Source organism: Streptococcus sp. 20925_1_44 (assembly GCF_041432435.1).
GTDB lineage: Bacteria > Bacillota > Bacilli > Lactobacillales > Streptococcaceae > Streptococcus > Streptococcus infantis.
The window spans coordinates 230,685-461,370 of sequence record NZ_JAPVZQ010000001.1; the positions used below are offsets into that span (position 1 = coordinate 230,685).

General features: G+C 37.6%; 209 protein-coding genes, 1 tRNA gene, 4 pseudogenes and 1 riboswitch (2 of these 215 only partly in view). Of the genes and pseudogenes, 128 read left to right on the forward strand and 86 right to left on the reverse strand.

All coding sequences use genetic code 11. The annotated features are described in order from the left end of the window. The 22 genes from rnr to O3643_RS01180 form a co-directional block, all read left to right on the forward strand. Positions 1 to 870: the end of a ribonuclease R gene (gene rnr, locus O3643_RS01075; protein ID WP_371499223.1), read on the forward strand. 1,473 nt of this gene lie to the left of the window's left edge; 870 of the gene's 2,343 nt are visible here — the last part of the coding sequence; its start codon lies beyond the left edge, outside the window; it ends in the stop codon at positions 868 to 870. Further along, positions 833 to 1,300, forward strand: a complete 468-nt coding sequence (gene smpB / locus O3643_RS01080) for an SsrA-binding protein SmpB (protein ID WP_001051741.1) — start codon at positions 833 to 835, stop codon at positions 1,298 to 1,300. The genes rnr and smpB overlap by 38 nt, the downstream gene beginning before the upstream one ends. Before the next feature lie 14 nt (positions 1,301 to 1,314). Then, positions 1,315 to 2,175, forward strand: coding sequence for an SAM-dependent methyltransferase TehB (gene tehB / locus O3643_RS01085; protein ID WP_371499225.1), 861 nt, complete (start codon positions 1,315 to 1,317; stop codon positions 2,173 to 2,175). A 189-nt stretch (positions 2,176 to 2,364) separates the two neighbouring features. Further along, positions 2,365 to 3,513 carry a hypothetical protein gene (locus O3643_RS01090; protein ID WP_371499227.1) on the forward strand — a complete coding sequence of 383 codons (1,149 nt, stop codon included), beginning with the start codon at positions 2,365 to 2,367 and terminating at the stop codon, positions 3,511 to 3,513. A gap of 82 nt (positions 3,514 to 3,595) precedes the next feature. Beyond that, positions 3,596 to 4,552, forward strand: a complete 957-nt coding sequence (locus O3643_RS01095; protein ID WP_371499229.1) for a competence protein CoiA — start codon at positions 3,596 to 3,598, stop codon at positions 4,550 to 4,552. An 18-nt stretch (positions 4,553 to 4,570) separates the two neighbouring features. Further along, positions 4,571 to 6,373, forward strand: a complete 1,803-nt coding sequence (pepF, locus tag O3643_RS01100; protein ID WP_371499231.1) for an oligoendopeptidase F — start codon at positions 4,571 to 4,573, stop codon at positions 6,371 to 6,373. Between the two features lies 1 nt (position 6,374). Further along, positions 6,375 to 7,088: an O-methyltransferase gene (locus O3643_RS01105; RefSeq protein ID WP_371499233.1), complete on the forward strand. Its 714-nt coding sequence runs from the start codon at positions 6,375 to 6,377 to the stop codon at positions 7,086 to 7,088. A gap of 74 nt (positions 7,089 to 7,162) precedes the next feature. After that, complete coding sequence (gene prsA, locus O3643_RS01110; RefSeq protein WP_371499235.1) at positions 7,163 to 8,152, forward strand: peptidylprolyl isomerase PrsA; 990 nt, start codon at positions 7,163 to 7,165, stop codon at positions 8,150 to 8,152. 211 nt (positions 8,153 to 8,363) lie between these two features. Continuing rightward, positions 8,364 to 9,575 carry a cell division peptidoglycan polymerase FtsW gene (gene ftsW, locus O3643_RS01115; protein ID WP_371499237.1) on the forward strand — a complete coding sequence of 404 codons (1,212 nt, stop codon included), beginning with the start codon at positions 8,364 to 8,366 and terminating at the stop codon, positions 9,573 to 9,575. Between the two features lie 23 nt (positions 9,576 to 9,598). Continuing rightward, positions 9,599 to 12,424, forward strand: coding sequence for a phosphoenolpyruvate carboxylase (ppc, locus tag O3643_RS01120; protein WP_371499239.1), 2,826 nt, complete (start codon positions 9,599 to 9,601; stop codon positions 12,422 to 12,424). A 442-nt stretch (positions 12,425 to 12,866) separates the two neighbouring features. Beyond that, positions 12,867 to 13,865, forward strand: coding sequence for a tryptophan ABC transporter substrate-binding protein (gene trpX, locus O3643_RS01125; protein ID WP_371499240.1), 999 nt, complete (start codon positions 12,867 to 12,869; stop codon positions 13,863 to 13,865). Between the two features lie 60 nt (positions 13,866 to 13,925). After that, positions 13,926 to 14,792, forward strand: coding sequence for an ABC transporter permease (locus tag O3643_RS01130; protein ID WP_036752806.1), 867 nt, complete (start codon positions 13,926 to 13,928; stop codon positions 14,790 to 14,792). Further along, positions 14,789 to 15,547, forward strand: a complete 759-nt coding sequence (locus tag O3643_RS01135) for an ABC transporter ATP-binding protein (RefSeq protein WP_371499243.1) — start codon at positions 14,789 to 14,791, stop codon at positions 15,545 to 15,547. The genes O3643_RS01130 and O3643_RS01135 overlap by 4 nt, the downstream gene beginning before the upstream one ends. 250 nt (positions 15,548 to 15,797) lie before the next feature. Further along, positions 15,798 to 17,558 carry a DNA primase gene (dnaG, locus tag O3643_RS01140; protein ID WP_371499245.1) on the forward strand — a complete coding sequence of 587 codons (1,761 nt, stop codon included), beginning with the start codon at positions 15,798 to 15,800 and terminating at the stop codon, positions 17,556 to 17,558. Positions 17,559 to 17,560: 2 nt separating this feature from the next. After that, positions 17,561 to 18,670 carry an RNA polymerase sigma factor RpoD gene (gene rpoD, locus O3643_RS01145; RefSeq protein ID WP_004252673.1) on the forward strand — a complete coding sequence of 370 codons (1,110 nt, stop codon included), beginning with the start codon at positions 17,561 to 17,563 and terminating at the stop codon, positions 18,668 to 18,670. Between the two features lie 17 nt (positions 18,671 to 18,687). Continuing rightward, entirely contained in the window at positions 18,688 to 19,017 is a 330-nt protein-coding gene (locus O3643_RS01150) for a metal-sulfur cluster assembly factor (RefSeq protein WP_006145447.1), read from the forward strand. Positions 19,018 to 19,126: 109 nt separating this feature from the next. After that, the gene (locus O3643_RS01155) at positions 19,127 to 20,170 is read left to right on the forward strand and encodes a glycosyltransferase family 4 protein (protein ID WP_016465929.1); all 1,044 of its coding nucleotides are present in this window, start codon (positions 19,127 to 19,129) and stop codon (positions 20,168 to 20,170) included. Between the two features lie 8 nt (positions 20,171 to 20,178). After that, positions 20,179 to 21,495 carry a glycosyltransferase family 4 protein gene (locus O3643_RS01160; RefSeq protein WP_371499248.1) on the forward strand — a complete coding sequence of 439 codons (1,317 nt, stop codon included), beginning with the start codon at positions 20,179 to 20,181 and terminating at the stop codon, positions 21,493 to 21,495. A 26-nt stretch (positions 21,496 to 21,521) separates the two neighbouring features. Next, positions 21,522 to 21,713: a PspC domain-containing protein gene (locus tag O3643_RS01165; RefSeq protein WP_371499250.1), complete on the forward strand. Its 192-nt coding sequence runs from the start codon at positions 21,522 to 21,524 to the stop codon at positions 21,711 to 21,713. Positions 21,714 to 21,742: 29 nt separating this feature from the next. Beyond that, positions 21,743 to 21,877, forward strand: coding sequence for a DUF4044 domain-containing protein (locus tag O3643_RS01170; RefSeq protein WP_000863850.1), 135 nt, complete (start codon positions 21,743 to 21,745; stop codon positions 21,875 to 21,877). Between the two features lie 76 nt (positions 21,878 to 21,953). Continuing rightward, positions 21,954 to 23,264, forward strand: coding sequence for a GTPase ObgE (gene obgE / locus O3643_RS01175; protein ID WP_371499252.1), 1,311 nt, complete (start codon positions 21,954 to 21,956; stop codon positions 23,262 to 23,264). Positions 23,265 to 23,273: 9 nt separating this feature from the next. Beyond that, the gene (locus tag O3643_RS01180; protein ID WP_006148428.1) at positions 23,274 to 23,435 is read left to right on the forward strand and encodes a hypothetical protein; all 162 of its coding nucleotides are present in this window, start codon (positions 23,274 to 23,276) and stop codon (positions 23,433 to 23,435) included. A 49-nt stretch (positions 23,436 to 23,484) separates the two neighbouring features. Here the strand turns inward: O3643_RS01180 and O3643_RS01185 are convergent, their stop codons facing one another. After that, entirely contained in the window at positions 23,485 to 25,764 is a 2,280-nt protein-coding gene (locus O3643_RS01185) for a Xaa-Pro dipeptidyl-peptidase (RefSeq protein ID WP_371499254.1), read from the reverse strand. Positions 25,765 to 25,934: 170 nt separating this feature from the next. Between O3643_RS01185 and mutY the strand changes: the two genes are divergently transcribed. The 4 genes from mutY to O3643_RS01205 all read left to right on the forward strand — a co-directional run bounded on the left by mutY (position 25,935) and on the right by O3643_RS01205 (position 30,017). After that, a complete protein-coding gene (mutY, locus tag O3643_RS01190) occupies positions 25,935 to 27,089 on the forward strand; it encodes an A/G-specific adenine glycosylase (RefSeq protein ID WP_371499256.1) in 1,155 nt (384 codons plus the stop codon). Positions 27,090 to 27,159: 70 nt separating this feature from the next. Further along, on the forward strand, positions 27,160 to 27,864 hold the full coding sequence (gene yycF, locus O3643_RS01195; protein WP_371499258.1) for a response regulator YycF: 705 nt from the start codon (positions 27,160 to 27,162) through the stop codon (positions 27,862 to 27,864). Then, complete coding sequence (vicK, locus tag O3643_RS01200; protein WP_371499260.1) at positions 27,857 to 29,206, forward strand: cell wall metabolism sensor histidine kinase VicK; 1,350 nt, start codon at positions 27,857 to 27,859, stop codon at positions 29,204 to 29,206. The genes yycF and vicK overlap by 8 nt, the downstream gene beginning before the upstream one ends. 1 nt (position 29,207) lies before the next feature. Then, entirely contained in the window at positions 29,208 to 30,017 is an 810-nt protein-coding gene (locus O3643_RS01205; protein WP_281137126.1) for an MBL fold metallo-hydrolase, read from the forward strand. 35 nt (positions 30,018 to 30,052) lie between these two features. Here O3643_RS01205 and O3643_RS01210 read toward each other — a convergent pair whose 3' ends face one another. Then, positions 30,053 to 30,400, reverse strand: coding sequence for a thiol reductase thioredoxin (locus O3643_RS01210; RefSeq protein ID WP_004252697.1), 348 nt, complete (start codon positions 30,398 to 30,400; stop codon positions 30,053 to 30,055). 106 nt (positions 30,401 to 30,506) lie between these two features. After that, positions 30,507 to 32,225, reverse strand: coding sequence for a phospho-sugar mutase (locus tag O3643_RS01215; RefSeq protein ID WP_371499263.1), 1,719 nt, complete (start codon positions 32,223 to 32,225; stop codon positions 30,507 to 30,509). A 243-nt stretch (positions 32,226 to 32,468) separates the two neighbouring features. Between O3643_RS01215 and O3643_RS01220 the strand changes: the two genes are divergently transcribed. Together O3643_RS01220 and O3643_RS01225 are read left to right on the forward strand one after the other, a co-directional pair. Beyond that, complete coding sequence (locus O3643_RS01220; protein WP_371499265.1) at positions 32,469 to 33,707, forward strand: DUF4352 domain-containing protein; 1,239 nt, start codon at positions 32,469 to 32,471, stop codon at positions 33,705 to 33,707. Positions 33,708 to 33,785: 78 nt separating this feature from the next. Beyond that, a complete protein-coding gene (locus O3643_RS01225; RefSeq protein WP_371499267.1) occupies positions 33,786 to 35,687 on the forward strand; it encodes an ABC-F family ATP-binding cassette domain-containing protein in 1,902 nt (633 codons plus the stop codon). A gap of 43 nt (positions 35,688 to 35,730) precedes the next feature. On the opposite strand, the gene O3643_RS01230 is transcribed toward O3643_RS01225, so the two are convergent. The 3 genes from O3643_RS01230 to O3643_RS01240 all read right to left on the reverse strand — a co-directional run bounded on the left by O3643_RS01230 (position 35,731) and on the right by O3643_RS01240 (position 36,804). Further along, a tRNA-Arg gene (locus O3643_RS01230) sits at positions 35,731 to 35,802 on the reverse strand. 106 nt (positions 35,803 to 35,908) lie between these two features. Next, positions 35,909 to 36,289: a large conductance mechanosensitive channel protein MscL gene (gene mscL / locus O3643_RS01235; RefSeq protein WP_036752858.1), complete on the reverse strand. Its 381-nt coding sequence runs from the start codon at positions 36,287 to 36,289 to the stop codon at positions 35,909 to 35,911. A gap of 80 nt (positions 36,290 to 36,369) precedes the next feature. Then, positions 36,370 to 36,804 (reverse strand): GtrA family protein, encoded by a 435-nt coding sequence (locus O3643_RS01240; RefSeq protein ID WP_006151779.1) that lies wholly within the window; start codon positions 36,802 to 36,804, stop codon positions 36,370 to 36,372. Between the two features lie 28 nt (positions 36,805 to 36,832). Beyond that, positions 36,833 to 36,930: riboswitch (PreQ1 riboswitch) on the forward strand. On the opposite strand from O3643_RS01240, the gene O3643_RS01245 reads away from it, so the two are divergent. The 8 genes from O3643_RS01245 (at position 36,928) to O3643_RS01280 (ending at position 44,228) form a co-directional block, all read left to right on the forward strand. Then, positions 36,928 to 37,437, forward strand: coding sequence for a QueT transporter family protein (locus O3643_RS01245; RefSeq protein ID WP_004252705.1), 510 nt, complete (start codon positions 36,928 to 36,930; stop codon positions 37,435 to 37,437). (Overlaps the previous riboswitch by 3 nt.) Positions 37,438 to 37,559: 122 nt before the next feature. Next, on the forward strand, positions 37,560 to 37,979 hold the full coding sequence (locus O3643_RS01250) for a hypothetical protein (protein WP_371499269.1): 420 nt from the start codon (positions 37,560 to 37,562) through the stop codon (positions 37,977 to 37,979). Between the two features lie 88 nt (positions 37,980 to 38,067). After that, a complete protein-coding gene (locus O3643_RS01255; RefSeq protein WP_371499271.1) occupies positions 38,068 to 38,865 on the forward strand; it encodes a formate/nitrite transporter family protein in 798 nt (265 codons plus the stop codon). 80 nt (positions 38,866 to 38,945) lie between these two features. Beyond that, a complete protein-coding gene (locus O3643_RS01260) occupies positions 38,946 to 40,220 on the forward strand; it encodes a DUF2130 domain-containing protein (protein WP_371499273.1) in 1,275 nt (424 codons plus the stop codon). Positions 40,221 to 40,231: 11 nt separating this feature from the next. Next, positions 40,232 to 41,110: a tRNA pseudouridine(55) synthase TruB gene (gene truB, locus O3643_RS01265; protein WP_371499698.1), complete on the forward strand. Its 879-nt coding sequence runs from the start codon at positions 40,232 to 40,234 to the stop codon at positions 41,108 to 41,110. Positions 41,111 to 41,304: 194 nt separating this feature from the next. Further along, positions 41,305 to 41,796 (forward strand): DUF536 domain-containing protein, encoded by a 492-nt coding sequence (locus O3643_RS01270; protein WP_371499275.1) that lies wholly within the window; start codon positions 41,305 to 41,307, stop codon positions 41,794 to 41,796. 69 nt (positions 41,797 to 41,865) lie between these two features. Then, entirely contained in the window at positions 41,866 to 42,456 is a 591-nt protein-coding gene (locus tag O3643_RS01275; protein ID WP_371499277.1) for a 3'-5' exonuclease, read from the forward strand. Between the two features lie 8 nt (positions 42,457 to 42,464). Further along, on the forward strand, positions 42,465 to 44,228 hold the full coding sequence (locus O3643_RS01280) for a glycerophosphoryl diester phosphodiesterase membrane domain-containing protein (RefSeq protein ID WP_371499279.1): 1,764 nt from the start codon (positions 42,465 to 42,467) through the stop codon (positions 44,226 to 44,228). 46 nt (positions 44,229 to 44,274) lie between these two features. On the opposite strand, the gene O3643_RS01285 is transcribed toward O3643_RS01280, so the two are convergent. Beyond that, positions 44,275 to 44,574 carry a YbaB/EbfC family nucleoid-associated protein gene (locus tag O3643_RS01285; RefSeq protein WP_142557396.1) on the reverse strand — a complete coding sequence of 100 codons (300 nt, stop codon included), beginning with the start codon at positions 44,572 to 44,574 and terminating at the stop codon, positions 44,275 to 44,277. 320 nt (positions 44,575 to 44,894) lie between these two features. Between O3643_RS01285 and O3643_RS01290 the strand changes: the two genes are divergently transcribed. From O3643_RS01290 to O3643_RS01345, 12 genes are all read left to right on the forward strand, one after another. After that, positions 44,895 to 45,602, forward strand: a complete 708-nt coding sequence (locus O3643_RS01290) for a 2-C-methyl-D-erythritol 4-phosphate cytidylyltransferase (protein ID WP_006151754.1) — start codon at positions 44,895 to 44,897, stop codon at positions 45,600 to 45,602. A 4-nt stretch (positions 45,603 to 45,606) separates the two neighbouring features. After that, positions 45,607 to 46,629 carry a ribitol-5-phosphate dehydrogenase gene (locus O3643_RS01295; protein ID WP_006148454.1) on the forward strand — a complete coding sequence of 341 codons (1,023 nt, stop codon included), beginning with the start codon at positions 45,607 to 45,609 and terminating at the stop codon, positions 46,627 to 46,629. Positions 46,630 to 46,641: 12 nt separating this feature from the next. After that, positions 46,642 to 47,511, forward strand: a complete 870-nt coding sequence (locus tag O3643_RS01300; RefSeq protein ID WP_371499282.1) for a phosphotransferase — start codon at positions 46,642 to 46,644, stop codon at positions 47,509 to 47,511. Beyond that, entirely contained in the window at positions 47,501 to 48,379 is an 879-nt protein-coding gene (locus O3643_RS01305; protein WP_371499284.1) for a DMT family transporter, read from the forward strand. The genes O3643_RS01300 and O3643_RS01305 overlap by 11 nt, the downstream gene beginning before the upstream one ends. 12 nt (positions 48,380 to 48,391) lie before the next feature. Beyond that, positions 48,392 to 49,081 carry a sugar phosphate nucleotidyltransferase gene (locus O3643_RS01310; protein ID WP_371499286.1) on the forward strand — a complete coding sequence of 230 codons (690 nt, stop codon included), beginning with the start codon at positions 48,392 to 48,394 and terminating at the stop codon, positions 49,079 to 49,081. A gap of 248 nt (positions 49,082 to 49,329) precedes the next feature. After that, entirely contained in the window at positions 49,330 to 50,130 is an 801-nt protein-coding gene (locus tag O3643_RS01315) for a dihydroorotate dehydrogenase electron transfer subunit (protein WP_371499288.1), read from the forward strand. Next, a complete protein-coding gene (locus tag O3643_RS01320) occupies positions 50,093 to 51,076 on the forward strand; it encodes a dihydroorotate dehydrogenase (protein ID WP_371499700.1) in 984 nt (327 codons plus the stop codon). The genes O3643_RS01315 and O3643_RS01320 overlap by 38 nt, the downstream gene beginning before the upstream one ends. Positions 51,077 to 51,131: 55 nt before the next feature. Next, positions 51,132 to 52,043 (forward strand): bifunctional riboflavin kinase/FAD synthetase, encoded by a 912-nt coding sequence (locus O3643_RS01325; RefSeq protein WP_371499290.1) that lies wholly within the window; start codon positions 51,132 to 51,134, stop codon positions 52,041 to 52,043. Positions 52,044 to 52,166: 123 nt separating this feature from the next. Further along, positions 52,167 to 53,126 carry a hypothetical protein gene (locus O3643_RS01330; protein WP_371499292.1) on the forward strand — a complete coding sequence of 320 codons (960 nt, stop codon included), beginning with the start codon at positions 52,167 to 52,169 and terminating at the stop codon, positions 53,124 to 53,126. Positions 53,127 to 53,423: 297 nt separating this feature from the next. Next, a complete protein-coding gene (locus tag O3643_RS01335) occupies positions 53,424 to 55,943 on the forward strand; it encodes a pneumococcal-type histidine triad protein (RefSeq protein WP_371499702.1) in 2,520 nt (839 codons plus the stop codon). Positions 55,944 to 56,171: 228 nt separating this feature from the next. Beyond that, on the forward strand, positions 56,172 to 57,101 hold the full coding sequence (locus tag O3643_RS01340; protein WP_371499294.1) for a metal ABC transporter solute-binding protein, Zn/Mn family: 930 nt from the start codon (positions 56,172 to 56,174) through the stop codon (positions 57,099 to 57,101). 7 nt (positions 57,102 to 57,108) lie between these two features. Further along, positions 57,109 to 60,447, forward strand: coding sequence for a pneumococcal-type histidine triad protein (locus O3643_RS01345; protein ID WP_371499296.1), 3,339 nt, complete (start codon positions 57,109 to 57,111; stop codon positions 60,445 to 60,447). A gap of 34 nt (positions 60,448 to 60,481) precedes the next feature. Here O3643_RS01345 and pepT read toward each other — a convergent pair whose 3' ends face one another. The 3 genes from pepT to O3643_RS01360 form a co-directional block, all read right to left on the reverse strand. Then, the gene (gene pepT / locus O3643_RS01350) at positions 60,482 to 61,705 is read right to left on the reverse strand and encodes a peptidase T (protein ID WP_371499298.1); all 1,224 of its coding nucleotides are present in this window, start codon (positions 61,703 to 61,705) and stop codon (positions 60,482 to 60,484) included. 22 nt (positions 61,706 to 61,727) lie between these two features. Further along, positions 61,728 to 63,101 carry a tRNA uridine-5-carboxymethylaminomethyl(34) synthesis GTPase MnmE gene (gene mnmE, locus O3643_RS01355; RefSeq protein ID WP_371499300.1) on the reverse strand — a complete coding sequence of 458 codons (1,374 nt, stop codon included), beginning with the start codon at positions 63,099 to 63,101 and terminating at the stop codon, positions 61,728 to 61,730. Between the two features lie 114 nt (positions 63,102 to 63,215). Next, complete coding sequence (locus O3643_RS01360; RefSeq protein WP_054363450.1) at positions 63,216 to 63,398, reverse strand: 4-oxalocrotonate tautomerase; 183 nt, start codon at positions 63,396 to 63,398, stop codon at positions 63,216 to 63,218. 122 nt (positions 63,399 to 63,520) lie between these two features. On the opposite strand from O3643_RS01360, the gene O3643_RS01365 reads away from it, so the two are divergent. The 33 genes and pseudogenes from O3643_RS01365 (at position 63,521) to O3643_RS01525 (ending at position 98,654) form a co-directional block, all read left to right on the forward strand. Next, on the forward strand, positions 63,521 to 64,120 hold the full coding sequence (locus O3643_RS01365) for a thymidine kinase (protein WP_006151556.1): 600 nt from the start codon (positions 63,521 to 63,523) through the stop codon (positions 64,118 to 64,120). Then, positions 64,110 to 64,589, forward strand: coding sequence for an N-acetyltransferase (locus O3643_RS01370; protein WP_006152180.1), 480 nt, complete (start codon positions 64,110 to 64,112; stop codon positions 64,587 to 64,589). Before O3643_RS01365 ends, O3643_RS01370 begins: the two co-directional genes overlap by 11 nt. Positions 64,590 to 64,598: 9 nt before the next feature. Then, entirely contained in the window at positions 64,599 to 65,678 is a 1,080-nt protein-coding gene (gene prfA / locus O3643_RS01375; RefSeq protein WP_371499303.1) for a peptide chain release factor 1, read from the forward strand. Then, positions 65,678 to 66,514, forward strand: a complete 837-nt coding sequence (prmC, locus tag O3643_RS01380) for a peptide chain release factor N(5)-glutamine methyltransferase (protein WP_371499305.1) — start codon at positions 65,678 to 65,680, stop codon at positions 66,512 to 66,514. Before prfA ends, prmC begins: the two co-directional genes overlap by 1 nt. After that, positions 66,498 to 67,100 (forward strand): L-threonylcarbamoyladenylate synthase, encoded by a 603-nt coding sequence (locus tag O3643_RS01385; protein WP_371499307.1) that lies wholly within the window; start codon positions 66,498 to 66,500, stop codon positions 67,098 to 67,100. The genes prmC and O3643_RS01385 overlap by 17 nt, the downstream gene beginning before the upstream one ends. Before the next feature lies 1 nt (position 67,101). After that, a complete protein-coding gene (locus tag O3643_RS01390; RefSeq protein WP_371499309.1) occupies positions 67,102 to 67,548 on the forward strand; it encodes a GNAT family N-acetyltransferase in 447 nt (148 codons plus the stop codon). Continuing rightward, positions 67,545 to 68,801, forward strand: a complete 1,257-nt coding sequence (gene glyA / locus O3643_RS01395; RefSeq protein WP_371499311.1) for a serine hydroxymethyltransferase — start codon at positions 67,545 to 67,547, stop codon at positions 68,799 to 68,801. Before O3643_RS01390 ends, glyA begins: the two co-directional genes overlap by 4 nt. A 6-nt stretch (positions 68,802 to 68,807) precedes the next feature. Next, positions 68,808 to 69,782: a nucleoid-associated protein gene (locus tag O3643_RS01400; RefSeq protein ID WP_006148471.1), complete on the forward strand. Its 975-nt coding sequence runs from the start codon at positions 68,808 to 68,810 to the stop codon at positions 69,780 to 69,782. After that, complete coding sequence (locus O3643_RS01405; RefSeq protein ID WP_371499314.1) at positions 69,782 to 70,384, forward strand: lysozyme family protein; 603 nt, start codon at positions 69,782 to 69,784, stop codon at positions 70,382 to 70,384. The genes O3643_RS01400 and O3643_RS01405 overlap by 1 nt, the downstream gene beginning before the upstream one ends. Positions 70,385 to 70,465: 81 nt before the next feature. Further along, complete coding sequence (locus tag O3643_RS01410; protein ID WP_371499315.1) at positions 70,466 to 71,440, forward strand: DUF1002 domain-containing protein; 975 nt, start codon at positions 70,466 to 70,468, stop codon at positions 71,438 to 71,440. 74 nt (positions 71,441 to 71,514) lie between these two features. After that, positions 71,515 to 72,882 carry a 23S rRNA (uracil(1939)-C(5))-methyltransferase RlmD gene (rlmD, locus tag O3643_RS01415; RefSeq protein ID WP_371499317.1) on the forward strand — a complete coding sequence of 456 codons (1,368 nt, stop codon included), beginning with the start codon at positions 71,515 to 71,517 and terminating at the stop codon, positions 72,880 to 72,882. Between the two features lie 326 nt (positions 72,883 to 73,208). Further along, positions 73,209 to 73,453 (forward strand): annotated as a pseudogene (locus O3643_RS01420) (GIY-YIG nuclease family protein); the annotation flags it as partial. Positions 73,454 to 73,641: 188 nt separating this feature from the next. Continuing rightward, the gene (locus O3643_RS01425; RefSeq protein WP_371499319.1) at positions 73,642 to 78,162 is read left to right on the forward strand and encodes a protein NO VEIN domain-containing protein; all 4,521 of its coding nucleotides are present in this window, start codon (positions 73,642 to 73,644) and stop codon (positions 78,160 to 78,162) included. A gap of 275 nt (positions 78,163 to 78,437) precedes the next feature. Then, the gene (locus O3643_RS01430) at positions 78,438 to 79,190 is read left to right on the forward strand and encodes a lysostaphin resistance A-like protein (RefSeq protein ID WP_371499321.1); all 753 of its coding nucleotides are present in this window, start codon (positions 78,438 to 78,440) and stop codon (positions 79,188 to 79,190) included. Beyond that, positions 79,175 to 79,315 (forward strand): annotated as a pseudogene (locus O3643_RS01435) (VOC family protein); the annotation flags it as partial. The gene O3643_RS01430 and the pseudogene O3643_RS01435, both read left to right, overlap by 16 nt. Positions 79,316 to 79,336: 21 nt before the next feature. Then, positions 79,337 to 79,656: pseudogene (locus O3643_RS01440) on the forward strand (TfoX/Sxy family protein). A 247-nt stretch (positions 79,657 to 79,903) separates the two neighbouring features. Continuing rightward, positions 79,904 to 80,332 carry an aminoglycoside 6'-N-acetyltransferase gene (gene aac(6') / locus O3643_RS01445; protein ID WP_013903432.1) on the forward strand — a complete coding sequence of 143 codons (429 nt, stop codon included), beginning with the start codon at positions 79,904 to 79,906 and terminating at the stop codon, positions 80,330 to 80,332. A 47-nt stretch (positions 80,333 to 80,379) separates the two neighbouring features. After that, positions 80,380 to 80,988 (forward strand): Type 1 glutamine amidotransferase-like domain-containing protein, encoded by a 609-nt coding sequence (locus O3643_RS01450; RefSeq protein WP_371499323.1) that lies wholly within the window; start codon positions 80,380 to 80,382, stop codon positions 80,986 to 80,988. 73 nt (positions 80,989 to 81,061) lie between these two features. Beyond that, positions 81,062 to 81,553: a phosphoribosylanthranilate isomerase gene (locus O3643_RS01455; RefSeq protein WP_371499325.1), complete on the forward strand. Its 492-nt coding sequence runs from the start codon at positions 81,062 to 81,064 to the stop codon at positions 81,551 to 81,553. Positions 81,554 to 81,690: 137 nt separating this feature from the next. After that, on the forward strand, positions 81,691 to 82,101 hold the full coding sequence (locus tag O3643_RS01460) for a hypothetical protein (protein WP_314944080.1): 411 nt from the start codon (positions 81,691 to 81,693) through the stop codon (positions 82,099 to 82,101). Between the two features lie 111 nt (positions 82,102 to 82,212). Further along, complete coding sequence (locus O3643_RS01465; protein WP_371499704.1) at positions 82,213 to 82,779, forward strand: hypothetical protein; 567 nt, start codon at positions 82,213 to 82,215, stop codon at positions 82,777 to 82,779. Between the two features lie 442 nt (positions 82,780 to 83,221). Then, positions 83,222 to 84,688, forward strand: a complete 1,467-nt coding sequence (locus O3643_RS01470; protein WP_371499327.1) for an ATP-binding protein — start codon at positions 83,222 to 83,224, stop codon at positions 84,686 to 84,688. Beyond that, a complete protein-coding gene (locus O3643_RS01475; protein WP_371499329.1) occupies positions 84,681 to 87,431 on the forward strand; it encodes a Z1 domain-containing protein in 2,751 nt (916 codons plus the stop codon). The genes O3643_RS01470 and O3643_RS01475 overlap by 8 nt, the downstream gene beginning before the upstream one ends. Then, the gene (locus tag O3643_RS01480; protein WP_371499331.1) at positions 87,428 to 88,360 is read left to right on the forward strand and encodes a PD-(D/E)XK motif protein; all 933 of its coding nucleotides are present in this window, start codon (positions 87,428 to 87,430) and stop codon (positions 88,358 to 88,360) included. The genes O3643_RS01475 and O3643_RS01480 overlap by 4 nt, the downstream gene beginning before the upstream one ends. A 21-nt stretch (positions 88,361 to 88,381) precedes the next feature. After that, entirely contained in the window at positions 88,382 to 90,463 is a 2,082-nt protein-coding gene (locus O3643_RS01485; RefSeq protein ID WP_371499333.1) for an AIPR family protein, read from the forward strand. Positions 90,464 to 90,475: 12 nt separating this feature from the next. Further along, on the forward strand, positions 90,476 to 92,086 hold the full coding sequence (locus O3643_RS01490) for a DNA cytosine methyltransferase (protein WP_371499335.1): 1,611 nt from the start codon (positions 90,476 to 90,478) through the stop codon (positions 92,084 to 92,086). Between the two features lie 10 nt (positions 92,087 to 92,096). Beyond that, positions 92,097 to 94,067, forward strand: coding sequence for a DUF2075 domain-containing protein (locus tag O3643_RS01495; RefSeq protein ID WP_371499337.1), 1,971 nt, complete (start codon positions 92,097 to 92,099; stop codon positions 94,065 to 94,067). 857 nt (positions 94,068 to 94,924) lie between these two features. Then, entirely contained in the window at positions 94,925 to 95,071 is a 147-nt protein-coding gene (locus O3643_RS01500) for a hypothetical protein (RefSeq protein WP_371499339.1), read from the forward strand. 14 nt (positions 95,072 to 95,085) lie between these two features. Beyond that, complete coding sequence (locus O3643_RS01505; RefSeq protein WP_371499341.1) at positions 95,086 to 96,057, forward strand: hypothetical protein; 972 nt, start codon at positions 95,086 to 95,088, stop codon at positions 96,055 to 96,057. 269 nt (positions 96,058 to 96,326) lie between these two features. Next, the gene (locus O3643_RS01510) at positions 96,327 to 97,208 is read left to right on the forward strand and encodes a diacylglycerol kinase family protein (protein WP_371499343.1); all 882 of its coding nucleotides are present in this window, start codon (positions 96,327 to 96,329) and stop codon (positions 97,206 to 97,208) included. A 55-nt stretch (positions 97,209 to 97,263) separates the two neighbouring features. Then, entirely contained in the window at positions 97,264 to 98,142 is an 879-nt protein-coding gene (locus O3643_RS01515) for a DUF4300 family protein (protein WP_371499345.1), read from the forward strand. A gap of 13 nt (positions 98,143 to 98,155) precedes the next feature. Beyond that, positions 98,156 to 98,338 carry a hypothetical protein gene (locus O3643_RS01520; protein ID WP_371499347.1) on the forward strand — a complete coding sequence of 61 codons (183 nt, stop codon included), beginning with the start codon at positions 98,156 to 98,158 and terminating at the stop codon, positions 98,336 to 98,338. A 4-nt stretch (positions 98,339 to 98,342) separates the two neighbouring features. After that, on the forward strand, positions 98,343 to 98,654 hold the full coding sequence (locus tag O3643_RS01525) for a hypothetical protein (RefSeq protein WP_371499349.1): 312 nt from the start codon (positions 98,343 to 98,345) through the stop codon (positions 98,652 to 98,654). A gap of 61 nt (positions 98,655 to 98,715) precedes the next feature. On the opposite strand, the gene O3643_RS01530 is transcribed toward O3643_RS01525, so the two are convergent. Continuing rightward, positions 98,716 to 99,735 carry a hypothetical protein gene (locus O3643_RS01530; RefSeq protein ID WP_371499351.1) on the reverse strand — a complete coding sequence of 340 codons (1,020 nt, stop codon included), beginning with the start codon at positions 99,733 to 99,735 and terminating at the stop codon, positions 98,716 to 98,718. Positions 99,736 to 99,985: 250 nt separating this feature from the next. Between O3643_RS01530 and O3643_RS01535 the strand changes: the two genes are divergently transcribed. The 17 genes from O3643_RS01535 to O3643_RS01615 all read left to right on the forward strand — a co-directional run bounded on the left by O3643_RS01535 (position 99,986) and on the right by O3643_RS01615 (position 119,415). Then, positions 99,986 to 101,002: a hypothetical protein gene (locus O3643_RS01535; RefSeq protein ID WP_371499353.1), complete on the forward strand. Its 1,017-nt coding sequence runs from the start codon at positions 99,986 to 99,988 to the stop codon at positions 101,000 to 101,002. A 593-nt stretch (positions 101,003 to 101,595) separates the two neighbouring features. Beyond that, positions 101,596 to 103,050 carry an aminotransferase class I/II-fold pyridoxal phosphate-dependent enzyme gene (locus O3643_RS01540; protein WP_371499355.1) on the forward strand — a complete coding sequence of 485 codons (1,455 nt, stop codon included), beginning with the start codon at positions 101,596 to 101,598 and terminating at the stop codon, positions 103,048 to 103,050. After that, positions 103,051 to 103,911, forward strand: coding sequence for a polyamine aminopropyltransferase (speE, locus tag O3643_RS01545; protein WP_000366713.1), 861 nt, complete (start codon positions 103,051 to 103,053; stop codon positions 103,909 to 103,911). It abuts the gene before it with no gap. Further along, entirely contained in the window at positions 103,908 to 105,167 is a 1,260-nt protein-coding gene (locus tag O3643_RS01550) for a saccharopine dehydrogenase family protein (protein WP_371499357.1), read from the forward strand. Before speE ends, O3643_RS01550 begins: the two co-directional genes overlap by 4 nt. Continuing rightward, a complete protein-coding gene (nspC, locus tag O3643_RS01555; RefSeq protein ID WP_371499359.1) occupies positions 105,167 to 106,294 on the forward strand; it encodes a carboxynorspermidine decarboxylase in 1,128 nt (375 codons plus the stop codon). The genes O3643_RS01550 and nspC overlap by 1 nt, the downstream gene beginning before the upstream one ends. Continuing rightward, positions 106,291 to 107,376 carry an agmatine deiminase gene (gene aguA / locus O3643_RS01560; protein WP_371499360.1) on the forward strand — a complete coding sequence of 362 codons (1,086 nt, stop codon included), beginning with the start codon at positions 106,291 to 106,293 and terminating at the stop codon, positions 107,374 to 107,376. Before nspC ends, aguA begins: the two co-directional genes overlap by 4 nt. Before the next feature lie 9 nt (positions 107,377 to 107,385). Further along, positions 107,386 to 108,261 (forward strand): N-carbamoylputrescine amidase, encoded by an 876-nt coding sequence (gene aguB / locus O3643_RS01565; protein ID WP_371499362.1) that lies wholly within the window; start codon positions 107,386 to 107,388, stop codon positions 108,259 to 108,261. 143 nt (positions 108,262 to 108,404) lie between these two features. Next, entirely contained in the window at positions 108,405 to 109,862 is a 1,458-nt protein-coding gene (locus O3643_RS01570; RefSeq protein WP_371499364.1) for an N-6 DNA methylase, read from the forward strand. Between the two features lie 12 nt (positions 109,863 to 109,874). Continuing rightward, positions 109,875 to 111,017 carry a restriction endonuclease subunit S gene (locus O3643_RS01575; protein WP_371499366.1) on the forward strand — a complete coding sequence of 381 codons (1,143 nt, stop codon included), beginning with the start codon at positions 109,875 to 109,877 and terminating at the stop codon, positions 111,015 to 111,017. A 59-nt stretch (positions 111,018 to 111,076) separates the two neighbouring features. Next, positions 111,077 to 111,313 carry an AbrB family transcriptional regulator gene (locus O3643_RS01580; RefSeq protein WP_371499368.1) on the forward strand — a complete coding sequence of 79 codons (237 nt, stop codon included), beginning with the start codon at positions 111,077 to 111,079 and terminating at the stop codon, positions 111,311 to 111,313. Beyond that, the gene (locus tag O3643_RS01585) at positions 111,310 to 111,723 is read left to right on the forward strand and encodes a type II toxin-antitoxin system death-on-curing family toxin (RefSeq protein ID WP_371499370.1); all 414 of its coding nucleotides are present in this window, start codon (positions 111,310 to 111,312) and stop codon (positions 111,721 to 111,723) included. Before O3643_RS01580 ends, O3643_RS01585 begins: the two co-directional genes overlap by 4 nt. A gap of 114 nt (positions 111,724 to 111,837) precedes the next feature. Further along, complete coding sequence (gene xerA / locus O3643_RS01590; RefSeq protein WP_371499372.1) at positions 111,838 to 112,803, forward strand: site-specific tyrosine recombinase/integron integrase; 966 nt, start codon at positions 111,838 to 111,840, stop codon at positions 112,801 to 112,803. Positions 112,804 to 112,836: 33 nt separating this feature from the next. Continuing rightward, the gene (locus O3643_RS01595) at positions 112,837 to 114,015 is read left to right on the forward strand and encodes a restriction endonuclease subunit S (protein WP_371499374.1); all 1,179 of its coding nucleotides are present in this window, start codon (positions 112,837 to 112,839) and stop codon (positions 114,013 to 114,015) included. A gap of 7 nt (positions 114,016 to 114,022) precedes the next feature. After that, positions 114,023 to 117,373 (forward strand): DEAD/DEAH box helicase family protein, encoded by a 3,351-nt coding sequence (locus tag O3643_RS01600; protein WP_371499376.1) that lies wholly within the window; start codon positions 114,023 to 114,025, stop codon positions 117,371 to 117,373. A gap of 19 nt (positions 117,374 to 117,392) precedes the next feature. Further along, positions 117,393 to 118,169: a DNA polymerase beta superfamily protein gene (locus tag O3643_RS01605; RefSeq protein WP_371499706.1), complete on the forward strand. Its 777-nt coding sequence runs from the start codon at positions 117,393 to 117,395 to the stop codon at positions 118,167 to 118,169. 8 nt (positions 118,170 to 118,177) lie between these two features. Next, complete coding sequence (locus O3643_RS01610) at positions 118,178 to 119,230, forward strand: hypothetical protein (RefSeq protein WP_371499378.1); 1,053 nt, start codon at positions 118,178 to 118,180, stop codon at positions 119,228 to 119,230. Between the two features lie 17 nt (positions 119,231 to 119,247). Next, positions 119,248 to 119,415, forward strand: a complete 168-nt coding sequence (locus tag O3643_RS01615) for a hypothetical protein (protein ID WP_371499716.1) — start codon at positions 119,248 to 119,250, stop codon at positions 119,413 to 119,415. Positions 119,416 to 119,458: 43 nt separating this feature from the next. Here O3643_RS01615 and O3643_RS01620 read toward each other — a convergent pair whose 3' ends face one another. The 3 genes from O3643_RS01620 to O3643_RS01630 are packed head-to-tail and all read right to left on the reverse strand — an operon-like array spanning position 119,459 to position 121,308. Beyond that, entirely contained in the window at positions 119,459 to 120,274 is an 816-nt protein-coding gene (locus O3643_RS01620) for a TIGR03943 family protein (protein ID WP_371499380.1), read from the reverse strand. After that, positions 120,271 to 121,176 carry a permease gene (locus tag O3643_RS01625; RefSeq protein ID WP_371499382.1) on the reverse strand — a complete coding sequence of 302 codons (906 nt, stop codon included), beginning with the start codon at positions 121,174 to 121,176 and terminating at the stop codon, positions 120,271 to 120,273. Before O3643_RS01625 ends, O3643_RS01620 begins: the two co-directional genes overlap by 4 nt. Further along, positions 121,177 to 121,308 (reverse strand): SPJ_0845 family protein, encoded by a 132-nt coding sequence (locus O3643_RS01630; protein WP_000268695.1) that lies wholly within the window; start codon positions 121,306 to 121,308, stop codon positions 121,177 to 121,179. Between the two features lie 155 nt (positions 121,309 to 121,463). Here O3643_RS01630 and O3643_RS01635 point away from each other — a divergent pair, with 155 nt between their 5' ends. The 3 genes from O3643_RS01635 to O3643_RS01645 are packed head-to-tail and all read left to right on the forward strand — an operon-like array spanning position 121,464 to position 124,361. After that, on the forward strand, positions 121,464 to 123,593 hold the full coding sequence (locus O3643_RS01635) for a Tex family protein (protein WP_371499384.1): 2,130 nt from the start codon (positions 121,464 to 121,466) through the stop codon (positions 123,591 to 123,593). Continuing rightward, positions 123,580 to 124,029 (forward strand): SprT family protein, encoded by a 450-nt coding sequence (locus O3643_RS01640; protein ID WP_371499386.1) that lies wholly within the window; start codon positions 123,580 to 123,582, stop codon positions 124,027 to 124,029. Before O3643_RS01635 ends, O3643_RS01640 begins: the two co-directional genes overlap by 14 nt. A gap of 59 nt (positions 124,030 to 124,088) precedes the next feature. Next, the gene (locus tag O3643_RS01645; protein ID WP_371499388.1) at positions 124,089 to 124,361 is read left to right on the forward strand and encodes a PspC domain-containing protein; all 273 of its coding nucleotides are present in this window, start codon (positions 124,089 to 124,091) and stop codon (positions 124,359 to 124,361) included. Between the two features lie 55 nt (positions 124,362 to 124,416). On the opposite strand, the gene O3643_RS01650 is transcribed toward O3643_RS01645, so the two are convergent. Then, entirely contained in the window at positions 124,417 to 125,112 is a 696-nt protein-coding gene (locus tag O3643_RS01650; protein WP_016465853.1) for a VIT family protein, read from the reverse strand. 191 nt (positions 125,113 to 125,303) lie between these two features. Here O3643_RS01650 and O3643_RS01655 point away from each other — a divergent pair, with 191 nt between their 5' ends. Continuing rightward, a complete protein-coding gene (locus tag O3643_RS01655; protein WP_371499390.1) occupies positions 125,304 to 126,584 on the forward strand; it encodes an O-acetylhomoserine aminocarboxypropyltransferase/cysteine synthase family protein in 1,281 nt (426 codons plus the stop codon). Positions 126,585 to 126,647: 63 nt separating this feature from the next. Then, positions 126,648 to 127,328 carry a DNA repair protein RadC gene (radC, locus tag O3643_RS01660; protein ID WP_371499392.1) on the forward strand — a complete coding sequence of 227 codons (681 nt, stop codon included), beginning with the start codon at positions 126,648 to 126,650 and terminating at the stop codon, positions 127,326 to 127,328. A gap of 2 nt (positions 127,329 to 127,330) precedes the next feature. On the opposite strand, the gene O3643_RS01665 is transcribed toward radC, so the two are convergent. The 8 genes from O3643_RS01665 to O3643_RS01700 form a co-directional block, all read right to left on the reverse strand. Beyond that, the gene (locus O3643_RS01665; RefSeq protein WP_371499394.1) at positions 127,331 to 127,843 is read right to left on the reverse strand and encodes a hypothetical protein; all 513 of its coding nucleotides are present in this window, start codon (positions 127,841 to 127,843) and stop codon (positions 127,331 to 127,333) included. Between the two features lie 24 nt (positions 127,844 to 127,867). Next, positions 127,868 to 128,557: a gamma-glutamyl-gamma-aminobutyrate hydrolase family protein gene (locus O3643_RS01670; RefSeq protein ID WP_371499396.1), complete on the reverse strand. Its 690-nt coding sequence runs from the start codon at positions 128,555 to 128,557 to the stop codon at positions 127,868 to 127,870. A gap of 15 nt (positions 128,558 to 128,572) precedes the next feature. Continuing rightward, on the reverse strand, positions 128,573 to 129,214 hold the full coding sequence (locus O3643_RS01675) for a redox-sensing transcriptional repressor Rex (protein ID WP_004252929.1): 642 nt from the start codon (positions 129,212 to 129,214) through the stop codon (positions 128,573 to 128,575). An 82-nt stretch (positions 129,215 to 129,296) separates the two neighbouring features. Next, positions 129,297 to 129,512, reverse strand: a complete 216-nt coding sequence (locus tag O3643_RS01680; RefSeq protein WP_004252933.1) for a DUF4649 family protein — start codon at positions 129,510 to 129,512, stop codon at positions 129,297 to 129,299. Positions 129,513 to 129,521: 9 nt separating this feature from the next. Next, complete coding sequence (locus O3643_RS01685; RefSeq protein WP_004252935.1) at positions 129,522 to 129,869, reverse strand: DUF1831 domain-containing protein; 348 nt, start codon at positions 129,867 to 129,869, stop codon at positions 129,522 to 129,524. A gap of 5 nt (positions 129,870 to 129,874) precedes the next feature. After that, positions 129,875 to 130,993: a cysteine desulfurase family protein gene (locus tag O3643_RS01690; RefSeq protein ID WP_371499399.1), complete on the reverse strand. Its 1,119-nt coding sequence runs from the start codon at positions 130,991 to 130,993 to the stop codon at positions 129,875 to 129,877. Between the two features lie 15 nt (positions 130,994 to 131,008). Continuing rightward, a complete protein-coding gene (locus tag O3643_RS01695) occupies positions 131,009 to 131,959 on the reverse strand; it encodes a ribose-phosphate diphosphokinase (RefSeq protein WP_371499401.1) in 951 nt (316 codons plus the stop codon). Positions 131,960 to 132,081: 122 nt separating this feature from the next. Then, positions 132,082 to 132,651, reverse strand: coding sequence for a CYTH domain-containing protein (locus O3643_RS01700; RefSeq protein WP_371499403.1), 570 nt, complete (start codon positions 132,649 to 132,651; stop codon positions 132,082 to 132,084). 133 nt (positions 132,652 to 132,784) lie between these two features. Here O3643_RS01700 and O3643_RS01705 point away from each other — a divergent pair, with 133 nt between their 5' ends. The 8 genes from O3643_RS01705 (at position 132,785) to xerS (ending at position 140,897) form a co-directional block, all read left to right on the forward strand. After that, positions 132,785 to 133,456 carry a GTP pyrophosphokinase family protein gene (locus O3643_RS01705; protein WP_004252944.1) on the forward strand — a complete coding sequence of 224 codons (672 nt, stop codon included), beginning with the start codon at positions 132,785 to 132,787 and terminating at the stop codon, positions 133,454 to 133,456. Further along, positions 133,440 to 134,258, forward strand: coding sequence for an NAD kinase (locus tag O3643_RS01710; RefSeq protein WP_004252947.1), 819 nt, complete (start codon positions 133,440 to 133,442; stop codon positions 134,256 to 134,258). Before O3643_RS01705 ends, O3643_RS01710 begins: the two co-directional genes overlap by 17 nt. Then, complete coding sequence (locus O3643_RS01715; protein ID WP_371499406.1) at positions 134,255 to 135,154, forward strand: RluA family pseudouridine synthase; 900 nt, start codon at positions 134,255 to 134,257, stop codon at positions 135,152 to 135,154. The genes O3643_RS01710 and O3643_RS01715 overlap by 4 nt, the downstream gene beginning before the upstream one ends. Positions 135,155 to 135,169: 15 nt before the next feature. After that, entirely contained in the window at positions 135,170 to 136,144 is a 975-nt protein-coding gene (gene pta, locus O3643_RS01720) for a phosphate acetyltransferase (RefSeq protein WP_281137184.1), read from the forward strand. A gap of 148 nt (positions 136,145 to 136,292) precedes the next feature. After that, the gene (gene ylqF / locus O3643_RS01725; RefSeq protein ID WP_371499409.1) at positions 136,293 to 137,144 is read left to right on the forward strand and encodes a ribosome biogenesis GTPase YlqF; all 852 of its coding nucleotides are present in this window, start codon (positions 136,293 to 136,295) and stop codon (positions 137,142 to 137,144) included. Next, on the forward strand, positions 137,131 to 137,910 hold the full coding sequence (locus O3643_RS01730) for a ribonuclease HII (RefSeq protein WP_371499411.1): 780 nt from the start codon (positions 137,131 to 137,133) through the stop codon (positions 137,908 to 137,910). The genes ylqF and O3643_RS01730 overlap by 14 nt, the downstream gene beginning before the upstream one ends. A gap of 15 nt (positions 137,911 to 137,925) precedes the next feature. After that, positions 137,926 to 139,476: a chloride channel protein gene (locus O3643_RS01735; RefSeq protein WP_371499413.1), complete on the forward strand. Its 1,551-nt coding sequence runs from the start codon at positions 137,926 to 137,928 to the stop codon at positions 139,474 to 139,476. Positions 139,477 to 139,826: 350 nt separating this feature from the next. Beyond that, positions 139,827 to 140,897: a tyrosine recombinase XerS gene (gene xerS, locus O3643_RS01740; protein ID WP_371499415.1), complete on the forward strand. Its 1,071-nt coding sequence runs from the start codon at positions 139,827 to 139,829 to the stop codon at positions 140,895 to 140,897. An 85-nt stretch (positions 140,898 to 140,982) separates the two neighbouring features. On the opposite strand, the gene O3643_RS01745 is transcribed toward xerS, so the two are convergent. From O3643_RS01745 to O3643_RS01800, 12 genes are all read right to left on the reverse strand, one after another. Continuing rightward, the gene (locus O3643_RS01745) at positions 140,983 to 141,624 is read right to left on the reverse strand and encodes a hypothetical protein (RefSeq protein WP_371499417.1); all 642 of its coding nucleotides are present in this window, start codon (positions 141,622 to 141,624) and stop codon (positions 140,983 to 140,985) included. Between the two features lie 110 nt (positions 141,625 to 141,734). Then, positions 141,735 to 142,724: a lipoate--protein ligase gene (locus O3643_RS01750; protein ID WP_004253729.1), complete on the reverse strand. Its 990-nt coding sequence runs from the start codon at positions 142,722 to 142,724 to the stop codon at positions 141,735 to 141,737. Between the two features lie 58 nt (positions 142,725 to 142,782). Beyond that, on the reverse strand, positions 142,783 to 144,486 hold the full coding sequence (gene lpdA / locus O3643_RS01755; RefSeq protein ID WP_371499419.1) for a dihydrolipoyl dehydrogenase: 1,704 nt from the start codon (positions 144,484 to 144,486) through the stop codon (positions 142,783 to 142,785). A 38-nt stretch (positions 144,487 to 144,524) separates the two neighbouring features. After that, positions 144,525 to 145,568, reverse strand: coding sequence for a dihydrolipoamide acetyltransferase (locus O3643_RS01760; RefSeq protein ID WP_223333047.1), 1,044 nt, complete (start codon positions 145,566 to 145,568; stop codon positions 144,525 to 144,527). Between the two features lie 216 nt (positions 145,569 to 145,784). Further along, on the reverse strand, positions 145,785 to 146,777 hold the full coding sequence (locus tag O3643_RS01765; protein WP_371499421.1) for an alpha-ketoacid dehydrogenase subunit beta: 993 nt from the start codon (positions 146,775 to 146,777) through the stop codon (positions 145,785 to 145,787). Between the two features lie 16 nt (positions 146,778 to 146,793). Further along, positions 146,794 to 147,762 carry a thiamine pyrophosphate-dependent dehydrogenase E1 component subunit alpha gene (locus O3643_RS01770; RefSeq protein WP_371499423.1) on the reverse strand — a complete coding sequence of 323 codons (969 nt, stop codon included), beginning with the start codon at positions 147,760 to 147,762 and terminating at the stop codon, positions 146,794 to 146,796. A 181-nt stretch (positions 147,763 to 147,943) separates the two neighbouring features. After that, the gene (locus O3643_RS01775) at positions 147,944 to 149,284 is read right to left on the reverse strand and encodes an MATE family efflux transporter (RefSeq protein WP_371499425.1); all 1,341 of its coding nucleotides are present in this window, start codon (positions 149,282 to 149,284) and stop codon (positions 147,944 to 147,946) included. Positions 149,285 to 149,327: 43 nt separating this feature from the next. Beyond that, positions 149,328 to 150,596, reverse strand: coding sequence for a dihydroorotase (locus O3643_RS01780; RefSeq protein WP_371499427.1), 1,269 nt, complete (start codon positions 150,594 to 150,596; stop codon positions 149,328 to 149,330). Between the two features lie 12 nt (positions 150,597 to 150,608). Next, positions 150,609 to 151,073, reverse strand: coding sequence for an 8-oxo-dGTP diphosphatase (locus tag O3643_RS01785; RefSeq protein WP_001135775.1), 465 nt, complete (start codon positions 151,071 to 151,073; stop codon positions 150,609 to 150,611). A 9-nt stretch (positions 151,074 to 151,082) separates the two neighbouring features. After that, positions 151,083 to 151,736, reverse strand: coding sequence for a uracil-DNA glycosylase (locus O3643_RS01790; RefSeq protein ID WP_371499429.1), 654 nt, complete (start codon positions 151,734 to 151,736; stop codon positions 151,083 to 151,085). A gap of 119 nt (positions 151,737 to 151,855) precedes the next feature. Next, a complete protein-coding gene (locus tag O3643_RS01795; RefSeq protein ID WP_371499431.1) occupies positions 151,856 to 152,149 on the reverse strand; it encodes a hypothetical protein in 294 nt (97 codons plus the stop codon). 20 nt (positions 152,150 to 152,169) lie between these two features. Next, the gene (locus tag O3643_RS01800; protein WP_371499433.1) at positions 152,170 to 152,865 is read right to left on the reverse strand and encodes a YjjG family noncanonical pyrimidine nucleotidase; all 696 of its coding nucleotides are present in this window, start codon (positions 152,863 to 152,865) and stop codon (positions 152,170 to 152,172) included. Positions 152,866 to 153,389: 524 nt separating this feature from the next. On the opposite strand from O3643_RS01800, the gene O3643_RS01805 reads away from it, so the two are divergent. Further along, complete coding sequence (locus O3643_RS01805; protein WP_371499708.1) at positions 153,390 to 155,246, forward strand: Ig-like domain-containing protein; 1,857 nt, start codon at positions 153,390 to 153,392, stop codon at positions 155,244 to 155,246. A gap of 129 nt (positions 155,247 to 155,375) precedes the next feature. On the opposite strand, the gene O3643_RS01810 is transcribed toward O3643_RS01805, so the two are convergent. The 8 genes and pseudogenes from O3643_RS01810 to O3643_RS01845 all read right to left on the reverse strand — a co-directional run bounded on the left by O3643_RS01810 (position 155,376) and on the right by O3643_RS01845 (position 168,537). Further along, on the reverse strand, positions 155,376 to 157,466 hold the full coding sequence (locus O3643_RS01810) for a glucosaminidase domain-containing protein (RefSeq protein WP_371499435.1): 2,091 nt from the start codon (positions 157,464 to 157,466) through the stop codon (positions 155,376 to 155,378). A gap of 221 nt (positions 157,467 to 157,687) precedes the next feature. Continuing rightward, the gene (locus O3643_RS01815; RefSeq protein WP_371499437.1) at positions 157,688 to 158,113 is read right to left on the reverse strand and encodes a hypothetical protein; all 426 of its coding nucleotides are present in this window, start codon (positions 158,111 to 158,113) and stop codon (positions 157,688 to 157,690) included. Beyond that, positions 158,088 to 158,999, reverse strand: a complete 912-nt coding sequence (locus tag O3643_RS01820; protein WP_371499439.1) for a phosphodiester glycosidase family protein — start codon at positions 158,997 to 158,999, stop codon at positions 158,088 to 158,090. Before O3643_RS01820 ends, O3643_RS01815 begins: the two co-directional genes overlap by 26 nt. After that, positions 158,996 to 160,039, reverse strand: a complete 1,044-nt coding sequence (locus tag O3643_RS01825; protein WP_371499441.1) for a glycosyltransferase — start codon at positions 160,037 to 160,039, stop codon at positions 158,996 to 158,998. Before O3643_RS01825 ends, O3643_RS01820 begins: the two co-directional genes overlap by 4 nt. A 209-nt stretch (positions 160,040 to 160,248) precedes the next feature. Further along, the gene (locus O3643_RS01830) at positions 160,249 to 160,746 is read right to left on the reverse strand and encodes a YkgJ family cysteine cluster protein (RefSeq protein ID WP_006152239.1); all 498 of its coding nucleotides are present in this window, start codon (positions 160,744 to 160,746) and stop codon (positions 160,249 to 160,251) included. 89 nt (positions 160,747 to 160,835) lie between these two features. Continuing rightward, the gene (gene addA / locus O3643_RS01835; RefSeq protein ID WP_371499443.1) at positions 160,836 to 164,486 is read right to left on the reverse strand and encodes a helicase-exonuclease AddAB subunit AddA; all 3,651 of its coding nucleotides are present in this window, start codon (positions 164,484 to 164,486) and stop codon (positions 160,836 to 160,838) included. After that, positions 164,483 to 167,734, reverse strand: a complete 3,252-nt coding sequence (rexB, locus tag O3643_RS01840) for an ATP-dependent nuclease subunit B (protein ID WP_371499445.1) — start codon at positions 167,732 to 167,734, stop codon at positions 164,483 to 164,485. Before rexB ends, addA begins: the two co-directional genes overlap by 4 nt. Positions 167,735 to 167,865: 131 nt before the next feature. After that, positions 167,866 to 168,537, reverse strand: a pseudogene (locus O3643_RS01845) (lysostaphin resistance A-like protein). Between the two features lie 183 nt (positions 168,538 to 168,720). Between O3643_RS01845 and O3643_RS01850 the strand changes: the two are divergent. The 3 genes from O3643_RS01850 (at position 168,721) to O3643_RS01860 (ending at position 171,480) form a co-directional block, all read left to right on the forward strand. Further along, complete coding sequence (locus tag O3643_RS01850; RefSeq protein WP_371499447.1) at positions 168,721 to 169,530, forward strand: Cof-type HAD-IIB family hydrolase; 810 nt, start codon at positions 168,721 to 168,723, stop codon at positions 169,528 to 169,530. A 269-nt stretch (positions 169,531 to 169,799) separates the two neighbouring features. Further along, positions 169,800 to 170,708, forward strand: a complete 909-nt coding sequence (locus O3643_RS01855) for an ATP-binding cassette domain-containing protein (protein WP_314943736.1) — start codon at positions 169,800 to 169,802, stop codon at positions 170,706 to 170,708. 10 nt (positions 170,709 to 170,718) lie between these two features. Beyond that, positions 170,719 to 171,480 carry an ABC transporter permease gene (locus O3643_RS01860; protein ID WP_371499449.1) on the forward strand — a complete coding sequence of 254 codons (762 nt, stop codon included), beginning with the start codon at positions 170,719 to 170,721 and terminating at the stop codon, positions 171,478 to 171,480. Positions 171,481 to 171,519: 39 nt separating this feature from the next. On the opposite strand, the gene O3643_RS01865 is transcribed toward O3643_RS01860, so the two are convergent. The 8 genes from O3643_RS01865 to glmU form a co-directional block, all read right to left on the reverse strand. Further along, positions 171,520 to 172,398: a sensor histidine kinase gene (locus O3643_RS01865; RefSeq protein ID WP_371499451.1), complete on the reverse strand. Its 879-nt coding sequence runs from the start codon at positions 172,396 to 172,398 to the stop codon at positions 171,520 to 171,522. After that, positions 172,395 to 173,096 carry a response regulator transcription factor gene (locus tag O3643_RS01870; protein ID WP_371499453.1) on the reverse strand — a complete coding sequence of 234 codons (702 nt, stop codon included), beginning with the start codon at positions 173,094 to 173,096 and terminating at the stop codon, positions 172,395 to 172,397. Before O3643_RS01870 ends, O3643_RS01865 begins: the two co-directional genes overlap by 4 nt. 105 nt (positions 173,097 to 173,201) lie before the next feature. Next, the gene (locus tag O3643_RS01875) at positions 173,202 to 173,462 is read right to left on the reverse strand and encodes a SemiSWEET family transporter (protein ID WP_045763891.1); all 261 of its coding nucleotides are present in this window, start codon (positions 173,460 to 173,462) and stop codon (positions 173,202 to 173,204) included. 130 nt (positions 173,463 to 173,592) lie between these two features. Then, positions 173,593 to 175,881, reverse strand: a complete 2,289-nt coding sequence (pcrA, locus tag O3643_RS01880) for a DNA helicase PcrA (protein ID WP_371499456.1) — start codon at positions 175,879 to 175,881, stop codon at positions 173,593 to 173,595. Between the two features lie 121 nt (positions 175,882 to 176,002). Continuing rightward, the gene (locus O3643_RS01885; RefSeq protein ID WP_371499458.1) at positions 176,003 to 176,698 is read right to left on the reverse strand and encodes a 5'-methylthioadenosine/adenosylhomocysteine nucleosidase; all 696 of its coding nucleotides are present in this window, start codon (positions 176,696 to 176,698) and stop codon (positions 176,003 to 176,005) included. A 10-nt stretch (positions 176,699 to 176,708) separates the two neighbouring features. After that, entirely contained in the window at positions 176,709 to 177,020 is a 312-nt protein-coding gene (macP, locus tag O3643_RS01890) for a cell wall synthase accessory phosphoprotein MacP (RefSeq protein WP_036757475.1), read from the reverse strand. A gap of 11 nt (positions 177,021 to 177,031) precedes the next feature. Continuing rightward, complete coding sequence (locus O3643_RS01895; protein ID WP_314943723.1) at positions 177,032 to 177,577, reverse strand: NUDIX hydrolase; 546 nt, start codon at positions 177,575 to 177,577, stop codon at positions 177,032 to 177,034. Positions 177,578 to 177,586: 9 nt separating this feature from the next. Beyond that, positions 177,587 to 178,966, reverse strand: a complete 1,380-nt coding sequence (glmU, locus tag O3643_RS01900; RefSeq protein WP_314943721.1) for a bifunctional UDP-N-acetylglucosamine diphosphorylase/glucosamine-1-phosphate N-acetyltransferase GlmU — start codon at positions 178,964 to 178,966, stop codon at positions 177,587 to 177,589. Between the two features lie 157 nt (positions 178,967 to 179,123). Between glmU and O3643_RS01905 the strand changes: the two genes are divergently transcribed. The 5 genes from O3643_RS01905 (at position 179,124) to lysS (ending at position 183,604) form a co-directional block, all read left to right on the forward strand. Further along, entirely contained in the window at positions 179,124 to 179,924 is an 801-nt protein-coding gene (locus O3643_RS01905) for a glycoside hydrolase family 25 protein (RefSeq protein ID WP_223333012.1), read from the forward strand. Positions 179,925 to 180,030: 106 nt separating this feature from the next. Then, positions 180,031 to 180,873 carry a DUF368 domain-containing protein gene (locus O3643_RS01910; protein WP_074324115.1) on the forward strand — a complete coding sequence of 281 codons (843 nt, stop codon included), beginning with the start codon at positions 180,031 to 180,033 and terminating at the stop codon, positions 180,871 to 180,873. Beyond that, positions 180,873 to 181,358: an aminoacyl-tRNA deacylase gene (locus O3643_RS01915; RefSeq protein ID WP_074324116.1), complete on the forward strand. Its 486-nt coding sequence runs from the start codon at positions 180,873 to 180,875 to the stop codon at positions 181,356 to 181,358. Before O3643_RS01910 ends, O3643_RS01915 begins: the two co-directional genes overlap by 1 nt. Then, complete coding sequence (locus tag O3643_RS01920) at positions 181,355 to 181,978, forward strand: histidine phosphatase family protein (protein ID WP_074324117.1); 624 nt, start codon at positions 181,355 to 181,357, stop codon at positions 181,976 to 181,978. Before O3643_RS01915 ends, O3643_RS01920 begins: the two co-directional genes overlap by 4 nt. A 135-nt stretch (positions 181,979 to 182,113) precedes the next feature. After that, positions 182,114 to 183,604, forward strand: coding sequence for a lysine--tRNA ligase (lysS, locus tag O3643_RS01925; RefSeq protein WP_371499462.1), 1,491 nt, complete (start codon positions 182,114 to 182,116; stop codon positions 183,602 to 183,604). An 83-nt stretch (positions 183,605 to 183,687) separates the two neighbouring features. Here lysS and O3643_RS01930 read toward each other — a convergent pair whose 3' ends face one another. Further along, on the reverse strand, positions 183,688 to 185,358 hold the full coding sequence (locus O3643_RS01930) for a formate--tetrahydrofolate ligase (RefSeq protein ID WP_371499464.1): 1,671 nt from the start codon (positions 185,356 to 185,358) through the stop codon (positions 183,688 to 183,690). 234 nt (positions 185,359 to 185,592) lie between these two features. Here O3643_RS01930 and coaB point away from each other — a divergent pair, with 234 nt between their 5' ends. From coaB to O3643_RS01945, 3 genes are read left to right on the forward strand one after another with little or no spacing between them, the layout of a single operon-like run. Next, positions 185,593 to 186,279, forward strand: coding sequence for a phosphopantothenate--cysteine ligase (gene coaB, locus O3643_RS01935; protein ID WP_371499466.1), 687 nt, complete (start codon positions 185,593 to 185,595; stop codon positions 186,277 to 186,279). Between the two features lie 14 nt (positions 186,280 to 186,293). Further along, positions 186,294 to 186,845: a phosphopantothenoylcysteine decarboxylase gene (gene coaC / locus O3643_RS01940; protein ID WP_223338509.1), complete on the forward strand. Its 552-nt coding sequence runs from the start codon at positions 186,294 to 186,296 to the stop codon at positions 186,843 to 186,845. After that, on the forward strand, positions 186,829 to 187,392 hold the full coding sequence (locus tag O3643_RS01945) for an ECF transporter S component (protein ID WP_049496359.1): 564 nt from the start codon (positions 186,829 to 186,831) through the stop codon (positions 187,390 to 187,392). Before coaC ends, O3643_RS01945 begins: the two co-directional genes overlap by 17 nt. Before the next feature lie 34 nt (positions 187,393 to 187,426). On the opposite strand, the gene udk is transcribed toward O3643_RS01945, so the two are convergent. The 3 genes from udk to O3643_RS01960 form a co-directional block, all read right to left on the reverse strand. Further along, positions 187,427 to 188,065, reverse strand: coding sequence for a uridine kinase (gene udk, locus O3643_RS01950; RefSeq protein WP_004253618.1), 639 nt, complete (start codon positions 188,063 to 188,065; stop codon positions 187,427 to 187,429). 120 nt (positions 188,066 to 188,185) lie between these two features. Beyond that, on the reverse strand, positions 188,186 to 189,919 hold the full coding sequence (gene ptsP / locus O3643_RS01955) for a phosphoenolpyruvate--protein phosphotransferase (protein WP_225750492.1): 1,734 nt from the start codon (positions 189,917 to 189,919) through the stop codon (positions 188,186 to 188,188). 4 nt (positions 189,920 to 189,923) lie between these two features. Next, complete coding sequence (locus O3643_RS01960; RefSeq protein WP_371499469.1) at positions 189,924 to 190,187, reverse strand: phosphocarrier protein HPr; 264 nt, start codon at positions 190,185 to 190,187, stop codon at positions 189,924 to 189,926. A 360-nt stretch (positions 190,188 to 190,547) separates the two neighbouring features. Here O3643_RS01960 and nrdH point away from each other — a divergent pair, with 360 nt between their 5' ends. From nrdH to O3643_RS01980, 4 genes are all read left to right on the forward strand, one after another. Continuing rightward, the gene (gene nrdH, locus O3643_RS01965) at positions 190,548 to 190,766 is read left to right on the forward strand and encodes a glutaredoxin-like protein NrdH (RefSeq protein ID WP_036757515.1); all 219 of its coding nucleotides are present in this window, start codon (positions 190,548 to 190,550) and stop codon (positions 190,764 to 190,766) included. Positions 190,767 to 190,835: 69 nt separating this feature from the next. Continuing rightward, positions 190,836 to 192,995, forward strand: a complete 2,160-nt coding sequence (gene nrdE / locus O3643_RS01970; protein WP_371499471.1) for a class 1b ribonucleoside-diphosphate reductase subunit alpha — start codon at positions 190,836 to 190,838, stop codon at positions 192,993 to 192,995. 137 nt (positions 192,996 to 193,132) lie between these two features. Continuing rightward, on the forward strand, positions 193,133 to 194,095 hold the full coding sequence (gene nrdF, locus O3643_RS01975) for a class 1b ribonucleoside-diphosphate reductase subunit beta (protein WP_006148574.1): 963 nt from the start codon (positions 193,133 to 193,135) through the stop codon (positions 194,093 to 194,095). 130 nt (positions 194,096 to 194,225) lie between these two features. Beyond that, complete coding sequence (locus O3643_RS01980) at positions 194,226 to 194,993, forward strand: DeoR/GlpR family DNA-binding transcription regulator (RefSeq protein WP_371499473.1); 768 nt, start codon at positions 194,226 to 194,228, stop codon at positions 194,991 to 194,993. A 39-nt stretch (positions 194,994 to 195,032) separates the two neighbouring features. On the opposite strand, the gene lacG is transcribed toward O3643_RS01980, so the two are convergent. From lacG to eno, 22 genes are all read right to left on the reverse strand, one after another. Then, entirely contained in the window at positions 195,033 to 196,439 is a 1,407-nt protein-coding gene (gene lacG, locus O3643_RS01985; protein ID WP_371499475.1) for a 6-phospho-beta-galactosidase, read from the reverse strand. Between the two features lie 87 nt (positions 196,440 to 196,526). After that, positions 196,527 to 198,221 (reverse strand): lactose-specific PTS transporter subunit EIIC, encoded by a 1,695-nt coding sequence (locus O3643_RS01990; protein WP_371499477.1) that lies wholly within the window; start codon positions 198,219 to 198,221, stop codon positions 196,527 to 196,529. Further along, the gene (locus O3643_RS01995; protein WP_371499479.1) at positions 198,221 to 198,538 is read right to left on the reverse strand and encodes a PTS lactose/cellobiose transporter subunit IIA; all 318 of its coding nucleotides are present in this window, start codon (positions 198,536 to 198,538) and stop codon (positions 198,221 to 198,223) included. The genes O3643_RS01990 and O3643_RS01995 overlap by 1 nt, the downstream gene beginning before the upstream one ends. Positions 198,539 to 198,571: 33 nt before the next feature. Then, positions 198,572 to 199,408 carry a PRD domain-containing protein gene (locus O3643_RS02000; protein ID WP_371499481.1) on the reverse strand — a complete coding sequence of 279 codons (837 nt, stop codon included), beginning with the start codon at positions 199,406 to 199,408 and terminating at the stop codon, positions 198,572 to 198,574. Positions 199,409 to 199,631: 223 nt separating this feature from the next. Then, complete coding sequence (gene lacD, locus O3643_RS02005) at positions 199,632 to 200,612, reverse strand: tagatose-bisphosphate aldolase (RefSeq protein WP_314943691.1); 981 nt, start codon at positions 200,610 to 200,612, stop codon at positions 199,632 to 199,634. 1 nt (position 200,613) lies between these two features. Next, a complete protein-coding gene (locus O3643_RS02010; RefSeq protein WP_371499483.1) occupies positions 200,614 to 201,543 on the reverse strand; it encodes a tagatose-6-phosphate kinase in 930 nt (309 codons plus the stop codon). A gap of 10 nt (positions 201,544 to 201,553) precedes the next feature. After that, complete coding sequence (lacB, locus tag O3643_RS02015; protein WP_001216925.1) at positions 201,554 to 202,069, reverse strand: galactose-6-phosphate isomerase subunit LacB; 516 nt, start codon at positions 202,067 to 202,069, stop codon at positions 201,554 to 201,556. A 148-nt stretch (positions 202,070 to 202,217) separates the two neighbouring features. Further along, the gene (gene lacA, locus O3643_RS02020) at positions 202,218 to 202,643 is read right to left on the reverse strand and encodes a galactose-6-phosphate isomerase subunit LacA (protein WP_006148584.1); all 426 of its coding nucleotides are present in this window, start codon (positions 202,641 to 202,643) and stop codon (positions 202,218 to 202,220) included. 263 nt (positions 202,644 to 202,906) lie between these two features. Further along, complete coding sequence (locus O3643_RS02025) at positions 202,907 to 203,800, reverse strand: aldose 1-epimerase family protein (protein WP_371499486.1); 894 nt, start codon at positions 203,798 to 203,800, stop codon at positions 202,907 to 202,909. A 95-nt stretch (positions 203,801 to 203,895) separates the two neighbouring features. Then, a complete protein-coding gene (locus tag O3643_RS02030; protein ID WP_281137220.1) occupies positions 203,896 to 205,371 on the reverse strand; it encodes a PTS galactitol transporter subunit IIC in 1,476 nt (491 codons plus the stop codon). A 44-nt stretch (positions 205,372 to 205,415) separates the two neighbouring features. Next, positions 205,416 to 205,721, reverse strand: a complete 306-nt coding sequence (locus tag O3643_RS02035) for a PTS sugar transporter subunit IIB (protein ID WP_006151856.1) — start codon at positions 205,719 to 205,721, stop codon at positions 205,416 to 205,418. A 41-nt stretch (positions 205,722 to 205,762) separates the two neighbouring features. Then, the gene (locus tag O3643_RS02040; protein ID WP_254804068.1) at positions 205,763 to 206,239 is read right to left on the reverse strand and encodes a PTS sugar transporter subunit IIA; all 477 of its coding nucleotides are present in this window, start codon (positions 206,237 to 206,239) and stop codon (positions 205,763 to 205,765) included. Between the two features lie 185 nt (positions 206,240 to 206,424). After that, positions 206,425 to 207,036 (reverse strand): hypothetical protein, encoded by a 612-nt coding sequence (locus tag O3643_RS02045; RefSeq protein WP_371499489.1) that lies wholly within the window; start codon positions 207,034 to 207,036, stop codon positions 206,425 to 206,427. Between the two features lie 73 nt (positions 207,037 to 207,109). Continuing rightward, entirely contained in the window at positions 207,110 to 208,933 is a 1,824-nt protein-coding gene (lepA, locus tag O3643_RS02050) for a translation elongation factor 4 (RefSeq protein WP_036757546.1), read from the reverse strand. An 81-nt stretch (positions 208,934 to 209,014) separates the two neighbouring features. After that, positions 209,015 to 209,743, reverse strand: coding sequence for a metallophosphoesterase family protein (locus tag O3643_RS02055; RefSeq protein ID WP_371499491.1), 729 nt, complete (start codon positions 209,741 to 209,743; stop codon positions 209,015 to 209,017). Next, positions 209,744 to 211,411 carry a DNA repair protein RecN gene (recN, locus tag O3643_RS02060; protein ID WP_371499493.1) on the reverse strand — a complete coding sequence of 556 codons (1,668 nt, stop codon included), beginning with the start codon at positions 211,409 to 211,411 and terminating at the stop codon, positions 209,744 to 209,746. A gap of 6 nt (positions 211,412 to 211,417) precedes the next feature. Further along, entirely contained in the window at positions 211,418 to 211,849 is a 432-nt protein-coding gene (locus tag O3643_RS02065; RefSeq protein WP_371499495.1) for an arginine repressor, read from the reverse strand. Then, on the reverse strand, positions 211,842 to 212,657 hold the full coding sequence (locus O3643_RS02070) for a TlyA family RNA methyltransferase (RefSeq protein ID WP_371499497.1): 816 nt from the start codon (positions 212,655 to 212,657) through the stop codon (positions 211,842 to 211,844). Before O3643_RS02070 ends, O3643_RS02065 begins: the two co-directional genes overlap by 8 nt. After that, positions 212,650 to 213,525, reverse strand: a complete 876-nt coding sequence (locus O3643_RS02075) for a polyprenyl synthetase family protein (protein WP_371499499.1) — start codon at positions 213,523 to 213,525, stop codon at positions 212,650 to 212,652. Before O3643_RS02075 ends, O3643_RS02070 begins: the two co-directional genes overlap by 8 nt. Beyond that, positions 213,522 to 213,734 (reverse strand): exodeoxyribonuclease VII small subunit, encoded by a 213-nt coding sequence (locus O3643_RS02080; protein WP_371499501.1) that lies wholly within the window; start codon positions 213,732 to 213,734, stop codon positions 213,522 to 213,524. Before O3643_RS02080 ends, O3643_RS02075 begins: the two co-directional genes overlap by 4 nt. Further along, a complete protein-coding gene (gene xseA / locus O3643_RS02085; RefSeq protein ID WP_371499503.1) occupies positions 213,712 to 215,052 on the reverse strand; it encodes an exodeoxyribonuclease VII large subunit in 1,341 nt (446 codons plus the stop codon). Before xseA ends, O3643_RS02080 begins: the two co-directional genes overlap by 23 nt. Positions 215,053 to 215,229: 177 nt before the next feature. After that, positions 215,230 to 216,534, reverse strand: a complete 1,305-nt coding sequence (gene eno / locus O3643_RS02090; RefSeq protein WP_371499505.1) for a surface-displayed alpha-enolase — start codon at positions 216,532 to 216,534, stop codon at positions 215,230 to 215,232. 163 nt (positions 216,535 to 216,697) lie between these two features. Here eno and O3643_RS02095 point away from each other — a divergent pair, with 163 nt between their 5' ends. Further along, the gene (locus O3643_RS02095) at positions 216,698 to 217,087 is read left to right on the forward strand and encodes a DUF1694 domain-containing protein (RefSeq protein ID WP_371499507.1); all 390 of its coding nucleotides are present in this window, start codon (positions 216,698 to 216,700) and stop codon (positions 217,085 to 217,087) included. A 56-nt stretch (positions 217,088 to 217,143) separates the two neighbouring features. Here the strand turns inward: O3643_RS02095 and O3643_RS02100 are convergent, their stop codons facing one another. The 9 genes from O3643_RS02100 to O3643_RS02140 all read right to left on the reverse strand — a co-directional run. Continuing rightward, complete coding sequence (locus tag O3643_RS02100; protein WP_371499509.1) at positions 217,144 to 218,253, reverse strand: glycerate kinase; 1,110 nt, start codon at positions 218,251 to 218,253, stop codon at positions 217,144 to 217,146. Positions 218,254 to 218,271: 18 nt separating this feature from the next. Next, on the reverse strand, positions 218,272 to 218,913 hold the full coding sequence (gene serB / locus O3643_RS02105; protein WP_371499511.1) for a phosphoserine phosphatase SerB: 642 nt from the start codon (positions 218,911 to 218,913) through the stop codon (positions 218,272 to 218,274). 61 nt (positions 218,914 to 218,974) lie between these two features. Then, on the reverse strand, positions 218,975 to 220,408 hold the full coding sequence (gene glgA / locus O3643_RS02110; RefSeq protein ID WP_371499513.1) for a glycogen synthase GlgA: 1,434 nt from the start codon (positions 220,406 to 220,408) through the stop codon (positions 218,975 to 218,977). Beyond that, positions 220,405 to 221,544: a glucose-1-phosphate adenylyltransferase subunit GlgD gene (glgD, locus tag O3643_RS02115; RefSeq protein WP_004253504.1), complete on the reverse strand. Its 1,140-nt coding sequence runs from the start codon at positions 221,542 to 221,544 to the stop codon at positions 220,405 to 220,407. The genes glgA and glgD overlap by 4 nt, the downstream gene beginning before the upstream one ends. Beyond that, positions 221,534 to 222,676, reverse strand: coding sequence for a glucose-1-phosphate adenylyltransferase (locus tag O3643_RS02120; RefSeq protein ID WP_371499515.1), 1,143 nt, complete (start codon positions 222,674 to 222,676; stop codon positions 221,534 to 221,536). Before O3643_RS02120 ends, glgD begins: the two co-directional genes overlap by 11 nt. Further along, on the reverse strand, positions 222,666 to 224,594 hold the full coding sequence (gene glgB, locus O3643_RS02125; RefSeq protein WP_371499517.1) for a 1,4-alpha-glucan branching protein GlgB: 1,929 nt from the start codon (positions 224,592 to 224,594) through the stop codon (positions 222,666 to 222,668). Before glgB ends, O3643_RS02120 begins: the two co-directional genes overlap by 11 nt. A 408-nt stretch (positions 224,595 to 225,002) precedes the next feature. Beyond that, positions 225,003 to 227,285 (reverse strand): type I pullulanase, encoded by a 2,283-nt coding sequence (gene pulA, locus O3643_RS02130; RefSeq protein WP_371499519.1) that lies wholly within the window; start codon positions 227,283 to 227,285, stop codon positions 225,003 to 225,005. A 106-nt stretch (positions 227,286 to 227,391) separates the two neighbouring features. Further along, positions 227,392 to 229,350, reverse strand: coding sequence for an NAD-dependent DNA ligase LigA (gene ligA / locus O3643_RS02135; protein WP_371499521.1), 1,959 nt, complete (start codon positions 229,348 to 229,350; stop codon positions 227,392 to 227,394). Between the two features lie 92 nt (positions 229,351 to 229,442). Continuing rightward, positions 229,443 to 230,686, reverse strand: partial view of a nucleobase:cation symporter-2 family protein gene (locus O3643_RS02140; RefSeq protein WP_247912398.1) — the 3' portion only. It continues 16 nt past the right edge of the window; only the last 1,244 of its 1,260 coding nucleotides appear in the window; its start codon lies off the right edge, out of view — the gene reads right to left on this strand; the stop codon is at positions 229,443 to 229,445.

The window sequence follows — 230,686 nt, forward strand, 5'->3', positions numbered from 1 at the left end:
TCAAGTTTTGGATTACGAATCTATGGGACTGCCAGTGAGATAAGTCAGGAAGCCCTCCAAGATATCATGCGTGCTGTTGAAGGAGAGCCATATGCGGATGTATTGTCCATGATGCTTCTGCGTTCGATGCAGCAGGCACGTTATTCTGAGCATAATCACGGTCACTATGGATTAGCTGCAAACTACTACACTCACTTTACCAGCCCAATTCGTCGTTATCCTGACCTTCTTGTTCACCGGATGATTCGTGACTATGGACGTTCTAAGGATGTAGCAGATCATTTTGAACAAGTCATTCCAGAGATTGCTACCCAGTCTTCCAACCGTGAGCGCCGTGCTATCGAGGCAGAGCGTGAAGTCGAAGCTATGAAAAAAGCTGAGTACATGGAAGAGTATGTTGGTGAAGAGTATGATGCAGTTGTTTCAAGTATCGTTAAATTTGGTCTTTTTGTTGAATTACCAAATACAGTTGAAGGCTTGATTCACATTACCAATCTACCTGAATTTTACCATTTTAATGAACGCGATTTAACCCTCCGTGGGGAGAAATCAGGAACAACCTTCCGTGTAGGACAACAGATTCGTATTCGTGTCGAAAGAGCCGATAAGATGACTGGTGAGATCGATTTCTCCTTTATTCCAAGTGAATTTGATGTGATTGAAAAAGGTTTGAAAGGCTCTGGTCGTAAGGATAGAGGGCGTCGTTCAGATAAGAAAGAAGACAAGAGAAAATCTGGTCGCTTAGGTGATAAGCGCAAGCATTCTCCAAAAGACAAAAAGAAAAAAAGCAAGAAACCTTTTTATAAGGAAGTAGCAAAGAAAGGAGCCAAGCATGGCAAAGGGCGAGGGAAAGGTCGTCGCGCAAAATAAAAAGGCGCACCACGACTATACAATCGTAGATACGCTAGAAGCAGGAATGGTCCTGACAGGAACTGAAATCAAGAGTGTTCGAGCAGCCCGCATCAATCTGAAAGATGGGTTTGCCCAGGTTAAGAATGGGGAAGTTTGGCTGAGTAATGTCCATATCGCTCCTTATGAAGAGGGTAATATCTGGAACCAGGAGCCAGAACGCCGTCGTAAACTTCTCCTTCATAAAAAACAAATCCAGAAATTAGAGCAAGAAACCAAAGGGACAGGGATGACCTTGGTTCCTCTTAAAGTTTACATCAAAGATGGTTACGCCAAGCTTCTTTTAGGACTTGCAAAAGGGAAACACGACTATGACAAACGTGAGTCTATCAAACGTCGCGAGCAAGATCGTGATATTGCGCGTGTGATGAAAGCTGTTAACCACCGATAGAAAGAGTGAAGAATATGGAAAAACTAGTTGCCTACAAACGCATGCCTGTCTGGAATAAAGACACCATGCCAGAGGCTGTTCAAAGAAAACACAATACTAAGGTCGGAACCTGGGGCAAGATTACCGTATTAAAAGGGACTCTTAAGTTTATTGAGTTGACTGAAGACGGGGAAGTTATAGCCGAGCACTTTTTTGAAGCCGGTGCTGATAATCCTATGGCGCAACCTCAAGCCTGGCACAGAGTAGAAGCAACCACAGATGATGTGGAATGGTACTTGGAATTCTACTGTAAACTGGAGGATTACTTCCCTAAGAAATACAATAGCAACCCAGTTCATTCGGAAGTTTTAGAAGCTATGGATACAGTAAAACCATGTAAGGCACTAGACCTAGGATGTGGTCAAGGAAGAAATGCACTCTTTCTAGTTCAACATGGCTTTGATGTCACAGCTGTAGATCAAAATGAGCTATCTCTTGAAATCTTGCAAAGCATTGTGGAGCAAGAAGACTTAGAAATGCCTGTAGGTCTCTACGATATCAATTCAGCTAGCATTGGACAAACTTACGATTTTATCGTATCAACGGTTGTTCTTATGTTTTTACAAGCAGATCGCATTCCAGCTATTATTCAAAACATGCAAGAACAAACCTCAATTGGAGGTTACAATTTGATTGTGTGTGCTATGAATACAGAGGATTATCCTTGCTCAGTCAACTTCCCATTTACGTTCAAAGAGGGTGAGTTGGCAAATTACTACCAGGACTGGGAATTGATCAAGTACAATGAAAATCCAGGTCATTTGCACCGTCGTGATGAGAATGGCAATCGTATCCAACTACGTTTTGCGACCATGTTGGCTAAAAAAGTAAAATAAATGAATAAAAGGGATAGAGAGCAGTCGTTTTCTATTCCTTATTTGTTACCTTAATAAGAAAGGAAAATCTCAATTTATGCTATACTAGAAGTAGGAGAAGTCGATGAAATTAAACAGAATTGTGATAATTTTAAAACGATTCTGATCGACCACTATTCTTTCAGACTTTTTTGTCTAGGAGGTCTTAAGATGACTAGTCTTTTAATTGAACTATACGACCGTCAAACCATTGAGAAAAATGTCTACCAAGCTTTTGTCAGTGATTGTGATGAGATTTTATACCTTTCTACAAGAAAAATTGCTGAGGAAGAAAAGCTATCCTTGAAGCATTTTCTAATGGAACAAGTTCCACACTTAAAACAAGTACATTTTCGACAATTTCACCTAGAAAAAATCTGCCAGGAATTAGACGTGTTTACCAATGATTTTGAGACAGTGACCATCGATGTTTTTGGTGGAGATAATCTATTAGCGATAGTTCTATATCAGTATGGTTTGGAGAAAGGTATTCCCATTATTGCTCTGGATGTTGAACAAGGAAAGCAGTATGCCTGGGAAAGGGATAAGATTTATGATAAACAGTTAGAGATTCCTAGTTTATCCATTGAACAATTGATAGCTTTACGTGGTGGAAAAGTCCTTAAATCAAGAAGGCCTCAGCATTCTAATAAGCAAGTGCTAGCTATTAAAAAATTGGCCAAATATGCTATCGAAAATCCTGAAAAATGGTATCAGATTACCCAATTCTTTGCTCTGGCAAAAACAAATGATTTTCACGCTGAAACAGCAAAAGTTTTGAAGAGTAATGGAAAAATTTATTCATACCCCAGTAGCTTGATTCCTTTGTTCACAAAAGCTAATTTATTGAAAGTAGAAGAGGAAACAACGGATACTGCCACTTATACATTCCCAACACCAGAAGCACATCTGTTATGTCGAACTAAAGGGCATATTTTAGAATTGTATATCTATTTACTAGCTCTCGAGTCGGAGTATTTTGATGAATGTATGATTGGTACTGAAATTGACTGGAATGGGATTTTTCCTGAGGCTGACAATGTTCAAAATGAGATTGATGTTATTCTTCGTAAAGGTCACTCTGTAGTTTTCATTTCTTGTAAAATGACGGATCTAGCAGTTGAAGCTATTAACGAACTTGAAGTATATGCCAATCATTTTGCGGGTGATAATTGTTTGAAAATGATTGTTTGCTCTGGAAAAATCAATCCTGTTTATAGTCATCGTTGTCAGGAATATGGTGTAATGGTGATAAAGCAGGATCAAATACAGAATCTTATTCCCATGTTACGGAAATATATTCGAAAACATCTGAAATAGCTTAGAATTAAATGTGAAAAAGGTTGAGTTGGTCAGCCTTTTTCTGCTTTTTCTTTTCGAATGAATTAGAAAAGGAGAGTTTATGTTTTTAGCTAGAGATAAAAAAGGTCATTTAATCAACGCGTTAGAGAATGAAGTAAAGAAACAAGCTTATTATTGTCCAGCTTGCGGAACGAGTGTTCGCTTGAAAATAGGAAAAAATGTAAGAACTCATTTTGCGCATGAAAGTTTAAAAAGTTGTGATTTTTATCATGAGAATGAAGGTCCAGAACATTTAGATAATAAGGTGGCACTTTTTAATTGGGCTAAGAAAGATGCTGAAGTAGAAATGGAATATCCGATTCCTGAACTTAAGCAAATCGCAGATATCTTTATCAATAAGCAATTAGCGCTGGAAGTTCAGTGTAGTCCTATTTCTTGCGAACTTTTACGGGAGAGAAGCAATGGTTATCGAAGTTTGGGAATTCAAGTTCTTTGGCTATTGGGAGAAAAGCTCTGGCTAAAAGAGCGACTAACTAAACTTCAAAGAGATTTTCTTTATTTTAGTCATAATATGGGATTCTATCTTTGGGAGTTAGACCATAAAAGACAAGTTTTGAGGCTCAAGTACCTCCTTCACCAAGATTTAAAAGGGAAACTCCATTATCAGCTCAAGGAATTTTCTTATGGCAAAGGAAATCTCCTAGAAATTTTACGTAGTCCTTACCAGCAGCAAGAGCTAACTGTTTTTTCAGTCGAACAGGACAAGAATATTTGTCATTACATTCAAAAACAACTCTATTATCAAAACCCCTATTGGATGAAACAACAAGCCCAAGCTTACTTAAGAGGAGAAAATCTTTTAAATCTAAAAAAACAGGACTGGTATCCCCAAGTAAGGCCGATAGAACATGGTCATTTTTGTCAGATAAGTCAAAATCTATATGATTATTACCGCAACTTTCAGGCTTATTATGAACTGAATCCACAAAATCAGCAACAAAAGCTCTATCCACCTGCCTTTTATCAGCAGTATTTCTCGAAAAATATGGTAAAATAGAAAGGATGGAGGAAATTTATGGTATTACAACGAAATGAAATCAATGAAAAAGATACATGGGATCTATCAACGATCTTTGAAACAGACCAAAAATGGGAAGAAGAATTAGCCTTATTAACAGAGGACACAAAAGAAGCAGCTAGTCTTGAAGGGCATCTTTTGGATAGCGCAGAAAGCCTTCTTAATATTACAGAGCGTTATTTGGATTTGAGTCGTCGTCTTGAAAAACTCTATGTCTACGCTCATATGAAAAACGACCAGGATACACGAGTTGCTAAATATCAAGAATACTATGCAAAGGCAATGACTCTATACAGTCAACTAGATCAGGTATTCTCTTTCTATGAGCCAGAATTTATGGCAATTACTGAAGAGCAGTATCAAAACTTTTTAGCAGAAGAACCAAAACTTCAGCCTTATAAACACTTCTTTGATAAACTTTTGCAAAATAAGGAACATGTCCTTTCACAACGTGAAGAAGAGTTGCTTGCAGGTGCTGGTGAAATCTTCGGGGCTGCTAGTGAAACCTTTGCTATCTTAGATAATGCAGATATCGTCTTTCCATTTGTTAAAGATGAAGATGGTAACGAGGTACAGTTGTCGCACGGTGTCTATATGCGCTTAGTAGAATCTAAGAACCGTGACGTTCGTCGTGGTGCATATGAAGCACTATACTCTACCTATGAGCAATATCAACACACTTACGCTAAAACTTTGCAGACAAATGTAAAAGTACAAAACTACCGTGCAAAAGTTCGGAACTACAAGAGTGCGCGTGAAGCAGCCCTTGCGGCCAACTTTGTTCCAGAAAGTGTCTATGACAACTTAGTATCTGCTGTTCGTAAGCATTTGCCATTATTGCATCGTTATCTTGCACTTCGTTCAAAAATCTTGGGTATTCCAGACCTTAAAATGTACGATGTCTATACACCACTGTCTTCAGTAGAATACAGCTTTACTTATGAGGAAGCCTTGAAGAAGGCAGAGGAAGCTTTGGCTGTTCTTGGTGAGGATTACTTGAGTCGTGTTAAACGCGCCTTTAGCGAACGTTGGATTGATGTGTATGAAAATCAAGGCAAGCGTTCAGGTGCATACTCTGGTGGTTCCTACGATACTAACGCCTTCATGCTCCTTAACTGGCAAGATAACTTAGACAATCTCTTTACTCTTGTACATGAGACAGGTCATAGTATGCATTCAAGCTACACGCGTGAAACCCAACCTTATGTATACGGAGATTATTCAATCTTCTTGGCAGAAATTGCTTCAACAACCAATGAAAATATCTTAACTGAAAAATTATTACAAGAAGTTCAAGATGACGCAACACGCTTCGCTATTCTCAATAACTTCTTGGATGGTTTCCGTGGAACAGTGTTCCGCCAAACTCAATTTGCTGAATTTGAACATGCTATTCACCAAGCTGATCAAAATGGTGAAGTCTTGACAAGCGAGTTCTTAAACAATCTCTATGCTGACTTGAACCAAGAATATTATGGTTTGAGCAAGGAAGACAATCCTCAAATTCAGTACGAGTGGGCTCGTATCCCTCATTTTTACTATAATTACTATGTATATCAATATTCAACAGGCTTTGCAGCAGCTTCGGCCTTGGCTGAAAAGATTGTTCACGGTAGTCAAGATGATCGTGACCGTTATATTGATTACCTCAAGGCTGGGAAGTCAGACTATCCTCTAAATATCATGCGAAAAGCTGGTGTTGATATGGAAAAAGAAGACTATCTTAATGATGCCTTTGCAGTCTTTGAACGTCGTTTGGATGAGTTCGAAGCCCTTGTTGAGAAATTAGGATTAGCATAAAATGGTTGAGTCATACAGTAAAAATGCTAACCATAACATGCGACGGCCTGTTGTTAAGGATGAGATTGTGGAATTTATGCGCCACAGACAAGAGCAGGTGACTGGTTCTTTAAAAGAACTAGAAAACTTTGCTCGCAAGGAGAATATTCCTATCATTCCTCATGAAACAGTCGCTTATTTCCGTTTCCTAATAGAAACAATTCAACCAAAAAATATTTTAGAAATTGGAACGGCAATTGGATTTTCAGCTCTTTTAATGGCAAATCATGCTCCAAATGCAAAAATAACAACCATTGATCGGAATCCTGAAATGATTGGTTTTGCCAAGGAAAATTTCGCCAAGTTTGATGATCGCCAACAAATCACTCTTTTGGAAGGCGATGCGGTAGACGTTTTGTCAACATTGACAGAGACCTATGATTTTGTTTTTATGGATTCTGCAAAATCTAAATACATCGTTTTTTTGCCAGAAATCCTCAAACACCTTGAGGTTGGTGGAGTAGTTGTCTTGGATGATATTTTCCAAGGTGGAGACATTGCTAAGGATATTATGGAAGTCCGACGCGGGCAACGAACCATTTATCGTGGTTTGCAAAGACTATTTGACGCAACTCTAAACAATCCGGGATTAACAGCTAGTCTGGTTCCTCTTGGAGATGGAATTTTGATGCTAAGAAAGAATCAAGCAGAAATAGAACTGCCTGATGTTGATTAATTTCAGATATTTTTAAGACAATTTAGTAAAATAGATAAGGTAAACATTTATCTAGTGTATAAAAAGGAGTAAACATGAAGAAAAAATTATTGGCTGGTGCCATCACTTTGTTATCAGTAGCTACTTTGGCTGCTTGTTCAAATAGCTCTCAAGGAGCTGACCTCATCAGTATGAAGGGTGATGTCATCACTGAGCACCAATTTTATGAAGAAGTGAAAAACAACTCAACTGCTCAACAAATCTTGCTTAATATGACAATCCAAAAAGTTTTTGAAAAACAATATGGATCTGAAGTAAGTGACAAAGAAGTAGAAGATGCAGTAGCAGAAGAGCAAAAAAGATATGGTGATAGCTATCAAATCGTTCTTTCTCGTGCTGGTATGACAGCAGAAAGCCGTAAAGCTCAAATTCGTACAAGTAAACTAGTTGAATATGCTGTTAAGAAAGCTGCAGAAGCTGAATTGACAGATGAGAACTACAAAAAAGCTTACGATGAGTACACACCAGAAGTAACTGCTCAAGTTATTAAACTTGACAGTGAAGATAAGGCTAAGGAAGTACTTGCGAAAGCACAAGAATCTGGAGCTGACTTTGCACAATTGGCTAAGGATAATTCAACTGACGAAAAGACAAAAGCAAATGGTGGAGAAATCACTTTTGACTCTGCATCAACAGAATTGCCAGACGTTGTTAAAAAAGCAGCCTTTGCCCTTAATGTTGATGGAATCTCTGATGTGATCACAGCTCCAGGTACACAAGCTTATTCAAACAGTTTCTATATTGTGAAATTGACCAAGAAAACAGAAAAATCTTCTAACTGGGAAGATTATAAAGAAAAATTGAAGACAGTTATCCTGACTCAAAAACAAAATGATGCTACTTTTGTTCAAGGTGTAATTAGTAAAGAGTTGCAGGCAGCAAATATCAAGGTTAAAGACCAAGCCTTCCAAAATATCTTTACTCAGTACATTCAAAGTGATACAACAACTCAAACAACAACTACATCAGCAGCAACTGAAACGACAACAACTGCAGCTGAAACGACAACAACATCTTCAAACTAAAGATGAAAACTCTATCTTTCTACTCTTGAAAGGTAGAGTTTTTTGAAGTTTTCTTAGCTAAAAGTTAAAAATATAAATAAATGTTAGTGAATTCTAAAAGCTTAAATTCTAGGCTTTAACGGATAAGAGTTTTTTTCTAGTCTAAAAAGTGGTATAATAGCATGTAAAACTAGAATTAATAGAAAATTAAAAATTTAGTAGATGGTGAAATATGAAAATTAGTAAAAGGCACCTGTTGAATTACTCTATTTTAGTGCCCTATATTCTCTTATCCGTTCTGGGATTGATAGTGGTATATTCAACAACGAGTGCATCCTTGATTCAGGAGGGTAAGAGCGCTTTTCAATTGGTTCGAAATCAGGGCTTGTTTTGGATCGTTAGTTTGTTGCTTATTGCAGTAATCTATAAGCTGAAACTTGGTTTTCTTCGAAACGAACGTTTGTTATTTATCGTTATGTTTGCTGAGTTAGTGTTACTAGCTTTAGCTCGTTTGATTGGGATTCCCATCAATGGTGCTTACGGTTGGATCAAAGTAGGACCTATTACTGTTCAGCCTGCGGAATACTTGAAAATTATCATCATTTGGTACTTGGCTCAACGTTTTTCAAAACAACAAGAAGAAATTGCCGTTTATGATTTCCAAGTATTGACTCAAAATCAATGGCTTCCTAGATCGTTTAATGACTGGCGATTTGTACTTCTAGTCATGATTGGAAGTTTGGCTATTTTCCCAGACCTAGGAAATGCTACCATTCTCTTCTTAGTAGCATTGTTGATGTACTCAATTAGTGGGATAGCTCACCGATGGTTTGCAACTATTCTTGGAGTATTGACCAGTTTGTCCTTTGTTTCTCTAACAACCATTAAGCTTGTTGGTGTTGATAAGTTTTCTAAGATTCCAGTATTTGGATACGTAGCTAAACGATTCAGTGCTTTCTTTAATCCATTTGATGATGTCGCTGGTGCAGGACACCAGTTGGCAAATTCATACTATGCTATGGTAAATGGAGGATGGTTTGGGCTAGGATTAGGAAACTCTATCGAAAAACGAGGCTATCTACCTGAGGCACACACGGACTTTGTTTTCTCTATTGTAATTGAAGAGTTTGGATTTGTTGGTGCCAGTCTTATCTTAGCTCTATTATTCTTCCTAATTCTTCGTATTATTTTAGTGGGGGTACGAGCAAAAGATCCGTTCAACTCTATGGTAGCAATCGGTATTGGTGGAATGATTTTAATTCAGGTATTCGTTAATATCGGAGGGATTTCAGGATTGATTCCTTCAACAGGTGTAACCTTCCCATTCCTTTCACAAGGGGGGAATAGTCTCCTGGTTCTATCAGTAGCTATCGCCTTTGTGTTAAATATCGATGCTAGTGAAAAACGTGCAAAACTCTACAGCGAATATGAAGCACAGCTCTAAGAAAATGTGACAAGGAGAAAAATATGTCTCTTCAAAAACTAGAAAATAACAGAAACAAAACTGTAGTCCAAGAAGAAGTTCAAATCTTGACAGATTTACTTGAAGATATCACGAAAAATATGCTTCCTGCTGAGACTTTTGACAAGATTATGCAGTTGAAGAAACTATCATCAAATCTAGACTATCAAGGACTAGATAAGGTAGTGAGAAACCTTTCAAATGATGAAATGGTCTACATCTCTAGATATTTCTCTATTTTACCACTTTTGATTAACATCTCCGAAGACGTAGACTTAGCTTATGAGATTAACCATCTAAACAATATTGATCAAGATTATCTTGGTAAATTGTCAACAACCATTGAAATGGTTGCTGAAAAAGAAAATGCGGCTGAAATTCTTGAACATCTGAACGTGGTGCCTGTATTAACAGCCCATCCAACTCAGGTTCAACGTAAGAGTATGCTGGACTTGACTAATCATATCCATACTCTCTTGCGTAAATACCGTGACGTGAGAATGGGACTTATTAACAAAGAAAAATGGCACAATGATCTTCGTCGCTACATTGAAATTATCATGCAGACGGATATGATTCGTGAGAAGAAACTAAAAGTAACGAATGAAATCACAAACGTGATGGAATATTACAATAGTTCTTTCCTACAAGCTGTACCAAATCTAATGTTAGAGTATAAGCGTCTTGCTAAAGAGCAAGGAATTGACCTAAAACAAGCAAAACCTATCACCATGGGAATGTGGATTGGTGGAGACCGTGATGGCAATCCATTTGTAACTGCTGAGACACTCATGCGTTCTGCTACCATTCAAAGTGAAGTGATCTTCAACTACTATATCAGCAAGATTTCTAGTCTCTATCGCACATTCTCTCTTTCTACTAATCTATCCAAGACAAGCAAGGCTGTTGAAGAAATGGCTGCTCAATCTAGTGATACATCTGTCTTTCGTGAGAAAGAACCTTATCGTCGTGCTTTTCACTTTATTCAATCTAAATTGATTCAAACTCTCTTAAATTTGAAAGAGTGGGCTCTTGTCGGCTCATCGGCAGATGAACGCCATCATATTGAACGACTCTTTGGAACTCAAGGGCATCAACAAGGAGTGGTTACTGACTATATTAGTAATCGTCTCTCAGGAGCTATTCAAGAATTGGCTGAAGATCGTCCTCCTTACTACGAAACAATTGAAGAATTTAAACAAGACTTAGCTATCATTAAAGATTCATTGCTTGAAAATAAGGCAGAAGCCTTGCTTACTGGAGAGTTTGCCGAGCTTTTGGAAGCTGTTGAAGTCTTTGGCTTCTTCTTGGCATCTATCGATATGCGCCAAGACTCAAGTGTTCATGAAGCCTGTGTTGCTGAATTGTTAGCATCTGCTGGAATTAATGACCATTATAGCGATCTTTCAGAAGATGAGAAGTGCGAGTTGCTTTTACATGAACTATTAGAAGACCCTCGAATCTTGTCAGCTACTCATGCTGAAAAATCTGAACTTCTTGAAAAAGAATTAGCCATTTTCAAAACTGCACGTGAATTAAAAGATCGTTTGGGAGAAGACGTCATTCGTCAAACGATTATTTCTCATGCAACCAGCGTATCTGATATGTTAGAATTGGCGATTATGCTGAAAGAAGTCGGTCTTGTGGATGCTGAAAAAGCACGTGTTCAAATCGTGCCTCTCTTTGAAACAATTGAGGATTTGGATCATTCCGAAGAGACTATGAGAAAGTATTTCTCTTTACCGCTTGCTAAGAAGTGGATTGCTTCAAAAGATAATTATCAAGAAATTATGCTAGGTTACTCTGATAGTAACAAGGATGGTGGTTATCTATCATCTTGTTGGACTCTATACAAAGCTCAACAACAATTAACTGCTATCGGTGATGAATTTGGAGTCAAAGTAACCTTCTTCCACGGTCGTGGTGGTACTGTTGGTCGTGGTGGTGGCCCTACTTATGACGCCATTGCTTCTCAACCGCTCAAGTCAATTAAAGACCGTATTCGATTAACTGAACAAGGTGAAGTTATCGGAAATAAATACGGAAACAAGGATGCAGCTTACTATAACTTGGAAATGTTGGTATCAGCGGCTATCAACCGTATGATTACACAGAAGAAGAGTGATACTAATACATCAAATCGCTATGAGGCGATCATGGACCAAGTGGTCAGTCGTAGCTATGATATCTACCGTGAACTAGTATTTGGAAATGATCATTTCTACGATTATTTCTTTGAATCTAGTCCAATCAAGAATATTTCAAGCTTTAATATTGGTTCTCGTCCAGCAGCACGTAAAACAATCACTGAAATTGGTGGTCTACGTGCCATTCCTTGGGTATTCTCATGGTCACAAAGTCGTGTCATGTTCCCAGGTTGGTATGGTGTTGGTTCAAGCTTCAAGGAATTTATTGATCAAGATCCAAAAAATATTGAATACCTTCGTGACATGTATCAGAACTGGCCTTTCTTCCAGTCACTCCTATCTAACGTTGATATGGTTCTATCAAAATCAAATATGAATATTGCTTTTGAATATGCTAAACTTTGTGAAAGTGAAGAAGTACAAGCAATCTACTATACTATTTTGGATGAATGGCAATTGACTAAGAATGTTATCCTGGCTATCGAAGGCTATGATGAACTTTTGGCAGAAAATACTTACTTGAAAGACAGTCTAAATTACCGCATGCCTTATTTCAATGTTCTTAACTATATTCAGTTAGAGTTGATTAAGCGTCAACGTCGTGGTGAGCTTTCTTCAGATGAAGAAAGATTGATTCATACGACTATTAACGGAATTGCTACAGGATTACGTAATTCAGGTTAATAAAAGCAATATTTTCCAAAAACCGTAGGAATTTTCATAATTTTTTAAAATAATTCATGAAAATCCTTGACAAGTTTTAGTAAAATGATATAATTTAAGCATTCAGAAAGTAATCATCGAATTTTTTTAGCGAGTCTGTGGTTGGTGGAAACAGACAGAAGAAGATGATGAAATTGGGCTGGATGTTATTAAGAATTTGAAATCATAAGAATTCGGTGCGCACACCTTACAGTGCAACTCGTGAAGCGAGATTGAGAGATAGGGGATTCCCTATAATTGAGGTGGCACCGCGCATCGACGTCCTCACACAAGTTTTTTGTGTGAGGACTTTTTCTATGGGGAGGAAAAAATGATGGAAATCAAACGATGGCGACGCTTGGTAAAGTTATATTGAAAGTGACATGAACATTACGAAGTTTAAGTGAAATAAGGAGAAATAGATATGAATAAACGTTTAATTGGTATTATTGTAGCACTAGCACTTGTAGTTGGAGGAAGCTTGGTCTACTCTAACTTAACGAAACAAGATACTAAAACCGAGACAGCTAGCAAAACAGCTAAGGTTGGTGTTCTACAGTTCGTCAGTCACCCATCGCTTGACTTGATCTACCAAGGTATCCAAGATGGACTTGCTGAAGAAGGCTATAAAGGCGACCAAGTTAAAATCGACTTTATGAACTCAGAAGGTGACCAAAGTAAGGTTGCAACAATGAGTAAACAATTGGTGTCAAATGGAAATGATGTTGTTGTCGGAATTGCGACACCTGCAGCTCAGGGTCTAGCAAGTGCAACAAAAGACCTTCCTGTTATCATGGCAGCTATTACAGACCCAGTTGGAGCTAACCTTGTACAAAACTTGGAAAAACCAGGTGGGAACATCACTGGAGTTTCTGACCACAACCCTGCTGAGCAACAAGTTGAATTAATTAAAGCTTTGACACCTGACGTTAAAACAATCGGAGCTCTCTACTCAAGTAGTGAAGATAACTCAAAATCACAAGTCGAAGAATTCAAAGCTTACGCTGAAAAAGCTGGTTTGAAAGTAGAGACTTTTGCAGTTCCTTCAACTAACGAAATTGCTTCTACAGTAAACGTTATGACTGGTAAAGTAGATGCAATCTGGGTTCCAATTGACAACACAATCGCATCTGCGTTCTCAACTGTAGTATCAAGCAACCAAACAGCTAAAAAACCAATCTACCCAAGTGCGACTGCCATGGTAGAAGCAGGTGGTTTGGCATCAGTCGTTGTGGACCAACACGATCTTGGTGTTGCTACCGGTAAGATGATTGCCAAAGTCTTGAAGGGTGAAAAACCAGCTGATACTCCAGTTAATGTCTTCTCAACTGGTAAATCAGTTATCAATAAAAAAGTGGCTCAAGAACTTGGAATCACTATACCTGAATCAGTTCTTAAAGAAGCTGGTCAAGTAATCGAATAAGAATGAAGGAGGAGTTGGAGACATCTCCTCCAATTTTTAAAAGAAGGAAATGAATGTAACATGATAGTATCGATTATTTCACAAGGATTTGTCTGGGCTATTCTAGGTTTGGGAATCTTTATGACCTTTCGAATCCTCAACTTTCCAGATATGACAACCGAGGGTTCCTTCCCGCTTGGAGGAGCGGTAGCAGTAACTCTAATTACACAAGGTGTCAATCCTTTTCTTGCTACCTTAGTAGCTGTTGGAGCAGGCTGTCTTGCAGGTTTAGCGACTGGTCTTCTTTACACGAAAGGTAAGATTCCAACACTCTTGTCTGGTATTTTAGTGATGACTTCTTGCCATTCTATCATGCTCATGATTATGGGACGGGCAAACCTTGGGCTCTTAGGAACCAAACAAATCCAGGACGTTCTTCCTTTCTCATCTGAGGTTAATCAATTATTTACAGGTTTGATTTTTGTGACTTTGGTTATCCTTCTTATGCTTTTCTTCCTAGATACTAAATTGGGACAAGCTTATATCGCAACAGGAGATAATCCAGATATGGCTCGTAGTTTTGGTATCAATACTGGACGTATGGAGTTGATGGGCTTGGTCTTGTCAAATGGTGTGATCGCACTTGCTGGTGCTCTTATCGCTCAACAAGAAGGATATGCAGATGTTTCTCGTGGTATCGGGGTTATCGTAGTTGGTCTTGCAAGCTTAATTATCGGAGAAGTACTCTTTAAGAGTCTTACATTAGCAGAACGTCTGGTTACTATTGTTGTTGGTTCTATTAGCTACCAATTCTTGGTATGGGGAGTCATTGCTCTTGGCTTTAATACTAGCTACCTCCGTCTATACAGTGCTCTTATCCTAGCAACTTGTCTAGTCATTCCAACCCTTAAGGATAAATACTTGAAAGGAGTCAAGTTAAGCAAATGACAGCGATTGTTGAATTAAGAAATGCCACTAAAATTGTTAAAAATGGCTTTGACGAGGAAAAAATTATCCTAAACGATGTTTCTATTGATATTTATGAACACGACTTCATCACAATCTTAGGTGGAAATGGAGCAGGAAAGTCGACTCTCTTTAATAGTATAGCTGGAACGCTACCATTGACTAGTGGTAGTATCCGCATCATGGGTGAGGATGTGACTCATTTTAGTCCTGAAAAACGTGCCAAGTACCTTTCTCGTGTCTTTCAGGATCCTAAGATGGGAACTGCTCCTCGTATGACGGTTGCAGAAAATCTCTTGATTGCTAAGTTTCGTGGGGAAAAACGTGGACTTTTTCCGAGAAGACTCTCAGCTTACAAGGAAGAATTTCAAGAAACCATTGAGAAGGTTGGAAATGGCTTAGAAAAACACTTGGATACACCGATTGAATTCTTGTCAGGTGGACAAAGACAGGCCTTGAGCCTCTTGATGGCAACCTTGAAACGTCCTGAACTCCTTTTGTTGGATGAACATACGGCAGCCCTTGACCCTAAAACAAGTGTGGCCTTGATGGAATTGACAGATGACTTTGTCAGCAAGGACCATCTAACAGCATTGATGATTACCCACCATATGGAAGATGCTCTCAAGTATGGAAATCGTCTCATTGTTATGAAGGAAGGACGAATCATCCAAGATTTAAACAAGGATGAAAAAGCCAAGATGAAGATTTCAGATTACTATCAGTTATTTGAATAAGATTACTTGTTTACAAAAAACTTAGGGATAAAATTTTACCTCTAAGTTTTTTTGTTGAAGCAAATAGAGATTTTTTTATTTATATATTTTTTTCAATTTTAAGTAAATGTGTAATTTCCTAAAATTTTACTTTCGAAAATGCCTATTTTCTATGAAATAGAAGCATGTAAAAGGTGTGAAATGGTTTACTTTTTTTCAGAAATAAGCTATACTATATAAAGTAAACTGTGATAAAATGGAGGTATTGTCTATGGTTGACAAGAGAGTCATCGAAGAAATCAAAAACAATACCAATATTGTCGAAATCATAGGAGAAGTGATTTCTTTACAAAAATCTGGACGGAACTTTTTGGGGCTCTGTCCTTTTCATGGTGAAAAGACCCCTTCCTTTAACGTGGTCGAAGATAAGCAATTTTACCACTGTTTTGGTTGTGGTCGTTCTGGAGACGTCTTTAAGTTTATAGAAGAGTATCAACAAGTAACTTTTTCAGATGCGGTAAGGATTTTAGGTGAGCGTCTGGGGATGCACCTGGAAGCTCCTGTACATAACCCTGTCCCACACACGTCACCCCATCAAAATCTCTACGATATGCATGATAAGGCTGCACGCTTTTATCATGCAATCCTAATGACGACTAAAATGGGTGAGGAGGCGAGAAACTATCTCTATAAACGTGGCTTGACTGATGATGTCATTAAACACTTTATGATTGGTCTAGCTCCAGCAGAACGCTCTTATCTTTATCAGCGTTTAGCAGACGATTATAGTGAGAAGGACTTGCTGGATTCAGGTCTATTTTATCTATCTGAGAGTAACCAATTTTTTGATACTTTCCATAACCGGATTATATTTCCACTCTCAAACGACCAAGGAAAGGTAATTGCTTTCTCTGGACGGATTTGGCAAGAGACAGATTCTCAAAGTGCCAAGTATAAAAATAGTCGAGCAACGGCGATTTTTAACAAGAGTTACGAATTATATCATTTGGATAGAGTAAAAAAAGGCTCAGGTAAAGCTCCTGAAATTTATCTGATGGAAGGCTTTATGGATGTTATTGCAGCCTACCGTGCTGGTATTGAAAATGCAGTAGCTTCCATGGGAACGGCCTTGACTGCTGAACACGTCGAACATCTCAAACGCTTTACGAAAAAAGTGATTATCACTTATGACGGTGATAAGGCAGGACAAGCTGCAACTGCTAAAGCTTTGGACGAGCTTAAAGATCTACCTGTACAAGTAGTCCAGATTCCTGATGCAATGGATCCTGATGAGTATTTACAAAAGAATTCTCCAGAGGATTTGGCTTATCTTTTATCCAATACGCGAATCAGTCCGATTGAGTTTTATATCCATCATTACAAACCTAGTAATAGTGAAAATCTCCAAGCACAGATTGAGTTCATTGAGAAAATTGCACCTCTTATCGTCAAAGAACCTTCTATCACAGCCCAGAACACCTATATTCATTTGTTGACGGATCATTTACCATCTTTTGATTATCAACAAGTTGAGCACATTATCAACGAAAGTCGTGTCAGACAAAGACAAGAAAAAGTGAAGCAGGTTGTTAATCCGACACCAATTACTATGTCGGTTTCTAAACAATTGACGGCAGTCATGAGAGCTGAAGCACATATTATTTATCGTATGATGGAGCACCCCCTTGTGTTGAATGATTATCGTTTGAGAGATGATTTTGTATTTGAAACTCCAGAGTTTCAGACCTTGTATGGACTCTTGATTGATAATGGTTCGATTTCTTCTGAAGACTTGGCAAATCAGACTAGAGAAGTGGAAAATGCTTGGTACCAGGTGTTAGCTTTGGATCTACCTTCTGAGATGTCTCCAGAAGAACTAAAGGAAGTGGAAGAGTCTCGTAATCGTGCTCTTTTGAGTCAACAAAACTTGCAAATTAAAAAGAAAGTTCAGGAAGCTAGTCATGTAGGCGACACAGATACTGCTTTAGAAGAGCTTGAACGCTTAATTGCCCAAAAAAGAAGAATGGAGTAAGAATGGCAAAAAAACAAAAAGAAGTAACAACTTTTGATGTCCAAGTTGCAGAATTTATTCGTAACCATAAGAAAACTGGTACTGCGACAGATGATGAAATTAACAATGTCCTTGTAATTCCTTTTGCTCTTGATGTAGAAGGCATTGAGAACCTTTTGCAACGGATTCAAGATGCAGGTATTGCAATCACTGATAACGAAGGAAATCCGAGTGAACGTGTCTTAAGTACAGAGGAAGAACCAGAACTTAGCGATGAAGACTTAATTGGTTCAACATCTGCCAAAGTCAATGACCCTGTTCGTATGTATTTGAAGGAAATCGGTGTCGTACCTCTTCTTACTAACGAAGAAGAAAAAGAATTAGCTCTTGCTGTTGAAGCAGGAGATGTTGAAGCGAAACAACGTCTAGCAGAGGCTAATCTTCGTTTGGTAGTTTCTATCGCGAAACGCTATGTTGGACGCGGTATGCAATTCCTTGACTTGATTCAAGAAGGAAATATGGGATTGATGAAGGCCGTTGATAAATTTGACTATTCAAAAGGATTCAAATTCTCAACTTATGCAACTTGGTGGATTCGTCAGGCCATTACGCGTGCCATTGCTGACCAAGCTCGTACCATTCGTATTCCAGTTCACATGGTAGAAACAATCAACAAGCTTGTTCGCGAGCAACGTAACCTTCTTCAAGAATTGGGACAAGATCCTACTCCTGAGCAAATCGCTGAACGTATGGATATGACACCTGACAAGGTTCGTGAAATCTTGAAAATTGCGCAAGAACCAGTTTCTCTTGAAACACCTATTGGTGAAGAGGACGATAGTCATCTTGGTGACTTTATCGAGGATGAAGTGATTGAAAATCCAGTTGACTATACAACTCGTATCGTCTTGCGTGAGCAGTTGGATGAAGTTCTTGACACCTTGACTGACCGTGAAGAAAATGTATTGCGTCTTCGTTTTGGTCTAGATGACGGTAAAATGCGTACTCTAGAAGATGTGGGTAAAGTCTTCAACGTTACTCGTGAGCGTATTCGTCAGATTGAGGCAAAAGCATTGAGAAAACTTCGCCAGCCAAGTAGAAGCAAACCGCTTCGTGACTTTATCGAGGATTAAGATAGAGGAGACTGAATATGGCTTACACAGAAGAGCAAATTGAAAACATCAAAACGCGGATTTTGACAGCGCTAGAAGAAGTTATCGACCCAGAATTAGGAATCGATATCGTCAACCTAGGTCTGATTTATGAGATTCGATTTGATGGTGATACCGGTGATACTGAGATTGATATGACCTTAACGACTATGGGTTGTCCATTAGCAGACCTCTTGACCGATCAAATTTATGATGCAATGACAGATGTACCAGAGGTTACTAACGTTGAAGTAAAATTAGTTTGGTATCCAGCTTGGACGGTTGAAAAAATGAGTCGCTATGCACGTATCGCTTTAGGTATTAAATAGAATGATATAAAAAAAGAAATAGTATAAGTGTTAGGAAATTCCCTAGCTTTTATGCTATCTCTTTTTTAATTTGCTGATTTTCTTTCAATAAAATGATATAATGGATAGTATGGAAAAAGAGAAATTACGCATCAACATGCTAAGTTCGAGTGAAAAGGTAGCAGGACAAGGTGTTTCTGGAGCTTACCGTGAACTTGTGCAACTTTTGAAACGTGATGCGAAAGACCAACTAATTGTAACGGAGAATCTTCCTGTAGAAGCTGATGTTACTCATTTTCATACAATCGACCTTCCTTATTATCTGTCAACTTTTCAAAAGAAGCGTTCAGGTCGTAGGATTGGTTATGTTCACTTCTTGCCTGACACCTTAGAAGGTAGTTTGAAGATTCCATTCTTTTTAAAAGGGATTGTTAAGCGCTATGTGTTTTCTTTTTATGACCGTATGGAACACTTGGTTGTGGTTAATCCTACTTTTATCGAAGACTTGGTTGCAGCTGGTATTCCTCGTGAAAAAGTGACCTATATCCCTAACTTTGTTAACAAAGAAAAATGGCACCCACTTTCTGCAGAAAAAGTAAGTCAACTTCGACAAGATATGGGGTTGAGTGAAAATCAATTTGTAGTAGTAGGAGCTGGGCAGGTTCAGAAGCGTAAGGGGATCGATGATTTCATCACTCTTGCTGAGGAACTACCGGACATCACCTTTATTTGGGCTGGAGGCTTCTCATTTGGTGGGATTACAGATGGTTATGAACGCTATAAAAAAATAATGGATAATCCTCCAGAGAATCTGATTTTCCCTGGAATTGTTGAGCCAGAAAGGATGAAAGAACTGTATGCTTTGGCAGATCTGTTCTTACTTCCTAGTTATAATGAGCTCTTTCCGATGACTATTCTAGAAGCTGCGAGTTGTGAAGCACCCATTATGCTTCGTGATCTAGATCTTTACAAGGTTATTCTAGAAGGCAATTACAGACCAACCACCGATGTGGAAGAGATGAAACAAGCTATTATGGAATATAGAGAGCATCCAGAAGCTTTGAAAGAGTTAAAAGAAAAGGCCAAGGCTATTTCAAGAGAATACTCAGAGGAGCATCTCCTTGAAATATGGCTAAAATTCTATCGGGAGCAAGCGGCTTTAGGAAAAAAATGAGGTAGTATATGCGAATTGGATTATTTACAGATACTTATTTCCCACAGGTTTCGGGTGTTGCAACCAGTATTCGAACCTTAAAAACAGAGCTTGAAAAGCAAGGGCATGCAGTCTTTATCTTCACGACAACCGATAAGGATGTCAATCGTTATGAAGATTGGCAGATTATCCGTATTCCTAGTGTTCCTTTCTTTGCCTTTAAAGACCGTCGTTTCGCTTACCGTGGATTTACGAAAGCTCTTGAGATTGCAAAACAATACAAACTCGATATTATTCATACCCAAACTGAGTTTTCTCTTGGTTTATTGGGAATTTGGATTGCTCGAGAACTGAAAATTCCAGTCATTCATACATATCATACTCAGTACGAAGATTATGTTCACTATATTGCTAAGGGGATGTTGATTCGTCCAAGTATGGTCAAATATCTTGTTCGAGGTTTTTTGCATGACGTTGATGGAGTCATTTGTCCGAGTGAAATTGTACGCGATCTTTTATCTGACTATAAGGTAAAAGTTGAAAAGCGTGTTATTCCTACTGGAATTGAGCTTGCCAAATTTGAACGCCCTGAGATTGGTCCTGAACACATTAGTGACTTACGAGATAAACTAGGGATCCAACAAGATGAAAAAATGCTTCTAAGTCTTTCTCGAGTCTCTTACGAGAAGAATATTCAAGCAATTCTTAAAGCTTTACCAGATGTCGTAAAAGAAGAACCAAATGTTAAACTGGTTGTAGCTGGAGATGGACCTTATTTAGACAATCTTAAGGAGCAAGCAGAAGATTTAAAAATTCAAGATTCTGTTATCTTTACAGGTATGATTCCGCCAAATGAGACGGCACTCTATTATAAGGCAGCTGATTTCTTCATATCGGCTTCTACAAGTGAGACTCAGGGATTGACTTATCTGGAAAGTTTAGCTAGTAAGACACCTGTTATTGCCCATGGTAATCCTTATTTGGATAATCTCATCAATGATAAAATGTTCGGAACCCTTTATTATGAGGAAAGGGACTTGGCAGGAGCTATTCTTGAGGCTTTACTTGCTACACCGTCAATGGATGAAAAACACTTGGCTGAAAAATTATATGAAATTTCTGCTGAGAATTTTGGTAGAAGAGTCCATGAATTTTATCTAGACGTCATTATTTCAAATAATTTTGCCAAAGAAACAGGAGCTGACGAACCTGTTACAAAACGTATTTTAAAGACAGTCTTCTATATTCCGCAACAGGCTGTTACGATGCCAGTTAAAGGTTCGAAGCGTATGCTTAAGGCATCTAGAAAACAATTAAGAAATTTAAGAAAATATTTGAATGATTAAATTCTTCCGATGAAAGGAAAAAAACTATGAATAAGAAATTGATGAGAAGTGGTAGAGATCAAAAAATTGGTGGTGTCTGCGCAGGAGTAGCACATTATTTTAATATTGACCCTACAATCGTACGTGTTATTTGGGGAGTTTTGGCTTTCTGTTATGGTGCAGGACTTATTGCTTACTTGATCTTGTGGGCAATCGCTCCTGTATCTGATGAGTATTAATATTAGAGTATTAGAGTAAAGGAGAAAACATGGCATTCGGTGATAATGGTAAACGTAAAAAAACATTCTTTGAAAAACTTACAATGTTTGTCGTATTAATCATGTTGTTTGTTACTTTAGCCGGTATTTTTGCGACTGCAATTGGTGTATTTAGTAGATTCTAAATTGCTAGTTGTAGGATTTATTTCAAATAGTTGGTGACTGGGATTTTCCCAGCCCTTTTTAAAGTGAGAAAAGAATATGAGTATGTTTTTAGATACAGCCAAGATTAAAGTAAAGGCTGGTAATGGTGGCGATGGCATGGTTGCCTTTCGTCGTGAAAAATATGTCCCTAACGGAGGACCTTGGGGCGGTGATGGAGGACGTGGTGGTAACGTTGTTTTTGTTGTAGACGAAGGTTTACGTACCCTTATGGACTTCCGTTACAATCGTCATTTCAAGGCCCAATCAGGTGAAAAAGGGATGACAAAAGGAATGCATGGCCGAGGGGCAGAAGACTTGATTGTCCGTGTACCTCAAGGGACAACCGTGCGTGATGCGGAGACTGGGAAAGTTCTCACTGATTTGATAGAGAACGGACAAGAGTTCATCGTGGCTCACGGTGGTCGTGGTGGTCGCGGAAATATCCGTTTTGCAACACCTAAAAATCCTGCGCCAGAAATTTCAGAAAATGGAGAACCTGGTCAAGAGCGTGAATTACAGTTAGAACTTAAAATCCTTGCGGATGTTGGTTTGGTTGGATTCCCTTCAGTTGGAAAATCAACTCTGCTCAGCGTCATTACCTCTGCTAAGCCAAAAATTGGGGCCTACCACTTTACGACTATTGTACCAAATCTTGGTATGGTTCGTACCCAGTCCGGTGAATCCTTTGCCGTTGCAGACCTTCCTGGATTGATTGAAGGTGCTAGCCAAGGTGTTGGCTTGGGGACCCAGTTCCTTCGCCATATCGAGCGTACTCGCGTTATTCTTCATATCATTGACATGTCAGCTAGTGAAGGACGTGATCCTTATGAGGACTATTTAGCAATCAATAAGGAACTTGAATCTTATAACCTTCGTCTTATGGAGCGTCCACAGATTATTGTTGCCAATAAAATGGATATGCCTGAGAGTCAGGAAAACCTTGAAGAGTTCAAGAAAAAATTGGCTGCTAATTATGATGAATTTGAAGAATTACCGCCAATCTTCCCAATTTCAGGTTTGACTAAGCAAGGTCTTGCACCTTTATTAGATGCAACAGCTGAGCTTCTTGATAAAACGCCAGAATTCCTTCTTTATGATGAGTCAGATATGGAAGAAGAGGTTTATTATGGCTTCGATGAGGAAGAAAAACCATTTGAGATTGGTCGTGACGACGATGCAACTTGGGTTCTTTCAGGAGAAAAACTAATGAAACTCTTTAACATGACTAACTTTGACCGTGATGAGTCTGTCATGAAATTTGCTCGTCAGTTGCGTGGTATGGGAGTTGATGAAGCTCTTCGTGCTCGTGGTGCTAAGGACGGCGACCTTGTCCGTATTGGAAAATTTGAGTTTGAATTTGTAGACTAGGAGATAGCTATGGGTGATAAACCAATATCTTTCCGAGATGCTGATGGAAATTTTGTTTCTGCTGCAGACGTCTGGAATGAAAAGAAATTAGAAGAACTTTTTAATCGCCTCAATCCCAATCGTTCATTGAGACTTGCGAGAATGAAGAAACAAGCTGAAGAAAAAAAATAAGAATAAAAGAACCCGTGATATTTGTATCACGGGTTTTCTGTTTTACTAACTATTTTTGATATGGGATTTTCAGACTAGATTGCGCAAGGTCTACTGTTAATTGATAATCAGTATTGTCACGAACAGTAATTTCAAAGTCAGTAGTATAAAGAACGAGTCGGATTGTATCGCCTTTTCTTAGTTTGTAAATTGTTGGTTGGAGTTCAAATTGGAATTCCATCCATTCATCTGGTTTAACTTCTTCAATTTTTAATAAATCATGACGATTTTGAAGGTTGAGGTAGCCTTTGGTAATAACACGTTGGGCATTTGGGCTAAATGGTAGCTCGCAAAGGTTTTCCAGCATATGGTAACGACCATTATCAATAGTACGAGCAGCCAAGACTCCAGGATAAGGTTGAAGGTATTTCTTTTGACCAAGTTCGAGAAGTTGAGCAGAGAGAAGACCTTTATTGGTACTTGACTTGAGACGAAGGTTTAGTTTAACACGACCATTGATATGAAGATCTTCAGTCACTGGAATATCAATGGTAATCTGATTCACCTTACCTTGATAAAGTTCATTGTTAAAGGTTTGGTAGGTCTTTCCAAATCGTTCGAAGTCAGAATCTTGGTAATGATTTTCAATGACAGCTTCCTCAGTACCTAAAGAGAAAGTTTTATGGTCAGTTTGATTTCCAAAATCTTCAAGTGACAGCCAAGTTTGAGGAGCAGTATTATCTTGCCAAACGACTTTTGGAAGTTGGTAGTTAGTGCTTTGACCTAATAATTTCTGCGTCAAAAGGGCATTCATGGATTCACGGAAATCAATAGACTGCCAGTTGTTCATATAAACGTGGGCGCCATTATGATAAAAGAGATGCTTCTTAATATTGCTTGGAAGAGCATTGAACATTTGATAGACATGAAGAGGTTTTACATTCCAGTCTTGTGAACCGTGGGTAAAGACAACTTCAGCTTTAACCTTTTTAGTATTAAGAAGGTAGTTTCTGTCATGCCAAAATTGATTATAATCTCCAGTTTTACGGTCTAGATTCTTCTTGAGTTCTTCTATGGATGCTTTATGAGCCTCGTTTCCACGAATAAAGTCACCAGCTAAGAGATTACGAGAATAAGTTAATTCATCTAATGAATCGAAGTCCTCTCCAGGATAGCCGCCTGGGCTTGTCACAAGACCATTTTCACGGTAGTAGTTGTACCAAGAAGAAATACCAGCTTCTGCAATAATAACCTCTAAACCATCGACTCCTGTGCTAGCAAGACCATTAGACATTGTTCCTAGGTAAGAAAGACCTGTAGTTGCCACTTTACCGTTTGACCAATCAGCTTTTACATGACGTTTACGACTATGATCCGTAAAGGCACGACAACGACCATTTAGCCAATCGATAACATTCTTATAAGCTTCAACTTGACGGTAATCTCCATTGGTCATTAAACCTTGTGAATCTTTGGTACCAAGACCTGATACGTAGATATTGGCAAATCCTCTTGGAAGGAAGTAGTCGTTAAGTGTGTAGCTGCTATTGATATGAGTGAGTTTTTCTTCAGCTTCAGAAACAAGTTCAGCATCCCCAACGGGTTCAACCAAGTCCAGGGTTGGATTTTCTAACGTAATTTCATGTGGTTCCTTGACTTCTAGTTCGGCTTCCATCTTATAGAGAGCCTTGTCGCTTGCTTTGTCATTGGTTCCTTGATGGTATGGACTTGCTGTCATGACAGCTGGAATCTTTCCGTTGTATGCTGGACGAATGATATTTACCTTGATGAGATCAGGAAGTCCATCTTTATCAGAATCAATACGGCTTTCTACATAAAAAACCTCACGAATGACATTGTTTGTAGAAAAGGTTGCCAAACTCTTACCATTGAAGTAGTGGTAATGATTGTCTTCAGGAATAAGACCATCACTAACTAACTGATCGATAAGGGTGTTCCCTTTTTTAGTGCGTGTATTTAAAAGCTGGTAGAGATTGTCGATTAAATTTCCGTAAAAGATCGGAAACGCTGTTTCTTTGTGAAAAGCAAGACCATCTTCAAAGTCTACTAAGTAACTGAATCCAAGTAGTTGAAAGGCAACAGTATAGAAAATTTCTGCTGTCAATTCACGGTCTGAATTGAAGAAAGTGAGTAAATCTGTTTCTTTATCAACTGCTAAAGTAGTGAGGGGATAATCCGTATTTTTAAAATTGAAAAAACAAGTTCTAACAAAAGCTTCAAACTGTTCTTTATGTGAAGCTGAAAGATCAAGCTTGAATCCAAGCTCAGATAATTCTTGTAAAGCTTGTTGAGGTGTAACGGGATAATAACTAAATTGATTAAAACGCATGGATATCTCCTTTTAAAGATTCATTTAAAAGTCATTATATCAAAAAATCATAGAAAATAACAGAAAGAGTAGAGTATGTCTGATAGTCAGGCATGATAAGAGAGTCGATACTAAAACAAGGACAATTTTCATTTTTTGAGTATCCTATAAGGATATGCTATACTAGATATATGTTAGATTTGGAGAAATACGGCGTGACCATGTGGGAAGATGAGAAAATTCTCTCTTTCCGAAAAAAGTTATTAGCCTGGTATGATGAAAATAAGCGGGACTTACCTTGGAGAAGAAGTAAAAATCCATATCATATCTGGGTGTCTGAAATCATGTTGCAGCAGACCAGAGTTGATACAGTTATTCCCTATTATGAACGGTTTCTAGAATGGTTTCCGACTGTAGAGACTTTAGCTAATGCACCTGAAGAACGCTTATTAAAGGTTTGGGAAGGTCTTGGATATTATTCGCGTGTTCGTAATATGCAAGCAGCCGCTCAACAGATTATGAATGATTTTAATGGAGAATTTCCTTCAACTTACGAAGGTATTTCAAGCTTGAAAGGGATTGGTCCCTATACAGCTGGAGCTATTTCAAGTATTGCCTTTAATCTAGCACAACCAGCAGTTGATGGGAATGTCATGCGTGTTTTGGCTCGTTTATTTGAAGTCAATCACGACATTGGTAGTCCAAGTAATCGCAAGATATTTCAAGCTATGATGGAAATTTTGATTGATCCAGAACGTCCAGGTGATTTCAATCAAGCCTTGATGGATTTGGGTTCAGATATTGAGGCACCCGTTAATCCGAGGCCAGAAGATAGTCCAGTTAAAGATTTTAGTGCTGCCTATCAAAATGGAACAATGGATCGCTATCCCATTAAAGCGGCAAAGAAAAAGCCAGTTCCCGTCTATCTTAATGCTTTAGTTGTTCAAAATGCTAAAGGACAGTTTTTACTAGAAAAGAATGAAAGTGAAAAGTTACTAGCTGGATTTTGGCATTTTCCCTTGATTGAGGTTGATGAATTTTCAAAAGATGAGGAATTCAATCTCTTTAATCAGGTAGCTGAACCATCTATTCAACTTGGGCCATCACCACAAGAAAGTTTTGAGCAGGATTATGATTTAGAAGTTGCGTGGCAGGATAGTCATTTCGAAGAAGTCAAACATATCTTTAGCCATCGAAAGTGGCATGTACGAATCCTATCCGGGCAAGTAGTTGATAGCAAAGAATATTTTGATAAAGAGGTAGTTTGGTTAACTCCTGAAGAGTTTGACCTCTATCCACTAGCAAAACCTCAACAAAAAATTTGGCAAGCATATTTAAAAAGATAGGATAATACCAGTCTTTCGTGTCTTCTTTGCATTTTTTTGGTATAATTGATATAAGGAAAAAGGTGACTATATGAAAAAAATATTGATTGTAGATGATGAAAAACCAATCTCAGATATTATTAAATTTAATATGACCAAGGAAGGTTATGAGGTTGTTACAGCCTTTAATGGACGCGAAGCCATCGATTTGTTTGAAGCTGAGAAACCAGATATTATTATCTTGGATTTGATGCTTCCAGAAATTGATGGTCTTGAAGTGGCTAAAACAATTCGCAAGACAAGTAGTGTTCCAATTATCATGCTTTCGGCAAAAGATAGTGAGTTTGACAAGGTTATTGGTCTTGAACTTGGTGCGGATGATTATGTGACCAAGCCATTTTCAAACCGTGAGCTACAAGCGCGTGTGAAGGCTCTTCTTCGTCGTACGGAGTTAGTAGCAGTAGATAACCAAGAGGAAGATACTAAATTGCAAAGTCTTCAAATTAGGGATTTAGAGATTCTTCCAGATGCTTATGTAGCCAAAAAATATGGAGAAGAATTGGATTTAACTCACAGAGAGTTTGAGTTATTGCATCACTTAGCTTCTCATCTTGGTCAAGTTATTACCCGTGAACATCTCCTTGAGACTGTTTGGGGTTATGATTATTTTGGTGATGTTCGTACTGTCGATGTTACCATTAGACGTCTACGTGAGAAGATTGAAGACACACCAAGTAGACCTGAATATATCTTAACTCGTCGTGGTGTGGGTTATTATATGAGAAATAATGATTGATATAATTAAACAAACAATTTTAACCAGAGATTTCGTCTTTGTACTCATATTAATTGGTTTTATTATGCTTGTCAGTTTTCTCTTGCTTGAAGGCCGTAGAGATAATATTCGACTCAAACAGTTAAATCAAAAGATTAAAGATTTAATTGCTGGTGATTATTCTCAGGTATTAGATATGCAGGGGAATACTGAAATCACTAACATTACGAATAACTTAAATGATTTGTCTGAAGTTATTCGTCTAACTCAAGAAAACCTTGAGCAGGAAAGTAAAAGATTGCATAGTATCCTATCATACATGACTGATGGGGTTCTTGCAACCAATCGTCGTGGTCAAATCACTATGATTAATGATATGGCTAAAAGACAACTTGGGGTTGAAAGTGATGACGCGTTAAATCAAAACATTCTTGAGTTGCTCAAGATTGAAGATGAGTACGAGCTTAGAGACTTAATTACGCAAAGTCCTGAAATGATGATTTATTCCCAAAATGTAAATGGGGAGTATATTAGTTTGCGTGTGCGTTTTGCCTTGATTCGTAGAGAGTCTGGCTTTATCTCTGGTTTAGTAGCAGTTCTACATGATACGACTGAACAAGAGAAGGAAGAACGCGAGAGAAGACTATTCGTTTCAAACGTTAGTCATGAATTGCGAACTCCATTGACCAGTGTCAAATCTTACCTAGAGGCCTTGGATGAGGGTGCATTATATGAACCTGTTGCTCCTGATTTTATCAAAGTATCTCTAAATGAGACTAACCGCATGATGCGAATGGTAACGGACCTCTTACATCTTTCGCGTATTGATAATGCAACCAGTCATCTAGATGTTGAGTTGATTAACTTTACAGCATTTATCACTTTTATTCTCAATCGTTTTGATAAGATGAGAAGCCAAGATGAGGACAAGAAGTATGAATTAGTCAGAGACTACCCTATTAATTCTGTCTGGATTGAAATTGATACAGACAAGATGACTCAGGTAATCGATAACATTCTAAATAATGCTATCAAATATTCTCCTGACGGTGGTAAGATTACGGTTAGTATGAAAACCACTGATGACCAGATGATTTTATCTATTTCGGATCAAGGACTTGGGATTCCTAAAGAAGACTTACCGAAGATTTTTGACCGTTTTTATAGGGTTGATAAGGCTAGAAGCCGTGCACAAGGTGGTACTGGTTTAGGTCTTGCGATAGCAAAAGAAATCATTAAACAACACAATGGATTTATCTGGGCTAAGAGTGAATACGGTAAGGGTTCTACCTTTACCATTGTTCTTCCTTATGATAAGGATGCTGTAAAAGACGAGATTTGGGAGGATGAAGTAGAAGACTAGAATGAGTGAAACAGGCTTTAAATATAGTATTTTAGCATCGGGTTCTAGTGGTAATTCCTTCTATCTAGAAACCCCTAAGAAAAAGATTTTAGTAGACGCAGGATTATCTGGTAAAAAAATTACAAGCTTATTGGGTGAAATCAATCGTAAACCAGAAGATTTGGATGCTATTTTGATTACGCATGAGCATGCTGACCATATACATGGTGTTGGAGTTTTAGCTCGTAAGTATGGCATGGATCTTTACGCCAATGAAAAGACCTGGCAAGCTATGGAAAATAGTAAGTATCTAGGTAAAGTTGACTCTTCACAAAAGCATATCTTTGAAATGGGGAAAACTAAAACATTTGGAGATATCGACATTGAGAGTTTTGGTGTTAGCCATGATGCAGTTGCTCCCCAATTCTATCGTTTTATGAAAGATGACAAGAGTTTTGTTATGCTGACGGATACAGGTTATGTTAGTGACCGTATGGCTGGCATTGTCGAGAATGCAGATGGTTACTTGATTGAGTCTAATCATGATGTTGAAATCCTGCGAGCAGGATCTTACGCATGGCGACTCAAACAACGAATCCTGTCTGACCTTGGTCACCTCTCAAATGAAGATGGAGCAGACGCTATGATTCGCACACTAGGAAATCGTACCAAGAAGATTTACCTAGGACATCTATCTAAAGAGAATAATATCAAGGAGCTAGCCCACATGACCATGGTCAATCAGTTAGCTCAAGCAGATCTAGGAGTAGGAGTGGATTTTCAAGTTTACGATACGTCTTCAGACACTGCAACACCACTAACAGACATATAAAAAAAGAAGGCAGACGCCTTCTTTTTTATATATTTTTACAATCCAGCAAATTCTTTGATTTCTTGAGCTGACATAGAAGAATCACAACGGACCTTAATCTCTCCATTTTCAACATGAACAAAACCTGGTACAGTTGGGATTTCGTAACGTGAACGGAAATCTTGTAAAGCTTCAAGTTGACTTGGTTCTTCACTATTGATGAAATAGATGTGTGCTTTGGTTTCAGCTACCACACCAGCCAATGTGCCAGCAAATTTACGGCAGTAAGGGCAAGTTTTGCGACCGATAAAGAATGTAGCAGTTTCTTTTTTATCAAGAGCTTCTTGGGCACGCGCAACAGTTGTCACTTCAAGATCTTTAATGTTTTCTAAAAATTGTTCCATGAGTTTTCCTCGCTTTCTTTTAAATCTAGTATGCCATAAAGTTTTTAAAAATGCTTAGATTTGATACGAAAAAAGATGAGATTGGTTGATCTCATCTTTTAATTGTTTATTTTACAAAGGCATTGATTTCAGCTTCGATATTAGCAATCTTAGCTTGTGAATCTTCGTTGCTTTCTCCAACAACTGCAATGTAGAACTTGATTTTTGGTTCAGTACCGGAAGGACGAACTGCAATCCATGAACCATCAGCAAGTGTGTATTTCAAGACATCACTTGGAGGGGTAGTCAAGGCTGTTACAGTACCATCAGCGGCAGTAGAAGTTTGTGCTTTGAAGTCTTCTACGACTGTGATTTCTGTTGCGTTCCATTCTTTTGGAGCATTGTTGCGGAATTTAGCCATAATCGCTTTGATTTGCTCAGCACCATCGACACCTGAGAGAGTTACAGAGATTGTTTTTTCTGCGTAGTAGCCGTATTCTTTGTAAATTTCTTCGATACCGTCAGCAAGTGTCAAACCGCGTGAACGGTAGTAGGCAGCAAGTTCAGCAACTACAAGGACTGCTTGGATGGCATCTTTATCACGTACGAATGGCTTAATCAAGTAACCGAAGCTTTCTTCAAATCCCATCATGTAAGTGTGATTGTGTTTTTCTTCGAATTCTTGGATTTTTTCAGCGATAAATTTGAAACCAGTCAAGACGTTAAACATAGTTGCGCCGTAGCTTTCAGCAATCTTCGTTACCAAGTCTGTTGATACGATAGATTTACATAGGGCTGCATTTTCTGGAAGAGTTCCAGCGTTTTTGTGGGCTTCCAAGATGTACTTAGCCATGATGGCACCGATTTGGTTACCTGAAAGGTTAAGGTAGCTACCATCTTTTTGAAGAACTTCAACACCAACACGGTCAGCGTCTGGGTCAGTTGCGACAAGCACATCAGCCCCTACTTGACGACCAAGTTCTTCTGCAAGTGCAAAGGCTGCTTGGCTCTCTGGGTTTGGAGATTTAACAGTTGAGAAGTCTGGGTCTGGAGTTGCTTGAGCTTCAACGACTTGAACAGAGTCAAATCCTGCTTGAGCAAGAGCACGACGAGCCAACATTTCACCAGTACCATGAAGTGGGGTGTAGACAATTTTCATGTCCTTACCAAATTCTTCAATTAAGGCAGGGTTGATGTTGACATCTTTTACTTCTTTGAGGTATTCAGCATCAATAGCTTCACCGATAACTTCAATCAAACCAGATGCTTTTTCAGCTTCAACATCAGCAACTTCAACTGCAAATGGATTGTCGATAGCACGGATGTAGGTTGTCAAAGCATCCGCATCGTGTGGAGGCATTTGTCCACCATCTTCACCGTAAACCTTGTATCCGTTAAACGGAGCAGGGTTGTGGCTAGCTGTAATCATGATCCCTGCAAAACAGTTGAGGTGACGAACAGCAAATGAAAGTTCTGGAGTTGGACGGAGACTTTCAAAGACATAGGATTTAATACCGTGTTTTGCAAGAACGGCTGCTGATTCAAAGGCGAATTCTGGAGAGAAGTGACGGCTATCGTAGGCGATGGCTACACCACGTTCTTTTTCATTTCCACCTTTAGATTCAATCAAACGAGCCAAACCTTCAGTTGCTTGGCGAACCACATAAATGTTAATGCGATTGGTACCTGCACCAATCAATCCACGCATACCAGCAGTACCGAATTCAAGGTTTGTGTAAAAGGCATCTTCTTTTGTTTTTTCATCCATGCTTTCCAAATCACGACGAAGGTAATCTGGTAGATCAGCAAAATCAGCCCATTTTTGGAAGTTTTCTTGATAAGTCATTGAAATTCTCCTTATTTGTTATTAGTATTAACCGTTTACATTATAGCATTTTTTAAAGTTTTAGTAAAACGTTAGCATGACCTATATATATGAATTTTAAAAATTTAATCAAACAAATGTAATAGATGAAAATTCTCCTTATTATAAAAATTTACAATATTTTTAAAGCGATTTCCTGTTTCTAGTTTGAAATTTTTTAAGTGTATGGTACAATAAAATAAATAATAAAAGGAGTTTTCTATTATGAAAAAAGTTCTTAAGCACTCAGCTTTAGTTTTAACTGCTTTAGCATTGGTAGCTTGTGGAAATAGTAAAAAAGCAAGTGACAATGGTACTGCATCTAATTCAAACTTTGAAGTTTCTGTTAAAGACGGTATGTATGTTCTTCCTAAAGATGAAGATTCAAATTCACACTACCTTGCTCTTCAAGTAGAAATTAAAAATAATCGTGATAAACAGTTTAGCTTTACTAGCCATGATATCACGCTTTATAACGAAAAAGACGAAAAAGTTGAACCAATTAATATTTATGAGTCAGACAGTAAAACTAAATTTATGTCATACGGAGATAGCATCTCTAAAGGCAAGAGTGTTGCTGGTTATGTAGTTTATGAAGTTGATAAAGATGCAAAATATGAACTTCACTTTGCCCCAAGCTTTTACGATGATGTAAAAGAAAATCAAAAAGGTAAAAATGACGTAGCTATCAAGGTTGATCCAAGTCAATACGAAGACACTATTGATGAAGCCAAAGAAGCTATGAAAAAATATGTTGATGCTGTTTACCTAGATGGAGAAAACACTGGTGGTGCATCAAACGTAAGCTTTACTAATGATAAAACTCAAATCGTCGCACTTGAAGATAAAAAATCAGACAACAAGAAATCAGACGATAAGAAATCTGAAGAAAAGAAAGATGATAAAAAGTCTGAAGACAAAAAATCAGATGACAAAAAATCTTCAAACGATTCTGATGTGATCACAAATGACGTGAAGGCTGATAGAGAAGAATTTATCAAGAAATTCATCGAGTCATTCGGTAAAGGATTCTACAATTACAAACCATCTGATTCTGAACTTCGTACATTTGCAGAAGCATATATCAAAGCAAATGCTAAACGAGCAAAAGTTGATTACAAAGTAAAAACTTACTTGCCAGACTATGCAGTTATCTATGTAAGACCTGAAACAATCGACTTGGATAACTTAAATGTCTATGAATTGAGCCGTAAATTCTACGACGAAAACAAAGGTAAATACAGCAGCTACTCAGAAGCTATGAAAGCTGGTGAGAAGTACATTTTAGAAAACGCACCAAGCCAATTTGATTCAACTCCTCTTGATACTAGTGACAATATGCAAAAAGAAGGTTACGAAATCAAGATGACTAAGAAAGACGGTAAATGGACAATCGACACATCTTCTAAGAACTATAACTTAAAAGATATGGCACGTACATTCCGTGGTGGTATCGGTTATTAATCTCTAAAAGTTCGAGTTTAAAGCTCGAACTTTTTTATTTGAATTGTTAAAAACAGAAAAAGATAGTAAAATAGTTACATGATTATTTTACAAGCTAATAAAATCGAACGTTCTTTTGCAGGCGATGTTCTATTTGAAAATATTAATCTACAAGTAGATGAAAGAGATCGTATTGCTCTCGTTGGGAAAAATGGAGCAGGTAAGTCGACGCTATTAAAGATATTAGTCGGGGAAGAAGAGCCAACTTCAGGTGAGATTAATAAGAAAAAAGATATTTCCCTTTCTTACTTAGCACAGGATAGTCGATTTGAATCCCAAAATACTATCTATGACGAGATGCTCCACGTCTTTGACGACTTACGTACTACTGAAAGACAACTTCGCCAAATGGAGCTAGAGATGGGGGAAAAGACAGGAGCAGATCTCGATAAGCTTATGTCAGACTACGATCGTCTATCTGAAGAATTCCGTCAGGCTGGAGGTTTTACCTACGAAGCTGATGTTCGCGCCATTTTAAATGGTTTTAAGTTTGATGAGTCTATGTGGCAGATGAAAATTGCCGAGCTTTCTGGAGGTCAAAATACAAGATTAGCCCTAGCCAAAATGCTCCTTGAAAAGCCAAATCTCTTGGTTTTGGATGAGCCGACCAACCACCTGGATATTGAAACCATTGCATGGTTAGAAAACTATTTGGTTAATTACAGTGGTGCCTTGATACTTGTTAGTCACGACCGTTATTTCCTCGATAAGGTAGCAACCATAACGCTCGACTTAACCAAACATTCTTTAGATAGATACGTAGGGAACTACTCAAGCTTTGTGGAGCAGAAGGAGCAGAAGTTACTGACTGAAGCTAAGAACTACGAAAAGCAACAGAAGGAAATTGCCGCTTTAGAAGACTTTGTTAACCGAAATCTCGTTCGAGCATCGACAACCAAACGTGCTCAATCTAGACGCAAACAACTGGAAAAGATGGAGCGTTTAGATAAGTCTGAAGCTGGGAATAAAACAGCCACTATGACCTTTCACTCTGAGAAAACATCTGGTAATATTGTGCTGACAGTTGAGAATGCTGCTATTGGATATGATGGAGAAATATTATCAGAGCCTATCAACCTCGACCTTCGTAAGATGAATGCCGTAGCAGTTGTAGGTCCGAATGGGATTGGAAAGACAACCTTTATCAAGTCTATTGTTGATCAGATTCCTTTTATAAAGGGAGAGAAGCGTTTCGGTGCAAATGTTGAAGTTGGCTACTATGACCAAACTCAAAGTAAGTTGACACCAAGCAATACAGTTTTAGATGAACTTTGGAATGATTTTAGATTGACGCCAGAAGTGGAAATCCGAAATCGTTTAGGTGCCTTTCTATTCTCAGGTGATGATGTTAAGAAATCAGTTGGCATGCTTTCAGGTGGAGAGAAAGCTCGCTTGTTACTGGCTAAACTATCAATGGAAAATAATAACTTCCTGATTCTTGACGAGCCGACCAACCATTTGGATATTGATAGTAAGGAAGTTCTGGAAAATGCACTGATTGACTTTGATGGGACTCTTCTATTTGTCAGCCATGACCGTTATTTTATCAATCGTGTAGCTACACATGTTCTGGAATTGTCCGAAAATGGTTCGACCGTCTATTTGGGTGATTATGACTATTATGTTGACAAAAAAGCAGAGCTAGCAGTTAGCCAAGTGGAAGAAGCGGCAGCATATAACCAAGAAAAAGAGGCTTCTCCAGTTAATGACTACCAAACTCAAAAGGAGAGTCAAAAAGAACTGCGTAAATTGATGAGACAAATCGAAAGTCTAGAGGCAGAAATCGAAGAATTAGAAAATCAAGCCCAAGCTATTTCTGAACAAATGCATACAACCAATGATGCAGATGAACTAATGCAATTGCAAGCTGAACTAGATAAGATTAGTCAGCGCCAGGAAGAAGCGATGCTAGAGTGGGAAGAATTATCGGAAAAAGTTTAATAACAAAAAAGCAACGGCACCGTTGCTTTTTCGTTTATATCTATCCACCCTGAGGGAATCGAACCCCCATCTCAAGAACCGGAATCTTACGTGATATCCATTACACTAAGGGTGGAAACTTTCATCATTATATCAAAAATAGGAGTTTTACTCAAGACTAAAACCAATATAAAAAGAGGAAGAAAAAAGGATTTAGACAATATCTAAATCCTTTTACATGTTTATTTTTTTTCAAGAAGTGCTTTGATTTCTTGAAGAACTTCCAATTCAGTTGGTGCTGCTGGAGCTTCTTCAACAACTTCTTCTTTCTTACGAAGGTTTTGAGCTTTTTCAATAGCTTTAATCATGAAGAAGAGAACAGTACCAATTACAACGAAGTTGATAACAGCGCTCAAGAATTTACCATATGTAACACCATTCCAAGCAAGCTCAGCAATGTTTTGTACATTCGCAGCTTCCAAGGCTGGGTTCAATAGAAGTGGAGTGATGATATCATTTACAAATGAATTGATGATAGCACCAAAAGCAGTGGCGATGATCACACCGACAGCAAGGTCAACGACGTTACCACGGAGCAAGAAATCTTTAAGATCCTTTAACATAATATTTTCCTTTCAAAATTTTATCAAATTTTTACAGACAACATTATATCGTAAATTTATGTTGAATGCAAGAAAAGCGCTTATTTATTTTTAAAAACAAAAAGCTTGCTAAAAAGGTAATTTAAGACAACAATTGTAACTTGAGCAAACCCTATTTCAACCGTATTAATTATATTAATATCATCACCTACAAATTGACCAATTATATGAGGAAACTTGGTGACAAAAATAAAGGTTAGTGCCATATCAAGTAAGAAGGTAAAAAATCTAGCTCCAGAGAATTTAATGAGACGTCCAAACCAATTTTCTCGTTTTTGTTTAAAAACAATAGTGTCATTCGTGAAGAAAGCAAATAGAATACCTGTTATATTACCTAGAGCAGTAGCTGTTAATTCTTGCCGAGTCAAGTAAAAAATAATCATTCGAGTCCCTACAGAAACAACAGTAGTAGCAACGCCGAAAAATAAATAAGATAAAATTTCGTTATCGAAGAATTTTTTAATGTATCTTTTCATAAGATTAGTATAGCATAAAGCCTCTAAATGTGCTATACTAACAAAGTTGACTTGTTCAACCCTTGGTGCTTAACTTCTTTCACCAAGCATATTAAACGCGGTGGAGCCGCTAAAGGAGAAAACATGAAAAAACTTACTGTCCGCGATTTGGCTGACATTGCCATTGTCGCAGCAATTTATGTGGTTTTGACTATTACACCACCACTCAATGCCATTAGCTACGGAGCTTACCAATTCCGTATTTCTGAAATGATGAATTTTCTAGCTTTTTACAATCCTAAGTACATTATTGGTGTTACTCTTGGATGTATGATTGCTAATTTTTTCAGTTTTGGACTCATTGATGTCGCTGTAGGTGGAGGATCAACTCTTGTCTTCCTAAGCTTAGGAGTTTGGTTGTTCAGTAAATATAGTAAAGACTATCTTTTTAATGGATTAATTCGAAAAGATCATTTCTTCTTTTCAATTCTATTTTCAATTTCAATGATCACCATTGCTGCTGAATTGAACATTGTAGCAGAAGCACCATTCTTCTTTACATGGTTCACTACTGGTATCGGAGAATTCGCTTCACTAATTGTTGGTGCAATTATCATTGGTAAAATTGGTCAACGTATTGATTTGACTAGATGAAGATATCTTATCAACCATTCGTAAAAAGGGCTGAACTTTGTTCAGTCTTTTTCTTTTTCTTTGTCCATGAACCTAGAAGCTCAACAAAAGTGGTATAATAAGGTAGAAAAAGGGGTTTAATTATGATAGATTATTTTTTGATTGGGATAAAATTGATGATGAAAAGCTCGGTTTTGACTTTTGCTATTTCCTTTGTATCCTTCCTTCTTTTACTGATTCTATGGCGTCGTTATGTCATTGTGCGTCAAAGTGGTGGAAACTTTTTTGCCCCGTTTCATATTGCAAAGGGAAGATTTTATATCCATAATGCTTATGTTTTTAGAAAGCGCATTATACCACTGAATAATATTAAAAAGATTGAGGTCCATTTTATTCCAAGTGTTAAATTGAATGGTGCTAGATATTTTTTGACTATCGAACAAAAGAGCGGAAAAGCTCTAGCCTTTTTCTTTGGAAAATCAAAAGAGAATGACCAACTAGTCAATAACTTAAAGAATGAAACAAAAAAATACAATATCAAGATCCGTATCTTAGAATCATAGATTTTAATTTTTTTAAAATTTCAGAAAGCCTTTCCATAAAGTTGATTTTATGTTATAATATTCACAAATAAAAGTTTTAGGAGTTTATATGGTCTCATCAGAATTTATTTCAAAAATTGAATTTGCTTGTAAAAAGAAAGAAAGTCTTTATTCAAATAGCAAATTCAAGTATGCTATCCGTTCAATGTTTGCAGGTGCATTCCTTACCTTTAGTACAGCTGCTGGAGCTGTTGGTGCTGACTTGATCAATAAAATCGCTCCTGGTAGTGGACGCTTCCTCTTCCCGTTTGTTTTCGCTTGGGGACTAGCTTATGTTGTCTTCTTGAATGCTGAGTTGGTAACTTCAAACATGATGTTCCTTACAGCTGGTAGCTTTTTGAAAAAAATTAGCTGGAGAAAAACAGCTGAAATTCTTTTGTATTGTACTTTCTTTAACTTAATTGGTGCGCTTATCGCTGGTTGGGGATTTGCTCATTCAGCAGCATATGCAAATCTAACGCACGATAGCTTTATTTCTGGAGTTGTAGAAATGAAGTTGGGACGCTCTAATGAACTAGTTTTACTTGAAGGTATCCTAGCGAATATCTTTGTAAACATCGCCATTCTTTCATTTGTTTTAGTTAAGGATGGTGGAGCAAAACTTTGGTTGGTTCTATCAGCCATTTACATGTTTGTATTCTTAACAAATGAGCACATCGCCGCAAACTTTGCATCCTTTGCTATTGTGAAGTTCAGTGTTGCTGCTGATTCAATCGCGAACTTCGGTATTGGAAATATTCTTCGTCACTGGGGTGTAACCTTTATTGGTAACTTTATCGGCGGTGGTCTACTGATTGGATTGCCTTATGCCTTCTTAAACAAGAACGAAGATACATACGTAGACTAAAAGTTGGATTGATTCCAACTTTTTCTTTTTGTTTTTCCATGCTATAATGAATGTAGTAATGTTAAATACAGAGGAAAATCATGAACGAAATTAAATGTCCAAATTGTGGGGAAGTTTTTACAGTTAATGAAAGCCAATATGCAGAGCTAATTTCTCAAGTTCGAACTGTAGAGTTTGATAAGGAATTGCATGAACGCATGAAGCAAGAGCTGGCCTTGGCTGAGCAAAAAGCCATGAATGAACAGCAGACAAAACTTGCGCAAAAAGACCAAGAAATTGCCCAGCTACAAAGTCAAATTCAGAACTTTGATACCGAAAAAGAATTAGCCAAAAAAGAAGTAGAGCAAAGTGCTAGTCAAAGTCTGCTAGAGAAGGAAAAAGAAGTTCAAGCACTGGAGAATCAGCTGGCTACCTTACGCTTGGAGCATGAGAATCAGCTGCAAAAGACACTGTCTAATCTAGAGAAAGAAAGAGACCAGGTCAAAAATCAGCTCCTTCTACAAGAAAAAGAAAACGAGCTTTCTCTGACTTCAGTTAAGCAAAACTATGAAGCTCAGCTTAAGGCAGCTAATGAGCAGGTTGAGTTTTACAAGAATTTCAAGGCCCAACAATCAACCAAGGCTATTGGAGAAAGTCTTGAGCAGTATGCGGAAAGTGAGTTTAACAAGGTTCGTAGCTTTGCCTTTCCAAACGCTTATTTCGAAAAGGACAACAAGGTTTCAGCACGTGGTTCTAAGGGCGATTTTATCTTCCGTGACTTTGATGAAAATGGGCTAGAATTCATTTCCATCATGTTTGAGATGAAAAATGAAGCGGACGGAACAGAGAAGAAGCATAAGAATGCAGACTTCTACAAGGAGTTGGATAAGGATCGACGTGAGAAGAACTGTGAGTATGCCGTATTAGTGACTATGCTTGAGGCTGATAATGACTACTTCAACACAGGGATTGTGGATGTCAGCCACGAGTATGAGAAGATGTATGTGGTCCGTCCTCAGTTCTTTATTCAGTTGATTGGTCTTTTGCGCAATGCAGCTCTTAACTCTCTTAAATACAAGCAAGAATTAGCACTTATCCGAGAACAAAATATTGATATTACCCATTTCGAGGAAGACCTAGATGCTTTCAAAGTGGCCTTTGCCAAGAACTACAATTCAGCATCTGTTAACTTCGGTAAGGCTATTGACGAAATCGACAAGGCCATCAAACGCATGGAAGAGGTCAAGAAATTCTTGACCACATCAGAAAACCAACTCCGCCTCGCAAACAATAAGTTGGATGATGTTTCTGTTAAAAAATTGACTCGTAAAAATCCGACCATGAAGGCTAAGTTTGATGCTTTGAAGGGAGAATGAGAAAGCAAAACATGAACGGTATTATCAACTTAAAAAAAGAAGCAGGGATGACCTCGCATGATGCGGTTTTTAAACTGCGTAAGATTTTGGGGACTAAGAAGATTGGCCATGGTGGTACCTTGGATCCGGATGTAGTGGGCGTTTTACCCATTGCTGTGGGAAAGGCGACTCGCATGGTAGAGTTCATGCAGGATGAGGGTAAGGTCTACGAGGGGGAAATCACTCTGGGATATTCAACAACGACCGAGGATGCTAGTGGGGAAGTTGTCGCAGAGACTCCTGTTTTGTCTCCACTGGATGAAAAACTTGTCGATGAAGCCATTGCTAGTCTGACAGGGCCTATCACCCAGATTCCACCAATGTACTCAGCTGTCAAGGTCAATGGTCGCAAGCTCTATGAGTATGCGCGTGCTGGTCAGGAAGTCGAGCGTCCAGAACGTCAGGTGACCATTTATAGTTTTGAAAGAACCAGTCCCATTTCCTACGAGGATAAACTTGCGCGTTTTACCTTCCGAGTAAAATGTAGCAAGGGAACCTATATCCGTACCTTATCGGTTGACTTGGGAGAGAAGCTTGGTTATGCAGCTCATATGTCTCATCTTACACGGACTAGTGCAGCTGGTTTACAGTTAGAAGATTCCTTGACCTTAGAAGAAATTGCCCAAAAAGTAGAGGCTGGAAAACTAGATTTTCTTTATCCTCTTGAGATTGGTACAGGGGATTTAGTAAAAGTAAACTTGACTCCTGAGCAGGCAGATGAAGTCCGTTATGGTCGTTTTATTGAGTTAGAGTATAGCGAGAAGGAAGTTGCCGCTTTCGAAGGCGAGAAGCTACTTGCTATTATGGAGAAACGTGATCATCTCTACAAACCAAGAAAGGTTTTCTCTTAAAATTTTATTGATTAAACGATTTTTATCTACTAGTCTAAAGATCAGATGCTCTCATCTTTTTAAAATATTAGCCGATAAATAGTTTTTACATTTTATGTTTTAAAAAACCATTGAAAATACAGTGTTATTTGACAGTTTTGCTTACTTATGATAAGATTTAATTTAAGAAAAGCTAGAGAAAAATAGAGGATATTATGAGTATTGAAATGACTGTCAGTGAGATTGCTGAGGTCTTGGGACTATCCCGACAAGCAATCAATAATCGTGTCAAAGAATTACCAGAAGAAGATATTACAAAAAACGACAAGGGTGTTACTGTTGTTACTCGCAGTGGATTGATCAAACTTGAAGAAATCTACAAAAAGACTATCTTTGAAGATGAACCGGTTAGTGATGAAGTTAAGCAACGAGAACTCATGGAAATTCTTGTTGATGAAAAGAACGCTGAAATCATTCGTCTTTATGAGCAATTGAAGGCTAAAGATAAGCAACTGGCTGAAAAAGATGAACAGATGCGTGTCAAAGACCGCCAAATCGCTGAAAAAGATAAGCAATTGGATCAACAACAACAGTTAACCCTTCAAGCTATGAAGGATCAAGAAACACTTCAGTTGGAGTTGGATCAAGCTAAGCAAGAAGTTCAGGCATCGAAGAAAGGCTTCTTTGCTCGCATATTTGGCAAATAAGAAAAAACTGCTTGGTTTCTAGGACTAGACCAGGTGGTTTCTTTTTACAAATCAATAAGGATTGATAAGATGGAAACATTAAGAGAATATATTTCATTTGATTTAGAATTCAATAAACACCAGGATAAGACTCATTTGATTCAAGTATCAGCAGTGCATTTTAAAGAAGGTAAAGAAGTAGGAGCATTTGACTCTTATGTCTATACTGATGTTCCTTTGAAGAGTTTTATTAATGATTTGACGGGGATTACTTTAGAGACATTGAAAGGCGCACCAAAGGTAGAAGAAGTCCTGCAAAAATTTCAAGTTTTTGTTGGTAACTTGCCTCTTATTGGTTATAATGCAGCAAAAAGTGATTTACCAATTCTACTAGAGCATGGATTTGACTATAGTCATCAATATCTAGTTGATGTCTATAATGAAGCACTGGATCGACGTAGTTCTGATCTTCATGGAATTGCTAATCTAAAATTACAAACTGTGGCTAATTTTCTGGGTTTTAAAGGGCAATCTCATAATAGTCTAGAGGATGCTCGTATGACTGCTCGAGTGTATGAAGCTTTTCTGGAGTCAGATGAGAGTAGACTGTTACTCAATTCTCAAAGTAGTCTTAATTCGAATCCATTTGGTGCTTTGGATTTATCACAACTTTTTGATTAGGAGTTTTTATGAAACCTGAAAAACCAAAAAAATTGGGTTTTAAAAAGATTTACCTTAATCTAGATAAAATCCTATTTCTATTCTTTCTAATTTTTATGTTGGTCGACTATATCTGGTTGCCACTAAACTCAGTGATAGCTGGATTTTTACTAAGCCAGACTGGATATTTGTTTATTTCCTACAACAATATTTTTGAGATTATAAAAAACGCACCCATAGTCAGTCTTGGCTTTGTAATCTTAATAGCCATCAATCTACTTGTAGCCTATTTTCAACTTAGTATCCTCTTTATTGGAGCTCGCCACCTCCTATATCACGAAAAAAGGACTCTTATAGAATATAGTCGAAAAGTATTTCGTGAAAGCCTTGCTTTTATGAAGAAGATGACTATTTCAAAAGCTTTGTTTATCTTTTTATTTGTAGCAATGCTATTTCCTTTTATCAGGAAGATATTTAAGATTTATTATTTCAATAAAATCGTAATACCAGAGTTTATTCAAACCTACATGGAAGATAAGTACTGGATGTGGTGGATAGCCATTATTATCTTATCAGTCTTATTCTTCTATGTTTCTGTTCGCTTGATGTTCACTCTACCTAAGGTCTTTTATGAAAAGATGACGGTCAAGGAAGCGATCATTTATAGTTTGGATAAAACTAGAAATTATTTTTGGTTTTATGCCTGGCATTTATTCTTAATTATTGTAAAAACCAATCTATTCTTCTATCTTCCTCTCATCCCTTTACTATCAACCCAGTATATAGTGGATAGCCTTACTCAGAGAGAATCTTTACTCCTTGCTATTTGCAACTTCGTTCTTATCAAGAATTTCCACTATATGGCACTGACCTATTTCCTTGTGAAATTTACGTCCTTCTTAACGGGAGAAGAGCTTGACATTATGCCAAGGCGAGAGAAGGACCATATCATGAGATGGGGGGTCATGGTTTGTGCAAGTATTTTCTTTGCGATTGAAGGCTATAATTATCTGGAAGCTCCTGTAGTCAATCCACCGCTTGTGATTTCACACCGTGGTGTATCGAATGGAAATGGTGTCCAAAATACAGTAGAATCCTTAGAAAAGACTGCGCAGTTAAAACCAGATTTAATCGAGATGGATATCCAGGAAACTAAAGATGGTCAATTTGTTATGATGCATGATGCTAATCTTAAAGGCTTAGCTGGTATTAATAAAACACCACAGGATTTGACCTTAGAAGAGTTAAAGCAGATTGATATTCATGAGAATGGTTATGAGACAAAGATTTCAAGTTTTGATGATTATCTGAATCGTGCAAATGAACTGCATCAGAAACTTCTCATTGAGATTAAGACCAGCCACAAAGATAGCCCGCAGATGATGGAACATTTTCTAGACAAATACGGTGCAAAAATTAAGGTTTATGGTCATCAAATACAATCCTTGGATTATAAGGTTGTTGAAAAAGTGATAGAGTATGACACAGATATTCCTGTATACTTTATTCTTCCCTATAATTCTGTATTTCCTAGAACGGTTGCTACAGGCTACACAATGGAGTATTCTACTTTAGATGAATACTTTGTGACGAAACTATGGAATACTGATCAAAAACTCTATGTATGGACAATCAATAGTTCGGAATCATTTAATAAGTCTTTTCACCTAGGAGTTGACGGAATGATTACGGATGACTTGGAAAGAACAAAAGAAGAACTAGTAACGGCTCAGGAAGACCCTGAATATAGTGACTTATTGCTAAATAAAGCAACTGAGTTCTTTGCTTATTAACATAAATTAAAAGAGGCTGTAAACCAGCCTCTTTTTGAGAATATAATTAAAATGGTAACTTACCAGCAAATGCTCCAAGTTTCTTTTTAGTAGTTTCATCAATTTGTTCAAGAGCAGCATTGAGCGCTTGAACAGTCATATCTGAAAGTGTTTCAATATCTTCAGCATCCACAACTGCAGGATCAAAATCAATTTTTACGACTTTTTTATCACCAGTCAAGGTAGCAGTTACAAGGTTTTGAGCAGAAGTCCCAACAAATTCTGTAGCAGCCAATTCAGCTTGGCTTTGCTCCATTTGTTTTTGAAGTTTTTGAGCTTGACGCATCATGTTTTGCATATTCATCATGGCGGTAGATAGTTTCCTTTTCTTTTATTTTCCATTTTATTTTAACAATTTTAATTGGAAAAGTCTAATTAAAATTTCAGGTTCTCTATACATATCAACCAATGATTTAAGGTTTCTTTAAGCTTTCTATATTATTCTGAAGAACTCTATTTTAATCGAGAAATAAGAATGCAAGGATTCATTTCTTAAATGCTCTAAGCATAAAGTGCTCGCATCATTAGTTTCTAACTAGAGAAAACTAGTATTTGCTTCATGATAGTGCAAGATTATGGTATAATGGTAGAGAATGAGTTTTTAGAATAAACCAAAGGAGTATCAAAATGATTTACGCTGGAATTTTAGCAGGTGGAACCGGCACGCGCATGGGTATTAGTAACCTACCCAAACAATTTCTTGAGTTGGGAGACCGCCCAATCTTGATTCATACAATTGAAAAATTTGTCTTAGAGCCAAGTATCGAAAAGATTGTGGTTGGAGTTCACGGAGACTGGGTGACACACGCAGAAGATTTAGTTGAAAAATTCCTTCCACTCCACAAGGACCGTATCATCATCACAAAAGGTGGGGCGGATCGTAATTCTAGTATTGAAAAGATTATTGAAGCTATCGATGCTTATCGTCCAATCACAGAAGATGATATCGTGGTCACACATGACTCAGTTCGTCCTTTTATCACACTTCGAATGATTCAAGATAACATTGCTCTCGCACAAAATCATGACGCTGTTGATACTGTAGTTGAAGCCGTAGATACCATTGTTGAAAGTACAAACGGTCAGTTTATCACAGATATTCCAAATCGCGCTCATCTATACCAAGGACAGACTCCACAAACCTTCCGTTGTAAAGACTTTATTGATTTGTATGGTTCTTTATCAGCAGAAGAAAAAGAAATTTTAACAGATGCATGTAAAATCTTTGTCATTAAGGGTAAAGATGTAGCCTTAGCAAAAGGTGAATATTCAAACCTTAAAATTACGACAGTTACAGACTTGAAGATTGCTAAAAGCATGATTGAGAAAGACTAAAGACATGATTAATCAAATTTATCAACTGACAAAACCAAAGTTTATTAATATTAAATATCAGGAAGAAGAAATTGATCAAGAGAATCATATCCTCATCCGACCAAATTACATGGCGGTTTGTCACGCGGATCAACGTTATTACCAAGGTAAACGCGATCCAAAAATTTTAGCGAAAAAACTACCAATGGCTATGATTCACGAGTCTTGTGGTACAGTCATTTCTGATCCAACGGGTACTTACAAAGTTGGTCAGAAGGTTGTTATGATTCCAAATCAACCACCTATGCAAAGTGATGAGGAATTCTACGAAAATTACATGACTGGAACATATTTCCTTTCAAGTGGTTATGATGGGTTTATGCGAGAATTCGTTTCTCTACCTAAGGATCGTGTGGTAGCTTACGAAGATATCGAAGATACAGTTGCTGCCATTACAGAGTTTGTCAGTGTTGGCATGCATGCTATGAATCGTTTCATGACGGTATCTCACAGCAGACGTCAACGCATCGCTGTCATTGGTGATGGAAGTTTAGCTTTTGTCATGGCCAATATTATCAACTACACCTTGCCTGAAGCTGAGATTATTGTTATCGGACGTCACTGGGAGAAATTAGAATTATTCTCATTTGCAAAAGAGCTCTACATTACTGATAGCATTCCAGAGGATCTTAGTTTTGACCATGGTTTCGAATGCTGTGGTGGTGATGGATGTGGACCTGCTATTAATGACTTGATTCGCTACATTAAACCACAAGGTACCATTTTGATGATGGGAGTTAGTGAGTATAAAGTTAATATCAATACTCGTGATTCATTGGAAAAAGGCTTGTTATTAGTTGGATCTTCTCGTTCTGGAAGAGTTGACTTTGAAAATGCCATCCAAATGATGGAGATTAAGAAGTTTGCCAATCGTTTGAAGAATATCATTTATCTAGAAGAACCAGTAAGAGAGATTAAGGATATTCATCGAGTTTTTGCAACAGACCTTAATACTGCCTTCAAGACAGTATTTAAGTGGGAAGTCTAATGGAGGATAATTGTGAAGGACATCGTTAAAGAAAAGATTGCTTCTTTATTATCTGGTGACGAAGAAATTCAGAGCGTTGAACAGTTGGGTGGAATGACCAATCAAAACTATTTGATTAAAACATCCTCAAACCAGTACATCGTTAAGTTTTTCGGTAAAGGTACGGATAAATTAATCGACCGCCAGAATGAAAAGTTCAATCTTGAATTGTTGAAAGATTTGAAATTAGATGTAGAGAATTATCTTTTTGATATTGAAGCTGGTATCAAAGTCAATCAATACATTGAAAATGCAGAAACATTAGATTCAAATACCATAAAAACTAAATTTGAAAAAATTGCTCCAATTCTACAAACGATCCATGCTTCTGGTAAAGAATTAAAAGGAGAGTTTGCTCCTTTTGAGGAAATCAAAAAATATGAATCATTGATTCAAGGGGAGATTTCTTATCCAAACTATGAAACTGTCAGAAAATCAGTTCTTTCTTTAAAAAATGAGCTTGAGAAAATTGGAGTTGATAAGAAATCTTGTCATATTGATTTGGTTCCAGAAAACTTTATTGAAGGACCAGACGGACATCTTTATCTGATTGATTGGGAATATTCTTCCATGAACGATCCGATGTGGGACCTTGCAGCACTCTTTCTAGAATCTGAATTTACACCGGAAGAAGAGGCAGACTTTCTAGCTTATTACGAGGGTGACAAGACTCCTGTTTCGAGAGAGAAAATTCGTATCTATAAGATTTTACAAGACATTATTTGGAGTCTTTGGACTATTTACAAAGAAGAAAATGGTGCAGATTTTGGAGATTATGGAATCACTCGTTATAATAGAGCTGTAAAAGAATTGCAGTCTCAGGGAGGTATTGATGAAGACTAAAAATGGAGTTTCCTTTGGACTTATCTCAGGGATTTTTTGGGGATTAGGGCTAACCATTAGTGCTTATATCTTTTCTATATTTACTGACTTGTCACCTTTTGTAGTAGCAGCAGCGCACGACTTTCTTAGTATTTTTATCTTGCTAGGATATCTTCTAGTTAAAGAAGGAAAGGTACGTTTTTCAATCTTCTTGAACATTCGAAATGTCAGTGTTATTATCGGAGCACTATTGGCTGGGCCAATTGGGATGCAAGCCAATCTCTATGCGGTCAAATATATCGGTAGTTCATTAGCATCCTCAGTTTCAGCTATTTATCCTGCAGTATCTGTCATTCTCGCTTTCTTTTTCTTAAAGCATAAGATTTCGAAGAATACAGTATTTGGAATTTTATTAATCATTGCAGGAATTATTGCTCAGACCTACAAGGTTGAACAGGTCAATTCCTTTTATATCGGAATCCTTTGCGCATTAATTTGTGCGCTTGCTTGGGGAAGTGAAAGTGTTCTAAGCTCTTTTGCAATGGAAAGTGAACTCAGCGAACTCGAAGCCCTCTTGATAAGACAAGTCACATCTTTCTTGTCCTATCTTGTTATTGTTCTCTTCTCGCATCATTCATTTGCAGAAGTGGCAAATGGACAATTGTTTGGTCTATTAATTGTCTTTGCGGCATTTAATATGATCTCTTATCTTGCCTACTATATGGCTATCAATCGATTGCAGCCAGCAAAAGCTACTGGTCTAAATGTGAGTTATGTAGTATGGACTGTTTTGTTTGCAGCGATTTTCTTGGGCTCGCCCCTTAATTTACTGACCATTATTACTTCCCTTATCGTAATGGCTGGTGTTTATATTATTATTAAAGAATAAAGGAGAAAACGCGTGAAAGCGATTATCTTAGCAGCGGGATTGGGAACTCGTTTGAGACCCATGACAGAAAATACTCCCAAAGCCTTGGTTAAAGTCAATCAAAAACCATTGGTTGAATATCAAATCGAATTTTTGAAAGAACGTGGAATTGATGACATTATAATCGTTGTCGGTTATTTAAAAGAACAATTCGACTATCTTAAAGAAAAGTACGGGGTTCGTTTGGTCTTCAACGATAAGTATGCTGATTACAATAACTTTTACTCTCTTTACTTGGTAAAAGAAGAATTGGCTAACAGCTACGTTATCGATGCGGATAACTATCTTTTCAAGAATATGTTCCGTAATGATATCGAATGTTCAACTTATTTCAGTGTTTATCGTGAAGATTGTGATAATGAGTGGTTCCTCGTTTACGGAGATGATTACAAAGTTCAAGATATTATTGTCGATAGCAAAAATGGACGCATCTTGAGTGGTGTATCATTTTGGGATGCTCCAACAGCTGAAAAAATCGTTGGATTTATCGATGAAGCCTATGCAAGCGGTGAATTTGTAGATCTCTACTGGGACAACATGGTCAAAGATAATATCAAAGAACTAGATGTATATGTAGAAGAGTTGGAAGAAAACTCTATCTATGAAATTGACAGTGTTAAAGATTATCAAAAATTAGAAAAGATTCTTTCTTCACAAAAATAAGCAACTTTTATGAGCTGATACCTTACCTATTTTTACTTGACTTTTTAGGTTTGATACAGTATACTAGTCAAAATTTAACCTTTAAGGGCAGTCCAGAGAGACTCACAAGGTGTCAGAGAAAAGAAGCTACAATGGAAACAAGTAAGCAAGTGCTTATTTGCTACTTTTGTGTCAATATCTTACCTGAAACCTTGCAATTGCAAGGTTTTTCTTTATCTGATCCCCTTAAAATTTAAGGAGGAAAAGTTATGAATCCAAATTGTAAAAAACGAATGGGTGCCATTCGCTTGGAAGTTATGAGAGTAGTTTCCCAGAAGGAAATCGCGCCAGCAATCTTTGAACTAGTTCTCGAAGGAGAAATGGTTGAAGCTATGAAAGCTGGACAATTTCTTCATTTGCGTGTACCTGATGATGTCCATCTCTTACGTCGTCCAATTTCGATTTCATCAATTGATAAGGTGACTAAGCAATGCAGACTTATCTATCGAGTTGAAGGAGCAGGGACAGCAATCTTTTCAAGCTTAAAAACAGGTGATAGCATAGATGTTATGGGCCCTCAAGGAAATGGCTTTGATTTATCTGATTTAGACAAGCAGAATCATGTTCTTATAGTTGGTGGTGGAATCGGAGTGCCGCCCTTACTCGAAGTAGCTAAACAACTGAATGAGCGTGGTGTTGAAATAACAACTGTTTTAGGATTCGCTACTAAAGAAGCTGTTATTTTGGAAGATGAATTATCCAGATTTAGTCAGGTCTTTGTAACGACTGATGATGGATCTTATGGTATTAAAGGAAATGTTTCTGTAGTGATTAACGAATTTTACACTGAATTTGATGCAATCTACTCTTGCGGTGCACCTGGTATGATGAAATATATCAATCAAACCTTCCATGACCATCCCAGAGCTTACCTATCCCTAGAATCTCGTATGGCTTGTGGCATGGGGGCTTGCTACGCTTGCGTATTGAAAGTACCAGATAGTGAAACAGTCAGTCAACGTGTGTGTGAAGATGGGCCTGTATTTAAAACAGGAACTGTTGTTTTATAAGGAGAGTGTCATGACTACAAATCGATTACAAGTCTCTCTACCAGGCTTAGAATTAAAGAATCCTATCATTCCTGCTTCAGGCTGTTTTGGATTCGGTCAAGAATATGCCAAATACTATGATTTGGACCTCTTGGGCTCTATCATGATTAAGGCTACTACCCTTGAACCACGTTTTGGAAATCCTACTCCACGAGTGGCAGAAACACCTGCTGGTATGCTGAATGCCATTGGTCTACAAAATCCTGGTTTAGATGTCGTACTCTCTGAAAAGTTACCTTGGTTGCAAAGAGAGTATCCGAATCTTCCAATCATTGCCAATGTCGCTGGATTTTCAAAGCAAGAATACGCAGCAGTTTCTAGTGGTATTTCCAAGGCACCTAACGTGAAAGCTATTGAGCTCAATATTTCTTGTCCAAACGTCGATCATGGGAATCACGGACTTTTGATTGGGCAAGACCCAGATTTAGCTTATGATGTGGTAAAAGCAGCCGTAGAGGCTTCATCAGTTCCTGTCTACGTAAAATTAACGCCTAGTGTAACTGATATTGTGACCATCGCAAAAGCAGTAGAGGATGCGGGTGCTAGTGGTCTCACTATGATTAATACCCTTGTTGGTATGCGTTTTGACCTTAAAACTAGAAAGCCAATCATTGCAAATGGAACAGGTGGGATGTCAGGTCCAGCAGTCTTCCCGGTTGCTCTCAAATTGATCCGTCAAGTAGCACAAACTACTAATCTTCCAATTATCGGTATGGGGGGAGTCGATTCAGCTGAAGCCGCTCTAGAAATGTACTTAGCTGGTGCGTCAGCTATTGGTGTTGGAACAGCAAACTTCACCAATCCATATGCCTGCCCTGATATCATTGATAACCTACCGAAAGTTATGGACAAGTATCAAATCGAAAGTTTGGAACAACTGAGAAAAGAAGTGAAGAGTAGCCTGTAATCTTTTTAAATTCGTAATGTTTTGAATGCCTTCTTCTTTTTGGTATAATATGACTATGATTGTAACAATACCTATTAAAACTGAAAAAGACATTGCAACTCCGGGACCGACTGTCCTAGTATTAGGATATTTTGATGGGATTCACCTTGGTCATCAAAAATTATTTAGCATTGCTGGTGAAATTGCTGCTAAGAAGAGATTAAGCGTTGCTCTAATTACCTTTCATGAATCACCGAAGTTAACCTTAAAACCCTATACACCAGAAAATTTACTTCATATCCTAAATGCAGAAGAACGTGAACGAAAGTTTAAACGAGCTGGAGTCGAAAATCTTTATTTAATGGATTTTTCAAGTCGTATTGCCAATATGACCGCTCAAGAGTTTGTAGATACCTTTGTCAAAGAAGTCAAAGCAGATACCATTGTGGTAGGATTTGATTATAGTCTTGGTTCTGATAGAAAATCAGCAGAGGATTTAAAAGAAATCTTCGACGGAGAAGTAGTTGTAGTACCACCTGTAGAAGATGAAAAAGGAAAGATTAGCTCTACTCGTATTCGTCAAGCCATCCTAGAAGGGGATGTGAAAGAAGCTGGGCAATTACTAGGAAGCCCTCTTCCGACAAAAGGAATTGTGGTACATGGTAATGCTCGTGGCCGTACAATTGGATATCCTACTGCAAATCTCGTGCTTTTGGACCGCACTTATATGCCAGCAGATGGTGTCTATACTGTTGATATTGAAATCAAACGAAAACTCTATAGAGGAATGGCCAGTGTCGGAAAGAACGTGACCTTCGATGGAGAGGAAGAGCGTTTTGAAGTGAATATCTTTGATTTTGATGAAGATATTTATGGCGAAATAGTAACCGTCTATTGGTTAGATCGTATCCGAGATATGGTGAAATTTGACGGCATTGAACAACTGGTAAAACAGCTCGAAGAAGATGAAAAAGCTGCAAGAAAATAAAAATGAAGTTCGAATGAAAATTCGAGCTTTTTATTTTGTTAAAATCTTAGAAAAACTAGGATTAGAGATGAGATATGAAATAAAGTCTGATATAATTTCATTAAGGGACTAAAGGAGATTTTAATGTTTAAAGAAAAAAGAAATAAAAGCTTTACCGCAGTTCTTTTGATTTCAATCGTATTCTTCGCACTCGCTACTATATCTGGATTCTTAGGTCAAATGCACAAGAAGCCTACAGAGAGCTTTGCAGATACGACTGATACTGGAAAAGAAGTTACTATGTCAGTCTACGGTATCTATCCTGAACCTGTTGGTGAAGTTGACGGTGGAACAGTTGTTTATATTGTGCAATATAGTAACGAAGGTGAAGGAAAATTTGCTGTAGTTGAATCTAAAGTGAAAGATGAGTCAATCAATAAACTTCTTGAGAATGCAGATAGTCTTGCTGATAATCCTGGAACACTGACAGGTATTCAGTTAGAACCCCTCACTAATACCAATTTTATCAATACTTCAAAGAACACTAAGATTATAAATCTTGACGAATTTATTAGCTCTATTCTTCCTGCTAAATCAGTTGTTGCTCGTAATATGAATACAAGAATCTATCTCAGTCTCAGTGAATATTCTCGAGACAGCCTGAGCTATATTTTTGGTGTTGTGATTTTCTCTGGTATGGGATTAATGACCTTAGTCGCAGCCTTTATCATACGAAAGAAAACAATTGATTCGTTCAAAGAACTTTATCGTTTGTATCCTGAATTAGAAGGAAATCTTGAGATGCTTGATACTCTAGCCGAGTTCTACAACCAAGACTTGAAAGTTATTTTGTATAAAAATCATCTCATTACTTATTATAAAGGGACACAAGCCATCGATCTCAGAGATGTTTGGAGAATCTATTTAGTAGGTACAAGTTATAGCCGTTTTACAAAAGTTTATCAGTTTGTATATACCCGAAAGGATAGTTCTAAGAAGTATAGCCTAACTATTCGAAACACTAATAGAGTAGAAGAACAATTAGAAGAATTCTGGAATCTTCTTCCAAAAAAATTTCCTGAGATTAACATTGGTAGTTTATAAGAAAGCATCTTTTTGGGTGCTTTTCCTTTTGGGTAAAATTTTGGAAAAAAGTGAATTTATAACTTGACATCTTAAATGTTAAGGAGTAGAATATTTACTGGTTAATTAAATGGTTAAGTTTATGAATCCAATATATTTGGCTAAACAATACTAGAAACCTATAAAAAGGATTAGAACATTTTAATTGTTTTTTTAAATATTTCTACCTATAAACTTAACTGGTTAATGACATAGAACTTATAGTGTTGCCTAAATCTTATATTTAGTAGCGAAAATAGAAAGTGTGTTTAGATGAAAATCAATAAAAAGTATGTTCTTGGTTCAGTAGCTCTTATGGTAATAAGTCTTTCAAGTTATGAATTGGGTCGTTATCAATCAAGGCAGACTGACAAAGTGTCTAATCGTGTAGCTTATATAGATGGAAATCAGGCTAGTACTAAGACTGAAAATTTGACGCCAGATGAGGTGAGTCAGCGAGAAGGAATTAATGCGGAACAGATAGTCGTTAAGATTACCGATCAAGGCTACGTAACTTCACATGGAGACCATTATCATTACTTTAATGGTAAGGTTCCTTATGACGCTATTATTAGTGAAGAACTCTTGATGAAAGATTCGAATTATCAACTTCGAAATGAGGATATTGTCAACGAAATCAAGGGTGGCTATGTCATTAAGGTTGATGGTCACTATTATGTATACCTCAAAGATGCTTCTCATTCCGAGAATATTCGTAGTAAGGATGAGATCAATCGTCAGAAGCAGGAACATGGACATGGTGGCGGAGTAAAGGTTAGTAATGAAGTCGCTGTAGCAAGAACTCAGGGACGTTATACGACTGATGATGGTTATATTTTTAATGCTAGTGATATTATTGAGGACACGGGTGATGCCTACATCGTTCCACATGGCAATCATTTCCACTATATTCCTAAGAGTGACTTGTCTGCCAGTGAATTAGCTGCTGCTCAAGCCTTCTTATCCGCTAAAGGTGGTCAAACAAGCTCAGTTGGGTATCGACCGTCAACAAATTCTTCTAGCAGCTCATCAGATGCTTCGGATAGTAGTACATATAGACAAACGAATCAAAGCAATGTTGAGGCAAATACTAGAAGATGGACCCCAAGTGTTAGCCCACAAGTGGATAATAGTTATCAAGCAAGTCCAAGTGAAGATGTATCTGGTCTTTTGAAACAACTTTATGCCTTGCCACTCAGCCAACGTCATGTGGAATCCGATGGTTTGCTCTTTGACCCTGCTCAAATCATGAAAAGAACAGCAAATGGGGTAGCAGTACCTCATGGGGACCACTATCATTTTATCCCTTATAGTCAAATGTCAGCTTTGGAAGAAAAGATTGCACGGATTATTCCAGTAAAAGGACAAAATAATGGAAACAACAAGCCAGTAAATGCCCAAAAGCCAACAAACAGTACAGTTGAGCATACGTTTTTAGGAAATTCAATTAAAGCTTATGGTAAGGGGCTGGATGGCAAACCATACGATACTAGTGATGGATATGTATTCAGTAAAGATTCTATCTATTCAGTTGATAAATCAGGCATTATAGCGAGACATGGAAATCATTTCCATTATGTGGGATTTGGAGAGTTAGAACAATTTGAATTAGATGAAGTTAGCAAGTGGATGAAGGAAAAAGGTCAAGCTAATGATAGTGTTATTCCTTCAGAGAAAATGAATAACGAAGATAAACCAAAATTTAATTCAAGAAAAGTGACTAGCAAAGTTACCAAAGATGGTAAAGTTGGTTATGTTCTTAAAGAAGACGGGAAAGAATACTTCTATTCTCGAGACGAACTTGATCTTACTCAAATTGCTTTTTCTGAACAAGAACTCATGCTTAAGGATCGAAATCATTATCGTTATGATATAGTAGACACAGGGATTAAACCAAGATTAGCTGTAGATGTCTCAAGTTTGCCGATGCATGCAGCAAATACTACTTATGATACTGGAAGTTCATTCATTATTCCACACATTGATCATATTCACGTTGTGCCTTACTCATGGTTAGAGCCTGATCAAATTGCGACTATTAAATATGTCATGCAACACCCTGAGGTTCGTCCTGAAGTTTGGTCTAAGCCGGGTCACGAGGACTCAGGTTCCGTTATTGCTAATGTGACTCCTCTTGAAAAACGCGCTGGAATGCAGAATTGGCAAATTATCCATTCTGCTGAAGAAGTTCAGAAAGCTCTTGCAGAAGGTCGTTTTGCAACTCCAGATGGTTATATTTTTGATCCGAAAGATGTATTGGCAAAAGAAACTTTTGTATGGGAAGACAAATCATTTAGTATTCCAAGAGCGGGAGGTGGTTCATTGAGAAGTATCACTAAATCCGACTTGTCAGAAGTAGAATGGAAACAAGCACAAAACTTAATAGCAAAAAGAATAAAAGAAAAAGAATCCAAAACTGAAACGTCTACACATCCTAATAAAGAATTAAAACCTGATTCAAACAATACTGAAAATAGTGATAAAAATAAGACTGGTGTAGATAAAACTGAGGAACAACCGAAGATTAATATAGGCGTCAATGAGACTGGTACAACCGATAAAATTCCTTCAGAAAACAAGGTTGAAGATAAAGAAAACTCCAAAGAAGAAAGTGACGATGATTTACCAGACTACGGATTGGATAAAGTAACTTTAAATGAACATATAGAAAAGTTATCAAAAATTGCTCAAATCGATCCTAAGTTTCTAATTTTTCAGCCGGAAGGTGTTCAGTTTTACAATAAAAATGGTGAATTAGTAACGTATGACATTAAGACACTAAAACAAGTAAAGCCTTAAAATATTTTTATTAATTATAATCTACTCGAAAGGATATTGTTCGATTTTTGATTGAATAATGTCCTTTTATTTGTTAAAAAACTGAAATTTGCTGTCTTAAAAAATGAATCAAGGAGTTCTAAAACAATGATTTTATTTTTGATGACAAAAAAACTTGACTTAATAAATAAAAAAAGATAAACTATTTACTAGTTAATTAAATGGTTAAATACTAGTTAAGGAGTTGTTATGAAAAAAAGAAGCATTCTATGGGTCATGATTACCTTCTTTGTTCTCATTTTAGGGGCATGTGGACAAAAGGCTAGTCAAGACAATCGCAATGAAACTAAGGGAATGAAGATTGTGACTAGTTTTTACCCGATCTATGCTATGGTCAAAGAAATTTCTGGTGACCTTAATGACGTTCGGATGATTCAGTCAAGTTCAGGTATCCATTCATTTGAACCTTCTGCGAATGACATTGCGGCCATCTATGATGCTGATGTCTTCGTCTATCATTCCCATACCTTGGAATCATGGGCGGGAAGTTTGGATCCAAGCCTGCAAAAGTCTAAGGTAAAGGTCTTAGAAGCATCAGAAGGTATGACCTTGGAGCGCGTGCCTGGATTAGAAGATATGAAAGCAGGAGAAGGGATTGATGAGAAGACCTTGTATGATCCTCATACTTGGCTTGATCCTGAAAAGGTTGCTGAAGAAGCTCAGATTATCGCTGATAAGTTATCCGAACTAGACAGCGCTAACAAGGAAACTTACCAGAAAAACGCACAAAGTTTTAGTGCTAAAGCTCATGATTTGACCAAGAAATACCAACCCATTTTTGAAAAAGTCAATCAAAGAAATTTTGTAACTCAACACACAGCTTTTTCATATTTAGCGAAACGCTTTGGATTAAATCAACTTGGAATAGCTGGTATTTCACCAGACCAAGAACCAAGCCCGAGACAGTTAACCGAAATTCAAGAATTTGTAAAAAATTATAAGGTCAAAACTATCTTTACAGAGAGTAATGCTTCGTCTAAAGTTGCTGATACACTTGTCAAATCAACAGGAGTGACTCTTAAAACACTCAATCCTTTAGAGGCCGATCCACAAAATGATAAGTCCTACTTGGAAAATTTAGAAGACAATATAGCTATTTTAGCTGAAGAATTGAAATGAGGAGTTTATGAAAATTAATAAAAAATATCTAGCAGGATCTGCAGTGGTCCTTGCCTTAAGTGTCTGCGCTTACGCTTTAAATCAACACCAAGCGCCTGAGAACAAAGAAAATAACCGTGTATCCTATGTTGATGGGAAAGAGTCTGATGCAAAAAAGAATGAAAATCTGACACCTGATCAAGTTAACAAAAAAGAAGGAATAGAAGCTGAACAGATTGTTACTAAGATTACAGATCAAGGCTATGTGACTTCCCACGGTGACCATTTCCATTACTATAATGGTAAAGTTCCTTTCGATGCGATTTTTAGTGAAGAACTAGTCATGAAAGATCCAAGTTATCAATTGCGTGATGAACACATCGTTAACGAAATTAAAGGTGGTTACATCATCAAAGTTGATGGAAAATATTATGTCTACCTAAAAAATGCTAGTCAAGCTGAAAATATTCGTACCAAAGAACAAATTGAAAAACAAAAACAAGAGCATACATCTGACCAAAAAAATGATTCTAAGGAAGTTGTGGCAGCTAGAGCTCAAGGACGTTATACAACCGATGATGGTTACGTCTTTAATGCTTCAGATATCATTAAAGATACAGGTGATGGTTATATCGTACCACATGGTGGTCACTATCATTTCATTCCTAAGAGTGACTTGTCGGCAGGTGAATTAGCAGCCGCAAAAGCATATTTATCAGGGAATACTACAGCTCTCAGTCAACCCTTGTCACTGACACCGAATAATGGTGTTTCTGCAGCAGATGATGGTTATGTCTTTAACCCTAATGATATTGTCAGAGATACTGGCGATGCTTATATCGTACGACATGGGGACCATTATCACTATATCCCTAAATCATCTCTTAACAATCATCAAGCACAATCTAACACTCCAAGCTTAGAAAGTCCTTCTAATTCTACACCAAATAATCCGTTACCACATGTTCACCATGAAGAAGAGGAACACGATCATGGTTTTGATGCAAATAGAATTATAAGTGAAGATTCAGAAGGTTTTGTCATGAGTCATGGAGATCACAATCATTACTTCTTTAAGAAAGATTTGACACCTGAGCAAATCAAGGCAGCACAAGATCATTTGAAAGCTAAGTCACCAGTGACACCAAGTCCAAGTCATGAGGACCATGATGAAGATGAGCATGACCACCATCATGGTGAAGACCATGATCACGGCTTTGATGCGGATAGAGTCATCAGCGAAGATGCAGCTGGCTTTATCATGAGTCATGGTGATCACAATCATTACTTCTTTAAAAAAGATTTATCCCCTGCTCAAATTAAGGCTGCCCAAGATCACTTGTACGGCAATAAACATTCAGAAACTAGCCCAGATAACCACAGTAGTAAACCAGAAGAACACCATCATGATAACCATGGAAACCATCATGAAGAAGAACATGATCATGGCTTTGCAGTTGATCGAGTGATCAGTGAAGATGAAAAAGGATTTGTTGTTTCTCATGGAGATCATAATCACTATTTCTTTAAAAAAGATTTGACGCAAGATCAGATTAAAGCTGCTCAAGAACATTTGCATAGACACCATCAGGCAGAGCCTGTAAAACCTCTTGCCAAGACTGTTGAAAGTTTCTCTCGAGATGCTAGCGATGAAGAAAAGATGGCTTATATCTCTAAAACCTATGGTGTTCCGCTTGAAGCGATCCGAATTTCAAATGGATTCTTTGTATTCGGAAATCCAGACCAGGCTTATGACCCAACTCACATTCACCCTTATGCGGTTCGAAAGGAACACGTTCGAATTCCGCTTCAAACAGGTGATGCAGAGCTTGATTTCCTAAACGAACTCTATACTACTGCTCTACGTGATGGTGTTTCTCCTTATAGCTTGCAGGTTGAAAATGGTAGCTTTGTTATCCCTCATGGTGACCATAACCACTACATCAAGGTTCAAACTAAAGGTTATGAAGTCGCTTTGAAAAACAAAATTCCTGCATTACAGTCAACTTACCAACCTGGTGCATTTGATGAAACGACTGTTCAAAACAAGGTTGATCAACTTCTAGCAGAAAGTCGTGAAGTTTACAAGGATAAACCTATTTTACAAAGACAAATTGAGCTTGCCTTGGGACAATTTTCTGAAAATATGAAGAAGCTCTCAACCAACTCTACTGCAGGTTATTTGGCAACTTTGGATTTGTTTGATAAACAGTATATTCACATTGACTCAAGTGTCAAACCAACAGAAATCAGTCCTTTAGACAAGAAATATCAAGCTTTAGTAGATAAGATTAATACTTTAGACACAGATGCTTATGGACTTCCTAAGAAGGATTTATTGACTCAGCTTCAAGAAAATAAACTGGCTCAAGATGAAGCAGGTTTAGATGCAGTTGAAGCTAAGTTACAAGCTTTGCAAGATTTTAATGACCGTACTGGAGTTACAACAGTAGAATACATCAAGTATTTCTACCAACATCTATCTGACGGTCGCTTAAATGACACTCTTAGAAATAAAGTTGCCAACCTAACGTGGACACTTTATCAGTCACAATCCTTCCTTAAGGCAACTGACTTGAACAAACTCTTCCCAGAAATCTATCAAACAAAACTGGAAGTAGAGGAAGCACTGAAAAATGAGCCAGTTGCAAGCAAGGCTTCTGAAACAATCTTAGATACAGAAAAAGTGGATGGCCATAGTGCTAAAACTGCAGTCTATGAGTTCTTGAAAGGTTTGTATGATGATCTCAAGCCTGAGGAACAAAGTAACCATGTCTTAAAAGGGCAAGTAGAAGAGTTACTAACAAAAGCTAAAGAATTAGTGAATCAAGTCAATGAGGAGGGGGTTAAAGCTTCACTCTCTGACGAAGTGAAAAATCTGAAGGTTGCTTTGGAGAAAGAAGACGCAGACCTTGATGAATTAAATACACAGGTTCAAGATCTTTTGAAACGTATTTCACTAACAATCCAAAATGAACGTGATAATTCGAAACAAGACCCAGAGGTTTTAGTTCTTTACCAAAAACTCTATAACGGTGTCATTGCTCTCCATACTTATTTGGAAATGAATAATGGTTCAGATGCTGACTTTGAAAAAGTAGATGCTCTATTTGATAAACTAGCAGCAGCAAGTAAAGATAAGCAGGCTCTTCTAGCAGTTACCCAAGAAATAGTCTTGTTAAATCAAGAGCTTAGATCTAAAGCAACGCCAAGTCAAGAAACACCTGTTGAAGCAAAACAAGAAACACCAGGTCAAGCAAGCACTGATAAGCAAGTAGAACCAAGCTCAGTGCAGACAACAACAGAGAAAACTTCTGAAACAACAACTGAACTAAATCCTGAATCAACAGAAAAAGTCGCAGAATAAAAAAAGACGAAGTAGCTAAGCTACCTCGTCTTTTTTAGTCTTTATAAGATACAATTCCAATGATTGTATCAACTGCACGCTCCATAGTTTGGAGACTGACATATTCGAAACGACCGTGCATATTTTCGCCACCAGCGAAGATATTTGGAGTAGGAATTCCCATGAAGGAAATCTTAGAACCGTCTGTTCCACCACGGATAGGCTCGATAATTGGTGTAATATCAAGACTTTCCATCACTGCTTTAGCAATAGTGATTGGAGTCATATCCTTTTCGATAACTTCTTTCATGTTGTAGTATTGGTCGGTAAGAGTTAAGGTAACACGATCACTTCCAAGCTCTTGGTTCATCTTATCAGCAATAGCTTGCATTGCAGCTTTACGCGCTTCGAAGCTTTCTTTTTCAAAGTCGCGAATGATGTAGCTAGCACGCGCTTCCTCGACAGTACCTGTTACATCCATAAGATGGAAGAAACCTTGGTAACCCTCAGTCAACTCAGGTCGATCACCAGCTGGAAGTTGATTGTGGAAGTCGATGGCTAACTGGAGAGCATTGACCATTTGTCCCTTAGCAGTACCTGGGTGTACATTACGTCCTTGGAAGTGAAGTTCAGCACCTGCAGCAGAAAAGGTTTCGTATTGCAATTCTCCAAGAGGGCCGCCATCAACTGTATAAGCGAAGTCAACATTGAAGTCTTCTGCATCAAATTTGTTGGCACCAACACCGATTTCTTCATCTGGTCCGAATCCAACTCGAATTTCACAGTGTTTTATTTCAGGATGAGCGTTCAAGTATTCGATAGCTGTCATGATTTCGGCGATACCAGATTTGTCATCAGCACCGAGAAGCGTAGTTCCATCTGTAGTAATCAAAGTTTGGCCGGGATATTTCTCTAAACTCTTAAAATCAGCTGGATCAAGTTTGAAACCAGAATTCCCAAGTTCGATAACTCCACCGTCGTAGTTTTCAATAACCTGAGGATTAACGCCTTCAGCATTAAAATCAGCCGTATCCATGTGAGAGATAAAACCAATCTTGCGAGTTAAACTTGGATTGTTAGCTGGAAGAGTACCGATAGCAAAACCGTTTGGCAAATAATAGACATTTTGCAAACCGACACGTTTCATTTCTGGGATGAGGACATTAGTCGCAAAGTCTACTTGACTTTGAGTACTTGGTGTAGTAGTAGAATTTTCGTCTGAACGTGTGTTAACCTTAACATAAGTTAAAAAACGCTCTAGTAATGTTGGATATTTCATCATAACTCCTTTTTATAATTTTTTATTTACCTAAACAGAATTGGCTGAACAATTGAGTAATAAGTTCATCTGGCGCTGCATCACCTGTAATTTCTCCGAGGATTTCCCAGGTTCGAGTTAAATCAACTTGAAGCAGATCAACTGGCATGCCCAGTTCAAGACCTTCGTTAACTGCTTGTAAGCTTTCAACAGCCTTTTCGATTAATGAAATATGACGGGCGTTGGATAGATAGGTAGCATCTTGTTCGACCAAGCCAGCATTTTCAAAGAAGAGGTTATTGATGCGTTCTTCAATCTTATCAATGTTTTGATTTTTAAGGACTGAAATACGAATGACATCATCTGGAAGCTCAGCAGTTTCAATCGCTTCTGGCAGGTCAGTTTTATTAAGTAGGATGATTCGATTAGTATCTTGGCTAATTTCAAGAAGTTGTCGGTCTTGAGCAGTTAGAGGTTCACTAGCATTTAGGACTAGTAGAACTAAGTCAGCTTCCTTAAGGGCTTTTTTGGAGCGTTCAACCCCGATCTGTTCCACGACATCATCTGTTTCACGAATGCCAGCAGTATCAATCAACTTCAGTGGAACACCGTTGATATTGACGTATTCTTCAATGACATCTCGAGTAGTCCCTGCAATATCTGTTACAATGGCTTTATCTTCGCGCAGGAGGTTATTAAGTAGACTTGACTTCCCTACGTTGGGACGACCAATGATGGCCGTTGCAATTCCTTCGCGGAGGATTTTCCCACGACGTGCAGTTTTTAGGAGATTGGTCAAGAGTTGTTCAAACTCCATAGTTTTTTCGCGGACAACAGCAGTAGTGGCTTCTTCCACATCGTCATACTCAGGGTAATCGATATTAACCTCAACCTGAGCCAAAGTATTGAGAATTTCCTGACGAGTATTGTTAATGAGGTCAGATAGGGATCCATCAAGTTGTTTGACTGCTATATTCATAGCCTTGTCAGTCTTAGCACGGATGATATCCATTACAGCTTCAGCCTGAGTCAAGTCTACACGACCGTTTAGGAAGGCACGTTTGGTAAACTCACCAGGTTCTGCCATGCGAGCCCCTTCACGGATAGCCAATTGCAGGATTTCATTGGTCACAGCAATCCCACCGTGGGTATTAATCTCTATAATATCCTCACGAGTAAAGGTCTTCGGAGACTTCATAGCCCCAACCATGACCTCGTCCATAACCTTACCAGTCAAAGGGTCAACAATGTGGCCGTAATTAAGGCTGTGGCTAGCAACCTTGCTCAAGTCTTTGCCTTTAAAAATTTTTTGTGCAATAGCAAAGCTATCCGTTCCGCTTAGGCGAACAATCCCAATCGCCCCTTCACCAAGCGGAGTCGAGATTGCAGCAATGGTATCAAATTCACGTGTAATCATTTCATTTCCTTTTAACAATTTATATACAAATATCTCTTAAAATTGTAACAAAATAAAGTTTTTTATTCAACGAATGCCACTTATAAAGAAAAGCCTAAGCATATCGCTTAAGCTTTACTTAGTGCGCATTTCCCCTTGCGGGAAGTAAGTTCCTTCAGGCATATCGTTGATGATGACATGAACAGCAGATTGTGGTGCACCAGTGTTACGAACCACAGCTTCGGTTACTTCCTTTGCTAGGACTTTCTTTTGCTCGAGCGTGCGACCTTCAAATAAATCGATGCGTACAAATGGCATAATAGCTTCCTCCACTAGTTTTTGATTTCTTCTATTTTACCACATTTTGCCGTTTAAAGCTTTTGGAAAATATGATATACTAGAATGTAGCAGAAAATTAGAAATGGACGTGAAATAGAAACATGGCACAGTTGTATTATCGTTATGGGACCATGAATTCAGGAAAGACCATCGAGATTCTCAAGGTAGCCTATAACTATGAGGAGCAAGGAAAGGGAGTTGTTATCATGACTTCGGCTCTGGATACAAGAGACGGTATAGGCTATGTGTCGAGTCGGATTGGCATGAAGCGACCAGCAGTTGCTATCGATGATACTACGGATATTTTTGGTTTTATTCGAGACTTACCTGAAAAACCCTACTGTGTTTTGGTCGATGAAGCCCAATTTCTGAAGCGTCACCATGTTTACGATTTAGCTCGTGTCGTCGATGAGTTAGACATACCTGTTATGGCCTTTGGTTTAAAGAACGACTTTCGCAATGAGCTGTTCGAAGGATCTAAACATCTATTGTTATTAGCAGATAAAATTGATGAGATCAAAACCATCTGTCAGTATTGTAAGAAAAAGGCGACCATGGTGTTGCGTACGCAGGACGGACTGCCTGTTTATGATGGTGAACAAATCCAGATAGGTGGGAATGAAACCTATATCTCGGTTTGCCGTAAACATTATTTTGCCCCACTGATAACATCTAAAAAGGAACAAGACTATGTCAATTGAACTAAGAGATGTTACAATGAAAAATTATTTTGATGTTCTGAATTTGGATGTTAAGGAATATCAAAAACAATTTATTGCTACCAACGCAATTAGTTTAGCTGAAGCATATGTCTACACAAAAAATGGAGATTTTGTAGCTCCATTGGCAGTTTACGATAATGATGCAATCATAGGTTTTGTGATGTTAGCTTATGATAAAAAAATCGGAATTAGTAATGGAAATTATTTACTATTTCGTTTCATGATTGATAAGCATTTTCAAGATCAAGGTTATTTTAAACTAATTATGGATAAGGTGCTAGACTATGTTCGGAAAGCGCCAGCAGGTTTATCCAATAAACTTTGGTTGTCTTATGAACCAGAAAATGAACATGCAAGATCTTGTTACCTCAGTTATGGATTTAAAGAAACTGGGGAAATATTTGAGAACGAAGTAGTAGCAATATACGATTTAACAATTGAGAAATAAGGAGAAAAAATGAACATCTATGATCAACTACAAGCTGTAGAAGACCGTTATGAAGAATTAGGAGAATTGCTGAGCGACCCTGATGTGGTCTCTGATACCAAGCGTTTCATGGAGCTTTCAAAAGAAGAAGCTTCAACTCGTGATACCGTAACAGCCTACCGTGAATACAAACAAGTCCTTCAAAACATCGTTGATGCTGAAGAAATGATTAAAGAATCAGGCGGAGATGCTGACTTGGAAGAAATGGCGAAACAAGAACTCAAGGATGCTAAGGCAGAAAAAGAAGAGTACGAAGAAAAATTGAAAATCTTGCTTCTTCCAAAGGATCCAAACGATGATAAGAACATCATCCTTGAAATCCGTGGGGCAGCTGGTGGAGACGAAGCAGCACTTTTTGCTGGTGACCTTCTAACAATGTACCAAAAGTATGCTGAAGCCCAAGGCTGGCGCTTTGAAGTTATGGAAGCGTCTATGAACGGTGTCGGCGGTTTCAAAGAAGTGATTGCCATGGTTTCTGGTCAGTCAGTTTATTCTAAACTCAAGTATGAATCAGGTGCCCATCGTGTGCAACGTGTCCCTGTGACAGAAAGCCAAGGACGTGTCCATACTTCGACAGCAACTGTCCTTGTCATGCCTGAGGTAGAAGAAGTAGAGTACGATATTGATCCAAAAGACCTTCGTGTGGATATCTACCACGCATCTGGTGCTGGTGGACAGAACGTCAATAAGGTTGCGACTGCCGTTCGTATCGTCCACTTACCAACCAATATCAAGGTGGAGATGCAGGAAGAACGTACCCAGCAGAAAAACCGTGAGAAGGCCATGAAGATCATCCGTGCGCGTGTGGCTGACCACTTTGCTCAGATTGCCCAAGATGAGCAAGATGCTGAACGTAAGTCTACTATCGGTACTGGTGATCGTTCAGAGCGTATCCGTACTTATAACTTCCCACAAAACCGTGTAACAGACCATCGTATCGGCTTGACTCTACAAAAACTTGATACAATTCTAGCTGGTAAATTGGATGAAGTTGTAGATGCCTTGGTTCTTTATGACCAAACACAAAAATTGGAAGAATTAAACAAATAATGAAATTAGCTCAAATTTTTAAAGATTTTGAGGAAAAGTTAATAGCACAAGGAGAGGAAGCAGAAAGCCTCTCCTTTGTCTATCGTAGCCTAAAAAATCTATCTTTTACAGACTTCGTCTTTGCCCTCCAGCAAGAAGTAACAGAGGAAGAAAAAGAGTTTGTAGAGGAAATTTACACGAAACTGGCAAATCATATACCTGCCCAGTACATTATCGGTCATGCAGAATTTTTTGGGATGCAGTTAAAGGTTGATGAGCGAGTCTTGATTCCTCGCCCAGAGACAGAAGAGTTGGTGGAGCTCATCCTAGCCGAGAATCTAAAGGACAATCTCAAAGTACTAGATATCGGAACAGGAAGCGGTGCAATAGCCCTTGCTTTAGCTAAAAATAGACCAGATTGGTCGGTCACAGCTGCGGATATTTCACAGGATGCTTTAGACTTATCGTTGGAGAATGCTAACGCTCAAAATCTAAATCTCTCTTTTATCAAATCTGACTGTTTCTCCGAAATTTCTTCAAAATATGATATAATTGTATCCAATCCACCATACATATCTCGTGAAGATCAAGAAGAAGTTGGCTTGAATGTTTTGCATTCAGAACCTCATTTGGCACTTTTTGCTGACGAGGATGGCCTAGCTATCTACCGTAGAATCGCGGAAGACTCCAAGGACTATCTAAATGATGGTGGTAAGATTTATCTCGAAATTGGCTACAAACAAGGTCAAAGTGTGCCCGCTCTCTTTATGGAAAATCTTCCTGAGAAGCGAGTTCGAACGCTCAAAGACCAATTTGGCCAAGATAGGATGGTAGTCATTGATGATGGAGAAAATTAAGCAAAAGTTGGAAAAGGGTGGAGCTGTAGTTTTGCCGACCGAAACAGTTTATGGACTTTTTGCAAAAGCGCTAGATAAAAAAGCTGTTGATTATGTCTACCAGCTTAAACGTCGTCCAAGAGACAAGGCACTTAATCTCAATGTCGCTCATCTAGACGATATCTTGAACTTTTCAAATAATCAGCCACCTTATTTACAAAAACTTGTTGATAGTTTTCTTCCTGGGCCTTTGACCATTATCTTAGAAGCTAATGACAAGGTCCCTTACTGGGTCAATTCAGACTTAACGACAGTTGGTTTTCGGATGCCCAGTCATCCCGTCACTCTAGACTTGATTCGTGCGTTTGGTCCCTTAATCGGCCCGTCTGCAAATATTTCAGGGCATACAAGCGGTGTTAGCTTTGAAGAAATTTTAAAAGAATTTGGACAAGAGGTTTTGGGAATAGAAGATGATGCTTTTTTAACAGGTCAAGATTCGACTATTTTAGATTTGACTGCTTCTAAGGCAAGAATTCTACGCCAAGGTTCGATAACTCGAGAAGATATCCTTGCCAAGATACCTGAAATTCCTTTTGAGGAGGTATGATATGCTACGTGCTTTGAAAGCAACAGATGTTGCATCGATTCATGAGATTAACAAAGATGCTTTAGGTTATGATTTTAGCCTTGAGGAAACGGCTAGTCAACTAGATAAGTTGTCTCAAGACTCACATCATTTCCTACTGGGGTTTGAGGAACCGACCAGCCATGACTTACTTGGGTATGTACATGCTGAGGTTTATGAATCCCTTTATTCTAATGCCGGTTTTAATATTTTGGCTTTAGCAGTGGTACCCCAGATGCAAGGTAAGGGCATCGGGAAAATTTTGCTCCATGGATTAGAACAAGAAGCAAAAAGACGGGGTTATGAGTTTATTCGATTAAACTCTGCAGACCATCGTCTTGGTGCGCATGCATTTTATGAAAGAGTGGGTTATACTTGTGATAAAATGCAGAAACGATTTATTAAGTTAATTAAAGGAGAAGACATATGATTTTTGACAAAGATGATTTTAAAGCATATGATGCTGATCTTTGGAATGCCATTGCCAAAGAAGAGGAACGTCAACAAAACAATATTGAGTTGATTGCTTCAGAGAACGTTGTATCTAAGGCTGTAATGGCAGCGCAAGGTTCTATCTTGACTAATAAATACGCTGAAGGTTATCCAGGACGTCGTTACTATGGTGGTACTGATGTAGTGGATGTTATCGAAAGTCTAGCTATTGAACGTGCGAAAGAAATCTTTGGTGCTAAATTTGCCAATGTCCAACCTCACTCAGGAAGTCAAGCTAACTGTGCAGCATACATGGCTTTGATTGAGCCAGGTGATACTGTTATGGGGATGGATTTAGCTGCGGGTGGGCACTTGACTCACGGAGCTCCTGTAAGTTTCTCAGGTCAAACCTATAACTTTGTTTCATATAGCGTTGATCCGGAGACAGAGCTATTGGACTTTGACGCCATCTTGAAACAAGCTCAAGAAGTTCAACCAAAACTTATCGTTGCTGGTGCCTCAGCCTATTCTCACATCATTGATTTCTCAAAATTCCGTGAAATTGCGGATGCTGTAGGCGCAAAACTCATGGTCGACATGGCCCACATTGCTGGCTTGGTTGCAGCTGGTCTTCATCCAAATCCAGTTCCATACGCACATATCACAACGACAACGACCCACAAAACTCTTCGTGGACCACGTGGTGGATTGATTTTGACGAACGATGAAGACCTTGCTAAAAAAATCAATTCCGCTATTTTCCCAGGTATCCAAGGTGGTCCTTTAGAGCATGTTGTTGCTGCTAAGGCTGTAGCCTTTAAAGAAGTATTGGATCCAGCCTTTAAAGAATATGCTGCTAATGTTATCAAGAACAGCAAGGCTATGGCAGATGTCTTCTTGCAAGATTCTGATTTCCGTATTATCTCTGGTGGTACTGAAAACCACCTCTTCTTAGTGGATGTCACAAAGGTTGTAGAAAGTGGAAAAGTAGCCCAAAACTTATTGGATGAGGTCAACATTACCCTTAATAAAAACTCAATCCCTTACGAAACATTGTCACCATTCAAGACAAGTGGTATTCGTATCGGAGCGGCAGCAATTACTGCTCGTGGTTTTGGTGAAAAAGAAAGCCGTCAAGTTGCTGAACTTATTATTAAAGCCCTTAAGAATGCAGAAAACGAAGCTGTCTTAGAAGAAGTGAGAAGTGCAGTCAAATCCTTGACAGATGCCTTCCCATTATATGAGGACTAATATTTTATGGATATTTATATTAAGAAAGCCATTATCCATCAGTTCAGCCCAGATGACACAGAGTTGTTCTTGGCGGATAAGTTTCTCAATATCACTCCTAAAATTGAGGAATACTTGCGTAAAAAAGTGGAGCGTGTGTATTCGGATGATGCCAAAACTGGTATTTTTGAAGAGGATAATCCTTTTTTCAATCACATCACAGAAGATTTAATGGAAACATCTGTTACAATTGCTAATCTCTGGAAAGAGGAATTCTCTGTATCTGAAAACCAAAAGACTAATGACTTGGTTTTTGTCCAGTTTTCAAAAGAGGGAGTAGACCACTTTGCCTTTCTACGAATTGCATTGCGTGAAACCTTGACACACTTGGGTGGCGAGGTTGACAATCCAATCAAACTGACTCAAAATAACTTACCTGGGTTTGGAACTGGAGCAGATGAAGCACTAGTTGTTAATCTTCAAAGTCGCAAGTATCACTTGATTGAAAAACGCATCAAGTATAATGGAGCCTTTTTAAACTATTTTTCTGAGAATCTTATTCAAGCACAACCAAAGATTTCACCAAAGAAATCCATTAAGGAACTAGAAAAAACGGCTCAAAAGATTGCCGAAACCTTTAACACAGATGATTTTCAATTCCAATCTAAAGTTAAATCAGCAATTTTCAATAATCTTGAAGAGAATAATGAGCTCTCTCCAGAAAAATTAGCCAATGATCTTTTTGACAATAATCTTACTGCTCGACTTAGCTTCATTGACCAGGTTAAAGAAGCAGTACCAGAGCCAGTACAGTTTGATGAGATTGATGCCAGTCGTCAGTTAAAGAGATTTGAGAATCAGAAACTTTCCTTGTCAAACGGGATTGAACTCATCGTACCAAACAATGTCTATCAAGATGCGGAATCGGTTGAGTTCATTCAAAACGATAATGGAACCTATTCTATCTTAATCAAAAACATCGAGGATATACAAAATAAATAATGTTTAAATTTATACGAAGAATGCTGGTACTAGCAGTCTTCCTTTTCGCTGGATATAAAGCTTATCTGATTCGTCAGGATGTCAAACAAGTCATGACCTACCAACCCATGGTTCGCGAAATCTTGAATGAAAGAGATACCCCAGCAAACGAAGAGCTTGTGCTCGCCATGATTTATACAGAAACTAAGGGTAAAGAAGGAGACGTGATGCAGTCAAGTGAATCTGCTAGTGGCTCTACTGATACCATAAACGATAATGCAAGTAGTATTCGGCAAGGGGTTCAAACCTTGACAGAAAATCTCTATCTAGCTCAAGAAAAAGGAGTGGATGTCTGGACAGCCATTCAAGCTTATAACTTTGGGCCTGCTTATATTGATTTTATCGCCCAAAATGGCAAGAAAAATACGATTGCACTGGCTAAGCAATACTCAAGAGATACAGTTGCACCGACATTAGGAAATACAACAGGGAAAACCTATCGCTACATTAATCCCATTTCTATTTTTCAAGGTGGAGAACTTTATGTGGATGGTGGGAACTATTATTACTCTAGACAGGTTCAGCTAAATCTCTATATTATGAAAATTTTTAATCTATTTTAAGCATCTAGAATTTCTAGGTGCTTTTATAAGTTTTCTTTAAGGATACTTTAATATGCTAGAGTGGAAAAGGAGGAACGTCTCATGCGAAAGAAATTCTTTCTGACTAGCGCTGCAGTACTTTTAGCAGTTGTAACACTGCAAAGCGCCCAGGCAGCTACTGATGTTCAAAAAGTAATTGATGAAACCTATGTTCAACCTGAGTACGTCTTGGGTTCTTCATTAACAGAAGATCAAAAAAATCAAACACTTAAAAAACTTGGCTATGATGCCTCTAAAGATACTAAAGACTTGAAGACCATGACACCCGATGTCTACTCAAAAATTATGAATGTCGCAAACGATTCAAGTCTTCAACTTTATTCATCAGCAAAAATTCAAAAATTAGGAGAAAAATCTCCCCTTGAGGTCAAGATTGAGACACCTGAAAATATCACTAAAGTAACGCAAGATATGTACCGTAATGCGGCTGTTACCTTGGGTGTGGAGCACGCGCGTATCACCGTTGCGGCACCAATTCCAGTTACTGGTGAAAGTGCCTTAGCAGGTATTTACTATTCCCTTGAGTCTAATGGTGTTCAGTTACCTCAGGAAAATAAAGACTTGGCTCAGGAAGAGCTCAAGGCCTTGTCAGACATTAACGATGAAAACAAGGACAAATCAGGCTTTGATGCCAATAAACTGAACGTAGCCCTTGCTGATATCAAGGCTGCAGTCGCTAAGGCTAAAGAGTCTAAGGGTGAACTTACAGAAGATGATGTTCGTAAGATTGTTGAAGATACTTTGAAGAACTATAAACTGGATCAAGTTGTTACAGGCAACCAAGTCAATGTCATCATCAACTTTGCCTTCAATCTTTCAAAGAGCGATATACTTAATAACGAAGACTTTACTAAGACTCTAAAAGATTTGAAACAAAGCATTGTTGCGCAAGCAGGTGATAGTTTCAGCAATATCGACCTAAACTTTGATGCCAATAAAGCTATTCAAGACGGTGGAAACATCCTTAGCTCAATTTGGCAAGCTATCCTTGATTTCTTCAAGAGTTTTGGTGCTTAGGTCAATTCATGGTATAATAGATGGTAACAGGATTGTTGCCGTCTTTTTTTGTCGGCTTATAGAAAGTGAAAATTATGTTAAAGAAAAATGATATTGCAGAAGTTGAGATTGTCGATTTGACCCATGAAGGAGCAGGTGTTGCCAAGGTAGATGGCTTGGTCTTTTTTGTAGAGAATGCTCTTCCAACTGAAAAAATCCTTATGCGTGTCCTTAAAGTCAACAAGAAGATTGGCTTTGGTAAGGTTGAGGAATACCTTACACAGTCTGCACATCGTAACCAAGACTTAGATTTGGCTTACCTACGTTCAGGCATTGCCGACTTAGGACATCTTGCTTATCCAGAGCAACTAAAATTTAAAACCAAGCAAGTAAAAGATAGCCTATATAAGATTGCTGGAATCATGGATATAGAGGTCGCAGATACTCTTGGAATGGAGAATCCTGTCAAGTATCGTAACAAGGCTCAGGTTCCTGTTCGTCGCGTTAATGGTGTTCTGGAGACTGGTTTCTTCCGTAAGAATTCTCATGATCTGATGCCACTAGAAGATTTTTATATCCAAGATCCAGTGATTGACCAAGTTATTGTGGCTTTACGAGATTTGCTCCGTCGTTATGACTTAAAACCCTATGATGAGAAGGAACAGTCTGGCTTGATTCGTAATCTTGTTGTTCGTCGTGGCCATCATTCAGGTCAGATTATGGTTATTTTGGTGACAACTCGTCCTAAAATTTTCCGTGTGGAACAGTTGATTGAACAAGTCATCAAGCAGTTCCCAGAGATTGTGTCTGTCATGCAAAATATCAATGACCAGAATACTAATGCCATTTTTGGGAAAGAATGGCGGGTTCTCTATGGTCAAGATTACATTACGGACCAAATGTTGGGAAATGATTTCCAAATCTCAGGTCCCGCCTTTTATCAGGTCAATACAGAAATGGCAGAGAAGCTTTATCAGACAGCTATTGATTTTGCGGAGTTAAGAGAAGACGATGTGGTGATCGATGCCTACTCAGGAATCGGAACTATTGGATTGTCTGTCGCTAAGCATGTTAAGGAAGTTTATGGTGTCGAAGTCATCCCCGAAGCAGTAGAAAATAGCCAGAAGAACGCTAGCATAAATGGCATCACCAATGCCCACTATGTCTGTGACACAGCTGAAAATGCCATGAAAAATTGGCTCAAGGAGGGGATCCAACCAACCGCCATCCTAGTCGACCCACCACGCAAGGGCTTGACCGAAAGCTTCATCAAAGCAAGTGCCCAAACAGGAGCTGATCGCATCGCCTATATCTCCTGTAATGTCGCAACAATGGCGCGTGATATCAAACTCTATCAAGAGTTGGGCTATGAATTGAAGAAAGTCCAGCCGGTGGATTTGTTTCCGCAGACGCATCATGTTGAGGCGGTATCACTGCTTGTACGAGCTGAGGCATCAGCGTAGTAGAAGGAGATGTTCCGCCCATGCGATAGCTGTCGTAGAGTAAGGAGTTTACGACGAAACGATACTGCAACAGCGAACCGCTGAGTGTGTAGGTCTGCTCACTCGCGTGGAACGTTGATATAATAAGGTTTTGAGCAACTTAGGGTAATTCCTAGGTTGCTCTTTTTTAGTCTAAAATGACGATTTAGGGGTTAACCGTAGACTTGATAGAAATGCTTTCAAGCCTTGAGTTGACATGTTTTACACCGTAGAGTTGATAGCTTAGATGATTTTGATGACGGTTACGTGATATAATATATTATCGAACTTTCAAGGGAGACATGATCATGAAGCAGATTTTTATTTTTTCGGATACACAGAAAGACAGTATTTCATATTTTGAACGTAGCCTGCAATTTTGGTTTCGATGAGTCGAAGTGACCTTCCATATTCAAAAGAACAGGATTTCGCAAATTATCCAGCTGTTTACGTTTTGATAGGTGGGAATAAACGATATGTTGGACAGGCTGCCGGACAATCAATCTCGCTTCGGCTATCGCAGCATTTCCTCAAAGAAGACAAAGCTAAGGTCACCATTTTTGAAAAGAACATTGTTGTTGATTTCAAAAGTGGGGTGAGAGTGACTGTTGAAATTTAATTTGAATAGATATAACTAGACGTTAATGTGGGTAGCCATATTAACGTCTTTATTGATTGGATTTCATAAAATGATTTATGATATAATATATTATGTAAAAAATAGGCTGGAGGCGAGGTTCTGTGAGCAAATGGAATACGATTGATGAATTAAGGGATATTTTTATTCGTAAATATACGGATTCTGAGTTGAATAATGAACTTGAAAAGGCCTGTAGCGAAGAATATGAATTGATGCGTGATTATAATGGGCGTCAGATTTTAGAGTTATTACAGAATGTAGACGATGCCTATGGAGATATAAAATCAGAAAACGACTCCAGTAATGATGAAGTGAAAGTTCGGATAACCTATAAAAATAATATTTTGGAAGTTGGAAATACAGGTACGTCATTTTCAAAAGATACAATTGAAAGACTGTGCTTAGGAAGAGCAAGCAACAAATCTTCACAAAATATTGGAAATAAAGGGACTGGTTTCCGTTCTTTGCTAAACGATGCTGAGTGGGTTGAATTGTATTCGGGAGAATTTGCTATTCGATTTAGTGAAGAATTCACGAAACGTCTGTTTGAACAATATGTATCTAGAGAGTCAGACAAATTCAGTGAACTAATTTTTGAACAGCAGAAAAATTGGAAAAAAGAAGATTACGATCTATGTTTTCCGATAATGAACTGTCCTCAACCAATAAACAAAGTTGATTCTGATTTTGATACGTTAATCAGAGTAAAGCTAAAAGAAACTAATTTAAGTAAAGGCACGAGTGTCGCTAAACAACTTCAGCAACCATTTTATAAGTCTTTGTTATTTTTACCCAATATAACAAAAATAGTTATTGAGACATCTGATGATGAAAAAATATCAGAGAAAATTGTCGATGGGCATGACGTGCTGATAGAAAAAAGTGATGTCACAGGTCAAGCACAGTCTGAAGAATATTTTGTTTTCGATAAAGAATCTAGGATAGGGGATAAAGTTGCTAAAATTGCAGTAGCCGTTTCTAAAGATTCTGATTACGATTACTCCAAAGAAAAACTATATTGCTACTTTCCAATACGTAACTTTGGTACTCCAATTCATGCACTTATAAATGCACCGTTTATAACTAATAATTCACGTGACGATGTCCCGGATGATAGCGAACAAATAAATAAGAAAATATTTATTGAAGTGTTCAAATTTATATCTGAAGTAGCTGAAGAATTATCTAAGCCTGAATATGAAGATATAGCATTAAAAATGGTAACTCCTTTTAAAGAGAATAAACTATGGGACATAGATGTATTTGACTTAAAGAACGAATTCCTGGGTAATTTATCTAATGCCCAAATACTACCGACTGTAAATTGGCAATATATTTCTATCAAAGATAATCCCAAGCTTTTCCTTCAAGAATTCCCAGAGGAGCTAACAGGTGAGACATTTTCCACCTTGTTGCAATTATTAGAAACAAACGAAAATAACCAACTAGTACAAGAACTTGCTAATTATAATGAATACACTGGCCTGTCGTTTGATGTAGATGAACTATTTGATAAAATCAACATTCTTTCATCTTCTTGGGAAAATAGAATAAGGACAAAAGTGTTCTTATGGTGGAGTGAGCAATATAAAAGTTCTCCGATTGTCCCTAAGCTATTAAAGGACAATAGTGACAATTGGTTGATGAAATCAGATAAGGTATTCTTACCGACCGATACAGGTGTTACTGTGCTTCCAAAAGAGCTGTCTTCTTGGGTTAGTTTAAGCATTTTGAATCAAACATATGTTGATGAGTTAATTTATCAGATTAAGACTTCATCAAGTTGGCAAAATAAATGGGAAGAAACAGCTAATGCATACAAAGCTGAACGTACAGGAGATAAACGTATTCTAGATGCATTCAGTGAAAAGTATCTTGCAATTGAATTCACTGAGCAAAGCAGTTCAGATTTGATCATTGGAACGATTAATCGACAAATTGACACTGTTGAAAAATCTATCAGTTTCATTAATTGGTTTTATGATAACTACAATGAAAAACTATCAGCTGGAAGTGAGCTGTCTAAAGTTCCGTTTAATCTTCCAAACGTTGCTGGAGACGTTCAACCTTCCAATAAAATGTATATTGGAAAAGAGTATGGCAATGAATTAGGAGATAAGCTTTTTCAAGATACAGATTACACGGCATTGAAAAAAATAGATTGCTCTAGTTTTGCTGAGGAGAGAGATTTTCTGTCATTTATTCTTCGATGTGGTGTTTCCAAATATCCTAAGATTTATGATAACGATTCTTTAAAAAATGATGTTGGATTTAAAAATTTTATTTCTAACAAATATAAGAATGAAATAAAATTTACGAATATTAATTATTTAACGTCTAAGGACATCAGTAATTTTGAAGAATTAATAGACAAATTAGATACGAAAGACATTGTCAATTGGCTCAATCAAGACGAAGAATTGACAGATTTATTATCTTCGGTAAAAAAAGAATCAAGTGCAAGTCAGCAATCAAACTGGAACGGATTTTACTTTTATTCAAATGAGTATGTGAAATACATTTTGAATAAAACACCATGGATTGAAATTGACGGAGAGAAATATAGTCCCAGACAAATTGTGCTATATGAAAAGCTTAAGGCACACGTTCCGGGATTGTATGGAGTTTCTGAACAAAGCTTAATGGAACTCTTAGGGCAACGCATTGTTGAACAGTTGGATTTCAAAAAAAATATGGCGATGTTTTCGGATAATGAGATAAAATCTATATTAGTCGAATTACCAAAATTCGATAAAGGTGAAATTAGCCGTAGATTGTATAATGAACTTATCAGAAATAAAAAGGGAATGAGACCTACTTATTCTACCGAAGGCTTATCAGTCTTAGCCAAAGATGGATTATTTTATCCAAATAAAGAATTAAGGTATGCTGATAAGCGACTGCCTAAATCAATAGAAAAACAAATGCGTTTTATTTACGTGCCTGAAAAAGCTAGTACTACTACGATATATGAATGGCTTGGGGTTGAACGCTTCAAAACAAATTTAAAATTGAAAGCATTTGATCTATTGGAGGATTATTCTGAGGATTTCAAAAAAGAGATTGATGATATTAAAACCGCGGTATTATCTACGATAGATGACAATAGTAAAAATGTTAGTTCATTAAAACGTATTCAGATTATTCCATGCAGTAAAATAACTGCTAAAGATGAGGAAGATGGTCAGTCAATCTTTTTGGAAGATTATTATTTTGTGGAAAGTGAAGAAACATTCTACTTAAAATTACCTGCTAACCATATTGAAATTAGTCAATTACGTTTAATTGATACATTTTCTTCAGCAATCGTAGACATATTCAAGCAGGTGTTAAATCTAAGCTTAGATTTGAATTTGATTGAACTGTTAATTTCCCGAGATACGGAACATAAACAAAGAAAAATAACTGAAGAATTCGGTGTAGATAGGTGGAATGAATCGTTTGAGCTATTGTTTAGCAAAAATGCTTTAAGTAAAAAAGTTAATGAATTTTTGTTATTAAATGGACTAAACGAAGAGGAATATCCTGGTATTTTTGAAATTGACTATTCATATGCATTAAAAGAAGAAGAGTATCAATTGTTAGCGATAGCACTAGAAAGCATTTCAAAAGATATTGAGGATTTGAACGGATTGTCAGAATTGATTCATTTGGATATTCGTAAATTTTGGAAACTGAAATTAAGATCTTATCTAGATAAGAAAGCGGAACATTACCGCCAGAGTTTATTTAGCGACGCAAATAAGAACAATGATGAAAAACTTAAAGAAACATTCCTAGAAAAAATTGTTAGATACAATGATTATCAATTTGAGATTTCTGAAATTCCAAATTCAGTTCATGTTGACATTGAGAAAGAAAGCGAGAAGAGCTTTCCAGAGCTAAGTGTGTCAATTAATGATAAGATTGACATTGATGGCTTGTATGATAATAATGTCGAAGAGTTAGTCACGGAGGCAGGCATCACAAAAGATGATTTTGATTATTATATTAGAGGTCATCAAAAAGTTTCTTCCTTACTGTATTTTGGTATTCCGTCCAATTTAAGAGAAGATATACTGAAATTCTTTACTAAAGAAAATGAAGTTGATTTGAACGGAGAAAAATCTGGCATCTCTATTGAAGGAACATCAACTGTTCAAACCATTCTTGAACCATCGAATAGTGTTAGTAGGAAAGGTAAGAACACACGAAATGGAGAAAGAAGTAAACGAGATTATGATAATAGAAACTCCGCAAATGATGATGCTGGTGAAACAGCAGAACAAATTGCTTACGCTGAATTGACTCAGAATCAAAAACTTAATGTAATTTGGAATTCGAAATATTCTAGTAAATCTTCAGATCGTAATAAGCAGCCACCAAACGGAATTGTTTGTGATATGTGGGTTCATGACCCAGAGAATGGGAATATGTACTTTGAGGTAAAATCATCAATTACAGAATTTGAAATGTCGATTAATGAATATAATTCTATGTCAGATAACCGTGACTCTTACGAGGTCGTTTTAGTCAATCGTGATACCAAAGAAATAAGTCGTCATAAATTTGATGAACTTGATGGATTGAAACAGGCAAGTAGCTATCTTTTCAAATTTAAGCAAAAGAGAAGTGACGGTTGAGTGATTTGTTCTCACAAACCTATTCAATCTATCAACTCAAAAATAATAAACAACCATTATTATAGTAGGAAGATACAAAGTGTACTCTCAACGCACGTTGAGTGCGTGAGCTTGTTGGTAAAAGCCTAGAAAGCTTGGTACGAATCAATAATGAAAAGCCTTGATTGTAAGGCTTTTTTTGTGTTTTTGTGATAGAATATAGGTAGTTATAATCGAGAGCAACTAAGAAGCAGTAAAAATGTTATTCATAAAATAATCAAGATAAGGGCGATAAAATGACAGAAATTGACAAAAAGAATTTTAAAAATTATCTTTGTTTTACATTTGGAATTACTTATATAGCTTGGGGGATTCTTGCCATCTTTACTCAATCTCATATTTTGGGATTAGAAACATTTATAGGGAGAATGTTACATATAGTAGGTGCACTTGGTCCAGCTATTGCAAGTGGCTTTTATTTGAAAAGGAATAATATAAAATTTCAACATTTTCTATTTAGTAAGAAAGAAAATAGTAGTATTTATTTCATTATTCATTTGTTAGCAATTTTGATACTATTTTCTGTATCTTCCTTAGAATTAAATGAAGTATCAATTTATCTGATGCCATTATTCTTTATACAACTAATTTTTTTTGGTGGTGGACATGAAGAATTAGGATGGAGAGGAATATTACAGCCGTTACTTGATAAAAAATATACCTATTGGCAATCTAATTTGATTGTAGGTTCAATCTGGGGAATTTGGCATCTGCCTTTATGGTTTATAGTTGGAGAAAGTCATCAAGGATTTCCTTTTATTTTATTTTTTATATATACATTATTTTTAAGTTTTGTTTTAGGGCTTCTTTATCGTCAAACGAAATCTGTGGGATACTGTATATTATTTCATGCGTTTGCAAATTTGTTAAATCTCTACTTTGTGTTAAAAATTAATGTTATTTTTATTATCATTTTTATTGGTTATTTGATTTATACTATATTGGCGAGTAATAGAATTAGTAATGAAAAGCAGGTGGAAAATTTGTAAAAGAGCCACAGGGACTTTTCTGGGGTGGATATCACGCATATTTTTCGGATTTATATGGATATTATTGGGAAGTTTCTTGGGGAACCAATTTTCAATTTGATGAAAATGGACTATTGAAATTTTAGTAATTAAGGGAGATAGCAAAAATGGCTTCAAGCAAAGAATATTTAGATTTCATTTTAGAACAATTGTCCGAGTTGGAAGAAATATCATATAGAGCAATGATGGGTGAGTATATAATTTATTACCGTGGGAAAATCATAGGTGGAATTTATGATGATAGATTTTTAGTGAAGCCTGTCAAATCTGCAATAGCGTATATGCCGAATGTAGAATACGAATTGCCGTATGAAGGTGCAAAGGAAATGCTATTGGTAGATGATGTTGAAACAAAGAATATTTGACCGGCTTATTTAATTCAATGTATGATGAGTTACCTGCACCAAAACCAAAGAAAAAGAAATAATAAAATCTCAGTTTCTCTAGGTAATACCATTTAACGATAACCTTATGCTATCGTTAAAAAGTTTATAGAACAGACAAGACTACCTGGCATAATTAGTGTTCACTCGTTTCATGCTGAGACCGTACCACTGCTTGTCCGATCTGAGACATCGAAAAGTAGAAGGGGATGGTATTGGTATCAATCAATGAGTAACAAAGTAACAGCATGATTCGAAATATTTGCATGTAATTTGCGGAGGAACATCAATATGGATGGAATAACAAAAGATTCTATAAAAACGGCTAAACTAATGAAACAATTATGGCCCCAATTGACCGATAAAGAAGCTATTGATGAAGTGAAAAAATATACGAATGGCAAAAATACTGCAATCTTTACTGAAGTTGAAGGTGACACAATTGTAGGTCTAGCACTATGTTCACTCAGATTTGATTATGTTGAAGGTTGTAAATATAGTCCTGTTGGATTCTTAGAAGGGATTATTGTCGACGAGGAATATCGTTTAAAGGATATTGCTAAAAATCTCTGTACAAAATGTGAGGAATGGGCGAAAAATAAAGGATGCAAGGAATTTGCAAGTGACTGTACTTTAACGAATACGGATTCTATAAGATTTCATCTCAATATTGGATTTCAGGAGGCAAATAGAATTATTCATTTTAAGAAGAAATTATAATTTCAGAACGTGGTCAAAATTTATGTACCTTTAGAAAGTGTGAAAGATTGGACGAACAAATTTTTTTGATGGGTGGAAATCCGCCGATAAAGAACCATACGATTGTTAATAAAATTGTTTCATCAAGGAAGATTGAAAGAATTGTCATTTTTACAGTTTATCGAGAAAATTGGGAACCGTATATGAAAAAGTACACGGAAGTTTTCCAAAGTCAATTTCCTAATCTAAACACTGATTACTTACTTTTGGACACTGAGCAGATTGATTTTGATAGCTATTTAGATGCTGATCTAATTATTATCGGTGGTGGAAATACGGAAAAGTATTTAGCTACTTACGTCAATCAGCAGTTCAAAAATTATATCGATCATATGATTAATAAAGGTGCGAAAGTTATAGGTTTTTCTGCAGGAGCCCTATTATTAGGAGAAAAAGTTTATGTCTCACCTAATGATAATTCAGATCATCAGATAAAGATAAAAAATGGATTAGGAGTCTTTAGTCAGTTTTTAATTAGTGTCCATTATGATTCATGGAATGATAAAGCTAATAAGGATAGAGCTGAAGAACTTGTTGATGTTCCCATAATTCCACTAAATGATCATTCATGTCTTGTATTGGATAAATTTGGAAATATCATAGAGAAAATTGACTAGTTTACATTATCTAATTCTTGATTTAGGTAACTAAACTGTAAACGAACATTTATATGAAAGGCTTAGAGTAAACATGAGTCTCTTATTTGAAGAATTTAAGATCATTTGTTTCCATTTAAATCGAGTCGGAATTACACCGACACTGATGGGGTCTTTGGGATTGGAATTTAGAACGAAAGAAAATTGGGGGCCGTCTGACATTGACATTCATGTACCTGGTGACCCTAGAGGTTGGGAAGCACCTGACCATCTCAGAATTTATGACTGGGAAAAGATAATGAAAGTGATGAAAGACTTAGGCTACGTCTTAATAGATATTCATGAGCATGAATTCCAAAAGGATCGAGTGAGTGTTGAATTTGGAAGTATCGATTCCTTACCTGATTTTGCAGGAGTTTCGAAAACGGATATAGAGCTTATTCACATTGAAGACATCACTTTTCGTCTTCCAAGTCTGGAGCAGTATCTAAGTATTTACAAAGCTTCTTCTCAAGACTCCTATCGAAATGAACAAAATAACAATAAGGATTTTAAAAAGATCGAGTGGCTGGAAAAACATTTGTAAATTATCATATGAAAAGTAGTAAGTTGTAAGACTGGCTGCTATGTTATTTTTATTGGTTATTTAATTTATACGATATTGGCTAGTAATAGAATTAGTAAGGAAACAACATTTTAAATTTTAGAAAAGGAAGTATTATCATGGGAATATTCGATAATTTTGAGTACAAAGAAAACTACCAAAATGAAGAAAAAGTAATTGAAGTACTTAAAAAGATTTTAAGAGCAATTCATCTAAATAGCTATAGTGAGATTATGGATTGTGTTGATGGTTCAGAAGTTGATGATGTAAGAGAGTTACTAGAATATATTTACGATTCGTTACAATTAAATGATTTTGATAAAATTGATGAATATGGTGTAGAATGTAATTTCCATCCGAATTATGAGTATTCTCAACTACAAGTTTATAAATTTAATGATCAAACTGGTTTTGCTGTTGAATATCAGATGACCTCTAATTCTGAATTAGTAGATTTAACCCTACAATTAGAGTTTTTATACAATGAGGATGGTTACAAATTAACTTCCATAAATGTAGATCCTGGATAAACTACAGTTAAATATCTTCGTTATGAAATATATGTGTATACTAAGGATAGATAATTAGGTTGTAAGTCGCTTAAATATCGGTTGGTTTTTCAAATATTGGAAGGATTAATGATGTATCTATTAGAATTGTACCAAAACAATTATTCAAAGGATTTAGCCGTATTTGAGGCTTTAGAAGAAGGACGAGAATTTGTAGCTCAAATCCCTGGATATACTCTAGAAAATGAAGATGGTTTTGAAGTAGAGTATGTTAATCCTAAACACTTGCCGGATTATATGGAAATTGTCTTCAATGGAAATATTGTTCCTTTATCTAGATTTTCGTTTGACCCTGAAGAAAATGTGGATATTATTTGGAAAGAAATTTCGAATCTGTCCCTTAAAAACGATAAAGTAATCGAAGGCGCTACAAAAGTAGATGCCTATGTCGTGAATAACGATGAAGTAAAAGCTTATGTCGAAGCCAGAGAATCCAAGTATCGTCAGGCAAAATCTTTCTTAGAAAGCAAAGAATACGAAGTCGATAGAAGCTTTTTTGGAAGTGAAGACGGCGAAGCAATTGTCTACAGAAAACGCAACACTGAAGATTGGCACTTCTTATGTCACCTAGACCCGCTATTTGTAGAGATTGAAGATGTCGAAGGATATGTGAAAGAAGCGATGGAAGATATTCAATAGTCAACAAAAGTTCCTTGTGACTATATATCTTTGAAGATAAAGCGCATCTAAATATTTCACTTTTACATTTCTAGGCTAGACGCTTCAAAGCTCCATTAGAGCCTTGAACTCTGCAAACAAATTTTATTAAAGAATGCTAAGAAAAATATAAAGAGTAAAATGGATTAAATCTGAAACTTTTTCATTGGTAACATCATCTAAAATAACAATGGTAACATAGGTACAAATATAACTGATCTTAAGAAGAAAGTTGCTATTAGTTCAACATCAGTAGTAAGGCGAGATAAAACTATAGATGTTAAAATAGATTTACTTATGAGTGATCTTTACTTTTTGATTTGAGATAACTAAATATCATTGGTTATTCAAGATTTTTATTAGACGACAACGCAGATAATTGATAAAAAGTTATCTATAAGAATGATTGATAAAGGGATTAAAAATGAGAACAAAAAATTTACCACCCTATGCCCCTACTTTAATAGAGTCAACTAGAGCAATTGGATATTCACTTGAGACAGCAGTGGCTGATATTATTGATAACAGTATTGCAGCAAATGCAAAAGATGTTATTATTAATTTTTTTCCAATAGATGATGCATATATTACAATTCTTGATAATGGCAAGGGAATGACAGAAGAAGAAATTGATGTTGCTATGCAATATGGGAGTAAGAATCCAATAGAAGAGAGAGGTGAAAAGGATTTAGGTCGTTTTGGTTTAGGGTTAAAAACAGCATCTTTATCACAATGTAGATGTCTTACTGTTATTTCTAAGCAAGGGAGGCATATAGTTGGACGTCAATGGGATATAGATCATGTTTCCGAAGTCGGTGATTGGTCTTTAAATGTTTTGGAAGAAGAAGATATTTGTGGTATACCTCAAATTGACAAATTGAAAAATAACAAATCCGGTACATTGGTTGTATGGCAAAAATTAGATCGTTTGAAGGCTGGAGAGTTTAATTTCGAACTATCTTTAGGTCGAAATATTGACCGTGTCAGAGATCATCTTTCTCTTGTCTACCACCGTTACTTAGCAGGTGAATCAGGTATCACAAAACTTAAAATTTCAATTAATGGCGAAAATATCAAAGGAATAGACCCATTTTTATCTGAGAAAAGTGTTCAAGTTATGGATGATGAAACTTTAGTTATTCATGGAAATAAGATATTAATTCGACCTTATGTTCTTCCTCACATATCTAATCTGTCATCTGCAGAAATAAAATTACTCGGGGGTAAAGATGGACTACGGAAACAACAGGGGTTTTATATATATAGAAACAAAAGATTGTTAGTTTGGGGTACTTGGTTTAGAATGATGCGGCAAGGAGATTTATCAAAACTTGCCAGAATTCGTGTTGATATTCCAAACACGTTAGATCATCTGTGGACTTTAGACATAAAGAAATCATCCGCATCACCTCCAGCAGAAGTTAAAAAGAACTTGGAGGTAATAATTAATCAAATTGCTGAGAGGAGTAAAAGAACTTGGACCTTTAGAGGAAAAAAAGAGGTAAGTGATACCGAAACTCATGTGTGGAATCGCATGAAAAATAGACATGGCGGATTTTATTATGAAGTTAATCGTAAACATCCGATTGTGCAACAAATGATAAAAGCAAATCCTAATATAGAAGTTTCTCTAAATGCTTTGTTACAACAAATTGAGAAGGGTTTACCGCTTAATCAATTATATGTGGATCTGAATAATGATGAGCAAATAACTAACGATAATGAACAGTCAGATGTAGAAATAGTAAAATCACTACAGGAAATAATTACGATGTGTGTTGACAAACAAGAAAAATGTAATCTACTTGATACTATTACTTGTATTGAACCATATTCGGCACATCATGGTATAGTAGAAAAAATCAAAGAGGATATTTTGAAGAATGATTAATCCAAATGTTAAACCATTACAAGATTTAATTTTGACAGATGTTTACAATAATTATAAGGAAGAGACACCTACTGAGGAAAAATTTTTAGAGGAAGTCACTTCGATAAGAAATTATATGGCGCCTAAGTACCCGGTTTCTGATGATGAATTTGAAAAGATAATTTCTAGAATCAAGGAAAAATTAGTAATTCGGATGGATATTGGTGTATATATTGACGATCGTAACAATGGACATCAATCATGGTTACCTTCAAAGAGAGCTGACTTCGACTTCTTCTTTTGGAATAGGTATAAGGTATATCTGGAAAAATTTAAACATTGGAATCCGAGACTTACAACAAATCTTGGAAAAGTTTCTGATGAAATATTAGATTTATGTGGTGATCCGTCAGAAGATCATTTTGCAATAAAAGGTCTGGTGATCGGAGATGTGCAGTCAGGGAAAACTGCTAACTACACAGCCATTTGTAATAAAGCAGCGGATACGGGTTATCGAATTATTATTGTTTTAGCTGGTATGCAGGAGAATTTGCGTAAGCAAACACAAGAAAGATTGGATGCCGAATGTACTGGAAGAATGAGCGAATATTTTCTGGATCCTAAAGCCGAACAGGGTATAAAGAATCAGGGAGTCGGTGTAGGTAGAATTGAAAATGATAAAAAAATTGTTGCATTTACTTCCGTGACCAAAGATTTTGATAGCGGTATTCTTAGAAATAATAATTTGGGCATCGAAAACGTTAATTGTCCTGTTATTTTAGTGGTGAAGAAGAATAAAAGAATTTTAAATAATTTGATCAAGTGGCTATCAGATAATAACACCCAAAATGCTGCCGGAAAGATTGATCTTCCTCTCATGCTAATTGATGATGAGGCTGATAATGCATCAGTTAATACAAAAGATGAAGATTCTAAGCCTGCAGCAATTAATGACTGTATTAGACGTTTATTGAATCTATTCAGTAAAACTACTTATCTAGGTATTACTGCGACTCCTTTTGCAAATATATTTATCGATCCGGAAAAAGATGCTGATCTCTTTCCAGCTGATTTTATCTATGCACTGTCTGCTCCAACTAATTATATTGGGGCTGATAGCATATTTGGAGAAAATTCTGATAATGATGACATGGTTCAGGAGATTGATATAGAGGAGTTAGAAGCGTACTTTCCTTCAAAACATAAAAAAGACTTTGAGGTAGAAGGTTTACCTGAGGATTTATATGAAGCTACATATTATTTCTTGTTATTAAATGCAATTCGTGACTATAGAGGTGACCTTACAGAACATAGGTCTATGATGGTACATATAAGCCTTTATACAAATGTTCAAAATCAGATACAAGAATTGTTGAATGTTTGGTTAGATCAGGTGAAATCGGATGTTCGAAATTACGCTAAACTATCACTTTCTGAAAGTGAGAAAATAAAAAATATAAAAGCGATGCATGTTGTTTGGGACAAATATCATTTGAGTGGGAAAGTTGGAATAGAATGGGAAGACTTGCTAAAAAATTATTTGCACAAGGCGATTTCTCCTATTGAAGTTCGTGCAGTGAATATGAAAACTGGTGCAGCAAGTTTAGATTATTTTAATCATAAGAATGATGGTTTGCGTGTAATTGCTGTAGGTGGAAATAGTTTGTCAAGAGGTTTGACCTTAGAGGGCCTTGGCGTAACATATTTTCATCGCAATACAAAGATGTACGATACTTTGTTACAGATGGGACGTTGGTTTGGATATAGAACAAATTATGAAGATGTTGCAAAGGTATGGATGACACCAGAGGCTATCGATTGGTATGGACAAATTACTAGAGCTACAGCTGAACTTAAGGAAGAAATTTCAAAAATGAGAAATGCAAATCAAACTCCTAGAGATTTCGGTCTGAAAGTTCGACAAGATCCTGGTTCATTAATTGTGACTGCGCGAAACAAGATGCGTGAAGCAAATGATTTGCGATTTCCTATTACAGTGTCTGGGAATTTACTTGAGACACCTAGATTAAAATCATCAAAAGAAATATTGGATTCAAATGAGATTGCATTCAAGAATTTTGTGAATTCGTTGAATAGTATTGGGGACAGATTTTTTGATGAAGAACGTACGAAGGGCCATTATTATTGGAATAATGTTCCTGGTGATAATGTAGCTCAATTGTTACGGGAATTCGAGACAAATCCATGGCATTTGAGTTTTAATGGTAGAGCACTTGCGGAATTTATAGAGAGCCATGATTGGTGCAATGGATGGGATGTAGTTTTAATAAAAACAGGATCAGGTATTCCGTTCAATGAACCGTTGCAGTGTGGTGATGAAATGCTAGAGATTGAAGGAACAGAAAAAAGAAAAATTTTAGCTGATAAAAAAATGATTAGTGTAAGTGGCACTAAGTTGCGTGTTGGAGCTGGTGGGTGTACACGAATTGGATTATCCAAAGAAGAGATTCAAGATGCAGAAAAAGCATATAGATCTATACCTGGAAATGAGAATAAGAAAAATATTCCGGACAAAGCGTATCTGATCGCCGATAGAAATCCAATTTTAATGCTACATATAATACAAGCTGATTATTCAAAGTCCGAGAATAAAGATTTGCCTGAATTTTTATTTGCGTTAGGAGTTGGTTTTCCTAAAACTAATGGCTCCACTGAAACTGCAAATTATAAAGTTAATAAAATTGAGTTGAGAAATTGGGTGGACGTTTATGACAATTATGATGACGAGGAGGATATGGAATGAGTGAGAAAGAAAACGAATTAAGAGAAAAATGGAATACTATTAATTACTATTCTGGTGGAGCATTGAAATTGTCTGTAGAGCATCCTCTTGAATGGTATGTTCGATATGCAACGCCAGAGCATAAATCTGTTGTGATAGTGAGCAAAAAAGCTATTAAAAAAATAGATTCGTCAAAATGTATCGATGCTACATGCAACCAGAGGAAGGACGGCAAATATGCGATTTCCTTTACGCTGATGGATAAAAAACAGGAAGATGTTTTCATAACAATGGCAGGAGATATTATAGAATATTCCAATGTGGAAAATGACGATGTAGCTTTGCTGAAAGTATTGAGTAGATATAATGCGTGGTTAAGGTTATTGGATCATAAAAGTAACGCGATTCTAGGCAGTAACAGACAAAAAGGTCTCATTGGAGAGTTACTATTCTTAAAAGAAAAAATAGAGAATGGAATGTTACCATCGGATGCTTTAGCAGGATGGGTTGGTCCAGAAGGAGCAGATCAAGATTTTGTTTATGCAGATTGTTGGTATGAGATTAAATCTACCGGAGCTTCTTCTTCTGAAATATCAATTTCTTCTGTTGAACAATTAGACAGAGCTGACAAAGGGGAATTAGTTATTTATCGCATTGATAAATGTGCACCGGATCAGTCAGGATCATTCACCTTGTATGGATTGGTTCAGGAAGTGATAGAGTTTATTTCACGACATGGTGAAAATCCTGATGAGCTTATCTTGAAACTCGGCGCCGGTGGTTATATTGATATGAAAGAATATGATAAACAGCATTTTAGTATGTCTTCAACACAAACATATACTATAAATGAATCATTTCCGAGGATACGAAGAGTTGATATTCCAATAGAAATAACAAATACTATCTATCAAATAGCTATACCTAGCATAGATAGCTGGAAGAAGTAACAAAAATAGAAGGTTATTAGCATGGATTCTACGGAATTTAAAAAAGAGTTTTTAGAAAGTGTAAAAACCGCAGCATCTGTTACTGGAGAAGGGTCATGTGCATCCTTTGTAGATAACATGGCACAGTATTTAATTGATGCAGAGGTATTATCCGATTTTACACCTTCTTTTTTTAAAGGAAAAAGCGGTCGTAGTAATTATAGGATAGATGGATATGTATATGACGAGTTCGATAGTACAATGAATCTAATTGTCGCGAATTTTGATGGTAATGAATTGGAACGTCGACTTACCGGATCAGCTGCAGAAAAGGATTTTGGCCTACTCATGAAATTTCTTGATGTAGCTTTGACGACTAATCTATACCGAGAAATAGAGATGAGTACGCCATGTGCAGATTTAGTTGATCTATTAAGATGTAACAAAGAGATAATTCGTAAATATCGTTTTATTGTATTTACTGATGCAGATATGAGTACTGCAATAAAAGAAGTAAAAATTGATGATTATAACTCAATTCCTGTAGAAGGTCAGATTTGGGATATCGATCGTTTATTCAGAGTCTGCTGTTCAGAACAAAGCCGTCAAATTATTGAGATTGACTTTAAGGAGTATTGTGGAGAAGGTATTCCATGTATAGAGGCTAGTTCTGCGTCTACAGAACAGTACAGTAGCTATCTGGGAGTAATTCCTGGAACTGTTTTGGCTGATATATACGATAAGTATGGTAGTAAACTTTTAGAGGGAAATGTCAGGTCATTCTTATCTACTAAAGTAGCAGTCAATAAGAAAATAAGAGGAACTATCCTGAATAATCCAAAGATGTTTTTTGCATTTAATAATGGAATTTCAGTAACTGCAATGAACGTTGAGATAGAAGATACTAACCACGGTAGATTTATCACCTTTGTTAGAGACTTTCAGATTATTAATGGTGGACAGACAACGGCGTCGATTTCAAATGCAAGATATAAAGATAAAGCAGATTTGTCATCTATTTTCGTGCAAATGAAATTGACTTCAATTGATGAATCAACACCAGAAGAATCAGACGAGTTGATCAAGAATATTTCTAGATCTTCGAACAGTCAGAATAAGGTTAGTGATGCAGACTTTTTTGCATCTCATCCATTTCATCGTCGCATGGAGCAAATATCAAGACACTTATTTGCTCCGGCATCTGAAGGCAAACAGTATGAAACAAAATGGTTTTATGAAAGAGCAAGAGGACAATATCTGCAAGAACAGATGCGATTGACACCTGCAAAGAAAAAACAATTTGAGTTTCAACACCCTAAAAATAAGGTGATTAAGAAAACAGATCTTGCGAAGGTCCAAAATACATGGAGAGGATTTCCTCAGATTGTGAGTAAAGGTGCGCAGACCAATTTTAATTCGTTTGCAGAGTACATTGATGAGCAATGGAATGCAAATGAGGAACAGTTTAATGAGAGATATTTCCAAACTACTGCAGCCTTGATTCTTTTGTTCCAATATTTAGAGAAGACTATACCAAAACAGCCTTGGTACGAGGGTGGATACCGTGCAAATATCATATATTACACATTGGCACAATTTAGAAGATTGTTACATAGCCAATATCAAGGACAAGAACTTGATTTGATGTTGATATGGAATAGGCAGAGTGTGCCTGAACAAGTGGGTACAGTTTTAATAGCATTGGCAGAGTTGGTCCTTCTACGAATAACTGATTCGTCAAGAAAAGTCGCAAACGTTACTCAGTGGTGTAAGAGAAATGATTGTTGGGAAGATGTGAAGAAGATACATATAGATATTCCTGCAGGTATTGAGAATTGTTTAATTACTATCGATGAACAGAAAGCGGCACAGAAATCTGCTAAGAAGGAGCAGAAGTTTGTAAATGAAATCCAAGCACAGTCAGAGGTGGTTAATTATCCTGTAGAAATGTGGATGCGACTATCAGAGTTTGTTGTTAGAAATCATATGGTCACACCGACAGATGTATCTGCATTAGCTACGGCATGTAAAATGCCTGTAAAAATACCAAATACATATCAAAGCAAGCGATTACTTGAATTGCTACACAAAGCCTCCGAAGAAGGCTTTAATATTGAAGCGTAAGAAGGAGGAACGATGTTTAAAACAATAGATTTGTTTGCGGGTGCCGGTGGATTGAGCCTGGGATTTATGCAAACAAAGAAATTTGATATAAAAGTTGCATATGAATTTAATCCTGCAATGCAGGAAACATATAAGAAAAATCATCCGGGAGTAGCTGTATTTGGCGATGTTAGAGATGCTAATTATAAAGAAATAAAAGAAAAATATGGCGATATTGATGTTGTGATCGGAGGACCACCTTGTCAGGGGTTTTCTAATGCAAATAGGCAAAAAAATCATGCAATTAGCCAGAATAATTCCCTGGTGAAACAGTATATTAGAGCAATCTTAGAACTAAAACCTAAGGCATTTGTAATGGAAAATGTGAGTATGCTTAGGTCGGATGTTCATAGATTTTACCTATGTGAGGATGACATAGAATTAGTAGAAAGCAATGTGATTGAAACTGCTAATACGGAATTGGCCTTACTAGATGCTGAGTTTATGTTTAATGGAGCGATTAATATTGTGCAGTCTGAACAAGAAATTGCTCAATATAAATGGGATGATTTTGATTACCTCGAATTGAACATTATTTATAAAGCATCTAAGAATGTAACAAAATTTAAAGGTGTATTGGATAAGCATAAACATCGTTTGATAAAAATATCAGAGAAGCACAACAAACGAAATGAAAATGATTTCATTCTCAACGCTGATATGATTGCGTTTAATGCAATACTAGATTATTACGCCGGGAAAATAGAAGAATCTCAAATCAAGGAATTAATAGAGCCAGCAATTATGTACCAAAGGATGATAAGTAAGGCACAGGAGATATATGAAAACGATATTGTGGTCGATAGCTATACCGACAATAAAGGACTGATAGCTAATATACGTTCATATGCAGTTTTTGATTATTTAAAGGCAAAGCTAAAGGGGACCAATGATGACGACGGATATGCAATTTCGGCAGATGTTCTTTCTGCAACTCAATTTGGAGCTCCGCAAAAAAGAATGCGTTTTGTTGTAATGGGTATCCGTAAAGATATTGCAAATGAGGTTAAATTTCCAGAAGGAAAATATAAAGACGGTCCATATAGGACGGTTGCAGACGCTATCCAAGATTTAGAAGATGTTGAGCCAATCTATAATGTATCCGATGATAATAATGGCATAAAGCTACAAGATAAAACGGATTTAAGTGATTTGGCTCAGACTCTTCGAGATTCTAAGATATTGTATAATCATATTATAACGAAAACAACACCAACAGCTATGGAGCGTTTTAAAGCGTTAGAACAAGGACAAAATTTTCATTCTTTATCCGAAGAAATGAAAACAAACACCTATACGGATGTTACGAGAACACAGAACACGATCTACCTTCGTTTAAAATATGATGAGCCGTCCGGTACAGTTGTTAATGTACGTAAATCAATGTGGGTGCATCCTACTAAAGACAGAGCAGTGAGTATAAGAGAAGCAGCTCGTTTACAGACTTTTCCGGATAGTTTCGTTTTTTGTGGATCAAAAGATAAACAATATCAGCAGGTAGGAAATGCGGTGCCGCCGATAATGGCAAAAGCAATAGCAGAAAAATTAGCCTACCAGCTTAATAAAATATTATCAAAGGACTAAGGAGATACTTATGAGTCGAAGAGCATACTATTATAATTCTATAACAAACTTTATATTAGAGGATGATGAGTCTGTTCTCGGCCAATTATTGATTAATGATGAGTTTGAGACTACAGATCTCCAAAAGATGGCTTGGAGATCTGAGATTCAGATTCTGAAGGAACAATTAGTTAATTTTTCTCAGGGTGAGATTATTTTCGAATATACTATACCAAGAATGGGACATAGAGTAGATGTGATATGTTTAATAGAGGGAATTATTTTTCTGTTAGAGTTTAAGGTAGGTGATAAAGAGTATAAGAAATCTACTACAGATCAGGTTATGGATTATTCGTTGGATTTGAAATATTTTCATGATAAAAGTAGGACTCGATATCTTGTCCCGATTAATGTTTCTACGAAGGCGACGGAAAAGCAGAATGATTATTTTTATATGGCAGATAATATTCTTAACACACTTTTTTGTAATGAAGACAATATTGGAAGTACTATTCGAGAAACCATTTCGAGAATTAATGACACACCATTATCTGCAATGGAGTGGATGAATTCTAGATATTCCCCAACACCAACTATAATTGAAGCTGCGCAGGCATTGTATAGAAAACATGGTGTTGAAGATATTTCTAGGAATGATGCTGGTGCAAAGAATTTATCTATCACAACAGAAGCAATTTCTAATGTAATCGATCGATGTAAGAAGAACAATGAAAAAGCTATATGTTTTGTTACAGGAGTCCCTGGTGCTGGGAAAACACTTGCTGGCTTGAATATAGCAAACGAACGTCATCATTTTAATAAAGATGAACATGCTGTTTTTCTTTCAGGAAATGGTCCACTGGTTGATGTTTTGCAAAATGCACTTGCATTAGATCGTTCGAAGAGAGAAGGCGTAACTAAGAAAAGTGCCCTTCGAGAAACGAAAACCTTTATTCAAATTATTCATAAATTCAGAGATGAGGCTTTGACTACAAAAATGGCACCAGTAGAAAAGGTAGCAATTTTTGATGAGGCTCAAAGAGCATGGAATAAAGAATCACTCACTGATTTTATGAAGCGAAAAAAAGGAATACCCGATTTTAATCAGTCAGAACCTGATTTTTTGATTAGTATTATGGATCGACATAGAGATTGGACTGTTATAGTTTGTCTTGTGGGTGGGGGACAAGAAATTTATAACGGAGAAGCAGGAATTAAAGAATGGTTTGAAACTTTGGCTGATAATTATCCAGACTGGAAGATATATTTGTCGGATAAGATTACAGATACAGAATACGTTGGAAATTCAGATATCCTGACATTATTGCATGGACGAGAGTATCATAGCATTTCAGATTTACATTTAGGGATTTCGTTACGCTCATTTAGAAGCGAAAAATTAGCGCTTTTTGTGAAATTGTTGTTAGATGAAAAAGTAGAAGAAGCTCGAAGTGTTTATTGTGAACTTAAAAAATCATATTCGATTTTTCTCACACGTAATTTTGAATTAGCGAAAAAATGGGTGAAAGACCAGGCTCGTGGAACAGAAAGATATGGACTTTTAGCAAGCTCAGAAGGAAAAAGATTGCGAGCTGAAGGTATATGGGTTCCATCAGATATAAATCATGTAGGGTGGTTTTTGAATAGAAAAGAGAGTGTTGACTCTTCATATTATTTAGAGGTGGCGGCGTCTGAATTTAAAGTGCAAGGTTTAGAGCTTGATTATGCAATACTAGCATGGGATGCTGATTTTAGATATACAACTGAAGCTTTTGATTATTTTAAGTTTAGAGGCACGAAGTGGAATCATGTTAATCAGGAACAAAGACAGAGATACATGAAAAATGCTTATCGAGTTTTGTTAACCAGAGCAAGACAGGGATTGGTTATATATGTTCCTGAAGGTTCAGAAGAAGATTTATCAAGAAACAGGGATTATTATGATAAAACTTTTCAATATTTGAAGAGTTGTGGAATAGAAGAGTTACAAAATGATAATTAAAAGGATACTATATAAAATTTGAATTACTGGTACAACTTGAAATGATTATCGGATAAGTTATAAAAAAATAATTAATTTATAAAAACTTTATCTATGATTCAAAAATTTCGATATTCTTATTTTAGTTTTTTTGAGCATTCATTTTGAACTATATCGATAAATGATTTTAAATTAAACCTAAGATTTTGTCATTATAAATTTAAATTCTGCTTTTTAAAAAAACAGGTGAAAAAATTAATATGTTCTATAAGTGTAGATATAATAATGTTGTTCCTCTAAATATTGAAACGGGAAAGTTTGAGTAAAGAAACAATTTAAAAAAGAAAAAGGGTTTAATCAATAAGAAAAGGATTTTATGAAATCAAAAAAATTATTACTCATAAACGGAATCAGTGCCATAACTGGGTTTTATGTGATAGTTTATGCCTCTTCTGATAGAGAGGGAGGAAAAATTTTCTATTTAATCTCTCGGTTTGTTGAAGTTCCTGATTTGAGAAATATGGTCTATTTCACTTGTTTTATATTACTAATTTTGGCTTTTCTGGCATTTTTTCTCCATGATGAGAACTCAAAAGTCAATAATAAAAACTATCAGTTTCTGTTTACTGCATCCATTCTAGGATTTATTCCTTTTTTTCCTATTTTTCTAGTATATTAGCTTTAGTCTCAGGCGTTTTGTACCTGACAGACTATGTGACTTTATCTAAGAAAGATGTGTAGGAGTTAAACTATTGTCGCTTCAATCTTTTTAATGAGTTATTGAATGTGACCCTGCAAGCTTATAGATGGAGTTTCAATATCATAAATGATATAGTCAGTTACTAGAAATTTTGCAATATCTTTAAAGAGAATGATATATGAATAAAATAATGGTGATTATTAATCCAACATCTGGTGGTGAAAAAAACTTGGATTATGATGTGAGCATTCCACCTTCAGAGGTGCTTGCCTATGCTAAAGAACAGGAATACCAAACGGTCAAGATTTATCTGGAAGAAACTTAAGAAAAGGTAGTAGTATGTTTAATTTATTTAAGAAAGCAACACACAAAAAACTTGAAATCAATCTCCACAACAATTCAATGATTATTAACGGAACTAGCTTGTCTTTTCCTTTGTCATTGAAAGATATTGAAACTGTTTTGGGGAAGCCTAATCAGGTTGTCAAAAGAGAAAATAAGTTTATTAAATACATTTATGACAATATTGGTATTGTATTTGAACATTCTTTCTCGATTAAAAATCATTTAAAAAAATCTAAAACATACATTGATGAGGAACATTTGATTTCTAGTGTTTTCCTCTACTATGGCGATGTTGTAAAATCTATGACTGGAGAGAAAGAATTGCCAAAGCAACCATGTCAAGCTGTGATATTATCAGATGCAAAATCGCCTTATTTCTTTTCTGATAGGCATAGAGTAGGGGATTTTAACCTTATTTTATGGACTCCTTATGGAACTAATTTTAAAGGAATTGCAGAGACAATCACAGATACACTTTCTATTTCCTTCTTTCCAGAGATAAAACGTGAACGGGAAATTTACAAGTTAAAAGAAACTGATGAAGAAGTGCTTTCCTTTGAAAATATAAATTTTAAACTAGTCATTATCCAGGTTTTAATGTATGATTTAGAGGTTTTGAATCCTATTTTTAATATTTTTGATTTTGCAGAGGAAGCCAGTGAGTTGAACATTGACACAGAAAGTATGGAGATTATTCAGCCAGCACTTGATTATATGATAAATCTTCCTATACCTAAGAAATATGCTGAACAAGTTCAAGAAATCGATATGGATGGAGGTAACGAGATCTATATGAATCTGATACCTCAGTGGGACGGTGAAGATGATAGTTTCGATCTAAATGAAGTTAGTCTTAAAGAACTGCAACAGTTTCCAAATCTGAAGAAAGCGACAATTATGACTAGTAATTTTGAACAAGTTGAGGATATATTTAAGAGTCAAGGAATAAAAGTAGAACGACTATAAACGTCCTTTTTAACTAGATTTAATAAGTTCTCTCAAGACGGAGTGTCAAAGGATACCATTAGCAAGCATTCTATTTTAGATGATTTTTAACATTGAAAACTTAAGAACTTTAAGAATTAATATTAAGGCAATAAAAGGCAAGAGATCAATCTATTTAAATTCAGGACATCCAATTTTTAATTTTAAAAATTTAGTTATATAATGGCATAGTATTAAAAAAGCTATATTGAACTTAATTTTTTATAGTTAGGTTGTAAGGAGAATTATAAATGAAAAAAATTATGGTAATCATCAATCCAACATCTGGTGGCGAAAAAGCCTTGGATTATAAGGTGAAACTGGAGAATAAAGCTAGAGACTATTTTGAAGATGTGGAAATTAAAATTACGGAGAAAGCGCAAGATGCCACAAACTTTGCAGAAGTAGCTTCTCGTGAGCGATATGATGCTGTTCTTGTTTTTGGTGGAGATGGGACTGTCAATGAAGTAATCTCTGGTATCGCTGAAAAAGACTACATTCCTAAACTTGCGATTATCCCAGGAGGAACTGGAAATCTCATTACGAAACTATTAGAAATCACTCAAGATATTGATGGTGCCATTGACGAACTCGATTTTAATTCTACGAATAAGATTGATATCGGAAAATCAAATGGAAATTATTTTGGTTATATCTTTAGTATTGGTTCACTACCAGAGGCCATCCACAACGTTGGGATAGAAGATAAAACGAAGTTTGGCATGCTCGCCTATGCGATTAATACTATGAAGTCTGTTGTTACAGATCAAGCATTTAACATTACTGTTGAGACTGAAAAAGGAAATTACATCGGCCCTGCCAGTCATGTCTTGGTTCTCCTTACCAATTATTTCGCTGACAAGAAGATTTTTGAAGAAGACAAGGATGGTTATGCCAATATTTTGATTTTAAAAGATGCGTCAATCCTTACTAAATTGTCAGTTATCCCTGATTTATTAAAAGGGGATGTCGTCGTAAATGATAATATCGAGTATATAAAAGCTCGTCACATCAAAATCTCTTCAGATAGTGAATTAGAAACGGATGTTGATGGTGACAAATCTGATGACCTACCAGTAGAAATCAAGGTGCTAGGTCAGCATATCGAGGTCTATTCTCAACCGAAAGAATAAGATTTTTAAACTTTGACAATTCTTTTTAACGATATTTTTTAATAAAGGAATGCCTATGAAATTTGAAAGATTAGCGACTATTGGTCTTTGCTCAACACTTCTTTTGACATTAGTAGCTTGTAGTCAAACTCAAAAGACTTCTGATAGTACTGCTGAAACTTCAGTGACTCAATCACAGTCGAATCAAGTTTCCTGGAAAGCAACTTATAGCAATTTGAACAATCAACCGAGCGAAGAAGAAGTTCGGAAAGCCTTGGCTGCACATTTGGATAAAGATAGTGTCGATGCATTTTTCAACCTTGTAAATGATTATAACGCGACTGTCGGTTCAGTAGGCTTAACTGGAGATTTTTCTACATTTACCAAAACAGACTATGATGTTGAAAAGATAAGCAATCTTTGGGTACCTAAAAAGGGTGATTTTGTTGGTACCAACTGTCGTATTAACAGTTATTGTTTATTGAAAAATTCTATCGAAATTCCTAAATTAGAGAAAGATGATTCTCTCTTGTTTGTCGATAATGATGCCATTGACAAAGGCAAGGTCTTTGGTGCAGAAGACAAGGATGCTTTTGATATTTTATTTTCAAGAGTCAAGACCGAAGCAACGACAGATGTTAAGGTGCATGCTGCAAAGATGGAAAAATTCCTTTCTCAATTCAAGTTTAATGAAAATGCAAGAATGCTCTCTGTAGTAGTCCATGATGACTTGGATGGTCAATCGCTCTTTATTGGCCATGTCGGGATACTTGTACCAAGCGAGGATGGCTATCTCTTTGTCGAAAAGCTGACCTTTGAAGAGCCTTATCAAGCCATCAAATTTGCGACCAAGGAAGATTGTTACAAATATCTAGATACAAAATACGAAAACTATACTGGTGAAGGTCTAGCTAAACCGTTTATTATGGATAATGATAAGTGGGTTCAATTTTAAGGGAGTAGACATTATGGATGTATTGTTTGGAATGATAGTCTTATTCCTAATTGGGGTATGGGCTGTTTGGGTTATCAAAGGAAACCAGCAGAGACCAAGAAAAAATGAAAGGTTAATTGGTTATATCAATCGATACGATGAAGATGGAGAACCTTACCAAGCAGAGATTTGGGAAGTGACAGAAGATGAGGAGTAGACATATGGAATTACAAGATTTTACAGAAAAAGAACAAGAGATGATAAAAAAGGGACTGACTTTTTCTAAACTAAGTGATAAAGAAACTGCTGACAAAATTATCGCTTTAATTCCTCAAGATATGATTAAACGGATTCCATTTTTTGTTAGAAAACATGCGATTACTCGTACTGTCAAGAGAATTTCTCTTGAATATCCGGAATTGTACGCTGTTGCTGAACAAGAAGGCCAACTTCCCGAAAAGGAAGCTCAAGAATTGCGACAAATTCTTACAGATATTTTCCAAGAGAAAATGAATAAGCATAAAATCAAGTAGGAGCGCGTAAACGCTCATCTATTTGATTTTATGCTTACTAATGACTAAAGCTAACACTCCATCATTCCCACATGCTATGCTGGGCTCTGACTCCATAGCTATCAATCGAACCATCTGAATTGAACTTGGATTCAATACGGTATCTTTTCCATAGGTCGTAATCTGCTGTTTGGATGGTTAGGATAAAGTTGGTATCTTTATCAGAGATGTTATAATCAGCTGGATTGACTTCAAAGATATCGATTAATTTTCGTGTTTGAAAATCTTGGAGCTTGAGATTTGCTAGCTTGACATGATTGATTGAAATTTTTTCTAGTTGATTGTTATCCTTAGGTGTTCTGTAATAGGTGATGACGCAGTTTTTGAGCTGATCAGTATCTTTACCTGTGGGAGTGAGGCTCATAAAGCCAAAGGTTTGATTATCCCGCTTGACTTCGAGAAGCTGACCGTAGTAGAAGTGGTCGTTTTTGGGATTGGTGATGGAACTCTCTGGATTTTTATCTTCGAAGCTAAAGCCTTGGTCCAAAAGCTCGGAAGCCTTGCTCTCACCGATAATGACAGTAGTATCTTGAATGGTTACTGGAACAGGTTGAGCTGGAAGACCACTCATCATGATGCAAAACATAAATACATAACTCGTTAAAAAAGCTGTCCCGATAAAAGCGTTGGTTGATGCATAGACATGACTGTTTTGAAAGTTTTTTCTTATAGCCAGTACAACAAATTTGCCAATACTTTTTAAAACCATACTAACAAGTACGATAAAAAATTGTTTTTTCAAACATTCATAAATGGCTTGAGGAAAGCTATTACCATGATAGTAGAAGACAGCCAATACGAGTAGATTTACGATTAAATAGATTAGCAAGAACCAATGAATCTCTTTAAGGGCATTAGCATCAGTGATTTCTTCATAGTCAACGTGAATTCTTCCTTGAATAGCATGGCCAAGTTTATAAATCCATTTGGGAATGTCTTTGCCTTTTTTAACCGCAACTACAAGTCTAATATAGAGATAGATAGTAAAGCACAAGGATAGAAAGAAAAGAGTATAAAATCCTAAAACAATAGTGGTGAGCATGACTACTTCCCCCGTTTTTCAATTGCTAGAGAACATTTTTGTTAGCTCCATTATAGCACTTTCTAGGGAAATAGAGCTAGAAATATCAGCAGTTTCCTTAAAGATAAAAAGATGAGAATCATTGCCATTTAAGCTTTACCGATTGTACTGATAGAAGGCGGCCCCTTCTTCTTGCTAGTTTTATTAGTTGGGAATTGGGAATTAAAGAGAAAGATAAGATTTGAGAGAGAACATAAAGGAGTAGAGAACCATGGATAAAACGGTGATTATAGATACTTTAATAGTTTTTGCAATCTTTAATCTGCTACTCGGTCTGAGCTTTTATCTCTTTCTAAAAAAGAGGAAAGAGAATGGACAATCATTGTACGAAACTCCTGTAAATCAACAAACTCGAACAGAAAAACTGGGTCTAGGAGAGATTTTGGTCTACCTGTCCCTGATTGCAATAGCAGGGATATTTGCTTTTCAGACCTTAAATAGAGGTGGTGTGGGGAATTCTATTTTAGCAAAAATGATCCTCCTCCCAGCTATAATGGCTCTTTTCAATGCAAGAAAAAGGACTGGAAAGTCTTTACTTGCCCTCCTTATAACCTTTATGGTCTTTCTAGTAGGAGTCATGTTTCATCTCACGATTGGACTCCCACCTCAAGCACCGATTTTTCAAATTAATGAAAGTAAAATCACGTTAGTGGAAACCAAAGCAAGCGATCTGATGGAAGCTGGATTTGATATCTATGTAAGACAAGGTGATGGTGCTAGCGACTATGAAGACCTCCTGACAGATGGCAATTTCCAAAAGTATTCAGGAGATAAATCAGTCACTATCGAAAAAGGCTTCAGACTTGATAGCAATGCTGTTCCCTACGCTCCTTATCTAATAGCAAAAAATGGTATAGTGCTGGGCAGTATTTCTTTTTACGGTGCTGAGGACCAGGATGTGGCTTTAGAAGATTCTAAGGTTATTCAGGTTCGATTTAATAAGGACAGTATTGAAGAAGCCAAGAAACATTCTATCACTTTGAAATTGGATGAACTCGACTTGACTACTAGACTTGATATCCCGCTTGTTCAAGGAACTTTTAGAAAGCATCTATGGTCAATTCCCTCATCAAATACAAGTGATGTCACTCAATTGTGGTATGGATTACAGTGGTCAAGTAACAGTGACTCTCTATTTTGGAATGAGTATTATAGTCTTATACGTCTAGATGAAAATTATTTGATGACTGATTTTGAACTAGCTGCCAAAGTAGCGCGTGAAGAATAATACGATTTTGAATAGTTGAATTTGCTTATGCCTATCTAAAGGAATTAATCTATTTAGTTCCTTTTTTGTTTTTGATTTAAATGTAAAACGATTTCTATTTATTGGTTGAATAAATTACACGAACTAAACACTAAATTATTTAAAAAAAGTTCTAAAAATACTTTACAAGATTGTGAAATCATGGTATAGTAATGAAGCTTAGAAAATGAGATGATGTTTTCTAGCAAATATAAACCCGAGTAAAAAATGCCTACGGACAGGCAGGGTTGAATGCCGAAGCGTGGTTGAAAAGCCACATTATTGATAGGGTTAAAAGCCTACTTTTATAAGTTGATGTTAGGACACTTGTCCTAATTCGTATAGATTTGTTAGTGTGGTGAAAGCACACGTCATCTTGTGAAACGATCAATAAAGTACGTAATATTTGCTACTAGAGAGTTAGGAAACATCAGGAACAGACATACTCAAAAGAAACAAACATAAACACGTCAGTAGATTGTAGAGCAGGTGCCAACCTGCTCTTTTTTTCATAAGTATCCTTTAGAGCCTTAAATAAGGTGAAAATAACTATGATAAAGGAGTATGTCTCTATAATGTTAAATCAAAACCAAGCTCCAATTTATGAGGGATTGGTCAAGTTACGAAAAAAAAGAATTGTACCTTTCGATGTACCAGGTCATAAGCGTGGTCGTGGTAACCCAGAATTAGTGGAACTTTTAGGGGAAAAATGCGTTGGTATTGATGTCAATTCTATGAAGCCCTTGGACAATCTAGGACATCCTATTTCGATTATTAGAGAAGCGGAAGAGCTAGCAGCAGAGGCTTTTGGTGCTGCTCATGCCTTTTTAATGATTGGCGGGACAACCTCATCCGTGCAAACCATGATTCTTTCCACCTGTAAATCCGGTGATAAAATCATCCTTCCACGAAATGTCCATAAATCAGCTATCAACGCTCTCGTTTTATGCGGAGCTATTCCTATCTATATCGAGATGAGTGTAGATCCAAAAATCGGTATTGCTTTGGGGCTTGAAAATGAGCGTGTAGCACAAGCAATTAAGGACCATCCTGATGCCAAGGCTATCCTAATTAACAATCCAACTTACTATGGGATTTGTTCAGATCTTAAGGGTTTAACAGAGATGGCACACGCTGCGGGAATGAAAGTCTTAGTAGACGAGGCGCACGGTGCTCATCTGCACTTTACAGATAAACTTCCTCTGTCTGCTATGGACGCAGGAGCAGATATGTCAGCTGTATCCATGCATAAGTCCGGTGGCAGTTTGACTCAAAGCTCGCTCCTTCTCGTTGGTAATCAGATGAATCCTGAATATGTCCGTCAGATCATTAATCTGACACAGTCAACATCAGCATCCTACTTGCTAATGGCTAGTCTCGATGTTTCTCGTAGAAACCTAGCCCTTCGTGGTAAGGAGTCCTTTGAGAAAGTTATTGAGCTATCTGAGTACGCACGTCGTGAAATCAATGCCATCGGTGGCTACTATGCCTATTCAAAAGAACTAGTAGATGGTGTCTCAGTATGTGATTTTGATGTAACCAAGCTGTCAGTTTACACTCAGGGGATTGGTCTAACAGGTATCGAGGTTTATGATCTCTTACGAGATGAATATGACATTCAAATTGAGTTTGGTGATATCGGCAATATCTTAGCCTACATTTCGATTGGTGACCGTATCCAAGATATTGAGCGCTTGGTAGGTGCTTTGGCTGATATCAAGAGACTATACTCACGAGATGGGAAGGACTTGATTGCTGGAGAATATATCCAGCCTGAGTTGGTGCTATCTCCTCAGGAAGCCTTCTATGCAGAGAGAAGAAGCTTAACATTAGACGAGTCCGTTGGCCAGGTCTGTGGGGAATTTGTCATGTGCTATCCTCCAGGTATTCCTATCCTGGCGCCAGGTGAACGGATTACACGAGAAATTGTCGATTATATCCAATTTGCCAAGGAACGTGGTTGTTCACTCCAAGGAACGGAAGATCCAGAGGTCAATCACATCAATGTTATTGAGAGAAAGGAGAACTAGATGGATTTATGGTTTTCTGAAGTTCATACTCCAGACGTGAAACTATCCCTGAGAACTGCCAAGCAACTCTACGCTGGAAAAAGCGAATGGCAGGATATTGAAGTATTAGATACACCAGCTTTTGGGAAGATATTGATTTTAAATGGGCATGTCTTATTCTCAGATGCAGATGACTTTGTCTACAACGAAATGACTGTTCACGTTCCTATGGCTGTCCATCCCAATCCAAAGAAAGTCTTGGTTATTGGGGGTGGTGACGGTGGTGTTGCCCAAGTATTAACTCTCTATCCAGAATTGGAACAAATCGATATTGTAGAACCTGATGAAATGTTGGTAGAGGTTTGTCGTGAGTATTTTCCAGATTTTGCTGCAGGACTTGATGACCCTCGCGTCACCATTTACTACCAAAATGGACTGAGATTTTTGAGAAACTGTGAAGATGATTACGACATCATCATCAACGATGCGACAGATCCATTTGGCCATACGGAAGGGCTCTTTACCAAGGAATTTTACGGTAATAGCTATAGAGCCTTGAAAGAAGACGGTATCATGATCTATCAGCATGGTAGTCCTTTCTTTGATGAAGATGAGTCAGCATGCCGAAGTATGCACCGCAAGGTCAATCAAGCCTTTCCAATTAGCCGGGTTTACCAGGCCCATATCCCTACCAGTCCTGCTGGCTATTGGTTATTTGGATTTGCATCGAAAAAATACCACCCTGTCAAAGATTTTGACAAGGAAGGCTGGAAAAAACGCCAGCTTTTCACAGAATACTACACTGCAAACTTACATGTGGGTGCTTTTATGTTGCCTAAGTATGTAGAAGACATTTTAGAAGAAGAGGAAGGAAAAAAATGAGTCGTTTATTAGTTATTGGATGTGGGGGCGTTGCCCAAGTTGCTATTTCAAAGATTTGCCAAGATAGCGAAACTTTTAAAGAAATTATGATTGCTAGCCGTACAAAGTCAAAATGTGATGACTTGAAGGTTAAATTAGAAGGTAAAACAAATACTAAGATTGAGACAGCTGCTCTTGATGCTGACAAGGTAGAAGAAGTGATTGCCTTGATCGAAAGCTACAAGCCAGAAGCTGTTTTGAACGTAGCGCTACCATATCAAGATTTAACAATTATGGATGCTTGTTTGGCGACAGGTGTCCACTATATTGACACAGCCAACTATGAGGCTGAGGATACAGAAGACCCAGAATGGCGTGCCATCTATGAGAAACGTTGCAAGGAGCTTGGTTTTACAGCTTACTTCGATTACTCATGGCAGTGGGCTTATCAAGAGAAATTCAAGGAAGCAGGTTTGACCGCTCTTCTAGGTTCTGGTTTTGACCCAGGGGTAACCAGCGTCTTTTCAGCTTATGCACTCAAACATTACTTTGACGAAATCCACTATATCGATATTTTAGACTGTAATGGTGGAGACCACGGTTATCTATTTGCAACAAACTTCAACCCAGAAATCAATCTACGTGAGGTTTCTGCACCAGGTTCTTACTGGGAAGATGGAAAATGGGTAGAAGTTGAAGCTATGTCTATCAAACGTGAGTATGATTTCCCTCAAGTTGGTCAAAAAGACATGTATCTCCTCCACCATGAAGAAATCGAATCATTAGCAAAGAACATCCCAGGTGTTAAACGCATTCGCTTCTTTATGACTTTTGGCCAATCTTATCTAACGCATATGAAATGCTTGGAAAACGTTGGGCTCCTTCGTACAGATGCTATTAATTTTAACGGACAAGAAATCGTACCAATCCAATTCTTGAAAGCCTTGCTTCCAGATCCTGCAAGCCTTGGCCCACGTACTGTTGGTAAAACTAATATTGGATGTATCTTTACAGGTGTCAAAGATGGTGTTGAAAAGACCATCTATATCTATAATGTTTGCGACCATCAGGAATGTTATGCAGAGGTTGGTTCACAAGCCATTTCTTATACAACAGGTGTTCCTGCCATGATTGGGACAAAATTAGTGATGGATGGTACATGGAAACAGCCTGGAGTTTATAACCTTGAAGAGTTGGATCCAGACCCATTCATGGAAGCTTTGAATAAATACGGCTTGCCATGGGTTGTGGTAGAAAACCCACAAATGGTGGACTAATGAAGTTAGAACAAGTACCAACGCCTTCTTATATCATTGACTTAGGAAAATTAGAAGAGAATTGCCGCATTCTACAAGAGGTTCAGGAAAAGGCAGGTTGTAAAGTTTTGCTAGCTCAAAAGGCTTATTCTCTCTATAAAACCTATCCTTTGATTAGCCAGTATCTATCTGGTACGACAGCTAGTGGACTCTATGAAGCGAAGTTGGCTAGAGAAGAGTTTCCGGGGGAAGTCCATGTATTTGCGCCTGCTTTCAAGGAATCAGATATGGAAGAGCTACTGCAAATATCTGATCATATTATTTTTAACTCAGAGAGACAACTTCGAAAGTATGGTCAACGTTGTCGTGAGGCTGGTATCAGTGTGGGTCTTCGTATCAATCCTCAATGTTCAACGCAAGGTGACCACGCGCTTTATGATCCTTGTGCTCCTGGCTCTCGTTTTGGAGTGACTTCAGACAAGATACCAAGTGATTTATTGGAGTTGGTTGACGGACTTCATTTTCATACCCTCTGTGAGCAAGGGGCAGATGATTTACAAACGACTTTGAAAGCAGTAGAAGACCATTTTGGTGCCTATTTACACCAAGTTAAATGGCTCAATATGGGCGGTGGTCATCATATTACGAGAGATGACTATGATGTGGACTTACTGATTTCTGAGATTAAACGCATTCGAGAAACCTATAACCTTGACGTTTATATTGAACCAGGAGAAGCCATTGCACTTAATGCGGGATATTTAGCTACTGAAGTCTTAGATATCGTGGAAAATGGGATTGAGACCTTGGTGTTAGATGCTTCAGCAAGTTGCCATATGCCAGATGTTCTTGAAATGCCTTATCGTCCCCCATTGAGAGATGGTTTTGAAGCGCAAGAAAAGGCATATACCTATAGACTTTCTTCCAATACCTGTCTAACAGGGGATATCATTGGGGATTACAGCTTTGAAAAACAGATTGAAATCGGCGATCGCCTCTATTTTGAAGACATGGCAATTTATTCCTTTGTTAAAAATAATACCTTTAACGGTATTGGACTTCCAAGTTTGTATCTCATGGATAAAGAGGGTGAATGCAGTCTAGTCAAAGCATTTGGATACCAAGACTTTAAGGAGAGATTATCATGATGGACAGTCCAAAGAAATTAGGCTATCGTATGCCAGCAGAATATGAACCCCATCATGGAACTCTCATGATATGGCCGACTCGACCCGGATCTTGGCCTTTTCAAGGAAAGGCTGCAAAAAAAGCTTTTAGCCAGATTATCAAAACTATTGCTCAGGGGGAAACAGTCTACCTTTTGGTTGAGGAGGACTATCTATCTGAAGCGCAATCCTATCTAGGAGACAAGGTTATTTATTTAGATATTCCGACAAATGATGCCTGGGCTCGTGATACTGGACCGACCATTCTCCTCAATGATCAAAGGGAAAAGTTGGCAGTTGATTGGTCTTTCAATGCCTGGGGTGGTTCTGTCGACGGTCTCTACCAAGACTATGAAGCAGATGACCAAGTAGCTAGTCGCTTTGCTGAAGTCTTAGAAATTCCTGTCTACGATGCCAAACCTTTTGTACTGGAAGGTGGAGCTATACACAGTGACGGTCAAGGAACCATTCTTGTCACAGAAAGCTGCTTGCTCAGTCCGGGTCGTAATCCTCATCTGACTAAAGAGGAGATTGAAGAGACCTTACTAGAGAGCCTTGGTGCCGAAAAAGTTATCTGGTTGCCTTATGGTATTTATCAAGACGAGACAAATGAACACGTCGACAATGTTGCTGCCTTTGTTGGTCCTGCTGAGGTTGTTTTAGCGTGGACGGATGACCAAGATGATCCTCAGTATGCCATGTCTGCAGCAGATCTAGCTCTTTTAGAGAAGGAAACTGATGCAAAAGGCCGGAGTTTCACTATTCATAAACTCCCAATCCCAGCTATTCATCAAGTAGTTACAGAGGAGGATTTGCCGGGCTATACTTATGAAGAAGGCGAAGAGGAGCGTTATGCAGGTGAAAGACTAGCAGCTTCCTATGTGAATTTTTATATCGCCAATAAATCTGTCTTGGTGCCGCAATTTCAAGATGTAAACGACCTAGTGGCCTTGGATATTCTCAGCCAGTGTTTCCCAGACCGTGAAGTTGTCGGAATTTCTGCAAGAGATATTCTTTTAGGTGGTGGAAATATCCACTGTATTACCCAACAAATCCCAGAATAGGAGAAAAAGATGAGAAATGTAACGGTTGCAGCCATTCAGATGCAATGCGCTAAGGATGTGGAAACGAATATCCAAACAGCTGAACGTTTAGTCCGTCAAGCTGCTGAGCAGGGAGCCCAAATTATTCTCTTGCCTGAATTATTTGAACGTCCCTATTTCTGTCAGGAGCGTCAGTATGACTACTACCAGTATGCCCAGTCGGTATCAGAAAATACGGCTATTCAGCATTTTAAAGGAATTGCCAAGGAGCTAAAGGTGGTTTTACCAATCAGTTTCTATGAAAAAGATGGTAATGTCTTATACAATTCCATTGCTGTCATTGATGCGGATGGAGAAGTACTAGGAGTTTATCGTAAAACTCATATACCAGATGACCATTATTATCAGGAGAAATTCTTCTTTACTCCTGGAAACACAGGCTTCAAGGTCTGGGACACTCGCTATGCCAAGATTGGTATTGGCATCTGTTGGGATCAATGGTTCCCTGAAACAGCCCGTTGCCTTGCTCTAAATGGCGCAGAATTACTCTTTTATCCAACAGCTATTGGTTCAGAGCCTATTTTGGATACAGATAGTTGTGGTCATTGGCAACGTACCATGCAGGGACATGCAGCAGCAAACATTGTGCCAGTTATTGCAGCCAATCGTTATGGTTTGGAGGAAGTCACTCCTTGCGAGGAAAATGGAGGACAAAGTTCTAGTCTTAACTTCTACGGTTCATCCTTTATGACCGATGAAACAGGAGCTATTTTAAGTCAAGCTGAACGACAAGATGAAGCAATCCTCTTAACCACTTATGACCTTGACAAGGGGGCAAATGAGCGACTGAACTGGGGTCTCTTTAGAGATAGAAGACCGGACATGTATAAAGATATTGTCAGATGAGAAAAGGCCTACTATAGGCTTTTTTCTATATATACTATAATAATTTTTGATAATGTCCTAGGATTCTGATAAAATGGGATATAAGAAGCTTAAAAATTTTGTATGTCAGATTTTTAAAATTGAAACATTTTGAGAGGTAAAATATGATTACAGGCGAATTAAAGAATAAGATTGATCAGCTATGGGAAATGTTATGGACAGAGGGAAATGCGAATCCTTTGACCAACATTGAGCAATTGACTTATCTTTTATTTATGAAGGATTTGGACAGAGTTGAACTTGGACGAGAAAATGATGCTGAATTTCTAGGTATTCCCTATGAGGGAATTTTCCCAAAAGATAAACCCGAATATCGTTGGTCAACCTTTAAGAACTTAGGAGATGCGCAAGAAGTTTATCGACTAATGTCACAAGAAATATTTCCATTTATCAAAAATTTAAAAGGTGATACAGATGATACAGCCTTTTCACGTTATATGCGTGAAGCCATCTTTCAAATCAATAAACCAGCTACCTTACAAAAGGCTATAGCTGCTCTGGATGAGTTACCTATGGATATAAAAGATATCGGAGACATTTATGAGTATCTATTATCAAAATTATCTCAGGCAGGGGCAAATGGACAATTTCGTACGCCTCGTCATATCATTGATATGATGGTTGAACTCATGCAACCAACAATTAAGGATATTATTTCAGATCCTGCCATGGGGTCTGCAGGATTTTTGGTTTCAGCTAGTCGCTATTTAGACCGTAGAAAAGAAGAGTGGCAGACAAATATTGACAGTGTAAAGCATTTCCACAATACCATGTTTCATGGGAATGATACGGACACGACAATGTTGAGACTTGGGGCTATGAACATGATGCTCCATGGGGTTGAAAATCCACAAATTAGCTACCTAGACTCGCTTTCTCAAGATAACGAAGAAGCTGATAAATATACTCTAGTTTTAGCCAATCCACCTTTCAAAGGATCTCTTGATTATGATTCAACCTCTGGAGATTTGTTGGCTACGATTAAGACTAAAAAGACAGAGTTGCTTTTCCTTGCCCTTTTCTTACGCACTTTGAAGCCAGGTGGACGTGCAGCTGTTATTGTACCGGACGGTGTCCTATTTGGTTCCTCTAAAGCTCATAAAGGGATTCGTCAGGAAATCGTTGAGCATCATAAACTAGATGCAGTTATTTCGATGCCGAGTGGTGTTTTTAAGCCTTATGCTGGAGTTTCAACCGCTATCCTTATCTTCACTAAGACTGGAAATGGTGGGACGGATAAGGTTTGGTTTTACGATATGAAAGCAGACGGTTTGAGCTTAGATGATAAACGCCAGCCTATCAACGAAAATGATATTCCAGATATTATCCAACGATTCCATCAATTAGAGAAAGAAGCAGAGCGCAAGAGAACAGACCTGTCCTTCTTTGTTCCAGTTGATGAGATTAAGGAAAATGATTTTGATTTGTCCATCAATAAATACAAAGAAATCGAGTATGAAAAAGTTGAGTATGAACCAACTGAAGTCATCTTAAAGAAAATCAATGATCTAGAAAAAGAAATTCAAGCTGGCTTAGCAGAGTTAGAAGAATTACTAAAGTAGGGAGATGAACGTATGAAAAAAGTGAAGTTGGGGGAAGTTTGTGAGATAGTTACAGGTTCAACTCCAAAAAGTACTAATCCAGATTATTGGAATGGAGAATACAAATGGATTACTCCAGCAGAAATTTCTGATGATGATTTTATCATAGTTGACACACAACGTAAAATTAGTAAGTTAGGAATTGAAAAAACTGGCTTAAAATCATTTCCTATAGGTACAGTTTTATTATCGTCTCGTGCTCCGATTGGGAAAGTTGCTATTGCTGGATGTGAAATGTATTGTAATCAAGGTTTTAAAAATTTTATCTGCTCAAATGAGATAAATAATGAGTATTTGTATTATTTTTTTAAATCAAGGAAGAATTTTTTGAATAATATAGGACGTGGAGCAACATTCAAGGAAATTTCTAAAAGTATAATTTCGAATATTGAGATCATTCTACCATCCTATGATGTACAATGTACACAAACTCAAAATCTCAAGAAGATTGATAATCTTATTTATCTTAGAAAAAAAGTAATAAAAGAATATCAATTTCTCGTCAAATCCCGATTTAACGAGATGTTTGGGGATTTTTATACTACATTATTCCCCAAATATAAAATAGGTGAAAAATTTGAACTTTCTAGTGGAAGTACACCATCAAGAGATAATAAATTATATTGGGATAGCGGAACGATTAATTGGGTAAAAACAACTGAGGTAATAAATAAAGAAATTACGGAAACTGAGGAAAAAATCACAGAATTTGCTTTAGAAAATACATCTCTTAAACTTTTTCCAGTTAATACAATATTAATTGCTATGTATGGTCAAGGACAAACAAGAGGAAGAAGTGCAATCCTCAAAGTTGAATCTACTAGCAACCAAGCATGTGGTGCTATATTTCCAAATAAAATAGACAATCCAGTTTTTATTTGGCATCAATTAATGCTGAGGTATAGCGAATTACGAGAACTTGGACGAGGAGGAAATCAACCTAATTTAAACGGTCAACTGATTAAAAATTTTGAACTGATTTTCCCCCCTCTTTCCCTTCAAAACGAGTTCGCAGACTTTGTGGCTCAGGTAGACAAATCACAATTGGCAATTCAAAAATCACTAGAAGAACTGGAAACCTTGAAAAAATCTCTCATGCAAGAGTATTTTGGCTGATATTCTATCATTGTAATTACGGTAATTATTTGTTATAATACTTCAAAGGAGGAAATCAGATGGTAGTAAAAACAAGAAAACAAGGAAATTCAATCACCATCACCATTCCAAGTGAATTCAATATTCCAAGTGGTGTTAAATACGAAGCAAAATTGTTACCAAGTGGTGAAATTATCTTTATTCCCGAAGAGTCTGGGCATCAGATTTCTTATGCATCTGATGATGCCTTTGACTTAGATTTGGACAAAATCTTTGACGAATACGATGATGTTTTTAAAGCTTTGGTGGAAAAATGACAGTCTATCTAACAGAAAGGCAAATCGAGAAAATCAATGCTTTAGCAATTCAACGTTATTCGCCAAATGAAAAAATTCAGACGGTTAGTCCTTCTGCCTTAAATATGATTGTCAATTTACCAGAACAATTTGTTTTTGGCAAACCTCTTTATCCAACAATCTTTGATAAGGCAACGATACTATTTGTCCAATTGATCAAGAAGCATGTTTTTGCCAATGCTAATAAAAGAACTGCTTTCTTCGTTTTGGTGAAATTTCTACAGTTAAATGGTTATCGTTTTTCTGTAACAGTTGAAGAAGCGGTCGATATGTGTGTAACTATCGCAGTAGAATCCTTAACAGATGAAAGGTTATCTAGCTACACCAAATGGATCTCTGAACATTCATTTAGAGCTAATAGCCAAATTTAAGCTTGGATATTTAAATCCTATAAGTAAAAAATAGATAAACAGACAGTATTAGAATTCTGTAATTCAGAAAACTAATATTGTCTCTTTTTATTGAAATAATGAAAGTGAGAAAAAATGGAAACAAAAGTGACAATCATCATTCAAGAAATGCTACCCCTTTTAAACAATGCACAATTACTAGCATTACGGGAGAGTTTAGAGCGCCATTTAGTGAATGGTGTAAATCAACAGAAGTATACGAATAATTCCTTGTTAGCCTTGTTCATTACTGCTAAACAGGTGGAGGGGTGTAGTGCAAAAACCATTCGTTATTATCAAAGGACCATTGAAAATTTATTTACAGGTATTAAGCAGTCTGTAACACAACTGACAACAGATGATCTGAGAAGTTATCTAGCACAGTATCAGTCAGAAAAAGATTGTAGTAAAGCAAACTTGGACAATATCCGACGCATCCTATCTTCATTTTTTGCATGGTTAGAGCAAGAGGAGTACATTATAAAAAATCCGATTCGACGGATTAAAAAAATAAAGACAGAACAAACTGTAAAGGAAACTTATACGGATGAACATCTTGAAATCATGCGAGATAATTGTGAGAACCTAAGAGATTTGGCAATGATCGATCTACTAGCTTCAACAGGAATGCGCGTGGGAGAACTTGTGCAGCTGAATCGCTCAGATATTGACTTTGAGAATCGTGAATGTGTAGTATTTGGGAAAGGTAAAAAGGAAAGACCTGTATATTTTGATGCTCGTACGAAAATCCATTTAAAGAACTATATCAATAGTAGAGAGGATAATCATCCAGCTCTTTTTGTTAGCTTGCTCGGAAAAGCCCAAAGACTCGGAATAGCTGGTGTTGAGATTCGATTACGAAAATTAGGTCAAAAACTTGGAATTCAAAAGGTTCACCCTCATAAATTTAGAAGAACACTAGCGACAAAGGCAATTGATAAAGGAATGCCTATCGAACAAGTTCAAAAGCTTCTTGGACATAGTAAAATTGATACAACTTTAGCCTATGCTATGGTCAACCAAAGTAATGTCAAACATTCCCATCAGAAATTCATTTCTTAAGTGCAAATCCCGATATTTCGAGGAGGTGGTTGCATGACAATCCATTTTTTACAAAATATATTTGAAAAATCTATAAATGGTGAATGGGGTAATGAGGATAGTGGCAAAGGAGAGTCAACAGCAGTAATTAGAACCTCAAATTTTCTAAATTCTGGAAGACTAAATCTAGATAATATTGTATGTCGTGATATTGATAAAATTAAATACAGTGATAAAATTCTAAGAACCGGTGATATTATAATTGAAAAATCTGGAGGTAGTCCAAATCAACCGGTTGGACGTGTTGTATATTTCGATGTTACAGATCAAGATTATTTCACAAATAACTTTACTAGTATTTTAAGAGTTAAACCAGGATATAATTCTAAATATATATTTTATTTAATGAAATATTTCTATGACACAAAAAAGGTGTTAAAATTTCAAAATCAAACAACTGGCATTATTAATTTAAAGTTAGCTGACTATTTAAATAAAACTAAAGTTAATATTGAAACTATAGAAAATCAAAATACAATTGTAGATATATTGGATATGTTAGAGTATCAAATAATAAATAGAAATAAGCAACTTAGTGAACTTTCTAACCTTGTAAAATCCCGATTTAACGAGATGTTTGGGGATATTTTTGATAATCCACAGTCTAAATTAGAAGATCATATTGAGTTAAATCCTAATAAGAAAGAACTGCTAAATTTTAATGGCAATGTTTCGTTTTTGCCAATGTCAAACGTTAGTGAAAATGGGAAAATTGATTTATCTATAAATCGAAATATCGATGATGTTCGTAAGGGATTTACTTTTTTTAAGGATAATGATGTAATTGTCGCAAAAATTACGCCTTGCTTTGAAAATGGGAAAGGTGCTCCAGTATTTGGACTATTGAACGGTGTGGGATTTGGTTCAACTGAATTTCATGTTCTTAGACCCAAGAATACAGTAAATACAGTCTGGTTATACCATGTAACAATGCTTTCGAAATTTAGACTTGAAGGTGAGAGAAAGATGACAGGAAGTGGAGGCCAGAGAAGAATTACCAAGGATTTCATTTATAATTTTAAGCTAAATATACCTCCTCTAGCTCTTCAAAACGAGTTCGCAGACTTTGTGGCACAGGTTGACAAATCACAATTTGCTTGTCAGATGGCTATAAAACTGTGGAGAAATAGCTTAAAATCTAGTATAATATACGTATCTATATATTCAAAGTGAGAGAAAAATGGGAAATTTTGATTTTCTTTTAAATAACAAGGAGTATGAATCTTTTTCAAAACCCTGTATAGAAGCTGAAAATATGATTGGGACATCTACTGTAGCGACAGCATTCATGGCTCGTCGTGCCTTGGAGCAAGCTGTTCATTGGATTTATAGTCATGATTCCTATTTGGAAGCCCCCTATCGTGCTACCTTGTCTTCATTGGTGTGGGATGATGACTTTAGAGAAATCGTAGATCCAGAGCTTCATAGTCAGATGGTTCTCTTGATACGTTGGGGCAATCATGCTGCTCATGGTGGGGAGATCAAGGAACGCGAAGCGATTTTAGCCTTACATCATTTGTACCAGTTCGTAAACTTTATTGATTACTGCTATAGCAATGAATTTGTGGAACGTTTTTTTGACGAGAAATTATTGCCACTTTCAGAGAATGTCAAGAAAAGAGAAACACCACAAGCCATGGTGGAACTGCAAGACAGTTTACCTGTTATGCCTGACTTTCATGAACAAATGGCTGTACAGTCCTTGGAAGTTCAAGAGAATTATACAGAAAAACGTGAAACTGCTGCACAACGACAAGAGGTTCCTTTCCACATCGATCAGTTATCTGAGGCTGAGACAAGAAAACTCTTTATTGACATTGATTTACGTCTAGCAGGTTGGACATTTGAAGAAAATTGTCGGGTAGAAGTCGCTATTAATGGACTGAAACACGGATCGGGAACAGGTTATTGTGATTACGTTCTTTATGGTAAAAATGGAAAGATTTTAGCAATTATTGAAGCTAAAAAGGCTGCAGTGAATCCAGAAGTTGGTGAGGTACAAGTCAAGGAATATGCTGAAGCGCTAGAGGAACAAATAGGTTATCAACCGATTTGTTTTATTACAAATGGCCTCAAGCACTACATTCTTGATGGTGTAAATCGTCGCCAGGTTGCAGGATTCTATTCTCAAGAAGAATTGCAATTATTGATGGACAGACGGCATTTGCAAAAACCACTGGAGGATATTTCTAGTAAAATCAGAGACGATATTTCTGGTCGTTATTACCAGAAACATGCGATTGCAAGTGTTTGTGAGGCTTTTTCCAACAATCGTAGACAAGCTCTTTTGGTCATGGCAACTGGTTCTGGGAAAACTCGAACAGCGGTCTCTCTGGTTGATATCCTATCACGTCACAATTGGGTCAAAAATGTTCTCTTTCTAGCTGACCGAACATCTCTCGTAAAGCAAGCCTATGATTCATTTAGGAAATTACTTCCAGATCTTACAGTTTGTAACTTTTTAGAGGATAAAGCCGGGGCAAGATCAAGTCGAATGGTATTTTCTACTTATCCGACCATGATCGGAGCAATTAGTGATCAGGAAGAAGTCATTCAACGTCCTTTCACTGTTGGCCACTTTGATCTTATTATTATTGATGAGTCTCACCGCTCTATTTATCAAAAGTACAAGGCCATTTTTGATTATTTTGATGCTAGAATCTTAGGCCTAACGGCCACACCTCGTCAGGATCTCGATAAAAACACTTATGGATTTTTCAACTTAGAAAATGGTGTTCCTACCTATGCTTATGATCTTGAGAAGGCTGTTGAGGACGGCTACTTGGTATCCTATCATTCAATTGAAACCAGATTAGAATTACCTACAGACGGCCTTCATTATGATGATCTATCCCAGGAAGATAAAGAATATTTTGATAGCCAATTTGAAGATGATAGTCTAGAAAAAGACATTGATGCTGGAGCTTTTAATTCCTTTATTTTTAATAAAGCTACAGTTGAGATTGTTCTAGATGAATTAATGACGAGAGGAATTCAGACAGCTTCAGGGGATGAGATTGGAAAAACGATTATCTTTGCCAAGAATCATCATCATGCAGAATATATTAGAGAGATTTTTAATAAACGTTATCCTGAAAAGGGGAGCGACTATGCTCAGGTGATTGATTACAGTATTAAACATTATCAAACCTTGATTGATGATTTTAAAATTAAGGAGAAATATCCTCAAATTGCAATTTCAGTTGACATGTTGGATACAGGTATTGATGTTCCAGAGGTTGTCAATTTAGTATTTTTCAAGAAAGTACGCTCAAAAACAAAATTTTGGCAAATGATTGGTCGTGGAACCCGTCTCTGTAAAGATTTGTTTGGACCTGATCAAGATAAAGAAAATTTCTTGGTATTTGATTATGGTGACAACTTTGAATATTTCAAAGCAGATCCGAGAGAAGGTAGTGGAAGACATATTGTTCCATTGACACAGCGTTTGTTTAATATCAAGGTGGACTTGATTCGTGAACTACAGGACCTTCACTATCAAGATGATCCATTTGCAAGAGAGTATCGTCAGCAACTTGTCTCAGACCTTCATAGACAAGTAGAAGACTTGAATGAGTTAGACTTTAGGGTACGTATGGTCTTAGATACGGTTTATACCTATAAGAAATTAGAAAATTGGCAAAATCTTACAACGATTTCATGCGAGCAACTTCATAGTCATATCTCCCCTCTCATGTTTGATGATGATAAAGAAAATGAAATGGCGAGACGATTTGATTTATGGATGTTAGAAATTCAAGTCGGACAACTAACCTCTAAGCCATCAAGGATCCATATATCTCAAGTCATGAAAACTGCTCAGGCTCTTGCTTCTGTTGGCAATATCCCTCAGGTCTTTGCACAGGCAGAAATTATCAGGAAAGTACAAGAACCTGAATTTTGGGAGGAAGTAAGCTTGTCTGAACTTGAAAAAATACGCCTGTCTCTAAGAGATTTATTGCAATTCTTAGATAAAACGAACCGAAAGGTATATTATGTCAATTTTGAAGATCGAATTCTTTCTACTGTATATGAAAGCACTCCTTATTTGCAGGTAAATGATCTTCGATCCTATAACGAAAAAGTTGAGCATTATTTGAAAGCTCATTTGGATGAAGAAGCAATTTCTAAATTGTACTATAACAAGAAGTTGACTGCACAAGATTTATTAGCATTAGAAACTTTATTATGGGAAAAATTAGGAAGTAAAACTGACTATCAGCAGCACTATGAAAATAAGGCTATTCCTAGATTGGTGCGAGAGATTATTGGTTTGAATAGAGAGGCCGCTAATCAAGTGTTTTCTAAGTTCTTGTCAGATGAAAGCCTTAATGCTAAGCAAATTTCTTTTGTGAAATTGATTGTCGATTATGTCGTTGAAAATGGGTATATGGATAAGTCGATGCTGACACAAGAACCGTTTAAATCTTATGGTTCCGTACAAGTACTATTTCAACATCAAATACCAATATTGAGGAATATTGTCCAAACAATTGACTTAATCAATAATCGTGCCGAAGAAGTAGCTTGAATATAGAAAGAGAAGCATGATGCAAACACAAGAAGCAATGAATATTATGGTACCTGAAAAACTAGCGGAAATTGAACGTGATTATGATGTTACCGTATTGTGGGCAATTGAGTCTGGTAGTCGCGCTTGGGGCTTTGAGTCTCCGGATAGTGATTTTGATGTGCGTTTCATTTACAAGCATAAGCAAGATTTTTATCTTAGTTTGAACGATCATCGCGATGTTATCGAACTACCAATTGACGATACCTGGGATGTGAGTGGCTGGGATTTGGACAAGTCTTTAAAGTTGCTTTATAAGTCAAACCCAACCCTCTTTGAGTGGTTACAGTCGCCAATCGTTTACCAGCAAGACGAAGGCTTTATTGACCGTATCCGTCCGCTTGTTAGTCAGTATTTTTCCGATAAAAAGATGCTCCACCATTACTTGAATACTGCTAGAACTCAAATGAATAAGTATCTTTCTGGAGACAAGGTCAAACCTAAAAAGTACTTCTATGCTCTGCGTCCAATTTTAGCCTGTCGTTGGATAGAAAAATATCATTCTGTTCCACCGATTTTATTTGATGATTTAGTGAAAGAATTGCTTCCTGATGAAATGAAAGAGCATGTATCTAGTTTGCTTGATATCAAGATAAATGGGCCTGAAGGTATGGAAATTGAGCCCATTAAGCCCATCCAGGACTACATCACCAAAAATATCAAAGAACTAGACGATTACATCCAAAGTGTTACCGAGGAGAAGAAAGACTGGGAAGCTCTTAATCAATTTTTCCTTGAAGAATTAAGTCGCGACTGAGGTTAGATATGGGAAAATGGACATGTAGATGTGGTCAAGCAATGAACGACCACCAAGCGCCTGATCCAAATGCTTATTCGGTTTATTCGGATGAGTTGCTTGAGGATATTTTTAACAATACTGACGAACATGATAGAATTTCCTATAAAGACATTTCGGAGGCTTCCTTTTATATGTGGAAGTGCCCAAATTGTGGTAGTTTTATGGTCTTTGACGAAGAGGATAATCCAGGTTGTTTCACTTTTTATGAGCGCCAGACCAGTGAAAAAGTTGAACCACTTTTCGATCCTGATCAGGAGTTGAATCTCGTTGTCGTTGAGTTTCAAGAAGGTGGAAATGGATATACTTATATCTGTGATGATCCAAGTATTCATATTGGGCATGGTGTGATTGTACCAACTGGAAAGGAAAATATTGAAAAAATAGCTCTGGTAGTCCAGAAATATCATGCTTACTCAAGAGATATCACTTATCCCGTTGAAAAGTTAAAAAGGGTCATCCGTAGGTATTCTATTTTTAATTCTGAGACTTCAAAAATAGTTTGTAAAAATATACTTGAGCATGGAAGAGTTCTAAATGCTTGCTCGAAAAAAGTAAAAATAGAGTCTAAACAAATTTACCATGCAATCAAAACTCCTCTAGGCTATTTTTGGTTGGAGTTAAATAGAGTTCCAATTCCGATGAAAATCACACAAATTCAAGTACAAGATAAAAAGTATCAGGTTGATGGAGCCTTTTATATAAAGCCTGCCAAGGTAAACTACAGAAAATTGTTAGAACTTGAATTATGTGCAGATTTTGATATTGACGGCTCTCGCTGGATTGACGTTCTATCAGACGAAAATGTTTGGGGAAACACCTGGGAAATGAATGGCCTTCAATTTGGAATTACTGCAGGAGAGTCCCCAGAATTTGAAGATGAAGTAGTTGCAAGAAAATTTAGCCGTATCCCACTTTATTATGACTGGCATCCAGAATTTGAAGACTATTATGGCTTCAGTATAGCCTGGAAAAAATACGAGTCTGATAGTGATTTGTCGATTGATTTCTATACAACATAAGCTAGAGGAGAATAAGCATGAATCAAGCCTGGGAATTATTGTTTGAGGGGAAGATTGAAGAGGCCAAGAAATTAGTCTCAGAAACTTTCTCGTTAGAAACTTGCAAGGATTACAGCCTTCTCAATTTATGGGGCATATCAAGCTCTTTAAAAAGCTGGCGATCAGATCGGAGCACGAGAAGTTAAAAACTTATTAAACAAGAAAAAGTAGCCCCCTCAGGCTACTTTTTTAAAACTCTTTATAAACATAAGTGTTTTCGGGTTTATCCACTTTGATGAAGGACTGGGCTTCAAGGGTTGGGAGGACTTGGTTTAGTTCTTTGTGATAGTGATTGCTAATCTTACCTTTAACTTTCACCCAAGTGTTATTTTCATAATGATTGGTGTTTCCTGTAGTCAAAAGTCCAAAAACGCCTGAATCAGCGATACAGTGCATAATACCAAAGCGAAAAACAAATTGACTATTGGTATGATTTGGATCGTTGTAGACAAAGCCAATAAACTCGATTTCCTTGCCTTCAAATTCATTTGGATAATCATAGATAGCTTCCATGACCTCCAGGTAATTTTCATCATTGATAACTATCCTAGATTGGGCTAAGTATTTATCAGCACTCTTCCGAATAATATTTTCATGAGCTGTTTGTGAATAAAAGCGACTGGTATCCGGTTTAAGATACTGACTGCTCGTTCCTTCACTTGCTTGGATTGCTTTGTCAGTTCCTTCCGACAAAGGGAAATAATATCCTTTTGCCGATACTGTTTGTGAATCCAGAGTGACAGTTGGAAAGGTAAATCCAACTAACAAGGGTAAACTTAAGAGGGCAAAACTAGCAAGCTTGGCTGAAAAACTATGTAAGTGACTATGTTCTTTCAAACGCTTGAAGCAAATATAGGCTTGAACAATGGTTAGTAACAATGATAAAAACATAGTGATATAAGCCAGATATGAGTAGTGGAGGTTTATATACTGATTGAGCTTACCTGATAGGTGCAGATAAAGGGTTAAGATAAAATAGCCAAATAAGACAAAAAATCGAATCATAGCATCACCCCGACTAGATAAGAATAGACAAGAACAACAAGAGTTACAATTGTCATGAATTGCCAAATAAAGCGAATTTTGAGATAATTCTTCATCATGAGGAGGTTCTTGACATCAAGCATGGGACCTATAACCAGAAAGGCAAGCACTGGAGCAAAGCCAAAACTTGATAGAAGAGAAGATCCGATAAAGGCATCCGCTTCACTACAGAGTGATAGAAGAAAGGACAAGACCATCAAGAGAACAATAGCAAGCAGTGGTGTCGCAGTGATGGATGTCAGGATACCAGTTGGTACATAGACCTGGACTATGCTGGCAAAAAGACAGCCAAAGACCAAGTAACGCCCCATATCAAAGAATTCATCAATAGCTTGGATAAAGACATGAAGGATTTTTTGACTTTTAGTCAAGTGAGAAAAATCATGCTCATGGCAAGCCAATCTATTTTCCTTTTGGATAGGTCCCTCCCAGACAAAACCAAGAAATATACCCAATATAGTAGCAACTAGAATCGCGCCCAAAGCTCTTAGGAAAACCATTTGAATTGAATGACCAAAGGCTGAATAAGTCGCAAAAAGTACGATAGGATTGATGATAGGAGCCGTTACTAGAAAAGGTACCGCTGTATAGCTAGGAACCTTCTTTTCTAAAAAACGGTTGATGATAGGAACGATTCCACATTCGCAAGAAGGGAAGAGGAAACCGATGAAGCTACCAAAAAAGATTCTCCCCAAGCGATTTTTAGGGAGAAATTTATAAACCTTCTCAGGTGTGACATAGACTTCAATGGCACCAGAGATGAAGCTACCAATTAAGACAAAGGGTAAAGCTTCAATGATAATTGAAAGAAAAATGGCGCCAGCTTGTAGCACACTAGAAGGTAAACTTTGAAAGAGTGTCATCTATTTCTTCTTTTCTGCCTTATCTTTCTTTTCTTTGTCATCTGGAAATGTTACTTGCTTCAAGTCAGGTAGTTTAGCGAATTCTTCGAACATCTTATCTAAGTCATCAGTTTTTGTAAATTTAACAGCCATAAGGCATACCTCGATTCTTTTAGTTAACACTATTATACTATTATTTCTAAGAAATAGTTGAATTTTAAAATAAACATGGCTTTTATCTTTATAAAGTTGAATGAAAGCAACAAATTAATGAAAACAAGCTTTCTTCCTTATGGTATAATAGTTTCATGGATAAAAAATATGAAAAAATTTCCCAAGATTTGGGTGTAACTTTAAAGCAGATTGATACTGTCTTGTCTTTGACAGCAGAAGGCGCAACTATCCCCTTTATCGCCCGTTATCGGAAAGATATGACCGGAAGTCTAGATGAGGTAGCCATTAAAGCTATTATCGACCTCGATAAGAGTTTAACTGCTCTAAATGATCGTAAGGAAGCCGTCTTAGCAAAAATCAAAGAGCAAGGCAAGCTAACTAAGGAATTGGAAGAAGCAATTCTAGCAGCTGAAAAACTCGCAGATGTAGAAGAACTCTATCTTCCCTATAAGGAGAAACGTCGCACCAAGGCAACGATTGCGCGTGAGGCAGGACTTTTTCCACTTGCTCGCTTGATTTTACAAAATGTTTCTAACCTAGAAAAAGAAGCAGAAGCATTTGTCTGTGAAGGTTTCGAAACTCCTCAAGAAGTTTTGGCTGGGGCTGTAGACATCTTGGTTGAAGCACTATCTGAGGATGTTCATTTACGTTCAATGACCTATCAAGAGGTACTTAGACGCTCTAAGATTACTTCTCAAGTCAAAGATGAGAGTCTTGATGAAAAACAAGTCTTTCAGATTTATTACGATTTCTCAGAAACAGTTGCAAACATGCAAGGTTACCGTACGCTTGCCCTTAATCGTGGTGAGAAGCTAGGCATTTTGAAAATTGGCTTTGAGCATGCGACTGATCGGATTCTATCTTTCTTTAGTGTTCGTTTTAAGGTTAAGAATGCTTATATTGAGGAAGTTATTCAGCAATCTGTCAAGAAAAAAGTATTACCAGCTATTGAGCGTCGTATTCGTACAGAATTAACAGAGAAGGCAGAAGAAGGAGCTATTCAACTCTTCTCAGAAAACCTTCGAAATCTTCTCCTTGTCGCACCTCTTAAAGGGCGCGTGGTCCTTGGATTTGACCCTGCCTTTCGTACAGGTGCCAAGCTTGCAGTCGTGGATGCGACTGGGAAGATGCTAACAACGCAAGTCATTTATCCCGTCAAACCAGCCTCTGCCCGTCAGATTGAAGAAGCAAAGAGAGATTTGGCAGATTTAATTGGCCAATATGGTGTGGAAATCATTGCTATCGGTAATGGTACTGCTAGTCGTGAGAGCGAAGCCTTTGTCGCTGAAGTACTTAAAGATTTTCCTGAGGTCAGCTATGTCATTGTCAATGAGAGCGGGGCATCTGTCTACTCAGCTAGTGAACTTGCTCGTCAAGAGTTTCCAGAGTTAACTGTTGAAAAACGTTCTGCTATTTCTATTGCTCGTCGCTTGCAAGACCCACTTGCTGAATTGGTTAAAATTGATCCCAAATCCATCGGTGTCGGTCAGTATCAGCACGATGTTAGTCAGAAAAAACTGTCTGAAAGTCTGGACTTTGTTGTTGATACAGTAGTTAACCAAGTCGGTGTCAATGTCAATACAGCTAGTCCAGCCTTACTTTCGCACGTAGCTGGTCTTAACAAAACAATCTCTGAAAATATCGTGAAGTATCGTGAAGAAGAAGGTAAAATCACTTCACGCGCCCAAATCAAGAAAGTTCCTCGTTTAGGAGCAAAAGCCTTTGAACAGGCTGCAGGTTTCCTCCGTATCCCTGAAAGTAGCAATATCCTTGATAACACAGGTGTTCACCCAGAAAACTATGCTGCTGTTAAGGAACTCTTCAAACGTTTGGACATTAAAGAGCTAAATGAAGAAGCACAAGTCAAACTCAAATCTATTTCAATCAATGAAATGGCCCAAGAATTAGACCTCGGTCAAGAAACTCTTAAAGATATTATTGCAGATCTTTTAAAACCAGGTCGAGATTTCCGTGATTCTTTTGATGCTCCAGTACTTCGTCAGGATGTCTTGGATATTAAAGACTTGAAAGTTGGCCAAAAGCTTGAGGGCGTTGTCCGTAACGTCGTTGACTTCGGTGCCTTTGTTGACATTGGTATTCACGAGGATGGCCTGATTCATATCTCTCACATGAGCAAGAAATTCATCAAACATCCGAGTCAAGTCGTTTCAGTTGGTGATTTGGTAACCGTTTGGGTGAAGAAGATTGATGTCCAACGCGAAAAAGTAAATCTGTCGCTCCTTGCTCCAGATGAATCTAACTAATTACGTTAAACAAGTTTCTTTAGAAGACTTTGGGAAACCTTTTAAACACCAAGCTCAATGGAATTCTCGTCTACGGTCGACAGGTGGGCGATTCTTTCCAAAGGATGGGCATTTGGATTTTAATCCAAAAATCTATCAAGAACTTGGTTTAGAGGTTTTTCGGAAAATTGTCCGTCACGAACTCTGTCATTATCATCTATACTATGAGGGCAAGGGGTATAAACATAAAGATTTAGCCTTTAAGAAACTTTTAAAAGAAGTAGACGGGCTCCGCTTTGTTCCACCCTTATCAAGTGTCAGTCAAACACCAGTTCTAGTCTATACTTGTCAGACTTGTGGCCAAACCTATCAACGAAAGCGACGAATTGATACCAAACGTTATCGTTGTGGTCTCTGTCGTGGCAAACTCATTTTGCAAAATCCGCCTAAGGACTGATGCAGGATGTTTTAGTTCATGTTATACTTATTTCAAGAATACCGAAAGAGGTACAAATCATGAATAGAAAATTTTATAAAATGAGACGGAATCGTATGATATCAGGAGTACTTGCTGGACTCTCTGATAAATGGGACCTTGATGTTACTCTTGTGCGCTTCATTTTTGCTATCTTTACAATCGCAAACTTCGGACTTGGAATCATCATCTACATCATCCTAGCCTCTATCTTGCCAACAAAAGAAGATATCGAAGCTGATATGTACGGAACTGGTCCACGTAAGATTAAAGAAGCTGAGCCAATCGATGATGATGAAGGTTGGTTTTGGTAGTTTTACTTAATCGTTTATGTTTGGATAATAAAAAAGATACCTCGAGGTATCTTTTTTAAATACTAAACAACTGACCCAATAGATAGGTCACTCCCATGGTCAAAAGACCGATACAAAGATTACGAATCATAGCTGTTTTAGTTGGGGCTTTCCCGAGTTTGGCACTGGTGTAACCTGTAATCAATAGAGAAATCGCAACGATAAAAACAGTAGCAGGGATTCGATAGTCACTTGGAAAGATGGTAATGGAAAGCATTGGTGGTAGACTACCAAGAACAAAAGCAATGAAGCTAGATGCTGCAGCATGCCAAGGATTGGTAAACTCTTCATACTCGATTCCGTATTTTTCTTCAACTAAAGCTTTAAGTGGATTTTTAAGAAAAGCTTTATTGACTAAAAGTTGAGCTGAAGTTTCACACTCACCATTTTGAAGATAAGCAGCATATAGAGATTTCTTTGCAGCCTCGATATCCTTATCCAAAAGTAATTGCTCACGAGCTACTGCGGCTTCTTCGGTGTCTTTTTGAGTAGATACTGAAACATATTCACCTCCAGCCATAGAGAAGGCACCCGCTAAGATGGCAGCCAAACCTGAAAGAAAGATTATCCAAATATTACTGGTTGCACTGGCAACGCCGATAACAACTCCAGCGATGGAAATGATCCCGTCATTGGCTCCGAGCACACCAGCACGTAAAATGTTTAAACGACCAGCGAAGTTTGAATCAATTTCATGTGTAATTTCTGACATAGTCTTCTCCTTTTTATCCATTATAAAGTATAGGAGAAGTAAAAACAAACTTTTTAAACTTTCTGAAAAAAGTTCTACAATTTTAATAATAGCCATAGCTATTACTTATGCCAATATATAACAAAGTTGTATTTGTAACTGACTGCCATAGATGATACAATTAAACTAATGAAATCTTTGGAGGTCTGATTATGACTCGTGAATTTAAATTTGAAACTCTTCAATTGCATGCAGGACAAGTGGTAGACGCTACTACCAAGTCCCGTGCTGTACCAATTTACCAAACAACATCTTTTGTATTTGAAGATACACAGGAGGGTGCAGACCTTTTTGCCCTTCAAAAAGCTGGAAATATCTATACTCGTATTACCAATCCAACAACTTCAGCCTTTGAAGAGCGTATTGCAGCACTAGAAGGCGGAGTAGGTGCACTTGCCACAGCTTCTGGGATGGCAGCTCTTACTTATACTATCCTTGGACTTGCTCATGCTGGTGATCATGTGGTTGCAGCTTCAACTATCTACGGTGGGACCTTTAACCTTTTGAAAGAAACCCTTCCTCGTTACGGAATCACCACAACTTTTGTTGATATTGATAATCTAGAAGAAGTAGAGGCAGCGATTAAAGATAATACAAAACTTGTTTTGATTGAAACTTTGGGTAATCCAGTTATCAACATTCCTGATATTGAAAAAATAGCTGAAATTGCTCATAAACATCAGATTCCTTTGGTTTCAGACAATACCTTTGCAACGCCTTATCTTATCAATGTCTTTTCACACGGTGTAGATATCTCGGTTCACTCGGCGACTAAATTTATCGGTGGACACGGTACAACTATTGGCGGTGTCATTGTTGATAGCGGTAAGTTTGACTGGGCTGCTTCAGGGAAATTCCCTCAATTAGTCGATGAAGATCCAAGCTACCACAATATCAGCTATACTCGCGATGTTGGTGCTGCAGCATTTATCGTTGCTGCTCGTGTTCAATTGCTTCGCGATATGGGAGCTGCCCTTTCACCATTTAACTCATTCTTGCTCCTACAAGGTCTTGAAACACTATCTCTCCGTGTTGAACGTCATGTGCAAAACGCTGAGAAAATCGTTGATTTCCTTGTGAACCATCCAAAAGTTGAAAAAGTCAATTATCCAAAATTAGCTGATAGCCCTTACCATGCCTTGGCGGAGAAATATTTACCAAAAGGTGTTGGTTCAATCTTTACCTTCCATGTTAAAGGTGGAGAAGCAGAAGCTCGTAAGGTGATTGATAGCTTAGAAATCTTTTCAAACCTTGCAAACGTAGCAGATGCCAAATCATTAGTCGTTCATCCGGCAACTACAACTCATGCTCAATTGTCTGACTCTGATCTAGAAGCAGCAGGAGTAACTAAAAATCAAATCCGACTTTCAATCGGTCTTGAAAATGTCGATGATTTGATTGAAGATTTACGACTAGCACTTGAAAAAATCTAAAAATAACTAGTTTTTATCGAATTAAGCATCCTTCTCACGAATAATAAAGTGAGGAGGATTTTTATGTATAGTATTTCATTTCAAGAAGATTCACTTTTACCAAGAGAGAGACTAGTCAGAGAAGGAGTAGAAGCACTCAGCAACCAAGAATTACTGGCAATATTACTAAGGACAGGCACAAAACAGGCCAATGTTTTTGAAATAGCACAGAAGGTCTTAAATCAGCTGACATGTTTAACTGACCTAAAAAAAATGAGTCTACAGGAATTGCAGACTCTATCGGGTATTGGACGTGTAAAGGCTATCGAATTACAAGCCGTTATTGAATTAGGCTATCGTATCCATAAAAGGGAAACAGTGGAAATGGAGAGTATTCTTAGCAGTCGTAAATTAGCTAAAAAGATGCAGTCTGAGCTTGGAGATAAAAAACAAGAGCACCTAGTGGCGCTCTATCTGAATACTCAAAATCAAATCATTCACCAGCAGACTATTTTTATCGGGTCTGCCACGAGAAGCATTGCTGAACCGAGAGAAATTCTCCACTACGCTTTGAAGCATATGGCAACATCTGTGATTCTGGTTCATAATCATCCATCAGGAGCAGTAGTTCCTAGCCCCAATGATGACCATGTTACGAAGCTTGTTAAAGAAGCCTGCGAATTAATGGGATTGGTCTTATTGGACCATTTAATTGTCTCTCATTCTGATTATTTTAGTTACCGCGAGAAGACGGACCTGATATAGGATTATTTTTTGAAGTTTAGGAGACCCTGCTCAATCGCTTGTAAAGCATAGGACTCAACTTCGTTCATAACAATTTTAGGAAGAGGATCAATTGTAGGGACCAGCAACTTTTCTTGCACGATAAAGTCAATAATAGAATTGAAGTCTTCAATTTTATAATACTTTTTTGAGTGGATCAAGATATCTCTGTAAAAAACAAGCGAAGAACGAAATCTGCCTTTAAATTTAGCATCTGCCTTTTTACAAAATTGTTTTGCCTTTTTAGACATTTCTTTCAGTTCTTTTTGTTTGTCCTTTAGTAAGAGTTTGTCGAGATACTCTTTATTCTTAGAAAATGTTTGGTAACTTTCTGCCGTTAAAAGACTATATAGATTAGAAAGTTGAAAATAAACTTCTATTTTCTTTTCCTTATAGGTTGAGAAATGGTCAATTTCCTTGCTCTTAACAGATGAGAAAACATTAACATCTAAATCTCTCAAAAGCTCATGAGTAGAAGGTGGGTTAAGTTCATTCATAATTAATTAACTAATTTATCGAAATTATAATTCATTGACGACATAGTCGAAAAGTGTTTTATCTTTGGGGCGATTTTCAAAGAGAAATTCAGGATGCCATTGAACCCCAAGATAAGGGAAGCCGTCTGTAGTTGTAACAGCTTCGATAATACCATCTTTAGGATCTTGTGCTACAACCTTAAGATTAGGAGCTAAATCTTTGATACTCTGATGGTGGAAAGAATTGATATGAGAGATTTCTCCATAGATTTCTCTTAGAATAGTATCTGGTTCGGTGATAAGTCGCTGAGTGGTGTATTCAGCGGAAGTATCTTGCCAATGATCTTCGATATCTTGATAAAGTGTTCCACCCATAGCAACGTTAAAGAGCTGAGTACCACGACAAACAGAAAAAATAGGTTTCTTTTGCTTGATTGCTTCTTTAATGAGGGCTAACTCAAAAATATCACGTTGAAGGTGGTAATCGTCGCTATCAATAGCTTTTGGCTCACCATAGTATTTAGGGTCAACGTTTTGTCCACCAGTTAGAATAAGCTTATCAATTAAACTAATGTAGTAACTGGCCATTTCTTCATCGCCAATCGGTAGGATAATGGGTATACCTCCAGCTTCATTAACTCCTTCAACAAAGCCTTTGGCAGCATAACTCATCATAAGATCATCATCTGGATGCGGGGTTTCATTTCCTGTAATCCCAATAACTGGTTTTTTCATAAATCAATTCGCTTTCTAATCCTCTTTTCGCATGAAATAGAGGAGGGTTTGAAGTTCGCTAGTAAGATCGACATACTGAACAACTACGTCTTTAGGAAGATGTAGGTGAACAGGAGAAAAACTGAGGATACCTTTGATACCAGCATCAACCAAAAGTTCAGCAACTTCTTGAGATTTAACACTAGGAACAGTAAGAATAGCAGTTTTAACATCACTATCCTTAATTTTATCCTTTATTTGAGAGATTCCATAGATTGGAACACCGTCGGGTGTCTTGGTACCAACCTCAGGATGATCATCTAGGTCAAAAGCCATGATGATTTTCATCTTGTTACGCTCATGAAAGCGGTAGTGGAGGAGGGCATGTCCCATATTTCCAATACCTACCAGCATAACATTAGTAATAGAATTATCATTTAAAAGATCAGCGAAAAAGTTCATGAGCTTTTTGACATCATAGCCAAATCCACGACGTCCAAGTTCGCCAAAGTAAGAGAAGTCACGACGAACAGTGGCAGAATCAATTCCAATCGCTTCTGCAATTTGTTTGGAATTAGCTCTTTCAATTTTCTCGGCATTAAATCTTTTAAAAATACGGTAATAGAGAGAAAGTCTCTTTGCTGTTGCTTTAGGAATAGCAGACTGTTTTTCTTTCACAAAATCACAACCTTTCTATCTACTATTTTATAGAAAGCTTGTGAAAATTGCAACAATAACGAAAAAAAACTAAGAAAAAATCTTAGTTTATCTTCGTTTCGTGGTAAGTTCTTAAAAAGCGGTAGAGGTTACCTAGAAGCCCTTGATAGATTTCAACTCCATCATGTGTTAATGAAGTAATATGAGTAGTATCGGGAAGAGTTACACAACCCGATAGAGAGAGCATAAGAGCTTCATAGTCTTCATATTCTTGCACACGCTCTACTTGATAGGAGTCCTTGTAAGTTAATCGAAACATAATGACCTTCTATCTTTCGCTTTTTGTAAATACGCCACGTTCAACCAGGCTATCCATCAAAAAGTAAAATTTCTCTTGGTGGATATGAGTTTCTTCTGATTTGAAGATATCAACTAAACGTAGACCAAATTTATCAGTGATATTGATTTTTACACCAGTTAAGTCTTTGTTGATGATAATCTTAAGTTGGAATCCTTCTCCGCTATTTGGAACTTTTTCAAGTAGACGCGTTAATTCATAGTTCCCAACTTTAGTTTCAAAAAAAGTATTATCTTTAAGCGTAAATTTTTTAACAGTTGGACTAAGTGTGTATTCGTAACGACAATTTTTAAGTTTAATCGTTTGCTCAAATGCCATTAAGTTTATCCTCCGATGATATTTTTAAGAGTTTTAGCAAGAGTTATCATTTCTTGTTCCGTATTTTGAGGTGAAATGCTGACGCGTACAGACTCGTGTAAGCGAGGAGATTCTTCTCCGTAGAAGGCTTGAAGAACATGACTGACCTGAACAACACCAGCTGTACAAGCAGAACCTGTTGAAATAGAAATACCTTCAAGGTCTAAACGAAGTAGTAGTAGATCGTTGCGTTGTCCCGGAAATCCAATATTTAGGACATAAGGGAGTTGATCTTTACCTTGATTGAGGTAATAGGTTGATCCAGCCATCTCAGTTAGAAAAACTTTCTGTAGTTTTTGAACTTTGTTAAAGTTAGTCTCTAGATGATCTATATCGTCCTTAAGAGCTGCAACCATACCTATAATTGCGGGAAGGTTTTCTGTCCCTGCTCTTTTTTTCTGTTCTTGATCTCCACCATGTAGATAAGGATCAAAATCTGTAGAAGCAGCGTATAGGAAACCGATACCCTTTGGACCGTGAAATTTATGAGCAGAGGCACTGAGGAAATCTATTCCTAGTTCTTCAGGAAGAATCTCTAGCTTCCCAACAGCTTGAACAGCATCTACATGATAAGCTGCTGAATGGACTTTTAAAATCTGACCAATTTCAGCGATTGGTAAAAGAGTACCTGTTTCATTGTTAACATACATAGTTGAAACGAGAATAGTATCTTCACGCAGTGCATTTTTGACTTGATCTGCAGTGATTTCTTGATTGTCGTCGGGTTTTAAAATAGTCACTTCAAACCCAAAATTTTCCACCAAATATTCAATTGGCTCAAGCACAGCGTGATGCTCGATAGCAGTAGTAATAATGTGTTTTCCGCGATTTTGATGACGAAGACAGTAGCCGATAATAGCTGTATTATTACTTTCTGTACCACCAGAAGTGAAGAAAATGTGTTGGGGCTTTGTACCTAGTAAACCTGCTAACTCTTGACGAGCTTCACGTAATAATTTTCCTGCTTTACGCCCATGACCATGAATACTAGAAGGATTGCCATAAGTCTCCTGCATGACTTGAGTCATTGCTGAGATAGCTGCAGATGACATGGGTGTCGTAGCAGCGTTATCTAAATAAATCAAAAACTCACCTAATTTCTATTTAAATTTAAATAGTGGACTAACTGGTTTTCTTTCATGAATACGAACCATGGCATCACCAATTAGTTCGCTTGCGGTAATATATTGTACATTCTTAGGTTTTTTACTTTCTGTCAATACAGAATCTGTAACCAAGACTTCCTTGATATTAGCTGCATCCAACAACTCTGCAGCACCGTTGACGAACAATCCATGGCTTGATACCGCGTAGATTTCAGTAGCACCTTCGCGTTCCAAAATTTTAGCAGCTTCAGAGAAAGTACGGCCTGTATTAAGAATGTCATCGATTAAGATTGCTTTCTTACCTTCAACCTCTCCGATGATGTAACCTTGGCTACGTTCAGAATCATCTTGGGCATAGTCAATGATAGCAATCGGAGCATCAAGGTATTCAGCAAGGCTACGAGCACGTTTTACACCTGAGTTTTTAGGGCTGACAACAACTACATCTGGACCAGTTAAACCTTTATCAATGTAGTGTTTTGCAAATAGCGGAATTGTATAGAGGTTATCTACAGGAATATCAAAGAAACCTTGTACCTGAACAGCATGAAGGTCCAGTGTCAATACACGGCTAACCCCAGCTTTTACTAACATATTTGCAACAAGTTTAGCTGTAAGAGGTTCTCGAGAAGAAGCAATACGGTCTTGACGAGCATAACCAAAGTATGGAAGCACAACGTTAATGGTATTTGCACTAGCACGAACACAGGCGTCAACCATGATTAATAGTTCCATCAAGTGGTTATTTACAGGGTAGCTGGTTGATTGGATGATATAAACATCATATCCACGAACACTTTCTTCGATATTAACCTGGATTTCACCATCGGAGAATTGACGTGATGACAACTTTCCAAGTGGAACACCTGCTGCATCTGCAATTTTTTGAGCTATTTCATGATTGGATGAAAGGGAAAAAAGCTTCATATTTTTTGTATCTGACATTGATAAACCGTCCTCTATAAACTAAGTAAATCGGTGAAAAAACATTTTTAAAAGAAAGTGTTTTCTTTCACAGATTCTATTATTTTTTATCTCTTCTATTTTATCAAAAAAAGAAGATTATTTCAGTTATTTTTCATATTTTCTATAAATCGTACTAATTTAGAAGGAGCTTTCTTGTAATGGATCTCATTTACTTGTAAAAACTCCTGAAAATCAAGACTTCCTTGGTCACCATTCTCAACTTCTAGCTCTAGTTCATAATCTACAATATCGAAGTAGCGGCTTTGATCAAGCGCCATGAGTCCAATAGCTGTTTCCTTTTCGTAACGAACAGTAGTTAGGCAACCTAAAACCACCCAACCACTTGTTGAAAGTCCACTGCTAGTTAGTTCTTCTAGAATCATCCCCTGAGGGAGTTTACAATTTTCAAGACAATATTTTGCTTCCTCAAGAGTGAGGTCTTGGTTGTATTCCATATTTCCGACTTCTTGAGGAATCTTAATAGTCAGTTCGGCGCTTGTATCGAACGTACGAATGCGCATAGCGATTTTATGTTGACGAAGGTAAAAACCAGGCGTATCTAGGTAGTAATTTTTTTGTGTAATAGGAGTGACTTCTGAAAATTGAGCTAGCAATCGATTATATTCTTCTTCACTGAGAAGTGTTTTCATTTCTATTTCTAAATGTTTCATTTTTACAACCTTTTCTTTATATTTGAAAGCGATTTATGGTATAATAAGCATTGTATTTATTGTATATGATTTTTATGAGAAAATCAAAAACTAGATAAATTAAACTGCATAGAGAATTGGACGTAAGAGTTATATGATTACAGAATGGGAAGAATTTTTAGATCCTTACATTCAAGCTGTCGGAGAATTAAAAATAAAACTCCGAGGAATCCGAAAACAATACAGAAAACAAAACCGACACTCTCCAATCGAGTTTGTCACGGGTCGGGTTAAACCGATTGAAAGTATCAAAGAGAAAATGGCACGCCGGGGTATTGGCTATGACACACTTGAACAGGATTTGCAAGATATTGCAGGTTTACGTGTCATGGTTCAATTTGTAGACGACGTAAACGAGGTTGTTTCTATCCTTCGTAAAAGACAGGATATGAGAGTTGTTCAAGAACGTGATTACATTACTCATCGAAAGGCTTCAGGTTATCGTTCTTACCATGTGATTATTGAGTATATGGTTGATACGATTTACGGTGCAAAAACCATTCTAGTTGAGATTCAAATTCGTACCTTGGCTATGAACTTTTGGGCTACAATCGAGCATTCTCTCAATTATAAATATCAAGGAGATTTCCCAGAGGAAATCAAGGAACGACTCGAGATTACAGCCAGAATTTCACATCAGTTAGACGAAGAAATGAGTAAAATACGTGCTGATATCCAGGAAGCACAAGCGCTCTTTGATCCTTTGCACAGAAAGTTAAATGACGGGGTAGGAAACAGTGACGATACCGATGAAGAATACAGGTAAACGAATTGACCTAATTGCCAACCGTAAGCCTCAGAGTCAGAAAGTTCTATTCGAGTTAAAAGAACGATTAAAGAAGAATAATTTTATCCTGAATGATAAAAATCCAGATATCGTCGTCTCTATTGGTGGAGATGGGATGTTGTTGTCTGCTTTTCATAAGTATGAAAACCAACTGGATAAGGTTCGTTTTGTTGGGGTTCATACAGGACATTTAGGTTTTTATACGGATTATCGTGATTTTGAGTTGGACCAATTGGTTACAAATTTACAGTTGGATAATGGTGCTCAAGTGTCTTATCCACTCTTAAGTGTCAAAATATTTCTTGAAAATGGTGAAGTCAAGTCTTTCCGAGCACTAAATGAAGCTAGCATTCGTCGAGCGGACCGAACTATGGTTGCTGATGTCATTATTAACCATGTTCCCTTCGAACGCTTTCGTGGTGACGGCCTAACAGTTTCAACGCCGACTGGAAGTACTGCTTATAATAAATCACTTGGTGGAGCAGTACTGCACCCGACCATAGAGGCCCTACAATTGGCTGAAATTGCTAGTTTGAACAACAGAATCTACCGCACACTTGGTTCATCAATTATTGTTCCTAAGAAAGATAAAATCGAACTAATACCAACTCGAAATGATTATCATACTATCTCTATTGATAATAGTATCTATTCTTTCCGAAATATTGAAAAAATAGAGTACCAAATCGACCATCATAAGATTCATTTCGTTGCTACTCCAAGCCACACCAGTTTTTGGAATCGAGTTAAGGATGCCTTTATTGGTGAGGTGGACGAATGAGGTTTCAGTTTATTGCCGACGAACATGTTAAGGTAAAAACCTTTCTAAAGAAACATGAAGTTTCCAAAGGTTTACTTGCCAAGATTAAGTTTCGAGGTGGCGATATCCGGGTGAATGGGCATCCACAGAACGCGACCTATCTCTTAGATATTGGGGATGAGGTTGTCATTGATATTCCTCCAGAGGAAGGATTCGAGACACTTGAAGCAATTGATTATCCTCTAGATATTCTATTTGAAGATGATCATTTCTTGATTATCAACAAACCCTTTGGAGTCGCTTCGATCCCTAGTGTCAATCATTCCAATACCATTGCCAACTTTATTAAGGGCTACTATGTAAAACAAAACTATGAGAATCAGCAGGTTCACATTGTGACACGGCTTGATAGAGATACCTCTGGATTGATGCTTTTTGCTAAACACGGCTATGCGCATGCCAGATTAGATAAACAGTTGCAAAAAAAGGCTATTGAAAAGCGTTATTACGCCCTAGTCAAGGGAGAAGGTCATCTGGAACCTCAGGGAGAAATCATCGCTCCAATAGCCCGAGATGAAGATTCTATCATCACTCGACGAGTAGCAAAGGGTGGAAAATACGCCCATACGTCCTATCAAATCGTGGCATCTTATGGGAATATTCACTTAGTTGATATTCGTCTCCACACTGGGAGAACCCACCAGATTCGGGTACATTTCTCGCATATTGGATTTCCATTACTCGGAGATGACCTTTATGGGGGAAGCTTAGAACATGGCATCGAGCGCCAAGCGCTTCATTGCCATTACTTATCGTTCTATCATCCTTTCTTAGAAGAGCAGTTAGAGCTAGAATGCCCACTGCCGGATGATTTCGACACACTTATTACACAGTTATCAAATAATAATTTATCTTAAAAGGAGTCAAAACTCATGGAAGTTTTTGAAAGTTTAAAAGCCAACCTAGTTGGTAAAAATGCTCGCATCGTTCTACCTGAAGGTGAAGAACCACGTATCCTACAAGCAACGAAGCGTTTGGTTAAAGAAACAGAAGTTATCCCTGTACTCCTAGGAAACCCTGACAAGATTAAAATCTATCTCGAAATCGAAGGAATTACAGAAGGTTACGAAGTCATCAATCCAGAACATTACCCACAATTCGAAGAAATGGTAGCTTCTCTTGTGGAACGTCGTAAAGGAAAAATGACAGAAGAAGAAGCGAGAGAAGTACTCATCAACGATGTTAACTACTTTGGTGTGATGTTAGTTTATATGGGCTTGGTTGATGGTATGGTTTCAGGAGCTATTCACTCAACAGCTTCGACCGTTCGTCCAGCTCTTCAAATCATCAAGACTCGTCCAAATGTGAGCCGTACATCAGGTGCCTTCCTTATGGTTCGTGGTACTGAACGTTACTTGTTCGGTGACTGTGCTATCAACATCAACCCAGATGCTGACGCTCTAGCTGAAATCGCGATTAACTCTGCTATCACTGCTAAAATGTTTGGTATCGAACCTAAGATTGCTATGCTTAGCTATTCAACTAAGGGGTCAGGTTTTGGTGAAAGTGTTGATAAGGTTGTTGAAGCAACTAAAATCGCTCACGACTTGCGTCCTGACCTTGAAATCGATGGGGAGTTGCAATTTGATGCTGCCTTTGTTCCTGAAACTGCAGCTCTTAAAGCTCCTGGAAGCAACGTAGCTGGACAAGCTAATGTCTTTATCTTCCCTGGTATTGAAGCAGGTAACATTGGTTACAAGATGGCAGAACGTCTAGGTGGATTTGCTGCAGTTGGACCAGTTTTGCAAGGTCTTAACAAACCAGTAAATGACCTTTCTCGCGGATGTAACTCTGACGATGTTTACAAACTAACTCTAATTACGGCAGCACAAGCTGTTCATCAATAAGAATGGTATCCCTCTTTTCCTCTTGGTAAAGGGGGATTTCCCTTTTTTTAAAGACATAATTCATCTGCAAAATTAGCCAAAATATGGTAAAATAGTCGTAATCATCTATGTTTTATAGAATAAGTTTGTATGAAGAAAAGGAAATAAAATGGCAACTATTCAATGGTTTCCTGGGCATATGTCCAAAGCAAGACGTCAGGTCCAGGAAAATTTAAAATTTGTTGATTTTGTGACAGTTTTAGTAGATGCACGTTTGCCCTTGTCTAGCCAAAATCCAATGCTGACTAAAATTATCGGGGACAAACCAAGGCTATTGATTCTAAACAAGGCAGACCTTGCAGACCCAACATTAACAAAAGAGTGGCGTCAGCACTTTGAATCACAAGGTATTCAGACACTTGCTATCAACTCTAAGGAACAAATAACAGTAAAAGTCGTAACGGATGCTGCCAAGAAACTCATGGCAGATAAGATTGCTCGTCAAAAAGAACGTGGAATTCAAATTGAGACCTTGCGTACCATGATTATCGGGATTCCAAACGCTGGTAAATCGACTCTGATGAACCGTTTAGCTGGTAAGAAAATTGCTGTAGTTGGTAATAAACCAGGTGTGACAAAAGGTCAACAATGGCTTAAAACCAATAAGGATTTAGAAATTTTGGATACTCCAGGGATTCTTTGGCCAAAATTTGAAGATGAAACTGTTGCACTTAAACTTGCCCTTACGGGAGCAATCAAGGATCAGTTACTTCCAATGGATGAGGTAACGATTTTCGGTCTCAATTACTTTAAAACGCATTATCCTGAAAAGCTTCAAGAACGTTTCAAACAAATGAATCTGGACGATGAGGCTCCCGAGATTATCATGGATATGACGCGTATCCTTGGTTTCCGTGATGATTACGACCGTTTTTACAATCTCTTTGTTAAAGAAGTTCGTGATGGAAAACTGGGTAATTATACATTAGATACATTGGAAGACCTCAATGGCAACGATTAAAGAAATAAAAGAAGAATTAGCAAAGATAACTGAACTTGAAAGTCCCTTTTTTAAGGAATTTGAAAAAGATTCTCGTTCAGGTGTCAAAAAGGAAATTGAAAAGCGTAAAAAGGCCATCCAAGCAGAAATGGATGAAAATCTTCGCTTAGAAGCCATGCTTAGCTATGAAAAAGAGCTTTACATTCAAGGGATTAACCTAATTGCAGGTGTAGATGAGGTTGGACGTGGTCCGCTAGCTGGTCCAGTGGTGGCTGCTGCAGTGATTTTACCTCAAAATTGTAAAATTAAAGGTTTAAATGACAGCAAAAAAATTCCTAAGAAAAAACACGAGGAGATTTTTCAGGCTGTCAAAGAGAATGCCCTAGCAATCGGTATCGGGATTATGGACAATCAAGTCATTGATCAAGTCAATATCTACGAAGCGACGAAACTAGCCATGAGGGAAGCTATCTCTCAACTTGAACCTCAGCCAGAACATCTTTTGATTGATGCTATGAAGTTGGATTTGCCAATTTCTCAGACATCCATCATCAAAGGAGATGCCAACTCCTTATCTATTGCAGCAGCATCGATTATAGCTAAAGTTACCAGAGATAAGATTATGGCAAACTATGACCAAGAATTTCCAGGCTATGATTTTGCTCAAAATGCTGGCTATGGAACTGCTAAGCATCTAGTAGGAATTGAAAAGCACGGTGTCACACCTATTCATCGCACCAGTTTTGAACCGATTAAAACGATCGTTTCAGAAACTAGTAAAAGATAATTAAAGGAGAGAATTATGGAGGAACAATCGGAAATACTTAGTTCCAAGAAAGAATTTGCCTTCGTGTCCAGTACGATCTTAGCTCAAGTAGGGCGAGGTATCATCGTTGGATTAGTCGTAGGACTTATTGTAGGTTCATTTCGATTTTTGATCGAAAAAGGCTTTCATATCGTTCAAGGACTATATCTAGACCAAGAAAATTTAATTCGGAATCTATTGATTATTTTATTGTTTTATATCCTCATTTGCTTACTTAGTGCCAAATTAACACGTTCAGAAAAAGATATCAAAGGTTCTGGTATTCCTCAAGTTGAAGCGGAGTTAAAAGGTCTCATGTCTCTCAATTGGTGGAGTATCCTCTGGAAGAAATACATTCTAGGTATTTTGGCCATTGCGAGTGGGCTTATGCTCGGTCGTGAAGGTCCCAGTATTCAGCTAGGTGCCGCTGGAGGAAAAGGAATTGCTAAATGGCTCAAGTCTAGCCCTGTTGAGGAGCGTTCTTTGATTGCTAGCGGAGCTGCTGCTGGACTTGCTGCAGCCTTTAATGCACCGATTGCGGGGTTATTATTTGTAGTGGAAGAAGTCTATCACCATTTTTCAAGATTCTTCTGGGTTTCTACCTTGGCTGCTAGTCTAGTAGCAAACTTCGTTTCCCTTCTCATCTTTGGCTTAACTCCTGTGCTTGATATGCCGGATGATATCCCTCTCATGAGTCTTAGTCAATATTGGATTTATCTGGTTATGGGGATTTTTCTTGGAGTTTCTGGATATCTATATGAGAAAGCCGTTCTGAATGTCGGCAAAGTTTATGATTGGATTGGGAAAAAGGTTCACATTGACAAAGCTTATCATCCAATTTTTGCTTTTATCCTGATTATTCCTGTGGGAATATTCCTACCTCAAATACTTGGTGGGGGAAATCAGGTTGTCTTATCATTAACAGAACAAGATTTTAGCTTCCAAATTCTCTTAATTTACTTCATCATTCGCTTTATCTGGAGCATGATCAGTTACGGAAGTGGACTTCCTGGTGGAATTTTCCTACCTATTTTAGCTTTAGGATCCTTACTTGGAGCTCTGGTCGGTGTTATTTGTGTCAATCTTGGCCTTGTTAGCCAGCAGCAATTCCCTATCTTTGTGATTCTTGGAATGAGTGGCTATTTTGGTGCTATCTCAAAAGCTCCTTTGACAGCTATGATTCTTGTGACTGAGATGGTCGGTGATATCCGAAATCTCATGCCATTAGGTATGGTGACCCTAGTTGCCTATATTGTTATGGATCTGCTCAAAGGGGCGCCCGTCTATGAAGCCATGCTAGAAAAAATGTTACCTGAAACAGCAACTAATGATGGAGAAATTACCCTAATTGAAATTCCAGTATCAGACAAAATAGCTGGTAAGCAAGTACATGAACTCAATTTACCACACAACGTACTCATCACAACCCAAGTACATAATGGTAAAAGTAAGACAGTTAATGGATCTACAAGGATGTATCTAGGTGATATGATTCATCTCGTGATTCCAAAAAGTGAAATTGGAAAAGTGAAAGATTTATTGTTGTAGAATTAGTTATTTACATAAATTATATTATGTCTTGTATATTAGTGGTCTAAGATTAGTAATTAAAATGATAGACCGAATCATATGAATCAAAACTCGATTCCTAAATAATGGTATCGAGTTTTTATATTGTATTCTAATAAACTTAAACTGTAGAAGCTTTAGAAATTTTTTAAGTCAATAAATTAATGATCAATTATTTACTTAGCGAATCTAGACGGTTTCTAGAATTGTTAGTCTTATTTGAACATTCCTAAATCTCCCCTATAACATCTTTCCGAAAAACTATAATTTTCTTGAAAAATATATCTAGCTATGCTATACTACTAGTATAGAAAGATTTGGAGAAAAATATGAAACGCGAGATCTTATTAGAACGTATCGATAAACTCAAACAAGTCATGCCCTGGTATGTTCTAGAATACTATCAATCGAAACTGGCTGTTCCATACAGTTTTACGACCTTATACGAATACTTAAAGGAATACGATCGATTTTTCACCTGGGTTTTGGAATCTGGTATATCGGATGCTGACACCATGGCAAATATTCCCTTAGACGTTCTGGAGCACATGACCAAGAAAGACATGGAATCTTTTATTCTTTACTTACGTGAACGTCCTCTGCTAAATTCCAATACGACGAAAAATGGGGTTTCTCAAACAACCATTAACCGTACCCTTTCTGCACTTTCTAGTCTTTATAAGTATTTGACTGAGGAAGTTGAAAACGAGCAAGGGGAACCTTATTTCTACCGTAATGTCATGAAAAAGGTTGCGACCAAGAAAAAGAAAGAAACCTTAGCTGCTCGAGCTGAAAATATCAAGCAAAAGCTCTTTTTAGGTGAAGAGACAGAAGGTTTCCTCAACTATATCGACCAGGAATACCCTCAAACACTTTCAAATCGTGCCTTATCTTCCTTTAATAAGAATAAAGAGCGAGATTTAGCCATTATCGCACTCCTTCTTGCCTCTGGTGTTCGTCTCTCTGAGGCAGTTAACCTGGATCTTCGTGATCTCAATCTTAAGATGATGGTGATTGACGTCACTCGAAAAGGTGGTAAACGAGACTCGGTTAATGTCGCTGCCTTTGCTAAGCCTTATTTAGAGCAATATCTTGCCATTCGAGACAAACGCTATAAGACAGAAAAAAAGGATACAGCCCTCTTTCTAACCCTTTATCGTGGTATTCCTAATCGAATTGATGCTTCTAGTGTTGAAAAGATGGTGGCCAAGTATTCAGAAGATTTCAAAGTCCGTGTAACTCCCCACAAACTTCGCCATACTCTTGCTACACGTCTCTATGATGCCACCAAATCCCAAGTTTTGGTCAGTCATCAGCTAGGACATGCTAGCACACAAGTTACGGACTTGTATACGCATATCGTTAATGACGAACAGAAAAATGCCTTGGATAGTTTATGAGATACATAACATAAATTATGTAATTTTTTAGTGGTAGAAAAAGAGCGTAGGATTTTTTATCGAATCTTACGCTCTTTTATTCTTTCTATAAAAATTCGATCCAATAATTACGGTGTGGCTCAATAATGACTGGTTTTCCCCAAAATGATTTTAGATAGGCTAAGTTTGCAGGGGTGACCGGTCTTTTTTCACCATTGAACTTCTCTGCACTCTCTTCCGTTAGAAAGCATTTAACTGCTTCATATGGTGTACCATCGCTCGCTATTCGATCAATTCCTAAATAAGCAATTTCATCACCGGATTTTGGAATATCTGTAAATAGTTTACCAATAAAATAAACCGTCTTATCTTTCATTAATTCGTAAGCCTTACTATTTTCCAGTCTGTTATTCGCAGCAGCGTACATAATACAAAAACTGTCCACAATATCTTTCAAAGGCATTAATTCTTCTTTGCTGACTATAATTTCGTCGGGAGCAAGTCCGCCAAGGATTAAGTTTTGATAATGAGGTTGCTGGATGACATTATCTAAAGCCATTCCTAATGGTAGTTGGACAGCTTGATAGCCTAATGGTTCTAGCTCTTGCTTTTTCTGGTCAAGGTGTTCTTGTGTAATACTGACATTCAAATCGTAAGGACTTGAAGATTGTTGCTTGCTAAAAAAAGCCACTACTATACGATCTAACTGTTCAAATAGACCAAGTTTTTCCACTGGTACTTTCATCATTGAATTTGATCCCTTTTTTTAGTTTAGATTTCCTCTTTATTCTACTCTCATTATTTTTGAATATCAAGTCTAAGATAAAAGATATCCATGTTAAATGGATATCTTTTACTTTATTCAACAACAGCCTCAGCAATTTCTTCTGCAGTAATTCCTGCGAAATAACGACCTAAGTTAATGGTTTGAAGTGCTTTGAGGACATCTTCACGTTCGTATTTAATGCCACGAAGGACATCTTCTACTGCTGCTACGTCTTCGATACCAAAGAAGTCACCGTAAATCTTGATGTCTTGAATTTTTGACTCAATAACATTAGCAAAGATTTCAACCTTACCACTTGGGAATTTAGTTCCTCGACGGACGTTATACTCTGGTGATTTACCATAGTTCCAGTCCCAAGTGCCAAACTTAGTTTCTTTGATGCGATTGATTTCAGCTAATTCTTCATCTGAGAATACATACTCAGTCATCTCAGGGTATTCTTTTTTCATGTATTCCAAGAGTAAATCACGGAATTCTTCAACAGTGATCTTTTCTGGCAATTCATCGATAATATTAGTTACTCGAGCACGGACTGACTTAACCCCTTTTGATTCAAACTTATCTTTAGACACTTTAAGTGCGTTAGCTAGGACTGACAAATCCACGTCAAAGAGAAGACAACCATGGTGCATGATACGGCCATTGATATAGGCTTGTGCATTTCCACAGAATTTCTTACCGTCTATTTCTAAGTCGTTACGGCCTGTAAATTCAGCTTTAACACCAAGTTCAGCCAAAGTATTGATAACTGGAGTAGAGAAGCTCTTGAAGTCAAAGGCCTTGTTTTCATCTTCTTTTGAAATGATGGTATAGTTTAGGTTGTTCAAATCATGGTAAACAGCTCCACCACCACTGATTCGTCTCACTACTTCAATTCCATTTTCACGAACATAGTCACGGTTAATTTCTTCAATCGTATTTTGGTGACGACCTACAATGATAGATGGTTTGTTGATCCAAAGAAGGAAGATTTGATCTTCATCAAGAAGATGTTTAAAAGCGTACTCCTCTAAAGCAATATTAAAAGCAGTGTCGTTTGAATGATTGATAATGTATTTCATAAGATACCTTCTAATACGATAGAGACTGGAAAATAATTCCAGTCTAGTCTATCTATTTTTATTTTTTCTTAGGTGAATGGATAGCCATTCCAAGAACATCAGCAAATGCTTCGTACATAACTTCAGAGTATGTTGGGTGACCGTGGATTGTCTTAAGCATTTCTTCTACAGTGATTTCCATTTCGATGATGCTTGACGCTTCGTTGATCAACTCTGCAGCAGCAGGACCAATGATATGAACACCAAGGATTTCACCATATTTCTTGTCTGCAATGACTTTAACAAATCCTTGAGCAGCATCTGATGCAATGGCACGTCCGTTTGCGGCAAAGTTGAATTTACCGATTTGGACATCATATTTCTCACGAGCTTGTTCTTCTGTCAAACCAACTGCTGCTACTTCTGGAAGTGTATAGATAGCTGCAGGAGTCAAGTTCAATTTAGCAACATGGTGATTTCCTTTAAGGGCATTTTCAGCAGCTACTTCACCCATACGGAAGGCAGCATGAGCCAACATCTTAGTACCGTTGATATCACCTGGTGCATAAATACCAGGAACAGAAGTTTCCATGTACTCGTTAACCTTGATACGACCACGATCTAACTCAAACTCAACTTCTCCGATACCTTCAAGGTCTGGAACACGACCGATTGAAAGAAGGGCTTTATTTGCAATGATATCATCTTTTCCTTCAACTTTGATACGGAGTTTACCATCTTCTTCAATGATTTCTTGAAGTTTAGTACCTGTTAAGATAGTCATACCTTTACGCTCAAGGATCAAGCGAAGGTTCTTAGATACTTCCGCATCCATTGCTGGTACAATACGGTCCATCATTTCGATAACAGTAACTTTTGAACCAAATGTCATGAAGGCCTGTCCGAGTTCGATACCGACAACTCCACCACCAATGATAACGAGGCTTTCTGGCACTTCATTCATTTCAAGGATATCGTCACTAGTCATAACAAGTGATGATTCCATTCCAGGAACGTTAATCTTGCTTACTTTTGAACCACCAGCAAGGATGATTTTCTTAGTTTCAAGCAATTCAGAACCATTTACCAAGACATTCTTATCTTTAGTAATAGTACCGATACCCTTATGAACATCAACTCCATAACTACGAAGGAGTCCTGCAACACCTCCAACAAGAGTATTAACAACTTTAGATTTAGTTTCTAAAAGTTTTTCCATATCAACTGTGAAATTAGGATTTTCAATCACGATTCCACGATTTGCAGCGTGACCAATATTCTCAATAATTTCAGCGTTGTGAAGGTAAGTCTTAGTTGGGATACATCCACGGTTCAAACAAGTTCCACCAAGTTCAGATTTCTCAACAAGAGCAACCTTACCACCTAATTGAGCTGCTTTAATGGCAGAAACATAACCAGCAGGTCCACCACCAATAACAACGATATCATAAGCATCATCGCTCTTACCATCATCGTTCGAAGCACTTGCTGCAGGTGCTGGGCTAGCTTCTGGTGCAGATGCTCCAGCTGTTGGGATATTTTCCCCTTCCTCACCAAGATATCCGATAACTTCAGTAACAGGAACAGTCTCGCCGTCCCCTTTCAGGATAGCGATCAAGTAACCGTCTTCTTCTGCTTCCAATTCCATGCTGACTTTGTCAGTCATGATTTCCAAAAGGATTTCTCCTTCTTTTACAAATTCTCCGACTTTTTTATTCCATTGGACGATTTGTCCTTCTGTCATATCCACGCCGGCTTTTGGCATAATTACTTCTAAGGCCATATCTTACTTCCTCTATCTATATTTCTAAAACAAATATTTTAAACCAACATTGAGATTGGGTTTTCAATTAAAGCTTTCAAGTCTTTCATAAACTTAGCACCAGCCATACCATCTACGACACGGTGGTCAATTGTTAAACCAAGACTCATAATTGGTCGAATCACGATTTCACCATTAACAACAACTGGTTTCTCAATTGTTGAGCTAACCCCAAGGATTGCTGAGTTCGGTTGGTTAATGATTGGACCGAATGATTGAACACCAAACATTCCCAAGTTACTGATGGTGAAGGTTGAATTTTGCAACTCGCTAGGAGCTAGTTTACCATCCAAAGTACGTCCGATAACATCTTTAAAGGCAACTACCAACTCAGACAAACTCAATTTTTCAGCATTATAAACAACTGGCGTCATCAAACCATTATCCATTCCTACAGCCATCGCAAGGTTGACATAGTTGTGAGTGATAATTGTCTTACCATCTTCAGTTAATGACGCATTGATGTATGGGTGTTTCATAAGAGTCTTAACAACCGCAAGTGAAAGCAAGTCTGTAACAGTAATTTTCTTACCAGTTGCTTCCATGATTGGATCAAGGACTTTCTTACGAAGGGCAAGCATTTCAGACATATCGACATCATAGTTAAGCGTGAAGGTTGGTGCAGTCAAGTAAGATTCAACCATACGTTGAGCAATAACCTTACGCATTGGTGTCATCGGAATACGCTCGATTTCCCCATAAGGAGTTACGTTATCTGGAATTTCTTCCACTTTTTCGATCTGAGAAGGTGACTTAATCGTATCGTTTTCAATATTTTCCGGAAGGAAAGCTAAAACATCCTTCTTCATAATCTTGCCACGATGACCAGTTCCTTGGATTTCCTGCCATGCAATGTTATGTTCAAGGGCAATTCGTTTTGCAAGTGGTGAAATGCGAACCACATTAGTGTCTTTAAATGTTTCCACGTCTTCTTTGTGGACACGACCGTTTGCGCCTGAGCCAGAAATATCGTAGAGATTAATTCCTAAATCATCCGCTAATTTTCTAGCTGCAGGAGTCGCTCTTAGCTTATCATCAGCCATGACCTCTCCTATTCTATTTATGATGCAAAGGGCGTTTAAAAGCGACCGAAAAATAGGAAATCAACGTAGACTTCGATGAAGTCAAGGAGATTTATCTTTTTTCCGAGCTTTTAGCCCGTGCTCTAATCTAAGATATCAAGTACGTAGAGAACTTTGCATCTATTAGATACAAAGCTTCTCGTCTGATTTATTTGTTTACATAATCTATTTTATGTATTATTGTTTGTTGTGAGTTTTACGGATTGCATCTTTGATGCTTTCAACTGTTGGAATCATTGCATTTTCAAGGTTTTGTGCGTAAGGCATCGGTACATCTTCCCCTGCACAGCGGCGAATAGGTGCATCTAAATAATCGAATGCTTCTGATTCTGAGATAATAGCTGAAATTTCACCGATAAAACCACTTGTCTTGTGGGCATCGTTGACAAGAACTACTTTTCCAGTCTTCTTAACTGAGTTAATGATGATGTCTTTATCAAGTGGAACCAAAGTACGTGGGTCTACTACTTCTACTGAGATGCCTTCTTCAGCCAATTCTTCAGCTGCTTGCATGACACGACGAAGCATTTTACCGTATGTTACTACTGTTACATCAGTTCCTACGCGTTTGATTTCTCCGACACCAAGTGGGATAGTATAGTCTGGATCTACAGGTACTTCCCCTTTTTGGTTAAATTCTGATTTGTATTCAAGAATGATAACAGGGTTGTTGTCACGGATAGAAGACTTAAGAAGTCCCTTCATATCAGCTGGTGTACCTGGAGCTACAACCTTCAATCCTGGGATATGAGTGAACCATGATTCCAATGATTGTGAGTGTTGTGCTGCAGAACCTACTCCGTTACCAGCGGCACAGCGGATTGTAATTGGTACTTGACCTTTACCACCAAACATGTAACGAGTTTTAGCTGCTTGGTTGACGATATTATCCATGGCAATAACAGAAAAGTCCATGAAAGTCATGTCAACGATTGGTCGAAGTCCAGTCATAGCAGCACCAGCAGCTGCTCCAGAAATAGCTGCTTCGGAAATCGGACAGTCACGAACACGTTCTGGTCCAAATTCTTCAAGCATACCTACAGATGTACCAAAGTCTCCACCAAAGACACCGACATCTTCACCCATCAAGAGTACATTTTCATCGCGACGCATTTCCTCAGACATTGCAAGGATAATGGTATCGCGGAAAGACATTAATTTTGTTTCCATATTTCTCTACTTCTCCTTAGTCTGCGTAAATATCTTCAAAAGCTGATTCTAGTGGAGGGAATGGACTTTCTTCTGCAAACTTAACAGATGCTTCCACTGCTTCCTTGACTTGCGCTTGAATATCTTCAAGTTCTTCTGCACTAGCAATTTTATTTTCAACAAGGTACTTGCGAAGGTTTTCGATTGGATCTTTTTCTTTCCACTCATCGACCTCTTCACGTGTACGATATTTACCAGGGTCTGATGATGAGTGACCAAGCCAACGATAGGTTACACTTTCGATCAAGACAGGACCTTTACCAGAACGAACATGGTCAACTGCTTTCTTAAATCCTTCGTAGACATCGATAACATTGTTACCGTCTTCGATAAACATTCCAGGAATGCCGTAGGCAGCACTACGCTCATGTATATGCTTGACATTTGTCATTTTCTTAATATCAGCAGATATTCCATAACCGTTATTGATACAATAGAAAATTACTGGAAGATTCCAAATTGAAGCCATATTAACAGCTTCGTGGAATACACCTTCATTCGTCGCTCCATCACCAAAGAAGCAGACAACGATTTTACCAGTATTTTTCATTTGTTGAGTAAGGGCTGCACCTACTGCGATTCCCATACCACCACCTACGATACCGTTAGCACCAAGGTTACCTGCATCTAGGTCAGCGATGTGCATTGATCCACCTTTACCTTTACAAGTTCCCGTATACTTACCAAGGATTTCAGCCATCATACCATTAAGGTCGATTCCTTTAGCAATAGCTTGTCCGTGACCACGGTGGTTCGATGTTATGAGGTCGTCTTCGTTTAGAGCTAACATAGCCCCAACGTTTGCAGCTTCCTCACCAACAGAAAAGTGCGTCATACCTGGCACTTTACCTTTTTTTACTAATTGAGCAATTTTTAAATCCATACGACGAATTTCTTCCATCTTACGGAACATCTCAAGCAAAAGATTTTTATCTAAAGTTGACATAATCTTGCCTTTCTAAGTTTAATTTCTTATAGTTCTATTCTAACTTATAGGTTAACTAGAGTCAAAGATTATGCTTGATATTTTTTCACAATATAAAAAAAGAAAAGTCAATGAAATCAAGACTTTTCTTTACGTAAAATGGCTATTTCACAAACTGATTTCCATGGATATTTTCAACAAATTATTTGAATCTTTTCATAATAACTTGTAAACGCCACTGATAAAGTAATCCGCTGACAACTAAACTTACGATAAGACCTATCCAATATGAATAAGCATCGAGATTTGTTGAATAATCTAGAAATAAACCAAGAGGTATAGCAACTCCCCAGTATCCAAGGAGACCAAGGTAGAAAGGTATGACAGTATCTTTGTAGCCTCGTAAAATCCCTTGTAATGGTGCCGCAAATGTATCAGCTAACTGGAAAAATAAGCTATAGGTCATAAAACTAGCAGTTAGTTGAATAAACTCTGGATCATGACCATAGAGACTGGCAACATTTTCTCTAAAAACATACAGAAAAGAAAGGGTTAAAATTGCGAATGCCATAGCTGATAGTCGTCCGATTTTTATGTATTTCTTAGCATCCTCTAGACGTTTAGCACCGACTTCGTAAGAAACAACAATAGCCATTGCTGTTGAAATGCTCATAGGAAAGGCGTACATGAGGGAAGAAAAATTCATGGCAGACTGATGACTAGCTATTATCAATGATGAAAACTTCGCCATAATCAAGCCGACAGCTGAAAAAATAGCAACTTCTGCAAATACAGTACCACCAATAGGTAACCCCAGTTTTATCGCTTCTTTTATTTTATTCCTGTCTAAAGGTAGTCGGTTTTCTAAATGTAGTTCTTTTAATTTTTCTTGTTTAAGAAGGACTAGTATAGATATACCCAACAAGGCCCAATAAGCCATAGAGGTCCCAAGTCCCGCTCCTGCTCCTCCCAACTCAGGAAAACCAAAGGCACCATAAATCAATAAATAGTTAAAACCACTATTGAGAGGGAGCAATAAAAGCATCAAATACATGGACAACCTTGTCAATCCAAGTGCATCCAGTAACGAACGAATTACACTAAAGAGTAAGAGAGGAATAATCCCTATTGCTAAAAACCATAGATAACGAACTGCTATATTTGCTACCGTTGCTTCTAATCCCATATTATTTAGAACTAGAGGAGCAACCAGAAAAACTAAAACAAATAGAAAAATGGATAAGCCAAGCGAAAGATAAAGAAACTGATAGAAATCAGAAGCCACTTCTTCTTTTTTCCCACGTCCTAAATGATGCCCAACTATAGGAACTAAGGCAGAAACAATACCTGTTAAAAAAGTAAAGAAAGGATTCCACAAGCTAGTAGCCATTGATACACCAGCTAAATCAATAGTATTATACTGACCGGTCATGGTTGTATCGACAAAGGAAGCCGAATAATTTGCGAATTGATAAACCAAAATAGGGAAGAAAATCTTAAGAAATAAAATGAACTTGTCTTTAAAATGATGGGTTGGATACATACAGACTCTCTCTAAATTTAAATTTTATAGAGCAGTATTTCATCTAGTATTTATAGACAATCTGTCCATTACAAATAGTGTATTTTACCTGCCCTTTTAAAGTTTCACCGATAAATGGTGAATTAGCTGCTTTAGAAGCAAAATGTGTGTCTACAATTCGGTCAGCTTTATCATCAAAAATGGTAATATCAGCTGGACCATTTTCAGCCAAATAACCTGCTTCAAAATGATACAATATTGCTGGATTTACTGTCATTTTTTCTAACAACTCCATCAAGCTTAGCTCACCAGCTTCGACTAAGTAAGTTAAACCAAGTGACAATGAAGTTTCCAGTCCTGTCATACCTGAAGGAGCTTTGGTGATATCCTCGACATTCTTTTCATCAGCATGGTGAGGCGCGTGATCTGTCGCAATTACTGAAATGACACCTGACTTGAGTCCTCCGATAACTGCACGGCGGTCAGACTCCAAGCGAAGTGGTGGATTCATCTTTGCGTTACTTCCCTTAGTCAAGAGAAGCGCTTCAGTTTTAGAGAAATGTTGCGGTGCTACTTCTGCAGTTACGTTTGCTCCCAAACCTTGAGCGAACTCCACAACCTTAACACTTTCTTCCTTGGATAAGTGCTGGATATGAACATGAGCCTTGGTTGCATAGGCGATCATGACATCACGTGCAATCATTGCATACTCTGCAACTCCTGTAGCGCCACAAATATGGAAGTGTTCTTTAGCAATGTTTTCATTGAAACCTAGCGTACCATTCAGACCGGGATCTTCCTCATGAAGACTAATAAAGGTATTAAGCTTTTTGGCTTCCTCCATGGCTTCCTTGACAACTTTACTGCTTTCAAGAGGAATACCGTCATCAGAAAAACCAACGGCTCCAGCTTCTAAAAGCGCCTTAAAGTCAGTCAAGTCTTGGCCATTAAAGTTCTTGGTAATTGTTGCTACAGACTTAACATTAATTTTTTCCTTTGCCGCAGATTGAAGTACTTCCTGCAAAGTCTCAACATCTGAGATGGTTGGATTGGTATTAGCCATCATAACTACAGTTGTAAATCCACCAGCAGCAGCTGCAAGGGCTCCTGTATGGATATCTTCCTTGTGAGTTTGACCAGGTTCACGGAAATGAACATGGATATCAACCAAGCCGGGTGCAACTACAAGACCAGTTGCATCAATGATCTCTGCATCTTTCTCACTAATTTGTGGTGCAATTTTGACAATTTTACCGTCTTCAACCAAGACATCACACACTTGATCCAAACCAGACTTAGGATCCATTACTCGACCATTTTTGATTAGTAACATCTGCTTTCTCCTTTATTCGTAGAAATCCACTTGGGTATCCAATAATTTATCACCATCATAGACAAACTTAGCTGAAAAGAAGGGTTTGTCCTCTAAAAGCCACTCTACGAAGGTGTGGTCTCCTTCCCAGGTTGGTTTGCTTAAAACCTCATCATAAGGAACCCATTCTAAAGTCCCTTCATTACAGTCAATCAACTCACCTTCGAACTCAGTTACTTTAAACACATAGGTGTACCAGTCTAAATCTGGTGTAAATTCAGGAAAGGTGATTACACCTTTAAGAACTGGCTTAGCCTTCAATCCTGTTTCTTCTAAAATTTCGCGGGCAGCACATTCTTGTGGAGTTTCTCCACGCTCTAACTTTCCACCGACACCGATCCATTTTCCTTCATGGACATCATTAGGCTTTTTATTGCGATGAAGCATGAGCAATTCTTTTCCATTATCAATGTAGCAAATCGTCGCTAACTGAGGCATATTCTCTCCTTATCTAAGCCAATCAATCGGCTCTTGTCCTGTCTCTGTTAAGAATGTATTAGCCTTGGAAAAAGGCTTGGAACCCCAAAATCCTCTGTAAACGGAAAGGGGACTCGGATGGGCTGATTCGATAATCAAATGCTTAGGATTGATCACCAATGATTTTTTCTTGCGTGCATAAGCACCCCAAAGGACAAATACTACTGGTCTATCTAAATTATTGACAACCTTAATCACGGCATCCGTGAAAGGCTCCCATATTTGACCAGCATGACCGTTTGCCTTCCCAGCAGGAACGGTCAAGCAAGCATTGAGAAGTAAAACTCCCTGCTCAGCCCAAGAGGTCAAGTCATGTGACGGTTTTACCCCAATATCATCAGCAAGTTCTTTTAAAATATTTTGCAAAGAAGGAGGTGCTGGAATAGCATTTTGAACAGAAAAACTCAAACCTTGAGCCTGACCAGGACCATGATAAGGATCTTGACCAAGAATCACCACTTTAACCTCTTCAAGAGGAGTTGTCAAAAGAGCCTGAAAAACCTTTTCTTTAGGAGGATATACAGTTCCTTGAGCATAAACCTGCTCCATAAAGTGATTGATTTTCCCAAAATAACCTTCCGGTAATTGCTCCTTAATCAAGGCGTGCCAAGATGAGTGTTCCATTGCTTTCTCCTTCGTTTTTACTGCCTCTATTATAGCAAAAAGTGGCTATGGAAACCACTTTTTACAGTTCTTATATATACTGTTATTGACCCTATTATTTGACATTAGTATTCACAGTATCAATCAGCCATTAAAAACTTTCCGATTGTATCAATAGCATAGGAAAGTTGATTATTTACAGACATCATCCGTTCAAGATTGGCGTCCATATAGTAGAGTTCAGATAAACCACCCCTAGGGAGAAAGAGTGAATAGTGGATATTCATCTTCTCTCTAGTGCTTAACTCTATATGATTGCTTATGATATACTTTAACTCTTTTAACGAATTTACTTGAGCAACCACACCTTTTAACTGATACTGCTCGATGAGATTTAGTAAGTTGTCAATCTCTTCAATGACTTTAATTTCCATATCAACACCTCTTAGGAAAATCACGACAATGCATCCAAACAATCTAGTAAAGCTTGATAAGAGTCAACTTCATAAGTCGGCAGAGCTTTCGTTTTATTTCCTAAATGATGTGAGTTGTACCAGATTGTATCAATCCCTGCATTATTGCCACCTTGGATATCGGCGGTTAGAGAATCTCCAATCATCAGCGTCTTTTCTTTACTAAATCCAGGAATCTGCTGACCGATTTTATCATAGAATAGTGCATCAGGTTTTTGAGTTTGCAACTGCTCTGAAATAAAGACTTGGTTGAAATAGGGAGCAAGACCTGATTGAGCCAGACGACCTGTCTGAATTGTAGTTATCCCGTTGGTGGCAGCGTAGAGTTCATAACCACGATCAATAAGGCTATCTAAGAGTTCCATAGCCCCAGAAAATACCTGCCCCTGTTGAGCTAAATAAAACTGATAACGTTCAGCTAAGTATACGCCATCCTTTTCAATTCCAAAATGCGAAAACAATTTTGAAAATCGTGTGTTGACTAGTTCTTGTTTTGTAATCTTTTTCTCTTCCAAATCTTTCCAGAGAGCTTTATTCATTGGTACATAATAATCCTTATATGCTCGGATATCTTCTACTCCTTCTTCTTTTAAGAGTTGCGTTAGAGCAATATCCTCAGCAGTATCGAAATCAAGCAGGGTATGATCAAGGTCGAAGAGTAAAAATTTGTAAGTCATCTAATTTTATTCCTTCATTTTATAGTTTTCACTTAGTTCAAAGTATAGCACAAACAAAACTATTAACCAAGTGTGGTAATTTTAAGTTGACAAAATTGAACTAAAAAATTAAATCTAAAAGCTCTAAAATTACTAGTTAAACTTAAAAAAAATATATTAAATTACTAAAATGTGACAGAAATAAAGGATATCATTTAAGCATAAATCTGATACTAATTTTCTCCTAATTTTATGAGAAATGCAACTGTTATTATATATTATTTGTCCGTTGAAAACATAACTTATATAATAATTCGAAAAACTTACATTTTCATAATAATTTGACACCTTAAACATTGATGTCCATGTTTTATTGTGATATAATTCACGTTATAGGGGAGTTTTAGTGTTAGACTAGGAGGAGGCTTGGTTAAGGTTTGTCTATAAAATTAACCTATATTATTAACTCGTCTTTCAGTTAATGATTGACACTACTTTATATTATATTTAGAAACTATCTTAAATTTATAAGAAGGATGTATATGATGAACAAAAAGAAAAAGTTTAGTATTTTCTCATTTTTGATCGTTGTATTGACGACTATTTTCGTATTTAGTTTGAATAAAACTTTTGCTGAAACTCCTGAGGTTTCAGTTTCTGGAAAATTTGTTGATACAATCCAAAATGTTAAAGTATCAAATAATGAAGGCGGAGATCTCAACTGGGACTTGCAACAGTGGGCAACCTTCCGAATCAACGCTGATTATAATTTGTCTGGAAAAAATGTTAAAGCAGGAGATTCAACTGTAGTTACTGTTCCAGATGCTTTGATGATTACTAATACTTCGTTCAAGATTCGTGATATCAATACAAATGAGATTATCGCAAATGCTGAAGTAAGCCCAGATAATAAATCCATTACAATTACCTATACGGATTATGTTGAAAAACACTCAGATACAAGCGGATCATTCTTCTTTTACGCTCGTATCGATTTCAAAAAACACCCACAAAAAGGTGAGGTTCCAGTAGAAATCACCATTAACAAAGAAACAAAAATTGCTGGTAAAGTTTCATTTACTGGTGTTGGCGATGGAAATCCTAGACTTTTAACAAAGACTAGTTGGGTAAACGCAGGGGACCAAAGGGAAATTCAATACACGATTTCTGTCAATCGTACAAAACAAAATATTAAGAATGTTACACTCGAAGATCACTTACAATTTACGAATGCTTCATACGTAAAAGATAGCATTAAAATTATTAAAGGTAAATTCTCTTATGATACTGGTGAGTGGGTATTCTCTGATAGAGTTGATGTAACAGACCAACATAAGATTACAATTAGCGAAGATGGTCAATCATTTGTTATCGATTTAGGTGATGTTACTGAAAATGACCAATATCGTATTGCTTATAATGTTCGTTTAAATTATGATCCAGCCGACGGAGAGGTCTTGAAAAATGAAGCAACTCTTAAAGGTCTAGGTATTGAAACCAAAAATGTAACGAATGCTGCTGCCGTTCAAATTGCTGGTGGTTCTGGTGTTGGTTATGTTTTCTCAATCAACATTCATAAAGTCGATGATGCTAACCAACCACTTAAAGGTGCTAAGTTTAGAGTCGTTCGTCAAGCTAATAATCAAGTCATTGGTGAGTTTGAATCAGATGAAAATGGTAATATTGCTGTTGGCAAACTGTTAAAAGATAAATATATCTTAACTGAAATTGAAGCCCCTTCAGGTCATATCATCAAAGAAGCCGATACTGTGGTTAATGTTGAAGATTTTGGAGCAGATCATTCGGTAACCAAAACGATTGTGAATCCGAAGGAAGAAACTACAACAACTACAACAACTACAACAACTACAACCACCACTACAACTACGACTGAAGAAACCACAACTACTACCACAACAACTGAAGAACCTAAGACTACTTCAACTACAACTACTGAAGAACCTAAGACTACTTCAACTACAACTACTGAAGAGCCTACAACTACTTCAACAACAACTACAACTGAAGAACCTAAGACTACTTCAACTACAACTACTGAAGAGCCTACAACTACTTCAACTACAACTACTGAAGAGCCTAAGACTACTTCAACTACAACTACTGAAGAACCTAAGACCACTTCAACTACAACAACTGAAGAGCCTAAGACTACTTCAACTACAACCACTGAAGAATCTAAGACTACTTCAACTACAACAAGCACTACTACCACAACAACTACTGGAGAAGAGCCTAAAACTACAGTAACTACAACAAATGATAAACCTGGACTTCCTAAAACTGGAGAAGGTAAAGGAACATTGGTTACTATCATTGGATTTGTAACTTTAATTTCATCCATTATTTTGGTAGCATTTCTACATAAATCAAAAAAAGACTAATTCTAAATTAGAGATTAGGTTTGATTAGAAGTTCAAAAAGGATTTACTTTTTAAAAGTAAATCCTTTTTTGTATGATTAAAGATAAAATTCGATAACTAGTTTTGTTTAGTTATCGATAATAAAGAATTTTAGTCCTTTTCACCAAGTTTGCTATTGATGGTCATCATGATACTAGCTATTTTTTCACCCCAGTATGGATCAGAAGCGTATAAAACGTTCATACCAGATGATTTATTACCTAGGTAGGTTCTGCCCTCGTCAAAATAATTATCTCGTATCCATTTAGCTGCCCCTAAGATTCCTTTGTCGACATTATCAAAACTCTTAGCTGAATGATACGGAGTAGTATCGTAGGCTGCAATACCAAAGAAGTTATTTTTATCGTTAGCAATTTGACTACGTCCCCACGAACTTTCTAAGGCACTGTGAGCCATTAGATAGAGTGCGTTAACCTGATAACGTTTCTCCGCTTCTTTAAAGACAGCTCCTTTACCTGCGAGACGACTTCCGTTAATATTCATTAGAGAATAAACTTTATCAAGTTCAGCTGCGGTATAATTTGTTGGCTTTCTTAAATCTCTATAGAGGAATGGATTATCCAATTTAAAGTTATCAAAGTTAATGCCATCTGCTGAATAGTATTTTGTACCAACAGCCATAGATGAACTATGAGGTGCAACACGAATACTTGTATAAGGCGATAACTCATGGTAAACGTAACGACCGTCAGTCGTATAATGAGGGATAAACTCGTCACTAGCATTTACAGATACAAGGTCACTCTTATTCATAAAGCCTGAAAGTCCAGAAATTTGGACTGGTAATCTATCACCTTGAGCTCCTGAGGCAGAAACAGCGACGATAGAACCTTGAGAAATATAGCTAAGTCTACTACCAGAGGCGCTATAAACATAGGCTATAATTGGTTTTACCTTATAGTAAGTTGATGCAGACGGATTAGAAATCCATTTTCCATTATCCTCGAAACTATAATCTTTACCTTTGATTTTAAGAGTTCCAGTAGCATATAGTCCATCTTCTTTCAGATAATACCAAGCATTGTGTGAATTATCAAAAATCCACTCACTTTTGGCCATATAGCCACCTGATTTAAGATAGTAGGACCCTTGCCATTGATTTTCAGCATAAATCCCATCTGGTTTTAAGTAGAACCAGCTATTGTACTGTTTGTCAAAAATCCATTCACTTTGTGCCATAGCACCACTATCTTTTAAATAGTATTTCTTTTTCCAGGTACTACTTTCCATTACACCTTCCGCATCAAAGTAATACCAACGGTCTTTAATTTTTTCCCATTTATTTCTAGTTATTTTACCGGATGCATCAGCATAATACCATTTATTAGTAATCTTAACCCATGAAGATTCGGCTAATGCACCGCTCTTATTAAAGAGATACTCTTTGTAAATCGTATCACTGAGCATGGTTCCGTCTTGGTTAAAGTAATACCAGATGTTCTTAATTTTTTCCCACTTATTACGAAGAATTTTCCCATCTTGATTACCATAGTACCATTTATCACCAATTTTAGTCCAAGTGTTAATTGCTAAAGCTCCACTACTATTGAACAAATAGTCTTCGTAAATGACATTACTAAGCATGATACCGTCTTGATTAAAACGATACCAATCTCCAGAAATACTAGCCCATTTATTTCGAGTTACTTTTCCTTCTTCAGTCGCATAATACCATTTATTTTCAAGTTTCACCCATGATGATTCCGCTAGGGCTCCACTCTTATTGAAAAGATAGTCGTTAAAGACAGTATTGCTAAGCATGGTACCATCCTGGTTAAAATAATACCAAACTCCAGCAATCTTCTTCCAATTTTTGACAGCCTTTTTATTTTCATAATAACGCCATTGGCCATTCTCTTTTTGCCAACCTTCTTTGTTGACCTCTTCAGTAATTTCTTCTGTTGAAGAGTTATCCTTGGTAAGGGCTGTTTCTTGTTTCTGTGTGGTTTGAGAAGAATCCTTTTCTGCCTTGTTTTGTGTTTCGTTCTGATTCTGCTTATCGTTCTGCTCTTGACCTTGAGCTTGCTTTATCTCTTTATTATCCTTACTAGTTCTATTTGCTACAGTTTTGTCAGAACTTTCTATTTTATTTGTAGCTTGGTTTTCTTCAGCCAATACTGTTGTTTTTGAAATACCTGCAATGGAAAGAACAACAGAACTTGCTAGTAATATCTTTTTCATTTTTAACCTTTCAATTTTATATTCCCTAAATTTTTTACTTCTTACTTATCGTTTTAAAGACAACATTTATCCACTTTATTATACAATATAATTTTAATTATAAAAGTAACGTCTTAAAGAAGAAAGAAAGTTGTAATATTGTTAAAACAATTTAGAAATAAAAGTCAACAAAAAGTAGTCGAACAATATGAGAACGACTACTTTTTTTGTATTATCAATAATTAACTCTCTATTACTCTACTACTTTTATTAGTTAGAAGTGGATGTATAAAAATGGATAGAATGGCTAAGATTGCAAAACTGATACCGACATACCAGTAAGGGGCATCAAGAGTAGTTGAACGACCAGAAAGATTGACAATACCTCGGAATAGTGTCCCTGTTGTAATAATAGCTACTGCCGAATTCCATAAATTAAGACTGATACGAGAGAAATGTGGAAGGACTTTGAGAAAGATTGCTAGTAGGATTCCTCCAATAAAAGGTACCGCAAATAAATAGTGCATGTGAACTGATGTCTCTCCAAAACTAAATGATTCATAAATTCTAGAAAAAGCAAAGAAGAAAATCGTAATTAATGTATAAGAAACAACTGTTTTTGTAAAGCGTCTTTTGTTAGGATTAATAACCAATGTAGACAATATCACTCACCGCCCTTTCTGAAATTTTGTTTCCTCCAGTCGTTGGTTTATTGATAACCTGACCGTTGAAGTAAAGTGTAGAGGATCCCCCACCATCAAGATTGTAGGCAGTTTTTGCACCATAGGATTTCATAACCTCAGCTAGCTGGTACAAAGAGAGACCTTCACTTTCAGATGTACGTCCGTCAGAAACTACAATAATGTAGTGGTTTTCGTCGATAATACCTATAGCTGTACGTGGATTCGAAGCCATAGCTTGTCCAACTTCTTGGTTTTTTCCTACCGCTATTTCACCATTTTCGACTAAAGCAGGACCAAAAGCTAAAAGATTAATAACTCCGTCTTTGACTAGTTGCTCAGCTGAAATCTGATCCTCGTAAATAATCTTGAAAGAACCATCTTTATAAATGGCTAAATCACCATTATTAGAATTTTCACGGACAGTATCACGATAGACAACTCCATTACGGATAACATAACCCGAAGAGTTGGCACCGTAATAGTCGCCGTTAACTGCTAGAATCGCATCATTATCTGCAGCAGTGACAGATGTTTTAGCTGTTACATTTGTTCCAAATGAGTTTTGAGCAAATGCTGTTTTTAAATAATCTGATGAACTTACTGTAACATCTGCAACATACACTTGGGTATGATTAACCGTCGTTTCAGTCAAATTGATAGAGATATTCTCGTCCTTATAACTTGAGTTAGTTACTGTTGCTGTTTTAGCAGCTTGACTAGCTTGAGCTGTATTGGAACTTGTATTAGTTGTTGCTACTGTCGAAATAGTTTCAGCGAGTACAAAAGTTTTCAACATTGAGTAACTAAAGGATCCTGTCAATAGTAAACCGAGAACCGAGGCATAAGCATATGGTTTCTTTATAAATTTCATAATACAGTTGATGTCCTTTCCTTAAAGATCAATTTCTTTTGCACTGTCCAAGAGACAGCGAAGAGAAGGATGCCGACGATAACTTTGGCAATCAGAAGGTTGATACCAAAGACTGTAAAGAAGAGACGAATCAGTAGCGTGTCTAAGACAAAGAGTCCGACTGCTAGACCAAAGTACCCCATCCCTGTTTTCACAAGGCTATCGTCGTCTTTAAAGACTAGTTTTTTATTTGTAGAGTAGTTAAAAACGGAGCTTGTCACACGAGCTAGTCCGTTAGCTAGGAAAATTCGGAAACTTGTTAGCGCTGTCGGTAAAAACAAGATTGCAATAGCGTAAACAAGGTAGTCTACAACAAAACTACTGAGAGATGACAAGGCAAATTTAAAAATATTTTTATAAATCATTAATCCATCTCTGATTGGACGGAAGTGTGAACCCTCATTATCATTGATATAAACTGTCTCAATAGGAACTTCTAAAATTTGATATTCTTTACTTGCTTCAAGAAGCATATTCATTTCATATTCGTAACGATTTCCCTCTATTTTCAACATAAAAGGAATGAGATTTGTTGTAAAAGCACGAAGACCTGTTTGTGTATCTGTTACTCCAACTCCTGTTTGTAATTTAAAGAGTGCTTTTGTTAAGCTATTTCCGAAACGACTACGAAGGGGTACTTTACCAGTGAAGGCCCGCACACCCAAGATTAGCTTATTAGGATTTTCAGAAGCTTTGTTAGCCGTACGGAGAATATCCCAAATCTTATGCTGACCATCTGCGTCTGCCGTTACAACCGTTCCATAGCTATTTTGTTGTTGGATATAAGTAAAGGCCGTTTTAAGCGCTTGGCCTTTACCTCGGTTCACTTGGTGACGGAGTACCGTAGCATATTGTTCTGCTTTATCAAAGATATTTTGACACTTTGATGAACTACCGTCGTCGATAACTAGAATACGAAAATCACTCTTTTCGTGGATTTTTTCGATGAGTTTGATAAGTTTATTATCAGGTTGATAAGCTGGAATTACTATATAGTTCATACCGGCACTCCTTTCTTAGTGATGGTATAACTATACAGACTAACGCTTAAAGATACCTTATATCAGTTTTCTTTAAGAAAAAGTTTAAGAAACTTTAAGACTGGAACTCATCCCCTTTAGAAATCAAAAACAATCAATATTAATAAATATACAAAAATCCTCAAATAGCAAATGAATTTGAGGATGGAATTTATTATAAAATAAACTTTTTATTCTATTTTATCTCTTAATTTCTCGACAAAGAGATAGGCCGCGGGACAGGTTAAAGTGTTTTTGATTGTCAGATTATTGATTTGATAAATCTTTTTACGGTCGGTATGTGGAAATTCTCTACAAGCCTTGGGACGGACATCATAGATGGAACAAAGATTGTCACCGCCGAGAAATGGACATGGCATTGACTTAAAGATCTTATCACCGTCTTCATCTACCTGTAGAAATTCATCTTCGAAGGCTGGTAATTTCATTTTAAAGTACTTGGCAATGCGTGTAATATCTGCTTCCTTAAAATCCGGTCCAAGGCTCTTGCAGCAGTTAGCACAGGCTGTACAATCAATTTCTTCAAAAACTTCCTGGTGAATCTCCAGCGCAATCTTATCTAGGTTTTTTGGTGCTTTCTTTTTCAGATTTCCAAGAAATTTACGATGCTCTTTTTGCTTTTGTAAAGCTAATTGGTGATAGTATTCGATATCGATTTCTTTTGACATAGATTCTTTAACATCCTTTTCTGAAACTAGTATACCATAACTGAAAATAAATAAAAACTACTGCCGTTAAGGCAATAGTTTTTACAAGATTAGTTAACTGCGACCACCTCAACCATATCTTTGCCAAGTAAGATTAAATATTTTTCAACTTGATCTATTTGGTAAGAACGAGACAAGGCTTCTGCATATAGAGATAATTGACCTCTATAACGTTCGATCAGTTGACTTGGATATTCATAATGATCTGTCTTGTAGTCAAATAGAACAATCTTATCATCGTAAAGGAGATAACCATCTAAAATTCCACGGACAACAAAGTATTCCTGACTCTTATCATCTCTTTTTAACATAGAGAAGGGTTGTTCTCGATACAGTTTGTCTTGATTTTTTAGAATCTCTTGACCAAGAGCTGTATCAAAGAAAGACAAGATTTTTTCTAGATTAACTTTATCTTTAACAGCTGAAGTTGCCTGAACTTGCTCCAAGGCTTCTGTCAAGGTTTCCAAAGTAGGTTTCTTAGCGAGATTGATTCGTTGCATGAGTTCATGGGTGGCACTACCAATTTCAGCTCCAGTGACTTTTTCTGTCTTGGAGAAGTCTGGAAGTTCAAACTGAATCAAATTATCTTTTACTTTACTTTGACCGGCTACTACTACACCTTCCATATCCATGACTGGTTCATAAAACTTCTTAATCTGACTTGGGGTCTGAACACTCGGAAGATTAATCGCTGCACGGTGGATTTCATTATACACTTCCACTTCTTTCAGCATTTCTAAAGCTTCCTTAATGGTATCAGACTGACGGTTGCTTGCCTGAGAAAGATCTTGGAGCTGGCTTTTATTTTCCAATTCTCCGATAGCTTCCTTGGTTAGGTCTTCTTCACCTTCAAAGCGCACACTAAAGTGTAAGTCCTCTTTAGAAAACGCCTGATAGATGGCCCAAATCCAGTCCTGGAAATTTTGAGCGTCAAGTCTTGTTTCACGAGTCAAAAGACCTTGCCCATTTGTCGGGTATTCTTTAGACTCTAACTTTTCCCTCGATCCCTTTCCGACTAGATAAAGTTTTTTCTCAGCACGAGTCATGGCTACATAGAGTAAACGCATTAACTCAGAATAGCTTGCTAATTGGAGCTCCTCTTCATTTTGACTATAAGTCAAGCTTGGAATCGATAACTTAATTGTAGATGGAAGATATTCCTCTTTTGCATTTGTAGCTACTCTAGCTACGTACTTAAGACCAAGGCCATTTTTACGACTTAGGATAACTTCAGACATGGAATCTTGCTTGTTAAATTGCTGATCAATATTGAGAATAAAGACATAAGGGAACTCAAGCCCCTTACTCTTATGAATACTCATAAGCTCCACAGCATCCTTAGGTGGAGCTACAGTGACACTGGCAAGGTCGTGCTTAGCTTCCAAGACTTGATCAATCATAGTTATGAAACGTGATAAGCCTTTAAAATTACTCTTTTCAAACTGGTCAGCTCGTAGTGCTAGGGCATAGAGGTTGGCCTGTCTTGCCTGACCATTTGGTAAAGCACCAACATAATCATAGTAAAAACGTTCGCTATAGATTTTCCAAATAAGTTCATAAAGCGAATGCGTTTTTGAGAACAAACGCCAAGCATTAACAGTTTCCATAAACAAGTCTAACTTTTTAAGTAATTCAGACTTGATTAAATCTTTATGGAGACTAGTTTTTGCTTGAGCATTGACTAGTTTCTCATAAAAGTTCTCTTGAACCTTATCCTCAGATTTCTGAAGGGCTAATCGAGCCAATTCATCCTCGTCAAAGCTAAACATAGGAGACTTCATTAGAGCTACTAAAGCAAAGTCTTGCAGAGGATTATGGATGACACGAAGAGTATCCAACATAACCTGCACTTCTAAAGATTGCAAATAATTGTTTAGAGCGCCATCAGTTTTAACTGGTATCCCATATTCCGACAAAGCAAGTAAAACCTGGTCATTCCGGCTTCTGCTGGCGGTCAAGAGAGCAATGTCATTGAAAGGAACCCCTTTATCATTATGAAGATGCAATATCTCCTTAATGACCATTCGCATTTCACCAGTTAGTTTGTTGGTCGAAAATTCTTCCTCTTCCTTAGAATCACCGTCAACATCCTTATCATACAAGAGGACTTCTGCCTTGTTTTCTGGATCTGGGTGTAAATCAGTATTTCCGAAAACAAGTTGATGCATCCCGTCATAAGAAATCTCTCCAACTTCCTCATCCATGAGATGCTTAAAGACGTCATTGGTAGCATTTAGTACTTCAGAACTACTACGGAAGTTTTCCTTGAGCAGTATTAACTGACCTTCTTTGCTATCCTGAGCAAAACTGTGGAATTTTTCATTGAAGATTTGGGGATCTGCCTGTCTAAAACGATAAATAGACTGCTTGATATCTCCCACCATAAAACGGTTATGCCCGTTAGAGAGAAGTTCTAACATTCTTTCCTGGATATGGTTGGTATCTTGGTACTCATCGACCATGACTTCGTGGAAGCGTTCCTGATACTCTTTTCGAACTTGAGGGAAGTTTTCCAGAATCTCAATAGTATAGTGACTAATATCCGCAAATTCGAAGGCATTTTCTTCACGCTTACGCTTTCGATAGGCATCAACAAAATCACTCATGAAAACTTGAAAAGTCATTGCCAAGTCCCAAGACTCTTGATGATAATCTTCTTGGAATTTCAATAAAGTAATTTGGTCATTTAGTGCAATTAGCTTTTCAAACTTGTCTTTTCTCTCTTGGTTGTATGCTTCTTTCAGTTCTAAGAGTTCAGCCTTGCGACTAGCATTTGTGAGAGCACGGCCACCCTTATCTTTGGAAATACTCACAACTCGCTCTAGAACTTCTTGATATTGATTAAAAGTAGATTCGTTGGTTAAAGCTCCAATTTCATCAAGAACTTGTTGGACAGCTTCTAAGTAGGCTGCTTTCCCAAATTCCTTGGCATCATTCTCTAGATGGTAACGGAAGAAACTTTCCAAATCCCAGAGTCTTTGCTGAATGTCTTGAGCCAGCTTTTCTTTAGCAACTGTAAAATCGGCCTTTTCGAATCCTTTTAAGAAAGATTCCTGTAGCCAAGCCTGAGGATTACTTGTAGATTGCAAAAAGTCATAAATCATATAGACCTGTTTACGCAATCCACGTGCATCCTTACTTTTACCCGCAAAGTTCTTGACCAACTGACTAAACTGTTCTTGTTCCTTACCTTGGTAGTGACTTTCGAAAACTTGTCGAAACACATCATTCTTTAAGAGGAGTTGCTCACTTTCATTCTCAAGAATGCGGAAGTTTGGGGCCAAATCAATGAGATAACCATGTTTAGCCAAGAATTTCTGGGTGAAGGAATCCATGGTTCCAATTGCAGCATTTGGTAAATCAGCTAATTGTCTTCCAAGATGCTTTTTTAGCTCCAAATCTTGAGTCTCTTGGATTTGTTGGCTGATTTTCTTTTCCAAGCGTTCTTTTAACTCGGTTGCTGCCTTTACCGTAAAGGTTGAGATAAAGAGTTGGCGAATTTCTACACCACGCGCTAGTTGATCAAGAATTCGTTCTGCCATGACAAAGGTTTTTCCGGAGCCAGCTGATGCTGAGACCAGAATGTTTTGACCAGAACTGTAGATAGCTTGAATTTGCTCAGCAGTTTTCTTGGGTTTCTTGTCAGAATGAGCTTCTTCTATTTGCAACTTTTCAATCTCTTCTTGGGATAAAAATTTCATCGCTCCAACTCCTCTCTAATTTTATTAAACCATGTTTCCTTATCATTGCTCTTAGCAACCTTATCTAATAACCTAGCTTGACCCAGATGGTAATTGGCTTCAAAACCTGTAATAGCTTGATATTGTTGAACATATGGGGCAATACTTCTGCCGTCTTCTGTGTAAGGATTGATAGCAAATCTACCAGATAAAATCTTCTCTGCAGCTTTCTTATAGATAAGGGCGTTATAGTCCAGCAATAACTGAAATTCCTCATCAGACAACTGATAGGTCTTGTTTTTATTATAAAGTTCCCCAAGGTTCTTTATCTCTTTTTCGAGAAATAGCCCTTGATATTTCATACTCTTAGTCGTTTCTGCTAAAGCCTTTGAAAGAGTTTTAACAGATTGTAAGGACTGAACTGGCTCAGCCATCTCTAAATACATAGCACCAAAGAAATCGTTATTTCCTTCTTTCTTAAGAGCAGCAAGATAGGTCGGTAACTGTGAATTAAGGCCGTTATAAAATAGAGGGAAGTTAAACTGAGTTAGAGAAGATTTGTAATCGACAATACCAATCGCATCACTGGTTTTTAAGCGGTCGATACGGTCTACTTTACCACGGACATAGACATTTCTGCCGTTTTCTAACTGAATAAAAGCTTGTTCCTTACCACCAAAGACTGCTTCTTCCTGAATTGTTTCAATTTCAGAATTGTGACGAAGAATGTGTCCAGTTGCACGCGCAACGTCTAAAAGAACTTCCTTGGTTAATTGGGCTTCCAAACTTTCTTGATAAATCGCTTGAAACTCACGTTCTTGACTGGTTTCAGAAATTGCTTGCTCTAAACGACGATCAAAAGGTGTATCAACAGGAAGTTTCATAGCTCGTTCAAAAATACGATGCAAGAAATTGCCATGACTTCGTGCATCAGGTCGCAAACGTAATTCTTCCTGCAAGCCTAAGACATAACGAAGGTAATAGCTGTATTCATTACGATAAAACTCTGTTAATCCCGAAGTTGATAGATAAAAATCTTGATCTTGAGGATACAAGGCTTCCAAAGTTTCAGTAGCTAAGGTCTTACTTTTTGGACTTGTAGGTAGGACAGGATTATCAAGACCTTGATCTTCTAATTTTCTCCCCATGACACGAGCTAGAACCTTAATAAAGGTTAAGTCCTTCTCACTTGTCTCTGTATCACCTTGCTGGTGATAAGCAACAAGACTAGACAAAAGACTGTGATAAGAACCAATATCATTCGTTGATAGGTTTCTTCGATCGATTCTCTTTTCAATCTTGCTAAAACCAAAATCCTGCAATTCTTTCAGATAAACTGACTCTTTACTCTCGTTTTCATTGAGCAGGCTTGGCGCCGATAAAACCAATTGCTTCTTGGCAGAATTTACCAAAGAAAGCATGGTATAGCGATTCTTCTTAAGATTTTCATGGCTAGCAATCAATAATTGAGAGCCTTCTTCAGTACCTCGGTTTAAAACTTCTCTTTCTTCATCACTCAAAAGACTAGTATTTTGGGTGATTTTAGGTAGATGATCCTGGGTTAAGCCGAGTGCATAGATGTAATCAGAAGTCAAAGGCGAAATCAAATCATAACTTTGCACCAGAACCGTATCTACCGTTGCTGGGATTGTACGATAATTTGATAAGGACATCCCTGAATGAAGAAGAGCCAAGAAATCATCTAAAGCAACCTGAGTCCCTTCAAATACAGTAGCAAATTGCTCCATTACGTGGCAAAATGCTTTCCAGACCTCTTCTTGTCTTTCTTGTTCTGCCGCATCCATCGTTTCAGATAAGGATTGTAATTGCTTGGTAACAGATGCATCCTTCAAAAAGTTGTTCCATTTTGTAAGGATATTTTCAGTCTTTTGCTTACGACTGGATAATAAAGTTTCTAGTGGATTTAGGACACGGACACGCAGCTCATCTAATTTTTCTAAATCAAATTTCCCATGATGGTTTTTTGTAAATTCTTGTTTAAAGCTAGAAAGTCCATCAATACCTAAATAGCGGATATATTGTTCAAAGCTATCGATTTCTTCTTGACTAAGGTCGGTATACAATCCAGTGCGTAGGAGATTAATCAAATCTTCTTGACGGAAATAGTACCGTTTGAGACGTCCCACAGATTCTACAAATTGAGTCAAAGGATGATGAGCCATAGACTCACTCTTACCTAGATAAAAAGGAATCTGATATTGATTAAAAATTATCTGCAAGGACAGTTTATAAGACTCTACGTCTCCTAGTAAGATACGAAAATTCTTATAGCTAAGTTCTGGCTCTTGGTGCAATTTTTGGCGAATGCTACGAGCAACGAGCTCCAGCTCTTCTTTTTGTGTCAGGCAAAACCAGATTTGCAAGTCTTCTCTATCCTTAGCATCCACTTCTAAGCTAATTTCAGAATAATCATAAGCACTTTCCAGTAATTTTGAGGCCTTGGCAAAAGTATCAAGATATTTATGTTCTTGACATGCATCTTCAGCCTTGGTCTGATATTTAAAAGCTAAATGACGTAGAAATTCAACACTGGCTTGATAGAGATTCCCTTCACTAAAAGGGCTAGTGTAGGCTTTCTTAGTCGCATATACACCAATAATAATCTCAACACCCTTACGATGAAGCAAATCCACTAGGTGTTCCTCTTCTGCAGAAAAACGAGTGAAACCATCAATGACTAGGGCAATCTTGCTAAAATCGCTACTTACCTTGTTTTCTTCGATAGCATCAATCAGATGAGATAATGGACTTCCTTGTGAAACTTGACCTTGATTTAAATACGCTGTTACCTTTTCAAAAATTAAGAGTAAATCAGAGCGTTTATCAGCATCTGTCAAACTTTCCAAGTCCAAAAAACTCATATTTGCAGTTGAAATTTCATGATAAATCTCAATCAGTTGCTGGATGAATTGAGGATCTTGTTTAATAGCCCCGTAAACACGTAAATCCTTAGGGTCAATCTCGGACAGACATTTATAGAAAGCCATACCAAGACCGATATCATCGAGACTTGACCTCTCAGGAATATCATTTAAAACCAGATAACGAGCCATTTGAGCGAAGCGCGTGACTGTAATAGCAAAAGAAGCCTGCTGACTCAAGCACTCCAGCACGGCACGTTCCTTTTCAAAAGAAAGAGAGTTAGGGGCGATATAAAAGACTCGTTTCCCTTGGTCAACTAGTCCTTGAGCCTCCTTAGTTAGGATTTCTGTCAAAGAAGTCCGAATATCGGAATAAAGTAGTTTCATCTCTGCCTCGTTTGTTTTTTCATTACCTTTTATTATATCATTTTTTAAGTAAAAACAGATTGATATAAAGCCCTAATTTTAACCTGTCCCATATCAAAAAAGTCGGAATAAAATCCGACCTTTTATAGTTATTAACTACCAGAAAACAAGAGTACCCATAATTCCCAAAATGCTAAAATGTTAATCATGATATGGAGCAAAATGGGATAATAGAGAGAATGAGTTTTTCGGTAGAGGAATGCTACAATCGCTCCTCCGCTTGCATAGGTGAAAAAGGCAAGTGGTGTTATACCATCAGAAACATGCACATAGCCAAAGACACAGGCTGATAGTAAAACATCTCCATACCAAGGTGAATCTTTCAAAAATGTATTCATCAGAACTCCTCGATAAACCAATTCTTCTGTAATTGGTCCTAGCAGACAAGTAATAAGCAATAAATATAGTAACTCTTGTCGCCCTGTCATCTCAACTAATTCATTTAAAGTCATTTGATTGGACGTTGCTGGGGTTAAAAAGGAAAACACAATACCTGAAAGATGATTGACTCCATAAGCAAGAAGCAAATAAACTGGATATCTCTATTTCCACTTCAACTCAAGAATTTTCCTACCTTCGAATACTAGTAAATAAAGAATAGCTATAAAAGTAACGATGAGCTCTAAAAAAGCAAGAATTTGAAAAAATTCTCTACTAGCAGGTACAAGCCTACCTGCAAAATGATTAAAAATCCACCAAAACCATGTCTTCCTATAAATAATTACTAACAAGGCTAGTAAAATCTGTACTGTTCTTTTTTTCATGCCAAGTCCTCTGATTTTTTATCCATTATCAGTATAATATTAAATATATTACTAATTTAGTATATCATATTTTTGTTATCTATCTACTAAAAACCTAAATAGAAATGGCATTTCACTTAGCTTTAGACTTATTTGCCTCAAAATATGCTATAATATACGCAAAACACGTGAAAAGGAAATACTATGATTAAACTACTTGCTCTGGATATGGATGGTACTCTGCTCAACGAAGCCAAAGAAATCCCTCAAGCTCATATTGATGCCATTCATAAGGCTATCGAAAAAGGTGTTAAACTGGTTCTCTGTACTGGACGACCTCTCTTTGGAGTTCTTCCCTACTACAAGAAACTCGGGCTTGATTTGCAGAATGAATACGTTATTGTCAACAATGGTTGTTCTACCCACCAAACTAGTGACTGGGGCCTTGTTGACTGGCGAGAACTTAGTAAATCTGACATCGAATACCTGAATGAACTTGCTGAAAAGAGTGAGGTCCAGTTGACTCTCTTTGACGAGGAACATTACTTCGTTCTCGGAGGCAAACCAAATCCTATTGTTCAATATGATGCTACACTTGTCTTTGCTGACCTGACTGAAATCTCACTGGAAGAAGCTACTAGCGGGAAATATCGCATGTTCCAAGGCATGTTCTTAGGAACAAAAGAGCAAACAGATGATTTTGAACAACGATTTGCGGATGAACTTTGTCAGAGATTTAGCGGAGTTCGTTCACAACCAGTTATCTATGAAGCAATGCCACTAGGTACAACTAAGGCTTCAGCACTTTCTCGTTTGGCTGAGATTTTGGATATCCAACCTTCTGAAATCATGGCAATGGGTGATGCCAATAACGACATTGAGATGTTGGAGTTTGCAGGGCTTGGGATTGCCATGGGAAACGCTAGCGATTACGTCAAATCTCTCGCTGATGAAGTAACAACAAGCAACGAAGAAGAGGGCGTTGCACGCGCTATTGAAAAATATATTTTATAGAAAATAAGCCCAGTCAACTAGTATTTCTAGCCAACTGGGCTTTTATTTTTTTAAAATTTAAAAACTTTAGAAACTCTTTAGAAATGCTTGACGATTCTTTGATATCTATGCTTTATACTAGAGTTATAAAAATAAAACATCTTATACTCTTCGAAAATCAAATTCAAACCACGTCAGCTTCGCCTTGCCGTACTCAAGTACAGCCTGCGGCTCGCTTCCTAGTTTGCTCTTTGTTTTTCATTGAGTATTAAAGGTTAAAGGAGAAAACTATGAAAACAGTCCTCGAAATCCATGGCTTGTCCAAACAATTTGGCAAACAACCTATTCTACAAGATCTTAGTCTCTCAGTTAAAGAAGGAGATATCTATGGACTTATCGGAAAAAATGGTGCTGGTAAGACAACTCTGATTAAAATCATTACCCAATTATTATCTGCTGACCATGGAACTATTTCCCTCTTTTCTATTCAAGGGTATAAGGAGTGCACGAAAGCCCTATCTCGAGTAGGTTCAGTCATTGAATCCCCAGTAGCTCACAATCATTTAACAGCCTATCAAAATCTAAGATACTATTGTACTATTCGACATATCCCAAATGCTGATCAAGTCATTCAGGAAACATTAAAGTATGTGGGGTTAACAGATACAGGTAGAAAAGTTTTTCGAGATTTCTCTCTTGGGATGAAACAACGCCTAGGAATTGCTATTGCCCTCCTATCAAAACCAGACTTTCTCATCCTTGATGAACCTATCAATGGACTTGACCCAATCGGTATTAAAGAGTTTCGTCAAATGATTCAACGTCTGAATCAAGAACTAGGAATAACAATTCTCATCTCTAGTCATATCTTGTCAGAACTCTATCTGGTTGCCAATCGCTTTGGAATTCTTGACCAAGGGAAAATCATTCGAGAAATCAGTAAGACCGAATTTGAGACACTTAATGAAGACTATATCGTTCTAAAAACAATTGACAAAGAAAAAGCTAGTCAAATCTTAAAAGACAAAGTTCATCTCGAATTTAAAGTTGTTAATTCAGATAATGAGATTCATATTTTTAGTCATGAACAAGATGTCAAACGCATTCTCAAAGAACTTACTCTAGCAGATGTTGACGTGGATGAGATTTACTATGCTCGTCAAAATCTTGAAGAATACTTCACACAATTAGTAAAATAGGAGGAAAACCATGATACATACAATTCAAGCAGACTTTTACCGTCTTTTCCGTTCCAAAGGATTTTGGATTACAGAGCTCGTTCTCTTTGCACTCATGTTAATGGGGGCTACTTTCGGAGCTACAGGACAGATCATATCCGTCAGTACAAGTACAAACGCAGAAACCGAACTGCCAAGCAAGGGATGGGATGGTATACAAGCCCTTATTAACACCTCTAGCAATAGCTCAAACCTAGTTTTCCTCTGTATTATCCTTGCTTGCTTAGTTCTAGGAGTTGATCTTATCGGAAAACTCTATAAAAACAGTTTGACAGTGGGTGTTTCTCGGACAGAGTTTTTCTTAGCTAAATTTTTTGTATTAGCAAGTATCGCTCTAATGCAAATTCTTGTTAGCCTAGTTATTGCTTTCGTACCAGCAACTATCCTAAACGGTCTTGGTACGATGCCAGAAGGATTTATTGGCAATCTCCTTCTTACTATTGGTCTTCAATTCCTCTGTCTTCTAGCTTGGCTATCTATTGTTTCCTTCATTCTCTATGTGACTCATTCTTATTTGGCTGTTTTCATTGGTTATTTGATCACTTCTATCTTGCTTTCAACGCCGATGCTTATCTTTCCAGATATTGAGATTTTACGCTATTTATCCTTAAATTTTGCCTATGCAATGACTGACTATAGCCAGGCCATTCTATACACCGTTATCGTTACAGTGACCATTATTCTACTCTTTACTATTAGTGGACTTGCTGTTTTCAAGAAGAAAAGCCTATAAAAACAACCTCCTCTATTCAAAAAGAGGAGGTTCTTTGTTTTAAAAGAGAACTCTAACTGTAAACCAAGCACCATCACTACTTAGTTGTAGTTCTGCACCAAGGAGATGGGATAGTTCTTCAGTAATATAAAGACCTAAACCAGAGGATTCTTCTGTATCTGAGAGGTTTTCAGAGTAAAATCGTTGACTGAGATTTTCAATTTTACGAATCGGTTGTTTAACCAGATTCGCAAGTTCCAAACAGATATGATTGTCCACTTCCTTCAGAGAAAATCTCGCTTCATCCTTACCATGTTTTAAAACATTACCAATAAGATTTTGTAACATACGATCTAATAAATCGGGATCTGTTAATAAATAGAGACCAGGTTCTACTTGCAAATCAAGGTTAATCTTTGCCGTCTGAAAAGAATCATAATAGGTCAGCAATTTTTGCGTCATAAATGTTGAAACTTCTAACTCAGATAAGTCAGGCTTAACTGCTCCCTCCATTAACCGACGATAGTCCAAAAGAGCCTCTAGGCGTTTTGAAACTTGATTGAGATGATGAGCAATTTTTCTCAAACTCTCAGACTCAGGATTTTCTGTTTTAAGCAATTGCTGAGTATAACCTGATGCAATCGTTAAAGGTGTTCGAATGTCGTGTGCAATATTGCTAATAGCCATGTCTAAAGTCTGCTTCTCTCGCTTCATAATCAAGCGTGACTGCTCAACATCTTGAAAGAGATGATTGATTTGCTGGTAAAGATGTAAAAAATCCTTGGAGAAAGTGGACACTCCGATTCTCTTCATACTTCCAGTCAGAATCTTGTCCTCAATTTGTTGGCTCAAGTTTACGAGTGCTAGATGATAGCGAATCAAGCCTATCGTCAATAGGATAATAACCAGCAGTAGCAAAGAAAGTAAAATATAGATCATTGCTCATCTCCTTTTAACCGAACACCAACTCCCCAGATAGTTTCAATATACTCTTGCTCTGGATCTAGTTGGCTTAATTTTTTACGGAGATTACTTAAATGAGTGTTGAGAGTATTGTCACCTGGTAAATAAGTATCCTCCCAGACTAATTCATAGAGTTCTTCTTTCGTGAAAATTTTCTTAGGATGTCCCAACAAGGTTTGGAGAATCAAGCATTCTTTCTTAGCTAGGCGAATAGTTTCCTGGCTATTTTTGATTTCAAAACTATCTGCATCAAATTGAATATTTTTTAACTGTTGAATCAACTTGTCAGGATGTTCGATTTCAGCTGCTTGCTTGTCACTATTTTGACGTAATTGTACCGTAACCCTGGCAAAAACTTCATCCAAATCAAAAGGCTTTACAATATAATCATTAGCACCATCTAAGAGATATTGGCTGATGAGCTTTTTATCACTTAGGGCAGTTAGCATGATGACAGGAACTGAACTATCGTGTCTAATGGCTTTTAAAACCTGATCACCATTTTTTCCCGGAAGCATAATATCTAGCAGGATTAGATCAATGTCACCTTGTTCAAATCGTATCATACCTTCAGTACCAGAAAAAGCCTGAATCACCTCATGCTCCTCAGAAAGAAGAGTTCTCAAAATTTCTTGAATCTCATTATTATCTTCAACGATAAGTATTCTAGCCATAAACACCAACCTTTCTAATAGTATTATATCATGTTTTTTTAGGAATTTCGGATAAAGAAAAACTCTCCTTCATGCTTAAATACGAAGAAGAGTTCACCCTATGTATTAAATTAAAGCTGTCAATGCGGTAATAAGTCCAAAAACGATACCTGGTGCATTAGCTGCTGCCAAAGGAATATCACGTTCTTTCTTAAAGAGACCGTAGTAAACCCAAAGACTGCAGTTAAGTGCAGCTACTGCTGGTTGGATAAAATTCCCTTTTTGACCAGCAAGGTTATTCATAATTTGAGGAATATAAGAGACATACATCATTACAGACATAAAGGTTGCAATCCAACCTAAAGTTTTCATTTGTTTTTCAGTCATTTTTTCTCCTTTCAAAAACAGTTTCAATTATACACTATTTTTTAAGATAGTGAAGTTTAAAAAGCTATTTGTTAAAAACTTGTAAATTATCACAGTCTTGTGATAAGGGAAACTTATTCATTTAGATAACTTACTTCTTCTCAATCGGTGCTACACTAGCCAAAAGTTTTTTCAAACCGACTTCTGGGAAGTTGATTTTTAGTTCCTGTGTAGCTCCACTACCCGATACTTCAAGGACAGTCCCTTCACCCCATTTTTTATGAAGGGCAATATCACCGATAGACCAGCTAGTTTCACTGGAAGCTGATTTAGAACCAGCCGCAAATTGTCCAAATGGTAAACCACTTGATTGAATCGATGTAGGCGCAGTATTCTGTTTTCGTTCTTGAAGAGCCTGTGCCAGACTCATTCCTTGACCAAATGTAGTACCACCACTACTGTATGATGCTTTAAAACTTGTATTAGCTGGACGAGCCAAACCTTGATAGGTCAACAAATCTGAACTAATCTCGTTGATAAAACGGGTCGGACGATTGTAACTTGTACGCCCGAAAAGCAAGCGAGAGTTGGCGTTGGTTAGATAGAGAATTTTCTCGGCGCGCGTGATTCCTACATAGGCCAAACGACGTTCTTCTTCCAATTCATCTGGATCTTCAGAGGCACGACTAAGCGGAAAGACATTCTCCTCCATACCGATAATAAAGACAACTGGAAACTCGAGTCCTTTGGCAGCGTGTAAGGTCATTAAGGTTACTTCTGACGACTCCTGACTACCAGAGTCCGTATCTGCAATCAAAGCAAGATCATTCAAGAATCGACTAAGTTTATCTAGTCCTGTTTCCTCTTCTTGGCTTTCAGGATTGGCATCAAAGTTTTTGGTGACAGAGAGGAACTCCTCGATATTTTCAACCCGGGCCTTGCTCTCCAATGTTGCTTGAGCATTCAGAATATCAACGTAGCCTGTTTTTTCTAATACTGCTTCTACCAACTCAGTGATTGAAAGTCGATCAAGTTGTTCCCTCAAATCGAGTATCATATTTGCAAAGTCCCAAATAGACTGAGCTGCTTTTCCTTTGATGCCAGATAACATAATGTTGGCTGAAGCATCTAGCATAGACATTTCTTGCATATTAGCAAAGTCGCGAATTTTCTCAACGGTTCCTGGTCCAATTCCACGTTTTGGTTCATTGATGATGCGCTCAAAACTAATATTATCACTTAGGTTGGCAATGAGATTGAGGTAAGCAATGATATCACGGATTTCCTTACGGCTGTAGAATTTGGTACCACCAACCATGGTATAAGGAATATTAGACTTGAGCAAGGCTTCCTCAATTGTACGTGATTGAGCATTTGTTCGATAAAGAACAGCAAAGTCCTTATGAAGGAAGCCATGGCTTCGGCTAAGTTCATCTATGGTTTTGGCTACAAAAACAGCCTCATCCTGTTCATCGTTAGCTCGGTAGTAAATAATTTGTTCCCCATCCGCATTTTGAGTCCAGAGGTTCTTAGGACGGCGATTTTTATTGTTTTTAATAACGTCATTAGCTGCTTGGAGAATGGTTTTGGTTGAGCGATAGTTTTCCTCCAACAAAACAACCTTGGCTTGAGGATAATCCTTCTCAAAATCCAAGATATTCTGCATATCCGCACCACGCCAACCGTAGATAGACTGGTCCGCATCCCCAACAACACAGATATTTTTAAAGCGAGAAGCCAACAGTTTGACCAGTTGATATTGAGCGTGGTTGGTATCTTGGTACTCATCGACATGGATATATTGGAACTTTTGCTGATAGTAAGTTAAGACATCAGGATTTTGATCAAAGAGACGCAAGGTCAACATAATCAAATCATCAAAGTCAACTGACTCAGCTTGACGGAGTTCCTTTTGATAGGCCTCATAACACTTAGCGACAATATTTGTATATAAATCTCCTGCTTGTGCAGCATAAGCAATATCGTCAATCAGATCATTCTTAGCATTAGAAATAGTCCCTAAAATAGAGCGTTCATTCCACTTTTTAGGATCCAAATTTAATTGCTTGAGAATACGCTTCATCAGTGATCGCTGCTCACCTGGATCGATAATGGTAAAGTTACGATTGTAACCAATATGATCCGCATCACGACGTAAGATACGAACGCACATAGAGTGAAAGGTCGCTATCAAACAGTCCTGTGTAGCTGGATTGAGCCCATAGGCACGTTCTTTCATTTCACGAGCAGCCTTATTGGTAAAGGTAATGGCTAAAATATTCCAGGGATTAACCATCTTTTCATCAATTAAGTAGGCAATACGATGGGTCAAAACTCGTGTTTTACCAGAACCAGCCCCCGCCATAATCAGCAGTGGACCTTCTGTTGTTTGGACCGCTTCAGCCTGTCGGTCATTCATACCGTTTAATAAAGGATTCATTTTCTCTTCCTATTCTTCAAATCAATGTTTCTATTATATCAAAAAAGACTGAAAATAACTCTATCAGAGACAAGCTTCCTTTTTTCCTAAAAAAAGAACACTAACAAGTGTTCTTTTTATTTTAATCATGAATAGATTGTAAAAGTGTCAACAAGGCTTGAGCCGATCTGCGTCCTGCTTCTACGATAAATTCATCAAATGAAATAGAAGCTTCGTGGTTAGCATTATCACTCATGGCACGGACAACTAAGAAAGGTAGATTAAGCGCGTGAGCTGCTTGAGCAATAGCCGCTCCTTCCATCTCCACAGCAAGAACTTGAGGGAAATGTTTTTTTATAGCAGCTATCTTGTCTTCACCAGCTACAAAGCTGTCACCCGTCACAATCAAACCTAGATGCCATTTTTGGTCAAGTTTAGACAAACTCTCTTGAATCAAACTGACAAACTTCTTGTCAGTTTCGAAATAGAGTGGTTGTTGGGCCAACTGACCGTATTCATAACCAAAAGCAGTCACATCAACATCATGATAAGCTAGCTTATCAGCAATCACTACATCTCCAACTTCGATTCCTTCTGCTAAAGCACCAGCTGAACCAGTGTTGATAACAGCATCTACTTTAAAGTGGTTAGCTAAGATTGCTACACTCATAGCAGACATGACTTTACCAATTCCACTCTCCACCAAGACAAGCTCGACTGAACCAATTTTACCCGTATGATACTTATTTCCTAATACCGTCTCTTCTTGAGAGTTTTCTAAATGTTGAATCAGATAAACTAGCTCTTCTGGCATAGCTGCTATAATTCCAATTTTCATGACATTCCCCTTAAATAAATCTCATTGCTAAAACTAGCAAAATCAAGAGAAGAATAACAGCAAATAGAATCTTATTCAGTTTTGAGTTAAAAACATTTCTCTTAGTATTTTCAATTCGACGACTTTTATGGATTTGTGGTTCAACATCAATCGTTAGGGTATCTTGACTAAAACCATGGTCACTTGAACGTGAAGCTCTATAATGTTGAGATGAAGTCGATAATATCTTTGTTTCTTGATCATCTACTAAAGTAGAGCCAGAGATATCTTCACCACGATTTGCACGCTCGATTATTTCGTCTGTTAATAAAGGTTTTCCCATAGGTTCCTCCCCTATTTTTCTTGTAATTCCCAGTACTGGATAGCCATAATAGTCTTGGCATCACAGATATCACCAGACTGGATCAGTTGTTTAGCTTCTTCAAGACTAACTTCAAGTAATTCTAAAGTTTCATCTTCATCCTGCGGACGTGGATTTTTAACCTTTGTCAAATCACTTGCCAAATAAAGCTTTAATCGCTCATTACAGAAACCAATAGCAGAATAGAAATCATACAAAAGAGTTAGTTTTCCAGTGTAAGCTGCTTCTTCTTCCAATTCGCGAAGGGCTGCCGCTTCAGGATCAACATTTTCTCCAATTTCTAGTTTTCCTGCAGGAATTTCAACAGAAACTTTTTCAATCGCCTTGCGATATTGCTTGACTAGAACAATCTTATTATCTGAGGTAACTGCAAGAACACATACTGCACCATTATGGAAAATCAAATCACGTTGAGCTGTCCCTTTTCCATTAGGAAGTTCAACCTGATCTTGTACCAATTGGAAAATAGGACCTTTATAGATTTCTCTACGGCTGAGTGTTTTCTCTTCAAATTCCATGGTTAGCTCCTATTTATTTTTAGGATGGTGAGGGAGATGAGTTGCATATTCGTCTTTGTTAACTTGGCGGCCACGACCGATGGCAATAGCATCAGCAGGCACGTCTTTAGTAATGGTTGAACCTGCGCCAACAAGAGAGTTATCTCCTAGTTCAACAGGAGCGATGATGGTTGAATTAGAACCAACAAAGACATTGTTGCCGATAACTGTCTTGAATTTATTTTTCCCATCATAGTTCACTGTTATAGTACCAGCACCAAAGTTGACGTCACTGCCAACTTCACAATTACCAATGTATGTCAAATGGCCAGCTTTTGTATTTTCTCCAATGCTAGAACCTTTCACCTCAACAAAGTTTCCAATATGAACATCTTTTGCCAGGCTAGAACCTGGACGAATATGAGCGTAAGGTCCGACTGTAACACCATCAGCAACTGTGCTCTCCTCAATCATAGAGTTGGTAATCACTGCACCTGAACCGATAGTACTATCGACAATATAAGTTCCATTCGTCAAAATAGTCTCAGCACCAATCTTACTAGAACCTTTGAGGGTTACATTAGCTTCAATTTGTACATCTGGAGCAATTTCAACATCAATATCAATATAAGTCGCTTCTGGATTTACAAAACTAACGCCATTAATCATGTGAGCTTGGTTAATACGACGACGCATAACAGCTTCTGCTGTAGAAAGTGCTACACGGTCATTGACCCCGAGACTTTCATCGAAGTCTTTAAGAGTATAGGCACCGACTTTTTCACCAGCTTCACGGAAAATACCAATCACATCTGTAATATAGTATTCACCTTGAGCGTTGTTGGTATTAATGTTTTTAAGAGCTTCAAAGAGACGAGCATTATCAAAAACATATGTTCCTGTATTGATTTCTTTGATTTGCTTTTCAAAATCAGTCGCATCTTTTTGTTCAACAATTCTTAGTACTTCAGCATTATCATTGCGAACAATACGTCCATAACCAAATGGATCTTCCGCTTCTGCGGTAAGGATAGTGGCTACGTTCTTGTGATTCACATGAAAATCAATCAAGTTTTTCAAACTTTCGCCCGTGATTAATGGTGTATCACCTGCAATAACCAATGTTTGTCCAGAAAGACCCTCAAGAATTGGTTCGGCCATCATAACCGCATGACCAGTACCTAATTGCTCAGATTGTCTCACAAAATCAGTTTGACCAGCTAAAACTTGCTCTACAAGTTCAGCCTTATGTCCAACTACAGTAACTGTTTTTTCAGGATTAATTGCGCCCACGCTACGAAAAACATGCTCAAGCATTGAAATTCCTGCAACTTTGTGCATAACTTTAGGTAGATCTGATTTCATACGGGTACCTTTACCCGCTGCTAAAATAATTGCATAATTTGCCATATTTTTCTCTTTTCTATAGAAATTCTTTATTATTATACCACAATTTACTTCACGATACACAAATTTGTTGACCTCAACATAACGCTAATGACTGTCACTACTCCGTTTTGAGTAAATTTTTTGATTTTTTTAACAAATTAGGATAAACTATAGGAGTATGAGAAAAAAAATTCGTCCAGCTTTTATAGTTATTATATTTGCTGCTTTTATAGGACTCTTGATTCTCAATCGTCCACGATTCGAAGAACATCCTGTAAAAACCAAACAAAATCCAGTTCAAATAGAAACACAAGCTCTACATAACTTGGATAAGCCTATCATCGATATCTCTGGTTGGCAACGACCGTCAGAGATTAACTATGATATTTTATCTAAAAATATCTCTGGTGCTATTGTTCGAGTCCACGGAGGAAACCAGATTACTACTGAGAACGATGCATCTTATACGAATGGAACAGATAAAGCTTATAAAAGTCATATCGCTGAGTTTCAAAAGAGAAATGTTCCAGTTGCTGTATATGCCTATGTATCTGGAAAAAGTGTAGAGGATATGGAAAAGGCTGCTGAAGCATTCTACAATTCAGCTTCCCCATACAATCCAAGTTACTATTGGTTAGATGTCGAAGAAAAAACCATGTCAGACATGAATAAAGGGGTTGAAGCTTTTCGTGCTAAACTAGAATCTCTAGGTGCTAAAAACATCGGTATTTACATCGGAGTTTACTTCATGGAAGAGCATAGCATCAGCACAGATAAGTTTTCAGCTATTTGGATTCCTTCCTACGGACCTGATTCGGGCTATTTTGAAAGTTCACCAAATACAGACCTTGACTTCGATCTTCATCAATACACCTCAAAGGGTAAACTGGTTGGATTTGAACACCATCTAGACCTAAATCTTATTTCTTTGTCAAAAGATAAGGAAGAGACGTTTAGAAAACTATTTTTAAAACCTTAATTTCATTCAGCAAGCAAGATATTACTTCTGCTTGCTTTTTTTATTTCTCTTACTTTGTGATATAATACAAGAAGAGAATTTTAGAGAATAAATATGGAGAGAGTTTATGTTATCTTGGATTTCAAAAATGATTAAAGGAATTGTTATTGCGCTAGGATTTATCTTGCCTGGTATTTCTGGTGGAGTCTTGGCAGCTATTTTGGGTATCTATGAGAGAATGATTCGTTTTCTTGCCCATCCATTTAAAAACCTAAAAGAAGATATTCTTTATTTCTTACCTGTTGCTATCGGTATGTTACTAGGTATTGGGCTATTTTCTTATCCAATTGAGTACTTACTAGAGCATTATCAAGTTTATGTTTTATGGAGTTTTGCGGGTGCTATTATTGGTACAGTCCCTAGTCTTGTAAAAGAGGCTACTCAAGATTCTGAAAGAGACAAAGTCGATCTTATCTGGTTTTGGGTGACCTTTATTGTTTCTGGAATCGGTCTTTACGCTTTAAACTTTGTGGTTGGTTCACTCAACGCAAGTTTCACAAGTTTTATCCTAGCAGGTGCTCTTCTTGCTCTAGGTATTTTAGTTCCAGGATTAAGCCCCTCAAATCTTCTCTTGATTTTAGGTCTCTATACCCCAATGTTAACTGGATTTAAAACTTTTGATTTATTTGGTACCTTCCTTCCGATAGGAATTGGAGCTGCTGCTACTCTTATTATTTTTTCAAAATTGATGGACTACGCTCTTCGAGAGTATCACTCTCGTGTTTATCATTTCATCATTGCAATCGTTCTTTCAAGTACACTCTTGATATTGATTCCAAATGCGGGGAATGCTGAAAGCATTAACTACAGTGGTTTATCTCTTGTGTCTTATGTGATTGTTGCCTTCTTTTTTGCTCTTGGCATTTGGTTAGGTATCTGGATGAGTCAGTTGGAGGATAAATACAAATAATGGCTAAGAAAGTTAAAGTTAAAAAAACCTTAGTAGAGCAAATTTTGACTAAGGCAGGTGTTGACCATCAAGGTATTCAAATCAATGCTTTAGAAGGAGAACTTCCTTCTGGTTATGATAGAAATCATATCTTTAAGACCTTAGCATTATTGGGTGATAAGACTGGTCCGGTAATAGGAATTGTTCCTATCACCGAACACCTTTCTGAAAAGAAATTAGCAAAGATTTCTGGGAATAAAAAAGTTGCCATGATTCCTCAAAAGGATTTAGAAAAAACGACTGGATATATCCATGGAGCTAATAACCCTGTAGGTATCCGTCAAAAACACAACTACCCTATTTTTATTGATGAAACAGCTTTAGAATTGGAAGAATTGATTGTCTCTGCTGGCGAGGTCGGACACAGTATCATCATCGCACCTAAAGATCTGGCAAACTATGTAAAAGCCAACTTTGTAGACATCTTGGAGGAAAGTAACTCATGAAACTTTACTTTGTCCGCCATGGTCAAACAGTCTGGAATCTAGAAGGTCGTTTTCAAGGCGCTGGTGGAGATTCCCCTCTTCTCCCTGAATCTATTGAAACTTTAAAAGACCTGGGCCAGTATCTTAAAGATATCCCTTTTGACAAGATTTATTCTAGTGATTTACCAAGAGCGGTAAAATCAGCTGAGATTATCCAAAGTCAACTGACAAATCCATGTCCCTTAGAAAGTGTTCCCGAACTCAGAGAATGGCACCTCGGTAAACTGGAAGGTCTAAAAATTGCGACTTTAAATGCTATCTACCCTCAGCAAATTCAAGCCTTTAAAACAAACTTAGCTAAGTTTGATACTCGCATGTTCGAAGCTGAATCACTCTACACTACAACTCAGCGCACTATCCAATTTATCAAATTCTTAAAAAACTCTAAGGCAGAGCACCTATTACTAGTTGGTCATGGAGCAAACCTTACTGCAAGTCTTCGCACGCTGATAGGCTATCAGGAAGCTCTGCTTCGTAAAGACGGAGGTTTGGCTAATGCAAGTCTAACAATTATAGAAACTGATGACTTTGAAACATTTACTCTAAAGACTTGGAACGATACTTCTTATCAAAAAATATAGAACTTGATATTAACAATCAAGTTCTTTTCAGTTTTTATAGAATATCCGTGAATTTCTTGACTATTTATGATAAAATGGAGTATCGTGAAAAATTAATTTATTATTTCAAATTTCGATTAAAATTAGGAGGAACTCATGTCAACAGAACACATGGAAGAACTAAATGACCAGCAGATCGTTCGCCGCGAAAAAATGGCTGCGCTCCGTGAACAAGGAATTGATCCTTTCGGTAAACGTTTTGAACGTACTGCCAACTCTCAAGAACTAAAAGATAAATTTGCTGATCTTGATAAAGAACAACTACACGAACTAAACGAAACTGCTACTATCGCTGGACGTTTAGTGACAAAACGTGGAAAAGGGAAAGTTGGTTTTGCTCACCTTCAAGACCGTGAAGGTCAAATCCAAATCTACGTTCGTAAAGATGAAGTTGGTGAAGAAAACTACGAAATCTTCAAAAAGGCTGACCTAGGAGACTTCCTTGGGGTCGAAGGTGAAGTTATGCGTACTGATATGGGAGAGCTCTCTATTAAGGCTACACACATCACTCACTTGTCTAAAGCCCTTCGTCCGCTTCCAGAAAAATTCCACGGTTTAACAGACGTTGAAACTATTTACCGTAAACGTTACCTTGATTTGATTTCAAACCGTGAAAGTTTTGAACGCTTTGTTACTCGCTCAAAAATCATCTCTGAAATTCGTCGTTATCTTGATCAAAAAGGTTTCCTAGAAGTTGAAACACCTGTTCTTCACAATGAAGCTGGTGGTGCTGCTGCTCGTCCATTTATCACTCACCACAATGCACAAAACATTGACATGGTGCTTCGTATCGCGACTGAGCTTCACTTGAAACGACTTATCGTCGGTGGTATGGAACGTGTGTATGAGATTGGTCGTATCTTCCGTAACGAAGGAATGGACGCTACACACAATCCTGAGTTCACTTCTATCGAGGTTTACCAAGCTTATGCAGACTTCCAAGATATCATGGACTTGACTGAAGGTATTATCCAACACGTTGCTAGAGCCGTTAAAGGCGACAGTCCAGTTATCTATCAAGGAACTGAAATCAAGATTAACGAACCATTTAAACGTGTACACATGGTTGACGCTATCAAGGAAATTACAGGTGTCGATTTCTGGCAAGACATGACTTTCGAAGAAGCTAAAGCTATTGCTGCTGACAAGAAAGTTCCAGTTGAGAAACACTATACTGAAGTAGGTCACATTATCAATGCTTTCTTTGAAGAATTTGTTGAAGAAACATTGATTCAACCAACCTTTGTCTATGGACATCCAGTAGCAGTATCTCCACTTGCTAAGAAGAACCCTGAAGACGAACGCTTTACTGACCGTTTTGAACTCTTCATCATGACTAAAGAATACGGAAATGCCTTTACTGAGTTGAACGATCCAATCGATCAGCTTAGCCGATTTGAAGCCCAAGCTAAAGCAAAAGAACTTGGTGATGATGAAGCGACTGGTATTGACTATGACTACATTGAAGCCCTTGAATATGGTATGCCACCAACAGGTGGTTTGGGAATCGGTATCGACCGTCTCTGCATGCTACTCACTGATACTACTACTATCCGTGACGTACTTCTTTTCCCAACTATGAAATAAAAACTAAACTCCTAGATGATTTCTAGGAGTTTTTTGTAGTTAAAAAGACAACCTTATCTAAGAGGTTGTCTTTTGTGTTTGAATTAGAATAATCCAAGAACAGTTCCATCGCTTTCAACATCCATGTTGAGAGCGGCAGGACGTTTTGGAAGTCCAGGCATAGTCATGACATCACCAGTTAAGGCAACGATGAAGCCTGCACCAAGTTTTGGTACCAATTCACGAATGGTAATTTCAAAGTTTTCAGGTGCTCCAAGTACATTTGGATTATCTGAGAAACTGTACTGTGTCTTAGCCATACAGATTGGTAATTTGTCCCATCCGTTTTGAACGATTTGAGCGATTTGTGTTTGAGCTTTCTTTTCGAAGTTTACTTTGCTACCACGGTAGATTTCAGTAACAATCTTTTCGATTTTTTCTTGAACAGAAAGGTCGTTGTCATAGAGACGTGTGTAGTTTGCTGGGTTTTCGTCGATTGTTTTTACGAGAGTTTCAGCTAGAGCAACTCCTCCTTCAGCACCATCAGCCCATACGCTAGCTAATTCGACTGGTACATCGATTGAAGCACACAGTTCTTTCAAAGCTGCGATTTCAGCTTCTGTATCAGAAACAAATTCATTGATAGCAACAACCGCTGGAATACCGAACTTACGGATATTCTCAACGTGGCGTTTCAAGTTTGCAAATCCAGCACGTACTGCTTCTACATTTTCTTCTGTCAGAGCATCTTTAGCAACTCCACCATTCATTTTAAGGGCACGAAGAGTCGCCACAATGACTACTGCACTTGGAGCTGTTGGCAAGTTTGGAGTCTTGATATCCAGGAACTTCTCTGCACCAAGGTCTGCACCAAAACCAGCTTCTGTTACAGTATAATCAGCTAAACGAAGAGCTGTTTTTGTCGCCAAAACAGAGTTACAACCATGGGCAATATTGGCAAATGGGCCACCGTGTACGAATGCAGGTGTACCATAGATTGTTTGAACCAAGTTGGGTTTAATAGCATCTTTCAAAATCAATGCCAAGGCACCTTCAACCTGTAAATCACCAACTGAAACTGGTGTGCGATCATAACGGTAGCCGATAACGATATTAGCCAAACGACGTTTCAAATCTTCAATATCAGTTGCCAAGCAAAGGATAGCCATGATCTCTGAAGCCACGGTAATATCAAATCCATCTTCACGTGGAATACCATTAAGCGGGCCACCAAGACCAACAGTTACATGGCGAAGAGCACGGTCATTCAAGTCAACAACACGTTTCCAGAGAATACGACGTTGATCGATTCCTAGCTCATTTCCTTGGTGTAAGTGATTGTCAATCAAGGCAGAGAGAGCATTGTTTGCAGTTGTGATTGCGTGCATATCACCAGTAAAGTGAAGGTTAATGTCTTCCATTGGTAACACTTGGGCATAACCACCCCCAGCAGCTCCACCTTTAATACCCATAACAGGGCCAAGTGAAGGTTCGCGGATTGCAATCATAGTTTTCTTACCAATATTGTTCAAAGCATCAGCAAGACCAATTGTAATGGTTGATTTTCCTTCACCTGCTGGCGTTGGGTTGATAGCTGTAACAAGAATCAACTTACCAACTGGATTGGTTTCAACTTCACGAATTTTATCAAAGCTTAGTTTAGCCTTGTACTTTCCATACAACTCCAAATCATCGTATGAAATACCGAGTTTCTCAACAACATCAACGATCGGTTTTAACTCAATACTCTGTGCAATTTCAATATCTGTTTTCATAAAAAAACTCCTCTAGCCTCTAATGTGTTAATTCATTATATCATAAAACAAGATTTTTAACAGTCATTATGATTAGTAACGTTCGTAAATATCGCTAAATAACAGACTTTCTTTATCTCTATTTAATTTTTTATATGCCTTTATAGATTTTAACTATGGATTAACATCCTATTTTCGGCCCTTGTTACATCGCTTTCATTTTACTTAATGCTCATTTTTTTGTACAATAGTTCTATGAAAATTTTAGTTACTTCTGGTGGTACAAGTGAAAAAATAGATCGAGTTCGTTCTATTACCAATCACTCCTCCGGTAAACTTGGAAAAATTATCACCGAAACTCTTTTAAAGGCTGGTCATGAAGTTTGTTTGATTACCACTCTTCAAGCAGTTAAGCCAGTTAATCATCCAAACTTGACCATCATCGAAATTAAAAATACTGCTGATTTGCTGCAAGTCATGAAAGATAAGGTTACGGATTACCAGGTCTTAATCCATTCTATGGCTGTATCAGATTACACTCCTGTCTATATGGCTGGTTTTGATGAGGTTGAAGCTAGTCAAAATTTAACAGAGTTTTTAGATAAGAAAAATCAGGAAACAAAAATCTCATCTAAGGAAGACGTTCAGGTTCTATTTCTCAAGAAGAATCCAAAAATCATATCTCTTGTTAAAGAATGGAATCCTAAAATTCACCTGATTGGATTTAAATTACTGGTTGATGTCAGCCAGGAACATCTGATTCAAATTGCGAGGGAAAGTCTTGAAAAGAACCAAGCTGATTTAATCGTCGCAAACGACCTTACTCAGATTAGTAGCGAGCAACATAAGGCTTACTTAGTTGAAAAACATTCTTTCCAAACTGCTATGAGTAAACATGAAATTGCTGATTTACTCATAGAGAAAATCAAAAGTTATGACTAAAAGAAAGGAATTTTATGGCCCGTATTACACTCGCTATTACAGGATCTATTGCTGCATACAAGACAGTTGACCTAGTTAGTTCTTTAAAAAAACAGGGGCATTCTGTTACTGTTCTTATGACTCAGTCAGCAACAGAATTCATTCAGCCATTAACTTTACAAGTACTATCACAAAATACTGTACATCTCGATGTCATGCACGAACCTTTTCCAGATCAAGTGAATCACATTCAAATAGGAAAAGAAACAGATTTATTTATCGTAGTTCCTGCGACAGCCAATACAATCGCTAAATTAGCTCACGGTTTTGCTGACAATATGGTGACTGCTACTGCTCTTGCTTTGCCACACTTTGTACCCAAACTATTGGCTCCAGCTATGAACACAAAGATGTATGACCACCCTGCTACCCAAGCTAATCTAAAAACTTTAGAAGATTATGGTTATACTATTATTTCTCCCAAAGATTCTCTACTGGCCTGTGGGGATACAGGTCGTGGTGCTCTCGCTGATCTCAAAACTATTTTACAAGAAATAAAGGATAAAATTCATGAACAAACGCTCTAATATTGCTCCAATCGCTATCTTTTTTGCTATTATGATTGTTATTCATTTACTAAGCTCAATTTTATTTAATGTACTTCCCTTTCCAATCAAACCAACTATCGTTCACATTCCAGTAATTATTGCAAGTATTATCTACGGACCAAGAATCGGTGCAACTTTAGGTTTTCTGATGGGAATGCTTAGCTTAACGGTTAATACTCTCACTATCCTGCCAACAAGCTATCTCTTCTCACCATTTGTACCAAATGGTAACTTCTATTCAGTTGTGATCGCAATTGTTCCTCGTATCTTAATCGGTTTGACACCTTATTTCGTCTATAAACTACTAAAGGGTCGAGCTGGACTCATCTTTGCAGGTGCACTTGGCTCACTCACGAATACAGTTTTTGTCTTAGGTGGTATCTTCTTTCTCTTTGGTAATGTTTTTGATGGAAATATTCAAAAACTATTAGCGACTGTTATCTCAACAAATTCAATCGCAGAATTAATTATCTCAGCCCTCTTAACTCTCGTCATTGTTCCGAGACTTGAAAAAATTAAACAATAAAAACTGTATCAATAGATACAGTTTTTTATTTCTATTACTGAGCTAAACGAGCTTCTTCTAAAATCTTCTCAATCTTTGTTGTCAGTAAATCAATAGCTACAGTATTGGTTACACCTTCAGGTATCACAATATCAGCATAACGCTTTGTTGGCTCGATAAACTGATGATACATAGGTTTTACGACGCCAAGATACTGATCAATGACGCTATCCAAACTACGACCACGTTCTTCCATATCGCGTTTAATACGACGGATGATACGAACATCATCATCAGTGTCCACAAAAATCTTGATATCCATCAAATCACGAAGACGTTTGTCTTCTAAAACCAAAATTCCTTCTACAATAAAGACGTCTTGAGGTTCTTGACGATAGGTTTTCGAGCTTCTAGTATGCGCAGCATAATCATAGGTAGGAATATCAACAGGACGCCCTGCCAACAATTCCTTAATTTGCGCAATCATCAAGTCAGTATCAAAAGCAAAAGGATGGTCATAATTAGTCTTAATACGCTCCTCAAAGGTTAAATGAGATTGATCTTTATAGTAGGAATCATGCTCAATCATGGCAATTTTTTCGTTGGGAAAATGCGATAAAATTGCTTTAGAAACACTGGTTTTTCCTCCACCAGATCCCCCTGTTACTCCGATAATGATTGGTCTGTTTTGCATAGTTGCCTCCGTATTTTTCCTTTGTCTATTTTACCATATTTTTAGAAAAATTTACAGGTGGACTTTTGAAATCATCGTACAAAAAACCTTGTAGTTTAGTTCTACAAGGTTTTAATGTTTTTAATCAAAGTTAACGTATTCTTTTGAAAGTTCAAGAACTTCTTCCATTGTTGAACATTCAGTAAGAGCACGGTTAGCGTATTCTTGCATCTTAGCTGTGTCAAGTTTCTTCATCAAGCTACGTGTACGAAGTACTGAAGTAGCTGACATTGAGAACTCATCCAAGCCCATTCCGACAAGAAGTGGAACAGCAGTTTGGTCACCAGCCATCTCACCACACATACCAGCCCATTTACCTTCAGCGTGAGCTGCTTTGATAACATTGTTGATCAAGCGAAGGATTGATGGATTGTATGGTTGGTAAAGGTATGAAACTTGTTCGTTCATACGGTCAGCAGCCATTGTGTATTGGATCAAGTCGTTTGTACCGATTGAGAAGAAATCAACTTCTTTGGCAAATTGGTCTGCAAGCATAGCTGCAGCAGGAATTTCAATCATGATACCAACTTGGATATCATCTGCAACTGCGACACCTTCAGCAAGCAATTTAGCCTTTTCTTCTTCAAGGATACCTTTAGCAGTACGGAACTCTTTCAACAAAGCAACCATTGGGAACATGATACGCAATTTACCGTGAACAGATGCACGAAGCAATGCACGCAATTGCGTACGGAACATTTGGTTACCAGTTTCTGAGATAGAGATACGCAAAGCACGGTAGCCCAAGAATGGGTTCATTTCTTTAGGAAGATCGAAGTAAGGAAGTTCTTTATCCCCACCGATATCCATTGTACGAACGACAACAGGTTTACCGTTCATACCTTCAAGAACTGCTTTGTAAGCTTCGTATTGGTCGTCTTCCGTTGGGAAATCTTGAGAATCCATGTACAAGAATTCTGTACGGTAGAGACCAACAGCTTCAGCACCATTTTCGTTCACACCTTCAACATCTTTAGGTGTACCGATATTAGCTGCCAACTCAAAGTGTTTACCATCTGCAGTAACAGTTTTAGCATCTTTCAAAAGAGCCCATTCAGCTTTTTGTTTAGCGTAAGCTTCACCAGCTGCTTTGAATTCTGCAATTTGTTCTTCAGTTGGGTTGATAACGACTTCACCTGAAATACCTGAAACAGCCAAAACGTCACCATCTTTTACAAGTTCAGTGATGTTGTTTGTACCCAATACAGCAGCAATTTCAAGTGTACGAGCCATGATAGCTGAGTGACTTGTACGTCCACCAATGTTTGTTACAAAAGCTTTTACAAAGTTTTTGTCCAATTGAGCAGTATCAGACGGAGTCAAGTCATGTGCGATCACAATCACTTCTTCATTGATTGAAGCTGGGTTTGGCAGTTTCTTGCCAAGAAGATTTGCCAAAACACGTTTGGTAACGTCGCGAATATCCGCTGCACGTTCCTGCATGTATGGGTTGTCTTCCATGCCTTCAAAGATTGTGATAAACATGTCTGTAACTTCTTTTAGACCTGCTTCTGCATTTACTTTCTTAGCACGAATTGTTTCTTTAATCTGACCGATCAATTCAGGGTCAGCAAGAACCATCAAGTGAGCGTCAAATACTTGCGCCGCTTCTTCACCAAGCGTACCTACAGCCTTCTCGCGGATAAGAGAAAGCTCGTTTTGAGAAGCTTCAAGAGCAACATCCAAACGAGCCTCTTCTGCATTTGTATCTTCGACTGTAATAGTCTCGAATGATAAATCCGGTTGAACGAGTAGATATGCTTTAGCAACTGCAACACCATCAGATGCTGCGATTCCTTTAAGCATTTCTGTCATATCCTTATGCCAATCCTTCTTTTTCCATTGTTTCTGAGATAGCAGCGATAGCGTCATCAGCGTCTGCACCTTCAGCAGCGATTGTAACGTCAGCACCTTGACCAACACCAAGGCTCATAACACCCATGATAGATTTAAGGTTAACTGATTTACCTTTGTACTCAAGAGTAATATCTGAAGCAAATTTGCTAGCAGTTTGTACCAACAATGTTGCTGGACGTGCGTGAATACCTGTTTCTGCCACTACGTGGAAATCTTTAGAAGCCATAATTTGACTCTCCTTTAAATGTTTTCTTTTTGAGTTATATCTGATAACCCTTACAATTTGATATTATATCACCTTCTAGGATTTTTTTCAAGTATTTTATGGGATTTCTTCTTTTTCCTTTCAGATAACTTGCTGAAAATCTTCTATTTTATGTATCAAAATACATCATGTAGTTTTTTATAATTTTAACATTTAGAAAACGCTGTTATTTATGGGTTTTATTTTTTACAATCACTATATATTGTGTTTAGACAACTATCATCTAAAAAAAATCTACAATATTTAGTTTTTCTTCGTTGACAAAGATTTTTTTTCTGATATACTTAAGAAGTAATTAAATTTTGAAAGAGGAGTTACAGAATGGTAACCGTTTATTCTAAAAACAATTGTGTTCAATGTAAAATGACCAAACGATTCTTAGATAGTAACAAAATTGCATATCGCGAAATCAATCTTGATGAACAACCTGAATTTATTGAACAAGTTAAAGAGCTAGGCTTCAACGCTGCTCCTATCATTCAAACACCAACTGAAGTTTTCTCTGGTTTCCAACCAGCAAAACTTAAAGAACTTGCTTAAGTATCAGGATTAAAAGCTTCTATGTCAATCTTAGAAGCCTTTCTTTTGTAATGAATTAAAGGAAATTTTATGGGATTAAAACAACTTGAGGATGTAACATACTTCCGTCTAAATAATGAAATCAACCGTCCTGTTAATGGACAAATCATGCTCCACAAAGATAAAGAAGCCTTGGACGCTTTCTTTAAAGAAAATGTTGTGCCAAATTCTATGGTTTTTGATTCTATCACTGATAAAATCGATTACCTTATTAAACAAGACTATATCGAAACAGCGTTTATCAAGAAATATCGTCCAGAATTCTTAGAAGAGCTTTACCAATTTATTAAGGATCAAAACTTCCAATTCAAGTCTTTCATGGCAGCATACAAGTTTTACAATCAATATGCCTTGAAAACTAATGACGGAGAGTACTATCTTGAGAGCATGGAAGACCGTGTCTTCTTTAACGCTCTTTACTTTGCTGATTGTGACGAAGCTATCGCAATTGATATTGCCAATGAAATCATCCACCAGCGTTACCAGCCTGCTACACCTTCTTTCTTGAATGCGGGCCGTGCACGTCGTGGTGAATTGGTATCCTGTTTCTTGATTCAGGTAACAGATGATATGAACTCTATTGGACGTTCTATCAACTCAGCTCTTCAACTTTCACGTATCGGTGGTGGTGTCGGAATTTCCCTCAGCAACCTTCGTGAAGCTGGAGCACCTATCAAAGGGTATGAAGGTGCTGCTTCTGGTGTCGTACCAGTTATGAAGCTTTTCGAAGACAGCTTCTCTTACTCTAACCAATTGGGTCAACGTCAAGGGGCTGGGGTTGTTTACCTTAACGTCTTCCACCCAGACATTATTGCTTTCCTTTCTACTAAGAAAGAAAATGCTGATGAAAAAGTTCGTGTCAAGACTCTTTCACTTGGTGTTGTGGTACCAGATAAATTCTACGAATTAGCACGTAAGAACGAGGAAATGTACCTCTTCAGTCCTTATTCTGTTGAAAAAGAGTATGGTGTACCTTTTAACTACATCGATATCACAGAAAAATACGATGAATTGGTGGCAAATCCAAACATCCGTAAGACAAAAATTAAGGCCCGTGATTTGGAAACAGAAATTTCTAAATTGCAACAAGAATCTGGCTATCCTTACGTAGTAAATATTGATACAGCTAACCGCGCAAACCCTGTCGATGGTAAGATTATCATGAGTAACTTGTGTTCAGAAATTCTTCAAGTCCAAGAGCCAAGTCTTATCAACGATGCGCAAGAATTCCTTCAAATGGGTACTGATGTTTCATGTAACCTTGGTTCAACAAACGTTGTAAATATGATGACATCACCTGACTTTGGACGTTCTATTCGTGCAATGGTTCGCGCTTTGACCTTTGTAACAGATAGCTCTCACATCGTTGCTGTTCCAACTATTGACCACGGAAATAGCCAAGCTCATACATTTGGACTTGGTGCCATGGGGCTTCACAGCTATCTTGCTCAGCAATTAATCGAATATGGATCTCCTGAGTCTGTTGAATTTACAAGCATCTACTTTATGCTTTTGAATTACTGGACTTTGGTAGAATCAAACAATATTGCGCGTGAACGTGGCATTACCTTCCACAACTTTGAGAAGTCAGACTATGCAAATGGTACTTATTTCGATAAGTATACGTCTGGTCAATTTGTTCCAAAATCTGATCGTGTTAAAGAACTCTTTGAAGGAATCTTTATCCCGTCTGCAGCTGATTGGGCTGAACTTCGTGATAAAGTTAAAGCAGATGGACTTTACCACCAAAACCGTCTTGCTGTAGCGCCGAATGGTTCTATCAGCTACATCAATGACGTGTCTGCTTCTATCCACCCAATTACTCAACGTATTGAAGAACGTCAAGAGAAGAAAATTGGTAAGATTTACTATCCTGCTGCAGGATTATCAACTGAAACTATTCCTTACTACACTTCTGCCTATGACATGGATATGCGTAAAGTTATCGATGTCTATGCTGCTGCAACTGAGCACGTAGACCAAGGGCTTTCACTCACTCTCTTCATGCGTAGTGATATCCCAACAGGTCTTTATGAATGGAAGAAAGAGAACAAACAAACAACACGTGACCTATCTATCCTTCGTAACTACGCCTTTAACAAGGGCATTAAGTCTATCTACTACGTTCGTACCTACACAGATGACGGCGGTGAAGTTGGTGCTAACCAATGTGAAAGCTGTGTGATTTAAAATCTCACTAAAATCTTGTTTACAAAGATAAGGTAACATCAAAAAGTCGGACTACCGACTTTTTGTGCGGTAACCCAATCATACAAGGCTAGAACATTCATCACTATTTTAATAAAATCAAAAGAAAGAGATTTGTAATGGAAACTTACTACAAAGCCATTAACTGGAATGCCATCGAAGATGTCATCGATAAATCAACCTGGGAAAAACTAACCGAGCAATTTTGGTTGGATACACGTATTCCCTTATCTAATGACTTAGATGACTGGAGAAAGTTATCAAATCAAGAAAAAGACTTGGTAGGAAAAGTCTTTGGCGGTTTGACACTTTTGGATACCATGCAGTCTGAAACAGGGGTAAATGCTCTTCGCGCTGATATTCGTACTCCTCACGAAGAAGCTGTTTTTAACAATATCCAATTTATGGAATCTGTCCACGCTAAATCTTATTCTTCTATTTTCTCAACCTTGAATACCAAGACTGAGATTGAAGAAATCTTTGAATGGACTGATACAAACCCATATCTTCAGAAAAAAGCACAAATCATCAATGAGATTTACCTTAACGGAACACCACTTGAAAAGAAAGTGGCTAGTGTATTCCTTGAAACCTTCCTCTTCTACTCTGGTTTCTTCACTCCACTCTACTATCTAGGAAATAACAAGTTGGCAAACGTTGCTGAAATCATCAAACTCATCATTCGGGACGAGTCAGTTCATGGAACATATATTGGTTATAAATTCCAACTTGGTTTCAACGAATTACCAGAAGAAGAGCAAGAAAAGTTAAAAGACTGGATGTACGACCTGCTCTACACACTTTATGAAAATGAAGAAGGTTATACAGAGAGTTTATATGATGGTGTTGGTTGGACTGAAGAGGTTAAAACTTTCCTTCGTTACAACGCCAATAAAGCTCTTATGAACCTAGGACAAGATCCTCTCTTCCCTGACTCAGCCGACGATGTAAACCCAATCGTTATGAACGGGATTTCTACTGGTACATCCAACCACGACTTCTTCTCTCAAGTTGGTAATGGTTATCTACTTGGCGAAGTTGAAGCTATGCAGGATGATGATTATAACTACGGATTAGACTAATAAAAAAATATAAAAACATCTGAGTTAAAAACAAACACAGATGTTTTTTGTTTTTGTTTATTATTGTTTTATTTAAGTTGCTTAGATGTTTAAAATGTGATAAAATGATATTGAAAATGGGGGTGATTCAATGCTAAAACAAGAAAAACTAGATGTGATTTTAGAGATTGTCAATACAAGAGGAACTATCACAGTCAAAGAAATAATGAATCGTTTAGATATTTCTGACATGACTGCTCGACGTTATCTGCAAGAGTTAGCTGACAAGGATCTACTTGTTCGAGTGCATGGAGGCGCTGAAAAACTTCGTTCTGGTTCTCTATTAGCAAATGAACGCTCGAATATCGAAAAACAAGGTCTTCAGATAGCTGAAAAACAAGAAATCGCAAAATTTGCTGGTCATTTAGTCGAAGAAAGAGAAACGATTTTTATCGGTCCAGGTACTACTCTTGAGTTCTTTGCGCGTGAACTTCCGATAGATAATATTCGTGTAGTAACAAATAGCCTTCCTGTTTTCATTATCTTGAATGAACGAAAACTGACTGATTTAATTTTGATTGGTGGAAATTATCGAGAAATCACTGGTGCCTTTGTCGGAACCTTAACGCTCCAAGATATCGAAAGTCTTCAATTCTCTAAAGCTTTTGTTAGTTGCAATGGTATAAAAGATCATGCTATCGCTACTTTTAGCGAAGATGAAGGCGAAGTCCAAAAGCTAGCATTAAATAATGCTAATAAAAAGATTCTTCTTGCTGACCACAGTAAATTTAATAAGTTTGATTTTTACACTTTCTATAATATCGCTGATATTGATACGATTATTTCAGATTCAAAACTTAACCAAGAAACCCTAAAAACTTTGTCCAAACAAACAAAGATTATTAAATCGACACCTTAAAAAGTCTCACCATTGGTGAGACTTTTTTTATCGTTACATCTACTCAATAAGGCCAGTTTCAGCTAATTTCTTGTACCAATGTGCAGATTTCTTAGGATAGCGTTCTTGTGTATCAAAATCAACGTAGAAGAGTCCGTAACGTTTTTCATAACCATTAGACCATGAGAAGACGTCCATCAATGACCAGATGAAGTATCCTTTGACGTTTGCACCATCGGCAATCGCATCAGACAATACTTCCAAATGTTGTTTCACATAATCGATACGGCCATCATCGTAAACAGTGTTGTCCACAAATTCATCTTTGTATCCAAGTCCGTTTTCAGTGATGTAGATCTTCTTGTAGTTTGGATAATCTTTTTTGACACGCATGATTTGATCATACAGCCCTTGAGGATAAATAATCCAGTCCCAGTCAGTACGAGGTACATAGTCAGGAGCTACACGACGACCAACACCTTTGATTTGGTATTTAGAGCTTCCTTTCTCCCCTTTACCATTGTGGATGATTTCAGTTTCACCATCAAAGGCTTCCATCCAGTCACTCATGTAGTAGTTAATTCCAAGGAAGTCGTTCAAATCTTTAGCTGCTTCAAGCGCTGCAAAGTCTTCGTCACGAAGATCCAAGCTACCACCATTAACTGAAAGAATGTGATTTACACCTTCCATGGTTGCATCTGAATAGTGTCCGAGGTAGGTTGCATCTAGAATAAACTTGTTATGGATGATATCTTCCAATTCAGCCGCTCGAACATCGGCAGGGTTCTTAGGATCTAATGGATATTTAGTTGGTAACGCGTGAACGACACCAATTTCGCCTTTATATCCTTTATCTTTATATAATTTCACAGCACGTGCATGAGAAACCATCATATTGTGGTGTGATTGGAAAACTTTGGCAAGGTCATACTGAATCCCTGGAGGGAATTTTCCTACTAAGTATTGACCATCTCCGATTGGGCCAATTTCATTGAAGGTTGTCCAGTAGTTGACTTCTGGGAATTCTTCAAAACAGAAGGCTGCATAATCAACGAAATGGTCCATATTCTCACGATTTAAGAAGTCCCCATTTGAGTGAAGGGCTTCTGGTGTATCAAAGTGATGGAGGGTTACAAAAGGCTCCACATGGCGTTTGTGGCATTCCGCAAATAGATTGTGGTAGAATTCAACCCCTTTCTGATTGACTTCACCATAACCAGTTGGGAAAATACGTGACCAAGCGATTGAAATACGAATACCATTGACGCCATATTCTTCAGCCAACTGTAAGTCTACTGGATATTTATGGTAGAAATCACTTGCTGGTTCTGCTGTATACCAATAGTTATCAGCTAAGTATTTGTCCCAAGCAACTGGTCCTTTTCCGTCAGTATGGGTAGCTCCTTCTGCTTGATAGGCAGCAGTTGCCCCACCAAAAATAAAATCTTTAGGAAGTGTTTTTGTCATTTTTTCACCTATTTCTTGATTTGATAAAATGAAAAGTGAGGGGAGAGGAGTTAGTGAGCCATCCATCTCCATCTCACTTTTTAGTTCTTATTCTTCAAATTGCGCCTGAACGAATGCGAGAGCACCTTTTCCATCACGTGTTAACTTGATGTACTGTGCACCTTCTGTCTTAGCAAGTTTGATACCTAATTTGTCAGTTTCAGCTTTCATATCTTCGAAGTTGGAAGCAACCTGAGGCGCCAAGATAACAAGGTCAAATTCTGGCAACATTTCACGGTGGGCTCCATAACCACCTGCTGCAGCTTTAACTGGAACTTTATACTCTTCTGCGGCTTTATTCAAAGCATTGGCAAGAAGACCACTTGTTCCTCCACCCGCACAAAGAACGAGGACGTTTGTTTCTTCAGTAATTGTATTTTGTGCTGAATCTACTCCAGCTTTTTCAAGAATAGCATCTGCTTTTGCAGTGTTAAAGTTTGCAGCTACTTTTTCTTTTAATTCATCATTAGCTTTACCTGAACGTTCTTCTTCAAGAATTTGTTCATCATAAACCTTGAGGAATGGATAGTAGATAACAATATCTACTACAATTAACAATGCTGCAAGAGCGAATGATAAGAACTGGAAGTTTGTACCAAGAACAATACCAAGAGGTCCTGGTGTAGTCCATGGAAGGTTGGCAGTAAATGAGTTCATGCCAAGTGTTTCAATAAAGAACTTAAAGATCCATACGTTTGCAATTGGTGCAAAGATGAATGGGATAAAGAAGATTGGGTTCAAAACAAGCGGTGCACCAAACAAGATTGGTTCGTTTACACCGAAGAATGTAGGAACTACTGAAGCGCGTCCAATAGCACGATTTCGTTTTGATTTACACAACCACATAAACATGAATGGAACCACAAGAGTTGCACCAGTACCACCCATAGTGACGATAAACATTTGTGTACCAGATGTAAGGATCTTATCAGCGTGCATACCTTGTTGAAGGAGGTTCAAGTTGACTTCGGCATTTGCATAAGTGATCGCTGCAATCGCAGGCTCAACGATAGATGGGCCGTGAATACCAATAAACCAGAAGAATGCAAAGGCACCGAAAATAATCGTAATACCAACATAACCGTCTGCTGCTGAGAATAGAGGCGCAAAGAATTTACCGATTGATTCTGCTACGCTTGCACCAACAAAATGACGAGCAAGTAAGTCAAGACCGTAAAGGGAAACGACAGAAAGCGTAAATGGAATAACATCTTTAAAGACCTGTGAGATATTTGGTGGAACTTCATCAGGCATTCGAATAGTAACATTATTCTTCACACAAACCTTATAGATTGCTACAGTCACAAAGGCTGCTAGAAAAGCTGAAAGCAAACCTTTTGTTCCGAGGAAACCTGTTGCAAAGCCCCCTTCAATTGGGTCAGCTGCCAACATCAATAACCCAACAATAGCAGCTAATAGAGTTGACATATAGTTGATTTGGTTGGTTTTTTCCATGCTACGGTTAACAGAGTCTGTTAATGATTTAGCAGTTGTACCAGCAACCAAAAGTGCGAGAATACCCATTGAATAGCTATAAGGTTTCATCAAAAGCGCTACAACATCATCAGACCATACAAATCCCCATGAATTAGGCACAAAGGCAATCAAGATAAAAATACTTGAGAATAGAATGACTGGCATCCCAGCGATAAATCCATCACGAATAGCACGAAGATAGATATTTCGAGATAGTTTTTCAAAGAAAGGCTTTCCTTTCTCGATATAGGCAATTAACTTATTCATTATTTAGCTCCTCTTTTATAAAGTTCAATTAAATGATGCATCAAATCTTTTAGCAAGATTGTTGTCATCAGGTGATCTTGGCCATGCATCATGGTCACGCTATAGGCTAAATCTTCACCTGAAGCTTCCTTAGTCAATAGACTTGTTTGCGCGTGATGGGCTTCAGCAATACAGCTACCAGCTTCCTCTACCAGAGCGTCCGCTTTTGCAAAATCACCAGCTTCAGCAGCCTTCAAGGCTTTCAATAGTTTTGAACGAGCATCGCCAGCATAGGCAACAATCTCAAAACCTAACAATGTTACTTCTTCTCTATTCATGATAGATTTCTCCTTATATAATTTTTGTAAATATTATGACAATAAACGTTGAATATGTAGAACAAGGTAAACTCGTTCACTCTTATAAAGGTCAACACCCGTTTCCTGTGCAATAACTTCATAAATTTTACTACCAATCTCGAATGCTTCTGGATAGGTGTTTTTTATATGTTCTTCCATATCGAGCAAGGATTGATTATCATCGCGACTACGATCAAGGTAATCCAAGAAATAATTTAGATGAATCATAAAACGATCGTAGAAATTATTATTTTCTTGGGTTCTTTGAATGTTATAGCTCCTGAGAAGACTCTCAACCTTCTTTATGATTTCCTTTCTCTTATCAATAGCTTCTGGAACTTCTACCTCATTCTCACCCTCGGCATTAATAAAGTGGTAGGCTATTCTTTTTATTTCATCTTTTGGTAAATTACCAGATAGTTTACTATTATAGATTTCAAAAGACTCTTGAGCTATTTGAAAAGCAATAGGATACTCCTTTGAAATATCAGGTAAATTACTATCCTTATAACGCCCTTGTCTAATCGCTTGATAAGAACAATAGATATGGTCTGTTAAGGTTACGTAGAGGTACTCTTGAACAGGATATTGGTATTTTTTTGAAAGATTATCAATAATTTCATAAGTAACGGTAATAAAGTCTAACGGAACATCCTTGAGTAAAGTCATAAAATTTTCTCGAGATTCTTCAGTCTTCATCCGAAAGACTTTTTCGACTTGATTTTCGGAAATCAAATCGCCTTTCTTCTTACCAAACGAAATACCCTTACCGACTACGATCAACTCCTCTCCCTTGCTATTCCGCACAAGAGAAACATTGTTATTCATTGGATTTAATATCCGATACATGTCGACCTCCTTGTTCTCTCATTTAAGAGCTAGAGCATAAAAAATGACCACAAATGACCCTGAAAATAAATTTCTGAGTCATCTGTGATCATGCCTAATATTACTTAGTAACACTCACTCTTATTAACTTGTGACTTAAGTATAGCACAAGTTTTTAAATTTGTAAACCTTTACATACAACTTTTTTTAATATTAGTAGATTTAAAAGACAGATATAGGGAGTTTATACACGTTCAGTCCATGAAGTTGCTGTTGTTTTAAGAACTTTGTTTAGTTCATCAATGTTCTCAAAACCAGTTGTACGAAGCCATTCGCGAGCAGCTGCTTCACCGTCTTTGATATAAGCTTCAACTGATCCAGCCCATGTTGCACGTCCGCAAAGAACACCATTGAAGTTTGCGCCTGATTCGTGGGCAAATACAAGAGTTTCTTGGAAGAGCTTAGCTGATACACCTGCACTCAAGTAGATGTATGGCAAGTTAGTAGCTTCGTCTTGAGCTTTAAAGAAGTCTGCTGCTTCTTCACGTGTATGAACGATTTCGCCATCGCCAAATCCTTCAACGTATTTCACGTTAACTGGAACTTCCACTTTCAAGACATCGATGTTAAAGCGTGGGTCTGAGAAGACCTTCATAGCACCGATAACCTTGCGTGGTTTTACTTTAGCGTATTCTGCAGAACCTGCGTCCGCAATCTTTTCATCGTAAGCCAAGATTTCAAGGAAGAATGGAATATCTTCAGCTACACACTCAGAACCAATACGTTCAATGTAGGCTTGTTTTTGTTGGTTGAGTTTGTCAGAGCTATCTACGTCATAGTAAAGCAAGAATTTAACGGCATCTGCACCTTGTTCTTTGATACGTTTTGCAGACCAAACGTCCAAGCAGTCTGGCAAGCGTTTTGTACTTGTTGTATCGTATCCAGTTTTCTCATAAGCAAGGAGAAGACCAGCATTTGGATCAAGAGCTTTTGTAGCTGGAAGTCCGTACTCAGGGTCAAGTAGCATAGATGAAGCATATTTAGTCAATTCATCTGCTACCAATACTTTAAGTTCTTCCATTTGAGCAACTGTCGGCTCTTCTGTTTGGTATTGAGCCATGAGGCGTTTCAAAGCACCACGTTGGTCAAAGGCGAGAGCTGAGATGATACCATTCTCATCAGAGAGTTTTTGCATACAAGCGCGTTTATTTTCTGTTAAAACCATTTTATACCTCTTTTACAATTAATTGGTCGTATAGACCTTGATAGTTGGCCAAATTGACATGACCGGTCATTTTTTCTTGAGCATTAAGCATCCCAAGGACATTTGCCTTGATCAACAGTTCTTGATCCGTTTCTTTATGGAAAAGCCCTGAAGCAATACCTGCCACTGTAGAATCGCCAGAACCGACTGGATTTACTACTTGAATTCTTGGAATATCTACTTTGTAGAAAGTGTTACCGTGTTTAGCGAATGCTCCATTAGCACCTAAGGAAACGATAATCCACTCGATTCCATCAAATAGTGGTTCTTGAAGGACTTCTTTTAATTCATCCAAGTCTTTAGAAATTTCTCTTCCTAAAAGTTGAGATAATTCTTCATTATTTGGTTTGATAACTGTTGGCTTATGTGGAGATTCAAGAACCACTTGAAGTGCAGCGCCTGAACAGTCCAAGACAACAGGTTTACCAGCTTGGTTAGCAAGTTCAACCAGACTAGCATAATAATCCACTGGAAGTCCTGCAGGTAGACTACCTGAAATGGCCACTACCTCTACAGTTTCTAAAAGTTCTTTGAAATGAGCCAAGAAATCTTGACCTTCTTTTTCTTGAACTTCAGGACCTTTTTCTAGGATTTCTGTTTGGTTTTCTCCATGTAGAATTGCGATACAGTTACGGGTTTCACCTTGAATAGAGAAGAAACGTTTGCTTACTTTATCATCAATATTCTCTACTAAAAAATCACCAAGTTTACCACCGACAAGTCCTGTTGCGACTACGGAGTCACCAAATTCTGATAGGACACGAGTAACGTTAAGACCTTTACCACCGGCCGTCTTAGTTACATCTACAACACGGTTGACAGTGTCAATTTTCAATTCATCCAAAGGATAGGAAATATCAATGGATGGGTTCATTGTGACTGTTAAAATCATAAGTCACCTCTTAGTCGTGGTATTCACCACGATCCCATTTTTCAAGGAACTCTGTAAAGAAGTTGGCATCAGTTTGATGATCGTTATGAGTTTCAACGTGTTGGATTTTAGCGATCAATTTTTTGTTTTCTTCTGATGGTTTGTATTCAGCGTTGATGAAAGCTTCAATGATATCACACATGAGCAATTCACCAGTGATTTTACCACCAAATCCGATTACGTTGGCATTCAATTGTTCTTTAGCATAAAGAGCTGTTGTCATGTCACGAACTAATGCTGAACGAACACCAGGAACCTTGTTAACAGCATTATTGATACCTACACCAGTACCACAGATACATACACCAAGATCAGCTTGGCCACTAACTACTGCTTCACCAACTTTTTTACCAAAGATTGGATAGTGGGTACGAGCGTGGTCATAAGTACCAAAGTCGATAACTTCATGTCCTTTTGATTTCAAAAATTCTGAAACAGCCATTTTTTCATTTGTTACGATGTGGTCACATCCGATTGCAATTCTCATTAGTTATTCCCTCCGATTAATTGTATAAATCTAATATCATTTATCCTAACTCAAGAAAAATCAAGATTAGCTTAGGAAGCGAGCTGCGAGCATAACTGAGGTTAGCTAAAGTGAGCTGACGACAGATTATCTTGATTTTTGAAGAGTATTAGCACATTTTGTTCAACATGTCGACCCTGATTTGGTGACGACCGCCGTCGTATTTACCATTTACAAAGCCTTTAGCAATGTTTTTAGCTAATTCATCACCAACAAGTTGAGCCCCCATCGTAATCATACGTGAGTTGTTGTGACCGCGAGTCATATAAGCTGAACGTTCATCAGAAACTTCTGCAGCAACCATTCCTTTGATTTTAGTAGCAACCATAAATGGACCTGCACCATAAGCATCAATGACGATACCAAGGTTCTGTTCTTCTTTCTTGACTTCTTCCGCAACTGCTAGAGTCACATCAACAAAGTCTTGACCTTCTGCTGTAACATCCACTACGTGGAAGTTTTCTTTTTCCAAGAAGTCTTTTACAACTTCTTTCAATCTTAAACCTGCAGCATCTGCACCAATAACAATAGCCATATTGTATACTCCTTTTTTATAATAGACCAGTAAAACTTTTTGATTCTAGCCTAAAAGAGACCTTTCTCAAATAGTTACTAGTAGTTTTGTTGACAATAATTTAAATTAAGAACAAATATCTTATTCGTTTCTTAATAAGCTTTCTTCAGAGAAAAGCAAGAACAGTAATCTTGTTAAAATAAACACAAATTGTTCTTTATAAACATAATATACTACTATTAGTTGGAAAAGTCAACAATTTATGTTTGTTTTTGTTTATTTTTTTATAAAATCTCAATATCAAATCCAACCTGATCAAAATCACTAGGTTTTATAATCTTAACATCTTTCTTATCTTCCAGTCTATCTCCTTCTTCTATTGAAGTAGACAAACCTGACCATGGTTCCAAGGCAATAAAAGGCCCTTTATTAAGAGTTGACCATACGATTAAATATGGAAACTCTTTAAAATTTAGTTTCAAACCTTTATTATGTTTTCGTGAACGCAAAGCTACTGTTCGAGATTTCAACTCATCTAATGTCACAGCATCATAGCTAAAAAAGTCATAATTCAAGTCTATTTCTTTTTTATTGTTTAACCAAGAACTTCTATCTTTGAAATCCAACATTCCTGTTTCTGGGAAAGGTTTTGGAACTGTACATGTTTCTGGCTTTTCAAATTCAAGATAGTAATCTTCATATACCTCGTCATCTAGTAAGGGACAGTTAAAACCAGGATGCCCACCGATAAAATATGGCATACTCTTTTCTGATTCTTTATTATAGATTTTATACTGAGTACGTATGGTTTTCCCATTGACTGTATAAGTGATTTCTAAACGAAAATGATAAGGGTAATTTGCATACATTTCTTCATCGTCTTCGATAGCGAATATAACAGAATTATCTGTTTGTTCTACTAATGTAAAATCTTTTTTTCGTACTAAGCCATGTCGAGGAATTTTTCCTTCTTTTTGACTACCATCTTCCTTATCATAAAGGACCGTATCATTTCTTACTGAACCACATATTGGGAATAATACAGGCGCTTGTCCACTCCAATAAGTTGGATCCCCCTGCCACAAATACTCTACGCCTTCCTTGTCCTTTATGGAAGAAAGGGCGCCTCCAAGCGTTTGAAACTCAACATTTAATTGATCTGATTTTAATACAATCATAAGTCTTACCTCCAATTCTCTAAAAAAACTAGGCTGACTGCTCCATAGTGGAAACTGACAACCTAGTTCTTACAATTTACATTTTTAGGAGCAAATTATTTTGCGTTTGCTGCGTATTCTTCATTACGTTTAATCATTTGTTTTCTGTACCATGCAAAGATACCAACGTAGAATACAAGGAATACTAATGCGCCAAGGATAGCTTTGATATCACCAGTTGTAGCGTTACCAATTGCCCAACCAAATAGTTTTTCGATTGGTCCTTCAAGAGTTGAGTGAGTAATCAATTGTGATTGGTTCACACCTTCTGGGAAGGCACCTACACCTTTAGCAAGTTCAGTTGCGAATGGTGCGATAAGTGTACCTGAAAGAAGGAAGAGTGGCAACAAGAGAGTTCCGAAGATAATCATACGGAGCAATTTACCACGAGTAACTACCAAGAGAGCTGGAGTTACACCCATAGCGATGATACCAGCAAGTGGCAAGATACCATTTCCGACATTTGAAAGAAGCACTGCTTCAACCAACATGATTGGTGCAAGTACGTTAGCACAAGCCCAGATTTCAGCACGACCAGCGATAAATGGCCAGTCAAGACCGATGTTGAATTTACGTCCTTGAAGACGTTTAGTAGCAACGTTTGTAATACCTTGTGAAAGTGGTTCTACGGCTGCGATGAACCATGAACCGATCAATGAGAAGAGCTCCAAGCAGACACCGGCAGTCAAACCAAGTGACAACCAGCCTTTAATAACAAGTTCCCATGAAGATGCATCTTCTACTCCAGCAACTGGATGTGGAGTACCCATCAAACCGATAACGATACCAAGGATGAAACCGATGAAGAATTTAGATCCCCAGAAACCGATTCGTTTGTTCAATTTAGCAGCGTCAAAGTCGTATTTATCAAGACCTGGGAAGAATTTATCAAAAATCTTATCCAAAACCATGATAACTGGGTTCATCATGTAGTTCATGTGAGTTGAAGTCATTGGTGATGAACTTGGTGCGTTAAGAAGGTCGTCAAATGTTGGTTTCATCAAGTCAGAGTTGATGATTTTAAGAACCCCAACAAGAACAACTGCTGCAGTCGCGATGAAGAGTGAAACTCCTTGGCTAACTCCATTGTTGTCAGCGTACCATTTAATCAAAAGTCCTGTGATAGACAAGTGCCAGATATCGAAGATATCAACGTCAAGTGTATCAGTTTTCTTAATTGCAAGCATTACAATGTTGACAATCAACATAACTAGCAAGAAGTATAGAGTCCATGCAGATCCCCAAGTGATTGTAGCAAGCGGTGCCCAACCAACGTCGGTGATGTTCAATTGAATACCAGTATTTTCAACGAATTTTGCAAGTGAAGCTGAGAAAGCTCCGTTAAGCATTCCGATGATAGCACCGATACCAGTAAGCGCGATGGCAAGTTTGATACCACCTTCAAGTGCTTTGGAGAATTTAACTCCAAAAAGCAAGGCCAATACTGTCAAAATGATCAGCATGATGATAGGGCCACCCATAGCCAAGATTGGTTTAAAGAAATCGTTGGCTAGATTGATAATGAAATCCATAATTTTTCCTCCCTTTATTTTTATGGAAAATTACAAAATAATAATTAACTTAATCCGTGTTCTTTGATTGCTGCTTCAATATTGTCATATACTGGAGCGCTCATTGCTGGAATACGGAACAAGATTGGTCCAGCTTCTACTACTGGGATACCAGGGTCAAAACCTAAGTCAGTTGCAGCAATTGGTGTGAAGATATCATAACCTTTAATCAAGTCTTCATTGACATCTTTTACCATAACTGCGTCACACTGTACATCGTAACCACGGCTTGAGAGCTCTTCTTCTAGAGCGCTTTTAATTTGGTGGCTTGAGTTGACACCTGCACCACATGCAGCAAGAATTTTAATCATTTGGATTTCCTCCGATTTTTATTTACTATTTATTTATGAATTTAAACAGTTGCTTCTGAGATATACTGGAACAAAGCTTCTGGTTCTGTAATCTTAGAAAGTGCTTCTAGATGACCATTACCTGTAAAGAAGTCCATCAATTGAGCGAGAATATTAGTTTGACTCGAACTTGAATTATTGATGATAAAGAAGAGTAATGATACTTCTACTTCCTTGTCAGGAGCAATCATGTTGTGGAATGTTACTGGTTTCGCTAAGCGTACCACAACAACGTTTTCAGTTAAATTATGAATCGTGTCTGTGTGAGGGATTGCTACATTCGGCAAGTCCTTCCCAAGAAATTCCATATCTAAACCGGTTGGGAACATTTTTTCACGTTCAATCAATGCCGATCGATAGGTATCCGTAACAACTTTCTTTTCTTCCAATAGGGTTGCAACTTGATCAAAGAGTTGCTCTTGATTATCTGCTTCTAAACAAAAAACTAAGTCTTTGCTGAAGAAATGATCTAATCCCATGACCTTCTCCCTTCATATTTAACTTTTATGATACAAGTATATCACTATATGAAACCGTTGTCAATATTTTTTGTTGCATTTTGTTTGATTTTTATTTTTTTTGTTTGATTTTAAACAGCAAATAATTTTAAATAGTTTTGAAAAAGATAGAAAAAAACAGGACATACATCCTGTTTTTTTATCTATTAATTTTTTTTCGTAGTCCAACTTTGTTCAATCAATGGAAGCATATCCTTTAAAACTTCAGGTGTTCCTTCTAGAGAAACGTATCTAAACTTACCATCGTCTGATTTAAAGATCCAGATCACTAGATATTTACCATTTTTAGCAATACAGTTTACGACATAGGCGTCATAACCACCAATTTTTGACTTAGATCCCCAAACTTTAGAGAAATCCTTGCTTTGTTGTTTAGTTTGATAAACACTAGTAGAGACTTGAACAGCATCAAGAGCAGCATATTCACTTTCACTAACACCAAGGTGCTCTGGTTTAAAAGTATTTAGGGTTACGATATTGATGTCCGTTCCATCACAGTACTGAATATCATCACCACCCTCAACTTCTGTAAAATGAATCCATGATTTTGGCACTTTTACGTAGCCATAAGCATCTGACCCAATTACCTGTGTATCTTTAATTGTTGATTCGGCTACAGTTGTTGTTTCTTGAGCTGTGGTAGTTTCCTGGACTGTTGTTGTATCTGAAGCTGCTTCTTTTTTAGATTTTGAAGTATTACAAGCAGCGAGGCAAAGGCAACATACTAAAAGTGTAGATAAGCTGACGATTTTTTTCATGCCCCTTCTCCTTTCACTTCTATTCTAATGAAAGAAAAGATAAGTGTCAAAAGATAACTGTATTAGGAATCAATTATTCTTCATCCATACTCAAGACACTTAGGAAGGCTTCTTGAGGAACTTCTACTGATCCAATAGCTTTCATACGCTTTTTACCAGCCTTTTGTTTTTCAAGAAGTTTACGTTTACGCGAAACATCTCCTCCATAACATTTGGCAAGAACGTTTTTACGAAGAGCTTTGATATCTGTACGAGCTACAATCTTGTGTCCAATAGCTGCTTGGATTGGAACTTCAAACTGTTGACGTGGAATGATTTTCTTGAGTTTATCAACGATGAGTTTCCCACGTTCATAAGCAAAGTCCTTGTGAACGATAAAGCTGAGTGCATCAACCTTGTCTCCATTGAGAAGGATATCCATTTTAACCAGTTTAGATGGACGATACTCTGACAATTCATAGTCAAAGCTTGCATAGCCACGTGTTGAAGATTTGAGCTTGTCAAAGAAATCAAAGACAATTTCAGCAAGTGGAATTTGGTAGATAACATTCACACGATTATCATCGATATAGTCCATCGTCACAAAGTCACCACGTTTGCGTTGAGCTAGTTCCATAACAGCTCCTACAAATTCCTGTGGTACCATGATTTGTGCTTTAACATAAGGTTCTTCAATCGTTGCAATTTTAGTAGGATCAGGAAATTCGGATGGATTCGATACATCCATAGACTCGCCATCAGTCTGATTGACCTTGTATATAACGGATGGTGCAGTCATGATCAAGTCAATGTTGAACTCACGTTCCAAACGTTCTTGAATAACATCCATATGAAGAAGACCCAAGAATCCACAACGGAAACCGAATCCAAGAGCTTGCGATGTTTCGGGTTCAAACTGAAGACTAGCATCGTTCAACTGCAATTTTTCAAGGGCTTCACGAAGGTCATTGTATTTATTTGACTCGATTGGATAAAGACCTGCGAAAACCATCGGATTCATCTGCTTGTATCCAGATAGGGGTTCTGAAGCAGGGTTTGCCGCCAAGGTAACTGTATCACCGACACGAGTGTCTTGAACAGTCTTGATAGATGCCGCAATATAACCAACGTCACCTGTCGCAAGGAAGTCACGTCCTACAGCTTTGGGTGTGAAGATTCCGACCTCAGTAACATCAAAGGTTTTACCATTGCTCATGAGCTGAATTTTATCACCTGGCTTCACAACTCCATCCATGACACGAACTTGGAGGATAACGCCACGATAAGCATCGTAAACTGAGTCAAAAATCAAAGCTTTTAATGGTGCTGATACATCACCAGTTGGTGCTGGAACTTTTTCTACAATTTGCTCTAAAATATCTTCAATTCCAATCCCAGCTTTTGCTGAAGCTAATACAGCCTCACTAGCATCCAGACCAATGACATCTTCAATTTCTGTACGCACGCGCTCTGGATCTGCAGCAGGCAAGTCAATCTTGTTAATAACTGGAAGGATCTCCAAATCATTATCTAAGGCAAGGTAAACGTTAGCTAATGTTTGAGCCTCAATCCCTTGGGCAGCATCGACTACTAAGATAGCACCCTCACAGGCAGCTAGAGAACGCGATACCTCATAAGTGAAGTCCACGTGTCCTGGTGTGTCAATCAGGTGGAAAATATATGTTTCGCCGTCTTTGGCAGTATAATTAAGCTCGATGGCATTGAGTTTAATAGTAATTCCACGCTCTCTCTCTAGGTCCATACTATCAAGAAGCTGAGCTTGCATTTCACGACTAGAAACCGTCTCTGTAGCCTCCAAAATACGGTCCGCCAATGTTGACTTCCCATGGTCAATATGCGCGATAATGGAAAAGTTTCGGATCTTCTCCTGACGTTTTTTCAATTCTTCTAAATTCAAGATTCTCTTCCTTTCAGGGTATCTATTAATTATAAATTGTTTTTATGTTTTTGACAAGACCATAATACCCTGTAGAGAGTATTAATCTTCAGCAACAAAGCCGTCATTTTCGATGAAATAGTGGTCTGTCATACCTTGGTCAGTAAAGACAATTCCATGAAGGACACCACCATAGACAGCTCCTCCATCCATTCCGATTTTTCCATCTTCTGTCATCCAAAGTTCTGCAGTTCCTGGTTTTTGTTCCAAAAGTCCGTAGACTGGTGTATGACCAAAAACAATTGTTTTTCCTGTGTGATTAGGTGCCTCGTGGAATGGTTTTCTGAGCCAGACTTTCTTGTAATCTGTAGTTTCATGCCAATCATCCAAAGTTAAATCAATTCCAGCATGAACAAAGATATACTTATCCGTTTCAATCACGAATGGCATTTGTCGGATAAAAGCAACCAAGTCTCCTGCTTCAGTTTCTACACGCTTAGCATCTGCTACTCCATCTACTGGTGCATCCAGTGGACGCCCCAAAATAGAATTAATAGTTGTATCCCCACCATTACGACGATAGTGGTCATAGCTTTCTTCAGGATTATCCAACCAAGTTAAAAACATGTACTCGTGATTTCCTGAAATGCAAATCGCTCCTTGATTTTCTACCAAGTCCTTGACCATTTCAAGAACACGTCGACTATCTTCTCCTCTATCAATCAAATCTCCAAGAAAGAGTAATTGAGTTTTGCCATCCCATGTTTTAAGAAGGTCTTCAAGCATTCCTGCTTTTCCGTGAACATCTCCAATTACATAATAGTCTGTCATTTATTTCTCCTTACTTTGCAACAATTCTCTCGCTTGACTAAGTGCCGCTTCAGTCACATTCTCCCCTGCCAACATCTTGGCAACTTCTTCTACTCTTTCTTCAACTGTCAACAAGCGAACTGTTGAAACAGTTGAATGGTCATTACTAATTTTTTCAATAAAGAACTGATAATCTGCGATCGCAATGACTTGAGGAAGATGAGATATAGCCAATACTTGACCATTCTGACCAATTTTATGAATCTTTTGAGCAATTGCTTGGGCTACACGACCTGAAACTCCTGTGTCCACTTCATCAAATACAATGCTGGTCTTACCTTCCTTACGAGAAAAAGCAGACTTGATCGCCAACATGAGGCGAGATAACTCTCCTCCAGAAGCTACTTTAACCAATGGTTTAAAGTCTTCTCCAGGGTTGGTGGAGATGTAAAATTCAACACTTTCATTTCCTTCACGAGTAAACTTACCTTTAGTAAATTGAACCTGAAATCGAGCCTTGTCCATATAAAGGTCTTTGAGTTCTTGCTGAATCTCAATTTCTAATTGTTGAGCTAAGTTATGTCGAGCAGATGCAAGCTTAGTTGCTAAGTCAACTAGACTTACTTCCAATTTTTTGAGTTCGACTTCCATATCATCTGAAGATAAATGATTGCCAGTCAAAAGATTGTATTCTTCTGTGATTTTAGCAAAGTACATCAAGACATCGTCAACATTCCCACCATACTTACGTGTAATGGCGTGAATGAGATCTAAACGGCTTTCAATCTGCATGAGACGATTACCGTCGAAATCTAAATCTTCGATAATATCTTCTAAACGTTTAGTAACATCTTCTAGAACATAATAAGATTCAGATAAGGAAGTAGAAATTTCACGATATTCTACATCATACTCTTCTAAACTTTCCATATCATTCATAGCTGAACGCACGTTAGCTAGACTTGAAAATTCTTCATTATCTAACATTGTATAAGCATTAGTCAACGTATCAGCAATGTTTTTATGATTTAAAAGTTTATCTCGTTCTTGGTTTAGTTTGAGGTCTTCACCTGGCTGTAAGGACGCAGATTCAATTTCAGCCATCTGAAATTCCAACATTTCAATACGAGCTTTGTGCTCTTCTTGATTTTTCTTAATCTCAAGAAGTTGCTTACGCATTTTACGATAAGCATCAAAGTTTGTCTGATAGGCCTGCTTCAGTTCCAGAAAGTCTGCATCACCAAACCCATCAAGCATCTGAATGTGCAATTGAGGACGCATTAACTCTTCTTGATCATGTTGGCCATGGATATCAACAAGATACTGTCCAATTGAGCGAAGAATAGATAGATTAACCATCTGTCCATTGACACGACTAACACTACGCCCGTTTTGTAAAATTTCACGACGGATGATGATTTCATCACCTAGCTCTATTCCTTGCTCATCAAAAATCATTTGCAAAGCATGACTGTTTTCAACCGAGAAAAGACCTTCAATTTCAGCCTTAGGAGCACCATGACGAATGACGTCCGTTGTGGCTCTTGCTCCTAGCATCATATTCATAGCATCGATGATGATAGACTTACCAGCACCGGTTTCCCCCGTCAGAACTGTCATTCCCTTCTCAAAATTAAGTGAAATAGCCTCAATGATGGCAAAGTTTTTAATTGAAATTTCAAGTAACATAAGGCCCTACCACTTTTTAACTTGCTCAACAATCTCTATAGCTGCTTCTTCAGTTCGCGCCACAATTAAAATTGAGTTATCATCTGCTAAACAGCTAAAAATCATATCCGAAAATGTTTGAGTCAATTGACTTTTAACAAAAATTGTATTCCCAGGAATAACTTCTAAATTAATGAGATTACCCATTCTTTCGAAACTTTCGATATTGTTCTCAGCTAACTGTAAACTTTTAACTACTGACTTTGGTAATTCATAGACATATGTATTGTCTTTCAAAGGAATTTTTACAATCCCTAATTCTTTGATATCACGTGAAACAGTTGCTTGAGTGGCAGAAATCCCTGCTTCTTTCAAGTGTTCAACGATTTCTTCCTGTGTTCCGATTTGATAGTCAGTCACAAATCTTCTAATCTTTTCAAGTCTCTCTTTTTTATTCATCTTTAAACTCTCTATGTGCTTTTTCTACTACTTTTTCTATTTCAGAAACTACTTGGTTGCTTGCATGTTCTTCTTTACGTAAATAAGCAAGAAACTCAATATTCCCATGTCCACCTTGAATAGGAGAGAAATCCAATCCTAAGACTGAGAATCCTTCATCAACTGCCATTTTAGTAACTGATTCTAAAACATTTTGGTGAACTTTGGCATCTCTGATAATTCCATTCTTACCAATCTGTTCTCGGCCTGCTTCAAACTGTGGTTTTATGAGTGCAACAACTTCCCCTTGGTCGACCAATATTCTGTGTAGAGCCGGTAAAATGAGACTCAAAGAAATAAAACTCACGTCGATACTTGCGAAACTTGGCTCTTCTTCAAAGTCATTCTTTTCAGCATAACGAAAGTTAAATTGCTCCATGCTGATAACACGTGAATCCTGACGCAATTTCCAGGCAAGCTGATTGGTCCCAACATCAACGGCATAAACCAGTTTTGCACCATTTTGAAGCATGACATCCGTAAAGCCTCCTGTTGAAGCGCCGATATCGATGGTCGTTTTGCCTTCAACTGATATATCAAATTTTTCTAAAGCTTTCTCAAGTTTCAAGCCGCCTCGACTCACATACTTGAGTTTCTCACCCTTGAGTTTTAATTCAGTATCATCAGGAATTTTTTCTCCTGGTTTATCAAAACGCTCACCATTAAGGACTGCAATCACTAAGCCAGCCATTACGCCCCGCTTAGCCTGTTCTCTTGTTTCAAATAAACCTTGTTTGTAGGCAAGTACATCTACTCTTTCCTTAGGCATTGATTCTCAAACTTTCTACTATTTTTACAATTGGTTCTTTATCAAAGTCAACTAATTGGCTAATCACGTCTAACTTTTCATTAGCCTGATCCAAAGTTCGGTTACAAAAAACTTTTGCCTCATCCAATCCTAACAAAGCAGGATAGGTTGATTTCTCAGCTTGCAAATCTTTTTGTGGTGTTTTACCAATTTCCTCAAAACTAGCAGTAACATCAAGGATATCATCTCTCACTTGAAAAGCAAGCCCAATCAGCTCTCCAACTGTTTTCAACTGTTTTTGAAGATTTTCATCCAATCCTGCAATAACTCCTGCCGCTTGAAAAGGGAAGGCTAAGAGTTTACCCGTTTTATTAGCATGGATGGTCTGAAGTTCTTCTAGGTTTAAATGTTTACCTTCACCTTCCATATCCAAAACTTGGCCAGCGACCATCCCCATACTTCCAGAAGAAAGGGACAAAGTAGCTATTAAATCTACCTTAATTTCGTTTGGCAAGTCTGCTTGCGCTATCAAAGCATAAGGATCTAAAAAGAGGGCATCTCCTGCTAAAATTGCTAGTGCTTCACCAAACTTCTTATGGTTGGTTAAACGCCCACGACGAAAATCATCATCATCCATAGCAGGAAGATCATCATGGATTAGACTTCCTGTATGAATCATTTCAAGAGCTGCAGCAACCTGGGCATGAGCTAATGTAATAGGTACCTTTAAGGCATCTAAAACTTCTAAAAGCAGATATGGCCGAATCCTTTTACCTCCAGCATGTATGGAATAGAGAACAGCATCTCTGAGATTAGCAGCTAATTGCTGGTCTCCATAAAACTCCTCAAGAGCTGATTCAACCAAAGCTAATTTTTCTTGCTTGTTCATAGAAGTTCGCTTTCTGTTCCATCTTCTTGTATGACTTTAACCAGGGTCTTTTCTGCTTTATCAAGTGTTGCTTGCAATTCTTTTGAAAGAACCATTCCTTTTTGAAATGCAGTAATAGCATCTTCTAAAGCAATTTCGCCATTTTCTAAACTCTGAACAATAGTCTCAAGCTCTGCTAAATTATCTTCAAATTTCTTTTGTTTTGACATCTTTAACCTCTAATTCTACCTGACCATCTCGCATCATCAACATCACCTGGTCATTTTTTTTCAAATCATTTGCTGAAGATACCACGGTATCCTCTTTTTTAACAATCGCATATCCCCTTGCTACAATACGACTCGTATCTAACATGAGTAAAGCTTCTGACAAGCGTTTTACTTCAGCAACCTTAGCATCATAGATCACAGCCATCTGGCTACGCATTAATTTTTGTAACTGTTGAATACGATCTTGGTAGCGCTGAATCTTGACATTTGGCGATAATTGCTCCAAACGGTGAATTTGAGCTTGAACCTTCTGTTGATTTCTAACTAACTCACCATTCAATCCCTGCTTCAGTCGAAGCACTAACTGATCCAAGCGTTGCAGATATCCATCATATAAACGCTCTGGTTGCCTGAAGATGACTGATTGACTAAGCCCTCTCAAGGCTTCTTTTTTCTTTGATAAAGTATTTTGTACAGCAGTAGCCATTCGTTTCTCTTGATTTTTAAGGTAGGTCAGTAGATCTAACTTAGTCACAGGTGTAGCTAACTCTGCTGCAGCAGTTGGTGTTGCTGCTCTCTTGTCGGCAACAAAATCAGCCAAGGTTACATCCGTTTCGTGGCCCACACTTGAAATAATCGGTAAACGAGATTCAAAGATAGAACGCACTACAATCTCTTCGTTAAAAGCCCAAAGATCCTCAATTGATCCACCACCACGACCAATGATCAGAACATCCAAGTCTTCTCGTTCATTAGCTCTAGCAATGTTACGGGCTATCTCCTCTGCTGCCCCTTCGCCTTGAACCTTGGTAGGATATAAAACAATCTCAACCCCTGGGAAACGTCTGCTAACGGTAGTAATAATATCTTGTATAACAGCACCACTACGACTAGTCACAACCCCGATGCGTTTTGCAAACTGAGGGATTGCTTGTTTAAAGCGTTCTTGAAAAAGGCCTTCTTCCGATAATTTCTTTTTTAATTGTTCGAACTGAATCGCAAGAGCCCCTACACCATCAGGCTCTGCCTTTTCAATGATGATAGAGTAGCTCCCACTTGGTTCATAGACTTGGACACGACCGATAACATTGATCTTCATCCCTTCTTCCAAATCAAAACCTAGTTTCTGATAAATACCTGACCAAATAGTCGCTTGTATTACAGCTCGATCATCTTTTAGAGAAAAATATTGATGAGTTGGACGCTTGCGAAAGTTAGAAACCTGACCAGTTAAATAGACCCTCTCCAAGTATGGGTCTTTATCGAATTTCATTTTCAGATACTTAGTCAAAGTTGTTACCGACAAATACTTTTCCATCTCAACCTCCTTCTTTCTCTAGTTTTTCCTGGGTATTATTATACCAAAAAAACGTTTAAAAATCTCTCTTTTCACCTCTGGAATACGAAAACAAGACTGGATTTCTTTGAGCTTGTCTAATAATATACAAAAGCCCTCGGAAAAATCCAAGGGCTTTAATTAGTTCACTGAACTAGATTATTTTTTAAGGTTGTAGAATGATTTCAATCCACGGTATTCAGCTACTTCACCAAGTTGATCTTCGATGCGAAGCAATTGGTTGTATTTAGCGATACGGTCTGTACGTGAAAGTGAACCAGTCTTGATTTGTCCTGCGTTTGTTGCAACTGCGATGTCAGCGATTGTTGAATCTTCAGTTTCACCTGAACGGTGTGATACAACGGCAGTGTAACCAGCTTCTTTCGCCATTTCAATAGCGTCGAATGTTTCAGTAAGAGTACCGATTTGGTTAACTTTGATAAGGATTGAGTTAGCAGCACCTTCTTCGATACCTTTTTCAAGGTAAGAAGTGTTTGTTACGAAGAAGTCGTCACCAACCAATTGAACTTTACCACCAAGACGTTCAGTAAGAGCTTTCCAACCGTCCCAGTCGTTTTCGTCCATACCATCTTCGATAGTGATGATTGGGTATTTGTTTACCAATTCTTCAAGGTAGTCGATTTGTTCAGCAGCAGTGCGGACAGCAGCTCCTTCACCTTCGAATTTAGTGTAGTCGTATACTTGACGTTCTTTATCGTAGAATTCTGATGATGCACAGTCAAATCCGATAAATACATCTTTACCTGGAACATAACCAGCAGCTTCGATAGCAGCAAGGATTGTTTCTACACCATCTTCAGTTCCGTCGAAACGAGGAGCGAATCCACCTTCGTCACCTACGGCAGTTTCCAAACCACGTGATTTAAGGATTTTCTTAAGTGCGTGGAAGATTTCAGCACCCCAACGAAGAGCTTCTTTGAATGTAGGTGCACCAGCAGGTACAATCATGAATTCTTGGAAAGCGATTGGAGCATCTGAGTGAGATCCACCATTGATGATGTTCATCATTGGAGTTGGAAGAACTTTAGTGTTGAATCCACCAAGGTAGCTGTAAAGTGGGATTTCAAGGTAGTCAGCAGCAGCGCGAGCTACAGCGATAGACACACCAAGGATTGCGTTTGCACCCAATTTACCTTTGTTAGGAGTACCGTCAAGAGCGATCATAGCACGGTCGATAGCTTGTTGGTCACGTACATCGTAGCCGATAATAGCTTCAGCAATGATGTTATTTACGTTGTCAACAGCTTTTTGTGTACCAAGACCACCGTAACGAGATTTGTCACCGTCGCGAAGTTCAACTGCTTCGTGTTCACCAGTAGAAGCTCCTGATGGAACCATACCACGTCCGAAAGCACCTGATTCAGTATAAACTTCTACTTCAAGTGTTGGGTTACCGCGTGAGTCTAGGACTTCGCGAGCGTAAACATCAGTAATAATTGACATTTTTTACTCTCCTTTGAGTTTAATTATTTTACACCTCTATGATACATCAAAAAGATACCTTTTTCAAGAAAAAACGTTATCTTTGTGCAAATTTTCCTTAAGTTTGTTAAGTAATCGCTTTCTTTTCCGCCTTATCTATAGACTTTTATGATATACTATATTTATGACTGATGTATCAAAACAAATATTAGAAAAAGCTCATGGCGGGCTTAAATTAAATCCCGACGAACAAAGACGTTTTCTTGGTACCTTTGAAGAACGTGTTCTTGGCTACGCTGAACTCGCTACTGCTAATGATGACAAATTTCAAAAAGGTTTTTTGACTATTTTGGAGACTTTAAAAAAAGGAACTGAACCTCTGTTTGTCAAGATTTCTCCTCAAGTTGAGTTTGAAAAACAAGTTTATTATTTAAAAAATGCTAAAGATTCTGATTGCCAAGCAACTATCGTTTCTGAAGATCATAACTCTTCTCCTTTCGGACTGGTTATCCATAGCGATGTTCCGGTTCAAACAAGTGAAAAAGACCTCAGAAAGGCCTTTTCAGACTTGTGACAAGAGAAAGAGACGAAAGCTCCTACTTCTCTCTGGAAAAAATGGTTTGGTTAACTCTATCTCAAAGACATGATTTGTGCGATGCTTGCAGCTGTATTTTCTAGATAAACAGCTGCTTTTTTTAGACTGTCTGCTAACGGTTCGCTTTTTTCAAGTATGGAAAAAGCTGCGACTATGTTCTCAAATGGTAAGGGTGGTAAATCCTCTGATAAACTACCGCAAATAGCAAGAACTGGAACACCGTTTGGTGTTCTTTTTGCTACTCCAATTGGCGCCTTTCCAGCTAGACTTTGCGAGTCCAGTCTGCCTTCGCCAACGATAACTAGGTCTGCATCAGTAACTTTTTGATCGAAGTTTATCAAATCCAAACAAGTTTGAATACCAGATACAATCTCTGCTCCTGCGAAGGCACACAAGCCAGCGGCAATTCCACCACCTGCTCCTGCACCATCTAATTTTAATATTTTGGGTCCAACTTTACTATAGAAGTCTTTAATAGCAGCATCAACTTCTTTAAATTTAGATGGATCCAATCCCTTTTGTTTCCCAAATGTAATGGTAGCACCATAAGGTCCACAAAGCGGATTGGTCACATCTGCTAATATTTTTATATGTACATCAGAAGGAATTTGAATTACTCTTTCCTTCAAAATTTTCCTGATATCAAATAGTGATTGACCATTTGCTTGAAGTACAATTCCGTTTTTGTCATAAAACTGGTAACCAAGTCCTGAAGCAATGCCAATTCCACCATCGTTACTAGCTGTACCACCGACACCAACGTAGATATCTTTGATTCCTTGTTCTATCAAATGGAGAATAAGTTGACCAATTCCCTTTGTTTGAATCTCTAGAGGATTACGTTTTTCATAAGGAATTTTTTCAAGACCCACTAAATTTGCAACTTCAAATAGAGCTAATTCTCTTTTTTGAAAGTAAGACATCAAAACCTCATCACCAAAAGGTCCAGTTACCTGTACTGTTTTTTCTTCCAAACCTAGAGAACTTTTAATGGCGTCTACTGTTCCTTCACCTCCATCACCAACAGGTAAAAGTAAACACTCCACGTTAGGTATGGTCCTTTCGAATCCTCTTTTTATAGCTTCTGCTACTTCGTTTGCAGGAAGACTCTCTTTGAAAGAGTCCGGCGCGATAACAATTTTCATTTTGATTCCTCTTTCTATCTAAAGGAAGTCTATCATTTCCAAAACTTTCCCAAAATCTCTCTCATCTACCTGAAGATTTATTTCCTTTTTCACAATATCCTTGGCACAAAAGGCTATTCCGAGTCCTGCACTTTTAAGCATTTTTAAGTCATTAGCTCCATCACCGATTGCAATCGTTCTATCAAATGGCACTTCAAATTCTTCAGCCCATCTCACTAGGGTTGCTTCTTTTACTTCTCTGCTTATAATAGGACCAATTAGATTTCCAGTTAAATGATCGTCTTTGATTTCCAGTTGATTAGCAGTAAATAATGAAATCCCTAAATCTTTTGCTAATCTTTCTACAATAGTGGTAAATCCGCCTGATACTAAACCGACTTCTATCTGATTTTCTTGAAGAACTTTAATAAACTTGGCAGCGTTTTTACTAAGGTGAAGTTCATGATAAATCTTATCAAAAACATTGATAGAAAGACCTTTAAGAAGAGAAACACGTCTTTTTAAACTTGCTTCAAAGTCTAATTCTCCTCTCATAGCTTGAGCTGTTAGCAGGGCTACTTCTTCTTGGCACTCTGCCTCTTTCCCTAATAAATCAATAACCTCTTCTTCTATCAGAGTTCCATCTACATCGAGCACACAGAGACCGTTGATTGTTTTCATTTATAATCCTTACTTTATTATCTCAAAAAATCGTATGAAAGCATCATACGATTTTATTTATTTAATTTGCTAAGCTGTGATATAAATCAAGATAAGACTGACAAGCTGTATCCCAAGAGAAATCACATTCCATAGCTTGTACTTGAAGTTTCTTCCAAACGTCAGGATGATTATAGTAAACATCCAAAGCAGTTTGAAGAGCCCAGTTAAGCCAGTAAGAGGTTAAGTTATTAAAACTAAATCCTGTACCCGTTCCTTCAATTGGATTGAATGGTTGAACAGTATCTCTCAACCCGCCTACCTCATGAACAAGTGGTAATGTTCCATAACGCATCGCCATCATTTGAGAAAGTCCACAAGGTTCAAAACGACTTGGCATGAGGAAAATATCACAGGCTGCATAAATTTCTTGTGCTAGCTTGACATCAAAGGTAATATTGGCAGATAGTTTATCTGGGAATACTTGACCAAACCATGAGAAGGCTTGTTCAAAACCAGGATCACCTGTACCCAAGAGAACGATTTGAACATCTTCTTGAAGCATGCGATGCAAACCTTCAACGACGACATCAAAACCTTTCTGTCTTGTCAAACGCGACACAATACCAATCATTGGAACATCAGAACGAACTGGAAGACCAACTTTTTCTTGAAGTTTAGCTTTATTCTGAGCTTTTCCTGATAAGTCAGACTTGTTAAAATGGTAATCCAACAAAGGATCCGTTTCTGGATTATAAAGATCCGTATCGATTCCATTTACAATACCAGAAACCTTACCAGACTCCATTCGTAAAATCTGATCCAAGCCACATCCAAACTCTGTTGTCATGATTTCATAAGCATAGCTTGGCGATACAGTAGATACACGATCTGCATAGAGGATACCAGCCTTCATCCAGTTCAGGCAGTCATTCCAGCGAACTGTACCATCCGCATAACGCTCAAAACCAACTCGGAACAGATCCCAAAGCATACCTTCAGAGAATTGACCTTGGAATTCCAGGTTGTGGATCGTTAAGACAGTCTTAATGTTTTGATAGGCTTGAATCCATCTGTATTTTTCCTTCAACAAGAAAGGAATCATAGCTGTATGATAATCATGAGCATGAAGAACATCTGGAATAAATCTAATGCGCTCCATAGCCTCCAGAGCTGCAAGTTGGAAGAATGCAAAACGTTCACCATCATCGAAATCACCATACACATGACCACGGAAGAAATAATACTGGTTGTCAATAAAGTAGAAGGTAACACCATTTAAAACAGTCTTCTTAATGCCACAAAATTGTCTACGCCAACCAACGTATACTTCAAATTGAAGAACATCTTCAATTTGATCACCAAACTTGGATTCCACCATGTCATAGTATGGCAGGATAACAGCAACTTCATGACCAGCTTTAACTAATGATTTTGGAAGAGCCCCGATAACATCTCCCAAGCCACCTGTTTTAGAAAAAGGGGCTCCTTCGGCTGCTACAAATAAAATTTTCATGAAAGAATGTCCTCTGTTACTTTTTCACCTTTTTTGATGACAACAGGATTTTCTGCTGTACCACGAATAACAACTCCATCAGCTACTTCAGCACCCTTATCAATAATTGCATACTCAACTTGAGCACCTTCACCAATGACAACACGAGGGAAAACAATAGATTCTTTAACTAAGCTATCTTTATGAATTTGAACATTACGCGAAACAACTGAACGAACAACCTTACCTTCGACAATACTACCTGAAGCAAACTGCGAAGTATTTACTTCACAACCAGGTGCATAATAAGTTGGTTCTTCGTTTTTCACCTTTGTGTGAATCTTTTGATTTGGAGAGAATAAAGAGTAGAATTTATGCAGATCAAGCATATCAATATTGGCTTGGTAGTATGTTTCTACAGAATGAATATTAGCTAAGTAACCAGTATACTCATATGCAAAAGCACCTGATTCCGCTGCTAAGTCACGTAGAACATAACGTAGTTTTTCTGGGTGTTCTTTCTGAGCTTCTTCTTCCAGACGTTCAATCAACCATTGAGTATCTACAACAAAGATATCCGTTGACATGTTGTAGTATTCTTGTTCAGCTTTTTTATCGAAGAGTTTGTGAGAAAGCACGTGGTCAGTTTCATCAATATCTAGGATAGCATTTACTTCTGAAATATCCTTTTTAGGTAGTTTCTTATAAACGACTGTGATAGGAGATTTTGTAGTATTATGCAAATGGAAAACCTGAGTAAGATCAATATTTACCAAAACGTCACAGTTCAAGGAAACCGTTTGGTTAGATCCAGAACGTTTTAAATAAGTCAAGAGTTGTTGATAATACTCTTTACCAACAGTACTACTTTCCACACGAGTATTATAGATTCCAAGATAGTAGTGGCTAAGAAGGGTATTCAAGCCCCATTCACGTCCTGAACGAATGTGGTCAAATACAGAGCTGATGTTATCTTGTTGGAAGATTCCAAAGACACTTCGAACACCAGCATTTGCTAAACTTGAGAGTGGGAAGTCAATCAAACGATACTTTCCTCCAAATGGTAAACTTGCCACTGGACGGTTACTTGTCAAGGTTGACATATCATGGAAACCAACGGTATTTCCTAAAATCGCTGAATATTTATCAATCTTCATCTGTTGCTACCCCCACTACTTCGTTATATCCGACTACTTGTACTTCTTCTGTACCATCAATTTCAACACCATCGGCAATAATTGCACCTTCACCGATGATTGCACGTGTAATTTTAGCACCTCTACCGATAACTGCTCCACTCATGATGACAGAATCAACAACTTCTGCTCCCTTACGAACTTGAGCAGCTGTAGAAAGAATGGAATGTTTTACAGTACCATTCACGTAACATCCATCTACTACTAGAGAGTCTTCTACTTGAGCAAATTCTCCAAGGTAGTTTGGTGGAGCGATAAGGTTACGAGAATAAATTTTCCATTGACGATTTCGGCTATCTAGAGCATTTTCTGGAGAGATGTATTCCATATTTGCTTCCCAAAGAGATTCGATTGTACCAACATCCTTCCAGTATCCATTGAACTCATAAGCATAGACACTTTCACCAGTTTCAAGATAATTTGGAATAACATTCTTTCCGAAATCAGACATATCTAGGTTAGCCTTTTCAGCAGCAACTAGCATGTTGCGAAGTCGTTTCCAGTCAAAGATATAAATCCCCATTGATGCCTTGGTTGATTTTGGTTGGGAAGGTTTTTCTTCGAATTCAACAATGCGATTATTAGCATCTGTATTCATGATACCGAAACGACTAGCTTCTTTTAGTGGTACATCCAAGACAGCTACTGTCAAGCTGGCATTGTTATCCTTGTGTGATTGGAGCATATCATCGTAGTCCATCTTGTAGATATGGTCTCCTGAAAGAATCAAAACATACTCAGGATTAATGCTATCGATATAGTCAATATTTTGGTAAATCGCATGACTTGTACCTTCAAACCAACGATTTCCTTCACTTGCAGAGTAAGGTTGAAGGATAGAAACACCTGAATCAATTACATCAAGACCCCAACTAGAACCATTACCAATGTGGCTGTTGAGAGCTAGTGGTTGATACTGTGTAATAACCCCAACATTATGGATACCAGAGTTGGCACAGTTAGAAAGAGCAAAGTCAATGATACGATAGCGCCCACCAAATTGCACAGCAGGTTTTGCAATGCTTTGAGTGAGTTTACCGAGACGAGTTCCTTGCCCACCGGCAAGGATTAAAGCTAGCATTTCATTCTTCATTTTCTACTCCTTTTTGAGATTTATTTGATTCTTTTTTAGCGGGTTTCAAGCGACGTTTGATTTTCCATATACTTGCCCCCAAAGCTGGCAATGTAAAGGTCAATGTCTGCTCATAATCCTTCCATAACCCTTCTTGAGTTTGAACGGTTTGGTTATGCTCTTTCCAAACACCTCCCCATTGTTCCAACTCTGTATTCCAAATTTCTTCATACACACCTGCAACTGGCAGTCCAATTGTGAAATCAGGACGTTCAACCGGTGCCATATTGAAGACACAGACTAGCATCTCGCCTTTCTTTCCTTTACGAATAAAGGAAAGAACACTCTGATCTCTATTATCTGCATCGATAATTTCAATTCCATCATAGCTTGTATCAATTTCCCAAAGACAACGGTGGTCCTTATAAAGTTGATTCAACTGAGATGTGAAGTATTTCATCTTGGCATTCATTGGATCTTCAAGGTTTGACCATTCTAATTGCTCTTCTGATTTCCACTCTAAGAATTGACCGAATTCGCTACCCATAAAGAGCAATTTCTTACCAGGGTGACAAATTTGATAAGTATAAAGATTTCTAAGGCCTGCAAATTGATTGTAACGATCCCCCCACATCTTATGCATCATACTCTTCTTACCATGTACAACCTCATCATGTGAGAATGGTAGGAGATAATTTTCATTAAAGACATACATAAAACTGAAGGTTACAAGGTTAAAATCATACTTGCGGTAAATTGGATCTTCTTCGTAGAAACGTAAGATATCATTCATCCAGCCCATGTTCCACTTGTAATCAAATCCAAGACCACCCATCTCTTTCGGACCTGTTATTTTAGTTGCCGAAGAGCTTTCTTCTGCAATCATCATGACATCAGGGTGAGCTAGCTTAATAACAGTATTTAAACGCTGAAGGAAATAATAGCCTTCGTAGTTAAGATTTCCACCGTCTTTATTTGGTGTCCAAGGTGCATTATCATAATCAAGATAAAGGATATTACTTACGGCATCTACACGGATACCATCTAAATGATAAAAATCAATCCAGAACTTAATGCTAGAAATTAGGAAAGATTGTACTTCGTTTTTGCCTAAGTCGAAGTTTAATGCCCCCCAACCATAGTTATGAGCTTTGTTATGGTCTTGATATTCAAAAGTCGGAGTTCCATCAAAGTAGGCTAAGGCATCATCATTGATTGTAAAGTGACCTGGCACCCAGTCAACAATAACTCCAATATTATTTAAATGACACTCCTCAACAAAGTCTTGAAACTCTTCTGGTCTTCCGTAAGAATGTTCTAAACCGAAATATCCCATCAGTTGATAGCCCCAACTCAAACCTAGCGGGTGAGCCATCAAAGGCATAAACTCTATATGAGTGTAGTTCATTTCAACTAAGTAAGGAATCAACTCTTCTTTTAATTGAGCAAAACTATATGGAGTTCCATCTGGATTTCGTTTCCACGAACCAGCGTGTGCTTCGTAAATATTAACTGGTCTTTCGAAGAATCCCAAACGTTTTCTACGAGCTAACCAAAGTCCATCCTTCCATTTCTTTTCTGGAATTTCTGTTAACACAGCCCCTGTTCCTGGACGTGCTTCATACCGAACAGCTAAAGGATCAATCTTCATAAGCTGATGACCGTTAGCCCGTGTGATATGATATTTATAAATCTGACCTTCTTGGGCAAAAGTTGTAAAAACTTCCCAAACTCCAGATTCGTTTCGAACCATAGGGATTTGATTTTCAACCCAATTCGTGAAATCACCGACTAGATGAACAGCCTGCGCATTCGGAGCCCAAACACGGAATGTGTAACCCCATTCCCCGTCTTTCTCCTCACGATGTGCGCCCAAATAGTGCTGAAGATGGAAATTTTCGCCTGTTGTAAAAGTTCTTAAAGCTTCTAATGTATCCATAACCCCCCCTTTATATTGTAAGCGTTTTCTATATTTCTATTATACTATCTTTTAAGAAAACTTTCAACCAATTTCCGAATTATCATAAATATTTTTTAGAAAATCTTCAAGTAATTATCTTGACATTTCTTAAATTTTCAGTATTTATTGATATTCTACCTTGATAAAAGTTTTTGAATCATTAAATCACTTACAATATTTTTTTCAATGCTAATTTTGCAAAACAGATACTTAAAAAACTTAACGTTATTTTCATGAATCAAACTTTTTGTTCGGATAAAGTATCTTAAGTACAATTTTATCAAATTTTCTGAAATTTTCAACTATTTTTAGTAATATTCCCATATTTTTTATTAGGACAAATTTATATAGAAAAAAACTCAAGATTAATCTTGAGTTTTATTTTTTTTAAACTAAAACATTCATAACTGCAACGCTCACATTATCAAGAGTGTTTTCTTGGTTTGAACGACTATTTGTAACCAACATTTCTAGATTTCCAGCATTTTCATAATAGAAAGATGCACCTTTGGCATTAAATACAACCAAGAAATGTTCTTTAGTTCCCTGAATCTCATAGACAATCCAACCACTATTTTCAATAGCTGTGTGAACAAAGACGTGACGGTATACTTCCTCGTATGTAGGGTATGAAAAGGCACTAGTCTTTGTTTTAAGACCTATAATCTGACGAACAAATTCTATGCTTTCTTGACGCTCATTGATTAAGTCCCAGTCTACCTGGTTAACAGCGTCTGGAGCATTGTAACTGTTCATAGCACGTTCGCGATCATCATGAGTCAACTCACCGTTTTCACCTGTAGGAACCAGTTTGGTACGTCCAAACTCTTGACCAAGTTCCATAAAGGAGATGCCTTGCATGAGTAGATTCATTGCAGTTGCTGTTTCTACTTTTTTCATGATACTTGCTTGGTCTTCTGTTGGATGAAGTGTCGCTAATAAATCATGCAAGTTATAGTTATCATGGGCTTCTACATAGTTAACAACCTGGTTAGGGCTTAGATAAGAGCCCAGTTCACGACTACCAAGGATAGCTTTGGCAACAATTGGTTCAGTGGCTGCACCACTTACGAAGCCTGATTTGATATCACCATAAACTTCAGCACCCTTAATCGCATTACGTTGATCATCATTGAAAAATCCAATATTAGGTAACTGATAGGCATTGTCTTTCTTAGCCTTATCATAAGGAGCAAGTCCAGTTCCCATATCCCACCCTTCTCCATAAAGGATGATTTTAGGATCGACTTCATCCATCGCCCAACGAATCATCTGCATCGTTTTAACATCATGGATTCCCATCAAGTCAAAACGGAAACCATCAATATTAAACTCATTTACCCAATAGAGAAGTGAATCAATCATGTACTTACGGAACATTTCGTGTTCACTTGCAGTTTCGTTTCCTACACCTGTACCATTTTGATAACTTCCATCGCGGTTCATTCGGTAATAATAGTCTGGGACTGTTGTTTGGAATGGGGCATCAACAGTTGAAAACGTATGGTTGTATACAACGTCCATGATGACACCAATACCAGCATCATGATAGGCTTGAATCATCGTCTTCAAATCGCGGATAACTTGACCTGGATCATTTGGATTCGTAGACATGCTGGTTTCTGGTGCATTGTAGTTTTGTGGATCGTAACCCCAGTTGTAGGTCACATTTCCATCTGCATCATACTCTTTATGACGGTCAGCAATCGGCTGTAGTTGAACATAGTTAACACCAAGTTCCTTGATGTAGTCAAATGCAGTAGACTGACCGAAGTGATTGACTGTTCCAGTCTGGGCAGCACCTAAGAATGTTCCTCTTAATTCTGGAGCAACACCAGAAGTTTCAGACTTGGTCAAGTCACGAATGTGCATTTCGTAAACAACCGCTTGACAAGGATTTTCCAATCGCCAAGTTGCATCCGTTCCATTCTTAACTTCAAAACTTTCAACCTGACGTTCTTTTTCTGAAAGAATCGCTGAACGTTTGCCATCTGGACTGGTAGCAATAGTATATGGATCACGTGTCAATGATTGATGATGTGGAAAATTAATCTGATATTGATAGGCACGACCAGCAAGACTTTCAGGAACTGTCAAATTCCAAACGCCAATTGTATTATCCTTGTGACTATATGAATAACTGTTGCCACGTTGCATTTCATAAGTCTTTAGGATAGCCGCATCATTACTTGCTGATTCATAAACTACAACTTGTACAGTTGTTGCTGTTGGCGACCAAAGTTTAAAGCTTGTTTCTTCTTCGGAAACCTGGAATCCCAACTCTCCTTGGTAACCCCAGTGGTGATCAAAACTAGCACTGTTAATCGCTTTATCAAAAGCAAATGGATTTTGATCTTTATAGTGTGGACTTGCAATGGCTGGGTTTTCAGAATAATAAACGGTGGCATCTCCATCTAAAATCCAAACTTCTGTTAAGAGTGGATAATGATTGAATCGGATAGGATATTCTTTGCTTACTCCATCTTTATCAACTGTAAACACCATTTGTTCAAGAGGTGTTTCACTTGATTGGGTAAATGAAAATTTTTCTCCAAAGTATTCTTGCTCTTTAACAAATTCTACTGAATCAGCTGGCCATTTACTAAAGTTGCAACTCTGATATGCTTCATCCTTACGATGATAATGAATAAGTACAGGATAGTTGTACATGTTTTTCCCTAATTTCTAATTATTATTTTATATAGTAACATTTCTTGATTCACTTATTTGGATAGAAGCAAGAAATGATAGATGATTATTCTAGACTATGTATTCCTTACAAACTCTCCAACCAAGCTTCATCTCGAATCTCAATTCCAAGTTCTTGTGCTTTTTGGAGTTTGCTTCCTGCATCTGCTCCTGCTACTACAAGGTCAGTCTTCTTCGATACGCTACCCGTTACCTTGGCACCAAGATTTTCGAGCTTACTTTTGGCTTCCGAGCGAGTAAGACGTTCAAGTTTCCCTGTCAATACGACAGTTAGACCTGATAAGGCAGCATCTGCTGCAATGACCTGTCCTTTATAGTCTAGATTAACACCTAATTCTTTCAATTCACTTAAAAGAATTTTTGCACCCTCAGTCTCAAAATAAGATTGGAGACTTTGAGCAATGACACTTCCCAAACTTTCGATGCTTGCTACTTCTTCAGGATTTGCTTGAGCAAGTGATTCGATTGAATGGAAATGTTGTAAGAGTAACTGACTTGCCTTGCTTCCAACATGACGAATCCCTAAACCAAACAAAAGTTTTTCAGCAGAATTTTCTTTAGAAGCTTGAATAGCCTGATAAAGTTTTTGAGCTGATTTCTCCTTGATACCGTCTAACAAGAGAAAATCTTCAACTGTCAAACGATATATATCTGCAACATCTTTAACTAAATTGGCGGCAAATAATTTTTCTACGATTGATGGACCAAGGCCAGAAATATTCATGGCATCACGGGATGCGAAATGAATTAGACCTTCCTTGATTTGAGCTGGACAACGTGGGTTTATACAACGAAGAGCCACCTCATCTTCAAAGTGTAACAGCTTACTGTCACAACTTGGACAGTTTGTTGGAATATCTAGTTTCTCCTCAGACACACGCTTAGACTCTACCACTCGTAAAACAGCTGGAATGATATCCCCTGCCTTATAAACAATCACTGTATCATCCTTGCGGATATCCTTTTCAGCGATATAGTCTACATTATGCAGTGTTGCACGACTAACTGTTGTACCTGCCAATTGCACCGGAGTAAGATTAGCAGTCGGAGTTACGACACCAGTTCTTCCTACTGTCCAGTCAACAGAAAGCAATTTTGCTTCTTTTTCTTCTGCAGGGAACTTATAAGCGACTGCCCACTTAGGCGCTTTGACTGTAAATCCAAGCTGCTCTTGACCAGCTAAATCATTAACCTTAATCACGACACCGTCGATATCATATGGCAATTGGTCTCTTTCTTGACCTACTTCTTGGATAAATTCCCAAACTTCGTCCATGCTATGGGCTAATAGTCGTCTAGGGTTAACCACAAAGCCTAACTGTTCCAGATGATTTAAAACCTTCTCTTGGCTGTCTCTAGTTGAAGGACTCGCTTCCTGATAGAGGAAAGTTGCAAGATTACGCTTAGCAACTACTCCTGTGTCTAACTGGCGAAGGGTTCCTGCAGCAGCATTTCGTGGATTAGCAAACTCTGGCTCACCGTTTTCTTGACGAGATTGATTGACCTGGTCAAAGGAAGCTCTCGGCATATAACATTCACCACGAACTGTTATATCTATTTTTTCAGATAATGATAAAGGAATGTCTTTCACTCGTTTGAGGTTTTCTGTGATATTCTCACCGACTGAACCATCACCACGAGTAGCTCCAGCAACAAAAATTCCTTGCTCATAAGTCAAGGAAATCGATAAACCATCAATCTTTAACTCACAGATATAAGTAACATCATCCAATTCTTTACGAACACGCGCATCAAAGGCATCGAGCTCTTCACGAGAAAAAGCATCCTGCAAACTATAGAGAGGATACTGATGACTATATTTTTCAAAACCATCTAGAATCTTACCGCCAACACGGTGGGTTGGACTATCTGGCAAGACTTGCTCTGGGTGAGCTTTTTCTAACTCTACCAGTTCACGATAAAGACGATCATACTCACTATCAGATACAGATGGGTTATCACTTGTATAATACTCTGTCGCATAGCGATTAAGCAACTCAACGAGCTCTTTCATTCTTTCATTCATAGAACCATTTTACCATAAAAAGGACTATAGAAACAATACAGAAGCTCTAAAAAACAAAATGAGAAGGATATTTCTATCCTTCTCACTTATTTTTATTTTTTACGATTCAAAATAGCGTTCAAAATGATGGCCACTGTACTTGCAATGACGATACCATTTGAGAAGAACATTTGTAATTCTGTCGGTAGAGTATTGAAGAGGTTACTTCCGTTTAATCCTACCCCAGCCGAGATAGACACTGCTGCAATGAGGAAGTTGTGTTCATTGTGCTCAAAGTCCACACGAGACAAGATTTGCATTCCTTGTAGAGAAACAAAACCGAACATGACAAGCATGGCTCCACCTAGAACAGGGCTAGGGATAATCTGTGCCAAGGCACCGAACTTAGGCAAGAGACCAAGTAAGATAAGAAAACCTGCAGCATAGTAGATCGGCAAACGTGTACGAATACCTGAAAGTTTCACCAAACCAACGTTTTGAGAAAAACCTGTATAAGGGAAGGTATTGAAAAGTCCACCAAGTAAAACAGCAAGACCTTCAGCACGATAACCATTACGAAGACGAGTGCTATCGATTGGATCTTTAGTAATATCAGAAAGGGCAAGATATACGCCAGTTGATTCTACCATTGATACAGTAGCGATAATACACATCATTACAATAGAAGAAATCTCAAATTGTGGAGCACCAAAGTAGAATGGAGTTGGGATATGAACAAGTGGAGCTTCTGCTACTGGAGAGAAATCAACCAAGCCCATAGTCGCAGCGATGATAGTACCTGCAATCAAACCAATCAAAATAGAAATTGACTTAATAAATCCTTTTGTAAAGATATTAACCAAGAGAATGATAAGAATAGTGATTGTTGCTAATGCTAGACTTTGTCCCGTTGGTTTTTCGACGTTATTTCCCATATTTCCGATAGCTACAGGAATCAAAGTTAAACCGATTGTTGTAATGACAGAACCTGTTACGATTGAAGGGAACAGATTAGCAACCTTAGAAAATACGCCAGCTACAAGAACGACATAAATACCAGAAGCAATCAAGGCACCAAACATAGCACCACTACCGTGACTTTGTCCAATCATAATAAGTGGAGCAACAGACTGGAAGGCTACCCCAAGAACAATAGGTAAACCGACACCAAAATATTTATTAAGTTGCAATTGTAAGAGAGTTGCGACCCCACACATAAAGATATCTGTAGAGATAAGGTATGTCAGTTGTTGAGGTGAGTAACCTAAGGCACCTGCAATCATGATTGGTACCAGGATTGAACCTGAGTACATAGCAAGTAAGTGTTGCAAGCCCAATACGGCCGCTTTTGAGTGGT

What these genes read in the sequence shown, in the direction of transcription:
- smpB (WP_001051741.1), top strand. Translation starts at nt 833, where the DNA reads ATGGCAAAGGGCGAGGGAAAGGTCGTCGCGCAAAATAAAAAGGCGCAC.
- tehB (WP_371499225.1), top strand. Translation starts at nt 1,315, where the DNA reads ATGGAAAAACTAGTTGCCTACAAACGCATGCCTGTCTGGAATAAAGAC.
- O3643_RS01090 (WP_371499227.1), top strand. Translation starts at nt 2,365, where the DNA reads ATGACTAGTCTTTTAATTGAACTATACGACCGTCAAACCATTGAGAAA.
- O3643_RS01095 (WP_371499229.1), top strand. Translation starts at nt 3,596, where the DNA reads ATGTTTTTAGCTAGAGATAAAAAAGGTCATTTAATCAACGCGTTAGAG.
- pepF (WP_371499231.1), top strand. Translation starts at nt 4,571, where the DNA reads ATGGTATTACAACGAAATGAAATCAATGAAAAAGATACATGGGATCTA.
- O3643_RS01105 (WP_371499233.1), top strand. Translation starts at nt 6,375, where the DNA reads ATGGTTGAGTCATACAGTAAAAATGCTAACCATAACATGCGACGGCCT.
- prsA (WP_371499235.1), top strand. Translation starts at nt 7,163, where the DNA reads ATGAAGAAAAAATTATTGGCTGGTGCCATCACTTTGTTATCAGTAGCT.
- ftsW (WP_371499237.1), top strand. Translation starts at nt 8,364, where the DNA reads ATGAAAATTAGTAAAAGGCACCTGTTGAATTACTCTATTTTAGTGCCC.
- ppc (WP_371499239.1), top strand. Translation starts at nt 9,599, where the DNA reads ATGTCTCTTCAAAAACTAGAAAATAACAGAAACAAAACTGTAGTCCAA.
- trpX (WP_371499240.1), top strand. Translation starts at nt 12,867, where the DNA reads ATGAATAAACGTTTAATTGGTATTATTGTAGCACTAGCACTTGTAGTT.
- O3643_RS01130 (WP_036752806.1), top strand. Translation starts at nt 13,926, where the DNA reads ATGATAGTATCGATTATTTCACAAGGATTTGTCTGGGCTATTCTAGGT.
- O3643_RS01135 (WP_371499243.1), top strand. Translation starts at nt 14,789, where the DNA reads ATGACAGCGATTGTTGAATTAAGAAATGCCACTAAAATTGTTAAAAAT.
- dnaG (WP_371499245.1), top strand. Translation starts at nt 15,798, where the DNA reads ATGGTTGACAAGAGAGTCATCGAAGAAATCAAAAACAATACCAATATT.
- rpoD (WP_004252673.1), top strand. Translation starts at nt 17,561, where the DNA reads ATGGCAAAAAAACAAAAAGAAGTAACAACTTTTGATGTCCAAGTTGCA.
- O3643_RS01150 (WP_006145447.1), top strand. Translation starts at nt 18,688, where the DNA reads ATGGCTTACACAGAAGAGCAAATTGAAAACATCAAAACGCGGATTTTG.
- O3643_RS01155 (WP_016465929.1), top strand. Translation starts at nt 19,127, where the DNA reads ATGGAAAAAGAGAAATTACGCATCAACATGCTAAGTTCGAGTGAAAAG.
- O3643_RS01160 (WP_371499248.1), top strand. Translation starts at nt 20,179, where the DNA reads ATGCGAATTGGATTATTTACAGATACTTATTTCCCACAGGTTTCGGGT.
- O3643_RS01165 (WP_371499250.1), top strand. Translation starts at nt 21,522, where the DNA reads ATGAATAAGAAATTGATGAGAAGTGGTAGAGATCAAAAAATTGGTGGT.
- O3643_RS01170 (WP_000863850.1), top strand. Translation starts at nt 21,743, where the DNA reads ATGGCATTCGGTGATAATGGTAAACGTAAAAAAACATTCTTTGAAAAA.
- obgE (WP_371499252.1), top strand. Translation starts at nt 21,954, where the DNA reads ATGAGTATGTTTTTAGATACAGCCAAGATTAAAGTAAAGGCTGGTAAT.
- O3643_RS01180 (WP_006148428.1), top strand. Translation starts at nt 23,274, where the DNA reads ATGGGTGATAAACCAATATCTTTCCGAGATGCTGATGGAAATTTTGTT.
- O3643_RS01185 (WP_371499254.1), bottom strand. Translation starts at nt 25,764, where the DNA reads ATGCGTTTTAATCAATTTAGTTATTATCCCGTTACACCTCAACAAGCT.
- mutY (WP_371499256.1), top strand. Translation starts at nt 25,935, where the DNA reads ATGTTAGATTTGGAGAAATACGGCGTGACCATGTGGGAAGATGAGAAA.
- yycF (WP_371499258.1), top strand. Translation starts at nt 27,160, where the DNA reads ATGAAAAAAATATTGATTGTAGATGATGAAAAACCAATCTCAGATATT.
- vicK (WP_371499260.1), top strand. Translation starts at nt 27,857, where the DNA reads ATGATTGATATAATTAAACAAACAATTTTAACCAGAGATTTCGTCTTT.
- O3643_RS01205 (WP_281137126.1), top strand. Translation starts at nt 29,208, where the DNA reads ATGAGTGAAACAGGCTTTAAATATAGTATTTTAGCATCGGGTTCTAGT.
- O3643_RS01210 (WP_004252697.1), bottom strand. Translation starts at nt 30,400, where the DNA reads ATGGAACAATTTTTAGAAAACATTAAAGATCTTGAAGTGACAACTGTT.
- O3643_RS01215 (WP_371499263.1), bottom strand. Translation starts at nt 32,225, where the DNA reads ATGACTTATCAAGAAAACTTCCAAAAATGGGCTGATTTTGCTGATCTA.
- O3643_RS01220 (WP_371499265.1), top strand. Translation starts at nt 32,469, where the DNA reads ATGAAAAAAGTTCTTAAGCACTCAGCTTTAGTTTTAACTGCTTTAGCA.
- O3643_RS01225 (WP_371499267.1), top strand. Translation starts at nt 33,786, where the DNA reads ATGATTATTTTACAAGCTAATAAAATCGAACGTTCTTTTGCAGGCGAT.
- mscL (WP_036752858.1), bottom strand. Translation starts at nt 36,289, where the DNA reads ATGTTAAAGGATCTTAAAGATTTCTTGCTCCGTGGTAACGTCGTTGAC.
- O3643_RS01240 (WP_006151779.1), bottom strand. Translation starts at nt 36,804, where the DNA reads ATGAAAAGATACATTAAAAAATTCTTCGATAACGAAATTTTATCTTAT.
- O3643_RS01245 (WP_004252705.1), top strand. Translation starts at nt 36,928, where the DNA reads ATGAAAAAACTTACTGTCCGCGATTTGGCTGACATTGCCATTGTCGCA.
- O3643_RS01250 (WP_371499269.1), top strand. Translation starts at nt 37,560, where the DNA reads ATGATAGATTATTTTTTGATTGGGATAAAATTGATGATGAAAAGCTCG.
- O3643_RS01255 (WP_371499271.1), top strand. Translation starts at nt 38,068, where the DNA reads ATGGTCTCATCAGAATTTATTTCAAAAATTGAATTTGCTTGTAAAAAG.
- O3643_RS01260 (WP_371499273.1), top strand. Translation starts at nt 38,946, where the DNA reads ATGAACGAAATTAAATGTCCAAATTGTGGGGAAGTTTTTACAGTTAAT.
- truB (WP_371499698.1), top strand. Translation starts at nt 40,232, where the DNA reads ATGAACGGTATTATCAACTTAAAAAAAGAAGCAGGGATGACCTCGCAT.
- O3643_RS01270 (WP_371499275.1), top strand. Translation starts at nt 41,305, where the DNA reads ATGAGTATTGAAATGACTGTCAGTGAGATTGCTGAGGTCTTGGGACTA.
- O3643_RS01275 (WP_371499277.1), top strand. Translation starts at nt 41,866, where the DNA reads ATGGAAACATTAAGAGAATATATTTCATTTGATTTAGAATTCAATAAA.
- O3643_RS01280 (WP_371499279.1), top strand. Translation starts at nt 42,465, where the DNA reads ATGAAACCTGAAAAACCAAAAAAATTGGGTTTTAAAAAGATTTACCTT.
- O3643_RS01285 (WP_142557396.1), bottom strand. Translation starts at nt 44,574, where the DNA reads ATGATGAATATGCAAAACATGATGCGTCAAGCTCAAAAACTTCAAAAA.
- O3643_RS01290 (WP_006151754.1), top strand. Translation starts at nt 44,895, where the DNA reads ATGATTTACGCTGGAATTTTAGCAGGTGGAACCGGCACGCGCATGGGT.
- O3643_RS01295 (WP_006148454.1), top strand. Translation starts at nt 45,607, where the DNA reads ATGATTAATCAAATTTATCAACTGACAAAACCAAAGTTTATTAATATT.
- O3643_RS01305 (WP_371499284.1), top strand. Translation starts at nt 47,501, where the DNA reads ATGAAGACTAAAAATGGAGTTTCCTTTGGACTTATCTCAGGGATTTTT.
- O3643_RS01315 (WP_371499288.1), top strand. Translation starts at nt 49,330, where the DNA reads ATGAATCCAAATTGTAAAAAACGAATGGGTGCCATTCGCTTGGAAGTT.
- O3643_RS01320 (WP_371499700.1), top strand. Translation starts at nt 50,093, where the DNA reads ATGGGCCTGTATTTAAAACAGGAACTGTTGTTTTATAAGGAGAGTGTC.
- O3643_RS01325 (WP_371499290.1), top strand. Translation starts at nt 51,132, where the DNA reads ATGATTGTAACAATACCTATTAAAACTGAAAAAGACATTGCAACTCCG.
- O3643_RS01330 (WP_371499292.1), top strand. Translation starts at nt 52,167, where the DNA reads ATGTTTAAAGAAAAAAGAAATAAAAGCTTTACCGCAGTTCTTTTGATT.
- O3643_RS01340 (WP_371499294.1), top strand. Translation starts at nt 56,172, where the DNA reads ATGAAAAAAAGAAGCATTCTATGGGTCATGATTACCTTCTTTGTTCTC.
- O3643_RS01345 (WP_371499296.1), top strand. Translation starts at nt 57,109, where the DNA reads ATGAAAATTAATAAAAAATATCTAGCAGGATCTGCAGTGGTCCTTGCC.
- pepT (WP_371499298.1), bottom strand. Translation starts at nt 61,705, where the DNA reads ATGAAATATCCAACATTACTAGAGCGTTTTTTAACTTATGTTAAGGTT.
- mnmE (WP_371499300.1), bottom strand. Translation starts at nt 63,101, where the DNA reads ATGATTACACGTGAATTTGATACCATTGCTGCAATCTCGACTCCGCTT.
- O3643_RS01360 (WP_054363450.1), bottom strand. Translation starts at nt 63,398, where the DNA reads ATGCCATTTGTACGCATCGATTTATTTGAAGGTCGCACGCTCGAGCAA.
- O3643_RS01365 (WP_006151556.1), top strand. Translation starts at nt 63,521, where the DNA reads ATGGCACAGTTGTATTATCGTTATGGGACCATGAATTCAGGAAAGACC.
- O3643_RS01370 (WP_006152180.1), top strand. Translation starts at nt 64,110, where the DNA reads ATGTCAATTGAACTAAGAGATGTTACAATGAAAAATTATTTTGATGTT.
- prfA (WP_371499303.1), top strand. Translation starts at nt 64,599, where the DNA reads ATGAACATCTATGATCAACTACAAGCTGTAGAAGACCGTTATGAAGAA.
- prmC (WP_371499305.1), top strand. Translation starts at nt 65,678, where the DNA reads ATGAAATTAGCTCAAATTTTTAAAGATTTTGAGGAAAAGTTAATAGCA.
- O3643_RS01385 (WP_371499307.1), top strand. Translation starts at nt 66,498, where the DNA reads ATGATGGAGAAAATTAAGCAAAAGTTGGAAAAGGGTGGAGCTGTAGTT.
- O3643_RS01390 (WP_371499309.1), top strand. Translation starts at nt 67,102, where the DNA reads ATGCTACGTGCTTTGAAAGCAACAGATGTTGCATCGATTCATGAGATT.
- glyA (WP_371499311.1), top strand. Translation starts at nt 67,545, where the DNA reads ATGATTTTTGACAAAGATGATTTTAAAGCATATGATGCTGATCTTTGG.
- O3643_RS01400 (WP_006148471.1), top strand. Translation starts at nt 68,808, where the DNA reads ATGGATATTTATATTAAGAAAGCCATTATCCATCAGTTCAGCCCAGAT.
- O3643_RS01405 (WP_371499314.1), top strand. Translation starts at nt 69,782, where the DNA reads ATGTTTAAATTTATACGAAGAATGCTGGTACTAGCAGTCTTCCTTTTC.
- O3643_RS01410 (WP_371499315.1), top strand. Translation starts at nt 70,466, where the DNA reads ATGCGAAAGAAATTCTTTCTGACTAGCGCTGCAGTACTTTTAGCAGTT.
- rlmD (WP_371499317.1), top strand. Translation starts at nt 71,515, where the DNA reads ATGTTAAAGAAAAATGATATTGCAGAAGTTGAGATTGTCGATTTGACC.
- O3643_RS01430 (WP_371499321.1), top strand. Translation starts at nt 78,438, where the DNA reads ATGACAGAAATTGACAAAAAGAATTTTAAAAATTATCTTTGTTTTACA.
- O3643_RS01455 (WP_371499325.1), top strand. Translation starts at nt 81,062, where the DNA reads ATGAGTCTCTTATTTGAAGAATTTAAGATCATTTGTTTCCATTTAAAT.
- O3643_RS01460 (WP_314944080.1), top strand. Translation starts at nt 81,691, where the DNA reads ATGGGAATATTCGATAATTTTGAGTACAAAGAAAACTACCAAAATGAA.
- O3643_RS01465 (WP_371499704.1), top strand. Translation starts at nt 82,213, where the DNA reads ATGTATCTATTAGAATTGTACCAAAACAATTATTCAAAGGATTTAGCC.
- O3643_RS01470 (WP_371499327.1), top strand. Translation starts at nt 83,222, where the DNA reads ATGAGAACAAAAAATTTACCACCCTATGCCCCTACTTTAATAGAGTCA.
- O3643_RS01475 (WP_371499329.1), top strand. Translation starts at nt 84,681, where the DNA reads ATGATTAATCCAAATGTTAAACCATTACAAGATTTAATTTTGACAGAT.
- O3643_RS01480 (WP_371499331.1), top strand. Translation starts at nt 87,428, where the DNA reads ATGAGTGAGAAAGAAAACGAATTAAGAGAAAAATGGAATACTATTAAT.
- O3643_RS01485 (WP_371499333.1), top strand. Translation starts at nt 88,382, where the DNA reads ATGGATTCTACGGAATTTAAAAAAGAGTTTTTAGAAAGTGTAAAAACC.
- O3643_RS01490 (WP_371499335.1), top strand. Translation starts at nt 90,476, where the DNA reads ATGTTTAAAACAATAGATTTGTTTGCGGGTGCCGGTGGATTGAGCCTG.
- O3643_RS01495 (WP_371499337.1), top strand. Translation starts at nt 92,097, where the DNA reads ATGAGTCGAAGAGCATACTATTATAATTCTATAACAAACTTTATATTA.
- O3643_RS01500 (WP_371499339.1), top strand. Translation starts at nt 94,925, where the DNA reads ATGAATAAAATAATGGTGATTATTAATCCAACATCTGGTGGTGAAAAA.
- O3643_RS01505 (WP_371499341.1), top strand. Translation starts at nt 95,086, where the DNA reads ATGTTTAATTTATTTAAGAAAGCAACACACAAAAAACTTGAAATCAAT.
- O3643_RS01510 (WP_371499343.1), top strand. Translation starts at nt 96,327, where the DNA reads ATGAAAAAAATTATGGTAATCATCAATCCAACATCTGGTGGCGAAAAA.
- O3643_RS01515 (WP_371499345.1), top strand. Translation starts at nt 97,264, where the DNA reads ATGAAATTTGAAAGATTAGCGACTATTGGTCTTTGCTCAACACTTCTT.
- O3643_RS01520 (WP_371499347.1), top strand. Translation starts at nt 98,156, where the DNA reads ATGGATGTATTGTTTGGAATGATAGTCTTATTCCTAATTGGGGTATGG.
- O3643_RS01525 (WP_371499349.1), top strand. Translation starts at nt 98,343, where the DNA reads ATGGAATTACAAGATTTTACAGAAAAAGAACAAGAGATGATAAAAAAG.
- O3643_RS01530 (WP_371499351.1), bottom strand. Translation starts at nt 99,735, where the DNA reads ATGCTCACCACTATTGTTTTAGGATTTTATACTCTTTTCTTTCTATCC.
- O3643_RS01535 (WP_371499353.1), top strand. Translation starts at nt 99,986, where the DNA reads ATGGATAAAACGGTGATTATAGATACTTTAATAGTTTTTGCAATCTTT.
- O3643_RS01540 (WP_371499355.1), top strand. Translation starts at nt 101,596, where the DNA reads ATGTTAAATCAAAACCAAGCTCCAATTTATGAGGGATTGGTCAAGTTA.
- speE (WP_000366713.1), top strand. Translation starts at nt 103,051, where the DNA reads ATGGATTTATGGTTTTCTGAAGTTCATACTCCAGACGTGAAACTATCC.
- O3643_RS01550 (WP_371499357.1), top strand. Translation starts at nt 103,908, where the DNA reads ATGAGTCGTTTATTAGTTATTGGATGTGGGGGCGTTGCCCAAGTTGCT.
- nspC (WP_371499359.1), top strand. Translation starts at nt 105,167, where the DNA reads ATGAAGTTAGAACAAGTACCAACGCCTTCTTATATCATTGACTTAGGA.
- aguA (WP_371499360.1), top strand. Translation starts at nt 106,291, where the DNA reads ATGATGGACAGTCCAAAGAAATTAGGCTATCGTATGCCAGCAGAATAT.
- aguB (WP_371499362.1), top strand. Translation starts at nt 107,386, where the DNA reads ATGAGAAATGTAACGGTTGCAGCCATTCAGATGCAATGCGCTAAGGAT.
- O3643_RS01570 (WP_371499364.1), top strand. Translation starts at nt 108,405, where the DNA reads ATGATTACAGGCGAATTAAAGAATAAGATTGATCAGCTATGGGAAATG.
- O3643_RS01575 (WP_371499366.1), top strand. Translation starts at nt 109,875, where the DNA reads ATGAAAAAAGTGAAGTTGGGGGAAGTTTGTGAGATAGTTACAGGTTCA.
- O3643_RS01580 (WP_371499368.1), top strand. Translation starts at nt 111,077, where the DNA reads ATGGTAGTAAAAACAAGAAAACAAGGAAATTCAATCACCATCACCATT.
- O3643_RS01585 (WP_371499370.1), top strand. Translation starts at nt 111,310, where the DNA reads ATGACAGTCTATCTAACAGAAAGGCAAATCGAGAAAATCAATGCTTTA.
- xerA (WP_371499372.1), top strand. Translation starts at nt 111,838, where the DNA reads ATGGAAACAAAAGTGACAATCATCATTCAAGAAATGCTACCCCTTTTA.
- O3643_RS01595 (WP_371499374.1), top strand. Translation starts at nt 112,837, where the DNA reads ATGACAATCCATTTTTTACAAAATATATTTGAAAAATCTATAAATGGT.
- O3643_RS01600 (WP_371499376.1), top strand. Translation starts at nt 114,023, where the DNA reads ATGGGAAATTTTGATTTTCTTTTAAATAACAAGGAGTATGAATCTTTT.
- O3643_RS01605 (WP_371499706.1), top strand. Translation starts at nt 117,393, where the DNA reads ATGCAAACACAAGAAGCAATGAATATTATGGTACCTGAAAAACTAGCG.
- O3643_RS01610 (WP_371499378.1), top strand. Translation starts at nt 118,178, where the DNA reads ATGGGAAAATGGACATGTAGATGTGGTCAAGCAATGAACGACCACCAA.
- O3643_RS01615 (WP_371499716.1), top strand. Translation starts at nt 119,248, where the DNA reads ATGAATCAAGCCTGGGAATTATTGTTTGAGGGGAAGATTGAAGAGGCC.
- O3643_RS01620 (WP_371499380.1), bottom strand. Translation starts at nt 120,274, where the DNA reads ATGATTCGATTTTTTGTCTTATTTGGCTATTTTATCTTAACCCTTTAT.
- O3643_RS01625 (WP_371499382.1), bottom strand. Translation starts at nt 121,176, where the DNA reads ATGACACTCTTTCAAAGTTTACCTTCTAGTGTGCTACAAGCTGGCGCC.
- O3643_RS01630 (WP_000268695.1), bottom strand. Translation starts at nt 121,308, where the DNA reads ATGGCTGTTAAATTTACAAAAACTGATGACTTAGATAAGATGTTCGAA.
- O3643_RS01635 (WP_371499384.1), top strand. Translation starts at nt 121,464, where the DNA reads ATGGATAAAAAATATGAAAAAATTTCCCAAGATTTGGGTGTAACTTTA.
- O3643_RS01640 (WP_371499386.1), top strand. Translation starts at nt 123,580, where the DNA reads ATGAATCTAACTAATTACGTTAAACAAGTTTCTTTAGAAGACTTTGGG.
- O3643_RS01645 (WP_371499388.1), top strand. Translation starts at nt 124,089, where the DNA reads ATGAATAGAAAATTTTATAAAATGAGACGGAATCGTATGATATCAGGA.
- O3643_RS01650 (WP_016465853.1), bottom strand. Translation starts at nt 125,112, where the DNA reads ATGTCAGAAATTACACATGAAATTGATTCAAACTTCGCTGGTCGTTTA.
- O3643_RS01655 (WP_371499390.1), top strand. Translation starts at nt 125,304, where the DNA reads ATGACTCGTGAATTTAAATTTGAAACTCTTCAATTGCATGCAGGACAA.
- radC (WP_371499392.1), top strand. Translation starts at nt 126,648, where the DNA reads ATGTATAGTATTTCATTTCAAGAAGATTCACTTTTACCAAGAGAGAGA.
- O3643_RS01665 (WP_371499394.1), bottom strand. Translation starts at nt 127,843, where the DNA reads ATGAATGAACTTAACCCACCTTCTACTCATGAGCTTTTGAGAGATTTA.
- O3643_RS01670 (WP_371499396.1), bottom strand. Translation starts at nt 128,557, where the DNA reads ATGAAAAAACCAGTTATTGGGATTACAGGAAATGAAACCCCGCATCCA.
- O3643_RS01680 (WP_004252933.1), bottom strand. Translation starts at nt 129,512, where the DNA reads ATGTTTCGATTAACTTACAAGGACTCCTATCAAGTAGAGCGTGTGCAA.
- O3643_RS01685 (WP_004252935.1), bottom strand. Translation starts at nt 129,869, where the DNA reads ATGGCATTTGAGCAAACGATTAAACTTAAAAATTGTCGTTACGAATAC.
- O3643_RS01695 (WP_371499401.1), bottom strand. Translation starts at nt 131,959, where the DNA reads ATGTCAGATACAAAAAATATGAAGCTTTTTTCCCTTTCATCCAATCAT.
- O3643_RS01700 (WP_371499403.1), bottom strand. Translation starts at nt 132,651, where the DNA reads ATGAAACATTTAGAAATAGAAATGAAAACACTTCTCAGTGAAGAAGAA.
- O3643_RS01705 (WP_004252944.1), top strand. Translation starts at nt 132,785, where the DNA reads ATGATTACAGAATGGGAAGAATTTTTAGATCCTTACATTCAAGCTGTC.
- O3643_RS01710 (WP_004252947.1), top strand. Translation starts at nt 133,440, where the DNA reads ATGAAGAATACAGGTAAACGAATTGACCTAATTGCCAACCGTAAGCCT.
- O3643_RS01715 (WP_371499406.1), top strand. Translation starts at nt 134,255, where the DNA reads ATGAGGTTTCAGTTTATTGCCGACGAACATGTTAAGGTAAAAACCTTT.
- pta (WP_281137184.1), top strand. Translation starts at nt 135,170, where the DNA reads ATGGAAGTTTTTGAAAGTTTAAAAGCCAACCTAGTTGGTAAAAATGCT.
- ylqF (WP_371499409.1), top strand. Translation starts at nt 136,293, where the DNA reads ATGGCAACTATTCAATGGTTTCCTGGGCATATGTCCAAAGCAAGACGT.
- O3643_RS01730 (WP_371499411.1), top strand. Translation starts at nt 137,131, where the DNA reads ATGGCAACGATTAAAGAAATAAAAGAAGAATTAGCAAAGATAACTGAA.
- O3643_RS01735 (WP_371499413.1), top strand. Translation starts at nt 137,926, where the DNA reads ATGGAGGAACAATCGGAAATACTTAGTTCCAAGAAAGAATTTGCCTTC.
- xerS (WP_371499415.1), top strand. Translation starts at nt 139,827, where the DNA reads ATGAAACGCGAGATCTTATTAGAACGTATCGATAAACTCAAACAAGTC.
- O3643_RS01745 (WP_371499417.1), bottom strand. Translation starts at nt 141,624, where the DNA reads ATGATGAAAGTACCAGTGGAAAAACTTGGTCTATTTGAACAGTTAGAT.
- O3643_RS01750 (WP_004253729.1), bottom strand. Translation starts at nt 142,724, where the DNA reads ATGAAATACATTATCAATCATTCAAACGACACTGCTTTTAATATTGCT.
- lpdA (WP_371499419.1), bottom strand. Translation starts at nt 144,486, where the DNA reads ATGGCCTTAGAAGTAATTATGCCAAAAGCCGGCGTGGATATGACAGAA.
- O3643_RS01760 (WP_223333047.1), bottom strand. Translation starts at nt 145,568, where the DNA reads ATGGCTGATGATAAGCTAAGAGCGACTCCTGCAGCTAGAAAATTAGCG.
- O3643_RS01765 (WP_371499421.1), bottom strand. Translation starts at nt 146,777, where the DNA reads ATGGAAACAAAATTAATGTCTTTCCGCGATACCATTATCCTTGCAATG.
- O3643_RS01770 (WP_371499423.1), bottom strand. Translation starts at nt 147,762, where the DNA reads ATGTCAACTTTAGATAAAAATCTTTTGCTTGAGATGTTCCGTAAGATG.
- O3643_RS01775 (WP_371499425.1), bottom strand. Translation starts at nt 149,284, where the DNA reads ATGTATCCAACCCATCATTTTAAAGACAAGTTCATTTTATTTCTTAAG.
- O3643_RS01780 (WP_371499427.1), bottom strand. Translation starts at nt 150,596, where the DNA reads ATGTTACTAATCAAAAATGGTCGAGTAATGGATCCTAAGTCTGGTTTG.
- O3643_RS01785 (WP_001135775.1), bottom strand. Translation starts at nt 151,073, where the DNA reads ATGCCTCAGTTAGCGACGATTTGCTACATTGATAATGGAAAAGAATTG.
- O3643_RS01790 (WP_371499429.1), bottom strand. Translation starts at nt 151,736, where the DNA reads ATGGAACACTCATCTTGGCACGCCTTGATTAAGGAGCAATTACCGGAA.
- O3643_RS01795 (WP_371499431.1), bottom strand. Translation starts at nt 152,149, where the DNA reads ATGGAAATTAAAGTCATTGAAGAGATTGACAACTTACTAAATCTCATC.
- O3643_RS01800 (WP_371499433.1), bottom strand. Translation starts at nt 152,865, where the DNA reads ATGACTTACAAATTTTTACTCTTCGACCTTGATCATACCCTGCTTGAT.
- O3643_RS01805 (WP_371499708.1), top strand. Translation starts at nt 153,390, where the DNA reads ATGAACAAAAAGAAAAAGTTTAGTATTTTCTCATTTTTGATCGTTGTA.
- O3643_RS01810 (WP_371499435.1), bottom strand. Translation starts at nt 157,466, where the DNA reads ATGAAAAAGATATTACTAGCAAGTTCTGTTGTTCTTTCCATTGCAGGT.
- O3643_RS01820 (WP_371499439.1), bottom strand. Translation starts at nt 158,999, where the DNA reads ATGAAATTTATAAAGAAACCATATGCTTATGCCTCGGTTCTCGGTTTA.
- O3643_RS01825 (WP_371499441.1), bottom strand. Translation starts at nt 160,039, where the DNA reads ATGAACTATATAGTAATTCCAGCTTATCAACCTGATAATAAACTTATC.
- O3643_RS01830 (WP_006152239.1), bottom strand. Translation starts at nt 160,746, where the DNA reads ATGTCAAAAGAAATCGATATCGAATACTATCACCAATTAGCTTTACAA.
- addA (WP_371499443.1), bottom strand. Translation starts at nt 164,486, where the DNA reads ATGAAATTTTTATCCCAAGAAGAGATTGAAAAGTTGCAAATAGAAGAA.
- rexB (WP_371499445.1), bottom strand. Translation starts at nt 167,734, where the DNA reads ATGAAACTACTTTATTCCGATATTCGGACTTCTTTGACAGAAATCCTA.
- O3643_RS01850 (WP_371499447.1), top strand. Translation starts at nt 168,721, where the DNA reads ATGATTAAACTACTTGCTCTGGATATGGATGGTACTCTGCTCAACGAA.
- O3643_RS01855 (WP_314943736.1), top strand. Translation starts at nt 169,800, where the DNA reads ATGAAAACAGTCCTCGAAATCCATGGCTTGTCCAAACAATTTGGCAAA.
- O3643_RS01860 (WP_371499449.1), top strand. Translation starts at nt 170,719, where the DNA reads ATGATACATACAATTCAAGCAGACTTTTACCGTCTTTTCCGTTCCAAA.
- O3643_RS01865 (WP_371499451.1), bottom strand. Translation starts at nt 172,398, where the DNA reads ATGATCTATATTTTACTTTCTTTGCTACTGCTGGTTATTATCCTATTG.
- O3643_RS01870 (WP_371499453.1), bottom strand. Translation starts at nt 173,096, where the DNA reads ATGGCTAGAATACTTATCGTTGAAGATAATAATGAGATTCAAGAAATT.
- O3643_RS01875 (WP_045763891.1), bottom strand. Translation starts at nt 173,462, where the DNA reads ATGACTGAAAAACAAATGAAAACTTTAGGTTGGATTGCAACCTTTATG.
- pcrA (WP_371499456.1), bottom strand. Translation starts at nt 175,881, where the DNA reads ATGAATCCTTTATTAAACGGTATGAATGACCGACAGGCTGAAGCGGTC.
- O3643_RS01885 (WP_371499458.1), bottom strand. Translation starts at nt 176,698, where the DNA reads ATGAAAATTGGAATTATAGCAGCTATGCCAGAAGAGCTAGTTTATCTG.
- macP (WP_036757475.1), bottom strand. Translation starts at nt 177,020, where the DNA reads ATGGGAAAACCTTTATTAACAGACGAAATAATCGAGCGTGCAAATCGT.
- O3643_RS01895 (WP_314943723.1), bottom strand. Translation starts at nt 177,577, where the DNA reads ATGGAATTTGAAGAGAAAACACTCAGCCGTAGAGAAATCTATAAAGGT.
- glmU (WP_314943721.1), bottom strand. Translation starts at nt 178,966, where the DNA reads ATGGCAAATTATGCAATTATTTTAGCAGCGGGTAAAGGTACCCGTATG.
- O3643_RS01905 (WP_223333012.1), top strand. Translation starts at nt 179,124, where the DNA reads ATGAGAAAAAAAATTCGTCCAGCTTTTATAGTTATTATATTTGCTGCT.
- O3643_RS01910 (WP_074324115.1), top strand. Translation starts at nt 180,031, where the DNA reads ATGTTATCTTGGATTTCAAAAATGATTAAAGGAATTGTTATTGCGCTA.
- O3643_RS01915 (WP_074324116.1), top strand. Translation starts at nt 180,873, where the DNA reads ATGGCTAAGAAAGTTAAAGTTAAAAAAACCTTAGTAGAGCAAATTTTG.
- O3643_RS01920 (WP_074324117.1), top strand. Translation starts at nt 181,355, where the DNA reads ATGAAACTTTACTTTGTCCGCCATGGTCAAACAGTCTGGAATCTAGAA.
- lysS (WP_371499462.1), top strand. Translation starts at nt 182,114, where the DNA reads ATGTCAACAGAACACATGGAAGAACTAAATGACCAGCAGATCGTTCGC.
- O3643_RS01930 (WP_371499464.1), bottom strand. Translation starts at nt 185,358, where the DNA reads ATGAAAACAGATATTGAAATTGCACAGAGTATTGAGTTAAAACCGATC.
- coaB (WP_371499466.1), top strand. Translation starts at nt 185,593, where the DNA reads ATGAAAATTTTAGTTACTTCTGGTGGTACAAGTGAAAAAATAGATCGA.
- coaC (WP_223338509.1), top strand. Translation starts at nt 186,294, where the DNA reads ATGGCCCGTATTACACTCGCTATTACAGGATCTATTGCTGCATACAAG.
- O3643_RS01945 (WP_049496359.1), top strand. Translation starts at nt 186,829, where the DNA reads ATGAACAAACGCTCTAATATTGCTCCAATCGCTATCTTTTTTGCTATT.
- udk (WP_004253618.1), bottom strand. Translation starts at nt 188,065, where the DNA reads ATGCAAAACAGACCAATCATTATCGGAGTAACAGGGGGATCTGGTGGA.
- ptsP (WP_225750492.1), bottom strand. Translation starts at nt 189,919, where the DNA reads ATGACAGAAATGCTTAAAGGAATCGCAGCATCTGATGGTGTTGCAGTT.
- O3643_RS01960 (WP_371499469.1), bottom strand. Translation starts at nt 190,187, where the DNA reads ATGGCTTCTAAAGATTTCCACGTAGTGGCAGAAACAGGTATTCACGCA.
- nrdH (WP_036757515.1), top strand. Translation starts at nt 190,548, where the DNA reads ATGGTAACCGTTTATTCTAAAAACAATTGTGTTCAATGTAAAATGACC.
- nrdE (WP_371499471.1), top strand. Translation starts at nt 190,836, where the DNA reads ATGGGATTAAAACAACTTGAGGATGTAACATACTTCCGTCTAAATAAT.
- nrdF (WP_006148574.1), top strand. Translation starts at nt 193,133, where the DNA reads ATGGAAACTTACTACAAAGCCATTAACTGGAATGCCATCGAAGATGTC.
- O3643_RS01980 (WP_371499473.1), top strand. Translation starts at nt 194,226, where the DNA reads ATGCTAAAACAAGAAAAACTAGATGTGATTTTAGAGATTGTCAATACA.
- lacG (WP_371499475.1), bottom strand. Translation starts at nt 196,439, where the DNA reads ATGACAAAAACACTTCCTAAAGATTTTATTTTTGGTGGGGCAACTGCT.
- O3643_RS01990 (WP_371499477.1), bottom strand. Translation starts at nt 198,221, where the DNA reads ATGAATAAGTTAATTGCCTATATCGAGAAAGGAAAGCCTTTCTTTGAA.
- O3643_RS01995 (WP_371499479.1), bottom strand. Translation starts at nt 198,538, where the DNA reads ATGAATAGAGAAGAAGTAACATTGTTAGGTTTTGAGATTGTTGCCTAT.
- O3643_RS02000 (WP_371499481.1), bottom strand. Translation starts at nt 199,408, where the DNA reads ATGTATCGGATATTAAATCCAATGAATAACAATGTTTCTCTTGTGCGG.
- lacD (WP_314943691.1), bottom strand. Translation starts at nt 200,612, where the DNA reads ATGGTTTTAACAGAAAATAAACGCGCTTGTATGCAAAAACTCTCTGAT.
- O3643_RS02010 (WP_371499483.1), bottom strand. Translation starts at nt 201,543, where the DNA reads ATGATTTTAACAGTCACAATGAACCCATCCATTGATATTTCCTATCCT.
- lacB (WP_001216925.1), bottom strand. Translation starts at nt 202,069, where the DNA reads ATGAGAATTGCAATCGGATGTGACCACATCGTAACAAATGAAAAAATG.
- lacA (WP_006148584.1), bottom strand. Translation starts at nt 202,643, where the DNA reads ATGGCTATTGTTATTGGTGCAGATGCTGCAGGTTTAAGATTGAAAGAA.
- O3643_RS02025 (WP_371499486.1), bottom strand. Translation starts at nt 203,800, where the DNA reads ATGATTGTATTAAAATCAGATCAATTAAATGTTGAGTTTCAAACGCTT.
- O3643_RS02030 (WP_281137220.1), bottom strand. Translation starts at nt 205,371, where the DNA reads ATGGATTTCATTATCAATCTAGCCAACGATTTCTTTAAACCAATCTTG.
- O3643_RS02035 (WP_006151856.1), bottom strand. Translation starts at nt 205,721, where the DNA reads ATGATTAAAATTCTTGCTGCATGTGGTGCAGGTGTCAACTCAAGCCAC.
- O3643_RS02040 (WP_254804068.1), bottom strand. Translation starts at nt 206,239, where the DNA reads ATGGGATTAGATCATTTCTTCAGCAAAGACTTAGTTTTTTGTTTAGAA.
- O3643_RS02045 (WP_371499489.1), bottom strand. Translation starts at nt 207,036, where the DNA reads ATGAAAAAAATCGTCAGCTTATCTACACTTTTAGTATGTTGCCTTTGC.
- O3643_RS02055 (WP_371499491.1), bottom strand. Translation starts at nt 209,743, where the DNA reads ATGACAGACTATTATGTAATTGGAGATGTTCACGGAAAAGCAGGAATG.
- recN (WP_371499493.1), bottom strand. Translation starts at nt 211,411, where the DNA reads ATGTTACTTGAAATTTCAATTAAAAACTTTGCCATCATTGAGGCTATT.
- O3643_RS02065 (WP_371499495.1), bottom strand. Translation starts at nt 211,849, where the DNA reads ATGAATAAAAAAGAGAGACTTGAAAAGATTAGAAGATTTGTGACTGAC.
- O3643_RS02070 (WP_371499497.1), bottom strand. Translation starts at nt 212,657, where the DNA reads ATGCCTAAGGAAAGAGTAGATGTACTTGCCTACAAACAAGGTTTATTT.
- O3643_RS02075 (WP_371499499.1), bottom strand. Translation starts at nt 213,525, where the DNA reads ATGAACAAGCAAGAAAAATTAGCTTTGGTTGAATCAGCTCTTGAGGAG.
- O3643_RS02080 (WP_371499501.1), bottom strand. Translation starts at nt 213,734, where the DNA reads ATGTCAAAACAAAAGAAATTTGAAGATAATTTAGCAGAGCTTGAGACT.
- xseA (WP_371499503.1), bottom strand. Translation starts at nt 215,052, where the DNA reads ATGGAAAAGTATTTGTCGGTAACAACTTTGACTAAGTATCTGAAAATG.
- eno (WP_371499505.1), bottom strand. Translation starts at nt 216,534, where the DNA reads ATGTCAATTATTACTGATGTTTACGCTCGCGAAGTCCTAGACTCACGC.
- O3643_RS02095 (WP_371499507.1), top strand. Translation starts at nt 216,698, where the DNA reads ATGACTGATGTATCAAAACAAATATTAGAAAAAGCTCATGGCGGGCTT.
- O3643_RS02100 (WP_371499509.1), bottom strand. Translation starts at nt 218,253, where the DNA reads ATGAAAATTGTTATCGCGCCGGACTCTTTCAAAGAGAGTCTTCCTGCA.
- serB (WP_371499511.1), bottom strand. Translation starts at nt 218,913, where the DNA reads ATGAAAACAATCAACGGTCTCTGTGTGCTCGATGTAGATGGAACTCTG.
- glgA (WP_371499513.1), bottom strand. Translation starts at nt 220,408, where the DNA reads ATGAAAATTTTATTTGTAGCAGCCGAAGGAGCCCCTTTTTCTAAAACA.
- glgD (WP_004253504.1), bottom strand. Translation starts at nt 221,544, where the DNA reads ATGAAGATTGATAAATATTCAGCGATTTTAGGAAATACCGTTGGTTTC.
- O3643_RS02120 (WP_371499515.1), bottom strand. Translation starts at nt 222,676, where the DNA reads ATGAAGAATGAAATGCTAGCTTTAATCCTTGCCGGTGGGCAAGGAACT.
- glgB (WP_371499517.1), bottom strand. Translation starts at nt 224,594, where the DNA reads ATGGATACATTAGAAGCTTTAAGAACTTTTACAACAGGCGAAAATTTC.
- pulA (WP_371499519.1), bottom strand. Translation starts at nt 227,285, where the DNA reads ATGTACAACTATCCTGTACTTATTCATTATCATCGTAAGGATGAAGCA.
- ligA (WP_371499521.1), bottom strand. Translation starts at nt 229,350, where the DNA reads ATGAATGAAAGAATGAAAGAGCTCGTTGAGTTGCTTAATCGCTATGCG.